The 194,408-nt window shown below is 72.4% G+C and carries 167 protein-coding genes and 3 pseudogenes; 71 read left to right on the top strand and 99 right to left on the bottom strand.

Going from position 1 to position 194,408, the window contains the following annotated elements; all coding sequences use genetic code 11:
• Positions 1–297 precede the first annotated feature (297 nt).
• The 4 genes from ACZ6K0_RS23845 to ACZ6K0_RS23830 all read left to right on the top strand — a co-directional run bounded on the left by ACZ6K0_RS23845 (position 298) and on the right by ACZ6K0_RS23830 (position 5,616).
• Positions 298–612 carry a hypothetical protein gene (locus ACZ6K0_RS23845; RefSeq protein ID WP_469230234.1) on the top strand — a complete coding sequence of 105 codons (315 nt, stop codon included), beginning with the start codon at positions 298–300 and terminating at the stop codon, positions 610–612.
• Positions 609–1,082, top strand: a complete 474-nt coding sequence (locus tag ACZ6K0_RS23840) for a tail fiber domain-containing protein (protein WP_469230232.1) — start codon at positions 609–611, stop codon at positions 1,080–1,082. The genes ACZ6K0_RS23845 and ACZ6K0_RS23840 overlap by 4 nt, the downstream gene beginning before the upstream one ends.
• Before the next feature lie 233 nt (positions 1,083–1,315).
• Positions 1,316–3,259 carry an N-acetylmuramoyl-L-alanine amidase gene (locus ACZ6K0_RS23835; RefSeq protein WP_376404211.1) on the top strand — a complete coding sequence of 648 codons (1,944 nt, stop codon included), beginning with the start codon at positions 1,316–1,318 and terminating at the stop codon, positions 3,257–3,259.
• Between the two features lie 158 nt (positions 3,260–3,417).
• A complete protein-coding gene (locus ACZ6K0_RS23830) occupies positions 3,418–5,616 on the top strand; it encodes a terpene synthase family protein (protein ID WP_469230231.1) in 2,199 nt (732 codons plus the stop codon).
• A 67-nt stretch (positions 5,617–5,683) separates the two neighbouring features.
• Here ACZ6K0_RS23830 and ACZ6K0_RS23825 read toward each other — a convergent pair whose 3' ends face one another.
• The 8 genes from ACZ6K0_RS23825 to ACZ6K0_RS23790 form a co-directional block, all read right to left on the bottom strand.
• Positions 5,684–6,049: an RNA-binding S4 domain-containing protein gene (locus ACZ6K0_RS23825; RefSeq protein WP_376404215.1), complete on the bottom strand. Its 366-nt coding sequence runs from the start codon at positions 6,047–6,049 to the stop codon at positions 5,684–5,686.
• A gap of 15 nt (positions 6,050–6,064) precedes the next feature.
• A complete protein-coding gene (locus ACZ6K0_RS23820) occupies positions 6,065–6,565 on the bottom strand; it encodes a hypothetical protein (RefSeq protein ID WP_024757478.1) in 501 nt (166 codons plus the stop codon).
• A 56-nt stretch (positions 6,566–6,621) separates the two neighbouring features.
• Positions 6,622–9,441 (bottom strand): ATP-binding protein, encoded by a 2,820-nt coding sequence (locus tag ACZ6K0_RS23815; protein WP_469230626.1) that lies wholly within the window; start codon positions 9,439–9,441, stop codon positions 6,622–6,624.
• A 463-nt stretch (positions 9,442–9,904) separates the two neighbouring features.
• Positions 9,905–10,318 (bottom strand): ACT domain-containing protein, encoded by a 414-nt coding sequence (locus tag ACZ6K0_RS23810; protein ID WP_469230229.1) that lies wholly within the window; start codon positions 10,316–10,318, stop codon positions 9,905–9,907.
• Positions 10,319–10,359: 41 nt separating this feature from the next.
• A complete protein-coding gene (locus tag ACZ6K0_RS23805; protein WP_376404220.1) occupies positions 10,360–11,526 on the bottom strand; it encodes a thiolase domain-containing protein in 1,167 nt (388 codons plus the stop codon).
• The gene (locus ACZ6K0_RS23800) at positions 11,519–12,586 is read right to left on the bottom strand and encodes a thiolase domain-containing protein (RefSeq protein ID WP_469230227.1); all 1,068 of its coding nucleotides are present in this window, start codon (positions 12,584–12,586) and stop codon (positions 11,519–11,521) included. The genes ACZ6K0_RS23805 and ACZ6K0_RS23800 overlap by 8 nt, the downstream gene beginning before the upstream one ends.
• Complete coding sequence (locus tag ACZ6K0_RS23795; protein ID WP_469230225.1) at positions 12,583–13,551, bottom strand: Zn-ribbon domain-containing OB-fold protein; 969 nt, start codon at positions 13,549–13,551, stop codon at positions 12,583–12,585. The genes ACZ6K0_RS23800 and ACZ6K0_RS23795 overlap by 4 nt, the downstream gene beginning before the upstream one ends.
• Before the next feature lie 119 nt (positions 13,552–13,670).
• Positions 13,671–14,471, bottom strand: a complete 801-nt coding sequence (locus ACZ6K0_RS23790; RefSeq protein ID WP_376404226.1) for a crotonase/enoyl-CoA hydratase family protein — start codon at positions 14,469–14,471, stop codon at positions 13,671–13,673.
• Positions 14,472–14,654: 183 nt separating this feature from the next.
• Here ACZ6K0_RS23790 and ACZ6K0_RS23785 point away from each other — a divergent pair, with 183 nt between their 5' ends.
• A complete protein-coding gene (locus ACZ6K0_RS23785) occupies positions 14,655–16,325 on the top strand; it encodes an acyl-CoA synthetase (protein ID WP_376404228.1) in 1,671 nt (556 codons plus the stop codon).
• A gap of 43 nt (positions 16,326–16,368) precedes the next feature.
• On the opposite strand, the gene ACZ6K0_RS23780 is transcribed toward ACZ6K0_RS23785, so the two are convergent.
• Positions 16,369–17,889, bottom strand: a complete 1,521-nt coding sequence (locus tag ACZ6K0_RS23780; protein ID WP_469230223.1) for an alpha/beta fold hydrolase — start codon at positions 17,887–17,889, stop codon at positions 16,369–16,371.
• A gap of 136 nt (positions 17,890–18,025) precedes the next feature.
• Between ACZ6K0_RS23780 and ACZ6K0_RS23775 the strand changes: the two genes are divergently transcribed.
• Positions 18,026–18,862, top strand: coding sequence for a pentapeptide repeat-containing protein (locus tag ACZ6K0_RS23775; RefSeq protein WP_469230221.1), 837 nt, complete (start codon positions 18,026–18,028; stop codon positions 18,860–18,862).
• Between the two features lie 161 nt (positions 18,863–19,023).
• Here ACZ6K0_RS23775 and ACZ6K0_RS23770 read toward each other — a convergent pair whose 3' ends face one another.
• From ACZ6K0_RS23770 to ACZ6K0_RS23750, 5 genes are all read right to left on the bottom strand, one after another.
• On the bottom strand, positions 19,024–19,800 hold the full coding sequence (locus ACZ6K0_RS23770; RefSeq protein ID WP_469230219.1) for a GNAT family N-acetyltransferase: 777 nt from the start codon (positions 19,798–19,800) through the stop codon (positions 19,024–19,026).
• 115 nt (positions 19,801–19,915) lie between these two features.
• The gene (locus ACZ6K0_RS23765; protein ID WP_469230218.1) at positions 19,916–21,130 is read right to left on the bottom strand and encodes a cytochrome P450; all 1,215 of its coding nucleotides are present in this window, start codon (positions 21,128–21,130) and stop codon (positions 19,916–19,918) included.
• Positions 21,127–21,714, bottom strand: a complete 588-nt coding sequence (locus ACZ6K0_RS23760; protein ID WP_376404238.1) for a cupin domain-containing protein — start codon at positions 21,712–21,714, stop codon at positions 21,127–21,129. Before ACZ6K0_RS23760 ends, ACZ6K0_RS23765 begins: the two co-directional genes overlap by 4 nt.
• A gap of 16 nt (positions 21,715–21,730) precedes the next feature.
• Complete coding sequence (locus ACZ6K0_RS23755; protein ID WP_376404240.1) at positions 21,731–22,951, bottom strand: cytochrome P450; 1,221 nt, start codon at positions 22,949–22,951, stop codon at positions 21,731–21,733.
• The gene (locus tag ACZ6K0_RS23750) at positions 22,948–24,120 is read right to left on the bottom strand and encodes a type III polyketide synthase (protein ID WP_469230215.1); all 1,173 of its coding nucleotides are present in this window, start codon (positions 24,118–24,120) and stop codon (positions 22,948–22,950) included. The genes ACZ6K0_RS23755 and ACZ6K0_RS23750 overlap by 4 nt, the downstream gene beginning before the upstream one ends.
• A 308-nt stretch (positions 24,121–24,428) precedes the next feature.
• On the opposite strand from ACZ6K0_RS23750, the gene paaK reads away from it, so the two are divergent.
• Positions 24,429–25,721 carry a phenylacetate--CoA ligase PaaK gene (gene paaK, locus ACZ6K0_RS23745; RefSeq protein WP_469230213.1) on the top strand — a complete coding sequence of 431 codons (1,293 nt, stop codon included), beginning with the start codon at positions 24,429–24,431 and terminating at the stop codon, positions 25,719–25,721.
• A gap of 211 nt (positions 25,722–25,932) precedes the next feature.
• Here paaK and ACZ6K0_RS23740 read toward each other — a convergent pair whose 3' ends face one another.
• Positions 25,933–27,453: a fatty acyl-CoA synthetase gene (locus ACZ6K0_RS23740; protein WP_469230210.1), complete on the bottom strand. Its 1,521-nt coding sequence runs from the start codon at positions 27,451–27,453 to the stop codon at positions 25,933–25,935.
• A 203-nt stretch (positions 27,454–27,656) separates the two neighbouring features.
• On the opposite strand from ACZ6K0_RS23740, the gene ACZ6K0_RS23735 reads away from it, so the two are divergent.
• The gene (locus ACZ6K0_RS23735) at positions 27,657–30,092 is read left to right on the top strand and encodes a penicillin acylase family protein (protein WP_469230209.1); all 2,436 of its coding nucleotides are present in this window, start codon (positions 27,657–27,659) and stop codon (positions 30,090–30,092) included.
• On the opposite strand, the gene ACZ6K0_RS23730 is transcribed toward ACZ6K0_RS23735, so the two are convergent.
• Together ACZ6K0_RS23730 and ACZ6K0_RS23725 are read right to left on the bottom strand one after the other, a co-directional pair.
• The gene (locus tag ACZ6K0_RS23730; RefSeq protein ID WP_376404250.1) at positions 30,082–31,179 is read right to left on the bottom strand and encodes a calcium:cation antiporter; all 1,098 of its coding nucleotides are present in this window, start codon (positions 31,177–31,179) and stop codon (positions 30,082–30,084) included. The two genes, ACZ6K0_RS23735 and ACZ6K0_RS23730, sit on opposite strands and share 11 nt — an antisense overlap.
• Positions 31,180–31,219: 40 nt before the next feature.
• A complete protein-coding gene (locus ACZ6K0_RS23725; RefSeq protein WP_376404535.1) occupies positions 31,220–31,624 on the bottom strand; it encodes a MarR family winged helix-turn-helix transcriptional regulator in 405 nt (134 codons plus the stop codon).
• Between the two features lie 153 nt (positions 31,625–31,777).
• Here ACZ6K0_RS23725 and ACZ6K0_RS23720 point away from each other — a divergent pair, with 153 nt between their 5' ends.
• Positions 31,778–32,716 carry a nitroreductase/quinone reductase family protein gene (locus ACZ6K0_RS23720; protein WP_469230207.1) on the top strand — a complete coding sequence of 313 codons (939 nt, stop codon included), beginning with the start codon at positions 31,778–31,780 and terminating at the stop codon, positions 32,714–32,716.
• Between the two features lie 39 nt (positions 32,717–32,755).
• On the opposite strand, the gene ACZ6K0_RS23715 is transcribed toward ACZ6K0_RS23720, so the two are convergent.
• Complete coding sequence (locus ACZ6K0_RS23715) at positions 32,756–33,439, bottom strand: SRPBCC family protein (RefSeq protein WP_469230205.1); 684 nt, start codon at positions 33,437–33,439, stop codon at positions 32,756–32,758.
• Positions 33,440–33,607: 168 nt separating this feature from the next.
• On the opposite strand from ACZ6K0_RS23715, the gene ACZ6K0_RS23710 reads away from it, so the two are divergent.
• On the top strand, positions 33,608–34,261 hold the full coding sequence (locus ACZ6K0_RS23710) for a TetR/AcrR family transcriptional regulator (protein WP_469230204.1): 654 nt from the start codon (positions 33,608–33,610) through the stop codon (positions 34,259–34,261).
• Between the two features lie 21 nt (positions 34,262–34,282).
• On the opposite strand, the gene ACZ6K0_RS23705 is transcribed toward ACZ6K0_RS23710, so the two are convergent.
• The gene (locus tag ACZ6K0_RS23705; protein WP_469230202.1) at positions 34,283–34,987 is read right to left on the bottom strand and encodes a GNAT family N-acetyltransferase; all 705 of its coding nucleotides are present in this window, start codon (positions 34,985–34,987) and stop codon (positions 34,283–34,285) included.
• Between the two features lie 300 nt (positions 34,988–35,287).
• Positions 35,288–36,007, bottom strand: coding sequence for a helix-turn-helix domain-containing protein (locus tag ACZ6K0_RS23700; protein WP_469230200.1), 720 nt, complete (start codon positions 36,005–36,007; stop codon positions 35,288–35,290).
• 448 nt (positions 36,008–36,455) lie between these two features.
• On the opposite strand from ACZ6K0_RS23700, the gene ACZ6K0_RS23695 reads away from it, so the two are divergent.
• Positions 36,456–37,820: a nucleobase:cation symporter-2 family protein gene (locus ACZ6K0_RS23695; RefSeq protein ID WP_469230198.1), complete on the top strand. Its 1,365-nt coding sequence runs from the start codon at positions 36,456–36,458 to the stop codon at positions 37,818–37,820.
• A 219-nt stretch (positions 37,821–38,039) separates the two neighbouring features.
• On the opposite strand, the gene ACZ6K0_RS23690 is transcribed toward ACZ6K0_RS23695, so the two are convergent.
• Together ACZ6K0_RS23690 and ACZ6K0_RS23685 are read right to left on the bottom strand one after the other, a co-directional pair.
• Entirely contained in the window at positions 38,040–39,596 is a 1,557-nt protein-coding gene (locus ACZ6K0_RS23690) for an acyl-CoA synthetase (RefSeq protein ID WP_376404266.1), read from the bottom strand.
• On the bottom strand, positions 39,593–40,702 hold the full coding sequence (locus ACZ6K0_RS23685) for an NAD(P)H-dependent flavin oxidoreductase (RefSeq protein ID WP_376404268.1): 1,110 nt from the start codon (positions 40,700–40,702) through the stop codon (positions 39,593–39,595). Before ACZ6K0_RS23685 ends, ACZ6K0_RS23690 begins: the two co-directional genes overlap by 4 nt.
• Positions 40,703–41,113: 411 nt before the next feature.
• Here ACZ6K0_RS23685 and ACZ6K0_RS23680 point away from each other — a divergent pair, with 411 nt between their 5' ends.
• Entirely contained in the window at positions 41,114–42,937 is a 1,824-nt protein-coding gene (locus ACZ6K0_RS23680) for a serine hydrolase domain-containing protein (RefSeq protein ID WP_469230196.1), read from the top strand.
• Positions 42,938–43,676: 739 nt separating this feature from the next.
• Here ACZ6K0_RS23680 and ACZ6K0_RS23675 read toward each other — a convergent pair.
• The gene (locus tag ACZ6K0_RS23675) at positions 43,677–44,111 is read right to left on the bottom strand and encodes a hypothetical protein (protein ID WP_469230194.1); all 435 of its coding nucleotides are present in this window, start codon (positions 44,109–44,111) and stop codon (positions 43,677–43,679) included.
• 452 nt (positions 44,112–44,563) lie between these two features.
• On the opposite strand from ACZ6K0_RS23675, the gene ACZ6K0_RS23670 reads away from it, so the two are divergent.
• Both ACZ6K0_RS23670 and ACZ6K0_RS23665 read left to right on the top strand, forming a co-directional pair.
• Positions 44,564–45,760 (top strand): sialidase family protein, encoded by a 1,197-nt coding sequence (locus ACZ6K0_RS23670; protein WP_469230192.1) that lies wholly within the window; start codon positions 44,564–44,566, stop codon positions 45,758–45,760.
• A gap of 35 nt (positions 45,761–45,795) precedes the next feature.
• On the top strand, positions 45,796–46,632 hold the full coding sequence (locus ACZ6K0_RS23665) for a LamG domain-containing protein (protein ID WP_469230190.1): 837 nt from the start codon (positions 45,796–45,798) through the stop codon (positions 46,630–46,632).
• Positions 46,633–46,716: 84 nt separating this feature from the next.
• On the opposite strand, the gene ACZ6K0_RS23660 is transcribed toward ACZ6K0_RS23665, so the two are convergent.
• The 7 genes from ACZ6K0_RS23660 to ACZ6K0_RS23630 form a co-directional block, all read right to left on the bottom strand.
• Positions 46,717–47,625: a LysR family transcriptional regulator gene (locus tag ACZ6K0_RS23660; protein WP_376404275.1), complete on the bottom strand. Its 909-nt coding sequence runs from the start codon at positions 47,623–47,625 to the stop codon at positions 46,717–46,719.
• A 40-nt stretch (positions 47,626–47,665) separates the two neighbouring features.
• Complete coding sequence (locus ACZ6K0_RS23655) at positions 47,666–48,859, bottom strand: glycine C-acetyltransferase (RefSeq protein WP_469230188.1); 1,194 nt, start codon at positions 48,857–48,859, stop codon at positions 47,666–47,668.
• Between the two features lie 3 nt (positions 48,860–48,862).
• Positions 48,863–49,897: an L-threonine 3-dehydrogenase gene (gene tdh / locus ACZ6K0_RS23650; RefSeq protein ID WP_376404279.1), complete on the bottom strand. Its 1,035-nt coding sequence runs from the start codon at positions 49,895–49,897 to the stop codon at positions 48,863–48,865.
• A 245-nt stretch (positions 49,898–50,142) separates the two neighbouring features.
• The gene (locus tag ACZ6K0_RS23645) at positions 50,143–51,711 is read right to left on the bottom strand and encodes a phytoene desaturase family protein (protein ID WP_469230186.1); all 1,569 of its coding nucleotides are present in this window, start codon (positions 51,709–51,711) and stop codon (positions 50,143–50,145) included.
• Between the two features lie 209 nt (positions 51,712–51,920).
• Complete coding sequence (locus tag ACZ6K0_RS23640) at positions 51,921–54,233, bottom strand: serine/threonine-protein kinase (protein ID WP_469230184.1); 2,313 nt, start codon at positions 54,231–54,233, stop codon at positions 51,921–51,923.
• A gap of 92 nt (positions 54,234–54,325) precedes the next feature.
• The gene (locus ACZ6K0_RS23635) at positions 54,326–55,183 is read right to left on the bottom strand and encodes an oxygenase MpaB family protein (RefSeq protein ID WP_469230182.1); all 858 of its coding nucleotides are present in this window, start codon (positions 55,181–55,183) and stop codon (positions 54,326–54,328) included.
• A gap of 89 nt (positions 55,184–55,272) precedes the next feature.
• The gene (locus tag ACZ6K0_RS23630) at positions 55,273–55,611 is read right to left on the bottom strand and encodes a hypothetical protein (protein WP_469230181.1); all 339 of its coding nucleotides are present in this window, start codon (positions 55,609–55,611) and stop codon (positions 55,273–55,275) included.
• 102 nt (positions 55,612–55,713) lie between these two features.
• On the opposite strand from ACZ6K0_RS23630, the gene ACZ6K0_RS23625 reads away from it, so the two are divergent.
• Positions 55,714–56,871 (top strand): helix-turn-helix transcriptional regulator, encoded by a 1,158-nt coding sequence (locus ACZ6K0_RS23625; protein WP_469230179.1) that lies wholly within the window; start codon positions 55,714–55,716, stop codon positions 56,869–56,871.
• A 73-nt stretch (positions 56,872–56,944) separates the two neighbouring features.
• On the opposite strand, the gene ACZ6K0_RS23620 is transcribed toward ACZ6K0_RS23625, so the two are convergent.
• The 3 genes from ACZ6K0_RS23620 to ACZ6K0_RS23610 are packed head-to-tail and all read right to left on the bottom strand — an operon-like array spanning position 56,945 to position 60,965.
• The gene (locus ACZ6K0_RS23620) at positions 56,945–58,237 is read right to left on the bottom strand and encodes a vWA domain-containing protein (RefSeq protein WP_469230177.1); all 1,293 of its coding nucleotides are present in this window, start codon (positions 58,235–58,237) and stop codon (positions 56,945–56,947) included.
• A complete protein-coding gene (locus tag ACZ6K0_RS23615) occupies positions 58,234–59,490 on the bottom strand; it encodes an AAA family ATPase (protein WP_469230175.1) in 1,257 nt (418 codons plus the stop codon). Before ACZ6K0_RS23615 ends, ACZ6K0_RS23620 begins: the two co-directional genes overlap by 4 nt.
• A 59-nt stretch (positions 59,491–59,549) precedes the next feature.
• Complete coding sequence (locus ACZ6K0_RS23610) at positions 59,550–60,965, bottom strand: hypothetical protein (RefSeq protein WP_469230173.1); 1,416 nt, start codon at positions 60,963–60,965, stop codon at positions 59,550–59,552.
• Between the two features lie 436 nt (positions 60,966–61,401).
• Here ACZ6K0_RS23610 and ACZ6K0_RS23605 point away from each other — a divergent pair, with 436 nt between their 5' ends.
• Together ACZ6K0_RS23605 and ACZ6K0_RS23600 are read left to right on the top strand one after the other, a co-directional pair.
• A complete protein-coding gene (locus ACZ6K0_RS23605) occupies positions 61,402–61,959 on the top strand; it encodes an EF-hand domain-containing protein (RefSeq protein WP_469230171.1) in 558 nt (185 codons plus the stop codon).
• A gap of 140 nt (positions 61,960–62,099) precedes the next feature.
• Entirely contained in the window at positions 62,100–62,810 is a 711-nt protein-coding gene (locus tag ACZ6K0_RS23600) for a TenA family transcriptional regulator (protein WP_469230169.1), read from the top strand.
• Between the two features lie 122 nt (positions 62,811–62,932).
• Here the strand turns inward: ACZ6K0_RS23600 and ACZ6K0_RS23595 are convergent.
• The 3 genes and pseudogenes from ACZ6K0_RS23595 to ACZ6K0_RS23585 form a co-directional block, all read right to left on the bottom strand.
• Positions 62,933–63,199 (bottom strand): annotated as a pseudogene (locus ACZ6K0_RS23595) (transposase); the annotation flags it as partial.
• A 110-nt stretch (positions 63,200–63,309) separates the two neighbouring features.
• On the bottom strand, positions 63,310–64,077 hold the full coding sequence (locus ACZ6K0_RS23590) for a hypothetical protein (RefSeq protein WP_469230167.1): 768 nt from the start codon (positions 64,075–64,077) through the stop codon (positions 63,310–63,312).
• A gap of 61 nt (positions 64,078–64,138) precedes the next feature.
• Positions 64,139–65,377, bottom strand: a complete 1,239-nt coding sequence (locus ACZ6K0_RS23585; RefSeq protein ID WP_469230165.1) for an IS110 family RNA-guided transposase — start codon at positions 65,375–65,377, stop codon at positions 64,139–64,141.
• 497 nt (positions 65,378–65,874) lie between these two features.
• Between ACZ6K0_RS23585 and ACZ6K0_RS23580 the strand changes: the two genes are divergently transcribed.
• On the top strand, positions 65,875–66,285 hold the full coding sequence (locus tag ACZ6K0_RS23580; protein WP_469230163.1) for a hypothetical protein: 411 nt from the start codon (positions 65,875–65,877) through the stop codon (positions 66,283–66,285).
• A 39-nt stretch (positions 66,286–66,324) separates the two neighbouring features.
• On the opposite strand, the gene ACZ6K0_RS23575 is transcribed toward ACZ6K0_RS23580, so the two are convergent.
• A complete protein-coding gene (locus ACZ6K0_RS23575; RefSeq protein WP_376404301.1) occupies positions 66,325–68,874 on the bottom strand; it encodes an ATP-dependent Clp protease ATP-binding subunit in 2,550 nt (849 codons plus the stop codon).
• A gap of 167 nt (positions 68,875–69,041) precedes the next feature.
• Here ACZ6K0_RS23575 and ACZ6K0_RS23570 point away from each other — a divergent pair, with 167 nt between their 5' ends.
• On the top strand, positions 69,042–69,809 hold the full coding sequence (locus tag ACZ6K0_RS23570) for an SDR family NAD(P)-dependent oxidoreductase (RefSeq protein ID WP_469230161.1): 768 nt from the start codon (positions 69,042–69,044) through the stop codon (positions 69,807–69,809).
• Between the two features lie 165 nt (positions 69,810–69,974).
• Here ACZ6K0_RS23570 and ACZ6K0_RS23565 read toward each other — a convergent pair whose 3' ends face one another.
• The 4 genes from ACZ6K0_RS23565 to ACZ6K0_RS23550 all read right to left on the bottom strand — a co-directional run bounded on the left by ACZ6K0_RS23565 (position 69,975) and on the right by ACZ6K0_RS23550 (position 73,533).
• The gene (locus ACZ6K0_RS23565; protein ID WP_469230160.1) at positions 69,975–70,205 is read right to left on the bottom strand and encodes a hypothetical protein; all 231 of its coding nucleotides are present in this window, start codon (positions 70,203–70,205) and stop codon (positions 69,975–69,977) included.
• 187 nt (positions 70,206–70,392) lie between these two features.
• Positions 70,393–71,610 (bottom strand): MFS transporter, encoded by a 1,218-nt coding sequence (locus tag ACZ6K0_RS23560; protein WP_469230158.1) that lies wholly within the window; start codon positions 71,608–71,610, stop codon positions 70,393–70,395.
• Between the two features lie 7 nt (positions 71,611–71,617).
• On the bottom strand, positions 71,618–72,085 hold the full coding sequence (locus ACZ6K0_RS23555; protein WP_376404309.1) for an ArsI/CadI family heavy metal resistance metalloenzyme: 468 nt from the start codon (positions 72,083–72,085) through the stop codon (positions 71,618–71,620).
• A 74-nt stretch (positions 72,086–72,159) separates the two neighbouring features.
• The gene (locus tag ACZ6K0_RS23550) at positions 72,160–73,533 is read right to left on the bottom strand and encodes an NAD(P)-binding domain-containing protein (protein ID WP_469230157.1); all 1,374 of its coding nucleotides are present in this window, start codon (positions 73,531–73,533) and stop codon (positions 72,160–72,162) included.
• A 167-nt stretch (positions 73,534–73,700) separates the two neighbouring features.
• On the opposite strand from ACZ6K0_RS23550, the gene ACZ6K0_RS23545 reads away from it, so the two are divergent.
• The 3 genes from ACZ6K0_RS23545 (at position 73,701) to ACZ6K0_RS23535 (ending at position 76,043) form a co-directional block, all read left to right on the top strand.
• Positions 73,701–74,063, top strand: coding sequence for an ArsR/SmtB family transcription factor (locus ACZ6K0_RS23545; RefSeq protein ID WP_376404313.1), 363 nt, complete (start codon positions 73,701–73,703; stop codon positions 74,061–74,063).
• A 175-nt stretch (positions 74,064–74,238) separates the two neighbouring features.
• Positions 74,239–75,333, top strand: a complete 1,095-nt coding sequence (locus ACZ6K0_RS23540; protein ID WP_469230154.1) for a hypothetical protein — start codon at positions 74,239–74,241, stop codon at positions 75,331–75,333.
• A gap of 197 nt (positions 75,334–75,530) precedes the next feature.
• Positions 75,531–76,043 (top strand): GNAT family N-acetyltransferase, encoded by a 513-nt coding sequence (locus ACZ6K0_RS23535; RefSeq protein ID WP_469230153.1) that lies wholly within the window; start codon positions 75,531–75,533, stop codon positions 76,041–76,043.
• Between the two features lie 96 nt (positions 76,044–76,139).
• On the opposite strand, the gene ACZ6K0_RS23530 is transcribed toward ACZ6K0_RS23535, so the two are convergent.
• Entirely contained in the window at positions 76,140–76,535 is a 396-nt protein-coding gene (locus tag ACZ6K0_RS23530) for an ArsR/SmtB family transcription factor (RefSeq protein ID WP_376404319.1), read from the bottom strand.
• Positions 76,536–76,546: 11 nt separating this feature from the next.
• Positions 76,547–76,876, bottom strand: a complete 330-nt coding sequence (locus tag ACZ6K0_RS23525; RefSeq protein WP_376404321.1) for an ArsR/SmtB family transcription factor — start codon at positions 76,874–76,876, stop codon at positions 76,547–76,549.
• Positions 76,877–77,274: 398 nt separating this feature from the next.
• Here ACZ6K0_RS23525 and ACZ6K0_RS23520 point away from each other — a divergent pair, with 398 nt between their 5' ends.
• Positions 77,275–78,372: a permease gene (locus ACZ6K0_RS23520; RefSeq protein ID WP_469230151.1), complete on the top strand. Its 1,098-nt coding sequence runs from the start codon at positions 77,275–77,277 to the stop codon at positions 78,370–78,372.
• Between the two features lie 131 nt (positions 78,373–78,503).
• Positions 78,504–79,016: a GNAT family N-acetyltransferase gene (locus tag ACZ6K0_RS23515; protein WP_376404325.1), complete on the top strand. Its 513-nt coding sequence runs from the start codon at positions 78,504–78,506 to the stop codon at positions 79,014–79,016.
• 79 nt (positions 79,017–79,095) lie between these two features.
• On the opposite strand, the gene ACZ6K0_RS23510 is transcribed toward ACZ6K0_RS23515, so the two are convergent.
• From ACZ6K0_RS23510 to ACZ6K0_RS23480, 7 genes are all read right to left on the bottom strand, one after another.
• The gene (locus tag ACZ6K0_RS23510; RefSeq protein ID WP_376404327.1) at positions 79,096–79,917 is read right to left on the bottom strand and encodes an S-methyl-5'-thioadenosine phosphorylase; all 822 of its coding nucleotides are present in this window, start codon (positions 79,915–79,917) and stop codon (positions 79,096–79,098) included.
• The gene (mtnC, locus tag ACZ6K0_RS23505; RefSeq protein ID WP_376404329.1) at positions 79,910–80,692 is read right to left on the bottom strand and encodes an acireductone synthase; all 783 of its coding nucleotides are present in this window, start codon (positions 80,690–80,692) and stop codon (positions 79,910–79,912) included. Before mtnC ends, ACZ6K0_RS23510 begins: the two co-directional genes overlap by 8 nt.
• Positions 80,692–81,267 carry a 1,2-dihydroxy-3-keto-5-methylthiopentene dioxygenase gene (locus ACZ6K0_RS23500; RefSeq protein WP_469230148.1) on the bottom strand — a complete coding sequence of 192 codons (576 nt, stop codon included), beginning with the start codon at positions 81,265–81,267 and terminating at the stop codon, positions 80,692–80,694. The genes mtnC and ACZ6K0_RS23500 overlap by 1 nt, the downstream gene beginning before the upstream one ends.
• Positions 81,264–81,956, bottom strand: a complete 693-nt coding sequence (mtnB, locus tag ACZ6K0_RS23495) for a methylthioribulose 1-phosphate dehydratase (RefSeq protein ID WP_376404333.1) — start codon at positions 81,954–81,956, stop codon at positions 81,264–81,266. Before mtnB ends, ACZ6K0_RS23500 begins: the two co-directional genes overlap by 4 nt.
• Entirely contained in the window at positions 81,953–82,978 is a 1,026-nt protein-coding gene (gene mtnA, locus ACZ6K0_RS23490; protein WP_376404335.1) for an S-methyl-5-thioribose-1-phosphate isomerase, read from the bottom strand. The genes mtnB and mtnA overlap by 4 nt, the downstream gene beginning before the upstream one ends.
• A 45-nt stretch (positions 82,979–83,023) precedes the next feature.
• Positions 83,024–84,286, bottom strand: coding sequence for an ATP-grasp domain-containing protein (locus ACZ6K0_RS23485; protein ID WP_376404337.1), 1,263 nt, complete (start codon positions 84,284–84,286; stop codon positions 83,024–83,026).
• A 460-nt stretch (positions 84,287–84,746) separates the two neighbouring features.
• Complete coding sequence (locus ACZ6K0_RS23480; protein ID WP_376404339.1) at positions 84,747–85,055, bottom strand: ArsR/SmtB family transcription factor; 309 nt, start codon at positions 85,053–85,055, stop codon at positions 84,747–84,749.
• 88 nt (positions 85,056–85,143) lie between these two features.
• Here ACZ6K0_RS23480 and ACZ6K0_RS23475 point away from each other — a divergent pair, with 88 nt between their 5' ends.
• Positions 85,144–85,557 carry an arsenate reductase ArsC gene (locus tag ACZ6K0_RS23475; RefSeq protein WP_376404341.1) on the top strand — a complete coding sequence of 138 codons (414 nt, stop codon included), beginning with the start codon at positions 85,144–85,146 and terminating at the stop codon, positions 85,555–85,557.
• Between the two features lie 10 nt (positions 85,558–85,567).
• Here the strand turns inward: ACZ6K0_RS23475 and ACZ6K0_RS23470 are convergent, their stop codons facing one another.
• The 4 genes from ACZ6K0_RS23470 to ACZ6K0_RS23455 all read right to left on the bottom strand — a co-directional run bounded on the left by ACZ6K0_RS23470 (position 85,568) and on the right by ACZ6K0_RS23455 (position 88,560).
• The gene (locus ACZ6K0_RS23470) at positions 85,568–85,948 is read right to left on the bottom strand and encodes an ArsR/SmtB family transcription factor (RefSeq protein ID WP_469230144.1); all 381 of its coding nucleotides are present in this window, start codon (positions 85,946–85,948) and stop codon (positions 85,568–85,570) included.
• 88 nt (positions 85,949–86,036) lie between these two features.
• Positions 86,037–87,095: an ArsO family NAD(P)H-dependent flavin-containing monooxygenase gene (locus ACZ6K0_RS23465; RefSeq protein ID WP_469230143.1), complete on the bottom strand. Its 1,059-nt coding sequence runs from the start codon at positions 87,093–87,095 to the stop codon at positions 86,037–86,039.
• A gap of 74 nt (positions 87,096–87,169) precedes the next feature.
• Entirely contained in the window at positions 87,170–88,255 is a 1,086-nt protein-coding gene (gene arsB / locus ACZ6K0_RS23460; protein ID WP_469230141.1) for an ACR3 family arsenite efflux transporter, read from the bottom strand.
• A complete protein-coding gene (locus tag ACZ6K0_RS23455) occupies positions 88,252–88,560 on the bottom strand; it encodes an ArsR/SmtB family transcription factor (protein ID WP_469230139.1) in 309 nt (102 codons plus the stop codon). Before ACZ6K0_RS23455 ends, arsB begins: the two co-directional genes overlap by 4 nt.
• 71 nt (positions 88,561–88,631) lie before the next feature.
• On the opposite strand from ACZ6K0_RS23455, the gene ACZ6K0_RS23450 reads away from it, so the two are divergent.
• A complete protein-coding gene (locus ACZ6K0_RS23450) occupies positions 88,632–89,051 on the top strand; it encodes an arsenate reductase ArsC (protein WP_469230137.1) in 420 nt (139 codons plus the stop codon).
• Positions 89,048–89,182, top strand: coding sequence for a hypothetical protein (locus ACZ6K0_RS23445; RefSeq protein WP_469230135.1), 135 nt, complete (start codon positions 89,048–89,050; stop codon positions 89,180–89,182). The genes ACZ6K0_RS23450 and ACZ6K0_RS23445 overlap by 4 nt, the downstream gene beginning before the upstream one ends.
• A gap of 327 nt (positions 89,183–89,509) precedes the next feature.
• Here ACZ6K0_RS23445 and ACZ6K0_RS23440 read toward each other — a convergent pair whose 3' ends face one another.
• The 5 genes from ACZ6K0_RS23440 to arsL form a co-directional block, all read right to left on the bottom strand.
• Positions 89,510–89,845 (bottom strand): ArsR/SmtB family transcription factor, encoded by a 336-nt coding sequence (locus tag ACZ6K0_RS23440; RefSeq protein ID WP_469230133.1) that lies wholly within the window; start codon positions 89,843–89,845, stop codon positions 89,510–89,512.
• 189 nt (positions 89,846–90,034) lie between these two features.
• A complete protein-coding gene (locus tag ACZ6K0_RS23435) occupies positions 90,035–90,823 on the bottom strand; it encodes a methyltransferase domain-containing protein (protein WP_376404354.1) in 789 nt (262 codons plus the stop codon).
• Between the two features lie 19 nt (positions 90,824–90,842).
• Positions 90,843–91,949: a GTP-binding protein gene (locus ACZ6K0_RS23430; protein WP_469230131.1), complete on the bottom strand. Its 1,107-nt coding sequence runs from the start codon at positions 91,947–91,949 to the stop codon at positions 90,843–90,845.
• A 37-nt stretch (positions 91,950–91,986) separates the two neighbouring features.
• Positions 91,987–93,246 carry a GNAT family N-acetyltransferase gene (locus tag ACZ6K0_RS23425; protein WP_469230129.1) on the bottom strand — a complete coding sequence of 420 codons (1,260 nt, stop codon included), beginning with the start codon at positions 93,244–93,246 and terminating at the stop codon, positions 91,987–91,989.
• 30 nt (positions 93,247–93,276) lie between these two features.
• Entirely contained in the window at positions 93,277–94,527 is a 1,251-nt protein-coding gene (gene arsL / locus ACZ6K0_RS23420) for an arsinothricin biosynthesis radical SAM protein ArsL (RefSeq protein WP_376404360.1), read from the bottom strand.
• 795 nt (positions 94,528–95,322) lie between these two features.
• Between arsL and ACZ6K0_RS23415 the strand changes: the two genes are divergently transcribed.
• Genes ACZ6K0_RS23415 through ACZ6K0_RS23405 form a run of 3 tightly spaced genes read left to right on the top strand, consistent with a single transcriptional unit; the run spans position 95,323 to position 98,791 of the window.
• Positions 95,323–96,234 (top strand): phosphate ABC transporter substrate-binding protein, encoded by a 912-nt coding sequence (locus tag ACZ6K0_RS23415; RefSeq protein ID WP_469230127.1) that lies wholly within the window; start codon positions 95,323–95,325, stop codon positions 96,232–96,234.
• 2 nt (positions 96,235–96,236) lie between these two features.
• On the top strand, positions 96,237–98,069 hold the full coding sequence (gene pstC / locus ACZ6K0_RS23410) for a phosphate ABC transporter permease subunit PstC (protein WP_376404364.1): 1,833 nt from the start codon (positions 96,237–96,239) through the stop codon (positions 98,067–98,069).
• The gene (locus ACZ6K0_RS23405; RefSeq protein WP_469230125.1) at positions 98,057–98,791 is read left to right on the top strand and encodes an ATP-binding cassette domain-containing protein; all 735 of its coding nucleotides are present in this window, start codon (positions 98,057–98,059) and stop codon (positions 98,789–98,791) included. The genes pstC and ACZ6K0_RS23405 overlap by 13 nt, the downstream gene beginning before the upstream one ends.
• Positions 98,792–98,952: 161 nt before the next feature.
• Here ACZ6K0_RS23405 and ACZ6K0_RS23400 read toward each other — a convergent pair whose 3' ends face one another.
• Complete coding sequence (locus ACZ6K0_RS23400) at positions 98,953–100,143, bottom strand: acyl-CoA dehydrogenase family protein (RefSeq protein WP_469230123.1); 1,191 nt, start codon at positions 100,141–100,143, stop codon at positions 98,953–98,955.
• A gap of 142 nt (positions 100,144–100,285) precedes the next feature.
• Complete coding sequence (locus ACZ6K0_RS23395; protein ID WP_376404370.1) at positions 100,286–100,486, bottom strand: hypothetical protein; 201 nt, start codon at positions 100,484–100,486, stop codon at positions 100,286–100,288.
• Positions 100,487–100,689: 203 nt separating this feature from the next.
• Between ACZ6K0_RS23395 and ACZ6K0_RS23390 the strand changes: the two genes are divergently transcribed.
• A complete protein-coding gene (locus ACZ6K0_RS23390; protein WP_376404372.1) occupies positions 100,690–101,568 on the top strand; it encodes a siderophore-interacting protein in 879 nt (292 codons plus the stop codon).
• Positions 101,569–101,636: 68 nt separating this feature from the next.
• On the opposite strand, the gene ACZ6K0_RS23385 is transcribed toward ACZ6K0_RS23390, so the two are convergent.
• Positions 101,637–105,113, bottom strand: coding sequence for a BTAD domain-containing putative transcriptional regulator (locus ACZ6K0_RS23385; RefSeq protein WP_469230120.1), 3,477 nt, complete (start codon positions 105,111–105,113; stop codon positions 101,637–101,639).
• Positions 105,114–105,230: 117 nt separating this feature from the next.
• On the opposite strand from ACZ6K0_RS23385, the gene ACZ6K0_RS23380 reads away from it, so the two are divergent.
• The 3 genes from ACZ6K0_RS23380 (at position 105,231) to ACZ6K0_RS23370 (ending at position 109,717) form a co-directional block, all read left to right on the top strand.
• On the top strand, positions 105,231–107,315 hold the full coding sequence (locus ACZ6K0_RS23380; RefSeq protein WP_376404376.1) for a SpoIIE family protein phosphatase: 2,085 nt from the start codon (positions 105,231–105,233) through the stop codon (positions 107,313–107,315).
• A 10-nt stretch (positions 107,316–107,325) separates the two neighbouring features.
• Positions 107,326–108,354, top strand: a complete 1,029-nt coding sequence (locus ACZ6K0_RS23375) for a PHP domain-containing protein (protein ID WP_469230118.1) — start codon at positions 107,326–107,328, stop codon at positions 108,352–108,354.
• 91 nt (positions 108,355–108,445) lie between these two features.
• Positions 108,446–109,717 (top strand): serine/threonine-protein kinase, encoded by a 1,272-nt coding sequence (locus ACZ6K0_RS23370; protein ID WP_469230117.1) that lies wholly within the window; start codon positions 108,446–108,448, stop codon positions 109,715–109,717.
• 82 nt (positions 109,718–109,799) lie between these two features.
• Here ACZ6K0_RS23370 and ACZ6K0_RS23365 read toward each other — a convergent pair whose 3' ends face one another.
• Both ACZ6K0_RS23365 and ACZ6K0_RS23360 read right to left on the bottom strand, forming a co-directional pair.
• Complete coding sequence (locus ACZ6K0_RS23365; RefSeq protein WP_469230115.1) at positions 109,800–111,197, bottom strand: NADP-dependent succinic semialdehyde dehydrogenase; 1,398 nt, start codon at positions 111,195–111,197, stop codon at positions 109,800–109,802.
• 198 nt (positions 111,198–111,395) lie between these two features.
• On the bottom strand, positions 111,396–112,055 hold the full coding sequence (locus ACZ6K0_RS23360) for a ThuA domain-containing protein (RefSeq protein WP_376404384.1): 660 nt from the start codon (positions 112,053–112,055) through the stop codon (positions 111,396–111,398).
• 166 nt (positions 112,056–112,221) lie between these two features.
• Here ACZ6K0_RS23360 and ACZ6K0_RS23355 point away from each other — a divergent pair, with 166 nt between their 5' ends.
• Positions 112,222–113,037 (top strand): DUF3626 domain-containing protein, encoded by an 816-nt coding sequence (locus ACZ6K0_RS23355; RefSeq protein ID WP_469230113.1) that lies wholly within the window; start codon positions 112,222–112,224, stop codon positions 113,035–113,037.
• A gap of 88 nt (positions 113,038–113,125) precedes the next feature.
• Complete coding sequence (locus ACZ6K0_RS23350; protein ID WP_469230111.1) at positions 113,126–113,932, top strand: class II aldolase/adducin family protein; 807 nt, start codon at positions 113,126–113,128, stop codon at positions 113,930–113,932.
• Here ACZ6K0_RS23350 and ACZ6K0_RS23345 read toward each other — a convergent pair.
• Entirely contained in the window at positions 113,896–114,552 is a 657-nt protein-coding gene (locus tag ACZ6K0_RS23345; RefSeq protein ID WP_469230109.1) for a TetR/AcrR family transcriptional regulator, read from the bottom strand. The two genes, ACZ6K0_RS23350 and ACZ6K0_RS23345, sit on opposite strands and share 37 nt — an antisense overlap.
• A 104-nt stretch (positions 114,553–114,656) precedes the next feature.
• Here ACZ6K0_RS23345 and ACZ6K0_RS23340 point away from each other — a divergent pair, with 104 nt between their 5' ends.
• Genes ACZ6K0_RS23340 through ACZ6K0_RS23330 form a run of 3 tightly spaced genes read left to right on the top strand, consistent with a single transcriptional unit; the run spans position 114,657 to position 119,114 of the window.
• A complete protein-coding gene (locus tag ACZ6K0_RS23340; protein ID WP_469230108.1) occupies positions 114,657–117,365 on the top strand; it encodes an FHA domain-containing protein in 2,709 nt (902 codons plus the stop codon).
• A gap of 4 nt (positions 117,366–117,369) precedes the next feature.
• Complete coding sequence (locus tag ACZ6K0_RS23335) at positions 117,370–118,131, top strand: hypothetical protein (RefSeq protein ID WP_469230106.1); 762 nt, start codon at positions 117,370–117,372, stop codon at positions 118,129–118,131.
• Positions 118,131–119,114 (top strand): serine/threonine-protein kinase, encoded by a 984-nt coding sequence (locus ACZ6K0_RS23330; RefSeq protein WP_469230104.1) that lies wholly within the window; start codon positions 118,131–118,133, stop codon positions 119,112–119,114. The genes ACZ6K0_RS23335 and ACZ6K0_RS23330 overlap by 1 nt, the downstream gene beginning before the upstream one ends.
• A gap of 144 nt (positions 119,115–119,258) precedes the next feature.
• On the opposite strand, the gene ACZ6K0_RS23325 is transcribed toward ACZ6K0_RS23330, so the two are convergent.
• Positions 119,259–120,629 carry a streptophobe family protein gene (locus ACZ6K0_RS23325; protein ID WP_376404399.1) on the bottom strand — a complete coding sequence of 457 codons (1,371 nt, stop codon included), beginning with the start codon at positions 120,627–120,629 and terminating at the stop codon, positions 119,259–119,261.
• A gap of 106 nt (positions 120,630–120,735) precedes the next feature.
• Here ACZ6K0_RS23325 and ACZ6K0_RS23320 point away from each other — a divergent pair, with 106 nt between their 5' ends.
• The gene (locus tag ACZ6K0_RS23320) at positions 120,736–122,250 is read left to right on the top strand and encodes a DUF6777 domain-containing protein (protein ID WP_469230103.1); all 1,515 of its coding nucleotides are present in this window, start codon (positions 120,736–120,738) and stop codon (positions 122,248–122,250) included.
• Here ACZ6K0_RS23320 and ACZ6K0_RS23315 read toward each other — a convergent pair.
• Together ACZ6K0_RS23315 and ACZ6K0_RS23310 are read right to left on the bottom strand one after the other, a co-directional pair.
• Entirely contained in the window at positions 122,209–122,850 is a 642-nt protein-coding gene (locus tag ACZ6K0_RS23315; RefSeq protein ID WP_469230102.1) for a universal stress protein, read from the bottom strand. The genes ACZ6K0_RS23320 and ACZ6K0_RS23315 overlap by 42 nt on opposite strands.
• On the bottom strand, positions 122,847–122,978 hold the full coding sequence (locus ACZ6K0_RS23310) for a hypothetical protein (RefSeq protein ID WP_469230100.1): 132 nt from the start codon (positions 122,976–122,978) through the stop codon (positions 122,847–122,849). Before ACZ6K0_RS23310 ends, ACZ6K0_RS23315 begins: the two co-directional genes overlap by 4 nt.
• Positions 122,979–123,078: 100 nt before the next feature.
• Between ACZ6K0_RS23310 and yczR the strand changes: the two genes are divergently transcribed.
• Positions 123,079–124,545 (top strand): MocR-like transcription factor YczR, encoded by a 1,467-nt coding sequence (yczR, locus tag ACZ6K0_RS23305; RefSeq protein WP_469230098.1) that lies wholly within the window; start codon positions 123,079–123,081, stop codon positions 124,543–124,545.
• 97 nt (positions 124,546–124,642) lie between these two features.
• The gene (locus tag ACZ6K0_RS23300) at positions 124,643–125,146 is read left to right on the top strand and encodes an FBP domain-containing protein (protein WP_376404409.1); all 504 of its coding nucleotides are present in this window, start codon (positions 124,643–124,645) and stop codon (positions 125,144–125,146) included.
• Positions 125,147–125,189: 43 nt separating this feature from the next.
• Here the strand turns inward: ACZ6K0_RS23300 and ACZ6K0_RS23295 are convergent, their stop codons facing one another.
• Positions 125,190–126,371, bottom strand: coding sequence for an acyl-CoA dehydrogenase family protein (locus tag ACZ6K0_RS23295; protein ID WP_376404411.1), 1,182 nt, complete (start codon positions 126,369–126,371; stop codon positions 125,190–125,192).
• Positions 126,372–126,558: 187 nt separating this feature from the next.
• On the opposite strand from ACZ6K0_RS23295, the gene ACZ6K0_RS23290 reads away from it, so the two are divergent.
• Complete coding sequence (locus tag ACZ6K0_RS23290; RefSeq protein WP_469230095.1) at positions 126,559–127,743, top strand: CaiB/BaiF CoA transferase family protein; 1,185 nt, start codon at positions 126,559–126,561, stop codon at positions 127,741–127,743.
• A 73-nt stretch (positions 127,744–127,816) separates the two neighbouring features.
• The gene (locus ACZ6K0_RS23285) at positions 127,817–128,488 is read left to right on the top strand and encodes a GntR family transcriptional regulator (RefSeq protein ID WP_376404415.1); all 672 of its coding nucleotides are present in this window, start codon (positions 127,817–127,819) and stop codon (positions 128,486–128,488) included.
• A 7-nt stretch (positions 128,489–128,495) separates the two neighbouring features.
• Here ACZ6K0_RS23285 and ACZ6K0_RS23280 read toward each other — a convergent pair whose 3' ends face one another.
• Positions 128,496–129,977, bottom strand: coding sequence for a hypothetical protein (locus ACZ6K0_RS23280; protein ID WP_469230093.1), 1,482 nt, complete (start codon positions 129,975–129,977; stop codon positions 128,496–128,498).
• 106 nt (positions 129,978–130,083) lie between these two features.
• On the opposite strand from ACZ6K0_RS23280, the gene ACZ6K0_RS23275 reads away from it, so the two are divergent.
• Positions 130,084–130,677 (top strand): TetR/AcrR family transcriptional regulator, encoded by a 594-nt coding sequence (locus tag ACZ6K0_RS23275; protein WP_376404419.1) that lies wholly within the window; start codon positions 130,084–130,086, stop codon positions 130,675–130,677.
• Between the two features lie 134 nt (positions 130,678–130,811).
• The gene (locus tag ACZ6K0_RS23270) at positions 130,812–132,884 is read left to right on the top strand and encodes a galactose-binding domain-containing protein (protein ID WP_469230091.1); all 2,073 of its coding nucleotides are present in this window, start codon (positions 130,812–130,814) and stop codon (positions 132,882–132,884) included.
• A gap of 19 nt (positions 132,885–132,903) precedes the next feature.
• Here the strand turns inward: ACZ6K0_RS23270 and ACZ6K0_RS23265 are convergent, their stop codons facing one another.
• Positions 132,904–134,196, bottom strand: coding sequence for a YncE family protein (locus ACZ6K0_RS23265; RefSeq protein WP_469230089.1), 1,293 nt, complete (start codon positions 134,194–134,196; stop codon positions 132,904–132,906).
• Between the two features lie 186 nt (positions 134,197–134,382).
• Here ACZ6K0_RS23265 and ACZ6K0_RS23260 point away from each other — a divergent pair, with 186 nt between their 5' ends.
• The gene (locus ACZ6K0_RS23260) at positions 134,383–135,015 is read left to right on the top strand and encodes a CBS domain-containing protein (RefSeq protein ID WP_469230087.1); all 633 of its coding nucleotides are present in this window, start codon (positions 134,383–134,385) and stop codon (positions 135,013–135,015) included.
• A gap of 105 nt (positions 135,016–135,120) precedes the next feature.
• On the opposite strand, the gene ACZ6K0_RS23255 is transcribed toward ACZ6K0_RS23260, so the two are convergent.
• Both ACZ6K0_RS23255 and ACZ6K0_RS23250 read right to left on the bottom strand, forming a co-directional pair.
• Complete coding sequence (locus ACZ6K0_RS23255; protein ID WP_376404427.1) at positions 135,121–135,420, bottom strand: DUF1876 domain-containing protein; 300 nt, start codon at positions 135,418–135,420, stop codon at positions 135,121–135,123.
• A gap of 83 nt (positions 135,421–135,503) precedes the next feature.
• Complete coding sequence (locus tag ACZ6K0_RS23250) at positions 135,504–136,328, bottom strand: maleylpyruvate isomerase family mycothiol-dependent enzyme (protein ID WP_469230085.1); 825 nt, start codon at positions 136,326–136,328, stop codon at positions 135,504–135,506.
• Between the two features lie 146 nt (positions 136,329–136,474).
• Here ACZ6K0_RS23250 and argG point away from each other — a divergent pair, with 146 nt between their 5' ends.
• Positions 136,475–137,929, top strand: coding sequence for an argininosuccinate synthase (gene argG, locus ACZ6K0_RS23245; RefSeq protein WP_376404431.1), 1,455 nt, complete (start codon positions 136,475–136,477; stop codon positions 137,927–137,929).
• A gap of 88 nt (positions 137,930–138,017) precedes the next feature.
• Here the strand turns inward: argG and ACZ6K0_RS23240 are convergent, their stop codons facing one another.
• The gene (locus ACZ6K0_RS23240; RefSeq protein ID WP_469230624.1) at positions 138,018–139,004 is read right to left on the bottom strand and encodes an NADP-dependent oxidoreductase; all 987 of its coding nucleotides are present in this window, start codon (positions 139,002–139,004) and stop codon (positions 138,018–138,020) included.
• 60 nt (positions 139,005–139,064) lie between these two features.
• Between ACZ6K0_RS23240 and ACZ6K0_RS23235 the strand changes: the two genes are divergently transcribed.
• On the top strand, positions 139,065–140,090 hold the full coding sequence (locus tag ACZ6K0_RS23235) for a GlxA family transcriptional regulator (RefSeq protein ID WP_469230083.1): 1,026 nt from the start codon (positions 139,065–139,067) through the stop codon (positions 140,088–140,090).
• A gap of 19 nt (positions 140,091–140,109) precedes the next feature.
• Here ACZ6K0_RS23235 and ACZ6K0_RS23230 read toward each other — a convergent pair whose 3' ends face one another.
• The gene (locus tag ACZ6K0_RS23230) at positions 140,110–140,502 is read right to left on the bottom strand and encodes a nuclear transport factor 2 family protein (RefSeq protein WP_469230081.1); all 393 of its coding nucleotides are present in this window, start codon (positions 140,500–140,502) and stop codon (positions 140,110–140,112) included.
• 262 nt (positions 140,503–140,764) lie between these two features.
• Between ACZ6K0_RS23230 and ACZ6K0_RS23225 the strand changes: the two genes are divergently transcribed.
• Positions 140,765–142,555 carry a potassium channel family protein gene (locus tag ACZ6K0_RS23225; protein ID WP_469230622.1) on the top strand — a complete coding sequence of 597 codons (1,791 nt, stop codon included), beginning with the start codon at positions 140,765–140,767 and terminating at the stop codon, positions 142,553–142,555.
• On the opposite strand, the gene atzF is transcribed toward ACZ6K0_RS23225, so the two are convergent.
• From atzF to ACZ6K0_RS23205, 4 genes are read right to left on the bottom strand one after another with little or no spacing between them, the layout of a single operon-like run.
• A complete protein-coding gene (atzF, locus tag ACZ6K0_RS23220) occupies positions 142,522–144,213 on the bottom strand; it encodes an allophanate hydrolase (protein WP_469230079.1) in 1,692 nt (563 codons plus the stop codon). The genes ACZ6K0_RS23225 and atzF overlap by 34 nt on opposite strands.
• Positions 144,210–147,797, bottom strand: coding sequence for an urea carboxylase (gene uca, locus ACZ6K0_RS23215; RefSeq protein ID WP_469230077.1), 3,588 nt, complete (start codon positions 147,795–147,797; stop codon positions 144,210–144,212). Before uca ends, atzF begins: the two co-directional genes overlap by 4 nt.
• A gap of 5 nt (positions 147,798–147,802) precedes the next feature.
• Complete coding sequence (locus tag ACZ6K0_RS23210) at positions 147,803–148,468, bottom strand: urea amidolyase associated protein UAAP2 (protein ID WP_469230075.1); 666 nt, start codon at positions 148,466–148,468, stop codon at positions 147,803–147,805.
• Entirely contained in the window at positions 148,465–149,355 is an 891-nt protein-coding gene (locus ACZ6K0_RS23205) for an urea amidolyase associated protein UAAP1 (protein WP_469230073.1), read from the bottom strand. The genes ACZ6K0_RS23210 and ACZ6K0_RS23205 overlap by 4 nt, the downstream gene beginning before the upstream one ends.
• 156 nt (positions 149,356–149,511) lie before the next feature.
• Between ACZ6K0_RS23205 and ACZ6K0_RS23200 the strand changes: the two genes are divergently transcribed.
• Positions 149,512–150,234: a TetR/AcrR family transcriptional regulator gene (locus tag ACZ6K0_RS23200; RefSeq protein ID WP_469230071.1), complete on the top strand. Its 723-nt coding sequence runs from the start codon at positions 149,512–149,514 to the stop codon at positions 150,232–150,234.
• Here the strand turns inward: ACZ6K0_RS23200 and ACZ6K0_RS23195 are convergent.
• The 3 genes and pseudogenes from ACZ6K0_RS23195 to ACZ6K0_RS23185 all read right to left on the bottom strand — a co-directional run.
• The gene (locus tag ACZ6K0_RS23195; RefSeq protein ID WP_469230069.1) at positions 150,217–151,824 is read right to left on the bottom strand and encodes an amino acid permease; all 1,608 of its coding nucleotides are present in this window, start codon (positions 151,822–151,824) and stop codon (positions 150,217–150,219) included. The genes ACZ6K0_RS23200 and ACZ6K0_RS23195 overlap by 18 nt on opposite strands.
• Before the next feature lie 167 nt (positions 151,825–151,991).
• Positions 151,992–153,902: an alkyl/aryl-sulfatase gene (locus ACZ6K0_RS23190; RefSeq protein WP_469230067.1), complete on the bottom strand. Its 1,911-nt coding sequence runs from the start codon at positions 153,900–153,902 to the stop codon at positions 151,992–151,994.
• Between the two features lie 223 nt (positions 153,903–154,125).
• Positions 154,126–154,296, bottom strand: a pseudogene (locus tag ACZ6K0_RS23185) (MerR family DNA-binding protein); the annotation flags it as partial.
• Between the two features lie 413 nt (positions 154,297–154,709).
• Here ACZ6K0_RS23185 and ACZ6K0_RS23180 point away from each other — a divergent pair.
• From ACZ6K0_RS23180 to ACZ6K0_RS23160, 5 genes are all read left to right on the top strand, one after another.
• Complete coding sequence (locus ACZ6K0_RS23180) at positions 154,710–155,345, top strand: hypothetical protein (RefSeq protein ID WP_469230065.1); 636 nt, start codon at positions 154,710–154,712, stop codon at positions 155,343–155,345.
• Between the two features lie 14 nt (positions 155,346–155,359).
• Positions 155,360–155,905: a flavodoxin domain-containing protein gene (locus tag ACZ6K0_RS23175; RefSeq protein ID WP_469230063.1), complete on the top strand. Its 546-nt coding sequence runs from the start codon at positions 155,360–155,362 to the stop codon at positions 155,903–155,905.
• Positions 155,906–156,310: 405 nt separating this feature from the next.
• Positions 156,311–156,769 carry a Crp/Fnr family transcriptional regulator gene (locus tag ACZ6K0_RS23170; protein ID WP_376404453.1) on the top strand — a complete coding sequence of 153 codons (459 nt, stop codon included), beginning with the start codon at positions 156,311–156,313 and terminating at the stop codon, positions 156,767–156,769.
• A 29-nt stretch (positions 156,770–156,798) separates the two neighbouring features.
• Complete coding sequence (locus ACZ6K0_RS23165; RefSeq protein WP_469230060.1) at positions 156,799–157,437, top strand: CBS domain-containing protein; 639 nt, start codon at positions 156,799–156,801, stop codon at positions 157,435–157,437.
• Positions 157,438–157,488: 51 nt separating this feature from the next.
• Positions 157,489–158,175 carry a response regulator gene (locus ACZ6K0_RS23160; RefSeq protein ID WP_376404457.1) on the top strand — a complete coding sequence of 229 codons (687 nt, stop codon included), beginning with the start codon at positions 157,489–157,491 and terminating at the stop codon, positions 158,173–158,175.
• A gap of 6 nt (positions 158,176–158,181) precedes the next feature.
• On the opposite strand, the gene ACZ6K0_RS23155 is transcribed toward ACZ6K0_RS23160, so the two are convergent.
• The 4 genes from ACZ6K0_RS23155 to ACZ6K0_RS23140 form a co-directional block, all read right to left on the bottom strand.
• On the bottom strand, positions 158,182–159,915 hold the full coding sequence (locus tag ACZ6K0_RS23155) for a sensor histidine kinase (protein ID WP_469230058.1): 1,734 nt from the start codon (positions 159,913–159,915) through the stop codon (positions 158,182–158,184).
• Between the two features lie 304 nt (positions 159,916–160,219).
• Positions 160,220–162,610 carry a glycoside hydrolase family 65 protein gene (locus ACZ6K0_RS23150; protein WP_469230057.1) on the bottom strand — a complete coding sequence of 797 codons (2,391 nt, stop codon included), beginning with the start codon at positions 162,608–162,610 and terminating at the stop codon, positions 160,220–160,222.
• Positions 162,607–163,404: an HAD family hydrolase gene (locus ACZ6K0_RS23145; RefSeq protein ID WP_469230054.1), complete on the bottom strand. Its 798-nt coding sequence runs from the start codon at positions 163,402–163,404 to the stop codon at positions 162,607–162,609. Before ACZ6K0_RS23145 ends, ACZ6K0_RS23150 begins: the two co-directional genes overlap by 4 nt.
• Positions 163,404–164,483 (bottom strand): zinc-dependent alcohol dehydrogenase family protein, encoded by a 1,080-nt coding sequence (locus ACZ6K0_RS23140; RefSeq protein WP_469230052.1) that lies wholly within the window; start codon positions 164,481–164,483, stop codon positions 163,404–163,406. The genes ACZ6K0_RS23145 and ACZ6K0_RS23140 overlap by 1 nt, the downstream gene beginning before the upstream one ends.
• Before the next feature lie 176 nt (positions 164,484–164,659).
• On the opposite strand from ACZ6K0_RS23140, the gene ACZ6K0_RS23135 reads away from it, so the two are divergent.
• Together ACZ6K0_RS23135 and ACZ6K0_RS23130 are read left to right on the top strand one after the other, a co-directional pair.
• Positions 164,660–165,178 carry an MBL fold metallo-hydrolase RNA specificity domain-containing protein gene (locus ACZ6K0_RS23135; protein ID WP_469230050.1) on the top strand — a complete coding sequence of 173 codons (519 nt, stop codon included), beginning with the start codon at positions 164,660–164,662 and terminating at the stop codon, positions 165,176–165,178.
• Positions 165,179–165,285: 107 nt separating this feature from the next.
• Positions 165,286–165,939, top strand: coding sequence for a CBS domain-containing protein (locus tag ACZ6K0_RS23130; protein ID WP_469230049.1), 654 nt, complete (start codon positions 165,286–165,288; stop codon positions 165,937–165,939).
• Between the two features lie 264 nt (positions 165,940–166,203).
• Here the strand turns inward: ACZ6K0_RS23130 and ACZ6K0_RS23125 are convergent, their stop codons facing one another.
• From ACZ6K0_RS23125 to ACZ6K0_RS23095, 7 genes and pseudogenes are all read right to left on the bottom strand, one after another.
• Complete coding sequence (locus ACZ6K0_RS23125; protein WP_469230047.1) at positions 166,204–168,978, bottom strand: cation-translocating P-type ATPase; 2,775 nt, start codon at positions 168,976–168,978, stop codon at positions 166,204–166,206.
• Positions 168,971–169,561 (bottom strand): Rv1733c family protein, encoded by a 591-nt coding sequence (locus tag ACZ6K0_RS23120; RefSeq protein WP_469230045.1) that lies wholly within the window; start codon positions 169,559–169,561, stop codon positions 168,971–168,973. The genes ACZ6K0_RS23125 and ACZ6K0_RS23120 overlap by 8 nt, the downstream gene beginning before the upstream one ends.
• A gap of 48 nt (positions 169,562–169,609) precedes the next feature.
• On the bottom strand, positions 169,610–170,113 hold the full coding sequence (locus ACZ6K0_RS23115) for a flavodoxin domain-containing protein (protein WP_469230043.1): 504 nt from the start codon (positions 170,111–170,113) through the stop codon (positions 169,610–169,612).
• The gene (locus ACZ6K0_RS23110; RefSeq protein WP_469230042.1) at positions 170,110–170,568 is read right to left on the bottom strand and encodes an Hsp20/alpha crystallin family protein; all 459 of its coding nucleotides are present in this window, start codon (positions 170,566–170,568) and stop codon (positions 170,110–170,112) included. The genes ACZ6K0_RS23115 and ACZ6K0_RS23110 overlap by 4 nt, the downstream gene beginning before the upstream one ends.
• 215 nt (positions 170,569–170,783) lie before the next feature.
• On the bottom strand, positions 170,784–171,197 hold the full coding sequence (locus ACZ6K0_RS23105; protein ID WP_376404478.1) for a CBS domain-containing protein: 414 nt from the start codon (positions 171,195–171,197) through the stop codon (positions 170,784–170,786).
• A gap of 273 nt (positions 171,198–171,470) precedes the next feature.
• A pseudogene (locus tag ACZ6K0_RS23100) lies at positions 171,471–172,292 on the bottom strand (universal stress protein); the annotation flags it as partial.
• Positions 172,289–173,194 (bottom strand): universal stress protein, encoded by a 906-nt coding sequence (locus tag ACZ6K0_RS23095; RefSeq protein WP_376404482.1) that lies wholly within the window; start codon positions 173,192–173,194, stop codon positions 172,289–172,291. The pseudogene ACZ6K0_RS23100 and the gene ACZ6K0_RS23095, both read right to left, overlap by 4 nt.
• A gap of 225 nt (positions 173,195–173,419) precedes the next feature.
• Between ACZ6K0_RS23095 and ACZ6K0_RS23090 the strand changes: the two genes are divergently transcribed.
• Positions 173,420–174,283 carry a universal stress protein gene (locus ACZ6K0_RS23090; protein WP_469230040.1) on the top strand — a complete coding sequence of 288 codons (864 nt, stop codon included), beginning with the start codon at positions 173,420–173,422 and terminating at the stop codon, positions 174,281–174,283.
• A 24-nt stretch (positions 174,284–174,307) separates the two neighbouring features.
• Here ACZ6K0_RS23090 and ACZ6K0_RS23085 read toward each other — a convergent pair whose 3' ends face one another.
• The 3 genes from ACZ6K0_RS23085 to ACZ6K0_RS23075 form a co-directional block, all read right to left on the bottom strand.
• Positions 174,308–175,042 (bottom strand): helix-turn-helix domain-containing protein, encoded by a 735-nt coding sequence (locus ACZ6K0_RS23085; RefSeq protein WP_469230038.1) that lies wholly within the window; start codon positions 175,040–175,042, stop codon positions 174,308–174,310.
• Positions 175,042–175,941: a universal stress protein gene (locus ACZ6K0_RS23080; RefSeq protein WP_469230037.1), complete on the bottom strand. Its 900-nt coding sequence runs from the start codon at positions 175,939–175,941 to the stop codon at positions 175,042–175,044. The genes ACZ6K0_RS23085 and ACZ6K0_RS23080 overlap by 1 nt, the downstream gene beginning before the upstream one ends.
• 129 nt (positions 175,942–176,070) lie before the next feature.
• Positions 176,071–176,355 carry a DUF1918 domain-containing protein gene (locus ACZ6K0_RS23075; RefSeq protein WP_376404490.1) on the bottom strand — a complete coding sequence of 95 codons (285 nt, stop codon included), beginning with the start codon at positions 176,353–176,355 and terminating at the stop codon, positions 176,071–176,073.
• A 199-nt stretch (positions 176,356–176,554) separates the two neighbouring features.
• Here ACZ6K0_RS23075 and ACZ6K0_RS23070 point away from each other — a divergent pair, with 199 nt between their 5' ends.
• From ACZ6K0_RS23070 to ACZ6K0_RS23035, 8 genes are all read left to right on the top strand, one after another.
• The gene (locus ACZ6K0_RS23070; protein WP_376404492.1) at positions 176,555–177,232 is read left to right on the top strand and encodes a CBS domain-containing protein; all 678 of its coding nucleotides are present in this window, start codon (positions 176,555–176,557) and stop codon (positions 177,230–177,232) included.
• Positions 177,229–179,031, top strand: a complete 1,803-nt coding sequence (acsA, locus tag ACZ6K0_RS23065; RefSeq protein ID WP_469230034.1) for an acetate--CoA ligase — start codon at positions 177,229–177,231, stop codon at positions 179,029–179,031. The genes ACZ6K0_RS23070 and acsA overlap by 4 nt, the downstream gene beginning before the upstream one ends.
• A 119-nt stretch (positions 179,032–179,150) precedes the next feature.
• Entirely contained in the window at positions 179,151–179,300 is a 150-nt protein-coding gene (locus ACZ6K0_RS23060; RefSeq protein ID WP_376404496.1) for a hypothetical protein, read from the top strand.
• Complete coding sequence (locus ACZ6K0_RS23055) at positions 179,300–179,980, top strand: CBS domain-containing protein (protein ID WP_376404498.1); 681 nt, start codon at positions 179,300–179,302, stop codon at positions 179,978–179,980. The genes ACZ6K0_RS23060 and ACZ6K0_RS23055 overlap by 1 nt, the downstream gene beginning before the upstream one ends.
• On the top strand, positions 179,977–180,543 hold the full coding sequence (locus ACZ6K0_RS23050; RefSeq protein ID WP_469230031.1) for a universal stress protein: 567 nt from the start codon (positions 179,977–179,979) through the stop codon (positions 180,541–180,543). The genes ACZ6K0_RS23055 and ACZ6K0_RS23050 overlap by 4 nt, the downstream gene beginning before the upstream one ends.
• A 69-nt stretch (positions 180,544–180,612) precedes the next feature.
• Positions 180,613–180,834, top strand: coding sequence for a universal stress protein (locus tag ACZ6K0_RS23045; protein WP_469230029.1), 222 nt, complete (start codon positions 180,613–180,615; stop codon positions 180,832–180,834).
• 607 nt (positions 180,835–181,441) lie between these two features.
• A complete protein-coding gene (locus ACZ6K0_RS23040; protein ID WP_469230027.1) occupies positions 181,442–182,188 on the top strand; it encodes an ABC transporter ATP-binding protein in 747 nt (248 codons plus the stop codon).
• Positions 182,189–182,190: 2 nt separating this feature from the next.
• Positions 182,191–185,127, top strand: coding sequence for an ABC transporter permease (locus tag ACZ6K0_RS23035; protein WP_469230025.1), 2,937 nt, complete (start codon positions 182,191–182,193; stop codon positions 185,125–185,127).
• A gap of 98 nt (positions 185,128–185,225) precedes the next feature.
• Here the strand turns inward: ACZ6K0_RS23035 and ACZ6K0_RS23030 are convergent, their stop codons facing one another.
• Positions 185,226–186,959: a SulP family inorganic anion transporter gene (locus ACZ6K0_RS23030; protein ID WP_469230024.1), complete on the bottom strand. Its 1,734-nt coding sequence runs from the start codon at positions 186,957–186,959 to the stop codon at positions 185,226–185,228.
• 566 nt (positions 186,960–187,525) lie between these two features.
• Here ACZ6K0_RS23030 and ACZ6K0_RS23025 point away from each other — a divergent pair.
• Both ACZ6K0_RS23025 and ACZ6K0_RS23020 read left to right on the top strand, forming a co-directional pair.
• On the top strand, positions 187,526–188,368 hold the full coding sequence (locus tag ACZ6K0_RS23025; protein WP_469230023.1) for a PP2C family protein-serine/threonine phosphatase: 843 nt from the start codon (positions 187,526–187,528) through the stop codon (positions 188,366–188,368).
• A gap of 133 nt (positions 188,369–188,501) precedes the next feature.
• Entirely contained in the window at positions 188,502–189,521 is a 1,020-nt protein-coding gene (locus tag ACZ6K0_RS23020) for an MASE1 domain-containing protein (protein WP_469230022.1), read from the top strand.
• A gap of 372 nt (positions 189,522–189,893) precedes the next feature.
• Here the strand turns inward: ACZ6K0_RS23020 and ACZ6K0_RS23015 are convergent, their stop codons facing one another.
• Complete coding sequence (locus ACZ6K0_RS23015) at positions 189,894–190,658, bottom strand: D-Ala-D-Ala carboxypeptidase family metallohydrolase (protein ID WP_376404513.1); 765 nt, start codon at positions 190,656–190,658, stop codon at positions 189,894–189,896.
• 17 nt (positions 190,659–190,675) lie between these two features.
• The gene (locus ACZ6K0_RS23010) at positions 190,676–191,422 is read right to left on the bottom strand and encodes a peptidoglycan-binding domain-containing protein (RefSeq protein WP_469230020.1); all 747 of its coding nucleotides are present in this window, start codon (positions 191,420–191,422) and stop codon (positions 190,676–190,678) included.
• Positions 191,423–191,744: 322 nt separating this feature from the next.
• On the opposite strand from ACZ6K0_RS23010, the gene ACZ6K0_RS23005 reads away from it, so the two are divergent.
• Positions 191,745–193,010, top strand: a complete 1,266-nt coding sequence (locus tag ACZ6K0_RS23005; RefSeq protein ID WP_469230018.1) for a helix-turn-helix domain-containing protein — start codon at positions 191,745–191,747, stop codon at positions 193,008–193,010.
• A gap of 156 nt (positions 193,011–193,166) precedes the next feature.
• On the top strand, positions 193,167–194,255 hold the full coding sequence (locus ACZ6K0_RS23000; protein ID WP_376404518.1) for a peptidoglycan recognition protein family protein: 1,089 nt from the start codon (positions 193,167–193,169) through the stop codon (positions 194,253–194,255).
• The last annotated feature ends 153 nt before the right edge of the window (positions 194,256–194,408 follow it).

Below are 194,408 nucleotides of genomic sequence, written 5' to 3'. Positions count from 1 at the left end.
CTTCATGGACCGCTTCACCAAGGCGTACGGCGAAGAGGCCGCCGCCGAGGTCCGGTCCTACCTGGGCTGACGCCCCTCGCAGCGGGTGCGGCGGGGGGGGGGGGGGGGGGGGGGGGGCCCCCCCCCCCCCCCCCCCCCCCCCCCCCCCCCCCCCCCCACCACAAGGCCGGCATCGCGTGCCGGTGAACTCCCCGTTCGTACGGGCGCACCACTCGCGCGGCCGGTCGTGCCCTTTGGGGCGTTAGGCCGTTAGGGGTGTCGCGGACGCATTCGGCGTCCCGGCCGGAAGGATGCTCCATGTCCACGAAGCGAGTCACCCGCCGCCTGCTGGTGCTGTCGACCACGGCGGCTGCCTGCACCGGCGCCTTGAGCGTCCCGGCCGTGGCGAGTACGAACGTCCTGGCCCTGGGAAATGCCGCCTACGACACCACGATGATCAACAAAGGCCATGAAGTCACGGCGGTGGGTGAGACCGCTTACAGCAGCGGGCTGGGGAACGGTCTCGTCCAGCTGCCGGTGGACCACACCAGCAACCGCGGTGGGGGTGGCAGCCTGCTCTTCTCGGATCGTGGGCTGAAGACCGAGGTCACAGCGGTGGTCTGGGAGCGATGAGCGGCCGGCGGTGGAGAAGGACCCTGGCCAGGATGTGGATGCCGGCCCTCGCCAGAAGGCGTCTTCGGCAGGACGCTACCCCGGCCGGCCTGACATCGGGGGCCGTGTCGGGGGCGGTGTGCGGCAGCGATCCGGTCAATGGCTACCAGGTGCTGGAGCAGGTGGTACAACTGCCGGTGAGTACGTGGCGGTACCACTGGGACCCTCCGCATGTACGCCACCTGGGGCCCATGGCGCAGGACTGGTGGAAAGCGTTCGGGGTAGGTGAGAACGACAGGACGATCTGCTGCACCGATGCCAACGGGGTGGCCATCGTCGCCATTCAGGCACTGCACCGGGAACTGACCGAGCTACGGGGTGAAGTCGCGGCCCTGCGAGCCCGGAGTTCACCGGCGGACCAGCTCGGCAGGCCCGGAGCGGCCGGCCTCCCGGACCTCCCGGGCGGCGGCCCCATTGGTCCACTCCACTGACGCGTCCCAGGCCCGGGACCCTTCGTCGCGAAACTCCGCCGAACGGCCTCCATTCCCGCCCTGACGTGGGAACTTCCCTCCATGCAGGCGTGATTGACGGATCGTCCGGGAGCCGATACCCCTGTACGGGTTCGGTCCCGCACGCCCCCGCGTCACCCCGCCCCCTGGAGGCTGCCTTGCTGCGTTCCGCGCCCGACAGACGTGTGACTCCCCCGCCACGGCCCGTCCGCCGTGTGCCGAGGGTGGCGGGCGCCGTCGCGTCCGCCGCCCTGCTGCTCCCCCTGCTGTCGTCGGCGCCGGCCGCCGTCGCCGACGTGCCCGAGGCGGGCACGCTCCAAGGGCAGTTCGCGCGGGCCGCCGCGCGCCACGGCGTGCCCGAGAGCGTCCTGCTCGGCGTCTCGTACCTCCAGTCGCGCTGGGACACCCACGGCGGTGCGCCCAGCGTGACCGGCGGCTACGGGCCGATGCACCTGACGGACGCCGTGACGGCGCTCGCCGCGTCCACCCCGCACCACTCCGAGGCCTCGGAGGACGCGCGCGGCGACGACGCCCGCGCGGTCCGGACGGCGTCGGAGGTTCCCGTACCCGCTCCCGTGCCCGCGCCGGAGGCGCTGCCGGGCCGGCTGCGGACCCTGGAGCGGGCGTCCGCGCTCTCCGGGATCCCGGCCGAGGAGCTGCGCGACTCCACTGCCGCGAACATCGAGGGCGGGGCGGCGCTGCTCGCCGCGGCGCAGCGGGAGGCCGGGCTGCCGGCGAGTACCGACCCCGCGGACTGGTTCGGGGCGGTGGCGCGCTACTCGGGCGCCGATGACTCGGCGACGGCGGCGACGTACGCGAACGACGTGTTCGACGTGATCCGGAGCGGGGAGTCCCGGACGACGGACAGCGGCCAGCGGGTGACCCTCGCGGCCGTGCCCGCCGTGGCGCCCGCCACCGAGCAGGTCGACTCGCTCGGGCTGCGGCGGCCCGCCGCCGGTCCGGTGGAGTGCCCGCGCTCGGTGGCCTGCGAGTGGATCCCGGCGCCGTACGAGGAGTTCGGCGACGGCGACTACGGCAACCACGACAAGGCGAACCGGCCCGCCTCGCAGTCGATCGACTACATCGTCATCCACGACACCGAGGCGACCTGGGACGTCACGCTGAAGCTGGTGCAGGACCCGACGTACGTGTCGTGGCAGTACTCGCTGCGCTCCTCCGACGGGCACATCGCGCAGCACCTGCCGCTCAAGGACGTCGGCTGGCACGCGGGGAACTGGTTCGTGAACGCCAAGTCGGTGGGTCTCGAACACGAGGGCTTCCTCACCTCGCCGGACTCCTGGTACACGGAGGCCATGTACCGGACGTCGGCGCGGCTCGTGCGGTACCTCGCGCAGCGGTACGACATCCCGCTGGACCGGCAGCACATCCTGGGGCACGACACCGTGCCGGGGACGGTGACCTCGACGATCCGGGGCATGCACACGGACCCGGGCCCGTACTGGGACTGGGCGCACTACTTCCGGCTGCTCGGCCGCCCGATCACGCCGAGCGCCGGCCCGTCCGCCGGAGTGGTGACGATCCGGCCCGACTACAGCGGCCATCAGCCGGTCTACACGGGCTGTGTGACGGCGGGCGAGGTCTGTGCGCCGCACGGGAGCGGGGCGGTGCGCCTGCACACCGCGCCGAGCGCCGACGCGCCCCTGGTGAAGGACATCGGGCTGCGGCCGGGTGGGCAGGAGTCGACGACCGGGGTCAACGACACCGGGGCGCGCGCCTCGACGGGGCAGAGCTTCGCGGTGGCGGAGCGCCGGGGCGAGTGGACGGCGATCTGGTACCTCGGGCAGCAGGCGTGGTTCCACAACCCGCGGAAGGAGCCGACCGCGGTGAACGCGCGGGGGCTCGTGCTCACGCCCCGCGAGGGGCTCGCGGAGGTGCCGGTCTACGGGCGGGCCTATCCGGAGGCCTCGGCGTACCCGGCGGGGGTTCCGGTCCAGGCGGTGTCGCCGCTGCCGTACAAGCTGCCGGCGGGTCAGAGGTACGTGGTGGGTGACCGCACCCCGGGCGAGTACTACTTCGCTCCGGTGTTCGACAGCAGCGGGCACACCGTCGTCCGAGGCCAGGAGGAGTACTACGAGATCCAGTTCGGCCATCGCGTGGCCTTTGTGAAGGCCTCTGACGTGCGGGTTTCTCAGGCCTGACGGAGGGGTGGCCGAAAGACGGGGGGTGGTGCCGGAGAAACGCTCCGGCACCACCCCATCGGCGTTCATACGACTATTCGGGAGATCGCGTGTGCCATCCGGGCGACGGGTAAGGCTGGGCCGGTCACAGCCCCGCTCACCGGAAGGCCCCTCAGCAAATGCCTCAGCCCTTCGTTATGCCGGACTTCTATGTTCCGTATCCGGCGCGGCTCAATCCCCATCTGGAGACCGCCCGCACGCACACCCGTGACTGGGCGCGGGAGATGGGGATGCTGGAGGGCTCCGGCGTCTGGGAGCAGCACGACCTCGACTCCCACGACTACGCGCTGCTCTGCTCGTACACCCACCCCGACTGCGACGCGGAGGCCCTCGACCTCGTCACGGACTGGTACACGTGGGTCTTCTTCTTCGACGACCACTTCCTGGAGATCTTCAAGCGCACCCAGGACCGGGCGGGCAGCAAGGCCTATCTGGACCGGCTGCCGATGTTCATGCCGGCGGACCCGGCGACGGGGATGCCCGAGCCGACCAACCCCGTCGAGGCGGGTCTCGCGGACCTCTGGCGGCGGACGATCCCGTCGATGTCCGACGCCTGGCGCGCCCGGTTCGCCGAGGCGACCGAGCACCTGCTCTACGAGTCGCTCTGGGAGCTCGACAACATCAACGAGGGGCGGATCGCCAACCCCGTCGAGTACATCGAGATGCGCCGCAAGGTGGGCGGCGCGCCCTGGTCCGCCGGGCTCGTCGAGTACGCGGCGGGGGCCGAGGTCCCGGACCGGGTGGCGCACTCCCGGCCGCTGCGCGTCCTCAAGGACGCCTTCTCGGACGCCGTGCACCTGCGCAACGACCTGTTCTCTTACCAGCGCGAAGTGGAGGACGAGGGCGAGAACAGCAACGGCGTCCTGGTCCTGGAGAAGTTCCTCGGCTGCACGACGCAGGAGGCGGCGAACGCCGTCAACGACCTGCTGACCTCCCGCCTCCAGCAGTTCGAGAACACGGCCCTCACCGAAGTGCCGGTGCTCGCCGCGGAGAAGGGCCTGAGCCCGGCGGAGTGCGCGGCCGTGGCGGCGTACGCGAAGGGGCTCCAGGACTGGCAGTCCGGCGGCCACGAGTGGCACATGCGCTCCAGCCGGTACATGAACGAGGGCATGGTGGGCGGCCCTTCGCGCTTCGAGGGGGTGCTCGGCACCTCCGCCCTCGACATCCGGACGCTCTTCGGGCGGCCGGCGGCGTCCCGGCTGCGCGCGCTCACGCATGTGCCGCATCAGCACGTGGGGCCGTCTCTGCTCCCGGAGTTCGACCTGCCCTACCCGCTCACGCTCAGCCCGCACCACCAGGAGGCGCTGCGGCTCTCGGTGGACTGGGCCGAGCGCATGGGTCTCCTGAACGACATCTGGGACCGGCCGATGCTGGAGGGCTTCGACTTCGCGCTCTGCTCGGCGGGGCTCGACCCGGACGCCACCCCGGAGGAGCTGGAGCTCAGCGCCGAGTGGCTGACCTGGGGGACGTACGGGGACGACTACTACCCCCTCGTCTTCGGGCGGCCGCGTGACCTGAGCGGCGCCAAGCGGTTCACGGACGGGCTCAGGTCCTTCATGCCGGTGGACGATCCCGCGTCCGGGGCGGCGCGCGCCACGCACCCCCTGGAGGTCTCCCTCGCCGATCTGTGGGCGCGCACGGCGGGCCCGATGGGCCCGGAGGCGCGGGCCCAGCTCCGTGCGGCCCTGGAGGCGATGCTGGACAGCTGGCTCTGGGAGCTGCACAACCAGGCGCAGCACCGCGTGCCCGACCCCGTCGACTACATCGAGATGCGCCGGACCACCTTCGGCTCCGAGCTGACGATGCTGCTGTGCCGGCTGCGGCACACGGAGGCGCTGCCGGCGGAGATCTACCGGACGGGCACGGTGCGCGCCCTGGAGAACTCGGTCTCCGACTACGCGACGCTCGTCAACGACCTGTTCTCGTACCAGAAGGAGATCGAGGTCGAGGGCGAGGTGCACAACGGCGTGCTGGTCCTGCAGAAGTTCTTCGACTGCGACTACCCGACGGGGGTGGCGATGGTCGACGACCTGATGCGCGGGCGGCTGCGGCAGTACGAGCACCTGAAGAAGAACGAAGTACCTTTGCTGTACGAGGACTTCGGTCTCGACAAGGCGGCCAGGGCGGCCTTCGAGGCGTATCTGCGGGAGCTGGAGGACTGGCTCGCGGGGATCCTCAACTGGCACCGGAGCGTGCGGCGTTACGGCGCCGAGGACGTCCACGCGGGCAGCGGCACCCCGCTGGTGGGGCACGGCCCGACGGGTATCGGCACCTCGGCGGCGCGGGTCGCCTCGCTGATCGGCTCCGCACCGCGCTGAGCAACCGGCGAGGGCCGCCTCCGGGGATTCCCGGGGGCGGCCCTCGCATGGAAGAAGGGGTGGGACGTCAGGCGCGACGGCCGCGCAGGTCGTCGATCTCGCGGCGCTCGCGCTTGGTGGGGCGGCCGGCACCCCGGTCGCGCACCGCGGCGACGGCCACGTGCTCGCGGGGCGGCGGGGGCGGGCTGTTGTCCACGTACGCCTCGACGGCGACGGGCGGACCGACCCGCTTGACGTGCAACTCCTTGACCTCGACGATCCGTTCGCGGCCGCCGTGGAGGAGCCTGACCTCGTCGCCCGGCTTCACGGACTGCGCGGGCTTGGCCCGGTCGCCGTTGACCTTCACGTGCCCGGCCCGGCAGGCCGCGGCGGCCTGGGCCCGGGTCTTGGTGAGCCTGACCGCCCAGATCCAGGCGTCGACGCGCGCGCTCATCGGCCCCGCTCCCCGTCAGCCCTGCTGGAACAGCTCGGCGGGCAGCGGCTTGAGCAGCGCGTACAGGTCGTCGGTGATCGGCCGGTCCCAACTGGCGATCGTCACGAGGACGTTGTCGCTGCGGTCGAACTGGACGCAGGAGATGCGGCTCTCGGAGAGCTTGAGGCGGCGGACGATGAGGAGGTTGTCGCCCTGCATCACGGGGACGTCCTCGGTGTCGAGCACCTCGACCGGCTCGTCGTTCTCCAGGGCCGCGAGGAGCTGGGCGACCTCGAAGGGGATCTGCCCGTCGGCGAGCTCGCGCGCCGGGGAGCCCTCGGGGAGATTACCGATGATCATCGCGGGGCCACGGCCGCCGAACAGGTCGTACCGGAGGAACACGCCCTGGCAGGAGCCGTCGGGGGCGGGCAGCAGACCGGCGCCGAGATTGCCGGGCCAGTCGCCCGGATCCATGGCCAGGACGTCGAAGTCCGGGCCCGCGGGAGTGGCGGCGCTGCGGCGGCGGAGGAAGGACATACGGCCATGGTACGTGCCCCGGCGCGCGATGCCGCGCGCCGGGCGCCCCGCTCCGCTCAGGGCGTCTCACCGGGGCGTCCCGTGTTCCGCAGGGCCTGGTCGAGGCCGGTCCTGTCGGTTCCCAGTTTCCGGTAGACGGCCGAAAGCAGTCGGCTCACGGTCGCCGCGTCGACGCCGAGGTCGAGGGCCGCGTCCCGGTCGCGGACGGTGAGCTCGGCGGCCTGCCGCTCACGGGCGGTGAGCGTGTCGGTGCCGGCCGGATGGAGGGCGCGGGGGCGCAGTCCGGCGGCCGCCAGCTCGGCCCGTGCCTCGTCGACCAGGCCGTCGGCGCCGCAGTCCTGGGCGGCCTCCAGGCCCCGGTAGAGGTGCTCGGCGGCCTCCCCGGCGCGCTCCGTGCGGCGGAGGGCGGTACCGAGGGCGACGAGGGAGCGGGCGAGCTCGTACGCGGCGGGTGACTGGTCGAGCCAGTCGACGGACTCCTCCAGGAGCTTCACGCGCGCGGAGGGCTCGGAGACCTCGGCGAGCACCCGGAGCGCCGAGCCGATCGCGGAGGGTGCGCCGTACTGCCGGGCGCGGGCGACCGCCTCCTGGGCGGTCCGCCGGGCCCTGGCGGGGGTCGTGACGGCCTCGGCGACGGCGAGGTGGAGCTGCCAGGGGCACCAGGCGGGGTTGCGCATGCCGCGCGGGTCGAGGCGGCGGCCGACGGCGGCCAGCTCGGCGGCGGCCTCGTCGATGCGCCCCCGGGCGAGGAGCAGCTCGGCGTGGACGGTCTGGGAGTCGGGGAAGGTGACGGCGGCCGGGAAGGGCTCGCCGAAGTCGTGGTCGCGGGCGATGCGGTCGGCTTCCTCGACGCGGCCGCGGGCGAGCAGGACCTCGATGGTGACGCCGACCGCGTACCACTGGGCGGGGGTGCGCGGTCCGACGCGCTCCGCGAGGCGCAGTCCGGCGCGGACGAAGTCCTCGGCCTCGACGAGACGGCCGCGCCGGTAGCGGATGTAGCCGAGCAGGGTGTACGCGAAGGAGAGGTGGGCGCCGCGCCAGCCCTGGCTCTCGAACTCGGCGGTGCCGGCGGCGAACAGCTCCTCGGCGCGGCCGGGGCGGTCGGCGTAGAGGAAGGCGAGGGCGGTGAGGACCGGAACCTCGAAGCCGCGGCTCTCGTCGGCCCAGCTGAGGCCGCCTTCGAGGGCGCGCTCGGCGTGGCGTACGGCGACGGCGGAGGGTTCGGCGCGCAGGGTGGCGTCCCAGGCGCGCAGGCCGATGACGTACCGCTCGGTGAGGTCGCGGCCGGTGAGCCGGTCGGCGAGGGCGGTGAGGCGGCGGGAGCGGGCCGGCGACTCGGGTTCGTCGGCGCGGAAGGCGTCCCACATGAACTTCTCGGCCTGCATGCGCAGGCGGCTGCGGGCGTCGGTGGTCTGGCGGGCCTCGCGGCCGAGGAGTTCGGAGGCCTCGACGAGCCGGTCGCTGTGGGCGAGGACCTGGGAGAGGCGGTAGACGATGCCGTGGCGGAGGGCCGGGTCGGCGATGGGCTCCTCCAGGGCGGCGCGGAGGTGGTTGACGGTGGTGGCGGGTTCGGTGAGCAGGGAGGAGCAGCCGAGCTCGAAGAGGACGGCTGCCCGGTCGTCGGCAGCGGGGGGCTCGCGCAGGGCGCGGGCGAGGAAGCGGCGGGCGGCGTCGGGGGCGCCGGCGCGGAGGTTCTCGCGGGCGGCGGCGCGCAGGTGGCCGACGGCCCAGGAGTCGCCCTCGGGGTGGGTCTCCAGGAGGTGGCGGGCGGCGGCGGTGGAGCCGAGGCCGGCGTCGACGACGCACCAGGCGGCCTGTCCGTGGAGGGCGACGCGGGTGGCGGCGGGGATGGAGCGGTAGACGGTGGTGGCGATCAGGGGGTGGACGAACTGGAGGGGCTCGTCGGGTCCTTCGGCCTCGGCGAGGACGCGGGCCTCGCGCAGTCGTCCGGCGCAGTCGGCGACGGCCTCCTCGCCGAGCCCGGCGACGGCCCCGGCGAGCTGCGGGGAGATCTCGGTGCCGAGGACGGCGCAGGCCCAGGCGAGGCGGACGGTGGCGGGGCCGAGGCGTTCGAGGCGGGTGACGAGGCCGCTGCCCTTGAGGGCGGCGGCGAGGTCGCGGAGTTCGTGGGCGCCGCCGGCGGTGGGTTCGAGGCCGCGGTCGCGGACCTTGGCGGCGAGTTCGACGGCCTCGAAGGGGTTGCCGGAGGTGACGGTCCAGCACTCGCGGCAGAAGGCGTCGTCGGCGTGGGCGCCGACGCGGTCGCGGACGAGCCGCGCTATGGCGTCCGTGGTGAGCGGGGCGAGGCCGAGGGGCCGCTGCCCCGACCGGTGGCCGGTGAACTCCACTCCCTCGTCGGGGAGTTCGTCGGGCCGGTAGGCGACGACGAGGAGCATGGACAGCTCCTCGGCGCGCGGGGCGAAAGCGGCGAGCCAGCCGAGGGACTCGGGGTCGGCCCAGTGGGCGTCGTCGAGGACGACGACGAGCGGGGCGCGCCGGACGGCGAGATGGGTGAGGACCCAGTCGAGTCCGTCGCGCAGGCCCTGCGGGTCGGGCGGGGAGTCGGCGCCGGTGGCGCGCAGCCCGAGGGCGGGGCCGACGATGTCGTACCAGGAGCCGAGGCGCTCGCGGAGTTCGGTGTCGGAGGCGTGGGCCAGTTGGGGCTGGAGGAGCTGCCGCGCGACGTGGAAGGCGACCCGCTGTTCCTGGTCGCCGCCCCGGGCGGAGAGGACGGTGCAGCCGCGGGCGGCGGCGAGGCGCCGGACCTCGGCGAGCAGGGTGGTCTTCCCGAGCCCGGCGGGGGCGGCGTAGGCGAGGATGCCGCCGCGGCGGGTGGCGCGGGGGATGTCGGGGCGGGAGGCGTCGGAGCGAGGGATGTCGAGGCGGGAGGGATCGGAGCGAGGGATGTCGGGGCGGGAGGCATCGGCGCGGGGCACGTCGGCGCGGGAGGCGTCGGGGCTCGGGACGTCGGCGCGGGGCACGTCCGGGGAGGCGCTGTCGGTGGAGGCGCTGTGGAGCGCGGACGCCGGACCGGGGGCCGGTCCCGCGTCGGGGACCGCGACGAGGTGGGGGCCCCGGTGCTCGCGGGGCGCGGGCACGCGGTGGGGCCGAGCAGGGGGCTCCTCGGCGAGGCCCGTCAGGAGGTCGAGCGCCTCCTCGGCCGCCGTGAGCGCCGCCTCGCGTTCGAAGAGGCCGAAACCCTTACGGTCCGGCCTGCCGTCCTGATGTACCACGTTCCACCCCCACACCGGGGGCGCACGCCCGGCGCACGGTGCAGGGTGCCGGGCGGGTGGCCCCGCGAAGGCCCCAGCGTACGCCCGACGGTGCTCTCTGTGACCGTCAATCGCGCAAGCTTCCCGCGCCCTGCGCGAGTCCGTTCAGGACGGCCAACGCCTCCTCCGCCCTGGCGTGTTCGACGAACAGGTGGTCGTGATGGAATCCGGCCACGACGTTGCAGCTCATGCCGGCGTCGGCGAGGGCGCCCGCGACGGCGGCCGTGAGCCCGACGGCGTCGAGCGCGGAGTGGATCCGGAGGGTGATCCACCCCGCGACGTAGTCGTACGCGAGCGCCGCGGCGTCCGCCTCCTCCTGCCGGACGACGAGGGTGAGGCCCTCCCGTTCGGCGACGGTGACGACGGGGGCGACCCCGGCCGGTGCGGCGGGGCCGGCCACCGTGGTGAAGACGTACCGCCCGGGGGCGAGTTCCGGCCGCATGCCGGCGAGGAGCAGGGTCAGGTCACGTTCCGCGTTCATGGGAGCCAGCGTAAACGGCGGGCCCGACCCGGCCGCCCGGCTCAGGTGGCGGGCGGGGTGTCCCCGACGAGCCACATGGAGAAGAACTGCGCGCCGCCGCCGTAGGCGTGGCCGAGCGCCCGGCGTGCGCCCTCCACCTGGTGCGCGCCCGCCTCGCCGCGTACCTGGAGCGCGGCCTCGGCGAAGCGGATCATCCCGGAGGCCCCGATGGGATTGGTGGAGAGCACTCCGCCGGAGGGGTTCACGGGCAGGTCGCCGTCGAGTTCGGTCACGCCGGCCTCGGTGAGCTTCCAGCCCTCGCCCTCCTCGGCGAAGCCGAGGTTCTCCAGCCACATCGGCTCGTACCAGGAGAACGGCACGTACATCTCGACGGCGTCGATCTCCCGCCGGGGGTCGGTGACCCCGGCCTGTCGGTAGACGTCGGCGGCGCAGTCCCGGCCCGCCTGCGGCGAGACGAAGTCCTTGCCCGCGAAGAGGGTGGGCTCGCTGCGCATCGCGCCGCCGTGCACCCAGGCGGGCGGGCGGGGCGAACGGGCCGCGCCCTCGCGGTCGGTGAGGACCATGGCGCAGGCCCCGTCCGAGGACGGGCAGGTCTCGGAGTAGCGGATCGGGTCCCAGAGCATCGGGGAGGCCTGGACCTTCTCCAGGGTCAGGTCGTGCTCGTGGAGGTGGGCGTACGGGTTCTTGAGGGCGTTGCGCCGGTCCTTGTACGCGACGAGGGAGCCGATCGTGTCGGGGGCGCCGGTGCGGCGCATGTAGGCCCGGATGTGCGGGGCGAAGAAGCCGCCGGCGCCGGCGAGCAGCGGCTGCTGGAAGGGGACGGGCAGGGAGAGGCCCCACATGGCGTTGGACTCGGACTGTTTCTCGAAGGCGAGGGTGAGGACGGTCCGGTGGACGCGCGCCGCGACGAGGTTGGCGGCGACGAGGGCGGTGGAGCCGCCGACCGACCCGGCCGTGTGCACCCGGAGCATGGGTTTGCCGACGGCGCCGAGCGCGTCGGCGAGGTACAGCTCCGGCATCATCACGCCCTCGAAGAAGTCGGGGGCCTTGCCGATGACGACGGCGTCGATGTCCGCCCAGGTCAGCTCCGCGTCCTCCAGGGCGCGGACGGCCGCCTCGCGGACGAGTCCGGCGATCGAGACGTCCCGGCGGGCGGCGACGTGCTTGGTCTGGCCGATGCCGACGACGGCTACTGGCTCCTTAGGCACGGTTCTCCCCTTCCAGGACGGCGACCAGGTTCTGCTGGAGGCAGGGCCCGGAGGTGGCGTGGGCGAGGGCGCGGTCGGAGGCGCCCCGGTGGATGCGGGCGGCGGCCTCGCCGAGGCGGACGAGTCCGGCGGCCATGACGGGGTTGGCGGCGAGGGCGCCGCCGGAGGGGTTGATCCGGACGGTGTCGTCGAGGCCGAGTGCCTTCGTCAGGACGACTTCCTGGGAGGTGAAGGGCGCGTGGAGTTCGGCGGTGTCGACGGGCCGGTCGAAGGCGCCGGCGCGTTCGGCGGCGAGGCGGGTGGAGGGCGAGTCCGTGAGGTCGCGGACGCCGAGGGAGTGGGCCTCGATGCGGTGGTCCATGCCCCGGATCCAGGCGGGGCGCTCGCAGAGTTCGCGGGCCCGGTCGCCGGCGGCGAGGATCACGGCGGCGGCGCCGTCGCCGATCGGCGGGCAGTCGCCGGTGCGCAGCGGCCGGACGAGGTAATCGCCCTGGGGGCGGGCGCCGGGCAGCTGGGCGTGCGGGTTCTCCGCCGCGTCCGTGCGGCTCCGGGCGGCGATGGCGGCGAGGGCGGGTTCGTCGGTGTGGCCCGCGTCGACGAGCGCCTGGGCCTGGAGCGCGGCGAGGGCGACGGAGTCGGGCCAGAGCGGGGCGACGTAGTAGGGGTCGAGCTGGCGGGTGAGGACGTCGCGCACGGAGCCGGGCGAGGCCTTTCCGTACGCGTAGACGAGGGCGGTGTCGGCCTCGCCGGTGAGGAGCTTCACCCAGGCCTCGTACAGGGCCCAGGCGCCGTCCATCTCGACGTGGGACTCGGAGATCGGCGGCCAGGCGCCGACGCCGTCGAGGGCCATGGTGAAGGAGAAGGCGCGCCCGGCGAGGTAGTCGGAGGAGCCGGAGCAGGTGAAGCCGATGTCGGAGGTCTTGAGTCCGGTCTGCCGGAGCACGTCGTGGAGGACGGGCATCACCATCTCCACCTCGGACAGGTCGTCGGTACGCCGACGGTGGTCGCTCTGGGCGAAGGCGACGATCGCCACCTCTCGTGCCGGCCGGTGCGGCGTCACAGCAGCTCCTTGTAGGTGTCGTAGTCGGCGTCGGGCTCGCCGGTGGGCCGGTAGTGGTCGGGGTAGCGGCCGTCCTCGCTCCACACGGGTTCGACGCGCAGGCCCATGCGGACCTCGTCGTAGGGGATGCCGGCGATGCGGCCGTGGAGGGCGAGCCCGGCTCCGTCGAGGGCGATGTGGGCGTAGACGTACGGGACTTCGATGGCGAGGCCCTTGGCCTTGATGTTGACGATGCAGTAGGTGGTGACGGTGCCGCGGGGGCCGACCTCGACCTGGTCGGTGGTGGCCACGCCGCAGGTGGGGCAGGCGCCGCGGGGTGGCACGTACACCTTGGTGCAGGAGGGGCAGCGTTCGCCGACGGTGCGGCGCTCGGCGAGCCCCTGGAGGTAGCGGGTGTGGGCGCGGCCTGGACTGTAGGTGTAGTCGAGGCGGGCGCGGGCGACGATGCCGGTGACGGGCTCGTCGAACCGGCCGTCGTGGAGCGGGGGTTCGGACCCGGAGTCGTCGCTGTCGTACGGCTCGAAGCAGGCGATGTCGGTGATGGCGCCGGAGCGTTCGGCGGACCAGCGGATCCGGACCCGCAGTCCGGTGCGGACGGCCTCGGGGCCGGGGGCGTCGAGGGCGTGCAGGAGGGCGGTGCCGGCGCCGTCGAGGCGGACGAGGACCCAGGCGAAGGGGGTCGTGAGCGGCTGGCCGGCGCGGGGCTCGGGGTTCCAGGCCCAGGTGGTGACGGTGCCGGTGGCGCCGACCTCGACGAGCTCGCGGAGCTCGGCGGCGGTGACGGGGTCGTACTCGACGGGCGGGACGAGCACCTCGCCCGCCTCGGTCCGCACCCCGAGCACGGTCCGTTCGCGCAGTCCGGTGAGGAAGGCGGACTGGACGGGGCCGAGGGAGCGGGTGAAGGGGAACTCGACGACGAGGGGAGCGTGGAGGGCCTCCGGCGGGGAGGCGGGGGTTGGGCTCATGGGGCGGCTCCTTCGTTGGGGGTGGCGTGAAACTCAGCCCCGCCGGCGTTCGAGGCGCGGGGGTCCGGCAGCGGAGCCCCCGGTTCGGGAAGGGGCGGGGCGGATGGGGTGGGGAAACATCACTCCCGCCGATAGACCGGCGCCCGCTTCTCCGCGAACGCCCGCGCTCCCTCCTTCGCGTCCGCCGTGTCGAAGATCGGCCACCCCCGCTTCAGCTCGGCGGCCAGTCCCTCGGTCTCGGTCATCTCGGCCGTCTCGTAGACGGAGGCCTTCACCGCCTCGACGGCCAGCGGCCCGCACGCGTTGATCCGTTCGGCGATCTCCAGGGCCGCCTCCAGCGTGGTGCCGTCGGGGACGACGCGCCCGACGAGTCCGATGCGGGCGGCCTCCTCCGCGCTGTACGGGCGGCCCGTGAGGAGCATCTCCAGGGCGTGGGTGCGGGCGATCTGGCGGGGCAGGCGGACCGTGGAGCCGCCGATGGGGAAGAGGCCCCGCCGGACCTCGAACAGGCCGAAGGTGGCGGAGGCGCCGGCGACCCGGATGTCGGTGCCCTGGAGGATCTCGGTGCCGCCGGCGACGCAGTACCCCTCGACGGCCGCGATGACCGGCTTGCGGGGGCGGTGGTGGCGGAGCATCGCCTTCCAGTGCAGGTCGGGGTCGGCTTTCAGCCGGTCCCGGTACTGCTCGCCCTCCATGCCCTTGCCGGCCAGCGCCTTGAGGTCCATGCCGGCGCAGAAGGCCCCGCCGGCGCCGGTGAGGACGATCGAGCGGATGCCGTCGTCGGCGTCGGCCTCCAGCCAGCCGTCGTAAAGGCCGACGAGCATCGGCAGCGAGAGGGCGTTCTTGGCCTCGGGCCGGTTCAAGGTGAGGACGAGCGTGGCGCCTTCGCGCCGTACGTCGAGGTGTTCGGTGCCACCCATGGGGTCTCCCGTCTCCAGTTCTGGAACAGGTTGCAGGAGGAGGGGGTCCAGTTCAATAGTTTTCTGACACTCAGTCAGATTCTTCTGCGCATCCCCTTCCCCCCGTCGCCGGTCGGCGCTCTAATGACCGCCGAGTCACTGCGCACCCGTACGAGTCAGCGCGAGCCGGGGTCAGGAGGAACGGTGGAGTACAACCTTGCCGACCTGTTCGAATCGGTGGTCGACGTGGTCCCGGACCGCGAGGCTCTGGTCTACGTCGATCACCCGGGCACGGGTGAGGAACGCCGGCTCACCTACGCCGAACTCGACGCCGCCGCCAACGGGATCGCCCACCACCTCGTCGAGGCGGGCATCCGCCCCGGCGAGCACCTCGGCCTCCACCTGTACAACGGCGTCGAGTACCTGCAGACGGTCCTCGCCTGTCTCAAGGCACGGATCGTGCCGGTCAACGTGAACTACCGGTACGTGGAGGAAGAGCTCGTCTACCTCTACCGGGACGCCGACCTCGCCGCGCTCGTCTTCGACGCGGAGTTCACGGAGCGGGTGGCGGCGGCGCTGCCGCAGACGGAGAAGCTGCGGCACCTCGTGCGGGTGGGGACCCCGCCCGAGGGGGCGCCGGCGCTCGACTGCGTCGCGTTCGCCGAGGCGGAGGCCGCCGGATCGGCGGAGCGGGGCTTCGGCCCGCGCTCCGGGGACGACCTCTTCATCATCTACACCGGCGGCACGACCGGGATGCCGAAGGGCGTCCTGTGGCGCCAGGAGGACCTGTTCTTCGCGGGCCTGTTCGGGGGCGAGCCCTCGGGCGAGCCCGTGAAGCGCCCCGAGGAGCTGGCCGAGCGGGTCGCGGCCGGCGGCCCCGGCATCACCTTCTTCCCCGCGCCGCCGCTGATGCACGGCACCTCCACGCTGACGGCGTTCATCGCCTTCAACTACGGCCAGCGGGTCGTCCTGCACCGCAAGTACGTGCCGGAGGAGGTCCTGCGCACCCTGGAGAAGGAGAAGGTCTCCAGCATCTCCCTCGTGGGCGACGCGATGCTGCGCCCGCTCGTCGACGCCCTGCGCGGGCCGCTCAAGGGCACCGACCTGTCGGCGCTCTTCAGCCTCTCGTCCTCCGGGGCGATCATGTCCGACACCGTGCGGGCCCAGCTCCAGGAGCTCATGCCGAACGTCCTGCTCCTCAACAACTTCGGTTCCACGGAGTCCGGTTCCAACGGCCGCGCCACGGACGACTCCGGTCCGGACAGGGGCTTCCGGCTCCACGTCAACGAACGCACCCAGGTGGTCGACCCGGCGACCCACGAGATCGTCGCGGCGGGCGAGACGGGCCGCCTGGCCCAGCGCGGCCACGTCCCGCTCGGCTACTACAACGACCCGGCCAAGACCGCCGAGACCTTCTTCGAGAAGGACGGCGTGCGGTGGGTGCTCCTCGGCGACATGGCGACCGTCGACGCCCAGGGAGTCGTCACGGTCCTGGGCCGCGGCTCGCAGTGCATCAACACGGGCGGCGAGAAGGTCTACCCGGAGGAGGTGGAGCAGGCCCTGAAGTCCCACCCCGACGTGTACGACGCGCTGGTCGCCGGGGTCCCCGACGCCCGCTGGGGCAACCACGTCGCCGCGGTCGTCCAGCTCCGGGCGGACGCCCCGCCGCTGGACCTGGAGGCCGTGCAGAACCACTGCCGCCCGCGCCTCGCGGGGTACAAGGTCCCCCGCCAGCTGGTCCTCACCGACCGGATCCAGCGCTCCCCGAGCGGCAAGGCGGACTACCGCTGGGCCCGTTCGGTGGCCGTGGAGGCGGACACGGAACCGGGAACGGGAGCGGGAGCGGCAGCGGGAAGGCCCGTCACTGGAAGCTGACCCGGTACGGGATGCCGGGTGCGACGAGACCCCTTCGGCTCGTTCACAGCCCGAACTCCCGGAGGGCGTCCAGGAACTCGTCCCGCCGCGATGCGTGGATCAGGTGCCCGGCCTCGATCGTGACCAGGCGGGCGCCGGGAATGCGCTCGGCGAGCCCGGACAGATGCTCCTGGGGCACGTGGCTGGACGGGCCCCCGGCCAGGACGAGGGTGGGGGCCGTGATCGCCGGGAGGCCCTCCCGCCAGGCCACGTCGGGGGCGTTCAGCTGGGCGTCGGTGGTCGTGACGACCTCCCAGTCGAAGGAGAGCGGGCCCTCGGGTCGCTCGGCCACAGCGCGCGGCGGGTCGAGCGGGAGGAACCCGGGCACCTCCTCCAGGACGAGGCGGCCGATCAGGCCGGGTTCCCGCTGGGCGAGGAGGTACGCGGCCCCGCCGCCCATCGAGTGGCCGACGACGGTCGCCCCGGCGAGGCCGAGGACGTGCAGGAAGCCGCCGATCGCGTCGCGGAAGTCCTCGAAGCCGTAGCGGCCCGTGCGGTCGCTCAGTCCGTGGCCGGGCAGGTCGAGGGCGTACACCCGGTGATCGGCGGCGAGCTCCCCCGCGATGTCGTGCCAGTCGGCGCCGCTCTCGCCGCGGGCGTGCACCAGGACGACGGGCGGCGCGGACTCGGGGCCGCGCACCCGGTAGGCGAGGCGTACGCCGCCCACGGTGACCGTGCGGACGTCTGGGTCGAGGAAGGCGGCGATCGGGCGGACGAAGGCGTCCGCGTCGTCCACCCAGGGGAAGTGTCCGGCGCCGGGCTGGACGACGAGTTCGGCGTGGGGGAAGCAGGCCGCGATCTCAGCGGCCTTGGCCGGGGTGGGTCCCGCGTCGTACTCCCCCGCCAGGATCAGCACCGGTGCCTTGAGCGCGGTGAGCGCGCGGCGGGTCGTCTCCGCGTCGTAGGCACCCTCGCCGTGGTAGGCGGAGGCGGCCTCCCAGCGGATCTGTCGCTCCGCTGTCGCCGCGTGTTCCTGGGCGGCCGTGTCCCAGCGGCCGTAGCCGAAGGGGGCCACGATCTCCAGGACGCGCGGCAGCGGGGTGTCGGGCCCGATCGTGGCGAGCGCGGCCTGGGCCTCCGCGTACCAGGGCCGGTCGGCGAAGACGGTGACGGCCTCGTCCCACTCCTCGTCGGTGGTGCCGTGGCCGACCGCCCATCCGTTGGACGTGACCAGGACGAGGGAGCGGACGCGCTCGGGGTGCGCGGCAGCGTACAGGGTCGCCAGGTTCCCGGCGGCGGAGTGGCCGAGGACGTCGATCCGCTCCAGGCCGAGGTGGGCGCGGAGGGCCTCGACGTCGCCGACCTGGCGGTCGCAGCGGTACGTGCCGGGGTCGGCGGGCTCGGCGCTCGCTCCGGTGCCGCGGGAGTCGAGGACGACGAGGGTGCGGTGAGCGGTGAGACCGCCGAGGTCGCCGAGGTAGGCGGCGTCGCGCATCGGCCCGCCCGGCAGACAGATCAGCGGCTCACCCTCCCCCTGCGTCCGGTAGGCGAGCTCGGTGCCGTCGTAGGTCGTGAAGGTGGGCATGCCGCCGATCATCACGGCCTGTTGTTGATCTTCGCAACGCGTTTCGCCGAGGGCTGCACGATCGGTGGGCCGGCTGTCCGGAAGATCGACAGGACGCTCCCCGGGGGCGCGATACGGTGGGTCGACCCTCCCCGACATGCGAAGGAACCGTTCCACCGTGCCCGAGACCCGGGAATCCGCGCTCCGCGGCGACTGCGCCAACTGCTTCGGGCTGTGCTGCGTGGCGCTGCCCTTCGCGAAGTCGGCCGACTTCGCCGTGAACAAGTCGTCCGGTGAGCCCTGCCGCAACCTCCAGGAGGACTTCCGCTGCGGCATCCACACGCGGCTGCGCGACAGTGGCTTCCAGGGCTGCACGGTGTACGACTGCTTCGGCGCGGGCCAGCGGGTCTCCCAGGTGACCTTCGGCGGCGTGTCCTGGCGCGAGGCGCCGGAGACTGCGCGCCGGATGTACGAGGTGTTCCCCGTCGTACGCCAGCTCCACGAGCTGCTGCGCTACCTCACCGAGGCCCTGGCCCTGCCGGCCGCCCGTCCGCTCCGCACCGAGCTGCGCGCGGCGGTCGCCCGGGTCGAGGAGCTGGCCGGGGGAACGCCCGAGGCGCTGGAGAAGTTCGACGTGGCTCCCGTACGGGCCGAGGTGAACCCGCTGCTCCTGCGCACCAGCGAGCTGGTCCGGGCGACGGCCGGCGGCAAGCCGAAGAGCCGCCGGGGGGCCGACCTGATCGGCAAGCGGCTGCGCGGGGCGAAGCTGCGGGGCGCCGATCTGCGCGGGGCGCTCCTGATCGCGGCCGATCTGACCGGGGCGGACCTGAGGTTCGCCGATCTCATCGGCGTCGACCTGCGGGACGCCGACCTGTCGGGGGCGGATCTGACGGGCGCCCTCTTCCTCACGCAGCCGCAGCTGAACGCGGCGCGCGGGAACGCGGCGACGCGCCTGCCGGCCGGCTTCGAGCGCCCCGCGCACTGGACGGCCTGACGGCCCCGGTCACGCGTGGCGCCCGTCCGATGCGGGCGGGGAGATTGCCCGGGCGACCGGCCGGGACATCGTCTACCGCCCGGTCTCGCAGGCCGACTTCACGCGCGACGCGACGCGGCGGGGCCTGCGCGAGGAGGTCGCCGCCCTGCTGAACCCGCTCCTCAGGGGGTGTACGTGTACGGGGTCGTCGTGGAGAGCGTCAGGAAGCCCAGGCGCTGGAGGATCGGACGGCTCGTGTCCGCCGCGTCGACCTGGACGTAGCGGTGGCCGTGGGCGGCGGCGATGCGGGCGCGGTGCGCGACGAGCGCGCGGTAGAGGCCGCGGCCCCGCCAGGCCTCGACGGTGCCGCCGCCCCAGAGTCCGGCGAAGTCGGTGCCCGGGCAGAGTTCGAGGCGGGCCGCGCTGACGGGCTCGCCGGCCGCGACGGCGACGACGGCGGTGACCGTGTCCGGGTCGGCGGCGAGCCGGTCGAGGAGCTGGCGGCCGATGTGGGAGCTGTCGGTGCCGAAGGCGCGTTCGTGGACCTCGACGACCTGGCGTACCCCGGCCTCGTCGGTGACGGCGTGGAGCTCGACGCCTTCGGGGAGCGGCACGTCCTGGGGCAGGGCCGCGGCGTCGGCGGCCATCAGGGTCTCGGGGTCCTCGGCGGTGAAGCCGGCGGCAAGGAGGCGGTCGGGGAGGTCGGCGGGGCCGTCGTGCCCGTACAGCTTCCACTCGAAGGCGAGGCCGGCGGTGCGGTAGTGGTCGATCTGCGCGGCGATGGCGGCGTCGGCCCCGGCGGCGTCGAGGCCGGACCAGAGGACACCGTTCCAGGCGTGCGCGGGACCGGTCTGCCGGACGACGGCTCCGACGCGCTCGACACGGCATCCGGGCCCGTCGGGGCGCGCCTCGCGGCGGAGCTGACGGTCGTAGAGGTCGCGGAGGTACTGGGGTTCCATGCCGGCCACTCCAGCACCGGGCCCGGCGCCCCGGCAACAGGATTTACCTGGCCAGGGCGCCGGGGAACCGTGCCCGGGCCCCCGGCCGCCAGGGGCCCGGGGCGCCGGCGGTTCTTCACCAGGTGACGGGGAGGGAGACCGGGCCGCGGTTGACGGTTCCGCGGCGCCAGGCGATCCGTTCGGGTTCCACGGCGAGGGCGAGTCCGGGGAAGCGGGTGAGGAGGGTGGAGAGCATCACCTCGGCCTCCATCCGGGCCAGTTGGGCGCCGGCGCAGTAGTGGACGCCGTGGCCGAAGGCGAGGTGCGGGGCCTCGTCCCGTTCGAGGTCGAGCCGGTCGGGTTCGGTGTACACGGACGGGTCGCGGTTGGCCGCCGGGTAGAAGACGTAGACGGCCTCCCCTTCCCGGATCGTGACGCCGCCGACCTCGATGTCGGCGGTGGCGATCCTGGGCATGCCGACGCCGTTGCGCTGCGGGATGTAGCGGAGGAGTTCGTCGACGGCCCTGGGGAGGCGGTCGGGTTCGGCGCGGAGCTTCGACGTCTGCTCCGGGTGGACTAGTAGCACGTACGCCATCGTGGCGACGATGTTCCGTACGGCGTCGAGGCCGTTGAGGGTGAGCATGACGGACATCGACACCAGTTCGGGGGTGCTGATGCCGCCGGTCGCGCGGGCGGCGGCGAGTTCGCCGACGAGGTCGTCGCCGGGGTGCTCGGTCCGGTGCCGGGCGAGCCCGGCGAAGTAGCCGGCGATCTCCTTCTTGACGGCCTCGCCCTCGGCCGCGGTGGTGTCGCTGGAGAGGATTCCGGCGCGCCACCGCTCGACCCGGTCGAGGTCGGCGGCCGGGACGCCGAGGAGTTCGGCGATGACCGTGGCCGCGAGCGGGCCGACGAAGGTCTCGGCGAGGTCGGCGGGCGGGCCCGCCTCCAGGGTGCGGACGGCGAGGGCGTCGGCCGTCCGCCGGGTGTGCTCGCGCAGGGCGGTCATGCGGCGACGGCCGAAGGTGGGGGCGACGAGCTTGCGGAGCCTGGTGTGGTCGGGCGGGTCGGCGCGGCCCACTCCCCCGGCCGGCGCGAGGGTGTGCGGGGTCATACTGGTGACCGGCCTGTCGACCGTCAGGGCCCGGCTCAGTCGCGGGTCGGAGGCGATCTGCTTGACGTCCTCGTAGCGGGTCACGAGCCAGGCGTCGCCCTCGCCGTACCGGAGGCGGACCCGGGCGACCGGCTCCTCGCGGAGGAGCCGGTGGGGCAGCGGGTCGAAGACGGTGTCGGGAAGCGGGGCCACGGCCCAGTCGTGGACGACCGGGCCGTGGTGCTCTGCTGGTGGGGTCATGGGATGGGGGCCGCCTCCGCCCGGGCAGGGGCCGTGCCCGGCCGGTCGGCGTCGTGCCGAAGTGGGGTGATCTGTTCGATGTCGTAGCGGAGGCGGAGCTCTTCGACGGCGGCGTGGTCGACCTCGCCGCCCGGGCCGAGGATCTCCATGAGCTCCTCGAAGTACCGCTCGTGGTCGGGCGGGGGCGAGGCCTGGAAGAGCATCCGTACGGGTTCCCCCGTGGGGTTGGCGAAGGCGTGCGGGCAGCCCGGCGGCACGAGGATCAGCGTGCCGCGGGTGGCCCGCACCGCGCGCTGTCCCGAGCCGGACTCCCACTCCCGCCAGCTGTCCGGGGTGCGGACGAGCGGCTCGAAGGCGAGGACGTCGAGCTCGCCGTCCAGGACGTAGAAGAGCTCCTCGCTGTGCCCGTGGGTGTGGGCGCCGACGTCGAAGCCGGGCGGCACGACGACCTCGAAGGTGGAAGCGGTACGGGAGTGCTCGCCGGTCACCTTGAAGGTGACGTGCTGGGCGGCGGTGGTGAGGGTCCTGCCGTGGCCGGGCGGGACGACGAGGCCGCCGCCCGGTCCGATGGCTGTGGCGGTCACGGGGTGTCGGTTCCTCTCACCAGGTGACGGGCAGGGTCTCGGGGCCCCGGATGAGGGCTCCGCGCTGCCACCTGAGCTGCTCCTCAGGGACGGCGAGGCGCAGGTTCGGGAAGCGGGTCCACAGGGAGTCGAGGAGGATCTCCGACTCGATGCGGGCGAGGGCGGAGCCGGGGCAGTAGTGCGGTCCGTGACCGAAGGCGACGTGCGGGTTGTAGCCGCGGTCGAAGTCGAGCCGATCGGGCTCGGCGAAGACGTCCGGGTCGCGGTTGGCGGTCAGGTACGAGACGTAGACCGGCTCGCCGGCCGGGATGGTGACGCCGCCGACCTCGACGTCCTCCAGGGCGATCCGGGAGAGGCCGACGGCGTTGCGGTGCGGGATGTAGCGGAGGAGCTCGTCGACGGCCTGCGGGACGAGGGCGGGCTCGGCGCGCAGCCGGGCGAGGTGCTCCGGGTGGGTGAGCAGCGCGTACACCATGTTGGCACTGTTGTTGCGGACGGCGTGGGCGCCGCCGATCTGGATGAGGACGGCGAGTCCGACGGCCTCGTGCTCGGTGACGGCGTCCTCGTCGACGGCGTCGGCGAGGACGGCGGCCAGGGTCTCCTTGCCGGTGCCGTGGCTGCGGCCGACGAGTTCGGTGAAGTACCGGCCCAGGGCGGCCTTGGCCTGCTCGCTGGCCTCCCGGCCGGCGGCGGCGGAGATGATCGTGTCGGACCAGCGGGCCATGAGCGGCTGGTCGCCCTCGGGGACGCCCATGAGTTCACTGACCATGGCGAGCGGGAAGGGGCGGTTGACGAGCTCCATGAGGTCGGCGGGGGCGCCGTGTTCCTCGACCCGGTCGAGGAGGCGGTCCATGACCTCCTGGGCGTGGTCGCGGAGCTCGCGCAGGGCGCGGGCGCTGAACGCGCGGGCGACGACGCGCCGCATCCGGGTGTGGTCCGGCGGGTCGGCGAAGCCGACGGCGCCTTCCATGGGGATGAAGTGCGGGGCGACGCGGGTGATGGAGCGCCCCCAGACGGCCTGGCGGCTGAAACGGGGGTCGACGGAGACGAACTTGACGTCCTCGTAGCGGGTGACGAGCCAGGCGTGGCCCTCGCCGTGCGGCAGCCGAACCCGGGTGACGGGGTCCTCGTGCAGCAGTCGGGCGAGCAGCGGGTCGAAGTCGAGGCCGGTGAGGTCGGGCACGGCCCAGAAGTGGGTCTGGGGGGTGTCGGCGGTGCCGGAGGCGGTGGTGGTCACGAGGCCACCCCCGCGGGGACGGCGATGGCTGCGGTGGCTGCGGTGCCGACTGTGGCGCTTCCCTGGGCGGCCGGCAGGCCGAGCCCGGCGGTCGCCGGGGCGGGGACGCCGACCGGGGCGGGGACGCCGGTCCAACGGCCGAGGGAGATCTCCGCGGTGATGCCGGGACCGAATCCGGCGAGGAGGCCGGTGGCGCCCGCCGCGGGGCCGCCTTCCTCGAAGAGGCGGCGCAGGGCGTCGAGGACGACGGCGCTGGCGATGTTGCCGTACTCGGTGAGGGTGGCGCGGCTGTGCCGGAAGGCTTCGGCGGGGACGCCGAGGTGGCTGCCGAGGTCGTCGAGGATGCGGGGGCCGCCCGCGTGGACGAGGTAGAAGTCCTGGCCCCCGGCGTCCTGGCCGTGCAGGGCGGCGAGGTCGACGAGGGCGGGGGCGAGTTGCTCCATGGTGCCGGGAACGCGTTTGTCGAGCATGAAGTGGAAACCTGTCTCCCGGACCTTGTAGGCGATCCAGTCCTCGCTGTCCGGGACGAGGTGGGAACCGTTGCGCTCCAGACGGACGCCGACACCGCCGGAGCCGCGGACGACGGCGGCGGCGACGGCGTCTCCGAAGAGGCCGTTGGAGAGCAGGTTTCCGACGGTGAGGTCGGTCGGCTGGTAGCAGAGCGAACAGAACTCGCAGGCGACGATCAGCGCGTTCGCACCGGGGTAGGCGGTGCAGAAGTCGTGCGCCCGGTTGACGGCGGCGCCGCCGGCCGCGCAGCCGAGCTGGGCGATCGGCAGCTGGCGGGTGTCGCCGCGGAAGCCGAGGGTGTTGATCATCCAGGCGGTGAGCGAGGGCATCATGAAACCGGTGCAGGAGACGTAGACGATCATGTCGATGTCCCGCGCCTCCAGTCCGGCGTGGGCGAGCGCCTCCTCGACGACGGCGGGGACGCGCGCCTTGGCCTCGTGCTCGTACAGCGCGTTCCGCGCCTCGAAGCCGGGGTGGGCGAGGGTGCGCTCGATGGGTTGCACCAGGTGCCGCTTCGCGACCCCGGTGTTCTCGATCAGGCGCAGGACGAGCGGGAGCTGCTCGTGTCCGGCGTGCAGCCGGCGGGCGAGATCGAGGGTCTCCCGCCGGGTGATCGTGTGCTCGGGGACGGCGACGGCGGGTCGGCACAGGACAGGCATGACGTCACTTTCGGCCGGGCACGCGAGCGGGGCCCGCGCGTCCGGAGCTGGAGGGGGAGAGGCGAGACCGGGCCGGTCTCGGAAGATCCACTCTTTCTCGTGCAGCACCCAATAAGTGCCCGAACCGCCACAAAAACACCCCAAGGTGTGATATCGGAGCGAATTACATGATCAGAGAGAGTGAACCGGCACGCCCGGATTGACTTCCTCCCACCTCTTGCCAAGCCCTGGGCACCTCCGGCTTTACTGACTCGAACGAAACTACCGAATGATCGGTAGTCCGTTTTACGACTGCGGAGGAGTGGCGCATGACGGACCTTCTGGACAGCGGCGAACGGCTCGGACGCGAGGAGCTGGCGCTGCTCCAGCTGGAGCGCATGCGCGCGACCCTGCGGCACGCCTACGAGAACGTGCCGTTCTACCGGCGCTCCTTCGACGCGGCCGGTCTCACGCCCGACGACTGCCGCACCCTCGCGGACCTCGCCCGCTTCCCCTTCACCGCCAAGTCCGACCTGCGCGACCACTACCCCTTCGGCATGTTCGCCGTCGACCAGTCCCGGATCCGGCGCGTCCACGCCTCCAGCGGCACCACCGGCCGGCCCACCGTCGTCGGCTACACCGACCGGGACCTGGACACCTGGGCGGACGTGGTGGCCCGCTCCCTGCGCGCCGCCGGGGCGCGTCCCGGGCACAAGGTCCATGTGGCGTACGGATACGGCCTGTTCACCGGAGGACTGGGCGCCCACTACGGCGCCGAGCGCCTCGGGTGCACGGTGATCCCCGCCTCGGGCGGCATGACGGCGCGGCAGGTGCAGCTCATCCAGGACTTCCGCCCCGAGATCATCATGGTGACCCCCTCGTACATGCTGACGCTGCTCGACGAGTTCGAGCGGCAGGGCGTGGACCCGCGCTCGACCTCCCTGAAGGTCGGCGTCTTCGGCGCCGAGCCGTGGACGGAGGCGATGCGGAAGGAGATCGAGGAGCGGTTCGCCATCGACGCGGTCGACATATACGGCCTGTCGGAGGTGATCGGGCCCGGCGTGGCGCAGGAGTGCGTGGAGACCAAGGACGGCCTGCACATCTGGGAGGACCACTTCTACCCGGAGATCGTGGACCCGTTCACGGGCGAGGTGCTGCCGGACGGGGAGGAGGGGGAGCTCGTCTTCACCTCGCTCACCAAGGAGGCGATGCCGGTGATCCGCTACCGGACGCGCGACCTGACCCGGCTGCTGCCGGGGACGGCGCGGGTGTTCCGGCGGATGGAGAAGGTCACGGGGCGCAGCGACGACATGATCATCCTGCGCGGGGTGAACCTCTTCCCCACCCAGATCGAGGAGATCGTCCTCCGCACGCCCGCGGTGGCCCCGCACTTCCAGCTGCGGCTGACCCGGGAGGGCCGGCTCGACGCCCTGACGGTACGGGCCGAGGCCCGCGCGGACGCGACGGGCGAGGAGCGGGCGGAGGCGGCCCGGGCGATCGCGGCGGCGGTCAAGGACGGGGTCGGGGTCTCGGTCGGCGTGGAGGTGGTCGACCCCGAGACCCTGGAACGGTCGGTGGGCAAGATCAAGCGGATCGTGGACCTGCGGGAGCGGGAGGCCTGACGGGGCCGGGACTCGTCCGACGGGCCGGCAGACGGGGCCGGGACTCCTCTGGCGGGCCGGCGGGGACGCGCCTCCTCGTGCGGGCTGACGGGGCCGGGACTCCCGGTCCCGTCAGGACTCGCCGGGCTCGCCGGGCTCGCCGGCCTCAATCAGGACTCTCAGGACTCCGTCATGAGTTCGCCGGGCTCCGTCGCGAGCTCGTCGGCCTCTGTCAGGACTCCCCCGCCGCCCCTCCGAAGCGGTCCCGCAGTTCGCGCTTGAGGATCTTGCCGCTCGCGTTGCGGGGCAGTTCGGGAGTGAAGTGGACGCGCTTCGGCGCCTTGAAGTGGGCGAGCTTCTCCCGCGCGTGCGCGAGGAGTTCGGCCTCCGTGACCTCGCCGCGCGGGACGACGACGGCCGTGACCGCCTCGATCCAGCGCTCGTCGGGGAGGCCGATCACGGCCACCTCGGCGACGCCGGGGTGGGTGTAGAGGGCGTCCTCGACCTGGCGTGAGGCGACGAGCACTCCCCCGGAGTTGATGACGTCCTTCACGCGGTCGACGATGGTGAGGAAGCCCTCGGCGTCGCGCACGGCGAGATCGCCCGAGTGGAACCAGCCGCCGCGGAAGGCCGCCTTGGTCTCGTCGGGCTTGCGCCAGTAGCCCTCGCACAGCTGCGGCGAGCGGTAGACGATCTCCCCGGCGGTGCCGTCCGGCACGTCCTTGCCGTCCTCGTCGACGACCCGCGCCTCGACGTGGCGGACGGGCCGACCGCACGAGTCCATCCGGCCCTCGTGCTCGTCGGGGCCGAGGACGGTGGCGAGGGGGCCGATCTCGGACTGGCCGAAGCAGTTGGAGAAGCGCAGGCCGGGCAGCCGCGCCCGCAGCCGTTCGAGGACCGGTACGGGCATGATCGAGGCCCCGTAGTAGGCCTTGCGCAGCGCGGAGAGGTCCCGCCCGGCGAACTCCGGGTGGTTGGCGAGGCCGATCCAGACGGTCGGCGGGGCGAAGAAGCTGTCCGCACGGCCCGCCTCGATCAGGTCGAAGAGGACGGCCGGGTCGGGTCCGTCGACGATCGTGTTCTCGGCACCGACGGCGAGACAGGGCAGCAGGAAGACGTGCATCTGTGCCGAGTGGTACAGCGGCAGCGCGTGCACCGGCCGGTCGTCCTCGCGCAGGTCGAGGGCCTCGATGGCGCTCGCGTACTCGTGGGCGAGCGCGCGGTGGGTCATCATCGCGCCCTTGGGGAGGGCGGTGGTGCCCGAGGTGTAGAGCAGCTGCACGATGTCCCGGGCGTCGTGGTCGGTGTCGTACTCCTCCGGTACGGCGACCGCGTCCAGGAGCGAACCGGGCGCGTCCCGCAGCGGCTTGACCGCGAAGCCGTCCGGAACGCGGTCCGCGAGGGCCGGGTCGGCGAGGACGAGCGAGCTCTCCGACTGCTCCAGGAGGTACGCGAGGTCGCCGCCGGTCAGATGGTGGTTGACCGGCACGTGGATCAGGCCCGCCCGCGCGCAGGCCAGGAACGCGATGAGGTAGGCGTCCGAGTTGTGGCCGTAGGTCGCGACCCTGGCCTGGTCGGGCAGGCCGAGGCCGTGGTGCGGCTCCCGCAGGACGGCGGCGGCGGTGGTGACGGCCGCGTCCAGCTCGGCGTACGTCCAGGTCCGGTCGGCGTACCGGACGGCGATGCGGTCCGGGACGCGCTGGGCGCTCATGCGCAGGACGCCGTCGACGGTGCGGCTGAGGAGTCGTTCCATGCCGTGATCCTCGGCGTGCGGCGGGCGGAAGGTCAAGTACCGTGCGGCGCGCCGTACATCCTCCCGAACCTCCCCGCGAACCGCTCCCCGAACTTCTCCCCGAACCTCCCCGACCTCGGATACCGAACGGGATGTTGACAAGGGGCCACGCAACTGCGTGCATGGTCCAACCCGCAGTGCTCGTCCATCCGTTGGGAGGCACCTTGCACCTCCGCACCCGCCTGAAACACCTGGCACTCACCGGCGCGGCCCTCGCCGTCGTCACCGCCACGCTGCCCGGCGCGGCGGCGGCCGACTCCGGGGACCGGGGCCACCGGCCGTCCGACCGGGGACTGTCGGCCGTCATCCGGTACACCGAGTACGGCATCCCGCACATCGTGGCGAAGGACTACGCGAACCTGGGCTTCGGTACGGGCTGGGCGCAGGCCGCGGACCAGGTCTGCGTCCTCGCCGACGGCTTCCTGACCGTGAACGGCGAGCGCTCCCGGTACTTCGGTCCGGACGCCGCTCCGGACGGCTCGCTGTCCTCGGCCGCCACCAACGTGTCCAGCGATCTGTACTTCCGCGGCGTGAAGGACGCCGGGACGGTCGAGGCGCTGCTCCGGACGCCCGCGCCGGCCGGGCCGAGCGGCGACCTGAAGGAGCTGATGCGCGGCTGGGCGGCCGGCTACAACGCCTGGCTGCGGAAGAACCGCATCACGGACCCCGCCTGCACGGGCGCCGACTGGGTCCGCCCGGTGAGCGCGCTCGACGTGGCCCGGCGCGGCTTCGCGGTCTCGGTCCTCGGCGGACAGGGCCGGGCCGTCGACGGCATCACCGCCGCCCGACCGCCCGCCGCTCCCCCGACAGGAACGGCAGGAACGGCAGGGACGGCAGGGACGGCAACAACCGCAGGGACCACAGGGACCACACCCGACCCGGCGCGCACCGCCGAGGCCGCCCGTGCGCTGTTCGCCGCCGAGAACGCCACGATGGGCTCGAACGCCGTCGCGTTCTCCGGGGCGGCGACGGCCGACGGGCGCGGGCTGCTCCTGGGCAACCCGCACTATCCCTGGCAGGGCGGCCGCCGTTTCTGGCAGTCCCACCAGACCATCCCGGGCGAGCTGAACGTGTCGGGCGCCTCGCTCCTCGGCACGACGGTCGTCAACATCGGCTTCAACGACAAGGTGGCCTGGAGCCACACCGTCGCCACCGGAGTGCCGCTCAACCTCCATCAGCTGACGCTCGCCCCGGGCGACCCCACCTCCTACCTGGTGGACGGACGCCCTGAGCGGATGACCGCGCGCACGGTGACCGTGCCGGTCAAGGGCGGCGACCCCGTCACCCGTACCCAGTGGTGGACGCGGTACGGCCCGGTCGTCGGCGGCCTCGGTCCGCAGCTCCCGCTGCCGTGGACCGCCACGACGGCGTACGCGCTCAACGACCCCAACGCGGCCAATCTGCGCGGCTCCGACACCGCTCTCGGTTTCGGCAAGGCGCGCTCGACGCGGGACGTCGCCGAGACCCTGCGGCGCACGCAGGGGCTGCCGTGGGTCAACACGATCGCAGCCGACTCGGCGGGGCACTCCTACTTCAGCCAGTCGCAGGTGGTGCCCCGGATCACCGACGAGCTCGCGCAGCGCTGCTCGACCCCGCTCGGCCGGGCCACCTACCCGGCCTCGGGCGTCGCGGTGCTCGACGGCTCGCGCTCCGACTGCGCGCTCGGCTCCGACCCGGACGCGCTCCAGCCGGGGACCTTCGGACCGGCGCGGATGCCGACGCTCCAGGACACTCCGTACGTCGAGAACTCCAACGACAGCGCCTGGCTGACCAACGCCGACCGGCCGCTGACCGGCTACGAGCGGGTCTTCGGCACGACGGCCACGCAGCGCTCGCTGCGCACCCGGGGCGGTGTCGAGGACGTGGCGGCGATGGCGGAGCGGGGGCGGCTCACGGTGGCCGACCTCCAGCGCCAGCAGTTCGCGAACCGGGCTCCGGCCGGTGACCTGGCGGCGGCCGATGTCGCCGCGGCCTGCCCGGCGGCGCTGCCGGACGATCCCGAGGCCTGCCGGGTGATCGGAGCCTGGGACCGGACGGTGAACGCGGAGAGCCGGGGTGCGCTGTTCTTCGACCGGTTCTGGCGGAAGTTCGCCGGTTCGGTGCCGGCGGCCGAGCAGTGGAAGGTGCCGTTCTCGGCGGCCGACCCCGTCCGTACCCCGCACACCGTGAACACGGCGGCGCCGGGCTTCGCGAAGGCGCTGCGGGACGCGGCGGCCGAGCTGCGGGCGGCGGGGATCCCGCTGGACGCACCGCTCGGTTCCCACCAGTTCGTCGTACGGAACGGGGAACGGCTGCCGATCAGCGGCGGAACCGAGTCGCTGGGCGTCTGGAACAAGACGGAGCCCGTGTGGAACGCGGCGGGCGGCGGCTATGTGGAGGTCGCCCACGGGACCAGCCACGTACAGGCGGTGGGCTGGGACGGAGGCCGGTGCCCGGTGGCCCGCACCCTGCTCTCGTACTCCCAGTCCTCGAACCCCGCGTCACCGCACTACAGCGACCAGACCCGGCTGTACGCGGGCGAGCGCTGGGTGACCTCCCGGTTCTGCGAGAAGGACATCCTGCGCTCGCCTGCGCTGCGGGTGGTGGTCGTCAGGGGCTGAGCGAGAGGAACACGAAGGCGGCGAAGATCACGAGATGGACGCCGCCCTGGAGGAGCGTGGCCCGTCCGGGCACCACGGTCAGGGCGCTCACCACGCCGGTGAGGGTGAGCAGGACCATGTGGACCGGTCCCAGGCCCAGCACGAGGGGCCCGGACAGCCAGATCGAGGCGAGCGCGATCGCCGGAATCGTCAGGCCGATGCTGGCGATCGCGGAGCCGTAGGCGAGGTTGAGGCTGGTCTGCATGCGGTCCCGGCGCGCCGCGCGGACGGCGGCGAGGGTCTCGGGCAGCAGCACCATCAGCGCGATGACGACACCGACGACCGCGTTCGGCAGACCCGCCGACTCGACGCCGTCCTCGATGGTGGGCGACACCAGCTTGGCGTTGCCCACGACGGCGATGAGGGCGACGAGGAGCAGACCGAGGCTGGTGAGGGTCTCGCGCTTGGTCGGCGGGTCGGCGTGGTCGTCCGCCGACTCCTCGCCCGGCCGGGGCACGGGGAGGAAGTAGTCGCGGTGCCGGATGGTCTGGACGGCGACGAACACGCCGTACAGACAGAGCGAGGCGACGGCGGCGAAGGCGAGCTGCGCGGTGGAGAACTCGGGGCCGGGCTCACTCGTGGTGAAGGTCGGCAGGACGAGCGTCATCACGGCGAGGGTGCAGACGGTCGCGAGCGCGCCGCCGGAGCCCTCCGCGTTGAAGACCGCGACGCGGTTGCGGAGCGCGCCGACGAGGAGGGAGAGGCCGACGATGCCGTTGCAGGTGATCATGACGGCGGCGAAGACGGTGTCACGGGCGTACGTCGAGGTCTTCTCGCCGCCTCCCGCCATGAGGGTGACGATGAGTCCGACCTCGATGACGGTGACGGCGACGGCGAGGACGAGCGAGCCGTAGGGTTCGCCGACGCGGTGGGCGACCACTTCTGCGTGGTGGACCGCCGCGAGGACGGCGGCGACGAGACAGAGCGCGATGAGGACGACGGCGAAGCCGGGAAGGTCGCGCCCCCAGGCCACGCCGAGCACAAGCGCCGCCACCACCGGGCCCCAGGTGGTCCACTGTCTGGCCAATGACGCCGTGCTCGAACTCATGATCCGCATCCTGCCACAAGGGGGCTTTCGCCCGTTTCGTTCAGTCGTCGTGGTCGGTGAGGCCGCGCTCGTACGCGGCGAGGGTCTCGACGAACATCCGCCGCTCGGCCGGACCGAGCGGCTCCAGGGCCGCGCGCCAGGCGCCGGCGCTGCGACCGAGCCAGCCGTCGATGGCCGCGCGATGCTCTTCGGCGATCGAGACGATCTTGCGCCTGCGATCGGCGGGGTCCTCGGCCCGCCCGAGGACACCCTTCTTCGTCAGGTCCCCGACCATCAGGCTCACGGTGGTGGGGGCGACCTCCAGGCGGGCGGCGAGCTCGTTGACGCTCAGCGGCCCGTCGAACAGGAGGTAGGCGAGCAGGGAGAGGTGGCGGGGCGCGAGCGTGAGCGACTGCAGCTCGTCGGGGATCCTGATGCGCTTGACCCGCCCGACCATCCGGGGCATGAGCAGCAGCAGCGTACGGACGGCGTCGTCCACGTCCGGGCCGTCGGCGGCCCCGCTCCCCTGGCGCGCGGTTGACACCCTGCACCCTCCCTTTTAGCTTTGCTTTCAAAGCAAATAGATCCGTCGTGATCGATGCTACCGGAAGGCACCGCCATGTCCGATTTCAACCAGCAGGTCATCGAGGAGTTCCGCGCCAACGGCGGCCGGGTGGGCGGGATGTTCGAGGGCGCGGCCCTACTCCTCCTCACCACGACGGGTGCCCGCAGCGGTCGGCCGCACACCAACCCCGCCGTGTACGTGCGCGACGGCGCGCGGCTGCTCGTCTTCGCGTCGAACGCCGGCGGGCCGAAGCACCCGGCCTGGTTCCACAACCTCAGCGCCGACCCGCACGTGGCCGTCGAGCTCGGCACCCCGGACGGGACCGTCGAGCACTTTGCGGCGACGGCGGTGGTGACGGAGGGCGAGGAACGGGACCGCCTGTACGCGGAACAGGCGGACCGCGACCCGGGATTCGCCGCCTACCAGGCGGCCACGGACAGGATCATCCCGGTCGTCGCCCTGCACCGCCTGGACCTCGGGGACCCGGCGCGGCACCGGGCGATCGCCGGCCACCTGGTCAAGGTCCATGCCGAACTGCGGGCAGAACTGACGGCGTTACGCGAGGGGTTGGACTCTGCGGAGGCGGAGGCGGAGGCGGAGGTTACGGGGGACGCGGAGGCGGCGGTTACGGGGGAAGCGGAGGGCGCGGCGGAATCAGTGGATACCCCGGCGCTCGGCCGGCGGCTCGCCCGCCACTGCCTGACCTTCTGCGGCGCGCTGCACGCCCACCACCACAACGAGGACAGCGTCTTCGACCTCCTGGAGCGCGAATTCCCGGAGCTGGCCGACTCGCTGGACCGGATGCGCGAGGAGCACAAGGTGGTCGCCCGCACGGTGGAGGAACTGGAGGCGCTCCTCACCTCGGGAGCCACACCGGCGGCCCTCCGCGCCGAGGTGGACCGGCTGGCGACCCGCCTGGAAGAGCACTTCACGTACGAGGAGGCGCAGTTGGTCCCGGCGCTCACGCGCACGCGGACCGTACCCGAGACGTAGCCCCGCCCGCCCGAGGGCGGGGCGAGCCCTCGCCGCGCGTCAGTGGGCCGGGTTGCGGGCAGCGGCTTCGGCCGCGGACTTCAGGTCCCGCAGCCACGCTTCAAGACCCTCGCGAAGAAGTCGGGTCGCGGCGGGAAAGTCCGCCTCGACCTGGGGGCCGGTGTGGGTCTCCTCGGTGCTGACCCGTACACCTCCCCCCTTGACCGCGGTGAAGGTCCACACGTGAACGCCGTCGATGCGCAGCCCTTCACCGATCGCCGGGCCGGTCCAGCGGATGCACGAGTGCTGCTCGATCTGCCGCACGGTCGAGGTGATCTCCAGGCTGGTGGCGGGAATCGAGGGATGGGGCGGGATCGGCAGCGTCCACCGGAAGGCCGAACCCCTGCGGAGGTGGCCGTGGTCGAGGCGCTCCACGGACTCGACGGGGGCCTGCCAGGACGGCCAGCGCTCCACGTCGGTCTGGAGCTTCCAGATGGTGTGCAGCGGGGCGTCGATCACGACCTCGGTCCGGTGACGGACGAGGGCGTCGGGGACGACGCCCTCGCCGCGGCAGGTGAGGGAGGCCCTGGCGGCGCGGGAGTCGGCGGACGCGACGGCACCGGCGGGTGCGGGTGCGGCGGGTGCGGCGACGGCGCCGAGGAGGCCGATGGCGACCGGGACGGCGACGAGGGCTGCGCGAATGCCGGTGCTGCGAGGGCTGCGGGTGCCGCGGGTGCCGGACATGGAGTTCTCCTCTGTCGGTCGGGTGCGAGGACCCTCCACCTCGACGGTAGAGGCTCACACTTTCGTTAGACGTTGTAACTCGCCGTCCGGTGACGGGTCAACGGGTGCGTGATAACTTCTCACCAACCCTTGAGGTTGTAGCCGGATGAGCGGGGACGGTGGCGGACCATGGCGGCGACAGGTACGGACACCCCTCGGGAGCGCTATCGAGCCCAGGTACGGGCCGAGATCACGCAACGCGCCTGGGAACAGATCGCCACGGCGGGGGCCTCGGCGCTCTCGCTCAACGCGATCGCCAAGCAGATGGGCATGAGCGGACCGGCGCTCTACCGCTACTTCGCCGGGCGCGACGAGCTGATCACCGAGCTCGTCCGGGAGGCGTACCGGAGCCTCGCCGACACCCTCGGCGACGCCGCGGCCGCCGGTGCCGACCTGTCCGGACTCGCACACGCCCTGCGCGACTGGGCCCTGACGGACCCTCAGCGGTACTTCCTCGCCTACGGCACACCCGTCCCCGGGTACCAGGCGCCCGCGGACACCACCGCCATCTCCTCCGAGATCATGACGACGCTGCTCGACGCGTGCGCGGCACTGCCCCAGGCGGGCGCGACGAGCCCGTTCGGCAGCTACCTGGAGGACCATCGGGGCTGGGCCGCGGGCCATCCCGCCCCGCCCGGGGCCCTCCACCGGTTCCTGGCCTTCTGGACCCGGATGCACGGCGTGCTCTCGCTGGAACTCGCCGGCCACTTCACCGGCATGGACCTCGACCCGGCCCTGCTCTTCACGGCCGAACTCGACGAACTGCTGGCGCCCCGGTCCTGAGACCGGACAGGGGCTGGGGCCCTACGGGGTGCGGAAGCCGCGGAAGGTCACGTACTTGCGCGTCACGAAGCCCAGCTTCTCGTAGAGGGCGATCGCGCCGGTGTTCGCCTCGGCCACGTGGAGGAAGGGCCCTTCGCCCCGCGCCTCGATGCGTGCGGCGAGCGCGCCGACCAGACGGGCGGCGTGCCCCTGCCCGCGAGCCTCGGGCGCGGTGCAGACCGCGCTGATCTCGGTCCATCCCGGCGGCCGGAGCCGCTCGCCGGCCATGGCCACCAGCTCGCCCTTCTCGCGGATGCCGAGGTAGGTGCCGAGTTCGGGGGTCCGGGACCAGAACGGCCCGGGCCGGGTGCGTTCGACGAGGTCCAGCATCTCGGGCACGTCGTCCGTACCCAGTTCGACCACGCCGTCGTCCGTCGCGTCTCCCGGAGTCCCGGACGCGCCGTCGCCCGGCCGGATCATCTGGCGGCCTTCCAGGACGAAGACGGGCTCCCAGTCCGACGGCGGGAGGACCGGGCAGCTGAACATGTCGGCGAACTCCCCCCGGCCGAGGAGTTCGGTGAGGTCGGCCCACCTCACCGGATCCGGGTCGGTGGACACGGCCGCGAAGGTCGAGACGTCCGGCAGATAGGTGAAGGCCCTGCCGACGCGGCGGGCGAGAGGGGCGTGACGGCCCCGGAGGGACTCGCCCACGGGGTCGTCGAGTACGAAGGGATCGCGGCCCGCCATCGTGTTGTCCCTCTCAAGTTCCGTGCCGAACGGGGAAGTCGGTCGCCATGGGAGACCGTCTCGCGCACGAAGTCTAAGGGGGACGGGACGCCGACCCGCGGGCCCGGGCCGACCCGCCCGCCGCCGTCCTCGCCACCCGCGAACGGGGTGAGCGAACCCCGACAGGCCCTCCCGAAGACCGCCTCAAACGGATCGCCCACGATGCGGAAAGCAGTTTCCATAATTGCGGGGTTGCCTCATTGGCTCACCCGACGGCAAGCCTGTCAAGACCTCCCTTCCGGGAGGACGGGCGCGGCGCAGTCAGGCCTCCCGAGGGCCCAGCCGCCGCCACAGCTGTTCGTCGACCCGGTCGAGGAACGCCAAGGCCTCACGCTCGACCGCTTCGGCGGCAGCTCCGGTCCGGCCGTGGTTGTCGATCCGCTGGTACGCCAGATGGAGCTGCTCCAGGGCGTGATGGATCTCCGCCGGCGCCACGGGGACGATCTTCGCGACGGGCCGTACATAGTTCGGCCACCACCCCGTGACCGCCTCCCGCAACAGCACCCGCAGTTGCCCCGTCCTGCCGCACGCGCCGACGAAGCAGGCCGGTGGCGGCCGAAGCACGTCGAACAGCGCCTGGGTCTGGCGCCCGGACCCGCGCCAGCGGTTGCGCCGTTCCGCCTCGGCATAGCGGTCCCGGGTCATGCCGACCCCGACGGCCACCTCCTCCACCGTCAGCCCGAGGAGCCTCCGGCACTGCAGGAGCGTGACCGGTTCGCCGAGCAGATCACTCGGCGAACACCACAACGCGGCGGCCAGTGCGTCGACCTGACGGGTCGTCGGCACCTCGGCGCCGGACTCCCAGGCCAGGAGCGTGTCGGGATGGAGGGGGCGCCCCCGGAAGGCCGAGACGGCCCAGGCGACCTGGCCTCGAGTAAGTCCGAGCTCCTCGCGCACACGGGCGGCGCGGCGGGGCTCGAGCGGCGGATAGGCGGAGTTTTCGCCCTCGGACGCTCCATGGAGATCATCTCGGGATGGCATAGCCGGACACCGTAGGGGCCAGGGGCCGCTCCGGCCAAGACCTCCGGCTTCCCCGGACACCCAGAACAGCGGTCGACGCGCGTCGGCCCCCTTGAGCGACGCGCTTGTGCGTACCTCCAAAGAAATCCAGGAACCAATTCGTCTGCCTGGAGGAGTTGACGACCCGGGGGCCCGTTCGTAGGGTCACAGCCGTCCACAGTGGAAAGTGAATTCCGCAATAAGGAATCGTACCGTTCTCCGCACCCGGAATCCCGGCACGGTTTCCGTCCCCCGGGCAGGTCCGTCCGCCTGCCCGACTCATCCGGCCGTGCTTCGCTTCGACCGTCCCCGCCGTGTGCCGGCCGGGCGGCCCCTCGGAGGGACTGTCCCCTTGCGCTCCCCTGCACCATTCACGCACGACCGCTCCCACCCGCCCCTCCCCGCCCATCCCGCGGACGAAGTGCTCCCCATGCGGCGGATGTTCCCCGCCGCCCTGCAGCACGTGGCCAGCATGTACGCGGGTCTCGCGGCGCCCCCGCTGATCATCGGCGGCGCGCTCGGCCTGACCGCGGCGCAGCTCACCGCGCTGCTGGCCGCGAGCCTGCTCGTCGCGGGCCTCACCACCGTCGCCCAGACGCTGCGCTTCTGGGGTGTCGGAGCCGGGCTGCCCGTCACCAACGGCGTCTCGTTCGCCGTGGTTTCCCCGGTCCTGGCGGCTTCCGTGTCACGGGGACCGGACACCCTGCCCCTGGTGTTCGGCGCCACTCTCGTCGCCGGGGTGGTCTGCTTCCTCCTGGCTCCGGCCTTCTGCCGGATCGTCCGCTTCTTCCCACCCGTCGTCAGCGGATCCGTCATCACACTGGTCGGCCTCTCACTGCTGCCGGTGGCCGGGGAGTGGGCCCGGGGTGGCGACCCCGAGTCCACCGGCTACGGCTCACCTTCCAACCTCGCGCTCGCCGCCGGGACTCTCGCCTTCACCCTCCTCCTCCATCGGATCCTCAGCGGACGCTTCCTGCAAAGGGTGGCGATCCTGCTCGGCCTCATCGCCGGCACGGCCGCCGCGGTGCCGATGGGCAAGGTCGACTTCCACCACCTCTCCCAGGCACCGCTGTTCGCACTCCCGGAACCCTTCGCCTTCGGCGCCCCGCAGTTCCAGGTACCGGTCATCACCACCATGCTCGTCGTCATGCTCGTCTCCATGACGGAGTCCACCGCGTCACTGATCGCGGTGGGAACGGTCGTCGACCGACCGGTCGACGACCGCGTCATCGCGGGCAGCCTGCGCGCCCAGGGACTGGGCACCGCACTCGGCGGCGTCCTGGGAGCCTTCGTGGGCTGCGCCTACGCCCAGAACGTCGGCCTCGTCGCGATCAGCCGCATCCGCAGCCGGTACGCCGTCACCCTGTGCGGAGCGATCCTGGTCCTCATGGGTCTCGTGCCGGTCCTGGGCTCCTTGGTCGCCCTCGTGCCCCTGCCCGTACTCGGCGGGGCGGCAGTCGTCTTCTTCGGCTCGATCATCGTCGCCGGGATCCGCACCCTCGCCAAGGCGTCCCTGGCCACCGGGCACAACGGCATCATCGTGTCCGTCGCCCTCGCCTTCGGCCTCTTCCCCATCGCAGCGGCCGACTTCTACGACCGGCTCCCCGCGCCCGTCACCATGGTGCTGGGATCGGGCATCACGGCGGGATGCCTCGTCGCCGTCCTCCTCAACCTGCTCCTGAACCACTTCGGTCGGGGCAGCGAGGCCAACGAGAGCCACATCCCCACGACACAGGTCAACGCCTTCGACGACATCGGCAGCCAGGCACCTCTCCCCCCGCGCCCGGTCCGATGACGCCGAACGTCCCGGCAGGACGGTAGTCGCGGCGGCACCGAGGCGAGCGCGCTACTCGGTGCCGTCGGCCCCGTCCTACGGAGCGGACCCCAGGCCGACCAGTTCCCGTGACGAGGGTCTGCCACAGGTCGTCGATCGCGTACGACCACTGCTGCTGACGGGTGGTCGCCACACGGTTGTCGTCCACGAGAGTGACCTGGCACGCCAGGTGCGGCCTGGTCACAGCGGGCGCTCGCGGCCCTCCCAGTACGGGTCGCGGAGGCGGCGCTTGTACAGCTTGCCGTTGGGGTCGCGGGGCATGGTGGTGATGAAGTCGACCGACTTGGGGCGCTTGAAGCCGGCGAGGCGGTCGCCGCAGTGGGCCAGGATCTCGTCGGCGAGCGCGGGCCCCGGCTCGTGTCCTTCGGCCGCCTCGACGACCGCCTTGACCTCCTCGCCCCAGTCGGCGTGGGGGATGCCGAAGGCGGCGGCGTCCGCGACGGCCGGGTGGGTGAGGAGCGCGGCCTCGATCTCGGCCGGGTAGATGTTGACCCCACCGGAGATGATCATGTCGATCTTGCGGTCGCGGAGGAAGAGGTAGCCGTCCGCGTCGAGGACGCCGAGGTCGCCGACGGTGAAGAAGTCGCCGATGCGGTTCTTCGCCGTCTTCGCCTCGTCCTTGTGGTACTGGAATCCGCCGGTGTTCATCTTCAGGTAGACGGTGCCCACTTCGCCGGGCGGCAGGCGCTTCCCGTCGTCGTCGAAGACGGCGAGCTCGCTGATCGGCCAGGCCCTGCCGACCGTGCCGGGCTTCTTCAGCCACTCCTCCGCCGTGGCGAAGGCGCCGCCGCCCTCGCTGGCGGCGTAGTACTCCTCGACGCACCGGCCCCACCAGTCGATCATCGCCCGCTTGACGTGCTCGGGGCAGGGCGCGGCGCCGTGGATGGCGTGGCGCATGGAGGAGACGTCGTACCGCTCCCGTACCTCCTCGGGGAGGGAGAGCAGGCGGTGGAACTGGGTGGGGACCATGTGGGTGTGGGTGCACGCGTACCGGTCGATGAGCCGCAGCATCTCCTCCGGCGTCCACCGGTCCATGAGGACCAGCGGGTGCCCGATGTGCAGGGCCGCGGAGGCGAACTGGAGGACGGCCGTGTGGTAGAGCGGCGAGCACACGAGGTGGACGTTGCCGTCGGCGGGCCGGATGCCGAAGATGCCGAGGAAGCCGCCGAGGGGGGTCTCCTCGGGGAGCCTGCCGGGCAGCGGGCGACGGATGCCCCGGGGGCGTCCGGTGGTCCCGGAGGTGTAGTTCATGACCCAGCCGAGCGTGCGGTCGGCGGGCGCGGAGCCGTCCTGCCCGTCGAGGAGTTCGGCGTACGGGCGGAAGCCGGGGACCGTGCCGACGGCGTACCGGTGGCTGGGGGCGAGCCCGGCCTCGTCGGCGGCGAGGGTCGCCGCCTCGCCGAACCGCTCGTGGGCCAGCAGGACCTTGGCGCCGGAGTCGGCGACGATCCAGGCGATCTCGGGGCCGACGAAGTGGTGGTTGACGGGGACCAGGTAGAACCCGGCCTGGGTGGCGGCGAGATGGGCCGTGAAGAACTCGGGGCCGTTGGGCAGGACGACCGCGAAGGCGTCGCCGCGTTCGAGTCCGGCGGCGCGCAGCCCGTGGACGAGCCGATTGGCCTCGGTGTGCAGCCGGCCGGCGGTCCACTCCTCGCCGTCGGGGGCGACGAGCACCGTACGGCCGGGGTCGGCGGCGGCCTGCGCCCAGAATCCGGCAGGGCTGGTGGACTGGCTCATTCCGCGCTCCGTCCCGCGATGCGGTTGATGCGGTCGACGGCCTTCTCGAAGCCCCGGGTGAGCTCGTCGACGACCTGCTGGACACTGCGCTCGGAGTTCATCCGGCCGACGATCTGCCCGACGGGCGTGCCGAGGAGCGGATCGACCTCGTACTTCTGGATACGGGACACGGCCTCGGCGACGAGGAGTCCCTGGAGCGGCATGGGGAGCGGGCCGGGGCCCGCCGGGTCGTCCCAGGCGTCGGTCCATTCGGTACGGAGCTGGCGCGCGGGCTTGCCGGTCAGCGCGCGGGAGCGGACCGTGTCGCCGGAGCCGGCGGCGAGGAGCTTGGCGGTCAGGGCGCGCGAGTGCAGGTCGGCCTCGGTGGTGGTGAGCCAGATCGAACCGAGCCAGACGCCCTGGGCGCCGAGGGCGAGTCCGGCGGCGATCTGCTCTCCGCTGCCGATGCCGCCGGCGGCGAGCACGGGCAGCGGGGACACCGCCTCGACGACCTCGGGAGTGAGGACCATGGACGCGATCTCGCCTGTGTGGCCGCCCGCCTCGTACCCCTGGGCGACGACGACGTCGATGCCGGCGTCGGCGTGGTGGCGGGCGTGGCGGGCGCTGCCCGCGAGGGCGGCGACGAGGACCCCGTGGTCGTGGGCGCGGGCGACGACGTCCGGGGGCGGGGAGCCGAGGGCGTTGGCGAGCAGTTTGATCGGGTAGTCGAAGGCAACGTCGAGCTGGCCGCGGGCGACCTGCTCCATCCAGCCGGTGATCCGCCAGCCGGAGGCCTCGCCCTCGGCGAGTTCGGGCACGCCGTGCTTGGCGAGGGTCGCGCGGACGAACGCGCGGTGCTCCTCGGGGATCATGGCCTCGACGTCCGCCTCGCTGACGCCTTCGACCTTCTTGGCGGGCATCACGACGTCGAGGCCGTAGGGCAGCCCGTCCGTGTGCTCCTGCATCCAGTCGAGGTCGCGCGCGAGGTCGTCGGGCGCGGTGTAGCGGACCGCGCCGAGAACTCCGAATCCGCCGGCTCTGGTGAGGGCGGCGGCCACCGCGGGGAAGGGCGTGAAGCCGAAGATGGCGTGCTCGATCCCCAGGGTGCGACTCAGCTCCGTCTTCATGGGCGGCAGGATGCCGCAGCGGCGCGGCGGAGGGAAGAGATTTTCTGATGCTGCGTCAGATTCTTTGGTCACGGCGCCCCCGCCTCGGATGCCGCCCGCCGCGCCTCACCCTCCTTCCGAGGCGTCGGGGACCGACGCGGCGTCCCGTCGCGCGCGGCGCTCTGCTCGTTGCGCATCCAGCGCGGCCCTCGCCGCGGCGGCCTCCCGCTCCACCCGCTCCGTCAACAGACGCACCCGGGCCTCCCGCTCCGCACCGGTCAAGCCCGTGAGACCCAGCCTGGCGTCACGTTCCTCCTGGGACACGGCGCCCCTCCTCATCCTCGGTCGGCCCCATCGTCCCCGCTGCGCATCCGGTCGTACAGCGTCGGCACGTCGACGTTTCGTCGCGGCTCCTCGTGGGAGAGGGTGGGCATGACGGAGGATGCGGCACGAGACGGAGTTCTGAGCCGGCGCGCGTTCGGCGGCGGCGTACTGGCCCTGGGAGGCGCGGTGGTGATCGGTGCGGTGCCCGGGGCCGCGGCGGCGCCGGGGTCCGAGGGGACCGGGGCCGAGGCGACGGGGGCCGAAGGGGCGGGGTCCGCAGGTGCGGGACCCGGGCGGGCCGCGCGGCGGACGACCCTGCGGCGCGGGTCGGCCGAGCGGGCCGGGCTGCTCCCCGCGCAGCTGGACCGGCTGGTCGCCGACGCCGAGGCCTTCCTCGCTCCCTCCCCCACGCACCCCTGGTACGCGGGGGCCGTGCTGCTCGCCGGGCGCGGCGGGACCGTCGCCCTGCACCGGCCGATCGGCTCGGCCGTGCGGTACTCCGCGTACGACGAGAAGACGGACACGGGCGTCGAGCTGCCGCCGGAGGAGCAGCTCCCGATGACCGAGGACACGGTCTTCGACCTGGCGTCCGTCTCCAAGCTCTTCACCTCGATCCTGGCGGTGCAGCAGATCGAGCGCGGGGCGCTCGATCTGGAGGCGAAGGTCACCGCGTACCTCCCGGAGTTCGGGGGCGGCGGGAAGCAGGACGTCACGGTACGTCAGCTGCTCACGCACACCTCGGGGTTCCGGTCCTGGATCCCGCTGTACCGGGAGCCGACCCGGGAGGGGAAGCTGCGACTGCTGTGGAACGAGGTGCCGGCGAACCCGCCGGGCTCCGCGTACCTCTACTCCGATCTGAATCTGATCTCGCTCCAGCTGATCCTGGAGGAGATCACCGGTCACGGTCTGGAGGTCCTGCTCCACGACGAGATCACCGCTCCGCTCGGGATGCACCGCACGCGTTTCAATCCACCGCTCTCCTGGCGGGCGGACATCGCCGCCACCGAGGACGCCCGGCGCCCCTGGTCCGGCCTCGACCGGGGCATGGTGCGGGGCGAGGTCCACGACGAGAACGCCTACAGCATGGGCGGAGTCGCCGGCCACGCCGGGATCTTCTCCCGCGCCTGGGACCTCGCGATCCTGGCCCGCACCCTCCTCAACGGCGGCGCGTACGGCCGGGCCCGCATCCTCTCCCCCGAGTCCGTGGAGCTGATGTTCACCGACTTCAACACCGCCTTCCCCGGCGACGAGCACGGCCTCGGATTCGAGCTCTACCAGCACTGGTACATGGGCGCGATGGCCACGCCTCGCACGGCCGGTCACACCGGATTCACCGGGACCAGCCTCGTCCTCGACCCGACGACCGACGCCTTCCTGATCGTCCTCGGCAACTCGGTCCACCCCGTGCGCTCGTGGCGGTCCGGCTCGGCGCCCCGGGTCGCCGCGGCGAACGGCCTGGCCCGCGCCGTCCCCGTCCGCCCCGCCCGGGGCCGTACCGCCTGGTTCTCGGGCATGGTGAGCGCCACCACCGCCACGCTGACGCCCCCTCAGGTCCCGGGCGCCGCTCGCCTGGAGTGCGCGCTGTGGTGGGACACCGAGCCGGGCGCCGACCCGGTCGCCCTGGAGGCCTCGGCCGACGGCGGCACGACCTGGCAGCCGGTGCCCTTCACCACGGACGGCCGCACCGAGCACCCGACCGGCGCCGTCGGCGGCTGGTCCGGCCGCGTCTGGCACACCGTGTCCGCGCCGCTGCCCGGGCCGGACACCCTCCTCCGCTGGCGGTACACCACGGACCAGCGGTACGTGGGGCGGGGCGTGTACGTGGACGGGCTGCGGCTTCTCGACAGCGCGGGACGCCCCGTGTTCGACGAGGTGCGGCCGGCTGACGGAGCGCGGATCGATGCCAACGGCTGGACCAGGTCGGCCGATTGAGAGGTACGGGGCAGGCCCCGGGGGGAACCGCCGGGACGGAGTGCGCACAGTGATCACGTGCGGTACCGTCCCGGCGGGAAGATCTCACCGGGGGGGATGAGACGAACGCCTGGCCGAGCGTCTGTCGCGTCGCCCGTTCGCGGTGCCCTTCCGGTCCGCGGGGGTCGCCGCAACCGGCCCGCTGACGAACGCGGCACAACCGCCTCCAGGCCCAGCCGCCCCATCGTCCTTGATCTCGGTCGCCGGCCGAGGCGAGCCCCAGCAGCCGGGCCTGCTGCGGATCCAGAGCCGCCAGCTCGGCGGCCGCGCCACCGGCTCGCAGCCACTGCCCGCCGCCGGCTCCCCGAACGTCAGCCCGCCTCCCGCAGCCCTCAGTAGACCCGGCCTCAGCCCCAGCGGATCCCAGCGCCAACGTCAGGTGGACCTTGACCGGATCGCCGAACACGCCCTCGCGGACGAACACCGGCAGGCCTTCCCAGTTCGACAGCTCCTGCTCGGTGGGGCGCGGGGCGCAGGGGGGCCGGCCGCCCGGCTCTGCCGGGCCGGACCTCGGTGAGGACTTCTCCGGCCCGGCCCGTACACGCACTCTGAGTTCGCGGCCCCCGAGGCGGTCTGTGTCCGGAGGTTCCGGTGCCGTTCCCGGGGCGGGGTGCTGTCGCAGGGGCTCAGAGTGCGTGGGTCACCGGGGTGGCGGCGAGTCGCTCTTGGTGCGGGCTCGGGAGCCGGGTGGAGCCTCTGGTCAGCAGGACACCACGGCCGAGACGGTCGCGGTCGACGGGGGCCAGCCCCCCTGGTTCACGGAGAAGTTGCCGGTGACCGTCGAACCGCACGGCGCGGTGGTGACGATGCTGCCGACCGAGGTCGCGCCCGCCTGCACGAGCACGGTCGGGTTGATGGGCGCGATCGGGGCGCCGCCGACGACCGTGCCGGAGACCGTGAAGCCGACCTGCTGGGGCTGCCACCCGGAGTTGGTCGTGGCTGCGACCCCGTAGAAGCGGACCTGGTTGCCGGTCACCTCGACACAGGCCCTGGTCAGTAGGATCCCGGGCGCACCGGGGGTGCCGCAGGTGACGACGGCGCCGACCGGCCCGGTCGGCGCGGCGACGGCTTCCTGGCCGGTGGCCAGGGTAGCCAGGGTCGCAGCGGCGACCGCAACAGTGGCAAGACTCTTCATGGGGTCCCTCCCTCTTCCGTTGCCCTCATCTGAGAGCAATGTGAAATGTCACATACCTTGCGGGTGGATCATGGCAGTGCACCGAGGTGGGCAGCGCCGGATTCCGAGGGGAAAGGTATTTTTCTCCTGGTTCCGGCCACCGAATGGCCTGAATGCCGTGTCAGAGGCCACGCAAGAAGCTGCCGCACTCGCACGATGTCGGCGGCGAAGGACGTAGGGGCTCACTGCCCGGATGCCCCGCCTGCGCGGGACCTGGCGGATGGCCTGGGACGAGTACACCTTGCCTGCGATGACCGCGTCAGGCCTGACGCGGGGGCCGCCCGACGCCGGCCAGGTGCGCCACACCACGGCCGCTGCAGCTGCCGACCACGTCGGTGACAGGTATCGAGCTCAGGTGACGACTATCGCGCTCCGGCACATTCGCCTTCGCCTTCACATCGAGGTGTTCCTTCATGCTGCCCCTGTCCGAGCGCCGCCCACCGGGCGCGCGCCGCTTCGCGCTGTCCGCCTGGCTGTGCGCGCTCTCCCTCGCCGTCCTGGCGGCGGTCGTCCTCGCGGTCACGCCGCCGTCGCGCGCGGCCGCGTCGGCGCCGCCCGCGATGACCGCCGCGACCGCCACGAACACGACGAACACGACGACGGCCGCCGCCGCCGTCACCACCGCATCGCTCACGACGCAGGTGTCCACCACCCCGTTCAAGGCACGCGAGAACTACTACTGCACGCGCATACCGGCCCTCGTCACCAGCACGACCGGCGCGCTCCTCGCCTTCGCCGAGGGCCGTACGCGGCTGACGACGACCGGCTGCCACGACGTCGGCGACAACGACATCGTGCTCAAGAGGTCCCTCGACGGCGGTGCGACCTGGATGGACATCCAGGTCGTCGTCGGCGCGGGCGACGCGCTCGCGCACGGCAACCCCGCCCCCGTCGTGGACGCGGTGACCGGCCGGATCACCCTGCTGTACTCCAGCAGCGACTGGAACCGCGACGCGGCCAAGCCCGCGCGCGGCGGCTTCCCCCGTACCGTCCACGCCGTGCACAGCACGGACAATGGGCAGACCTGGTCCCCGAGCGTCGAGCTGCCGCAGCTGAAGGCCACGGGGTGGACCTGGGTGTCCACCGGCCCCGGCCACGGCATCCAGCTCGACCGCGGGCCGCACCACGGCCGGCTGATCGTGCCCGGCGACCACACGGCGGGGAACAACACGACCGCGGGCGCCCACCTGTCCTACAGCGACGACGGCGGTCTGACCTGGCAGCTCGGCGCCACGACCACGCCCGTCAGCAAGTCCGGTTCGTTCCCTGCCGAGTTGACGGTCGCGCAGACCGTCGACGGCGGCGTGTACGTCAACGCGCGCAACTCCGAGCCCACCCGCTGCGCCACCAACGAGCACCGGCTGGAGACCACGAGCGCCGACGGCGACGCCACCTTCGCCGCGCCCTTCACCCCGGTGGCCAACCTGGACACCTCCCCGACGTTCGGCTCGCTGCTGCGGCTGCACGCGCAGGACCGCGACGGCAAGCCCGACCGGCTCCTCTACTCCGGTCCCTCGCGGCTCGGCCCCAGCCCGCTGGAGGACCGGCGTGAGCTGGCCGTCCGCTCCTCGTACGACGAGGGCAGACCTGGAAGACGGTCGGCACCCTGATCTCGCCGGCCCGCACCGGCTACTCCGACCTGGCGGTGCGGGCCGACGGCTCCCTCGGCGTCCTGTACGAGACGGCCGGCAACATCCCGCACGGCAACCTCGTCTTCACGGCCTTCACCGAGAACGACACGGACGACGCCGCGACCGAGCTGCGCCGCCCGCGCACCGCCGACACCCGCGAGCGGGCGCCCGGCGAGGCCGGCAACCACGCCGTCGTCCACGGCGGGGCCGCGCTCGGAGCGCGCGGCGGCGGCAAGGCCATGGAGCTCGACGGCCAGGACGACTACCTGCGGCTCGTCTGCTCTCCGTCCCTGCGGGTCGACGACGGGAACTTCACCGTCACGGCCTGGTTCCGGCACTCGGCGACCACCGACACGCTCCCGCTCGTGTGGGCGTACGGGATGCCGGGCACCGACCCGCTGAAGAAGGGCCGGCACTTCTCCGTCCGGGCCGAACCCGGTACGGGCGTCCTGCGCGCCACGGTCGGCACGGACATCGGTTCCACGGAGGTGACCCTGCCCTCCTCGTACAACGACGGCGCATGGCACCACGTCGTGTTCACCCGCGAAGGCCTCACCCTCGGCCTCGCGGTGGACGGGGGCCTTCCGGCCACGGCCGTCATGCCGGCGGGGAGCTCGGCGGCGGACCGGAACCTCACCCCCGCGGCCGAGTTCAACATCCACATCGGCGCCCGGCCCGACTTCCCCAACCAGCCGGCAGGGGTCGCCCAGCTCTTCCGCGGCGCCCTGGACGACGTGCGTCTCTTCGGGCGCGCGCTCACCCCTGACGAGGCGGCCCTGGTGAAGGACGGCTCGCTCGCCGTGGCCACCGGGGACGAGCGTCTCCGCCTCGGATTCTCCACCGTCTGGTAGCCGGGTCGACCCCCTCGGCGGCGAGCGGGCGCCCGCCCGTCGAGGGGGTCGGTCTCCGTTGGCGAGGGGGCAGTTTCCGTTGGGTCAGTCGTCGGTTTCCGACGCCGTGCGCAGGGCGGTCAGTACGGGGCTGATCAGGGGGTGTTCCTCCGCGCCGCGCCGGACTGCGGCGAAGACCCTGCGGGTCGGGGCGACGCCGTCGATCGGGCGGACCTCCACGCCGGACAGATCCGTGCCGCGCAGCGCCGAACGCGGCACGAGCGCCACGCCGGCGGACGCCGCCGCGAGGGCGACGACCGCGCGGAAGTCATCGGACGAGTGCTCCGGACGCAGCGTGAAACCGGCGTACTCGCAGGCCAGGACGGTCACGTCGTGGCAGGGGTTCCCGGCGGACTGGCCGATCCAGGCGTCCTTGGCGAGGTCGCCGAGTGCGACCCGCTCCCCGGCCGCCAGGGGATGGCCGGGCGGCAGCACCGCGTCGAAGGGTTCCGCGTAGAGCGGGACGCGGGTGAGGCGGGCGTCGTCCTCGCCCGGGGCTCCGCGGTACTCGACCGCGACGGCCACGTCGACCTGCCGGTCGAGGACCATCATCAGGCTCTCATCGCCCTCGGCGTCCCGTACCCGGACCCGGATGCCGGGCGCGGTGCGGGCCAGGGCCGTGAGGGCCGGGGCCACCACGAGTCCGATGCCGGTGGCGAAGGCGGCGACCGTGACCGTACCGGCCTCGCCGGAGCTGTAGGCGGCGAGTTCGGACTCGGCGCGCTCCAGCTGGGCGAGGACGGCGTTGGCGTGGCTGAGCAGGATCTCGCCGGCCGGGGTGAGGCGCGCGCCCCGGGCGCTGCGGTCCACCAGGCGGTGGCCGGTCTCCTGCTCCAGGGCGGCGAGCTGCTGGGAGACCGCGGAGGGGGTGAGATAGAGCGCGGCGGCCGCCGCCGTGACCGTACGGTGGTCCGCCACCGCACGGAGGATGTGCAACCGCCGCGCTTCGATCATGCTCCTAGTTTCGCAGGCCGCGGGGCCTGCGCCCGCCACGCTAGAGGGCGGCGCGGGCCTCGACGAACGCGTCCACGACCCGGTTCACGTCCTCCGTGGAGTGCGCGGCGGACAGCTGGACGCGGATGCGCGCCTGGCCCTGCGGCACGACCGGGTACGAGAAGCCGATCACGTACACGCCGCGCTCCAGGAGGAGCTCGGCCATCCGGCCGGCGACGGCCGCGTCACCGATCATGACGGGGGCGATGGCGTGGTCGCCGGGGAGGATGTCGAAGCCCTCCTCGGTCATGCGGGAGCGGAAGAGCGCCGTGTTGGCGTTCAGCCGGTCGCGCAGGTCGCCGGCGGACTCCAGGAGGTCGAGGACCTTGAGGGAGGCGGCGGCGATGACCGGGGCGAGGGTGTTGGAGAAGAGGTACGGGCGCGACCGCTGGCGCAGCAGGGCGACGATCTCGGCGCGGGCCGCGACGTAGCCGCCGGAGGCGCCGCCGAGGGCCTTGCCCAGGGTGCCGGTGATGATGTCGACGCGGTCCATGACGCCGTGCAGCTCGGGGGTGCCGCGGCCGCCGGGGCCGACGAAGCCGACGGCGTGCGAGTCGTCGACCATGACCATGGCGTCGTACCGCTCGGCCAGGTCGCAGATCTCGGCGAGCGGGGCGACGTAGCCGTCCATCGAGAAGACGCCGTCGGTGACGATCAGCTTGCGGCGGGCGCCGCCCTCGGTGGCCTCCTTGAGCTGCTGCTCCAGGTCGGCCATGTCTCGGTTGGCGTAGCGGAAGCGGCGGGCCTTGGAGAGGCGGATGCCGTCGATGATCGACGCGTGGTTGAGGGCGTCGGAGATGACGGCGTCCTCGGCGCCGAGGATCGTCTCGAAGACGCCGCCGTTGGCGTCGAAGCAGGAGGAGTAGAGGATCGTGTCCTCCTGGCCGAGGAAGGCCGAGAGGCGCGCCTCCAGCTCCTTGTGCACCTCCTGCGTGCCGCAGATGAAGCGGACGGACGCCATGCCGTAGCCCCAGCGGTCGAGGGCCTCGTGGGCGGCGGCGACCACGTCGGGGTGGTCGGCCAGGCCCAGGTAGTTGTTGGCGCAGAAGTTGAGGACCTCGCCGGGGCGGCCGCCCGCGGTGACGGCGACGGTGGCCGACTGGGGGGTGCCGATCACGCGCTCGGGCTTGTGGAGGCCGGCCTCGCGGATCTCTTCGAGGGTGGCACGGATGTCGTCGCGTACGGAATCGAACATGGGTCAGGCTCCCGCAGTCCAGTCGAGGATGATCTTGCCGCTCTTGCCGGAGGCCGCGTCGTCGAAGGCGGCCTCGAAGTCGGTGTACGCGTACCGGCCGGTGACGACGGGGGCCAGGTCGAGGCCCGCCTCCAGGAGCACCGACATCGCGTACCAGGTCTCGAACATCTCGCGGCCGTAGATGCCCTTGACCGTGATCATGGACGTAACGATCTTCGCCCAGTCGACGGCGAAGTCCTCGCTGGGCAGGCCCAGCATGGCGATCTTTCCGCCGTTGGTCATGTTGGCGACCATGTCGCGCATGGCGTGCGGGTTGCCCGACATCTCCAGGCCGACGTCGAAGCCCTCCTTCAGACCGAGGGTGCGCTGGCCGTCGGCGATGGTCTGCTCGGCGACGTTGAGGGCGAGGGTGACGCCCGTCTTGCGCGCCAGGGCCAGGCGCTCCTCGCTGACGTCGGTGATGACGACGTTGCGGGCGCCGGCGTGCTTGGCGACGGCGGCGGCCATGATGCCGATCGGGCCCGCGCCGGTGACGAGGACGTCCTCGCCGACGAGCGGGAAGGAGAGTGCCGTGTGCACGGCGTTGCCGAAGGGGTCGAAGATCGCGGCGATGTCGAGGTCGACGGGGACGCGGTGCACCCACACGTTGGACGCGGGCAGCGCCACGTATTCGGCGAAGGCGCCGTCCCGGCCGACGCCGAGGCCGACGGTGGCGCGGCAGAGGTGGCGGCGGCCGGCGAGACAGTTGCGGCACTTGCCGCAGACGAGGTGGCCCTCGCCGCTGACCAGGTCGCCGACGGCGATGTCGGAGACGTCACGGCCGACGGAGACGACCTCGCCGACGAACTCGTGGCCGATCGTCAGCGGCGTGGCGATGGACTTCTGCGCCCAGCCGTCCCAGGAGCGGATGTGGAGGTCGGTTCCGCAGATACCGGTCCGCTTGACCTTGATCAGTACGTCCCCGGGGCCGGTCTCCGGCTCGGGCACGTCCGTGAGCCAGAGTCCCGGCTCCGCCTTCAGCTTGACCAGCGCCTTCAATGCAACGGCTCCCGACGTGCGTGTCCTGTGATGTGCGGGCGTGGGCACGACTGTGTGCCCAAGATCCCTGGAAGAGAATCTTCCGTACGCGGGGCTCCGGGTCCATCGAGGATTTCTTAAGCGCGCTCGCAGATCAGCTTCACGCCCCTGGCGGGGAGCGGGTCGGCGTCAACCTGGGCGCGCTGCTCGGTCACCGCCGTCCGGTACCGCCGTCCGGTCACCGGCGCCCGGTCACCGCCGTTCCGTCACCGCCCCAGCGCGGCCATCGCGGCGTTGTGGCCGGGGACGCCGCTGACTCCCCCGCCCCGGATCGCGCCCGCTCCGCACAGCAGCACGTTGGCGTGGCGGGTCTCGACGCCCCAGCGGCCGGTGTCCCCGTCCCCGTACGGGAAGGAGAGGTCTCGGTGGAAGATGTGGCCGCCGGGCAGCCGCAGCTCGCGTTCGAGGTCGAGCGGGGTCTTCGCCTCGATGCAGGGGCGGCCGTCCTCGTCGAGGGCGAGACAGTCGGCGATCGGCTCGTCGAGGTGGGCGTCGAGCTGGGCGAGGGTCGCCTTGAGGAGTGCGGCGCGGGTGCCGTCGTTGTCGGCGGCGAACAGCCGGGCGGGGGTGTGCAGCCCGAAGAGGGTGAGGGTCTGGTGGCCGCGGGCGGCGAGCTCGGGGCCGAGGATCGTGGGGTCGGTCAGGGAGTGGCAGTAGATCTCGGAGGGCGGGGCCGAGGGGAGGTGGCCGGCGGCGGCCTCGGCGTGGGCGGCGGCCAGCTGCCCGTACCCCTCGGCGATGTGGAAGGTCCCGGCGAAGGCCTCGCGCGGGTCGACGGAGCGGTCGCGGAGCCTCGGCAGCCGGGTGAGGAGCATGTTGACCTTGAGCTGCGCGCCTTCCGGGGGCGGCGGGGGCGTCTCGCCGAGCAGGGCCGCGAGCTCCTGCGGAGAGGCGTTGACGAGGACCCGACCGGCCTCGACGGTGCCCTCGCCGTCGGCGGTGCGGTAGGTGATCGCGGCGCGGCGGCCGTCGGTCTCGATGCGGGTGGCCTCGTGACCGGTGAGGACGTGGGCCCCGGCGGTGCGGGCCGCGTCCGCGAGGGCGTCGGTGAGGGCGCCCATGCCGCCGACGGGGACGTCCCAGTCGCCGGTGCCGCCGCCGATGACGTGATAGAGGAAGCAGCGGTTCTGGAGGAGCGTGGGGTCGTGGGCGTCGGCGAACGTGCCGATGAGCGCGTCGGTGAGGACGACTCCGCGGACGAGGTCGTCGGCGAAGCTCCGCTCGACGGTCACGCCGAGGGGTTCCTCGAAGAGCATCCGCCAGGTCTCGGCGTCGTCGAGGCGGGCGCGGAGCGCGGCGCGGGTGGGCAGGGGCTCGGTGAGGGTGGGGAAGATCCGGCGTGCGGCCCGGCCGGTGCGGCCGTAGAAGGCCTGCCAGGCCTCGTACTCGCGGTGGGAGCCGGTGAGCGCGGCGAAGGAGGCCCGGGTGCGCTCGGGCCCTCCGCCGACGAGGAGGCCGCTGTCGCCCTTCGGCGTGTACGAGGAGACCGACCGTTTCCGTACGGCGAAGCGCAGCCCCAGCTCCCGCACGATCTTCTCGGGGAGGAGCGAGACGAGGTACGAGTACCGGGAGAGCCGGGCGTCGACCCCGGCGAAGGGCCGCGTGGAGACGGCGGCCCCGCCGGTCGAGCCGAGCCGCTCAAGGACGAGGACGGACCGGCCGGCCCGGGCCAGGTAGGCGGCGGCGACGAGGCCGTTGTGGCCGCCGCCGACGACGACGGCGTCGTACGCGCGGGGTGCGGTGGGGACGCCGGGAAGCGGATCACGGACGGTCATGGCTCATGCTCACACGGCCTCGACGGGCCGGGGAAGAGGCAGGACCGGGGAGCCCTCGGAGCACCCGGGGAGCCCTCGGAGCTCCCAGGGAGCGCTACGGCAGCGAGCCGGTACGTGTCCCCGCCCGAGATCGCGCCGCACAGCCCGGGCGTCGCCGTCTCACGGCCGCAGCCGGCCGCCGGGGCTCACGGCGGCACCCGGCTGCCGGGTCACGGCGCGTCCGAGGCGGACAGGCCGGCCGCGCCCCGGTGGAGGGCGGCGGCCTCCGCGGGGCGGCCGAGGCGCTCCAGGCACTGGGCCTCGTCGTCGAGACCGGCGAGGGTGTCGGGGTGGTCCGGGCCAAGGACCCGGGCGCGGACGGCGGCGATGGCCCGGTGAGCTGACAGGGCCTCCTCCCAGCGGCCGAGCCGGCCGAGGGCGACGGCGGTCTCGCGGTGGCTCAGGAGGGTGTCGTGGTGGTCGGGGCCGAGGACGCGCTTCCGGGCGGAGCGGACGCTCTCTGACTCGTCGAGCGCCTCCGCCCAGCGCCCGAGCCGGCCGAGGTTGACCGCGAGCGCGTGGCGGGCGCGCAGGGTCTCGGGTCCGTCGGAGCCCTGCACGCGCGTGCGGGCGGCGATGACGTCACGGCAGACGTCGAGCGCGTCGGCGGCCTGCCCGATGCGGCCGAGGCAGACCCCGGTCTCGTAGCGGGCGGTCAGGGTGTCCGGGTGGTCGTCGCCGAGGGCCGCGGCGCGCGCGTCGGCCACCGCGCGGTACTGGGCGAGCGCCTCCTGCCCGCGTCCGAGACGCCCCAGGGTGTACGCGACTTCGTGGCGGGTCACCAGCGTGTCGGGGTGGTCCTCGCCGAGCAGCCGGGCCCGGGCCTCGACGACCTCGTGCGCCGCACGGTACGACTCCTCCAGGCGGCCCAGCCGGCCGAGCGTGAAGGCGAGGTTGTGGCGGCAGCGCAGGGTGTCGGGGTGGTCGGGACCCACGGTGCGCTCGCGGGCGGCGAGCACGGCGACGTACAGCTCGTACGCCTCGGTGTGCCGTCCGAGGCGGCCCAGCGCGTACGCCCGCTCCTGGCGCGCCGCCAGGGTGTCGGGGTGGTCGGCGCCGAGGGCCCGGGCGCGGCCCTCGGCGACCCGGTCGAAGACGTCCAGGGCGTCGGCGGGGCGGTTGAGCCGGGCGAGCGCGAAACCGACCTCGTAACGGCTGGTCAGGGTGTCGGGGTGGTCCTCGCCGAGGACGCGGGCGCGGTGCTCGGCGACGGACCGGTGCACCGACTCGGCCTCGTCCCAGCGGTCGAGCCGGCCGAGGCCGATCCCGGCGCGGTACCGGCCGGCGAGGACGGCGAGCAGCTCGGCGGTGGGCCCGGGGGCGGGCGCGGGGGCGGTCGTCTCGTCGGCGAGCGAGCTCGCGTCCGACGCGCGCGTGGCGGTGGTCCACTCGGTGGTGAGCACGGCCGCGGCCGGGTCGTGGGCGACCGGACGCGGCGCCGTGGCGGTGCCGGCCGGAGCGTCCGCGGCCCCGGGCCGGTGTCCGCCGCGCATCTCCCGGGCCCACGCCGGCGCGGGCGCGCCGGTGCCGCCGGGTCGTGGAGCTACCGGCACCGGGTACGGCGCGGTCTCCGCGAGCTCCGTGCCGTGGCCGGTGCCCGGGCCCGTCGCCGGAACCGGGACGGCCGCCGGGGCGAAGCGGCCGGAGACGATCCGGCGCCGCAGGTCGCCCGCATCGGCCGGCCGCTCCTCGGGGACCTTGGCGAGCAGGTCGAGGACGATCCGGTCGAAGTAGGGGGGCAGCTCCGCGCGGTGGGAGCGCGGCGGGCTCGGCACCGTGTCCCGGTGGCCGATGAGGATCGCCCAGGAGTCGCCCAGGTCGAAGGGCGGGGCGCCGGTGGCCAGTTCGTACAGCACGCACCCCAGCGAGTAGAGGTCGCTGCGGTGGTCGACCTCGCCGCCGCCGATCTGCTCCGGGGACATGTAGTGGGGCGTCCCCATGGCGATGCCGGTCCCGGTGAGCTTGGACGTGAAGCCCATGTCCGTCCCGAGTCGCGCTATCCCGAAGTCGCAGATCTTCACCGTCCCGTCCGCGAGCCGCATGATGTTGGCGGGCTTCAGGTCGCGGTGGACGATCCCCTGGCGGTGCGTGTACGCGAGGGCGTCGGCGACCTGGTCGGCGATCTCGACGAGGTCCTGGACGGGCAGCGGGTGCTGGGCGTTGGCCGCGAGGAGCTGGCTGAGGTTGCGTCCCTCCAGGAGCTCCATGACGAGGTAGAGCACGCCGTCGTACTCGCCGAAGTCGTGCACCACGGTGATGCCCCGGTGCTGGAGGGCGGCGGCGACGCGGGCCTCGCGCCGGAAGCGCTCGCGGACCACCGACAGGAAGTGCGGGTCGTGCTGCGGACCGAGCGGTTTGAGGCACTTCACGGCGACGCCGCGCCCGAGTGCCTCGTCGGTGGCACGCCAGACCTCGCCCATGCCTCCGCGGCCGATGACCTCGTGCAGCCGGTACCGGCCCTGGATCAGCCCGCTGTCCCCCATCGTGTGGTGTCGCCCCCGTCGCTTCCGTGCACCCTCCCCGACATGTCCAGTATGGCCGCAGCCTCTGACAGTGGGTACGGGTAGGTCGCGTGTCAGGGACCGGAAGGGGTGCCGGCACCCGGCCGGCCCCGGGTCCCGAGGCGGGCGTCGGGATCGGGGCGGGTGTCCTGACCGAGGCGTTCCACGGCCCGGAGGATGTGCCGGGGCGGCAGCCGCCAGCGCAGGCGGTCGGGGATGCACCGGAGGAGGTTGGCGGTCGCGACGAGCCGTCGGTCGACGGTCCCGGCCGCCGGGGCGGGCCTGCCGTAGAGGGCGTGGGCGTAGGGGGGCAGAGTGTCGTACGCGAGCGCTGTCACGCGCCGCCAGATCACTTCGCGCGCCGGTATCAGGACGGGTTTCACCGGCGGACGGCGCAAGAAGTCCTCCACGGTCCGCGCGTCGGGTCCGGCGGCCAGCCGGGGCAGCACGGTCGTGAAGTAACGGTCGAGAGCGGCGACGGAGCCCGGCACGGTCTCCGGGTCGAGGCCGACGAGGCGGGCGGAGACGCGGTGCTCGTCGAGGTAGCGGTCGGCCTCGGCGTCGGTGAGCGGGATGCCCGAGCGGCGCGCCACCGAGAGGTACGAGTCGACCTCGGCGCAGTGGACCCAGAGCAGGAGTTCGGGGTCGTCGACGCCGAGCAGCCGGTGGATCCTGCGGACGCGGGCGCCGGCCGCCTCCGCCGCGTCGGTGGTCCCGTAACTCAGGGTCCCGACGAAGTTCGCGGTCCGCATGAGCCGGCCCCAGGGGTCCTCGCGGAAACTGCTGTTGATCATGACGCCACGGACGGCGACGGGGTGCAGTGCCTGAAGCCAGAGGGCCCGGACCCCGGCGATCCACATCACGGGGTCGCCGTGCAGCTGCCAGGTGACGGAGCGGGGCCCGAAGAGCCCGGGGTCGGCGTCCTGCCTCATGGCGCTCAGGCTACGCCGGAAGCCGCTCCGGGGAGCCGGTCCGGGGGAATCGGTCCGGGGGAATCGGCCCTGCGGCCCCGCTCCGTAGGTCAGGTCCCCTCCCTCTCTGCTTCCCCCTCCCCTGCCTCCGTCTCCTCCTCATCCTCCTCCTCTTCCGTGGCGAGGACCCGGGTGACGGGCGTGCCGGCCAGCGCCGGGGCCCGTGCGGGGCTCGCCCACGCGCGCGTGCGGAGGAACTCCAGGAAGCCCTCGGCGCGCTCGGCTGTCGCGAAGGACAGGTCGACGACGACGTAGGCGGGGTCGTCGACGGGCCGGCGCACCTGGTGCCGGAGGACGCCGGCGTCTCTGCGGGCGTCGGCGAAGCGGTCGAACGCCGCCTTCCACACGGTGTAGTCGGTGATCGGGTGTTCGATGTGCAGGGTGATCACGGCTCCTCCTCCCTGGGTCCGGGGGAACGCTTCCAGCGTGGACGGCGGCATCGCGTCGCGTACATCCCAGATCTCTGGGGTATCGGCCCGTACGCTCCGCGCATGGCCCTTCCCGCCGCCCACGCCCGCTCCCGCGAGCGCGTCCTGCGGATCTGCGCGACGGGTTCGACCGGTTCGGCCAGCGGGTCCGGCGCGCCCAGCAGGTCCGGCGGATCCGGCAGGTTCGACGCGACCGACGCGACCGGCGCTTCCGGCGCTTCCGGCGGTGACGCCCACGCGCTGCGGGTCCGACTGCTCCGGGAGTTCCGGGCGCTGCTCGGGGCCGAGGCCTTCGCGTTCCTGCTGACCGACCCGGTGACCTCGGTGGGGTGCGCGCCGGTGGCACGGGTCCCCGTCCTGCCGGAACTGCCCCGGCTGATCCGGCTCAAGTACCTGACGCGCGCGAACCGCTGGACGTCCCTCGCGGGCGCCGCCGCGCTGAGCGGTCTGCCGGAGGGCGAGCGGGGGCCGCTGTGGGAGGAGCTGTTGCGGCCCGCGGGGGTGCGGGACGTGGCCTCGGCGGTGTTCAGGGACCGCTTCGGCTGCTGGGGCTTCCTCGATCTGTGGCGGTACGGGGCGGAGTTCGGCCCGGCGGACCTGGCGTACCTGGACGCGGTCGCCGGGCCGGTCACGGAGGCCCTCCGGCGCGCCCAGGCCGAGGCGTTCCCGGCCCGCCCGCCGGGGGCGGACCGGCCGGGCCCGCTGGTCCTGCTGCTCTCCCCGGACCTGCGGGTGCGCGGCCAGACGCCCGGGGCCCCCGCCTATCTGGCGGGCCTGATCCCCCCGGAGGAGGGCCGGGCGCCGATCCCGGCGGCCGCGTACAACGTGGCCGCGCAGCTGCTCGCCCGCGAGGCGGGCGTCGACCCGAACCCTGCACGCGCGCGCGTGCACCTGGCCGACGGCCTCTGGCTGACACTGCGCGCGGCGCGCATCGACGACGGTCCGGGGGCGGAAGGGCCGACACCGCTCGATCGGGAGATCGCCGTGACCATCGAGGAGACCACCCCGGCCGACCGCCTGGACGTGTTCTGCCGGGCCCACGGCCTGACGGGCCGCGAGACGGAGCTGCTCGGCCACCTCGCGGACGGCGCCGACACCGGCGCGGCTGCGCTGGCGATGTCGCTGTCCGCGCACACCGTCCAGGACCATCTCAAGTCGGTCTTCGCGAAGACGGGCACCCGCCACCGCCGCGGACTCCTGGCACGGGCGCTGGGCACCTGAGCCTGGGCCTCCGACGGGTGGAAACGATGCGGTGCGGCGAGGCGGCGGGAGCGGCCGGAGCGGCGACGTGGGGCTAGCCGATGTCCACCACGCGTGCCCAGTCGGGCGGCGCGTCCGGTACGTAGTCGGGGTCGTCCTCGTCCCAGCGGGGTGTGTACGGGCGGGAGAACCGTCCCACCACCGTCCGGCACGGCGGCCGTCTCTCCGGCCAGGGTGTCTGGCCGTCGGTCAGGACGACGACGATGTCCGGCCGGGGCCGCGCGGCGAGCGCCGCGGCGAAGCCGGTCCGCAGATCCGTACCCCCGCCGCCGATCAGCGGGATGCCTTCGGCGCGGCACAGCGGGTGCGCGATCCGGGCCGCCGCGTCGCACGGGACCACGGTGACCAGGTCACGACGGCCTCCGACGGCCCGGGAGATCGCGGCGACTTCGAGGAGCGCACCGCCCAGCTCGGTGTCGCTCACCGAGGCGGACGTGTCGATGACGACGGAGACCCGGGGCGGTCTGCGCCGCAGGCTGGGCAGAACGGCTCCGGGCACCGCCGCCGCGCGCCGCGAGGGCCGCCCGTACGTGTGGTCCTCGCCCGCTCCCGAGCCGGTGGCCGCCGAGCGCACCGCCGCTCCGAGCAGCTCCCGCCACGGCTGGGGCGTGTGGAAGGCCTCCGCCGCCCACCGGCGCCAGCCCCGGGGGGCGTTCCCCGGCCGGCCTGTGATGCCCTGGGCCACCCGGAACCGGACGGCGTCCTGCTCCTGTTCGCTGAGGCCGTGCGCGCCGTCCGGCCCCAGGTCCCAGGGCCGCTCCAGGCCGTCGGCGCCACTGCCGCAGTCCAGCCAGGCCGCCCTCTCCAGGTGCGGGCCGAGCCGGAACTGACGGAGGTAGTCCTCCATGAGCTCCCCTTCCGGGAGCCCCAGGGACTCCGGGTCGACGGCGCCTTCGGGTCGGGCCAGGCCGTCGCCGAACACGTCGTCGTTGATCTCGCAGTCCGCGGCGATGTTGATCCGCAGCCGGTCGCCCGGGCCGCTCAGACCGCGCTGTCGCGCGACCCGGTCACCGCGGCCGTGGTGGTCGCGGAGCAGGTGCGACACCTCGTGCACCCACACCCCGGCCAGCTCCTCCACCGGCATCCGGTCGACGAAGGCCGGGGAGACGTAGCAACGCCAGTACCGGTCGACGGCCATCGTCGGCACCCGCCGCGACTCCACGACGTGGAGGGCGAAGAGGGCGGTCGCCAGGTAGGGCCGGGCCCGTACGGCGTGCAGCCGGGCGGCGAAGAGCTTGTCGCGGTCGAGTGCAGCCGCCGCCGGGGAGACGGACGATGCCGCCGGGGAGGCGGAGGCCGCGCTCGGTGTACGCCGCCGCCCGGTCATCGGGCCGCCTCCTCCGCGACCGCGACCCGGGCCGCCGCGCGGTCCGCACGCCGGGACAGGGAGACCGCCCCGGCGAGCCGGTCGATCGACGCGGGCACGTCCCATTCCTCCTTGCGCAGTGCGGCGAGGGCCGTCGCGGGGACGACGAGCAGGTCGGGCGCCCCGGTCTCCATCGCCCGGGCCAGGAGGGCCCAGGCCGCGTCCCAGCGGGACTTCTCCGGGCGCGCGCGGACCGCCGCCACGACGCCGTCCAGCGCTGCCTGACGCAGGTCGCCCCGCTCGGGTAGGTCGGCGTTGTCGGGGTCGGCGAGCAGCGTCTCGGGGTCCGGCAGGTCCATCCGGTCCAGGGCGGCCAGGAGTTCAAGGCCCGGCCCGTCGCCCACGGCGCCCCTGACGAGCAGGGCCAGTACGTCGCGCGCGGAGCCCGCGGCGGTGGCGAAGGCGACCAGGTGGAGGGTCATCTCCCAGCTTCGAGGGGACGGCCAGGCGCCGCCCCGGCGCGTCTCCCCGCTCGGCAGCCGGTGGACGAGGGCGGGGCGGGCGGCGAGGAACTCGCAGACCGCGCGGCGGGCGAAGTCCACGGCCTCCGGCAGCTTCGCCCGGTCGAGCCGTGGCAGGGTGGCCCGCGGCCAGGTCCCGCCGAGGCCGCGGACGACCACCTCGTGGTCGTGCGTCCACTGGAGGTGCACGAACCGGTTGGCCAGCGGCGGGCTGAGCTCCCAGCCGTCGGCCGCCGACGCGCGCGGGTTGGCGGCGGCCACGATCCGTACCCCGGACGGCAACCGCAGGGCTCCCACCCGCCGTTCGAGCACGAGGCGCAGGAGGGCGGCCTGTACGGCGGGGGTCGCCGTGGACAGCTCGTCGAGGAACAGCAGCCCCCGCCCGGCGCGCACGAGACGCACGGCCCAGTCGGGCGGTGCCATGGGGATGCCCTGCTCGGCGGGATCGTCGCCGACGACGGGGAGTCCCGAGAAGTCCGAGGGCTCGTGGACGCTGGCGATCACCGTCGTCAGCGGAAGGTCGAGGGAAGCGGCCAGCTGGGTCAGGGCCGCGGTCTTGCCGATGCCCGGTTCGCCCCACAGGAGTACGGGCAGGTCGGCGGCGACGGCCAGGGTCAGGGCCTCCAGCTGGGGGTCGGGGCGCGGCTCGGTGCGCGCGTCGCGCAGCAGGGCCGACAGGTCGGCGGCGACGTCGAGTTGGTCGTGCTCGGCGGGGTGCGCGGGGGTGGCGGCGTACAGGGTGTGCGTCGGCATGGGTGATCACCTGAGGGTTCGGGAGGGCGGAGGCGGAGGGTGGGGCCAAGGCGGCCCGGTCAGCGAGGAGTCACGTTGCGGGGGTGCGAACGCCGGTCGCGGGGGCGGCGGTTGCCCGGGAGGAGGCGGTCGGGGGCGGGGCCGATGAGGCCCGCCCTGTACAGGCCGTACGTGATCCGCCGCTGCGCGGCGGCCTCCAGTTCGTCGCGCAGGGCGCCGGCGCGCAGCAGGGCGTCGGGGCCGACGAGGCCTTCGACGACGGCCAGCGCACCGGCGGTGTCCCCGTGGTCCAGGCGTTCGCGGACCCCGGTGAGGCAGTCCGGTCGGCGGTGGGCCTCGTCGATGGCCTGGAGGCACGGCAGCGGTGTACCGGTCAGTGCGGCGAGGAGTTCCTCTCGTCGGACCTCGCCCTGTTCGTGGTCCAGGGGGACCAGGACGCCGTCGACCAGGCCGATCCGGTGCCGGGCGCCCCGGCACTCCACGACGCGCGGCTGTCCCGCCGGGTCCGGTGACCGGACCGGGCCGGTCGGCCGATGGTCCGGTACGAGTGCCGCGGCGACGAGCGGGTGCAGTCGGTCGGCCTCGATCAGTCCGGCGCGGAGCAGTTCGAGGTCGGGCAGGGTCCAGGTGGCCGCGTCGGGCAGCACCGGCAGTGTGGCGGCGGGGTTCTCCGGAGGCGCCGGAGCGACCGCCGCCCCGCCGTCGGGGAGTGGTTCCAGGAGCACCCGCCGCCGGGAGCCGAGCCGCACCACGACGGGGCCCCCGCCGGACCGGCCCTCCGCGAGGTTCAGGAGCTCGGCCTCGGCCGCCCACCGGTCGACGGCGCAGCTGAGCCCGGGCGGCAGGGGTCCGGTCGATCGCTCCGCCGGAGGCTCCACCGGACCGGGGGCGGGCGCGGTGGCGCGGCCGTCCCCCGACCGGGACCGGAGTTCGCCGGCCCTGCGGGCGTCCCAGAGATGGCGGTGCAGGTCGAACCGGAACCGTCGGCTGGGGTGGGGATGCGGATGCCGCGACGCGGCACCGCTCCCGGGGCCGGGCCCGGTCGTGTGACCGTCCCACCAGGCGAGGCTGATCCGCTGACCGGCGTCCGCCCAGGCGGGCGGCGTCCGCACCACGAGGTGCGGCGCCGGCTCCGCGCCGGCCGGGCCGTCCTGCCCGTACCGGGCGAGTGCGACGGTCAGGCCCGGGCGCAGCAGTCCGTCGGGAGCGATCCGCGGCAGGTGCCAGCGCAGCAGATCGGGCGCCAGATGGCGCAGGTCGCCCCGGACCTGGCGGGCGAGTTCCGGGCCGTGGGCGCGCGCCAGGGATCGGAGGTCGAGGTCGACGTCGATCCCGGCGGCGGCACAGGCTCCCGCCCAGTCGCCGCTGAGGCGGCGCGCGGTAGCGGTTTCGATCATGGTGGGCGGCACGGCGAACTCGCGCACGCGCAGCCAGAGGGAGAGGCGGGAGGCCCCGTTCGCTGTCGAGGTGAGCATCAGCACTCACCTTGCGCGGACGGGTCCCCCAATCTGTGAACAGAGTGAGTCGTCGTCATCGCGACGATCGTAGGACGGGCCCACGACGACCCGCCACCGATTTTCCCACCGGGCCGGACAGGCCCTGGCCTCGCCGTTTCGGTTGGGCTGAGGCAGCTCCATTGGTTATCAGCTGTCGGGCACACCTCTTTCCTCGGTGACCACCAGACTGAAATATTCCGCACAGCGATGCCGAACCTGCTTGAGGACATCCACCGCCGGTGAACCGGGCTGAAACTGCCAGGTCGAACTGTTCACACGAATGAGTGGTGAAGCTTTGGTACCGGCGCCCGGCAAGGGAAACGCTGCCACCCTGAGCTCACGAGTAATTGCTCGTGGACCGGGTCGCGGTGGGTATCCGATTCACCCACCGAACAATAAAATTCGAGGTCTTCGCGTGCCGGAAGAATCCATTATCCACAGCAAGGCCCAGCATTACTACAACGTGTTCCATCACGAGCGCGACGGGTGGGTCGGCGAAACCGACGTGTACGCCTGGGTGGGCCGCACAACGCAGGAATTCAACCTCACGCCAGGAACCGCCCCCGCCAGCGCGCTGCAGAAATCCCTTCTGGAGTACTGGAAGAGATTGTTCGTCCCTATGGACGCAGACGGGGACGGCGTCGTATCACGCGACGAATTCCTGGCCGGGTTTGTCAGCCTGGGGGACAAGCCGGATGATTACGCGCGGATTGTCACGCCGTCCGCCAAGGTCTTCGTGGCCACCGCCGACGTCGACGGAGACGGCGAACTCGACAAGTCCGAGTTCAAGCGCCTGTTTCAGTCCTCTTTCGCGCTGAGCGACGAAGACATCGACGTGTCGTTCGCCGACATCGACACCGACAACTCCGGCTCCATCTCGACTGACGAGCTGAGAGACGCCATTCGCGTGTTCCACAGCAGTACTGACCCGAACGACCGAGGTCACCGCCTCCTGGGACCCCTGCGTTCCTGAGCCGACAGAACCGGACAACGTCCACTCGTCCAGAGCCCCTCGCCGTCGGGTGCTGATTCCACTCGGCACCGGCGATCAGAGGGGCTCCGCCGGTCCCGCATCGAGCCGCGCTCAGGAACAACACGCCAGGAGAAACGACCGTGACCACCCATCTGCGGACAACCAAGGCCCCGCTGGTGACAGCGCGCGCCAAGCACATCGTGACCGAGACCGGTGTCCTGAACAATCCGTACTTCCGAACGCTGGTGGACGGAAGCATGTCGTTGGAGAGCTTCCGCGCAAGCCAGGAGCAACTAGGTTTCGCCGTCACCTACTTCGCCCGCCCGATGGCTGCGCTGGTGTCCCGGATCGAGCACCCCGCGGATCGCATCGGCATCCTGGGCAATGTCGTGGAAGAACATGGCGGATTCCGCCCTCAGGAATTCCATCACGAGACATTCCGCGGATTTCTGGCCAGCATCGGCAGCGACACGGTACGGCTGAACGGCCTGACGATGATGCCGGCCGTCCACGCGTACAACAGCGTTCTCAGTGCGGTGTGTACGTGGGAGGACCCGCAGGTAGGAATCGGCTGCATGGGCGCGATCGAGTACGCATTCGCCTCGGTATCGGCCATCACGGGCAACGCGGCTGTGAACCGCGGTTGGGTCGCTCAAGCCGACCTGATGCACTACGGCCTCCACTCCGAAATCGACGAACAACACGCAGAGGACTTCTTCCTGCTGCTGGAGCCCCACTACCGAAACCCAGCCGCACGACGCCGAATCGACCAGGGCCTCGGCCTGGGCGCGTACGCGCTGAACCGCCTCTACAGTGATCTGTCCGAACTGGGTCTTTCACAGCAAAACTGATCAAGGCCGGGCGAGCAGGAAGGCTGCGAGCGCGGTGAAACAGCGAGGCTAAGGGCTGTCCCGTAAATGAATTGTGAGTCGCCTCAGGCGGGGCCGGTCGCTGTCTCGCCTATCCGGCGAGGGCGAGGTTGTACATGCGGGCTAGGCCGAGCATGGCGTGGTGGACTGTAGCCGCCGTCGGCGATGGTGAGTGTCTTGCCGACTGCGGCTTTGGCGCCGGATTCTTCCCATGCCTTGCAGTCGTTTCGGTTTCCGGTAAGCGGCCGGCCCACCACGACGATCAGGAGGGTGTCGGCGTCGACGACGACCTGGTGGTTGGTGGAGTACCGATAGTTCTTCGACTGGGCGGCCACGGCGTGGTCCCGAGTCGGGACCAGGGTGCCGTCCACGGCTCAGCCCGGTGAACGGGGCTATCCAGACACCTCACGGCGCCAAGCCGTCAAGTCGGGACAGCAGGCACGAGCTCGCTGTTCGATTTCGAGGGTCCTGCCGGTGGTCCTCAGAGAGCGTCTTTTGCATGACCTCGGGCGAAGTCCCATGGGGCGGGTGCATTGGCCGCCGCGTACTCGTCTGCGATGCCGAAGACGCTCCCACATCCTGGGCATTCGGCTTTGCCGAACAGGTGCGTCAGGCCCCAGGCGAGCCGTTGTTGGCCATCCCGTACGGCCGTCTCGTACAGCGTCATCCCGGTGCCGGTCAGTTCGTGCGGTACGGCCGGCCGGAGGGGGACCTGGTGGACATCTCCCCGATTCCAGTCGCGGATCGAGGAGTAGCAGCCGTAGTCGCCGACCGCGATCGTCACCGGTGCGTCGCAGTGCGGACAAGCGACAGTGACGAAGGAATCGGTGAAGTCGTCCAGGGCCTCGAACCACAAGATCTGGCCGTCGAACGCAAGCATGGCCCGCAGTCGGCTCAGGTAGATCTTCCCGTTCAGGCCAGACCGCAGCCGGGCGGCGGCCATGGCGCGAAGCTCGGCCAAGGTCGCAGCACAACGAGCGACTTCTTCGTCGGCGCCGTGAGGTTGAAGGAGGCCACCCGCTATGGCTCCGGCCAGATCGAGCGCCCAATCCCCGGCGCCCTCGGTCTTCGCGATGTCCGCCAGCTGCGGCAGTGCAGCGATGCTCGCCGGGGTGATCGTCCCCTGGTGGCACAAGCGCCCCCAAAGCCCGTTGATGGCCTCTTGGTCAAGACCGATGGCTCGGTCCAGCAGCCCGGGTATCGCGTGTGCCGGGCCGTAGGCGTCGTGGAGTGTGGACCAGTCGATCATCCGGTGATTCAAGCACGCTGCGGAGCGACCTCCGGGGGCTGTGAGTCGTGAGCGGGATCACCTATGCCGCCGCCAGTGCTGGGGCCTGCGGCACCGGGAACGCGGCGCGTTCATCGAACAGGCGGCGGTTCTTGAGGCAGTGGTGGAGCTGGCCCAGCATCCGGTTGAACAGATTGCGCTGGCCAGCGGCGTGCCAGTCTCCGTGGTCGTCACGTCGCCGCCGGTAGTGGGCTTTGGCACCGGGCGAGGCAGTGATTGCTGAGAACGCCCAGAGGTAGCCGGCGTGGTTGAGTCGGTTGTTCTTCACCCATCGTCTGGTGATGCTGGACTTCTTGCCGGAGGCCCGGGTGACAGGTGAGGCGCCGGCGTAGGCTTTCAGGCCGCGGGCGTCCGCGAAGCGGGTGCGGTCGTCTCCGATTTCGGCCAGCAGCCGGGCGGCAAGCTGGATACCGAGGCCGGGGAAGCTGAGGATGATTTCGGAGTCTGGGTGCTGTGGGAACGCCTCGTCGACGGCTTGGGCGAGGTCGGCGGCGGCGGTGCAGGCGGCTGTGAGCTGTCCGAGGAGGGCGAGCGTCTGCTTGCCGAGCGCGTCCTCGACAAGCTCGGGCTGACGGGCCCAGTCGGTGCGGAATGCTTCGCGCAGCCGCTCGACGTCCGCCGCGATGCCGCGCTTGCGGCCCGCCCGCTTGAGAGCCGCCGTGATCTGGGTGCGAGTCAGGCTCGCGGCCTTGGCCGGTGTCGGCGCGAGCTTCATCAGCTCGCGGGCCTCCGGTCGGCACAAGCCGTTGTCCCACTTGGCGAAGGCCTCCAGAGCGGCGGGGTAGTACTCACGCAGCAGCGAGCGAAGCTGGTTGGCGACCTGTTGCCGGTTCCAGACCGCGTCCTGCTGAGCGCGGGCCAGTACGGCGATGGCGCGGGCCAGGTCGCTGTCGTTCGGCAGCGGCCGGTGGGCAGGCATATCCGTGCGCAGGATGTTCGCCAGGACCAGGGCGTCGCCGGGGTCGGACTTCTTGCGGGAGACCGCGTGCCGGTCGCGGTAGCGGGCGGCAGCCATCGGGTTGATCGCGAACACCTTCCGCTTGCCTGCCCGCAGCACCGCGACCAGCAGACCGCGGGAGGTCTCTATCGCAACCGGAATCGGGGTTTCCTCCGTGTCGCCGTACTCGGCAAGCAGGTCCATCAGGCTCCTGTAGCCGGCCGCGTCGTCGGTGATGTGTCGCTTCGCAAGTAGGTGGCCGGTGTCGTCGACCAAGGCAACGTCGTGTGTCCTCTCCGCCCAGTCGATGCCGCAGTAGATCAACTCTTTCCTCCCCAGAGATGCAGTGTTTGCGCTGGTTGCGAGCGCATGCGGGCCACGCAGCGACCTAATTCCAGGACTCAACCATCCGGTCGGTCCGCCACCTCACTAGCCGTTCGTGGCACCAGCGCACCCCACGGGCCCCGGTCTCGTCGGGAGCTCTGACGGCTCTGGACTATCAGGAGGTCACCGTGCGGCGGGCTCGCACCACCAACACCAACGAGTGATCAAGCGGCCAGTGCTGACGGTGACGGCCTCGAAGACACCGAACGCCGCCGCTCTGGATAAAGGGATCGAGTGCCCAGACGGCTCCAGGCGTACGGTCGGTGCCCGCGAAGCTGCCACCACCTGCACTGTGGAAGGCCGGGATGAGAGATGGACATCGGCCCCCGGCGCTCGAACGGACTGGTGGCGACCCCCGGCTCCCGCGGCCCGTTACCAAGGAATTAGGTCAGGTCTGGGTGTCCCTCATATCGGTGGGCGGCGTTGTCCTCGGCGGCATGCTGTCCTACCTCGTCCAGCACAGGACCCAGTTGTCAGCGGAACGTGCTGAACAGCAGCGGCAGCAGAGCGCGTTGTCAGAGGCTCGGCGCGCGGAACGGCTGGCGCTGCTGGAGCGGTTCATCGAGGTGGCGGCCGAGGCCGAACGCTCCGCGTTCAGTCGGCCTGCCGAGTGGGACGATACCCACGCCTGGTTCGTCACGACCCAGGGCGTCATGAACAGGCTGTGGGTCGCAGAGCGGCTCATCCGCATCCAGTTCGCGCTGCCCGTACATGACGCGGCCCGTGCGTACTTCCTCGACCTCAACCGGACGGTGTGGGAAGGCTTGCCCGACGGCGAGAGCCTGCGGGACTACTTGGAGGACAACCGGCTGGCGTTCCTCGACGCAGCCCGAGCGGTCATGGGATAGCCCACCTGCCGGGCTCCGAGGGTCATTACGTGACAGCCCTTAGGCGGCCTCCTCCTGCGGCTCGCTCTTGCGGATCAGGCAGTGGAGCGAGTCGTCCACGATGTCGGCGACGATCGTGTCGCCGGGTCCGGCCTCGCCGCCGAGCAGCAGGGACGCGATGCGGTTGTCGAGTTCCCGCTGGATCGTGCGGCGCAGCGGGCGGGCGCCGAACGCCGGCTGGTAGCCGTGCGCGACGAGGAGTTTCTTCGCCGCTTCGGTGACCTCAAGGGTCATGCCCTGGGCGTGGACGCGGTGCTTGCTGCGGTCCAGGAGGTGTTCGAGGATCTCCGAGAGGTCGCCCTCGGTGAGGCTGTGGAAGACGATGATGTCGTCGATGCGGTTGAGGAACTCGGGCAGGAACTTCCCGCGCAGGTCCTGCATCAGCTCGTCCTTGAGGTCGGCCGCGTCGCCCTCGTGGGCGAGGATGCGCTGGGCGCCGATGTTGGACGTCATGATGACGACGCAGTGGCGGAAGTCGACCGTGCGGCCCTGTCCGTCGGTGAGCCGGCCGTCGTCGAGGATCTGGAGCAGGGTGTTGAAGACGTCGGGGTGCCCCTTCTCGACCTCGTCGAACAGCACCACGCTGTACGGCTGGCGGCGGACCTTCTCGGTGAGCTGGCCGGCCTCCTCGTAACCGACGTATCCGGGAGGTGCGCCGACGAGCCGGGCCACGGTGTGCTTCTCCTGGAACTCGCTCATGTCGAAGCGGATCATGCGGCTTTCGTCGCCGAACAGCAGCTCGGCGAGCGTCTTGGCGAGTTCCGTCTTGCCGACGCCGGTGGGACCGAGGAACAGGAACGAGCCGACGGGGCGGTTCGGGTCGCCCATGCCGGCCCGGTTGCGTCGTACGGCCTCGGAGACCGCGGTGACCGCCTCGTCCTGGCCGACGATCCTCGCGTGCATCTCCTCCTCCAGCTTGAGGAGTTTCTCCTTCTCGCTGGCGGTGAGCTGGGCGACCGGGATGCCCGTGCGGCGGGAGACGATGTCGGCGATGTCGGCGGCGGTGACGGAGACGACGCCCTCGCGCCGCTCCTCGATGCCCGCGAGCTCGCCCTCCACCTCGGCCATCTGCCGCTTCAGCTCCGAGGCCTTCTCGAACTCCTCGCCGGCGACGGCTTCGTCCTTCTCGCGCCGCAGCTTCGCGAGGCGGTCCTCGCGGCTGACGACCTCGGTGGAGCGGCCGGCGCTGCGGAGCCGTACCCGGGCCCCGGCCTGGTCCATCAGGTCGATGGCCTTGTCGGGCAGGAAGCGGTCGCTGATGTAGCGGTCGGAGAGTTCCGCGGCCGCCGTCAGGGCGCCGTCGGCGAAGCGGACCTGGTGGTGGGCCTCGTACGCGTCCCGGAGCCCTTCGAGGATCTGTACGGTCTCCTCGACCGTGGGCTCGGGGATGAGGACGGGCTGGAAGCGGCGTTCGAGCGCGGCGTCCTTCTCGACGTGCTTGCGGTACTCGTCGATGGTCGTCGCGCCGACGACGTGGAGCTCGCCGCGGGCGAGGGCGGGCTTGAGCATGTTGCCCGCGTCCATGGAGCTCTCGCCCGAGGCGCCGGCGCCGACGACCGTGTGGAGTTCGTCGATGAAGAGGATGATCTCGCCGCTCGCCTCCTGGACCTCCTCGATGACCTTCTTCAGCCGCTCCTCGAACTGGCCGCGGTACTGCGCGCCCGCGACCATGCCCGACATGTCGAGGGAGACGACCCGCTTGTCCTTGAGGGTGTCGGGCACCTCGCCCGCGACGATGCGCTGAGCGAGTCCCTCGACGATGGCGGTCTTGCCGACGCCGGGCTCGCCGATGAGCACGGGGTTGTTCTTGGAGCGGCGGGAGAGGATCTCGACGGTCTGCTCGATCTCCTCGGCCCGGCCGACGACGGGGTCGAGCCTGCCCGCCTTCGCCTCCTCCGTCAGGTCCCGGCCGAACTCGTCGAGGGTCGTGGCCGGCTGCTGGGCCTTCGTGCCCGCCGCGCCCTGCCTGCCGGCACCGGCGCCGGCACCGGATCCGGGAGCGCCGTCGGCGCGGACCGCCCGGTCCGTGAGGCCGCGTACCTTCCGTACGTCGACGTCCTCCGCGCGCAGGAACCGGCCGGCGCCCGAGTCGGCGTCGTTGAGGAGCGCGCCGAGGATGTGCTCGGGGCCGATGTACGAGACCCCGGACGCCTGTGACGTCGCGTGGGCGAGGGCGAGGGTGCGCTTGGCGGCGGGGGTGAGGCCGGGCTCGGCGGACGGTTCCGCGGACTCCTGGGGAAGGACCTCGTCGATGTCCGCCGCGAGCGCCTCGGTGTCCACCCCGGCCTGGGCGAGGAGCCGCCGCGAGGGGTCCACCTGAGTGGTCGCCCACAGCAGGTGCTCCGTGTCGAGGTCGGATGTGCCGTCCTCGGCGGCCTTGCGCGCGGCCAGGTTGAGGAGCTCGCGCGACGACTCCGTCAGCAGCCGCCCGATCGGTACGCGCTGCACGGCCGGGGGCGACGATGCGGGCGACATCCCGAAGAACCGGCTCAGCAGGTCGCTGAACGGGTCCTCGGAGGAACCGAAGGGTGAACCGAACGCCATCGACATGCCGAGCTCCAGACGCGCAAGGGGGATGGTCCTCGTCTCACACCCAAACCCGATGTCGGGTCGCCCGCAATCGGAGCCGGAAACAGGAGGGCGGCGATCGGGGAGCCGACCCGATCACGGAGACTGGGCACGGAAGACCGTCGCCGTCCGTCACGAAGGGCACCTCCATGAACGTAGCCGCATCCGGTCGTCGCGTGTTCGTCAGCGGAGCGTCACGGGGACTCGGCCGCGCGGTGGCCCGGGCGTTCGCGGCCAACGGCGACCGCGTGGCCGTTCACTTCGGTACGCGCGAGGAGGAGGCCCGTACGACCCTCGCCTCCCTGGCCGGCAGCGGCCACACCCTGGTCGGCGGGGACCTCGCGGACCCGTCGGGGGCGGCGGCCGTGGTGGACGCGGCGGCGGAGGCACTCGGCGGGATCGACGTACTGGTGAACAACGCGGCGGTGAACATCCGCCACCCCCTGGCGGAGACCCCGTACGAGGAGTGGGTGGCGGTGTGGCAGCGGCACGTGGCCGTGAACCTGCTCGCCACGGCCAACCTGAGCCATCTCGCGGCGCGGCGGATGATCGACCAGGGGCGGGGCGGCCGCATCGTGAACATCGGCTCCCGGGGCGCGTTCCGGGGTGAGCCGGACCATCCGGCGTACGGGGCGACGAAGGCCGCCGTACACGCCCTGGGCCAGTCCCTCGCGGTCTCGCTCGCGCCGCACGGAATCGCCGTCGCCTCGGTCGCCCCCGGCTTCTTCGCGACGGAGCGGGTGGCGCCACGCGTGGAAGGCCCGGAGGGCGAGGCGATCCGGGCCCAGAGCCCCTTCGGCCGGGTGGGCTCGGCGGAGGAGATCGCGGCGGCGGTCCTGTGGCTCGCCTCCCCCGCCGCCGAATGGTCCTCGGGCACGATCCTCGACCTGAACGGCGCTTCGCATCTGCGGAGTTGACACGGGAACGGGACACGCGGCAGGCCGCGGGCGACGGCACCGCACCCCCGCGACGTCAAGCGATCGACTGCCCCGCCGCGCCTGACCACGCAGAAAGACGACGGGACGTCGGTCGCGGGAAGCCGGAAGCGCTGGTCGATCCGGTCGTAGAAGCGGCTGTGCGGGTCAGGGCGCGCCCGAAGGGAACGGCCACGGGTCCTGCGACGGCGGAGGGCTCCAGGTGGGAGTGGGGGTCGGCGCGAAGGGGCCCGCCCGGTTCTCCATGAGGACGAGCATGACGATGACGAAGGCGCTGGTGGCGATGATCAGCACGAGACCGAGCGGGTTGTTGGCGTTGTAGACGTAGCGATTGGTGCCCCACTTGCTCTTCTTGAAGACGGGCTCGTCGTTGTTCATCGCGGTGTCCCTTGTTAGCCGACCAGGCTTCCCGGCGCTCCGCCTCGGACCCTACGCATTCCGTACGTGACGCTGACAGGTCCCTGACGTGCAGCCAGGCCCCCTGCACATTGCCGGTGCCCGGCAGTCCTGGCGCAGCCCCACCCGCCGTCCGATCCACAGGGCGCCGTTCCGAGCCCCGTACCCCCTAGCTCTTGCCGCGTACAGATGTAGCCGTGGCCACGAAAGCAGACACCGCCGCGAGGCCGGCAAGCACTCCGAACAACTCCGGGTGGCCTCCCAGAATCGAGGCAAGGGTGGCTGCGGTAAAGGGCGCGAGAGCTGAGGCCGTCATGGCTGGGGCGCTGAGGATCGCGGAGAGTCTGCCGTAGTGCCGTGTGCCCCAGCGGTCGGTGATCGCGGTCGCCTGGAGGAGGGTGAGGTTGCCGCGGACCATGCCGGCCGCGATCGACACCGCGATCACGAGGCCGTACGGGCCCGGCGTGACGGCGAGCGCCGCGGTCGTCAGGGCGCCGAGTGCGATGAGCGTCGTGGTGCGGACTGTCGTGCCGGTGTGGCGGGCGAGCGGGGCGTAGAGCGTGCGGCCGAGGGTCTGGCCTGCGCCGCCGAGGCCGAGAGCCCAGGCCGCTTGGGATGTGGTGTAGCCGCGTTCGAGCAGGAGCGGGACGAGAGTGACGACGACGGCGTACATCGCGAAGGCCGAGAGCGTGAACGCGGCTGCGAGCAGGAGGAACGGTCGGCTTCGGGCCACGGCGCCGGGGCTCGCGTCCGTACCGGCCGGGGAGGGTGGTGCCGGGGGCCAGGGGGCGTTGAGGGTGATCGCGTGGGCCGGGATCGTGACGGCGGCGAGGATCGCCGCCAGCACCAGATAGGTCTCGCGCCACGACAGTTGGGCGGCCAGGGCGGCGGTGAGCGGGGCGAAGACGGTGGAGGCGAGGCCGCCGGCAAGGGTGACGATCGTGAGGGCCCGGACGTGATCAGGGGCCCACCAGCGGGTGAGTGCGGCGAACGCGGGCTGGTAGAAGGTGGTGGCCATGGCGAACCCGCCCAGCAGCCACCCGGCGAAGAACACCGGCAGATTCGGTGCCAGGGCCACGATCACCAGACTCAGGACCCCGGCCACGGAGCCTGCCGTCATGACCGTGCGTGGGCCGCGGCGGTCGATGATCCGGCCGACCCGGATTCCGGCGAGGCCGGAGACGACCAGAGCGGACGAGAACGCGGCCGTCGTGGCGCCGGTGGACCATCCGCTGTCGGCGGTGATCTGCGGGTTCAGGACCGGGAAGGCGTAGTAGACGATGCCCCAGCTGGTGATCTGAGTGGCGCAGAGCGCGGGCAGGACGGCGCGGGGCCGCGACCGGTCCCCCGCTCCGGTCGCGGCTCCGCGGGTGTGAAGTTCGGTCATCGAGGGATCAGCAGCATCCGCCGGAGGCGACCGGTTCACGCGCCTCGTTGTCGACCGTGGCCGGTGTGCCGGCGCAGCAGGTGCTGTCCTGCTGCTTGGTCAGGGTGTCGGCGTCTGCCTTGACGACGTACACCTCCCACGGTTCGCGGCCGGGGCCGTGGACCCACACCTTGTCCTGGAGGGCGTGACAACAGGTGGTGTCGTTCTCCTCCGTCGTCGGGAGACCTGCCTCGCCCAGGCGAGCGGTGGCGGCGTGGACCGCCTCGGTGGTGTCGACCTCCACGCCGAGGTGGTCCATGCGGGTGTCCTCGTTCTCGGCGCCTTCGATGAGGACGAGCTTGAGCGGCGGTTCCGCGATGGCGAAGTTGGCGTAGCCCTCACGAAGCTTGGCCGGCTCGGTGCCGAAGAGCTTCGTGTAGAAGGCGACGGATGCCGCCAGGTCGGGAACGCGTAGGGCGAGCTGTACGCGGGACATCGTGTTCCTCCGGCTGCGGGTGGGTGGACGGGCTGGATGGGTTGGATGGGTTGGATGGGTTGGATGGGGCAGTGTCAGCAGCCGCCGGAGGCGGCCGGGGCGCCGACGCCGATCTGGAGCGCCGTCGGGGTCGCGCAGCACCCGTCGCCGTCGGTCGTGGTGTCGGCGGGCTGGTCGAAGAGGCCGGCGCCGCCGCAGACTCCGGTCTCGGGGAGGACGAGCTCGACGCGCTCGGCGGACTCGCGGTCGCCGGCGATGGCGGCGACGACCGAGCGGACCTGCTCGTAGCCGGTGAGCGCGAGGAAGGACGGGGCGCGGCCGTAGGACTTCATGCCCACCAGATACACCCCTGGTTCGGGGTGGGACAGTTCGTTCACTCCGTGCGGGTAGACCGTGCCGCACGAGTGCTGGTTCGGGTCGATGAGCGGCGCCAGTTCGACGGGGGCCTGGAGCCGGTCGTCGAGACCCAGGCGCAGTTCGTCGAGGAAGGTCAGGTCGGGACGGAAGCCGGTCAGGACGATGACCTCGTCGACCGGGTCGAGCCGGCGGCCGTCCTCGGCGACCAGGACCAGGCGCCCGCCGTCGCGGTCGATCGCGTCCGTACGGAAGCCGGTGACAGCGTCCGCGTACCCCTCGTCGACGGCGGCCTTCGCCGCGAGACCGAGGGCGCCACGGGCGGGGAGCTGGTCGGCGCTCCCCCCGCCGAAGGTGGCGCCCGAGATGCCCCGGCGCAGGATCCAGGCGGCTCGTGTACCGCTTCCGTCTTCGGACGTGGCGAGGCCGGCGAGCGAGGCGAGCGCGGTGAAGGCCGAGGCGCCGGAGCCGATGACGGCGGTGCGCTTGCCCGCGTAACGGGCTCGCACGGCAGGATCCTTGAGGTCGGGGACGCGGTACGAGACACGGTCTGCCGCCGCGCGCTCGCCGAGGGCCGGGAGGCCGTCGGCGCCGGCCGGACTCGGGGTGGACCACGTACCGGAGGCGTCGATCACGGCCCGGGCGAGGACGCGCTCCTCGCGCCCGTCGCCGTGCCTGATGTGGACGGCGAAGGGCTGCTGCTCGCGGTCGGCGTCGACGACGCGGTCACGGCCGGTACGGGAGACGCCGGTGACCCGGGCGCCGAGCCTGATCCTGTCGCCGAAGACGTCCGCGAGCGGTTGCAGGTAGTCCGCCGCCCAGTCGCCGCCGGTGGGGTACGTGCCCGCGTCGGGCTTCACCCAGCCGGTCGGGGCCAGGAGCTTCTCGGCGACGGGATCGACGACCTCGCCCCAGGCGGAGAAGAGCCGGACGTGGGACCACTCCCGGACGGCCGCACCGGCGGCCGGGCCGGCTTCCAGGACCAGCGGCTCAAGGCCCCGGTCGACGAGGTGGGCGGCGGCAGCCAGACCTGTGGGTCCGGCCCCGATGACCACGACGGGCAGCTGGTCGATCGCGGTGGCGGTGGCGTTCACGACGGTTCCCCTTTGTTACTTCGACGTTCGTCGATCTCCTGCCCCCTCAGCATCACACCTGCTTCGACGAACGTCAACATAGACAGTCATCGAAACCAATCGAGCCGACCTCCACCCTTACCTGAGGGCGCCTGGGCGCTTGGTTCGACATGTGTCAACATAGATATATGTCGAATGTGAAGGTGCTCCCGGTGCTGGAGCCCGAGATAGCGCCCTGCTGTCCGCCGCTGAACGAGCGGCCGCTGACCGCCGAGGAGGCCGAGCGGACCGCCGTCATGTTCAAAGCGCTGGGCGATCCGGTCCGGCTGCGGCTCTTCTCCTCCGTCGCCTCGCACGAGGGCGGCGAGGCATGCGTCTGCGACATCTCCGACGTGGGCGTCTCCCAGCCCACGGTCTCCCACCACCTGAAGAAGCTGAAGGAAGCCGGGCTGCTCTCCTCGGAACGGCGCGGCACCTGGGTCTATTACCGCGTCGAGCCCACCGTCCTCGCGGCCATGGGTGCCCTCCTCACCAAGGCAGCCTCGACCTGACCCGCTCTCACGGTCGCCGGGGCGTCACGGGCTCGGTCGAACGGCGTCGCCCGTAAGCGAATTACACACTTCGCGGCCGTTGTCCGAGGCGCGTCGTACTCTTCCCCGAGTTCGACTGCCCTGGGAGATTCGCGTGTCTGCTCGTGCTCGGCTCCGTGCCACCGTCCCCGCTCTCATGCCCTCGTCACACGCCGGTCCGCCGGAGATCACGGGGCTGCCCGGGCGCAGGATGCTCGTTCAGCGGAGCGACGACGAGATCGTGGCCCAGCCCCTGGACGACGCCTTCGTCGTACGCGCCGGGGCGGGCGTCCGCTTCCCGGCGCCCTGGCCTCGTAGTCGCGGAACGTGGGAAGTCGCGCCGGACGCGAGCCTGGCCGTCTTCGCCGGGGTCCACGCCGTGCGCGCGGTGGATCCGTCGGGTGCGACGCGTTGGGAGGTCCGCCACGGATGCTGGTACGGCGCATGCCGGGAGATGCACGAGTCGTACGACGCGTACGCGGACCGGCAGGACCATCGGCACCCCGAGAGCGGCTCGGTCGGTTTCTCGGCAGACGGCAGGCTCGTCTGGGCGCACGTGCGCGGCCCGTTGCCCGAGGGCGAGTTGAACCCGGACACGGCCGACGAGTGGCTGGTCGTCGACGCCGAGAACGGTCGCGTCCTCGCGCGGGCCGACGCCGAAGCCGCTGCGGCCGGCAGCTTTCACCTCCCGCACCCGACCGATCCTCGTCACATGGGGCTGAGCATCGGCGAAGGGCAGGACGGCGCACCCCTGCGATGGGGCCGATGGGACGGGAAGGAACTGACCGTGGACTGCCTGGAGGGCGATCTGTGCCTGCTGGGTCTCAGCCCCTCGGGCGACCGGCTCATGACCGTCTCCCACGACCAGGACTCCCTCGCCGTGCGAGACTCTCGCGGCGCCGTCGTCGAGGCCTTGGACTGGAACGCCGAAGCGGCAATTCCCCGACACCCTGACGCTCCCACCGACGCCGCCGAGGACGAGGACGAGGACGAGCTGCACGTCTGCTGGGACTGGGCCGGCGGCTTCCTCGACGAGACGACCCTTGTCGTCTCGACGACCGAGAGCGACGAGGAGTGGGGGCAGGGCCGGCACTGGCTGGTCGACACCACGGGAACGCACGGTTTCGTGCCGATCGACTACCCCTCGCCGGTCTTCTGCGAGCCGACCGCGCTGGGAAGCGGTGTCTGGTCGACGCTGTCCCAGACCCGTGACGTCCTCCACGTCTGGGGTCTCCACGGACTGGAGGACTGATCGGGTGCCCACCAGGGCGGCCGCCATCAGCAACCTCAGCCCGGCCGGCACCTGGTAAATCCGGGCGGTGCGCGTGCGCACCGCCCGGAACCCGGGGAAGGACACCGCGTGTCCGCTCGGCATCCGTCCCCTCCCCCCTCTCCTCCCCCGCCTGCCTCGACGCCGGGCCCACACCTCCGTCTGGGAGACTCCGCCCCATGACCGGATCAGCCATCCGCACCATCACCGTCGTCCCCCTCGCGGCCGACCACGCCGACGAGGTCGTCGCGATCTACCAGGCCGGCATCGACGAGGGCAACGCCACCTTCGAGACCGCCGCCCCGACCTGGGAGCAGTTCGACGCGGCCAAGCTGCCCGAGCACCGATTCGCCGCGCTCGGCGAGGACGGCCGGGTGCTCGGATGGGTGGCGGCCACGAAGGTCTCCGACCGGTGCGCGTACGCCGGTGTCGTCGAGCACTCCGTGTACGTGCACCCCGACGCGCGGGGACGTGGCGTCGCCTCGGTGCTGCTGAAGGCGCTCATCGACTCCACAGAGGCGGCGGGGATCTGGACCATTCAGTCCGGCATCTTCCCTGAGAACTCCGCCAGCATCGCCGTCCACGACCGTGCGGGCTTCCGGGTCATCGGCACGCGTGAGCGCGTCGGCCGTCACCACGGAGTCTGGCGCGACACCGTCCTCGTGGAGCGTCGCAGCCCGCACATCGACTGACGCAGTCGAGCAGGGACGTACGCATGCATGCAGGCAGTCCCGGCACGGCAGAAAACGGCGCCGCCGCCCCGAGTTCAGGGGCGGCGACGCCGAACGTCAGGAGACCTGGGCCGCCAGAGAGATCTCTTCCTTGCCGGCCTTCTCCGTGTCGGCGAGGAACGCGCCCAGCGAGGCCAGGACGCCGGGCGCCGGACGGTAGTACACCCAGGTGCCACGCCGCTCGGAGGTGAGCAGGCCCGCTTCCCGGAGCTTCTTCAGATGGTGGCTGACCGTGGGCTGGGAGACGCCCACGTCGGCTATGTCGCAGACGCATGCCTCACCGTTGGGGTGCGAGGCCACTCTGGACAGGAGGCGGAGTCGGACAGGGTCGGCCAGCGCCTTGAACATCGCCGCCATGATCTCGGCGTCCCCTTCGGACAGCGCGGCGGTCACGATGGGTGGGCAGCAGGCAGTGGCGGCCGCACCGGATATGTGCGGGGTCGACTTGGTCAAGGGGCCGGTCCTCACGCCGAGGCCGCGGGGCGGCCCATGACGGCGTCGGCAGCACTGGGGAAGCAGGCCACGCAGGCGACGTTGATGGAGTAGAGCATCGACGTCCCCTGGCGCTCGCGCAGGACGAACCGCACGTCGGCGAGGAGCTTCAGGTGGTGGGACACCGTCGACTGGCCGACGCCCATCCGGTCCACGATCTCTCCGACACTCATCGGCCCGGTCGCCAACGCGAGGAGATTGAGGATCTGCACGCGGGTGGGATCGGAGAGGGCCTTGAACCAGATCGCATAGGACTCGGCCGTGCTTCGGTCGATCAGCTGGGCATTCATCGTACCGCTCATGATCCATCGATGTTATTCGATGACCACCCGCGACGGCAAGGTTCGTTCCGCGTAGAGGGAGCCTGCGGAGGGCCGGCGGAGGCCCGGCGGCGCCTCATGTACGCCCGAAACCGCTGCCACGAGCGACTGTGTAGACACCACATGGAAGGCGGCCACCTCGGTGCGACCTGGGAACACGCTCCACTTCCCGGCCGCAGTCACCGAAAGTGCGGGACGGGCCCCTGAGGCGCAACGAGGGACACCGGATCCCCATTGCCGGGCGTCTCTTTAATCGTCTATCATCGATATTCGATAAAGGGGATGCCGATCGAGCCTCCCCACGCGGCTCGCCACGTCCCCCGTACGTACCTTCACGGCGCCGCTCCCCTCATGTGTCACCGTCTCAGAGAGGTTCACCTGTGGACGAATTGCGGGCCCTTGGCCTGTTCATCCTGTTCGAGGTGCTGCACTATCTCCCGTGGTTCCTGGTCGCCATCGTCCTGGGGATCGCCGTACAGCGTCTGTCGATCGACGTGGTCGCGCGCCGCAGCTTCGCCCACGGGCGCAGGGGCATTCTCGGCATCGCCATCGTCACGGCCATCGGAGCGTTCAGCCCCTTCTGCTCCTTCACCGTGATCCCGCTGATCCGCCGCTTCCTGATAGCCGGCGTCCCGCTCTCGGCGGTGATGTCGTTCTGGATCGCCTCCCCCTCCATGGACCCGGAGATCTACGCGCTCTCCGCCGCCCAGCTGGGGCTCCCCATCGCCACCGCCCGCCTGATCGGCGCCCTGGTACTGAGCTTCGGCGCGGGTCTCATCGTCCTGGCGCTCGAACGGCGCGGACGATTCGCCGATCCGCTGCTCGACTCCACGGAGGAGAAGGCACCTGCGAAGAGCTGCTCGCAGGAGACGGTGGCCGTGCCCGAGACCGTGACCGTCGGAGGCGGCAGCGGCTCCGGTAACGGCGGCAGCTCTGCCGGCGGATGCGGCGGTCCCGCCCAGGAGGCCGAGCCCGCGCCCGCGGCCGGTGGCTGCTCCACCGCCGCGCGGAACGACGCCGACGACGACGGCACCCCGTGGCGCGTACTCGTGCGGCGCGACATCAAGAACCTCCGCGCCGGCGAGATCCTGAAGGAGATCGTCAGCGACTCGCTGATCCTGGGCAAGTGGCTGCTCCTGGCCATCGTCCTCGAAGCCCTGATCGTCCGCTACGTGCCCACCGACGTCGTCTCGGGCATCCTCGGCACGGACGGCGTCCTCTCCGTCCTCGTCGCCGGACTCATCAGCGTCCCGCTCTACCTCAACGGCGTCGGTGCCATCCCCGTCGTCGAGGGCCTCCTGGACCAGGGCATGGTCGCGGCGGCGGGCGTCACCTTCCTCCTCGGTGGTGCCATCACGACGATCCCGGCCATGGTGGCCGTCAAGAGCGTCGTCAAGACGAAGGTCTTCGTCTTCTACCTCGGCGTGGGCCTCCTCGGCAGCGTGGGCATCGGCCTCGTCACACTGCCCCTGCTCTGACCCGGTACTCCTCCTCACCCCCCACCCACGCTCCTGCGGCGACCCCCGACGCCGCAGGAGCGTCGCCGTACCCGCTGACGAAACGCCGTGCGTACCCCGTCCACGGGAACGCACCGAGGCAAGGAGCACGCATGACCACGCCCCCGCGCCCGGACGTCACCCTGGTCCCGATGACCGACGACCACGCGCCGGCCGTCATGGCGATCTACCAGCAAGGCATCGACGAGGGCAACGCCACGTTCGAGACCACCGCGCCGCCGTGGAGCGCGTTCGACACCGCCAAGCTCGCGGCACACCGGCTCGTGGCACTGGGTCGGCGGGGGCAGGTGGTCGGCTGGACAGCGGTGTCGCGCGTCTCGACCCGGCCCGCGTACGCGGGGGTCGTCGAGCACTCCGTGTACGTCTGTCCCACGGCACGCGGAACCGGCGTGGGGCGCACGCTCCTGGAGGCGTTGATCGTCTCTACGGAGAAGGCGGGGATCTGGACGATCCAGGCCGGCATCTTTCCCGAGAACAGCGCGAGCCTCGCCCTGCACGAGTCCACGGGGTTCCGTGTCCTCGGTCGTCGGGAACGCGTGGCTCGCCATCACGGAGTCTGGCGCGACGTCCTGCTGGTGGAGCGCCGTAGCCCGGTCGTGGAATGACGATGCCGGTCACCGTGGTGACCGGCATCGGGCCGCAGCTTCGTGGCCGGTGCGGATCGTGCCCGCGCCGACCACGGTGTCAGGGGAGCTCGAAGGGCAGATCGATGCCGTCGAGCGCCGCTGCGCATCCGCAACGCCTCTCGCGGTCCAGGACGGAGACCGTCTGCAGGACCAGGTCCTTCAGGCGCTCCACGTTCGCGCCGAAGACCCGGAAGACCTCGTCCTGGGAGACGCCTTCCCCTCGCTCCACGCCGGCGTCGTAGTCGGTGACGAGCGCGACGGAGGTGTAGCAGAGGGCGAGTTCGCGCGCGAGGACGGCTTCCGGGTGTCCGGTCATGTTGATCAGCGACCAGCCGGCCGACGCGTACCACTGGGACTCCGCCCGGGTGGAGAACCGGGGCCCTTCGACGACCACCATCACGCCGCCGTCGTGGACGTCGGCTCCGGCCTCGCCCGCGGCCTTGAGAACGGCCGATCGCCCGGCGGCGCAGTACGGGTCGGCGAAGGAGACGTGCGCCGCGCCGTGGTCGAAGTACGTCTGGACACGGCCCGTGGTCCGGTCGACGAGCTGGTCGGGAAGGACGACGCTGCCAGGGCCGAGGGAGCGGCGCAGCGAGCCGACGGCGCAGGGCGCGAGGACCTGCCGTACGCCCAGCGAGCGCAGGGCCCACATGTTGGCGCGGTAGTTGATGCGGTGCGGGGGGAGTTCGTGGTGGCTGCCGTGCCGGGGCAGGAAGGCGACTCTGCGGTCGCCGACGGTGCCGACGGACACCGCGTCGGAGGGTGCGCCGTACGGGGTGGTGACCTCGACGCGCTGTACCGACTCCAGGAGTTCGTAGAAGCCGCTGCCGCCGATGACCGCGATGTCGGCCTTCGGCGCCGTGTCGGACGGATCACTCATCGCTTGGGTCCTCCTGCGTGTGCGTGTCGACCTGCGCCGTCGATCGGCTCGGGCCGGGTCGGGAAACGAGTGGGGTGAGGGAGGCGACGGCCTCGTGACCCGGCACGGCCGCGCGTTCGTCGTCGGGACGGCGCACGGCCACCGTCTGCCAGCCGGCTTCGGCCGCGGCGTCGAGCTCGGCACCGACGTCGCTGACGAACAGCAGGTCGGCGGGTGCGTGCCCCAGGTCCGCCGCGATCGCACGGTAGGAGTCGGCGTCCGCCTTGGGGCCGGCCGTCATCAGGTCGAAGTAGCCGTCGAGCAGCGGGCGCAGGTCGCCGTGGGCGGTGTGGCCGAACCAGTCCCGCTGGGCTGCCACGGAGCCCGAGGAGTAGATGAAGCGGCCTGTGCCCTGTGTCTTCCAGTGCTCCAGTGCGGGCGGTACGTCCGGGTACACGTGGCCGTACAACTCGCCCGCCGCGTAGCCCCCGGACCAGATCCGTCCCTGCAGCGTCTTCAGCGGCGCCGCCTTCACATCGGCGTCGGCCCACTGCTCTAGGAGCGCCAGAGCACTCGCCTCGTCCTGGGCCTCCCCGGTGTGGGCGGTGACCGCGTCGAGGATCTGACGCCAGGGTGCGGTGCCGCGGTGAGCGGCGAGCCAGGGAGCGAGCCGCTCACGCGCGTAGGGGAAGAGGACGTCACGGACGTGGCTGAGGGAGCCGGTGGTTCCCTCGATGTCGAGGACGACGGCCCGCGGCCCGTTCTCGGGAACACGGGCCTGTCGGCTGCCCGGCATCAGCCTTCCCGCAGGAGCACGTCGAGGCGGGGGAAGCCTTCGGCGATGGACTCCCGGGTGAAGTCGCCCACCCAGCCGTCCTCCTTCTCGAAGAACCGGACGGCGCAGAAGTCCGGTACGGGTCCCATGTCGAACCAGTGCCGGGTGCCGGCCGGGACGGCCAGCAGGTCACCGGCCTCGCACACCACGGCGTACACGCGGTCGTCCAGGTGCAGGTAGAAGCAGCCGGTGCCGTGAGCGAAGAACCGGACCTCGTCCTCGGCATGCCGGTGCTCGTCGAGGAACGTCGACCGCGCCTTCGCCGCCCGCTCCTGCCATTCCGCGCCCTCCTCGGGGTGGAGGCGGGCGACATCGACGAGCTTCAGTCCTTGGCGGACGCAGAGCTCGTCGACCTCGTGGCGGTAGGCGTCGAGCAGCTCGTCGGACGACGTCCGCGGAGTCACCTGGGTGCGCAGCGGCCAGCGGGTGAGGGAGACCGACCTCTCGCGCAGGGCTCGTGCGATGGTCTCCTCGTCGCGGGTCCGGAGCAGGACGGTGTCCGGCGCGTCTTCCGGCATGATCTGGAGCAGTGTCATGGCGCGGTCCTGTGGTCGGGTGCCGTCGCGGCACGGGAGACATGCGGCTCGGCGTGGGAGAGCACGAGCAGTTGGCAGAGCGACTCGAGGCATTCGAGCCGGTTCCTCGCCTGGGCCAGCGAGTCGCCCCATGTGGTGATGCCGTGATCGGCCAGGAGCAGCCCGGGCGGGCCTTCCCGGTCGACCGCGAGGTGGGCGGCGACGTCGTCGGCGATCCGGTCGACCCGGGGCCAGTTGGGGAACACCGGCAGGTCCGTGAAGGTCGGGTCCTTCAGCCCCAGGCCCTTGAGGAGCTCGAAGCGATCCACTCGTACCGAGGAGACGGCGTCCACGGCAGCGGCGCGGTGGGCGACGACGGTGGCGTACGGGGAGTGGACGTGGATGACGGCGCGGGCTCCGGTGACGCGGTAGACCGCCGCGTGGATGGAGGTCTCCGCCGAGGGGCGGGCCTGGCCGGGAAGGGACGCCTGGCCGGTGCGGGCGTCGACCTCCACCACGTCCAGGGCGGTCAATTCGCCCTTGTCCCGGCCGCTCGCCGTGATCAGCGCCCTGTCGGGATCGTCGGGCAGTCGCATGGAGACGTTGCCGGACGTGCCCGGCATCCATCCGCGCTCGTACAGGGTCCGGGAGATGTCGGCCAGCTGCTGGGCGGTCTGCTTGCCGGCGGCGGTGGACGGCGCGTAGCTCATGCGCTCACCTCGGATGCGTGGTGGACACCGTGCTCGGAGACGATCGCGGTGATGAGGGAAGCCGGGGTGACGTCGAAGGCGGGGTTGTACGCGCGTGTGCCGCGCGGCGTGGTGCGGACTCCGCCGTAGGAGGTGACCTCGTCGGCGGCGCGTTCCTCGATGACGATGTCCCGCCCGTCGGCGAGGGACCTGTCCCACGACGATTCGGGGGCGACGACGATGAACGGGATGCCGTGGTGGGCGGCGGCGATCGCCAGCCCGTAGGTGCCGATCTTGTTGGCGACGTCCCCGCCCGCGGTGATGCGGTCGGCTCCGACCAGGACGCAGTCGACGAGCCCCCGGCTCATGGCCGCGGCGGCCGCGCTGTCGACGCACACGCGATGCGGCACGCCGGCCTCGGCCAGTTCCCAGGCCGTCAGCCGGGCGCCCTGCAGGAGTGGACGGGTCTCGTCGACGAGGACCTCGGTGACCTTGCCGGCCTCCGCGAGGGCGAGGATCGTGCCGAGGGCGGTGCCCACGGCCGCTGTCGCGAGCCGGCCGGTGTTGCAGTGGGTCAGGAGTCGCAGGGACCGCTGCGGGCAGCGGTCCAGTACGGCCCGGACCGCATGCGCGACCATCTGCCGGTTGACCGCCCGGTCCTCGTCGATCATGGCGGTGGCTTCGGCCAGGACCGCGTCCGGGCCGTCGGCGAGCCTCCCGACTGCCCGGTCGACGGCCCAGGCCAGGTTGACGGCCGTCGGGCGGGCGGCGGCGAGCCGCTGTGCGTCGGCGCGCACGGTCTCCTGACCGTCGCCGGTGCTGCCCGGCGAGCAGTGGGCGTACGCCGAGAGCGCGACGCCCAGGGCGCCCGCGAGACCGATGGAGGGCGCGCCCCGTACCGCGAGTGTCGTGATGGCGGTGATGACGTCGTCCACGGTGTCCAGGCGCAGGAGCCGCCGCTCGTGGGGCAGCGCGCGCTGGTCGAGAGTGACGATCGAGTGGTCGTCCCAGCGCAGTGACGGCTGGTCGGAGGTCTTGCTCACGGGCGGCGGCTCCTTGGGGGGCCTGAAGGGTGGCCGGTCAGTCGGTCAGTCCGTCAGGGGACGCGACCGCAGTTCGACCAGGGTGGGCGCGGCCTCCACGTCGGCGGTCACCTGCTCGTGGTCCTCGCCGACGGCGATGACGTAGCCGTACCGGTTCATGTACGCCCTGGGCGGGAGGGCCAGCCGGGTGCCGGCGCCGGCCGTCGCGACCGCGTCGTGCACCGTGGGCCCGAAGAGGTCGGTGCGGACGGTCACTTCGACCGCCTCGCAGTCGGCCTCCGGGTAGAGGAACCTGATGGCTGCGGTCCGCTGTGCCTTCGGCGCGGTGTCGGGGGTGAGCCCGGCCGCTACGTGGGCGGCGGCGACGGCGGGATCGGTGCCCGTGGCGAGCATCCCGATGAGGGGGATGAAGTCGCCGCCGAGACGCGCGTTGATCTCGACGAGGCGGGGCCCCTTGGGAGTGAGCTTGAACTCGGTGTGCGTGGCGCCGTGTTCAAAGCCGAGTGCCTTGTGGATGCGGTGCAGTTGATCCAGGAGTTCGGAGTCCTGGAGGAGGGGGTCAGCGGCGTCGACGGTGTGGCCGGTCTCTTCGAAGTACGGGTCCATGCCGACCTGCTTGCGCGCCACGATCATCGGGGTGCACACGCCGTCGACGACGACCGCGTCGATGCTGATCTCGGGCCCGGTGAGGTACTCCTCGACCAGGACGTCGGCCTCGTAGCGGGGTACTCCGGGCCAGTTGGCGGAGCTGGCCGCTTCGAAGGCCGCTTCGACGGCGTCGCCGTGGTCGGCCCGGACGACACCGAGGCTGCCGGCGAGTCCACGGGCCTTGACCACCACGGGGTAGCCGGTCGCGTCGGCCGCCCGGCGCGCCTCGGCCGCCGTGGAGACCGGGGTGCAGGCCGGCTGCGGCACGTCGGCAGCCGTCAGCCGTGCCCGAGTCGCCGCCTTGTCGCGGCAGGCGAGCACGGCGTCGGGCGCGCTTCCGGGCAGGCCGAGGGCTTCGGCGAGGCGGGCGGCGGCGTGCACGAGGGACTCGTCATAGGTGAAGACCCCTGCGACGGGCAGCTGTTGCATGACCTTCTGCGCCTCGGCGAGGAGTTCGTCGAGGTCCTTGGTGTCGAGGAGTGAGGTCCCCTCCACGTACGGCAGTTGCCAGCTCGGCTCGTGGGCGTCGAGGAGCCACAGGCGGAAATGGCGTGAGACTGCCGCCACGATGTACTCCCGGTAGCGGCGGTCACCGCTGCCCATGAGGAGCAGGACCGGTGCCTCGGTGGTAGACGAGTGCGGGTGGGGCGTGGCGGCCATGGTGGAAACCTTCGCGTCGACGTGTGGTCGGGGCCGAGGCCCGGCCGACGGAGCGGGACAGAGCCCGGGTCGGCGACGGCACTGTCGGCCGACGGCCGGAACCATGCCAGCGTTAAGCAATGTATGTCAATAGATCGATGAATGGCTGAAGAGTCGCCCCTTTCCCGGACGTCACCGCCACGCGGCGCGACTGCCCCGATTCGCCCACCTCTGCTGATGCTTGCGAAAACCGGCCGGGCAAATGCCGATCGGCAATCATCGATGATTCAGCCGTGGGGATGACTCCGGGTTCAACCTGCCCAGTGTGGTCGCCGGTGTGATCAAGCCACCTGCATGGAGCTCGCCAGAGCGGCGGGGAGGGAGTAACCTTCGCGCACGGATCGCGATCCGCAGCCCGCGGAGTCACGGGCGAGTGGACGTCGTGACGGCGCGGGCGCTCCGAAGAAGAAGCGGCCGGACTTCAACCGCAAGGCCGCCGGGCCACAGAGGCTCGGTGCGTCCCGTCGGCCAGACCACCGAAGAACGTGGCCAGATCGGCCAGCGCCTCGGGGCGCAGCCGGTAGTAGGTGAAACGCCCGCAGGGCTCGGTCTCCACGACACCCGCTTCCCGGAGAACCCGGAGATGGTTCGACAGGTTCGTCTGCCGCGCGCCCGTCTCCTCGACGAGATGAGTCGTACACAGCGACTCACGGGCAAGCAGGCACACGATGCGAAGCCGCAGAGGGTCCGCCAGGGCCCTCAGCAGTTCCGCGTTCACCGACGTCAGCATGGCCCGATCGTGACACACCGAGCACAACCGGTGTCAACCACCAGATTTCTGAACGCCCTTGCATAGCAACCCATTTGAGGAGTCGTAGGTGTCCCGGATGCCCTCTGTCCTGTTCGTCTGCATTCACAACGCCGGCCGGTCCCAGATGGCCGCCGCATGGCTTCGCCACTTGGCCGGCGACCGGATCGAGGTCCGTTCGGCGGGCTCCGCCCCGGCCTCGGCGGTGAATCCGGCGGCGGTCGAAGCGATGCGCGAAGTCGGCATCGACATGTCCGCGGAGGTCCCCAAGATCCTCACCACAGAAGCCGTCGGCGAGTCGGACGTGTGCGTCACGATGGGCTGTGGGGACACCTGCGAGGTCTTCCCCGGCAAGCGCTACCTCGACTGGAAGCTCGACGACCCGGCCGGGCAGGGGGTGGAGGCGGTGCGCCCCATCCGCGACGCCGTCAGGAGCCTGGTCGAGAATCTCATCGTGGAGATGGACGCGGCGCCGGCTCGCTGAAGCAGTGCGGTCAGAACGGCGAGCAGTCGATGCCTCGGGGGAAGGCATGCTTCCTGAGCCCCTGAAGAGCGTCCCAGCGGATCGAGAACCAGGCCCAGGTTCCTCGCTGTTCGCGGCGCAGCAGCCCGGCCGTGGTGAGGATCTTCAGGTGGCGGCTCACCGTGGGCTGGGCCAGGTCGAGCGACTTGGTCAGGTCGCAGACGCAGAGTTCTCCGGCCGGCGACTGGTCGATGAGGTGGACGATCTGGAGGCGGGTCTGGTCGGCCATCGCCTTCAACTGGGCCGTCAGCATCTCGACTTCGTCGCGGTCGATCAGCAGCCCCGGGAAGCACGGCACACAGCGCTCCGCGCTCAGGTCCTCGATCGGTATGCCCGCCAACGGAATTGCCATCCGGACACCATACGAGCCGACAAGATCGCACGGCGAATCCGAGAGTCGATATCCGTCAGGCATTCACCAACCGTTCACCCGCGCGGCCTCATCGCAGAAGGGCCGCGACGGCCCGCGTGGCTTCGCGGGCGGGACGGCCGACGCCGACAAGGGTGGCCGAGGCGGGGCCGGTCCAGTCGCCGTACCCGAGCAGATGAAGTCGGGGCTCTCCGACAGCCTCTGTTCCCCGGGTGGGGATGTGTCCGCGAGGACCGCGGAGCCCGAGCGGGGCGAGGTGGGCGAGCGCAGGACGGAAGCCGGTGCACCAGATGATCGCGTCGGCCTCGGCCCGCGTACCGTCGGCCCACTCGACACCGGTCCCCGTCACCCGTGTGAACATCGGTTGCGCCTTGAGGAGGCCCGCATCGCGGGCTTCGCGTACAGGCGGTACGGCGACGATGTCACCGAGCGAAGCGACTCCCCCGCCGTCGGTACGGCCTTCGTCGAGGGCACGGCGGCGGGCGGTGGCGTGGTCGAAGAGGGCACGGCCGTCGATGTCGTCGGCGAGGAACCGCGCGGGTCGCTGCGTGACCCAGGTGAGGTCGGCGCCGTACGCGAGATCGGCGGCGACCTGCGCTCCGGAATTCCCGCCTCCGACGACGATGACCCGCATTCCGGCGAACTCGCCGGGGGTGCGGTACTCGACGGTGTGGAGCTGTCGCCCCTGGAACGCGTCGCGGCCGGGGACGGCGGGCAGGAACGGCCGCGACCATGTTCCGGTGGCGCTGACGACGGCGCGGGCGCGCCAGGTGCCGGAGTCGGTCTCGACGCGAAGGCGCTCGCCGTCGCGGCGGACCGCCTGAACGCGAACGGGCCGGTGGACGGGGAGCTCGTATCGCTGCTCGTAGTCGGTCAGGTAGTCGACGACGTGGGCGGCGTCGGGGTACGTCTTTCCCTGCCGCAGCGGCATCGGGCGGCCGGGCAGGGAGGAGTACGGGGCCGGGGAGAAGAGGTGGAGCGAGTCCCAGGTGTGCTGCCAGGCTCCGCCCGGTGTGGGCTGAGCGTCCAGGACGGCGAAGTCGAGGCCGCCGAGGCGGCGCAGGTGGTAACCGGCGGCGAGTCCCGCCTGGCCACCGCCGATGACGACGACGTCGAGTGAGCTGCTCATCTCTCCGGCTTCCCTTCGTACGACGGCGCCTCGCCCGATCGGAGGGGGAGGCACCGAGGAGTGGCGTGGCGGGACTACCGCTGGGCAGGGGCGAACTTCTTCCGCCAGGCCAGCGACACGTACACGAGCGCGACCAGGACCGGGACCTCGATGAGGGGGCCGACGACGCCGGAGAGCGCCTGGCCGGAGGTGACGCCGAAGGTGGCGATGGCGACGGCGATGGCGAGTTCGAAGTTGTTGCCGGCGGCCGTGAAGGCGAGCGTCGCGGTGCGGTCGTAGGTGAGGCCGATGGCCTTGCCGAGGACGAAGGTGCCGAACCACATCACCGCGAAGTAGACGAGGAGCGGGAGGGCGATCCGTGCGACGTCCAGCGGCTGCGAGGTGATGGTCTTCCCTTGCAGGGCGAAGAGGATGACGATCGTGAAGAGCAGCCCGTAGAGCGCCCACGGCCCGATCCTCGGCAGGAACTTCGTCTCGTACGACTCCCGGCCCATCCGCTTCTCGCCGATCCGGCGGGTGAGGAAGCCGGCGACCAGGGGGATGCCGAGGAAGATGACGACGTTCAGGGCGATCTTCCACATCGAGATGTCGAGCGTCTCGCCCTCGCCGAGGCCCAGCCAGCCGGGCAGCAGGTCGAGGTAGAACCAGCCCAGGAGGCCGAACGCGAGGACCTGGAAGACGGAGTTCAGGGCGACGAGGACCGCGGCGGCCTCACGGTCGCCGCACGCCAGGTCGTTCCAGATGATCACCATGGCGATGCAGCGGGCCAGGCCGACGATGATCAGGCCGGTGCGGTACTCGGGCAGGTCCGGCAGGAAGATCCAGGCGAGGGCGAACATGAGCGCCGGACCGATGATCCAGTTGACGACGAGCGACGAGACCATGAGCTTCCGGTCGCCGGTGACGGCGTCGAGCTTGTCGTACCGGACCTTGGCGAGGACCGGGTACATCATGATCAGCAGGCCGACGGCGATGGGCAGCGAGATGCCGCCGATCTCGACCTTGGCCAGCGCGTCGTCCAGGCCGGGGATGAGCCGGCCGAGCCCGAGGCCGAGGCCCATGGCCAGCAGGATCCAGACGGCGAGGAAGCGGTCGAGCGTCGACAGCTTCGCGACGACCGGGGAATCCGCCGCCGGAGTGGGCGCCTGGGTGGGGGTCACGGACAGGCCCTCTTGTTCTCGGCAGCGGTACGGGCGGACTCGGCCAGGTCGGCGAACCGGGCGGCGAGCTGGGCGATGACGTCCGGCTTCAGGCGGTAGTACGTGAAGCGACCGCAGGGCTCGGTCTCCACCACACCGGCCTCACGCAGCACGCGCAGGTGGTTGGAGAGGTTGGTCTGCTTGGCACCCGTCTCCTCGACGAGGTGGGTGGTGCAGAGGGTCTCGCGGGCGAGCAGGGTCACGATCTGGAGCCTGAGGGGATCGGCCAGAACCCGGATCAGATCAGTATCGACTGACGTCATCATGTGCTGATACTGTCACATCACTCGCTGCTGATACCAGCCGGGGCTGACCTCTTGCCGGCAAGGAAGAACCGATGACCACCGCTCCGCTCGCCTCCGTGCTCTTCGTCTGCGTCCACAACGCGGGCCGCTCCCAGATGGCCGCCGGATTCCTGAACCACCTGGCCGGCGATCGCGTCGAGGTCCGCTCCGCCGGTTCGATTCCGGGCGACCAGGTGAACCCGGCCGCGGTCGAGGCGATGCGGGAGGCCGGCGTCGACATCTCCGACCAGAAGCCGAAGGTGCTGACCACCGAGGCCGTCCAGGCGTCCGACTACGTCATCACCATGGGCTGCGGCGACGCCTGCCCGGTCTTCCCCGGCAAGACGTACCTCGACTGGGCCCTGGAGGACCCGGCCGGCCAGGGTGTCGCGGCCGTCCGTCCGATCCGCGACGAGATCAAGGGCCTGATCGAGGGCCTCATCGCCGACATCGACGCGAAGCGGGAGGCGTGACCGCAGTGACCGACCCGACCACGACCACCGGTGACGACGTCCGTGAGGTCATCGCGCCGGGATTCTTCGCGGCCGGGGACGTCGTCGACCACACCTACCGCCAGGCCGTGAGCGTGGCCGTCACAGCCTGAGGCCACACCGAGGCCCACGCCGTCGATCCTCCCCCTGAACACCAGCTCCTGCCCGTCACGTTGGCGGACCTGACGGGCAGGAGCTGGCCCCTCTGCTCCGGTCGGCCTCGGGAGTCGTACTCCGGCCGGTCTTCCCTCTGTTTCACGGCCGCGAGCGAGCACGATGAGCCGGCAAGGAGACTCCTTGCCGGCTCATCTGCTTGCTCATCGCTCGGACCTGCGACCGCGACCTGCGACCGCGACCTGCGACCTGCGACCTGCGACCTGCGACCTGCACAAGGCCGCCGCACTCCCGACGAGTGCCGCACGGCCGCAGCCGAAGGGGCTTCAGCTGGATCCCGGGTCCTGGCAGGAGTGGGCGGGGGCGCCGATGAGGATGTCGGCGGCGCTGGGGAACTCGGCGATGCAGCGGGGGTTGATGGCGTACCGGATGCTGGCACCGGCACGGCGTCTGGTCAGGAAGCGGACGGTATGGAGGATCTTCAGGTGGTGCGAGACGGTCGACTGGTTGAGTCCAAGATGAGCGACGATCTCACCCACCGGCACGGTCCCCGGCCGACCGCTCAGGAACCGCATGATGCGGATGCGCGTCGGGTCGGCCAGGGCTCGGAACCAGCGGGCGTACTCCTCGACGGTCTCCCGGTCGAGTGACGTATCGGACATGGGAATCCTTAGCGGACCACGAGGATCACCGCCGCCGCGCCGGCCGCGGCGAGCGGCGGACCGGCCGTGCGATCAAGAGCGTTGCGCGCGCCGGAATCGGCACGCAGTCGAGCACGACGGTGCAAGACGTAGCCAGGTATCCGTGGCCGGAGCTTCGGCTCCGGCCACGGCCCGGGTGTGACGACGTGGTCAGCAGCAGGTGCCGCCGGGCGCGCACTCCTGCGCGCCGGCGGTGCTGTCGACGGGCTTGTGGGCGCGGATGATCGCGGCGTGGAGGCCGTCGGCCGCCTCCTGGGTGAAGACGACCTCCGCGTCCTTCAGGCCGACCGCGTCGAGGAGTTCCTTGTACTCGGCGACCGAGAGGGCGCCGGCGATGCACTGGCTGTGTCCGCCGCGTTCCGCTCGCTCCTCGGGGCTGAGCCGGTCCTCGGCGACGACGTCGCTGATGCCGAGTCGGCCGCCGGGGGTGAGAACGCGGGCCATCTCGGCGAAGACGGCGGGCTTGTTCAGCGACAGGTTGATCACACAGTTGGAGATGATCACGTCGATGGTGTCGGCGGGCAGCGGGATGGACTCGATCGTGCCCTTGAGGAGGACGACGTTGTCGATCTCGGCATCCTCGACGTTGCGGGCGGCGAGGGCGAGCATCTCCTCCAGGAAGTCCAGGCCGAAGACGCGGCCGTCGGGGCCGACGCGCCGGGCGCTGAGGATGACGTCCAGGCCGCCGCCGGAGCCGAGGTCCAGGACCGTCTCGCCCTCGCGCAGTTCGGCGACGGCGCTCGGGTTGCCGCAGCCGAGGCTGGCGAGGAGGGCGGTGTCCGGGGCGGTGCCGGGGCCGATCTCGTCGTACGCGGCGGGGCCGAAGGTCTGCGGGTCGGGCGAGCAGCAGGCGCCGCTCGTCTCGGCTTCGGCGGCCTTGGCCCGGTAGTACTCCCGGACCTCTTCCTGGAGGCTGCCGGCGGTGGTGGTGTCGCTCATGACAGGTGGTCCTTCTCGGTCAGGCGCCGGCGGGGGCGAGGCGGTGCACGGGGCGCGGGTAGGAGGGCTTGAACGACACCGGGGTGGTCGCCGAGGAGGTGACGGCGGTGGCCAGGTCGGCGGCCTTGACGGCCTCCGTCACGGCCGCGTCCAGGGCGTCGGGCTCGCAGGCGACCCGGGCGTTGACCACGGCCCGGCCGGTCGGCGCGCCGGCCTCGGCGGCGCGGTCGAGGGTGGGCTGCGCGCCGGACTCGGTGAGGCTGAGCTTGGCGAAGTCGCCGTCGGCCGTCTCCACGGTGATCTTGGCGTGGCCGATCACGGCGTCGTGCTCCGCGGCCCAGGCGGACAGCTCCTGAAGGACGGTGCGGGCCCAGGCAGTCGCGTCGAAACCGTCCCCGGCGGCGGTGAGGTCGAGCTCCTGGTTCATCCAGGCGAGCTGGGCCTCGGCGGCCGCGTACCGGTCGTAGTCGATGTCGAGGACGACGTCCTCGTTCGTCGCCGGCGCCTGCCACGCGTCGAGGAGCGTCTCCAGGTGAGCGCCCGTGGTGGCCGAGTAACCGACGACGGCCGCCTTCGGGTTGCTCGTACGGAGCGAGGCGAGGAGTTCCTCCGCACGGTCCGCCTTGATGGTGTCCAGCTTGTTCACGGCGATGACGTCGGCCTCGGTGACCTGCTGGCGGAAGAGGTACGACAGGTCCGACTCGGGCTCGCCCCGCTCGGCGGCGCGGGCGAACGCCAGGTGCCGCAGCGGATCGACCACGGTGGTCAGCGGGGCGACGACCATGTCGTCGCCGTAGTACTGACGCAGCGGACGTACGACGGTGGCCTGGAGGTCCGTGCAGCTGCCGACGGCCTCGGCGATCACGGTGTCGACGCTGTCGGAGGCGACGAGCGCGACGATGGCCTCGACGAGGTCCTCGAACTTGCAGCAGAAACAGCCGCCGGTGACCTCGGCGACGCTGTCGAGCTTGCTGCGCACCAGCTTGGTGTCGACCAGTTCGACGCCCTGGTCGTTGGTGATGACGGCGACCTTGCGGCCCTGCTCCTGGAGCGCGAGCGCGGCGGCGGTCATGGTCGTGGTCTTGCCCGCCCCGAGGAATCCGGTCAGGGGGATGAAGGTGATCATGTGGTCCTTCTCGTCCTTGTCGTGGAGTCGGGCGGGGTCAGCCGCAGCAGCCGCTGTCGCCGGAGCCGCCCAGGAGGGGCAGGTTCGCGGGCTGGGCCGGGGCGGAGGCGGCGCCGAACGCGACGCGCCTGCTGTTCCCGAAGGCGTCGAGCCAGGCGTTCGCCTGCGGACGCAGCGCCGGGTCGGACAGCAGGATCGAGGTGGTGACTTCGCGCGGGGTGCAGCCGCGCAGGGCCTTCGCCTGGTGGGCGCCGGCGCCGAACTCGACGGTGCGCAGGCCCTCGGCGTAGGCGTCGCGGACGGGCGCGTCGAGGACGAGGGCGAAGTAGATGCCGCTGCGCTCGCCGATCGCGGCGTAGTCGAAGCCGGCCCACTTCGGGAAGAGTCGGTGGTTCTTGCGGATGGTGACGCAGGTGGCGACCAGCGCGCCGTCCTTGTAGCCGAGGTAGGCGCGGACGTCCGCGCCCTCGTCGATGAGCGCGGAGAGGATGCCGACGATGTGCTCGGGCTCCTCGCCTGCGCCGTTCTTCTCCCGGTTGAGACAGGTGAGTTCGGCGATGCGGGCGACGTAGGGGCGGATGTCGGTGCCGTCGACGCGCTCGATCGTCACGCCGGCGGCTTCGGCGCGGCGGACGTCGCCCTTGATGCGCTGGCGCTTCTTCAGCGGCAGGGCGGCGAGGTGTCCTTCCCAGTTCGGCGCGTCGAGGCTCATGAAGTCCTCGTAGCCCCAGAAGGTGCTGGACGCGCCGGCGGCGTCGAGCGCGTCGACGAGGGCGTCGTTGCCACGACGGCTGGGAATCCAGGGGGCGACGATGCAGCGGATGCCGGCCTCGAAGGCGGCGGGCACGAGCTTGTCGATGATGGACCCCATCAGGGTGGGGGTCCAGAAGTTGTAGGCGACCTCGGTGCGGTAGCCCAGCGGGGAGCCGAGCAGGAGCGTCGGGAAGAAGGGTTCGGTTCCCAGGGCGTCGACTTCGGCGCTGCGCGCGGCGTCGGTCTCGGCGCCGCAGCACACCTCTTCACCGGAGGGCGCCTGCCATCCCAGGTAGGTGCGCGGCTCGTGGTCGACGACCGGCGGGGTGGTGAGGATGTAGCCGGGGAGGAGGGCCAGCTCGCCGCGGGCGCGGTGGGCGAGGGTGTGCCAGGGCTGGACGTCGGGGAGCACCTTCTCCGTGGCGCGGAGCCAGGTGGGTCCGAGGTACGGCCACGAGTCGGTGAGACCGGCGAGCTCGCCGGTCCAGTCCATGTCCGGGAGGGCCTGGCCGGTGGAGATGACGACGCGGGGTGATCCACCCATGTCAGTGTCCTTTTCTTGTGAGCGGGTGGGTCAGCACTTCACGCAGCAGCGGATCTTGCCTGCGTCCTCGGCGTCGGTGCGGCGCTCCTGCCAGAGCTCCTCGACGCGCTTGTCGGGGTGGGTCCACTCGACCCAGAAGCCGCGGTCGACGGTGGCGATGTCCTCCATCCAGGGCGAGGAGAGCAGCGGGGAGCCCTTGAACAGCAGCAGTCGGGTCTGCAGGGCGGTGGGGTCGGTGACGCGGGCGAGGCCCGTCTCGACCAGCCAGTCCTCGAAGCCGAGGAGCTCCTCGTACTCGATCCACGGGGTGAAGGGGATGAATGTCGGGTAGAGCTCGAAGCCGATCCGCTCGGCCTCGTCGACCGCCTCGCGCATGTGGTCGACGTCGATGTGCTTGTCGAAGATGCGCAGGATGCGGTTGGAGGGGAACTCGAGTGCGCAGGTGACGCGGCGCAGCCCGAGCGAGACGAGCTTCTCCAGTTCCTTGGTGTAGTCGAGGACGTGGTCGACGCGGGTGGTGAACTCGAACGTGATCGGGCCGATGGCCTCGACGAGTCGCTCGACCACACCGATGCCGATGGTGCGGGAGTTGAAGAACTCGGCGTCGATGAAGCAGAAGTGCCGGACGCCCTCCTCCGCCAGCTGCAACGCGTCGGCCAGGACGCTGTCGGCGTCGTACGCGGCGACACCGCCGTCGTAGGCGCCGTAGACGGAGCAGTAGGTGCACTTGTGGTGGCAGCCGCGAGACGCCTCGATGTTGCCCATCAGGCCGAACGGCGAGTGGTGCGCCGGGTAGTGCACGAGGGAGGGGAACAGGTCCCGGGCGGGCTTGGTGACCGAGATGCGCCGGCGCGGGGGCTTGGGCCGCATGCCCGTGCGGGTCATCAGGGCGGGCACCGCGTCGAGCGCGAGGGTGCCGGCGGCGAGCTGAGCCAGCTCCTCGCTGATGAGCTCGGGCTCCTCCATGATGATGCCGTCGGCGACCTCGAGGAACTCCCGGTGGTTCATCTGCGCGTACTGGCCGAAGGTCACGACCGTGGTGCCGTACGCCTCCGAGACCCTCCGCGCCAGGGCGATTCCCCGCTCGAGACCCTCGAACTGCTGGACCGAGACGAGCGTGAGGTCGAAGGGGCCTTCCGGAATGGCGTCGGGAAGCAGGTGCGCGTCCCAGCCGACGACGTCGGCGCCGTGGTGCTGCAGGGCGGCAGCCGCACACGCTGACGTCAAGGGCTGGAGCTCCGCCTCGAACGCGGAGGCAACCAGAACACGGGCACTACTCACACTTCCCCCCAGGGAGTGATCAAGGAGCGTGACGGATCGAGAGGGGGCCGGGTCAGGGCCCAGGTCGGTAACGACGCTGTCGACCGACGGCCGGAACCCTGCCAGCGTTGAGCGATGTATGTCAATAGATCGATGAATGACTGAAAGACCGTCTCTTCGACCCCCGTCGCCGCAGAGTGCCGCTGCCCCGATTCGCCCTCCTCTGTGGCTGGTTGCGAAGTGAGGTCATCAGCTTGAATCCGTTTGTTCACACAGCTTGAAGCCGTCCAGGGCGAAGATGCCGACAGGCGACCCGTACGGCTTCGGATTTCGTGGCCGACCCCAGGCCGCGCACTCACCACCCCGGCGCATGACTCAAATTCAATCGCCGATCATCGATGATTTCCGTCAATCAAGGTGTCGCCAGGGGGACTCGGAGGCGGTAACGTTCGCCCACGGCATCGCGGTCCGCACCCGGGGTCAGCGGGTGGACGGACACCGATGCCTTGATGCTTCAGGCCCAGTTCAACGGGGAACGCGACAAGGATCGCAAGGGCATCGGCTGCACGCCGCGAGTAGTCATCATCCGCACGCCCAGTGTCCGTCGCGCCGCCCTCCCGGAGCACCCGCAGGCTCGCCCGGGGTCCGCCCACCTCGTCCACGCGGCAGGGGCCACCGGCGGTCACGGCCGCACCCCTTCCACGTCCCGACCGCAGACCTGCATGCCACAAACGGGGCCCCGGCCGCGGCGATTCGCCGCCGGCGTTCCCCGAATCCCACCCCTTCCATCACCGCAAAGGCACCGCCATGTCTTTCATGTCCGCTGAAATCCGCAGTAGAGCACCGCACCTCACCGGACGGCGTGTCCGCCAAGGCGCCTCTGCCGCCTCCGCCGCTCTCCTCCTCGCCGCCGCCCTGACCGGCTGCGCCGGCTCCGCGAAGGCCGGCTCGGACGCCATCCAGGCCAGCGGCTCCACCACCGTCGCCCCGGTGGCCTCCGACGCCGCCGAGGCGCTGAAGGACAAGGGCCTGAACATCACCGTCGCCACTCAGGGCGGCTCCGCCGGCGGGATCTCCCAGCTCGGCACCGGCCAGATCAACATCGCCCTCAGCTCCAAGCCCTTGTCCGACAAGGACCACAAGGCGTACCCCGACACGGACTTCGTCACCACACAGATCGGCGCGGACGCCGTCGGCGTCATCATCACCAAGGAAGTGGCCGACGGCGGGGTCAAGGGCCTGTCCAAGGCGCAGGTGGCGGGCCTGTTCGAGGGGAAGATCACCAACTGGAAGGAGGTCGGCGGTCCCGACCTCCAGGTCTTCGTGTACGACAAGGAGCCCGGTCGCGGCACCCGTGAGGTGCTAGACAAGTTCATCTACGGCAAGGGCGAGCCGCCGGCCCCGCCCAAGTCCGCGAACTACGCCATCGTCGGTGGCAACCTGGAGACCCGCAACAAGCTGAAGTCCACCCGCGGTTCCATCGCCCCGCTGTCGACCGGCTTCATCGAGGGTCACCCCGACCTGGTCGCGGTGCCTCTGGAGGGCGTCGCTCCCACCCTGGCGAACGTGTCGTCCGGCAAGTACCCGATGACCCGTCCGCTGTACATGATCACCAACGGCAAGCCGAAGGGCACCGTCAAGCAGTACATCGACTACATCCTCTCGCCCGAGGGCCAGAAGCTGCTGCCCGAGCACGGCTACCTCACGCGCGAGCAGATGGGCCTCTGACGATGGGGCTCACTCTGGAGCGCCCCATCCAGGCGCCCGGACCCGCCGTGTCGCGGCCCTCCTCCGGGAGCGGCCGCGGCAGCCGGGCGAGATGGGTCTGGGGATGGGCGTACAGCGGCATCCTGTCCGTGCTGCTCACCCTCGCGGTCCTGCTCGGCTACCTCGTCACGGGCATCGCGAGCGGAACCGTCGACTGGGCGGCCCTGTTCACCTCGTCCACCTGGAGTCCGGGGAACCTCGCCTTCGGCGGCCTGGCCATGATCTACGGCTCGGCGGTCGTGTGCGTCCTGGCACTGGTGCTCGCCGTCCCGGTCGGCTGGGCGGCGGCCGTCGCCTTGTCCGAGTACCTGCCGCCCCGCCTCGCCAAGCCGCTGCGCCTGAGCATCGAACTCCTGGCAGCGGTCCCCTCCATCGTCTACGGCCTGATCGGCATCATGGTGATCCGGCCGTTCGTGGCGGACCTCGGTGACGTGCCGGGCGGCGACAGCCTGCTCGCCGCCGGCATCGTCCTCGCCGTGATGATCATGCCGACGATCGTGGCGGTCAGCGTGGACGCGCTGGCCGCCGTACCCGGCCGGTACCGGGAGGCCGCGTACTCCCTCGGCCTGACCCGCCGCGAGGTCGTCCGCTCCGCCGTCCTGCCCCAGGCCCGGTCGGGCATGCGCGCCGGGGTCCTCCTCGGCCTGGCCCGCGCACTGGGTGAGGCCATCGCGGTCTTCATGGTCATCGGCCGTGCCGACGGACGCCTGCCGGAATCGTTGGGGGACGTCTTCTCCTCCCTCGTGCGCCCCGGTCAGACGCTCACCACCAAGCTGGCCGGCCCCGAGCCGATGCTCGCGGGCACCTCCGGCCCGTACTTCGCGGCGCTGTGCGGTCTCGGCATCATCCTGCTGGCCCTGGTCGCCGTCGCCACCGTGTGGGGCACCCGCGGCTCCACGGGACGGGCCGCGCGCGCCCCTCGTGCCCGTCGGTCCTCCGCGTGGCTGCGCACTCCGAAGGACCGGCTCACCACCGTCGTCCGGCTCGGGGCACTGCTGCTGCCGGGGGCCCTGCTCGTCGGCATGCTCGGCATCCTGCTGGCCCGCGGCGGTGCGGCACTCAATCCGGTCTTCTGGTTCTCGCCCTCCGAAGGCGCGGCGGGCGGCGGCATACGCGATCAGATCGTCGGTACGCTCCTGCTCCTCGCGACCACGGCGCTGATCGCGCTGCCGCTCGGTTACGGAGCGGGCATCGTGATCGGCACGCGTGCCTCCGCGAAGACCGCCCGCGTCCTGGAGACGCTGACCGTGGCGGTCGGCGGGACGCCCACCATCCTGCTGGGCCTCGCGGGGTACGTCCTCTTCTGCACGACCATGGGCTGGGGCCGTTCCTGGCTGGCCGGCGCCGTGGTCCTGGTGCCCGTGGTGGTGCCGGTGGTCGCCCTCACCACCGCGGGCCGGATCCGGAGCATGCCGGCGGAGATCACCGAGGCGGCGTTCGCACTGGGCCTCACCAGCTCCCAGTACGTCCGCTCCGTGGTCGTCCCGTACACCTGGCCGGCCACGCTCACCGGCCTGCTGCTCGGCCTGGCCCGCGCGGCGGGCGAGACGGCCCCCCTGATCTTCACCGCCACGGTGTTCTTCGGGGCTCCCGCCCTCCCGACCGGAATCGTCAACGCTCCGGTCCAGGCCCTGCCCACGCACATCTTCACCCTGTCGCAGGACTCGGGCGCCCCCGAGGCGATCGCCCAGGCGTGGGGCAGCGCCCTCGTCCTGGTCCTGATCACCGCGGGCCTGCTCAGCCTGGCGGTCTTCCTGCGCAACCGCTTCGAAGGAGCACGACGATGGACGATGTGACAACCGGTGCCGCGACCATGGACAACAGGGTCGACAGGACTGTCATCGCGGTCCGTGACCTGCAGATCCTCGACGGCACGAAGCGCCTGGTCGGACCGGTGACGTTCGAACTGGCCGCCGGATCCACCACCGGCCTGTGCGGTCCGTCGGGCGCCGGCAAGTCCACCGTGCTGCGCGCCCTGGTCGACCTGCTGCCCCACGGGCTCCGCCGTCAGGGCGAGGTGGAGGTCCTCGGCCGTCCCGTCCGGTACGGCAAGGGCGACGCCGGCCTGCGCAGCACGGTCGTCCTGGTTCCCCAGACCCCGGTCGTCTTCGGCGGCAGCATCCTGGACAACGCCCTGTTCGGCCTCCGTCACCTGGTGCGGGCGTCCAGGACGGAGCTGCACGACCGCGTCGAGCAGGCACTGCGCGAGGCCGGCCTGTGGAGCGAGGTCTCCGACCGGCTGGACACCCCGGCCCAGACGCTGTCCAACGGCCAGCGCCAACGGCTCTGCCTGGCCCGGGCCTTGGCCCTCGAACCGGCGGCCCTCCTGCTGGACGAGCCGACAAGCGCCCTGGACGAGCGGAGCCGCGACACGGTCGAGGAGTCCGTGGCGGCCCTGCGGGGCAACCGGACGGTCCTGCTCGTCTCTCACGACCCCGCACAGGTGGAACGGCTCTGCGACCGGACGGTCCGTATCGACCTGGCGAACGCCTGCGAGCCTTCCCCGGCGGCGGTCTGAGCACGTGTTCGCTCCGTAGCCCGTGGCCGCTGGGACCCGGGCCCGCCGTCGCGAGGTAGGCGAGACGGCGGGCCCAGGAGCATGACCGGGGTGTCAGCGGCTCCACCGGACCCGTACATGCGACCTCTTTTGTGCCGACTACCCGTCTTCGTCACACACGCTCAGCGGCGGACGCGGGGCATGCCGAGGCCGATCCAGGAGATGATCTCGCGCTGGATCTCGTTGTTGCCGCCGCCGAAGGTGAAGATGACGGCGGAGCGGTAGCCGCGTTCCAGTTCGCCGTGGAGGACGGTGCCCGCCGAGCCCTCCTTGAGGGCGCCCGCGGAGCCGACGACCTCCATCAGGGCCGCGTAGGCGTCGCGGCGGGCCTCGGAGCCGTAGACCTTGACGGCGGAGGCGTCCTGGGGGGTGAGGGTGCCGTGCTGGACGGCGTTCACCATCTGCCAGTTGAGGAGCTTCATCGCGTCCAGCCGGGCGTGGGTGCGGGCGAGGGTGCGGCGGACCCACGGGAGGTCCAGGACGCGGCGGCCGTCGGTGAGTTTCGTGTCGGCGGCCCAGCGCTGGACGTCGTGGAGGGCGCGGATCGCCATCGTCCCGTGGGCGGCGAGCGTCACCCGCTCGTGGTTGAGCTGGTTGGTGATGAGGCGCCAGCCCTTGTTCTCCTCGCCGACGCGCCGCGAGGCAGGGACCCGGACGTTGTCGTAGTAGCTGGCGGTCGTGTCGTGCGAGGCGAGGGTGTTGATGATCGTGCAGGAGTAGCCGGGGTCGCTCGTCGGCACGAGGAGCATGGTGATGCCCTTGTGGGGCGGGGCGTCGACGTCGGTGCGGACGGCGAGCCAGACCCAGTCGGCGGTGTCGCCGTTGGTGGTCCAGATCTTCTGGCCGTTGACGGTGTAGTGGCCGGTGGTCTCGTCGCCCTCCCGGACCGCACGGGTCTTGAGGGCGGCCAGGTCGGTGCCCGCGTCGGGCTCGCTGTAGCCGATGGCGAAGTCGATCTCGCCGGAGAGGATCCGGGGCAGGAAGTACGCCTTCTGCTCGTCGGTGCCGTACCGCATGATCGTCGGCCCGACGGTGTTCAGGGCCATCAGCGGCAGGGGCACGCCGGCCTGGGCTGCCTCGTCGAAGAAGATGAACTGCTCCATCGGGGAGAGTCCGCGCCCGCCGTACTCGGCGGGCCAGCCGACACCGAGCCAGCCGTCCGTGCCGAGCCTGCGCACGGTCTCCCGGTAGAAGCGCTTCTGCGCGGCGGGGTCCGCGTACCGGGTGTGGAAGTCGTCCGGGACGAGCTCGGCGAAGTACGCACGCAGCTCGGCGCGCAGGCTGTTCTGGGCGGGCGTGTACTCGAGGTGCATGGGGGCCTCCCGTGGCGGCGCGCTCGTGCGACGGCGGCCACGGTAGAACGTGTTTCACAAATGTGGAAGGCCGCGGCCCCGGTTCGGGCGAGCCGATCCGGGGCCGACGGGGCAGGAGCTGGGAAGGAGCTGGAAAGGAGGCCTAGGGCAGGAGCTCGTCCATGGACGCGCGCCCCTTCTCCGCCATACGGCGTTCGGCCCAGGCGATGCTCTTCGGATTCACGTCACGGCCGGATGCCAGGACCAGGTCCTCCGCCGTGAACTCGCCCTCCGAACCGGCGTGGAGCAACCGGTCGGGCGTCGGGAGATCCCCCACGGACGTCTTGTCGGGCTCAGCGTTCATGCCGCCTCCTACGTGTTCTTCCGGCACTCGCCATTCTCGTGTCCTGCCGACCGGAGCGCATCCGGGACGGTGGCACGGGGCGGTGTCCGGGGTGCTGTGCGGGGCCGCAGGACACGTCCTCCCGTGTCGGCGGGGTGTCGGCGGCGTGTCGACGTGCCCCGGGAGGGTGGGCCGAGCCCACCCGACCCCCCGAGGAGTCAGCGATGTCCCAGCCCCCGGCCTTCCCCTTCCCCCTGCGGCGCCTGCGCGTGACCGCCACCCGCCCGGTCACCCCGCGTACGCTCCGCGTCACCCTCGGCGGCCCGTCGCTGGTCGGGTTCACGCTCGCCGGGCCCGACCAGCAGGTGAAGCTGTTCTTCCCCCGGACGCCCGGCACGGAGCCGGTACTGCCCGCCGTCGGAGCGGACGGTGACGTGATGCGGTGGTACGCGGCCTACGCGGCGCTCCCGGAGGCGGAGCGGCCCTGGATGCGGAGCTACACCGTCCGAGCGCACGACCCGGTGGCGGAGACCGTCGACATCGACTTCCACCTGCACGGCGGGGGCGCCGGGGCGGCCGGCGCGGAGGACGGCGAGGGTCCGGCGACCCGGTGGGCGCGGCGCGCGCGGCCCGGTGATCCGCTGGGCGTGTTCGGGCCGTCCGCCGCCTTCGCGGTGCCCTTCGATCCGGGCGCGGGCGACTGGACGCTCCTGTACGCCGACGCCTGCGCGGTGCCCGCCCTCGCCACGGTCGTCGCCGCGCTCCCGGCGGGGCGGCGGGCCCTCGCGTACGTCCAGGTCGACGACCCGGCCGACGTACAGCCCCTGACGACGGCCGGGGACCTCACCGTGCGGCTGCTGCCCCACGACGCGCCGCCCGCCGACGCCGTCCGCGCCGGGACGCTGCCGCCGGGCAGTCCCTCCGGCTGGCTCGCGGGCGAGGCCTCGGCGGTACGCGGCCTGCGTCGGCACCTGGTGGAGGAGCGCGGCGTGGACCGCCGCGCGGTCCACTTCACCGGCTACTGGCGCCGCCGCCTGTCCCAGGACGACGCCCCGACCCCCGAGGACCTCACCGAGGCCCGGGAGCGCCTCGCGACGGGCTGAGCGGAGGCCCGTCCTGCCGGGATCAGGACCAGGTCCCCCGTCGGGACGTCACGCGGTACGGACAGCGGTCAGGCATCCGGGGTCTTCTCCGGGTGGCGGACCAGGGTCACGGCGGCGGTGAGGGAGAGCTTCGTGCCCGTCTCGTAGTGACGGGTGTACGTCGCCGGGGAGAGGTGCGCGCGGAGGGTCTCCTCTGCGCGGGTGCGGATCGAGGCCTCCGTCTGCGGGGTGAACGGGCGGAAGCCGCCGCCGGTCACGGGGCTGATGTGGGTGTCGTACGCACCGAGGAGCGCGGCGCCGATCTCGGCGTCGCCCTGGCCGTCCGAGCCGTCCGAGCCGTCCGAGTCGCCTCGTCCACCCCGACCGCCCCGGGCCCAGGCGGCCGTCGCGAACTGGGCGACGACGAGGTAGGGCGCGACCAGGTGGGCGAGGGTCTCCAGGTCGGCGACGGCGCGGGCCAGGCGCTCCAGGGCCCGGTCGTGGGCGCCGTCCAGGCAGTCGAGCCACGCCCACGTCCCTCCGACGAGGCCCCAGAAGAGCGCCGGGGTGTTCTCGCCGAACTCGCCCTCCAGCCGGGTGAGCTGCGCGCGGGCCAGGCCCGTACGACCGGTGTGGGCGTAGTGCTGCGCGAGCAGCAGCCGACCGGTGCCGGCGGCCTCGGCTCCCCACTCGCCCGCCGCGTCGGCCGCTTCGGCCAGGAGCCGTTCGGCCGCCTCGTCCCCTTCCGGGCGGAGCCGGAGGCGTACGGCGGCCAGGCGCGCCGTGACGAGCGGCACCTGGGAGCGGGCGCCCACGAACGCGGCGGCGTGGGTGGCCCGCTCGAAGTCGGCGGCGGCCTCGGTGAGCCGCCCGGCGCGCTCGTACGCCTCGCCCCGCGCCGAGAGGGACTCCGCGACGCCCCAGGCGTCCTCGGCGGCCTCGAAGAGGGCGAGTGCCTCGTCGGCGTCCGCGGGGCCGTGGCCGAGGAGCTTTCCCCGCATGAGGAGGGCGAAGCCGAGGTCCCAGCCGGTCCCGTGGGCGCGGCAGGCCTCGACGGTCAGCGCCAGGGTCTCGTCGAGGCCGGTCAGCTCGCCCGTCATCAGCCGGGCGAAGAACCACATCGTCCCCGGCTGGCGGCAGGTCTGCGGGAGACCCGGACGGTACGCGGCGACGAGGGCGGTGAGCCGGGCGCGGGTCTCGGGGCGTTCGAGGACGGTGGCGCCCTCGCCGCCCTCGGTCGCGAGCGCGTACAGGCGTCCTCCGCGGCGGGCCTCCCAGAGACGCTCGCCGGTCCACGGCGGCGGGACGTCGACGCAGAGGCCGTCGAACGGTTCGGCGGGGCGGACGGGCTCCTGGAACGGGTCGGGGCCGAGCCGCGCGGCCGCCGCCGCCCATGTCCGGGAGTCCGTCTGGTGGTTCCGCAGCTGCCAGAACCAGCTCAGGGAGTGGACGAGGCAGAGCGCCTCCTGCTCGTCGCCGAGGGCCACGGCGGTCCGGAGCGCGGTCCGGAGGTTGCCGTGTTCGCGCTCCAGGACGGTGATGGCGGCGACCTGCCCGGAGCCGCGGAGCCGCGGGTCGGTACGGCGGGCCAGCTCGCGGTAGTGCACGAGGTGCCGCCGCTCGGTCGCCGCCCGCTCCCCGGCCTCGTCCAGCCGCTCCCCCGCGTACTCCGCCACCGTCTCAAGGAGACGGAACCGCATCCCGTCGCCATCGGGACCCGGCGCCGCCACGACGAGCGACTTGTCGACAAGAGCACCGAGGACGTCCAGTACGTTCAGTACGTCAGGGGCATCCAGTACGTCCCGGGCCTCCAGGGCCTCCAGGGCGTCGGCCTCCGGCGCTTCGGCGCAGACCGTCTCCGCCGCCGCCAGATCGCACCCGCCCGTGAACACCGCGAGCCGCCGCAGCACCGCCCGCTCCGCCCCGTCGAGCAACTCCCACGACCAGTCCACGACCGCCCGCAAGGTCTGCTGACGCGGCAGCACGGTCCGCGCCCCCGACGTCAACAACCGGAAACGATCGTCGAGTCGGTCCGCGATCTGCCGCACCGACAGCATCCGCAGCCGCGCCGCCGCCAGCTCGATCGCCAACGGCAGCCCGTCGAGCCGACGGCACACCTCCTCCGCCGCCCCCGCGTCGTCCCCGACCCGGAACCCCGGCCGCGCCGCCGCACCCCGCTCGCCGAGCAGCCGCAACGCCATCTCCACCGGCAACGGCCCCAACGGACTCAGCACCTCCCCCGGCACCCCCAACGGCTCCCGGCTCGTCGCCAGGACGGTCACGCCGGGGCACCGCGTGAGGAGGGTCTGCGCGAGCTCCGCCGCCGCGCCGATCACGTGCTCGCAGTTGTCGAGGACGAGGAGCATGCGCCGTCCGGCGCAGTACTCGACGAGGTGGGCGAGCGAGCCCCTCGGTCCGGCCGCCGCCTCGGCGACGGCCGGAGCGTTCCAGAGCTGGGTCTCGCGGGCCCCCAGCGCGCTGAGGACGGCGGCGGCGACCGACGACTCCTCCCGTACGGAGGCGAGTTCGGCGACGTGGACCGCTCCGCCCTCGAAGGTCTCGGCCGCCTCCAGGGCGAGCCGGGTCTTGCCGACGCCGCCGGGTCCCGTGAGGGTGACGAGCCGCCGGTCGGCCCACCCGGCGGCAAGCGCGCCCAGTTCACCGTCCCGGCCGATGAAGGAGGTCAGCCGGGCCGGCGGGCGCCCGCTCCGGTCCGCCGCACGACCCGGTGCGGGCCTGGGCGTGCCGAGGAGTTCGGCGTGCAGGGCGCGCAGTTCGGGGCCAGGGTCCGTGCCCAGCCGGTCGGCGAGGTCCGCGCGGACCTCCTCGTACGCCGCGAGGGCCTCGGCGGAGCGCCCCGCGGCCCGCAGAGCGCGGATCCGCAGGGCCTGGACGGGCTCGTCGAGCGGGTGTCCGGCGGCGAGGGCGGCGAGCGGCGCGAGGACGTCCGCGGCCCGCCCCAGGGCCAGGTCGGCGGCGAACCGGTCGCGGCGCGCTCGGGTGTGCCGCTGGTCGAGCCGTACGACGACGGGGTCGGTGTCCCGGCCGGGGAGGTCCGCGAGGGCGGGCCCGCGCCACAGGCCGAGGGCCTCGTCGAGGAGGGCGGCGGCCCGTACGGCGTCCCCTGCGGAGAGGGCGGCCGAGCCCTCGGCGGCGAGCCGTTCGAAACGGTGCAGGTCGACGGCGTCAGGGTCGGCGGCCAGCCGGTAGCCGCCGCCGGGCGCGGAGACGATCGCCTCGTGGCCGAGGGCCCGGCGCAGGCGGCCCACGAGGGCCTGGAGCGCGGCCGTCCGGTCCTGGCCGGCGGCCGGGTCGTCGTCGGCCCACACCTGGGCGATCAGCGCGTCGGCGCTCACCGACCGCCCGACTCCCCCGGCGCCACCGGATCCACCAGGTCCCCCGGATCCACCAGGTCCCCCGGGTCCTCCGGCTCCTCCGGCACCGGCAGCACCGGCGGCGAGTGCGGTGAGCAGGGCCCGGAGCCTGGCACCGCTCAACGCGGCCTCCGTACCGTCGTCGATACGGAGCGCCTGGCAAGGACCGAGAACACGGTAGGACGGCTGCACCGGCCCATTCTGCCCCGCCGGTGGCGGGGGCCGGAACGCCCGGCCGTCGAGGCGAACTTTCGCCACGCCGTGTCACCGCCATGGCGTCCGCGGGGTGCGGGTTCGACAATGGGGAGGATGACCGATGACGACCGCCGTACGCGCAATGGCGAGATCGGGCCCGCCGAGCGGCTCGCCATGAACCGGACCGGCAGCTTCGACTGGGATCTCGACACGGGCACGATCGATGTCGACGAGTCCGGGCTGCTCGTCTTCGGGCTGGCCCCGGACACCTACGACGGGCGCCCGGCGACCCTTGTCGCGCGACTGGCGCCCGAGGAGCGGACCCGGCTCGAGGACATCGTGCGGGCTGCGGTGAAGAGCGGCTCGGTGTCGTACACCGCGCACTTCCCGATCCCGCAGGACGAGGGTGCACCCCACTGGACGCACGTACAGGCACGAATCCTGCGCAAGCCGAACGGCCGCGCCCAGCGGATCGTCGGGGTCGTGCGGGACACGACCGCCGAGGTCACGCACTCCGCTTTCGTGCAGGAGCTGGAGAAGCGGCGCGAGGTGCAGACCAGCATCGTCGAGCGGACCACGAACGCGCTGTCGCGCGCGGTGACCGTGGACGACGTGACGGCCGCCCTGACGGGGCCCGGCGGGCTCGCCCGGCTCGGTGCGGAGGGACTGGCGCTCGGGCTCGTCGAGAACGGTTCGCTGAACGTGATCGCGCTCAGCGGCGAGTCCCTCGACGCGCTGAACGACTTCCGCACCCGGCGGCTCGACCGGGGGCTGCCGCTGGCCGAGGCGGTGCTGAGCGGCCGGCCGCGCTTCGTCTCCTCGTTCCAGTCGCTGGGCCGGGACTTCCCCGAGCTGGCTCCGTACCTCTCGCGTCTGGAGTTCCGGTCCGCCTGCTACCTGCCCCTGGTGGCGCAGGCCCGCTCGCTGGGCGGGATGGCGCTGTTCTACCGGGGCCGGTCGTCCTTCAACGCCGACGAGCGGAACCTCGCGCTCGGTCTCGCGGCGATCGTCGCCCAGTCGCTCCAGCGGGCGATCCTCTTCGACGAGGAGCGGGAGCTCGCGACGGGGCTCCAGGCGACGATGCTGCCGCGCCGGATCCCGGCGATCACCGGTGGCGAGATCGCCGTGCGCTACCACGCGGCCTGGAGCGGACGGCAGGTCGGCGGCGACTGGTACGACGTGATCCCGCTGCCCCGGGGCCGGGTCGGGATCGTCGTCGGCGACGTGCAGGGGCACGACACGCACGCGGCCGCCATCATGGGCCAGCTGCGGATCGCGCTGCGGGCGTACGCGGGCGAGGGCCACGCCCCGTCGACGGTGCTCGCCCGGGCGTCGCGTTTCCTCGCCGAACTGGACACCAACCGCTTCGCGACCTGCACCTACGCGCAGGTGGACCTGGCGAGCGGCACCCTGCGTGCCGTACGGGCCGGGCATCTCGGACCGCTGATCCGGCACACCGACGGGCGGGTCGGGCAGCCCAACCTGCGGGGCGGGCTGCCGCTGGGCCTCGCGACCGTGTTCGGCGACGAGGAGTTCCCGGAGACACGGCTCGACCTGGTGCCCGGGGAGACGCTCGTACTCTGCACCGACGGGCTCGTGGAGCAGCCCGGCTCCGACATCGATACGGGTCTCGACGCGCTGTCCGAGGCGATCGCCAGCGGCCCGCCGCAGGCGGAGGCGCTCGCCGACCACCTCTCGGAGCGGCTGTGGGAGCGGTGGGGCTCCGGCGACGACGTGGCGCTGCTCGTGCTGCGGCGGAGCCCGGACCCGGGCACGCCCCGGGCGCCGCGGATCCACCAGTACATCCACCAGGCCGATCCGCAGGGGCTTTCGGACGCGCGGGCGGCGGTGACGCAGGCGCTGCGCGACTGGGGTCTGCCGGAGCTGGCCGACGACGCCGAGTTGTTGACCGGCGAACTGCTCGTCAACGTCCTGCTGCACACCGAGGGCGGCGCGGTGCTGACCCTGGAGGTGCTGCCCGAGCCGGTGCGGCGGGTACGGCTCTCGGTGCAGGACCGGTCGAGCGCCTGGCCCCGGCGGCGTACCCCCGGCGAGGCGGCCACCTCGGGGCGGGGCCTGCTCCTGCTCGACGCCCTCGCGTCCCGGTGGGGGGTCGAGCCGCGCGGCGAGGGCAAGGCGGTCTGGTGCGAGATCGAGCCGGCTCCGGTGGCGGCGCCCACCGCTCCGGGCGGTGGGTGAGGAGCACGCCGTGGACCCCGTGGCCGCCCTGAACCGGATCGCGTTCCTGCTGGAGCGCGCCCAGGCGCCGGGATACCGGGCGCGGGCGTTCCGCACGGCCTCCGCGGCCGTCGACGCCCTGCCGGAGGGCGAGGCGGCCCGGCGCGCGGCGGCGGGCACCCTGGAGTCCGTGAAGGGGCTGGGGCCCAAGACGGCGGCGGTCGTGCGCGAGGCGCTGGAGGGCCGGGTGCCGGAGTACCTGGCGGGTCTGGAGGCGGAGCTGGAGGAGGGCCTGCGCACCTCGGCTCCGGCGAACGGCGCGGGTGAGGCGCTGCGGGCGGCCCTGCGCGGCGACTGCCACTTCCACTCCGACTGGTCCGACGGCGGCGCGACGATCGAGTCCATGGGCCGTGCGGCGGCGGGGCTCGGCCACGCGTGGGCGGTCCTCACGGATCACTCGCCGCGGCTGACGGTCGCGCGGGGCCTGTCGCCCGAGCGGCTGCGGGAGCAACTGGACGTGGTGGCGCGGCTGAACGAGGAATGGGCGCCCTTCCGGCTCCTCACCGGAATCGAGTGCGACATCCTGGAGGACGGCTCGCTCGACCAGGAACCGGAGCTGCTCGAACGGCTCGACGTGGTGGTCGCGTCGGTGCACTCGAAGCTGCGGATGGACGCGCGCACGATGACCCGCCGGCTCGAACGGGCCGTCCGCGACCCGCTCGTGGACGTGCTCGGGCACTGCACGGGACGACTCGTGGCGGGCGGACGACTGCGCCCCGCTTCGGAGTTCGACGCGGAACGGGTCTTCGCGGCGTGCGCCGAGGCCGGGACGGCGGTCGAGATCAACAGCCGCCCGGAGCGCCTCGATCCGCCGCGCGCGCTGCTGCGGATCGCGGTGGAGACGGGGGCGTACTTCGCGATCGACACGGACGCACACGCACCGGGCCAGCTGGAGTGGCAGATCCTCGGCTGCGCACGGGCCGAGGAGTGCGGCGTACCGGAGGACCGGGTGATCAACACCTGGCCTGCGGAGCGGCTGTTGGCCTGGACACGGGCCTGACGTCCCCCTCGGGGCCCAAAGGACTCGTCGAGCACCCGCGCCTGTGAAAGCCTGATACGCGACACGTACGCTCCGGTCGGAACCGTCCGGGGTGGTGAACTCGCTGAGAGGTGGGGCGTTGGGATCTCAGGAGGGGCCGGAGCGGGTCGTCGGCGGACGGTACCGACTTGTCGAGGAACTCGGCTCAGGCGGGTTCGGTCGGGTGTGGAGGGCGTACGACGAAATGTTGGACGTCGACGTGGCCGTCAAAGAGGTGCGGCTGCCGCAGCAGGCCGCCTCCACTTCCGGTGCCGCGCATCATGAGCGGGTGGTGCGGGCCGCGCGTGAAGCCCGCAACGCCGCCAAGTTGCGCGATCATCCGCACGTCGTCGCCGTCCATGACGTGGTCGTTGAGGACGGTACTCCCTGGATTGTGATGCGCCTGGTCGAGGGGCGGTCCCTGGAAGAGTGTCTGCGTGTGGACGGGCCGCTGCCCGCCCCGCGCGCGGCCGACGTCGCGGCAGCGCTGCTCAAGGCGCTGAAGGCCGCCCACGCCGCCGGGATCGTGCACCGCGACCTCAAACCGGCCAACGTGATGCTCACTGACGACGGCCAGGTACTGCTCACCGACTTCGGTATCGCCGTCCACGAGACCGACACCAGACTCACCGTCACCGGAGGCGTCATCGGCTCCGCCGAGTACATGGCACCCGAACGTCTCCAGGGCACCCAGGACCAGGCCACCGGCGACCTGTTCTCGCTGGGGGCGACCCTCTACGAGGCGGTCGAGGGCATCTCCCCGTTCCGACGCGATACCTCCACGGCCACCATGGCCGCGGTCGCCCTCCACGAGCCCCCGCCGATGCAGCGCGCCGACCCCGTCCTCGCCTCCCTCGTCACCGCCCTCCTCGCGAAGAACCCCGAAGAGCGTCCGACCGTTGACAGCACCCTGGGCATCCTGCGCGCCGGTGCCCCCACGATCACCGCATCGACGCCCATGCCGCCGCGCGCGCCCCGGCCATCGACCGTGCCCGCTGCATCGGCCGAATCCGTTTCCTCCGCATCGACCGAAACCGTGGCGCCGGTGTCCCCGATGGCGCGTGCAGGGCGTCTGATCACGGGGAGCTGCTTCCTCGTGATCGGACTTGGCATCGTCGTATTCGGCTGCAGCATGTTCATCCGCAATGGAGGCGACGCAGTGGCCTTCGCCGTCTCCCCCATCGCCTCCGTCCTGGTCGCGGTGTTCTTCGGAACGGCCGCGATGTTCTACCGATGGAAGGGCCACGGCAAGCCGCCCTTCCGGATCGTCGGCGGGGTCTTCCTCCCCGTCTTCCTCCCACTGACCCTGATCTGGGCAGCCTGGAACGCGGTGCTGCTCGCATAGCGGCACGATCCGGCGCGGGGCATCCGCGGCGTTGGGACGGGCTCTCGCACACGGGCGTCGCGGCCCGCGCCGCGTCACGCGGTCAGGCGCGCTGCCAGACGGTGGTCGCGTTGCAGAACTCGCGGATGCCGTGGCCGGAGAGTTCGCGACCGTAGCCGGAGCGCTTGATGCCGCCGAAGGGGAGGGCGGGGTGCGAGGCCGTCATGCCGTTGACGAAGACGCCCCCGGCCTCCAAGTCGCGGACGAAGAAGGCGACGTCCTCCTCCTTGCGGGTCCAGACGTTCGAACTGAGCCCGAACGGGGAGTCGTTGGCGACGGTCACCGCCTCCTCGATGTCCCGCACCGGGTAGACGGTGGCGACGGGACCGAACGTCTCCTCCTGGTGGATCCGCATCGCGGGCGTGATCCCGGTGAGCACGGTCGGCCGGTAGTACCAGCCCCGCCGCAGTCCCTCGGCCTCCGGGCGGCCGCCGCCGCACAGGACGACCGCGCCCCGGTGCACGGCGTCGTCGACGAGCTCCTCCAGGTCGGTGCGGCCCTGCTCGGTGGCGAGGGGGCCGACGTCGGTGGCCTCGTCGAGGGGATCGCCCACGGTGAGGGCGTTCATGGCGGCGGCGAAGCGTTCGGCGAAGTCGTCGTAGACGTCCTGGTGGACGATGAACCGCTTGGCGGCGATGCAGGACTGGCCGTTGTTCTGCACGCGCGCGGTGACGGCGGTCTTCACCGCCCGCACGATGTCGGCGGACGGCATGACGATGAACGGGTCGCTGCCGCCCAGCTCCAGAACGGTCTTCTTGACCTCGTCGCCCGCGACGGCGGCGACGGCCCGGCCGGCGGGTTCGCTGCCGGTGAGGGTCGCGGCCACGACCCGGGGGTCCCGGAGGACGGCCTCGACGTCCCGGGCGCCGATGAGGAGCGTCTGGAAGCAGCCGTCCGGGTAGCCGGCGCGGCGGAACAGGTCGCCGAGGTAGAGGGCGGTCCTCGGCACGTTCGAGGCGTGCTTGAGGAGACCCGTGTTGCCCGCCATGAGCGCGGGCGCGGCGAAGCGGATCACCTGCCAGAGCGGGAAGTTCCACGGCATGACGGCGAGGACCGGGCCGAGGGGCCGGTAGTGGACGCGGGCCAGGTCGGCGCCGGAGTCCTGGACGTCGCTCTCGGCCGGATGCTCGTCGGCGAGCAGCGCCTCGGCGTTGCTCGCGTACCAGCGCATGGCCTTCGCGCACTTGGCGGCCTCGGCGCGGGCGGCGGCGATCGGCTTGCCCATCTCGACCGTCATGGTCCGGGCGATGTCCTCGCCGTCCTCGTCGAGGAGGGTCGCGGCGGCCCGCATCAGGCGGGCGCGCTCGGCGAAGGACGTGGTGCGGTACTGGCGGAACGCCTCGTGCGCGGCGGCGATGCGCCGCTCGACCTCCTCGGGCCCGTGGGCCTCGTAGGTGCGCAGCGTCTCGCCCGTCGCGGGGTTCACCGTGGCGATGCCCATGACGTCTCTCCTCCTGCCATCGGCCCCCACCGGCAACCTCCCGCGCCGGAGGCGGCTGCGCAACAGGGGCGGGGCGGTGGGGTGACCGATGCACCCGGGAGGGGGTGGGAGGGGGAGGCCATGCGGTCAGGCGGTCAGGCAGTCCGCCGCCCCGGCAGTCAGGCAGTCCGGCGGCCCGGTGCTCAGGCAGTCCGGCGGTCAGGCGGTCAGCCAGGTCAGCGCGCCCGTGAGGTGTGCGCGGAAGGCCGGGTCGTCGTACGCCTCCGAGGAATGCCCCAGCGCGGTGAAGAAGACGCGCCCCCGGTCCACCTCCCGGCACCACACCAGCGGGTGGTCCTCGCCGAGGGTGCCGCCGCTGTACGAGGTCTCGTCGGCCCGCGCCAGGACCCGTACGCCCGTCCCGCGCGGGTTGGCCGTGAAGTTGTACCACTCGTCCGTCCAGGCCCAGCGGGCCGGGAGCGGAGCCGTCGCCGGATGGGCGGGGTCCTCCACGAGGACGGTGCCCGGCTGGATCTCCGGGTGGCCGTCGAAGCGGGTGCCGAGGAGCTCGCCGTAGAAGGGCCAGTCCGGTTCGGCGTTGGCCGCGGCGTGGACGGCGAGGAGGGCGCCGCCGCCCCGGAGGTACGCGGCGAAGGCGTCGCGCCCCTCGGGTGTCAGGACGGTGCCGGTGGTGGACAGCAGCACGACGGCGGCGCACCGGGCGAGCCGCTCGGGCGTGAAGGCCTCCGGATCCTCGGTGATCTCGGCTCCCCACCCCTGCTCGCGGGCGATCCCGGCGAGGGCGGCGGCCCCGTCGGGGATCGAGTCGTGGCGGTACCCGGTGGTGCGGGTGTAGATCAGCACGTCGGCGGTGGGCACGCGGTGAACTCCCGGGGGTGAGGCTCGGTGGAGCAGGGCTCGGCGGAGGGATGGGGATGCCGAGGCCTGCCTCGACCTTCAGAAAGCGCTTTCTGTCATCCCCACCCCGACCGTAGCCAGCACAAACCCCTCGCCGCAAGCCCCGCCGCCCGGGCAGACTGCCCCGATGCCGCCCCTCCACGATCCCGCACGCCGGGCGCTCGCCCATGTCGCCGGCCGCTCCACGGGCGATCCGCTCGACCCGGCCCTGCGGGTCACGCTCAACTTCCACCCGCACTTCCTCGACCGGCTCGCCGGCGACGGGGTCTACCGCTCCCAGTTCGTGACCGGCACGAGCAACGGCGGCCTCACCGCCCGGCCCGGCGGGGACAGGTGGCGCTGGGAGAGTCGGATCTTCGGCGGGGCGTACGACGCGGCACCCGCGCACCTGCGGCCGGTCTACGGCGCCCTGGACTTCCGCGGCCGCCCCTTCGGGGCCGCTCCCCGCTTCGGCTCCGCCCATCTGCGGCTGACGGCGTCCGCCGTGGAGCGGGCGTCCTTCTGCTATCCGGACAGCTTCCTGGAGCCCACGGACTTCGGCGTCGCCTCCCGGATGCGCCTCGTCACCCTCGCCCAGGCCGACGGGAAGGACCCGCTCGACGACTACGTCGAGGCGCAGGTCCACGGGCCCGTCGTGATCGGGCGCGACGTGGAGGCGCTGGTCCTGGACCCGAGCCACCGGGGCACGGAGGTCGAGGCGGCGGCCCGGCGACTGCCGTGCGCCGTCGAGTGGCACGGCGGGTTCAGGCTGTCCGTCGAGGAGCTGCGCCGCCACCCCGGGTTCCGGGGTCCGGAGTACGTCGAGCTGGGCGCCCGGATCGCCGTCGACGGAGTTCTGGACCCGCGGATCGTGCAGGACGCGGCCGGTTCCGGGGACCACGACCCCCAGGACGTGAAGAAGGTGTGGCACTACCTGGCCCGCTTCGGCGCGCCGGTCGTCTGAGCGGGTCCGTATCCGATCCATTGGCGTATCGGATACATCTCTGTATCTTTTGGCGCGCCGTGCCCCACCCGCTCACCGAGGAGCCGCCATGAGCACCGTGCCGCCCGCACTCGCCGCCGCCGTCGGGCCGCTGCCCGACGGAGTCGTCCTGCCGTTGCCGCCCGTCTTCGACACCGTCGAGGAGGAGCGCCGGTACCGCAAGGAGCAGCTCGCCGCCGGGTTCCGGATCTTCGGGAGGTTCGGCTTCTCCGAGGGGGTCGCCGGGCACATCACCGTCCGCGATCCCGGAGATCCGAACGCCTTCTGGGTCAACCCGTTCGGCATGAGCTTCAGCCAGATCAAGGCCTCGGACCTGATCCTCGTGGACCACGAGGGGACCGTCCTCGAAGGGCGCAGGCCCGTGAACCGGGCCGCGTTCGTCATCCACTCGCGCGTGCACGCCGCGCGGCCCGACGCCGTCGCCGCCGCGCACTCGCACTCCCTGCACGGCAAGGCGTTCTCCAGCCTCGGCATCCCCTTGGACCCGATCACACAGGACGCGTGCGCCTTCTTCGAGGACCACGGGATCTACGACGACTACCGGGGCGTGGTGAACGAGACCGAGGAGGGCGAGCGGGTCGCGAAGGCCCTCGGCAAGCACAAGGCCGTCATCCTCAAGAACCACGGGCTCCTGACGGTCGGTCACTCGGTCGCGGAGGCCGTGTGGTGGTTCGTGACCATGGAGCGCTCCTGCCAGGCGCAGCTCCTCGCCATGGCCGCCGGCACTCCGCAGCTGATCGACCGGGAGACGGCGCTCCTCACCCGCGGCCAGGTCGGCGGCCACCTCGCGGGCTGGTTCCAGGCGCGCCCCCTGTGGGATCAGATCACCGCGTCCGACCCCGACCTGTTCGACTGACCTTCGGAGGCGGGGAGTTCGCGCGTCGAGACCTCCAGGAGCGGTGCGAGGAACTCGCGTTCGAGGCTGCCGGGCGGCAGGGCGGCCGGTTCGACGTAGCTCTGGGCGAGACCGCCCTCGCGCAGGGCGACGATGAGCCGGGCGAACCGGTCGGCGTCGACGGTCAGTTCGCGACCGGCCCGGCGCAGGACGAGCGTGAGGCCGCGCGCGATCTCGGCGCGCAGCCGCTCGTCGTGGCGGGCGAGCACCCAGGCGGCCTGCCGGTCGCGGATGGCGTGCAGGGTGAACTCGGTGGTGACCAGGTACCAGTCCCGCTCGTCCGGTTCGATCCGGGAGGCGACCTCGGCCAGCCGCGCCAGCGTGTACTCCTCGGCGGTCAGCGCGTCGATCGCGTCGGCGAGCCGTCGCACGGTCCGGTCGCTGTGCTCGTCGAAGAGGGCGAGGAAGAGCTCTTCCTTGCTGGCGAAGTTCGAGTAGTACGCGCCCCGCGTGTAGCCCGCGCGCTCGCAGATCCGCTCGATCGTCGTCGCGTGGAAACCGTGCTCGGCGAAGGCCTCCAGGGCGGCCTGCAGAAGCGCCGCGCGCGTGCGGGGCCGTCGCCTGGTGACACCTTTCGGCACGGGTGGGCCTCCTTCGTCGGGCGCCGCGTCCGGCGGCGGAAGCGCCCACCCTACCGGCGCCTTCATCCCGGGCACGGTTCGGCGTCGGCGGATAGGATTCACGCATGGGACAGCGGCCCGTCGTGCCCGCCGCACCCGCCTTGGTCCTCGAGATCGACGGGGACGCGACGCTCATGAACCCGAGCCGCGTCTATCGCATCGGGCGCGACCCGACCAGCGATGTCGTGCTCTCGGACGCCCGGGCGTCCTGGCACCACGCACTGCTGCGCGCCGTCGACGGCCACTGGGACCTGACGGACGAGGGCAGCACGAACGGAACCTTCGCGGACGGGCTGCGAGTGGCGGGGGCGCGGGAGGTCGGGGCCGGGACGGTCGTACGGTTCGGGCATCCGGAAGACGGCCCGCGCGCCGTGCTCGCGACACCGCCCCGAGCCCACCCACCGGCACCCCCGGCGCCCGCACCGTCGGCCTCCGAGCCGTCCGCGCCCACGCCCCCGACGCCCACCCCTCCGACACCCGCGCCGCCGGTCTCCGCGCCGTCGACGCCCGCGCCCCCTCCCCCGGCGCCGCCGACCCCCGAGCCCCCGCCGACCCCGTCGCCCGCACCGCCGGTCCCGGAGCCCCCGGCTGCCGAACCCCCGCCGGCCGCGCCGTCGCCCGCCGCCCCCGCGGCACCGCTCCCGGAGCCGCCGGCGCCCGCCCCCGCCTCCACCCCCACCCCTGCCCCCGTCCCCGCCGGGCCGCTCCGCCCCTCCTCCGTCTCGTACCCCGCCGCCACCGGCACGTTCCGGCAGCCGACGTCCGTGCGGCCGCTGCCCGTCCACAGCATCCGGATCGGGCGCGCGCCCGACAACGACGTCGTCGTCGACGACCTCGTCGTCTCCCGGCGCCACGCCGAACTCCAGGCCCGGCCCGACGGCACGTACTGGATCCACGACCTCGGCAGCCACAACGGCACCTTCCTCAACGGCCGGCGCGTCGTCGACGCGCGCGTGACGCCGGAGGACATCGTCGGCATCGGCCGTTGCGCGTTCTGCCTGATCGGCGGGCAGCTCGTCGAGTTCACCGACACCGGCGAGATCTCCCTCGACGTCCAGGAGCTCGCCGTCACCGTCGACCACGGCCGCAAGACGCTCCTCGACGCGGTGTCGTTCCCGGTGGGCCAGAAGTGCCTGCTGGCGGTCGTCGGGCCGTCCGGCGCCGGGAAGTCGACGCTCCTGGGCGCGCTGACCGGCCAGCGCCCCGCCGACCGCGGCACCGTGCTCTACGACGGCCGTGACCTGTACCGGGACTACGCCGAGCTGCGCCAGCGCATCGGGCTCGTGCCGCAGGACGACATCCTGCACCTCCAGCTCACCGTCCGCCGGGCCCTCGGATACGCCGCCGAGCTGCGTTTCCCCGAGGACACGGCGCCGGCCGAGCGCCGGGCCCGGGTGGACGAGGTGATCCGCGAGCTCGGTCTCGTGGAGCGGGCCGAGCAGCCCATCCACAGTCTCTCCGGCGGCCAGCGCAAGCGGGTGAGCGTCGCCCTCGAACTGCTCACCAAGCCGTCGCTGCTCTTCCTCGACGAGCCGACCTCCGGCCTCGACCCGGGGATGGACCGGTCCGTGATGCACATGCTGCGCGGGCTCGCGGACGACGGGCGCACGGTCGTGGTCGTCACGCACAGCGTCCTCAGCCTCGACGTCTGCGACCGGCTGCTCGTCCTCGCCCCCGGCGGCCGGGTGGCCTACTACGGACCGCCCGCCGACACCCTCGACTTCTTCGGCTACACGCAGTGGCCGGAGGCCTTCGAGGCCTTCGAGAACGACCGGGACCGCGACTGGGCCGGACAGTACCGGTCCTCCCGCTTCCACCGCCGGTACGTCGTGGACGCGACGGCCCGCCCCTTCCTGCCCACCGGCGGCGAGGGCGGTGCGGGCGACGGGACCGGCGGCGGCCCCGGCGATTCCGGCGCGGCCGTGCGGGCCGTACCGGAGCCGGCTCCGCCGCCGAAGGCGCAGAGCTGGGGTTCCCAGCTGCGGACGCTCGTACGCCGGTACGCCGCCGCCCTCTCCGCCGACCGCACGTTCCTCGCGATCATGATCGCCCTGCCGTTCGTGATGGGCGCGATGGCCCGCGCCCTGTCCGAGGGCGAGCTCAACCCGGAATCGACCCTGAACGTCCTGCTCATCCTCTGTGTGGGCGGGGTCCTCACGGGTGCGGCGAACGCCGTGCGCGAGCTGGTCAAGGAGCGCACGATCTACCGGCGCGAGAGAGCCGTCGGCCTGTCCCGCTCGGCCTACCTCGCCTCCAAGGTGGTGGTCCTCGGCGTGATCACGGTCGTGCAGGCCGTGGTCCTGACCCTGGTGGCCCTGATCGGCGTCCCGCTGAACGTGCCCGGCGGCAAGGGCGTCCTGCTGCCCCCGCTCGTCGAGATCACGCTCGCCGTCGCGCTCCTCGCCTTCACCGCGATGATGCTCGGCCTCCTCGTGTCGGCCGTGGTCCGCAAGGAGGAGGTGACGATGCCGCTGCTCGTCCTCCTCGCCATCGTGCAGGTGGTCTTCTGCGGCGCGCTGCTCACGGTGCGCGGTACGCCCGTCCTGGCGCAGCTGGCCTGGCTGGTGCCCTCGCGCTGGGCGTTCGCCGCGATGGGCGCGACGATCGACATCGGGGAGACCGCGCCGACCGACAAGACCGACGACCCGCTGATGCGCCACACGCTGGACGCCTGGCTGTTCGACATGGGCATGCTGGTCGTGATCTGTCTCGCCCTCGGTGTCGTCGTCGCGCGGCTGCTGCGCCGCCACGAGCCGGTCGTGATGCGGAGGTAGGGCCGTGAGCGTTCCCGTAACCGACTACGTGCCGGACTTCCGGCCCACCCACGTCGTACCGCGCGAGGGTCTCGCCGCCTGGGAGACCCCGGATCCGGGGCTGCCGACGGCGTCCCTCGACGCGTTCCTGCCGGTGCGGCTGACGGAGCGGGCCGGGGACTGGGGGCGGGTGCTGTGCTCCAACGGCTGGTCGGCCTGGGTGGACGCGCGGCTGCTCGTGGCGGTGCCGGACGATCCTCCGGCGGCGGGCCGGCCGCTCACCAGGACGGCCGATCCGCGGCCCCTGATCGCCCGCGCCGAGGACGCGCTGGGCCGGTACCGGCGGGCGGCCGAGGAGCTGGGCGCGGGCCGGCTGGACGGCGAGGCCTTCCGGCTGCGGACCCGCGGCCTGCGGGTGGGGATGGTCGTCGACGGCGAGTCGGTGTGGCTGTACGACGCGGAGCACGAGCGCTGGGTGTTCTGCGACGGCCTCGGGCTGATCACGTACGCGGCGTCCGCGGCCCCGTCGGCCGCCGCGCAGGCGGCCGTCGGCGCCCCGGTGTCCGACGAGCCGCCGCCGGACGCGCCGCCTCCGGACGCGCCACAGCAGCCCGGGCCGGACCAGGTCCCGGTGTCCGCCGGGGCCGCCAGGGGCGACCGGGCGCCGGCCGGGCCTCCCGTGCACGAGCCGACGCAGGTGGTGCCGCAGGTCGATCCGACGGTGGTGGCCGGACCGCCGCCGACGCAGATCGTGGAGCGGCCGCCGGGCGGGGACGGTGAGGACTGATGGCGGGCGGCGAGCGGGACACGGACCTGCCGGCGGGCCGGCCCTCCGGGCTCCTCGGCAAGGAGATCGCGGGCTACCGCGTGGAGAGCGAGATCGGCCGCGGAGGCATGGCCGTCGTGTACCGGGCGCTCGACCTGCGGCTGGACCGGACGGTGGCCCTGAAGCTCCTCGCGCCCGAGCTGGCGCGCAACGACACCTTCCGCAAACGCTTCGCGCACGAGTCACGGGTCGCCGCCTCGATCGACCACCCCCACATCGTGCCGGTCTTCGCCGCAGGTGAGACGGAGGGGGTCCTGTACATCGCGATGCAGTACGTGGCGGGGCAGGACCTGGCGGCGCTGCTCGACCGCGAGGGGCCGCTGCCGCCTGAGAAGGCGGGGCGCATCGCCGTACAGGTGGCCTCCGCCCTGGACGCGGCGCACGCGCACGACCTGGTGCACCGGGACGTGAAGCCCGGCAACATCCTGGTCGCCGAGGGCACCGACCACGACCACCCCGAGCACATCTACCTCACCGACTTCGGGCTGACGAAGAAGTCCCTGTCGCTGACCGGGTTCACGACGGTGGGCGAGTTCGTCGGCACGCTGGACTACGTGGCACCGGAGCAGATCTCGGGGAAGCCGGTGGACGGCCGGTGTGACGTCTACGGCCTGGCGTGCGTGGTGTTCGAGACCCTGGTCGGCGCGCCGCCCTTCCGGCGCGACACGGACTGGGCGGTGCTGTGGGCGCAGCAGTACGATCCGCCGCCGCCACTCTCCGAAGTGCGCCCCGGGCTGCCGGAGGCGGCGGACGCGGTCTTCGCGAGGGCGCTGGCGAAGACCCCCGAGGAGCGCTACGGGACGTGCCTGGAGTTCGTCGCGGAACTCAGGTCGGCCCTGACCGCCCCGGGCACGGCACCCGTCACGGGGACCTCGCGCCACCGGGCGCTGCGGCCGCCACCGGCCCCACCGGCCTGGGCACGACCGGCCTTCCGTGAGCTTTAGTTTCCGTTCGTTACGCGGCCACGGCGCTGTTCGCGGCCATCGACGAGTGGCTGTGAACGCTACCGCTTGCGGGCCAGCAGTTGCACCGCCTGCGACCGGTGGCCCCGCTCGACGAGCCCGGGAGAGAGGTCAACGCCGGATACGTCACGGATTCTGTGCGGGCCCTGGCGGCTGTACGGGCCCGGTCTTCTCCTGCTCGACCTCGCCCTTGCGGTGGACGCGGGAGGCGAGGAGGCCGCCGAGGAATCCGAAGACCAGGCCCCAGAGCAGGGCGAAGCCGACCGTCCGCCAGACGTTCGGGCGCAACACCACCTGCCCGCCCAGGGCGTCGAGGTCGCCGATGCCGAGGATCGAGAGGCCGAAGCGGGCCTCGACGAGGGTGAGGGGGGTGACGACCAGCATCGTCAGGGCGAAGGCGATGCCGAGGTGCAGGGAGTGCTGCCAGAGCCGTGTCCTGGCCGGGGAGCGGACCGCCGCCGCGAAGGCCGCGCCGAGCACCAGGACGGCCGCGACGGGGAGCAGCCACCAGGCCCGCGCGTCCTCGGCCGCGAGCGAGGACAGATCGACCGTGGACAGGTCCGTGCCCTTGCCCTCGCGGAGGACGGCGTCGAGGACCTGCGGCATGGGGAGGCCGAACGGCCCCTCGGCCTTGCCCTCCCACGAGCCGCCGATGCCCACGCCGAGCGCGAGCCAGGACACGTTGGGCAGGCCGAGCAGGAGGACGGCGAGGGTCTCCGCCACATGGCCCTTGGTCGCCGCGACGACGATGCCGATGACCAGGCCCACGGCCACGTACGCGAGGAGGAGCAGGAGCATCGCGTGGGCGGCGGGCCGGACGGGCTCGTGGTAGCGGACGAGCCGGGGCGGGAGCGGGGTCCTGCGGGAGACCAGGAGGGCGACGGCGAGGACGCCGAGGATCCACAGGAGGCCGTAGAAGAGGGTGGGGCCGACGTCGGTACGGAAACCGACGGTGGGGTTGACCGCGTCGACGAGCTCGCCGAAGAGGTCCGCGAGGGAGTCCTGGGAGGTGTCCGCCGAGGTGTCTCCGCCGATCGTGAGCGGGAAGTCGTGCCGGGCGACGGCGGAGAGGCACGCGAGGGCGACCAGCCAGAGGACGACGGTGGTCGCGGCGCGCAGCAGGAGTTCGCGCGTGCCGGCGACCGCGTGGTGGCGCAGGGGGCGGAGGAAGCAGTAGCCGGTGACGAGTGCGCCCACCAGGGTGACGGTGAGGGGCATCGCGGTCAGGTCGGCCTGGGTTCCCGCGAGGGCGCCGGCGTCGCCGGAGAGGTCGACCTTGCCTCCCGCGGCCATGACGACGACCGCGGCGAGGACGGCGACGAAGCCGCCGGGCAGGTCGGCCGCGCCCGCGGCCCAGAGGCCGAGCCCGGCGACGACGCCCATGGCGACGTACCCGGCGAGCACCGCTGCCAGGGCCTGGACGCCGACGCGTACGAAGAGCCCGGTCGGGGTCGCGGGGCTCGCTGAGGTGGAGAGCCGACTGCTCACCCTGTCCACGCTAGACCCGGTGACGGCCGCCCGCTTGTGGACGGGCGTTCCTCCGCTTGCGGGTGGGCGCGGTTCGGCGCACACAATGGGCGCGGAACGGAAGAAAGGGAACAACGTGACTTCCCACCCGCCGTCAGGCCCTCCGTCCGGCCCTCCGTCGGTCCCGCCGTCAGGCCCGCCCTCCGGGCCCCTCTCGGGGCCGGGCGCCCGGCCGGGCTCCGTCGGTCCCCCGCCACCGCCCGGACCGCCCTCGGGCGGCGCCTACGGCGGCGGTTCGGGCGGCGGCTCCGGGGGCGGTCCCGGAGACAGTTCCGGGGGCGGTCCCGGCGGCGGCTCCGGCGGCGGTGACTCGTCCGGCGGAGGCGACGCGTCCGGTGGAGGTCCGGCCGGCGGCGGCTCCGGCAAGGGCGGCGGCCGCCCGTGGTGGCGGTCCGTCCCGAAGGTCGCGTCGGTCACCGCCGTGCTCGTGGCGGGCGCGGCCCTGGCCGTCGTCCTGACCAACCAGCCCGACGACAAGAGCGACACGGGCGGATCCGGCGGCGGCGAGGTCTTCCTCCAGAACGCCGCGGCGACCGGCCCCGACCCGTTCACCCGGTCGACGGCCCGCACCGGCACCGGTTCCGCCTCGCCGGCTTCCCTGCCACCCCGTACCGCGTCGGCCTCGGCCGCCACGCCGCGGGTGTCGGGCTCGACGCCCGGCCTCTACGGCGGGACGCAGTCGGTCGCGAGCTGCGACGTCGAGCAGCAGGTGCGCTTCCTCTCCGCCGAGCCGGCGAAGAACGCGGCCTTCGCCTCGGTCCTGGGCATCGAGGCGAACCAGGTCCCGGGCTATCTCCGCTCGCTGACCCCGCTTCAGCTCCGGGTCGACACCCGGGTGACGAACCACGGCTTCCGAAGCGGCTCCGCGACCACGTACCAGTCGGTCCTCCAGAGCGGGACCGCGGTCCTGGTCGACGGCCACGGCGTGCCGCGGGTCCGCTGCGCGTGCGGCAATCCGCTGACCGGCCCGGTGGCGCAGAAGGCACCGCGGACGACGGGCACGCCGTGGCAGGGGTACAACTCGTCCCAGGTCGTCGTCGTGGCCCCGTCCGTGACGGTCGTGAACGTCTTCGTCGTGTACGACTCCGAGGACGACGGCTGGTTCGCGCGGCAGCACGGCGACACCGGCAAGCAGGACAAGCCCACCCCGCCGCCGCCTCCGCCGCCGTCGCACTCCACGTCGGCGTCCACCTCGGCCTCCACGTCCCCGTCGGAGTCGTCGTCCTCGCCGGTGCCGTGCGTGACGGTGACGGGCACGGAGACCCCGACCCCCAGCGACGGGGTCACGCCGTCGCCGTGCCCCTCGACGCTGACGCCGTCGGAGTCGACGTCCTCGCCGACCGATTCGACGAGTCCGTCCTCCGAGTCGTCGCCGCCCGAGTCTCCGTCGACCGATTCGTCGCCGCCGGAGTCGCCGCCGGAGTCGTCGCCGGAGTCGTCGCCGCCCGCCGAGTCGCCCGCTCCGCAGTCCGGGCCGGCCAGCGAGGTCACGGAGTCGGCGGCGACCACGTCGGCGGACCAGTCGGCGTCGCTGCTCTCCCCCGGCCCCTCAGTCCCGGCGCCCGGTCCGGGTGCCGTGCCCGTCGCCTGACCCCTCGGCCGACTCCTCGGCCCGTCGGTCCCCGTCCGCGCGTGCCTCCGTCCCAGATCCTTCCGGTACGGAGGTACGCGCGTTCCTGCGCAGGACGCGGGCCTCCCCCGGGCGCAGCACCGGCCCCGGCACGGTCAGCACCGGGCAGGCCGTGCGGCCCTGGACCGCACGCAGGACCGGGCGGCGGCGCAGCCCCGCGAGGCGGCCCCTGCGCGGCGTGGCGCCGACGACGAGGAGGTCGCCGGGGCGGTCGGCCGCCGTGCGGAGGGCGGCGGCGGGGGCGTCCCTGACGATCCGCCGCTCCACCGCGAGGTCCGCGGGAGTGGCCCCGAGGGCGTCGGAGAAGGCACTTCGCAGACGGTTCCGGGCGTCCTCGCCCCAGTGGCGCGCCCAGTCCCGGTCGGGCCTCCGGGCGTACAGCCCCTCGCCTTCCGGCGGCTGCCAGGCGAGCACCGCGAGCAGCGGTACGGACTCGCGGCGGGCGAGGGCCGTCGCGTACCGCAGGGCCGCGAGCGAGGCGAGGGAGCCGCTCACGCCGACGACGACACGTCGCACGGTCCCCTCGCCCGCCATGCCCCTCTCGTCCCCCGCATCGCTCACGAAGCGTCACCCCGTATCGCCGCGCGCAGGCCACGGAGCCAGGCTCCGATCGCCAGGGGCCGGGCCTTGCGCTCCTCGGCGCGCAGCTGCCACATCCGTTCGTCGCGGTCGGTGAAGTGTCCGGACATCGGTCGTCTCCTTTCCCGTGGGGTGATGGCCACCAGGCCACTGGACAGAACTCTGTACTCTTATTGGCCTGGACAGCAGAGCCAATAAGGAGTGATTGGCATGGCCGTGGCCCGCGTGGTCCACACAGCGGACCGGACCCTGACGGGCCGCCAGCTGGCGTCGCTTCTCACCCCGCCCGCCGAGGGCCGGTTCGGCTACCGGGAGCTCGCGCGGGCGGTCCGCGAGGCCCTGCTCGACGGGCGGGTGGCGCTGCGTCTGCGCCTGCCGGCCGAGCGCGAGCTCGCGACGGTGCTCGCGGTGAGCCGGACGACCGTGACCGGGGCGTACGACCTGCTGCGGGAGAGCGGTTACGCGCACAGCCGCCGCGGCGCCGGCACGTGGACCGCGTTGCCGGACGGTCAGGCGCCGGCCCCGCTGGGCGCCTTCCAGGACGACGCCGGGTCCACCATCGACCTCGCCCTGGCCGCGCCGCAGGCCCCGGACGAGCTCACCGCGGCGCTGGCGTCGGCCGCCGCCGAACTCCCCCGGTACGCCGGCTCGCAGGGCTACCACCCGTACGGGCTGCCCGTGCTGCGCGCGGCGATCGCGGAGCGGTACACCGCCCGTGGCCTGCCGACCCGGCCCGAGCAGATCCTCGTCACCACGGGCGCGCAGCAGGCGCTGTCACTGGTCCTGACGCTGCTCGGCCGGCCGGGCGACCGGGTGCTCGCCGAGAACCCCTCGTACACGAACGCCCTCGACGCGATGCGCGGCCGCATGCTCCGCATCACTCCCGTGCCGGTGACCGAGACCGGCTGGGACACCGGCCTCGTCGACGCCGCCCTGCGGCAGACCGCGCCGCGGCTGGCCTATCTGATCCCCGACTTCCACAATCCGACCGGGCACCTGATGCCGCAGGAGCAGCGCCGGGAGCTGGCGCGGGCCGCGCGCATCACCGGGACGTGGCTCGTGGCGGACGAGACGCTCGCCGACATCGCCCTGGACGTGCCCGCCCCGCTGCCCTTCGCGGCGGCGGCCGGCGGGGGCGACGGCGAGCAGGTCGTCTCCGTCGGTTCGCTGAGCAAGAGCTGCTGGGGCGGGCTGCGGGTCGGCTGGGTGCGGACCTCGTCCCGGGTCGTGACCGAGCTGGCCCGGGTCCGGATCACCGCCGACCTGTCGGGGTCCGTCCTGGACCAGCTGGTCGCGGTCGCCCTCCTCGACCGGCTCGACACGATCCTGCCGCGGCGCCTGGAGGAGCTGCGGCGGCGCCGGGAGGCGCTGACGACGGCGCTGGCCCGGCACGTGCCCGAGTGGCGCTGGACCGTGCCGCCCGGCGGGATGTGCCTGTGGATCGACCTGGGCCGCCCGGCGGCCTCCTCCGTCGCGGCCCGCGCCCTGCGGCACGGGGTGCGGGTGGAGGGCGGCGCCCGGTTCGGGGTGGACCCGGGCACGCACGAGCACCGGCTGCGGATCCCCTACACGCTGCCGGAGGACGTGTACGAGCCGGTGGCCGAGCGGCTCGCGGCGGCCCTCGACGGCGCTCCGGGGAGCTTCGCCGACCCGGCTCTGCCGGACTGGGTGGCCTGAGGCCGCCGGAGAAGCGGGCTTGGTCTTGGGCTTGGGCTGGCCTTGGCCGGCGCATATTCGGGTGCCCGCGACCGGTGGTCCGTGTACGGTCCAACGAGTGGACCCACTGACCGACAAAGAGATCCGCTCGTCCTTCGTGAACTGTACGAAGGGTGAGGCGGCACGACTCAAGCTGCCGCTCGACTTCGCCGAACTCCCCTGGAAGGACCTGGACTTCCTCGGCTGGATCGACCCGGGCGCGCCGCTGCGCGCACACCTGGTCGTCCCCCGCGAGGACGGGCCGCTCGGGGTGACCCTGCGGGTCCCGGCCGCCGGCCGGACCAGCGCCGTGAAGTCGAGCATGTGCCAGGTCTGTCTGACCGGGCACGCCTCCTCGGGCGTCACCCTGCTCGTGGCGCCCCTCGCGGGGAGCCGCGGCCGCGAGGGGAACACGGTCGGCATCTACCTCTGCGCCGACCTCGCCTGCTCGCTCTACATCCGGGGCAAGCGGCAGCCGAAGCTGCGCGCGGGGCGCCACGAGGAGTCGATCACCGTCGACGAGCGGATCGCCCGGACGACGGCCAACCTCGACGCCTTCGTCGCCCGGGTGACGGCGGCCTGACCACCGCCGCCGCCCGGTCGCCCGAAGGCCTCGGCGGAAGGTCTCAGCGGAAGGCCTGCTCGCCGGTGAGCGCCTTGCCGATGACCAGGGAGTGGACCTCGCTCGTGCCCTCGTAGGTGAGCACCGACTCCAGGTTGTTGGCGTGGCGCAGCACCGGGTACTCCAGCGTGATGCCGTTGGCGCCGAGGATCGTGCGGCACTCGCGGGCGATCGCGATCGCCTCCCGCACGTTGTTCAGCTTGCCCACGCTGATCTGCTCGGCGGTGATCGCGCCCGCGTCCTTGAGGCGGCCGAGGTGGAGGGCGAGCAGCATGCCCTTGCCGAGCTCGACGGCCATGTCGGCGAGCTTCTGCTGGGTCAGCTGGTAGGAGGCGAGCGGGCGCGCGAAGACGGTCCGGTCGCGGGCGTAGGAGATGGCCGTCTCCAGGCAGTCGCGGGCGGCGCCGAGGGCGCCGAAGACGATGCCGAAGCGGGCCTCGTTGAGACAGCCGAGCGGGCCGGAGAGGCCGCGGGCCTCGGGGAGCATGGCGTCGGCCGGGAGGCGTACGTCCTCCAGGACCAGTTCGCTGGTGACGCTCGCCCGCAGGGACAGCTTCATCTTGATCTCGGGGGCGCTGAACCCGGGGGTGCCGGCCGGGACGAGGAAGCCGCGGACGCCGTCCTCGGTCCGGGCCCAGACGACGGCGACGTCGGCCACGGAGCCGTTGGTGATCCACATCTTGGTGCCGTTGAGGATCCAGTCGGAGCCGTCGCGCTTGGCGTGGGTGCGCATGGCGCCGGGGTCGGAGCCCGCGTCGGGCTCGGTGAGGCCGAAGCAGCCGATGTACTCGCCGGCGGCCATCTTCGGCAGCCAGCGCTGCTTCTGCTCCTCGGAGCCGTACTTCCAGATCGCGTACATGGCGAGTGAGCCCTGGACGGAGACGAGGGAGCGCAGTCCGGAGTCGACGGCCTCCAGCTCGAGGCAGGCGAGGCCGTACGCGACGGAGTTGGTGCCGGCGCAGCCGTACCCCTCCAGGTGCATGCCGAGCACGCCGATGCCGCCGAGGGTACGGGCGAGCTCGCGGGCCGGGATCTCGCCCTTCTCGAACCAGCCGGCGACGTGCGGCCGCAGTTCGCGGTCGGCGACGGCGCGCACGGTCCGGCGGATCTCGCGCTCCTCGTCGGTGAGCAGTCCGTCGACGGCGAGCAGGTCGAAGGGGTGGACGGGGGTGGACGGCGACTTCACGGACGGCCTCCTGTGACGGGCAACTGACGGCTGACAGCTGACGACGGGCGCTGTGCATCTCGGCGAGCCGCAGCCTAGCGCCCTATCGGATATTGGATCCAGTATGGAAAATCCGATCGTGAAGCCGTACCGTCTCGGTCATCCGGCGGGATCCGACGGCCGGCATCGCCGGCGAGGGAGAAGCGGAATGCGCGCAGACCAAGAGGGCACCCCGGACACGTCCACGGTCGGCGCCCTGACCGGGATCGTCGTCGCCGACTTCGGCCGGGTGCTCGCGGGGCCGTACATGACGATGCTCCTCGCCGACCTGGGCGCGGACGTCATCAAGATCGAGCGGCCTGGCTCCGGGGACGACACGCGCGCGTGGGGGCCGCCGTTCGCCGACGGCGAGGCCACGTACTTCCTCGGGGTGAACCGGAACAAGCGCTCTGTCGCGCTCGACCTGACGGACCCCGAAGACCTGGCGACGGCGCGCGCGATCGTCGACCGAGCGGACGTCCTGGTGGAGAACTTCCGGCCCGGCACGATGGAGAAGCTGGGCCTCGGATACGAGGACGTACGCGCCGGCAATCCCGGGCTCGTCTACTGCTCGGTGACCGGCTTCGGCACCGCCGAAGGGGCCCGGCTGCCGGGCTACGACCTGCTCGTGCAGGCCATGGGCGGCCTGATGAGCGTGACGGGCGAACCGGAAGGACCGGGGACCAAGGCGGGGGTCGCCCTCGTCGACGTCATCACCGGCCTCCACGCGGGCCTCGGGATCCTCGCCGCGCTCCGGCACCGCGAGCGCACCGGCGAGGGCCAGCGCGTCGAGGTCTCGCTGCTCACCTCGCTCCTCTCCGCGCTCACCAACCAGGCCGCCGCCCATCTCGGGGCGGGGGTCGTCCCGCGCGCGATGGGCAACAGGCACCCGAGCATCGCGCCGTACGAGGTCTTCGAGGCCCAGGACCGGCCGCTGGTCCTCGCGGTCGGCACCGACCGGCAGTTCCGCACGCTGTGCGAGCGGCTCGGGCGGCGGGAGCTGGCGGAGGACCCGCGTTTCGCGACCAACACGGCCCGGGTCGCCCACCGCGAGGAGCTGGTGGCGACGCTGTCGGGGCCGCTCGGCACGCGTACGGCCGACAGCTGGTTCGAGGAGCTCACCGCCGCCGGGGTGCCCTGCGGCCCCATCAACGACCTGGCCGCCGCCTTCGACCTCGCCGACCGGCTGGGGCTCGCCCCGCAGGTCCCCGAATCGGCGGCCGGCCCCGGTCAGGTCGTCAACCCGATCCGGCTCGGCGCCACCCCTCCCTCGTACCGCAGCGCTCCCCCGCGCCTGGGCGAGCACACCGACGGGCTGCTCACCGCGCTGGGACGGCCCGCGCGCACCCCCTGATCCATAGGAAGATGGTCGTCACCGGCGGCGGAAGCCGCAGGTGGGCGACGTGAGGAACGGAAGGTCACAGGCGATGAGCAGCGCGGTGCAGAGACGGCGGCCGCAGACCGCCCAGCAGTTCGTCCTGGAGGAACTGCGGCGCGCCATCACCAGCGGGGAGCTCCGGCCCGGCGACCAGATCCGCCAGGACGCGCTCGCGGCGCGGCTCGACGTGAGCCGCGTGCCGCTCCGCGAGGCGCTCCAGGCCCTGGAGGCCGAGGGCCTGGTCGTGCACCACATACACCGGGGGTACTTCGTCGCGGAGCTCTCGCTCGCCGACCTGGAGGAGATCTACCGCATCCGGGAGCTCCTGGAGACGGAGGCGGTGCGCAAGGCCGTGCGGCGCATGCCGGACGGCACGGTCGACGCGCTCGAAGGCATCCAGCGCGAGGTGGAGCGGGCGGCCGAGGACGGCGACGTCCCGGGGATGGCGGCGGCGAACCGGCGTTTCCACTTCACCCTGATCGAGGCGTCGGGGATGCCGCGGCTCGTCCGTCTCATCGCGACCCTGTGGGACTCCACCGACGCGTACCGCTCGCTCTACTACACGGAGACCCCGCACCGCGAGCAGGCCGTCCACGAGCACCGCGCCGTGCTCTCGGCGCTGCTCCACGGCGACGAGGACGCCGCCGTGCGATGGCTCGACGAGCACCGCGCGCACGCGGTGGCGGCGCTCCGCGAGGTCCTGGACCTGGACCGGGGCTGACGCCCGGTCAGTCGACCGCCTGCCCGCCGGCACGACGGACGGCGCCTCCCAGGAGCAGGGCCGCCGACACCGCGGCCAGGGCCCAGGGGGCGCCGCCGGTCGCGTTCAGCGGGTCGGTGAACATGCTCACGGCGGCGAGCCCCACGAACGCGCCCGAGGCCAGGAGCCCGGTCCCGGCGGGCATGGGCCCGGCCGTCCGCCAGTTCCTGCGCGGGATCCAGAGGCGCAGCAGGTCCGCGGCCACGGCGAGGGACACCAGCCGGGCCGTGACGCTCCACCACAGCGGGGTGGTGTCGGTCTCTCCCGCACCCAGGACCGTGGTCATGGCGAAGAGCGCCACCGGCACGAGCCAGCCGAGGCCCGCGCGCAGACCCGCAACGCCCGCAACGCCCGGAACACCCGGAGTGAACGGAGCGACCGGAGCGACCGGGAGACCCGTTGCCTCCGTCTCCTCCGTTGCCTCCGTCTCCCTCGTCCCCTTCGTTTCCCTCGTCCCCTTCGTTTCCTTTTCCGAGGACACCGTCGACTCCGGGGAGCGCGGGGCCGGAATCGGTCGCGGCGCGGCCGGTACGGGGCGGAGGGCGCGGGAGCGCGCCCGGCGGTCCCGCAGCCCCAGATCGCCGTAGAGGTCGACATGGGCGGCCAGCTCCGCCTGCAGAACGAGCAGTCGCTCCGCCATCTCGTCGAACTCGGCCCTGCGCCGCTCGGCCTCTTCCTGGGACGTCGTCTCGGCGGCGGACAGCGTCACCAGGCGCTCCGCGTGGAGCTGTTCGGCTTCGGCTCCGGCGGCCTCTGCGGTTCGGGGAACCTCGGCCAGCTCTCCCTGGAGCCGGATCCGCTCGTTCTCGATGATCTCCTCGATGCGGTGCCGCTCGTCCGCCGGCAGCTCGTGCGGAGCACGGGCCTCCGCCCGGGCGACGGCCGCCTTCCGCCACTCCATGAGCGGGCGGCCGCGGTGTTCCCCGATGCCGTTGATGTGGACCTTGCGGCCCTCCGTGCGGTGGATGTACAGCACCTCGCCGCCGCGGCCGTTGGGCGCCTTGCCCCAGCTGACGCGCCGGAAGTCGGCGGCCGTTCTGATCCCCTGCGCGGCGAGGTCACGGACAAGACCCCTGCCGATGCCGTTCACCTGGCTCGCGCTCAAGGACGTCCCGCGCAGCGACCGTTCGATCGACTCGCGCCGCAGCACGGCGAGCGCCCGCCGTTCGCGGCCGGCCCGCTTCCCGTCCAGGCCGTCGAGCTCGCTCGTGAGCGACCGCTCCTTCCTGACCCGCTTCTCCTGAATGCGGTGCAGGGCCTTGCCCAGGCGTGCCGCGGCGCGGTCCCGTTCCCTGGCCTCTCGGTGGAGCCGCCGCTGGTCGGCGACCTCGAACGGTCGCCGCGCCGCGAGGAGTCGGCGATGGGCGTGGACCGAGCCGACGATCCGTCGCCGTTCGGCGCGTATCTCGGCCTGCCGGGGTTCGCGGAGTGGGGTGGTGCTGTCGATCACAGGTGCGCTCTTCGGGGGGGGAGAGAGAACGGGGGGCGTCTCATTATGGCCACCGGTACCGGCCGAACGGCTCCGGCTACCCTGTCGCCGGACGCGAGGAGGAACCATGGCGCGGATGCCGTCGGCCGAACGACGTACGCAGCTCGTCGAGGCGGCGATCAGGGCGATGACCAGGGACGGTGTCGCGCGGACGACCACGCGGTCGATCTGCGCCGAGGCGGGTGTCTCGCTGAGCGTCTTCCACTACTGCTTCGACTCGAAGCAGGCGCTGCTCGAAGCCGCGATCGAGACGATCACCGGCAACTACGTCGCCCGGGTGAAGTCGGCGGTCGAGCCGAGGGCCACGATCCGCGAGACCGTGCGGGCGGGGCTGCAGACGTACTGGGACCACGTCACGGCGCACCCCGGTGAGCACATGCTGACGTACGACCTCACCCAGTACGCGCTGCGGGAGCCGGGGTTCGAGCATCTGGCGCGTGCCCAGTACGGGCAGTACGTGGCGTCTGCGGCGGCCCTGCTCGACCAGGTGCGGGCCGTGCTCGGTGTGGAGCCGCGGGTGCCGGTGGAGGTGCTCGCGCGGTATCTGGCGGCGGCGATCGACGGGCTCACGCTCCAGTTCCTGGTGCTGGGGGACGAGCAAGTGGCGGACGGGCACCTGGACATGACGGCCGATCAGCTGGCGGTGCTGATCGAGGGGTGACAGCCTACCGGTCGGTCTACTCGTCGGTCACTTCGCCAACAGGTCGTTTGTCCCGGACTCTTGACTCACTGGCGAGACACCGCGATTCTCGGGGCGCCCGGCACACCCCCATCCGACCGGAGGCCTCGCCGACCATGACTCGACCCTCACAGCGAAGGACCGGCGGCAGATCCGCCTTCTTCGCCCTGTTCCTCGCCCTCGCCGCCCTCCTGTTCGGCTCTGGTCCGGTCCCCGCGGCCGCCGCCGGAGCCGCGACCGGCGCGTGGTGGGAGCCGACCTCCCGGCCCGCCCCGGACTCCGGGATCAACGTCACCGGAGCGCCGTTCAGCGGCACCGACGCCCAGGGGAAGGTGCGCGGCTTCGTCGACGCGCACAACCACCTCATGTCCAACGAGGGCTTCGGCGGCCGGCTCATCTGCGGTCAGACGTTCTCCGCGGCGGGCGCCGCCGACGCGCTCAAGGACTGTCCCGAGCACTACCCGGACGGCAGGGGCGCGCTGTTCGAGAACATCACCGGCGGTGCGGACGGCACTCACGACCCGGTCGGCTGGCCCACGTTCAAGGACTGGCCCGCCCACAACTCCCTGACGCACCAGCAGAACTACTACGCCTGGGTCGAGCGCGCCTGGCGCGGCGGGCAGCGCGTGCTCGTCAACGACCTGGTGACGAACGGTCTGATCTGCTCGATCCTGCCCCGGGACCGCGGCTGTGACGAGATGGAGTCGATCCGCCTCCAGGCCAGGAAGACGTACGAGCTCCAGGACTACGTCGACGGCATGTACGGAGGCCCCGGAAAGGGCTGGTTCCGGATCGTCACCAGCTCCGCCCAGGCCCGCTCGGTGGTCGAGCAGGGCAAGCTCGCGGTGGTCCTCGGCGTCGAGACGTCGGAACCGTTCGGCTGCAAGCAGATCCTCGACGTCGCCCAGTGCGACAAGGCCGACATCGACCGCGGTCTCGACGAGCTGTACGGCCTCGGCGTGCGCAGCATGTTCCTGTGCCACAAGTTCGACAACGCGCTGTGCGGCGTGCGGTTCGACCAGGGCGCGATCGGCACGGCCGTCAACATCGGCCAGTTCCTGTCCACCGGCACCTTCTGGGCCACGGAGCGGTGCGCGGGCCCGCAGCACGACAACCCGATCGGTCTGGCCGCCGCGCCGGTGATGGCCTCGAAGCTGCCGGCCGGGGTGAGCGTGCCGTCGTACGCCTCGGACGCCAAGTGCAACACCCGGGGTCTCAGCCGACTCGGCGAGCACGCCCTGCGGGGCATGATCGACCGCGGCATGATGCTGGAGCTCGACCACATGAGCGTCAAGGCCGCCGGCCGGGCGCTCGACATCCTGGAGTCCGAGGAGTACCCGGGCGTCCTGTCCACCCACAGCTGGATGGACCTGGACTGGACCGATCGGCTCTACCGCCTCGGCGGCTTCGTCGCCCAGTACATGCACGGCGCGGAGGGCTTCATCGGCGAGGCGGGGCAGAAGGCTGAGCTCCGGAAGAAGTACGGGGTCGGCCTCGGCTACGGCACGGACATGAACGGTGTCGGCGGCTGGCCGGGTCCGGTCGGCGCGGACGCCCCGAACGCCGTGAAGTACCCCTTCCGCAGCGCCGACGGCGGAGCGGTGATCGACCGTCAGGTCACGGGCGAGCGGACCTGGGACCTCAACACCGACGGCGCCGCGCACAACGGCATGGTCCCGGACTGGATCGAGCAGATCCGGCTCAGCGGCGGCCAGGGCGTCGTGGACGAGCTGTCCGGCGGCGCGGAGTCGTACCTGACGACGTGGAAGGCGACCGAGAAGCACGAGCCGGGCGTCAACCTCGCTACGGGCGCGGCGACTTCGGCGAGCTCCTCGGAGTGGCACCCGTTCACGAGCTACGCGCCGGGCCGCGCCGTCGACGGCGACGTGGACACGCGCTGGGCCAGCGACTGGTCGGACGGCCAGTGGCTCCAGCTGGACCTCGGGTCCGTGCACCGCGTGGGCAAGGTCACCTTGGACTGGGAGCGCGCCTACGCGCGGGAGTACCGCATCGACGTGTCGGAGAACGGCACGGACTGGCGGACGGCGTGGAGCACGAACGCCGGTGACGGCGGCTACGACAACGCGGAGTTCGCGTCGACGTCCGCGCGGTACGTACGGATCCAGGGGGTGCGACGCGCGACCCAGTGGGGCTACTCGCTCCACGAGGTCGCGGTGCACAGGTCCTGACGATCGTCAGTACCTCGGCTCAACTCCCCGCGGGGCCCGTCCAGTCGGCGGGCACGCGGGCGAGCCGGACACGCTGGGGGTGGTCACCGACATCGACGGTGGCCACCTTCCGGCCGGTGGCGAAGTCGATCGCCGTCACCCGGTCGGCGCCGCTCTCGGAGACGACGCAGGACCGTCCGTCGCCGCTGACGGTCGCCCAGTAGGGCTTGGACACCTCGACGAGCGGGCCCTGCTGGAGGCTCGCGCGGTCGACGACGGTGGCGTAGTCGTCCATCGTGCCGGCGACACAGAGCTTGCTTCCGTCGGGGCTGATCGAAAGGCCGTGGTGGCGCGAGTCGTTGACCCACTTCGTGCGGTCGGGGTCGGTCGACGGGCTGCCCGGGAGGTACTTGGCCCGGGTGATCCGGTCGGTGGCGATGTCGTACTCCAGGAACCCGCTGAGGAACGAGACCTGGAAGTACAGCTTCTTCTCGTCCGGGGTGAAGACGAGCGGCCGCACGGCGTCGGAGAGGTCGTCGCGCCCGAAGGCGTCGAGGCGGGTGCGCATGTCGATCACCCGTACGGTCTCGAAGGTGCGGGCGTCGACGACGGTGATCCGGCGGTCGCCCTTGGTCCAGTCGAGCCAGGGCGCGTCGAGGGCGGTGGTGACCTCGCCGATCGACATGTTCCACAGCCGGCCGTCGGAGGTGAAGACGTTCTCGTGCGGCTTGTCGCCGGTCGCGAACGAGCCGAGCTGACGGCCGGTGGCGATGTCGAGGACGTGCACGGTGTTCGCCGTGGAGGCGGAGACGGCGACGCGGGTGCCGTCGGGCGAGACGGCCATGTGGTCGGCGCGGTAACCGGCCACGGGGAAGCGCCAGTTGATCCGGCCGGTGCGCAGGTCGAGGGAGACGACGTCGGCGAAGCTGGGGCGGGAGACGACCATGGACGCGCCGTCGGGGGTCGCGTACATGTCGTCGACGAGCTGGTCGTGCCCCTCCCCGGGCCCGCTGCGGACGCCGAGGAAGAAGGCGAGCTTCACGGGGTTGAGGTAGATCTCCCGCAGCCGCTCCTCGCGGTCGGGGACGACGTTCACGCGCCCGACGCGGCGGAGGTCGCCCCGGGACTCGATGACGTCGGCCGTGCCGTCCCAGTTGTTGCCGACGAACATCACCTCGCGCAGCCCGCCGGAGGCACCGTCCGACGGCATCGACGGATCGGCCAGGGCGGCCGGGGCGGCCGTTCCGGTGGCGCCGGCCGTCGCGAGGAGGGCGAGGGCCAGGGCGAGGGCGCCGCCGAAGCGGCGGCGACGGTAGGGGCGGGGGGAGGGCATGAGGGGGTCCTTCTTCCTTCTCGGAACCGCGACTTACCCGAAGTAACCATGTACATGACATACCCGCAAGCCCCCGGCAGACCTCGACCGAACCCCCGTCGAACCCCCGCCCCCCGACCCCTCACGCCAGGACTACGCCCGGTGCGGGATCATGGAGTCCGGAACACAGAAGGGACGGAACGGACGATGAGGAACCGCAGTGTCGCGGACCTGATGACGCCGGCCGCGGTCGCGGTGCAGCGGGGGACGTCATTCAAGGAGATCGCGCGGCTCCTCGACGAGTACGGCATCACCGCGGTCCCCGTCGTCGACGACGACAACCGGCCCGTGGGCGTCGTCTCCGAGGCGGACCTGCTGCGGCGGCACACCGCGAAGGACGGCCCGAGCACGGCCGAGGCCATGATGTCGAGCCCGGTCGTGACGGCCCGTCCGTCCTGGACGGCGGTCGAGGCGGCCCGGCTGATGGAGCGGCACCGCGTGAAGCGGCTGCCGGTGGTGGACTCGGACGGCCGGCTCATCGGCGTCCTGAGCCGGAGCGACCTCCTCCAGCTGTTCCTGCGGCGGGACCGGTCGATCCAGGAGGAGATCCGCGAGGACGTCGTCGTCCGCATCCTGCGCCTCTCCCCCGCCGCCGTGCACATCGACGTCGACGAGGGCGTGGTGACGCTCAGCGGCACCCTGGCGGACCCCGACGTCGCACCGATCCTCGTCCGGCTGTGCGAGACCGTGGACGGAGTCGTCGAGGTCGCGGACCGGCTCGTGTACGGGGACGGGGACAGCGACGGGGACGCGGACGGGGACAGGGACAGCGGCTCGTAGGGGCCACCACCAAGCCGCCCGCGGCCCTCCTGCGGAGCCCCCGGGGCGCGGGTGGCGGCTCCGTCAGGAGAGGGAGACCGGTAGAGGGAGATCAGGAGCGGGAGATCAGGAGACCGCCTCCGGCCAGCCGTATCCGGGACCGGTGTGCCGGGGTACGGTCCCCGCGCCCACCGCCTCCATCTCCCGGTTGGCCTCCCGCATGAGCTTGCCGGCCAGGTCCTTCATCGCCCGGCTCGCGGCGAGCTCGTCGCCGATCGCCGGGACGTCCACGTCCGACGGGTTGCAGCGGGCGGTGCCGTGGCCCGTGATGGTCGAGGTGCCGGTGGTCAGCCGCGCCTCGGCGTCCGTCCTGCCGCTCTCCTCGACCAGTTCCAGGCCGACCGTCCACTCCTGGGTGCGTGTCATGGTCTGCCTCCTCGCGCATGGCTACTACCAGCATCCACCGGCCCGGGCCTCCGCGCGCGGGGGCCGGGGCGACGCCCGGCGCCTCAGGGCGCGCGGAAGAGGCGGGGGAAGCGGGGCGCGAGCCAGGGCTTGCGGCCCCAGCCGAGCGCCTTGCCCCGGGCGATCACGGGCCACGGGTCGACCCGCCCCAGGGCGAGCAGGAGGAAGGCGACGGGCTCGGTGAGGACCGTGCAGTCCGGGCGGGCCGGCGGTTCGTGGTCGACCCGGACCGCGCCGTCCGTGATCGTGACGCCGAACGCCGGGCCACCCCGGAGCCGTACCGCGAAGCGCGCGGTCAGACCGGCGACGGCGGCCGGGTCGGCCACCTTCGGCATCGCGGCGAGCATGAAGGGGAGGGTGAGGACGACCCGCCGGGCGTCGAGCATGTGGGGGCGGCCCAGGGCGAGGGCCAGGTCGTAACCGTGGCCGAGCATGTGGGTCAGCAGGTACGAGCCGAGGACGGCCGGGCTCATCGTGCCGAGCGGGGTGGTGAGCACCTCCGCCGGGTCGCGCTGCTCGACGGCGGCGAGGAAGACCTCGGCCTGCGCCGCGATCATGTCGGCGAGGGGGGCGGGGTCGCGCTCCGCGAACCCGGCGAGGGCGCGTTCGTTGGCCTCGGCCAGGCTGCCGGGGGTGCCGTCGCCGTAGGGGCGCTCGTGTCCGGCGGCGAGGTCGGCCATGAGGGCGTTCGCCTGGGCCAGGTGGGCGGCGGCCTCGCCGACCGTCCAGGTGGAGCGGGGAACCGGCAGGCCGGCGTGCTGCCCGGCGCCGTCGCCCCGGGGCGGGCGCAGGACCGCCGCGATGTCCTCGGCGGTCCCCCGTATCGCCTCGGCGAGCTCCTCGGTCAGCACTCCGCTCGTTCGCCGCACTCTCTCCACCCCGTCCCGGACGCCGACGCGCTCTCCCGGGCGGAGCTTCGGCTGGTGAGGGACCGTACCAGGGGTAAGCCCACCCGGTGGAGATCTCTGCACGGACCCACGTTGCATGACCATGCAGGATGATGCATACTCTTCCTATGTCTAAGGTCCTCACCTCCCTTCCCGCCGGCGAGCGCGTCGGCATCGCCTTCTCGGGCGGCCTCGACACCTCGGTCGCGGTCGCGTGGATGCGCGACAAGGGCGCCGTCCCGTGCACCTACACCGCCGACATCGGCCAGTACGACGAGCCCGACATCGCCTCGGTGCCCGGCCGCGCGAAGGCGTACGGCGCCGAGATCGCCCGCCTGGTCGACTGCCGCGCCGCGCTGGTCGAGGAAGGCCTGGCCGCGCTCACCTGCGGAGCGTTCCACATCCGCTCGGGCGGCCGCGCCTACTTCAACACCACGCCGCTCGGCCGCGCCGTCACCGGCACCCTGCTGGTCCGGGCCATGCTCGAGGACGACGTCCAGATCTGGGGCGACGGCTCGACGTTCAAGGGCAACGACATCGAGCGGTTCTACCGGTACGGCCTGCTGGCCAACCCGCACCTGCGGATCTACAAGCCGTGGCTCGACGCGGACTTCGTGACCGAGCTCGGCGGCCGCAAGGAGATGTCGGAGTGGCTCGTCGCCCACGACCTCCCCTACCGGGACAGCACGGAGAAGGCGTACTCCACCGACGCCAACATCTGGGGCGCCACGCACGAGGCGAAGACCCTGGAGCACCTGAACACCGGTGTCGAGACGGTGGAGCCCATCATGGGCGTCCGCTTCTGGGACCCCTCGGTCGAGATCGCCACCGAGGACGTCACGATCGGCTTCGACCAGGGCCGCCCCGTGACCATCAACGGCAAGGAGTTCTCCTCCGCCGTCGACCTGGTGATGGAGGCCAACGCCATCGGCGGCCGCCACGGCATGGGCATGTCGGACCAGATCGAGAACCGGATCATCGAGGCCAAGAGCCGCGGCATCTACGAGGCGCCCGGCATGGCCCTGCTCCACGCGGCCTACGAGCGGCTCGTCAACGCGATCCACAACGAGGACACCCTCGCCCAGTACCACAACGAGGGCCGGCGCCTCGGCCGCCTCATGTACGAAGGCCGCTGGCTGGACCCGCAGGCCCTGATGGTCCGCGAGTCGCTCCAGCGCTGGGTCGGCGCGGCCGTCACCGGCGAGGTGACCCTGCGGCTGCGGCGCGGCGAGGACTACTCGATCCTCGACACGACGGGCCCGGCCTTCAGCTACCACCCGGACAAGCTCTCCATGGAGCGCACCGAGGACTCGGCGTTCGGCCCGGTGGACCGGATCGGTCAGCTCACCATGCGGAACCTCGACATCGCCGACTCCCGCGCCAAGCTGGAGCAGTACGCCACGCTCGGCCTGATCGGTACGGGCAGCCCGGCCATCGGTGCCGCCCAGGCGGCCGCGACCGGTCTGATCGGCACCCTGACGGAGCTGCCGGAGGGCGGCGCCGAGGCGATCGCCTCCCGCGGCGAGGTCTCCGGCGACGACGAGATGCTGGACCGCGCGGCGATGGAGATGGGCACGGACTGACGCTCACCGCTCACCGGAAGGGCCGGCCCGGCGCACTGTGCGCCGGGCCGGCCCTTCCGGCGTCGCGGGGGTAGGCACCACGGGTGGTTCAGACCCCGGCGGGCTCCCCGGCGGGCTCCCCGGCGGCCTCCCTGTCGGACCGACCCTCCACGACCAGGACGATCTTGCCCGTGGTGCGGTCGGTCTCGCCGAGGGCGTGGGCCTTGGCGGCTTCGGCGAGCGGGAAGACGGCCTCGACGTGGGCGCGCAGGGCGCCGGACCCGGCGAGGTCGGCGACGGCGTTCATGCCGGCGTGGTCGGCCTCCACGAGGAGGGTCTCCACGCGCACTCCCCGCGCCGCGGCCTTCGCCGGCTCGTCCGGGTCGGTGCCCGGGAGGAGCGATACGAGGATGCCGCCGGGGCGCAGGACGCCGAGGGAGCGTACGCGGGTGTCACCGGAGACGGTGTCGAGGACCATGTCGACGTCGGCGACGACCTCGGCGAAGTCGACCGAGCGGTAGTCGATCACCTCGTCGGCGCCGAGGGAGCGGACGAAGTCGTGCTTGGCGGCGCTCGCGGTGCCGATGACGTAGGCGCCGCGGGACTTGGCGATCTGGACGGCGAGGTGGCCTACTCCGCCGGCGGCCGCGTGGACGAGGACCCGCTGCCCCGGGCCGACCTGGGCGGTGTCGACGATCGCCTGGTACGCGGTGAGGGCGGCGAGCGGGAGGGCTCCGGCCTGGACGTGGTCGACGTCAGCCGGCTTGTGCGCGAAGGCGCGGGCGGGGCCCGTCACGTACTCGGCGTGCGAGCCGACACCGTTCGGGTAGGGCAGCATCCCGAAGACCTCGTCGCCCGGCTTGAACACGGTCACGCCGTAGCCGACGGCCTCCACGACCCCGGAGACGTCCCAGCCGAGGACGAGCGGCAGACGGTCGAGGAACAGCCCCGTGGAGCGGTGCTTCCAGTCGGTGGGATTGACGCCGGCCGCGCGGACGGCGACGAGGATCTGGTTCAGGCCCGGCTCGGGCCGCGGGACCTCGACCTCCTGGAGCACCTCGGGGGTGCCGTGGACGTCCTGGCTGATGGCGCGCATGGTGCGGTGATTCGTCATGCCCCCAGCCTCGCCGTCCGCCCCGCGGCGTACCATGGCACGATGGCCATCTTTCGACAGGATTCTGCCAACGGCGCCGACAACGCCGAGTCCCCCACGCCGGCCGCGGGGAGCCGCCACCGCGTCGTCGTCCTCGCCCTGGACGGGGTGTACCCCTTCGAGCTGGGGATCTCGAACCGCGTGTTCGGTGCCGCGCCCGAGTTCTACGAGGTCGTGACCTGCTCGGTGGACGGCCTGCCGGTCCGCACGAACGCCGACTTCTCGGTGACCGTCGCGCACGGCCCGGAGGTGCTGCGCACGGCCGACACGGTGGTGCTGCCGCCCTTCGACCTGTCGCTCCTCACCCGCGAGGCGCCGCCGGGGGTCGCCGAGGCCCTCGCGGCCGTACCCCCGGGGGCCCGGCTGGTGTCCATCTGCACGGGCGCGTTCGTGCTGGCCGCGGCCGGGATGCTCGACGGGCGGCCCGCCACGACCCACTGGGCGCTCGTGGAGACCTTCCGCTCGTGGTTCCCGGGGGTGGCGCTCGACCCCGACGTCCTCTTCGTCGACGACGGCTCGGTGCTGACCTCGGCGGGCGCCGCCTCGGGGATGGACGTCTGCCTCCATCTCGTACGGAAGGACCACGGCGCCGCCGTCGCCAACCAGGTGGCGCGGATGTGCGTCGCACCGCCGTGGCGGGACGGCGGGCAGGCGCAGTACATCGAGCAGCCGGTCCCCGAGGCGACGGCGAACGACACCTCGGCGACCCGGCAGTGGGCGCTGGAGCGGCTGCACGAGCCGATCGCCCTGAGCGAGCTCGCCGGGCACGCCCGGATGAGCCTGCGGACCTTCGCCCGGCGGTTCGACGAGGAGGTCGGCATGAGCCCCGGCCGGTGGCTGATCCAGCAGCGGGTGACGCGCGCCCGGCAGCTCCTGGAGACCACAGACCTGGCCGTGGACGACATCGCCGGGCAGGTCGGCTTCGCCACCGGCACGTCGCTGCGGCAGCACCTGCACGCCGCGATCGGGGTCACCCCGCTCGCCTACCGGCGCACGTTCCGCGGCACGCCGAGGACGGCAGCGGTCTGAGGGGACGCCCCCGTACCCCTCAGCCGCCGGCGGCCTCGCGGGCGATCCGGTCGAACTGCGCGCCCATGGCGTCGGCGAGCGCCCGGGCCGCCGAGAGGGGGCGGACCATGACGGTCAGGTCGTCGATCTTCCCCTCCTCGTCGACGTGCAGGAAGTCGCAGCCGTGGATCTGCTTCCCGTCGACGGTCGCGGTGAAGACGAGGGCGTGGTCGCGGCCGTCGGGGTTCCCGATCTCGCGTACGTACGCGAAGTCCTCGAAGACGCGCAGCACGCCGCGGAGGATGGCGGCGGTCATCGCCCGGCCCGCGTACGGCGCGAAGGCCACCGGGCTGGTGAAGACGACGTCCTCGGCGAGCAGCGCCTCCAGGGCGTCCGGGTCACGGTCCTCGACGGCCTTGCGGAACGGGTGCATGCACCCTCCTCGTGTACTCAATAAATTGAATAAGTGAATCGGAGGCTATGCCGGGCGGGAGCGACTGTCCAGCACCGGGCCTCCGTCACGCGCACGGCATCCAGAAGCACGCAGGGACTGCCGGAGTCCGGCAGTGCACAGACGTGCGATTCCCTGGAACCATCCCTGGCAAGGGGAGACGCAGGAACGGGGCGAGGGGCCGGGGGGAATCATGATCGCGCCATCGCACCAGGACACGGGAGACCGACGGACCGGCGGCCACATGGTGGTCTGTGGCGACGACGGGCTCGCGCATCGGCTCGCCGCCGAGTTACGGGACGTCTACCGCCAGCGGGTCGTCCTCGTCGCTCCCGGCGACCAGGCCGGGGAACCGGACGTCGAGGCGTCGGCACCCACCGAGGCGGCGCTCTCGCGGGCCGGGGTGGACCGGGCCGCCGCGCTCGCCCTGCTGTACGAGGACGACGAGACGAACCTGCGCGCCGCACTCGCCGCCCGGCGGCTCAGCCCCGGACTGCGGCTCGTGGTCCGCATGTACGACCGGAAGCTGGGACAGCATCTGGAGGAGCTGCTCGACCAGGCCGCCCTCGTGCACTCCCCCGGCATCGATCGCAGCGTCCTCGACGCCTCCACGACCGTGCTGTCCGACGCGGACACGGCGGCCCCCGCGCTCGCCGCCACCGCCGTCGCCGGGACGAGCAAGGTCGTACAGGCCGACGGCGTCCTCCTGCGCGCCGCCGAACGCACCCCGCCCGGACGCGGCGAGCTCCCGGACCCGGGCCTGTGCACGCTGGCGCTGCTGTCGTCCACCACCACCGATCCGGCGGGCGCCGAGGGCTCGGAGGCCAGCGGCCCCCAGGGCCCCCTGCTCCTGCCCGACGACCGGGCCGTGACGCTCTCGACCGGGCGCGGGAGCGTCGTCCTGGAGGCCCTCCGGTACGCCGGACCCGCCCGGTCCTCGCGTCGCCCGGCCCGCCGTGGCGCCCCGCTTCGCGAACTCTTCTCCAGCCGGCTGCGGTGGGCGCTCGCCGGCATCGCCGCCTCCGTGCTCGGCCTGACGCTCACCACCACCCTGCTCACCGACGCCGACCCCGTGCACGCCGCGTACATCACGCTGCTCGACCTGTTCTCGATCAACGACCCCGCGGTCGACGCCTCGGTCACCCATCAGATCCTCCAGCTCCTGTCCGGGCTCGTCGGCCTCGCCCTGCTTCCCCTCCTGGTCGCCGGAGCGCTGGAGGCGCTCGGCACCTTCCGTGCCGCGGGTGCGCTGCGCCGTCCGCCCCGCGGCCTGTCCGGCCACGTCGTCCTGCTGGGACTCGGCAAGATCGGCACCCGTGTCCTGGCCCGGCTGCGGGAACTCGACATCCCCGTCGTCTGCGTCGAGGAGGACCCCGACGCCCGCGGCATCCCCCTGGCCCGCGGCCTGGGCATCCCCGTGGTCCTCGGCGACGTCACCGAGGACGGCGTCCTGGAGGCCGCGAAGGTCCACCGGGCGCACGCCCTGCTCGCCCTCACCAGCTCCGACACCACCAACCTGGAGGCGACGCTCTACGCCCGCACGGTCAAGCCCGACCTGCGCGTCGCCCTGCGCCTGTACGACGACGACTTCGCCACCGCCGTGTACCGCACCCTGCGCGCGGCGCACCCCGAGGCGCTCACCCGCAGCCGCAGCGTCTCCCACCTCGCCGCGCCCGCCTTCGCCGGCGCCATGATGGGCCGCCAGATCCTGGGCGCGATCCCCGTGGAACGCCGGGTCCTGGTGTTCGCCGCCCTCGCCGTCGCGGGACTCCCCCAGCTCGAAGGCCGCACCGTGACCGAGGCGTTCCGCCCGGGCGGGTGGCGCGTCCTCGCGCTCGACACCGCCTCCCCGGGCACCCGACGACCCGACCTCGCCTCGGCCCGCCACGAAGGCGAACAGCCCCAGCTCCTGTGGGACCTCCACCCCGGCTACGTCCTGCGCCCGGAGGACCGGGTCGTCATCGCCGCCACCCGCCGCGGCCTCGCCGAACTCCTGGGGAGTCAGCGGACGGGGTCCGAGGGTGACGCCGGCTGACGCGCCCGCTCCTCGACGGACGGAATGGCGGCGCGCCAGCCGCCGTACGAGGTGATCTCGCGGGCGCCGTCGAGGGCCTCGGGTTCGCAGAGGAAGCCGGGTACGGAGGTTCCGTCCGCGAGTTCCACGCTGCCCAGGGCCATCGGGCGGGGCAGCGACGCGAGGAGCGCCCCGAGGCCCTCGGCGGGAAGCCGCCAGACCTCGGCCTCGATCGCGGCACCGCCTTCGCGGACCCGGACGAGGCCCGGCTTGGGCGGGACGGTGTCCAGGGCGTACAGCCGGTAGGCGGGTGCGGTCGTGGTCGTGCGTGTCAGTCGGCCGCCGAGGGCGAGCAGCTGCCCGTTGAGCGGCTGTCCGGACAGGTGCGCGCCCACCACCGCGAGACGCGTCGGCGGCGTGGTGAGCAGTCCGGCGACGCGCGCGAGCCGCTCGTCCGTGAACGCCGGGCCGATCAGCATGACGCCGAACGGCAGCCCGTTCACGTCGCCGGCCGGGACGGCGACCGCCGCCAGGTCGAACAGGTTGGTCGCGTTGGTGAACCGGCCGAGCCGGGCGTTCGCACCCAGCGGGTCGGCCGCGACCTCGGCGAGGGTCGGGTGGCCCGGTGTCGTCGGCAGGAGCAGCGCGTCCGCGTCGCCCAGGGAGGCGAGCGCCGCGGCACGCAGGGAGGCGAGCTTCGCCCGGTCCGCGTACAGCCGGTGGGCCGGGATGTCCCGGGCGCGGGAGACGATCCCGGCCACCGTGGGGTCGAGGTCCGCCGAGCCCGCGTCGACGAACGCGCCCACCGCGGTGTAGCGCTCGGCGACGAACGCCCCCTCGTACAGCATCGTGGCCGCTTCGGTGAACGGCGTCAGATCGACGGGCAGGATCTCGGCGCCCGCGTCGGCGAGCCGGGCCACGGCCGACCGGAACGCCTCCGCCCAGCCCTTGTCGAGCTCGCCCAGCTGCCCGGTGTCGGGTACGGCGATCCGCCACGGTCCCGGGCGGCGCTGCTCCAGGGCGGGGAGTTCCCGCGCCGGCGGCGCCGCCATGAAGGACAGCGCCCGCTCGGCCTCCGGGAGCGTGCGGGCGAAGACCGTCACGCAGTCGAGCGACGCGCAGGCCGGGACGACGCCCTCGGTCGGGACCAGACCGATCGTCGGCTTGAGCCCGACGATGCCGTTGAAGGCGGCCGGGACCCGGCCCGAGCCGGCGGTGTCCGTGCCGAGCGCGAGGTCCGCGATGCCGAGGGCGACCGAGACCGCCGATCCGGACGAGGAGCCGCCCGAGACGTACGTGGGGTCGACGGCGTTGCGGACCGCGCCGTACGGGCTGCGCGTGCCGACCAGGCCGGTCGCGAACTGGTCGAGGTTCGTGGTGCCGAGGAGCACGGCCCCCACCGCCTTCAGGCGTGCCACCGCCGGGGCGTCGGCCTCCGGCCGGTAAGCGTACGAAGGGCAGGCGGCCGTGGTCGGAAGCCCGGCCACGTCGATGTTGCCCTTGACCGCGAACACCGTCCCGGCCAGCGGCAGCCGCTCGCCGGCGGCGGTCCGCGCGTCGACCGCAGCGGCGTCCGCCTCCGCCTCCGCCTGCGGGCGCAGGTCGATCCACACCTCGGGCCGGTCCACCCGGGCGATGCGGGCGTACGCGGCCCGTACCCGCTCCACTGCGGTGATCATGCTGGTGCCTCCGCGGTCTCGACGGGAGCGAGGACGACGAGGGCGGTGCCCGCCTCGACCCGGCTGCCCGGTGTGATCAGGACCTCCGCGACGATGCCGTCGACGGGTGCCGCTACCGGCGCCTCCATCTTCATCGCCTCCAGCGCGACGAGCTGCTGACCCGCCGACACCCGGTCTCCGACCGCGACGTCGACCTGCCAGACGCAGGCGGTGAACTCGGCCTCGACCAGTCGGCCGCCCTCCGGCACCGTGATGTCGGAGGGGGGCGGCGTGACCACGGCGGCGGCCTCGGCGCGGGCGAACTCGCCGGCGGCCTCCCAGGCGTCGCGCTCGGCGCCGAACGCGGCGCTCTGCCGGGCCCGGAACGCGGCGATGGACGCGGCGTTCCGGTCGAGGAAGGCACGGTACTCGGCGAGCGAGAAGGTGCCTTCCTCGGTCTTCGGCACGAAGCGGCCGGAGATGATGTCCGCGCGCAGTTCCAGGAGTTCGTCGGCCCCGACCGGGTACCACCTGATCCGGTCGAAGAAGCGCATCAGGCAGGGCCTGCCGGGTGCGAAGGCTCCGCGCTGCTGCCAGCCCGACCACACCTGCGTGGTGCGGCCGACGAACTGGTAGCCGCCGGGCCCCTCCATGCCGTAGACGCACAGGTACGCGCCGCCGATGCCGACCGAGTTCTCCGCGGTCCAGGTGCGGGCCGGGTTGTACTTGGTCGTGACCAGCCGGTGCCGCGGGTCCAGCGGGGTGGCGACGGGTGCGCCGAGGTAGACGTCGCCGAGGCCCAGGACCAGGTACTCGGCGTCGAAGACGGTGCGGTGGACGTCGTCCGTGGTGTCGAGGCCGTTGACGCGGCGGATGAACTCGATGTTCGAGGGGCACCACGGGGCGTCGTCGCGCACGCCGGCCGTGTAGCGGGCTATGGCCTCCCGGGTCGCGGGGTCGTCCCAGGACAGCGGGAGGTGCACGGTACGGCTGGGCACCACCAGCTCGTCGGTGGCGGGGAGCTCCTCCTCCACGCGCAGCACGACGTCGAGGAGCGCCGGCGGGGACAGCACGTCGGGGTTCGTCGCGATCTGGAGCGAGCGGATGCCGGGGGTCAGGTCGACGACGCCGGGCAGTGCGCGCGCGGCCAGTGCCTCCGCGAGCGCGTGGACGCGCATGCGCAGCGCCAGGTCGAGCTGCATGGGTCCGTACTCGACGAGGAGGTTGTCGTCGCCGCTGCGGCGGTACGTGACCGCCGGGCGGCCCGCGCTCTCCTCCCGTCGCGCGAGGACTCCGCCGTCGACGACGGCCTCGCGGTCGGCCCGCGGGGCCGAGGCGGGCCTGCGCCGCAGCTCGCCCGCCGCCGCCGTGGTGACCGGGACGAAGCGGACCGTGTCGCCGGGCCGGAGCTGGCCGAGCTTCCAGCGCTGTCCGGTGACGACCGTCGCCGGGCAGACGAAGCCGCCGAGGGAGGGCCCGTCGGGGCCGAGGAGGACGGGCATGTCGCCGGTGTAGTCGACGGCGCCGACGGAGTACGGCGTGTCGTGGATGTTGGACGGGTGGAGGCCCGCCTCGCCGCCGTCCGCGCGTGCCCAGCGCGGCTTGGGGCCGACCAGGCGGACACCGGTGCGCGCCGAGTTGAAGTGCACCTTCCAGTCCGCGGCGTAGAAGTCGCGGATGTCGTCCTCGGTGAAGAACTCGGGGGCGGCGTGCGGGCCTTCGACCGCGCCGATCCACCACGTGCCGCCGAGGGCCGGACGGTCGTCGAGGGGGACGACGGAGGTCTCCGTACGGGCTTCGCCGCCGTGCAGGACGTCACCGGCGCGCAGGGCGCGGCCGCCGTGTCCGCCGAACCGGCCGAGGGTGAAGGTGGCGGCGCTGCCCAGGAACTCCGGTACGTCGAGGCCGCCCGCGAACAGCACGTAGGTGCGCAGGCCGTGCTCGTCGGGGGCCCCGACGGCGAGGGTCCGTCCGGCGTCGAGGGTGACCGGCTCCCATTGCGGTACGGGGGTGCCGTCGATCGTCACGTGTGCGGGGGCGCCGGTGACGCAGACCGTGGTCGGGTGGGTGAACCGGAGGGAGGGACCCTGGAGGGTGCACTCCAGGCCGGGGGCGCCTTCGTCGTTGCCGAGCGCGGTGTTGCCGAGCCGGAAGGACAGGTCGTCCATCGGGCCGCCGGGCGGGACGCCGACCTGCCAGTGGCCGGTGCGGCCGGGCCAGTCCTGCACGGTCGTCAGGGTGCCCGGCGCGACGACCTCGATGCGCGGGGTGGGGTCGACGATCGTGGCGAGCGAGGCGGTCGAGTGGGCGGCGGCGCGCACGGCGGGATCCCGGAGCGCGGCCCGTACCAGGCCGAGGTTCGTCTCGATGCCGTCGACACGGGTCGCGGCGAGCGCCGCGTCGAGCCGGTCGAGTGCCTCGGCGCGGTCGGCGCCGTGCGCGACGACCTTCGCGAGCATCGGGTCGTACGCGGTGGTGACCTCGGTGCCGGTCTCCACCCAGGTGTCCACGCGGACGCCCGGAGGGAACGTGACGCGGGTCAGGAGGCCCGCGCTCGGGCGGTGGTCGCGGGTGGGGTCCTCCGCGTAGATGCGGGCCTCGACGGCGTGGCCCCCGGGCGTCGGGGGTTCGGTGACGACGGCCGTGTCGCCCTGGGCGAGCCGCAGCATCCACGCGACCAGGTCGACGCCGTGGATCTCCTCGGTGACCGGGTGCTCGACCTGGAGACGGGTGTTGACCTCCAGGAAGTACGCCTCCTCGCGGGCGGCGTCGTACACGAACTCGACCGTGCCGGCGGAGCGGTAGTCCACCGAGGCGCACAGGTCCCGGGCGGCCTCGGCGAGTCCGCGGCGGACCCGGTCCGGAAGCCCGGGCGCCGGGGCCTCCTCCAGGACCTTCTGGTTGCGGCGCTGGAGCGAGCAGTCCCGGTCGCCGAAGGTGACGACCTTGCCCTGCCCGTCGCCGAAGACCTGCACCTCGACGTGGCGGGCCCGCTCCACGAGCCGCTCCAGGAAGACGCCGGCGGAGGAGAAGGAGGCCGCGGCCACCCGCTGCACCCGCTCCCAGGCGCCGGCGAGGTCGGCCGCGCCGTGGCAGGCCTGCATGCCGATGCCGCCCCCGCCGCCGGTCGCCTTGAGCATCACCGGATAGCCGATGTCCTCGGCCGCCGCGAGGGCCGCGGCCACATCGGGGAGGAGCCCGGTGCCGGGCGCGAGCGGCACCCCTGCCGCCTCGGCGGCGGCGCGCGCGGTGTGCTTGGCGCCGAACAGCTCCAGTTGTTCGGGGGTGGGGCCGACGAAGACGATGCCGGCGTCGGCGCAGCGGCGCGCGAAGTCGGCGTCCTCGGACAGGAATCCGTAGCCGGGGTGGACGGCTCCGGCGCCGGTGTCCTTGGCGGCCTTCAGGACCAGGTCGGCGTCGAGGTACGACTCCTTGGCGGGCGCGGGGCCGAGGCGGACGGCCTCGTCGGCCAGCCGGACGTGCTCGGCGCCGCGGTCCGCGTCGGAGTACACCGCGACGGTGCGCAGGCCGAGCTGCCGGGCGGTGCGGATGACGCGTGCCGCGATCTCGCCGCGGTTGGCGACCAGCAGGGTGTCGAACGTCATCGTGGTCAGTCCTCGTCGCTGTCGTCGGGCCCGTCGGGCCCGTCGGGCTCGGTGATCGTCATCCGTACGGCCGTCGGGTCGAAGCCGTTGCAGGGGTTGTTGATCTGCGGGCAGTTGGAGAGCAGCGCGAGGACGTCGGTCTCGGCGCGGAGCACGACGCGCAGCCCGGGGGCCGAGAGGCCGTCGACGATGCCGAGGGTGCCGTCCTGCTCGACGGGGACGTTCATGAACCAGTTGATGTTGGAGACCAGGTCGCGCTTGCCGAGGCCGTGCCGGGCGCCCTCGGCGAGGAAGTTCTCCACGCAGGCGTGCTGCGACCAGGTGTGGTGGCCGTAGCGGAGGGTGTTGGACTCCTTGGAGCAGGCGCCGCCGATGGTGTCGTGCCGGCCGCAGGTGTCCTCGACGACGGTCATCAGCGGGGTGTGCTCGTTGGACAGGAGCACCGAGCCGGTGGTCAGGAAGAGGCCGCCCTGGGCCTGGATCGTGTCGGGGGCGCTGTAGCGCACGGAGGTGTCGTGCGCGTCGTAGAGGAGGAAGTCCGCGGCCTGGTTGCCGTGGAGGTCGGTGACGGTCAGCCACTGGCCCTTGCGGACGACCGCGGACCAGGCGGCGCGGGCGGGGACCGTGTCGTCGGAGACGACGCGGCCCGGCGGGCTGATGGTGGTGGTCATGCGATCCCCCGGGCGGTGAGGTGGTCGGCGGTGTTCAGGAAGGCTCGGCGCGCTTCGGGGCCTGCGTTCCACAGGGCGTCGCCGGGGGCGGTCGGCACGGCCCGGTACGCGAGGACGCCGAGGTTCCCGCAGCGGTACTCGGGGCGCGGGTCCAGGGGGTGCGGGACGTTGACGAGGAGGACGGTGACGTCCTGTTCGGCGCGGAGGGTGACGGTCGCTCCGGAGCCCGCGGAGCCGGTGAACCGGGTGGTGCCGTCGTCGTCGATCCGTACGCCCTGGAAGAAGGAGACGGACGGCGGGAGGTCGCGCGGGGCGAGGCCGTTCTTCAGGGCGGCGAGCTTGAACAGCTCGCGACCCGCCGGCGAGGCGGACTGCGGGGTCCCGTCCCCGTACCGCTCGGTGTTGCGCGCGAGGGTGGAGGTGCCGGTGAGGGCGTCGTGCCGGCCGGAGGTGTCCTGGGTGACGGAGGCGAGGACCCTCCCCTGGTCGGACAGGAGCAGGTGCCCCTCTCCGAGGTACGCGTTCCAGAGCACCTTGACGGTGTCGGCCACGTTCAGCCGCTCCCAGGGGCGGTCGGCGCCGAAGAGCAGGAGCTGCGCGCAGGCGTCGCCCGTGAGGTCGGTCAGCCGCAGCTCGGTGCCCCTGGCGAGGACCTTGTGGGTGTAGTTGCCGCCCGCCACGGTCTCGGCCCACACGACGTCCCCGGCGTCCACGCCCTCGGGAGGCGCGGGCCAACTGCTCGCGGGCAGGACGGGCATGGCGTCGACCCGCGTGCCCTCCTGGGCGCGGGCGTGGTCGCGCGCGCCGTGCGTCGACGCTGTCGTCGACGCCGGCTCTGAGGGCGTCGGCGCTGTCGCTGACGGTGTCGACGCTGACGGTGTCGCCATCGCTCAACCTCCGGTCGGTTCGGATTTCTGTCGCTCGACAGAAATTAGGGAGCGGGCGCTTCGCCGCCATTGCCCGCGCGTTGCGCGTCGGTTACCGGAAACTCACCCGGGGGCTCGGCCCGGAGGGAGGCGCCGGCCCTGTGCGAGGATCACCGGGTGACCACGCCCACCAGCAGGAGAGTCGGCCGACCGCGGGTCAAGGAGCGTCCCGCGAGCGGCCTGGAGCCCCGTGACGACGTGCTGGCCGTGGCGGCCGAGCTGTTCACCACCCGTGGCTACACCGCGACGTCCACCCGCACGATCGCGGAACGCGCCGGGCTGCGGCAGGCGTCGCTCTACCACTACTTCGACGGCAAGGAAGCGATCCTCGCGGAGCTCCTCGAAGGCACCGTCCGCCCCTCCCTGGAGGTGGCGCGCGGGCTCGTGTCCGACGCGGAGGCGGCGCCGGAGGCGCGGCTGTGGGCCCTGTGCCACTCCGACGCGGCGCTGCTGTGCGGCGGACCGCACAACCTGGGGGCGCTCTACCTGCTGCCCGAGGTGCGGACGGACCGCTTCGCGGCCTTCCACCGGGTCCGCTCCGAACTCCGGCGGTGTTACGGGGAGTTGCTGGCCGCCACGGAGGCGGGGGCGGCGCTCGGCGCGGAGGACCTGACGCTCCGTACGGACCTTCTCTTCGGCCTCACCGAAAGCGTGATCCTCATCCGGCGTGCCGATCCCGCCCGCGACGAGCGGGCCCTGGCGACGGCGACGGCCGACGCGGCGCTCCGCGTGGCGGGCGTGCCGCAGCGCTCGCTGGCACGGCTGCGCCGCGAGGGGCAGCGGCTCCTCGCGGCGATGTCCGACCCGGCGACGGGCGAAGCGTCACACCAGGAGGCGTGAGCCCCCGTTCGAGGCCTCCGACGCATTCGGCTCCTTCGACGCCTGGCCGGCGTTCCCGCTGCGGCGGTACCAGCGGTACGCGGCGCCCGTCGCGACGGTGGCGCCGACCACCAGGAGGGTGAACCACTGGAAGTACCAGTGGCCGCCCTCCGGGTCGTACACCTCGGCGCGCGGCCAGGCGAGGTTGACCGTCATGAAGAGGCCGTAGCCGACCGCGAGCACGTTGACGGGCAGTCCCCAGCGGCCGAGGGAGAACAGCGGCCTGCCGAGCTCGTCGCGGTCGCCGTCGGCGGCCGGGGGCCACTCGCCCCTCAGCCGCCGGACCAGCATCGGCCCGGTGACCATCGCGTACGCCAGGTACACCATCGCGATGCACGTCGTGCCGATGGCGAGGAACGCCTGCGGCGAGGCGAGGTTGAGCAGGAGCAGCAGCCCCGCGCCGACGCCGACCACCACCGCGGCCGTGCCGGGCATCCCGGTCCGCCCCGGCACCCGGGCCAGCCGCGCCGAGCGCGGGAGGACGCCGTCGCGCGCCATGGAGTAGAGCATGCGGGTCGCCGAGGTCTGGATCGCCAGGGTCGCCGCGCAGATGGCCAGGGCCACGTCGGCGAGCAGGACCCTGCCGAGGTCGTCGCCGAGGGTGCTGGTGAGCACGTAGCTCAGGCCCTCGGTCGCCAACCGCCCGTCGGTGAGGCTGGGCGCGGCGAGCAGCCCGCCGAGCAGCAGCAGCCCGCCGCAGACGCCGGACGTGGTGAGCGCGCCGAGCGTCGTCCGGGGGGCGACACGCCGGGGGTTGACGGTCTCCTCGCTCATCTCGCTCGCGCTCTCGAAGCCGATGAGGACGTACGCGGCGGTGAACGAGCCCACCAGAAGCGCCGCGATCAGGCCGCCCTGTCCATCGGTGTGCAGGGTGATGCCGGGATCGCGCTCGGCGTGGGTGGCGAGGAGGGTGACGATCAGGGCGACCCCGGCGATCTCGGCGGTGACGCCGACCGTGTTGACGGCCGACAGCGCGCGGTTGTCCAGGACGTTGAGCAGGGTGGTGAGCCCGAGCAGGGCGAGGCCGAGGACGGCGGCGTTGGCGGCGCCGCTGGTGGTCGTGGGTGACGGGTCCCCGCCGACGATCTGGAAGCCCGGCCAGACGGCGGGCAGGACGACCTGGAGGGCGAGTGCGGCGGCGGCCACGACCACAATCCGACCGGTGACCATGATCCAGCCCGCGTACCAGCCGAAGGCCGGCGTGCCGAGCCGGCTCGCCCACTGGTAGATCGCCCCCGCGATGGGCATCCGGGCGGCGAGTTCGGCGAAGCAGGCGGCGACGAGGAGCTGGCCGGCGAGGACGGCGGGCCAGGTCCAGAAGAAGAGCGGCCCCCCGAAGGAGTAGCCGAGGGAGAAGAACTGGAAGACCGTGGTGAGTACGGAGATGAAGGAGAACCCGGCGGCGAAGGAGGCGTACCGCCCCATCCGCCGCCGCAGTTCCTGGGGGTAGCCGAACGCGGCGAGCGAGCCGTCGCCCTCACCCGGCGTGCCCTCGCCCGCGGGGCCGGGCGAGGGCGGTGCCGGCGGAGTGGGATCGGTGGTGACGGTCATGGCGGTCCCCTGTCGCGGAGGCGAGTTCCTGCGAATACCTGTCGGACGACAGAAATTAGGGATGGCCGGTTTCCGCCGCGTATCGCGACCGTGTCTCCGCCGTTAGTGACTCCTCTCCTGGCGGGACTCCCCCACCGCGCCCTTGAACTGGGCGTCCGGCGGCGGGATCAGGGAGTGACGAGGGCGAAGTCGGGGTCGAAGTCGTCGAGCAGCCCGGCGAGGGTCTGGAGCACGGTCTCGTCCCCGTTCAGGGTGATCTTTCCCGCCGCGGCCGACTGCGGGGCGGTCGCCGGCTTGAGGAGTGTGGCGACGAGGGCCGCCTTGGGGCCGGTCACCGTGAGCTGGGTGTCGGGCGAGGGGCCGCGGCGGGCGTTGAGGACGCCTCGGCGGACCCACATCGTCCAGGTCTCCTCGGCCCCGGCGTCCGTGAAGCGGAAGTCGACGCGGAAGTCGGCGGTGGCGGCCTTGTCGCCGATGAGGTGGACGGCGGCGTAGTCGAAGAGGATGTCGATCGGCATGGCCAGGATCGAGTCCGGGCTGGCCGAGGCGAACGCCGCCGGCAGGACGCCCTCGCGGAGTTCCTTGGCCGCGGTGAGGAAGATGCCCCGCCACTGGGGCCCTTCGGCCTGGTAGCCCATCTGTTCGTAGGCGTCGGCCTGGAGGTTCTTCGCCTCGGTGTTCTCCGGGTCGGCGAACACCAGCGCGTGCAGGATCTGCGCGGCCCACCGGTAGTCGCCCGCGTCGAACGCGCGGCGCCCCTCGGCGAGGATCCGCTCGGGACCGATCAGCTCGGTGAGGCGGCGGGCCGACTCGACCGGGGGGTGGGGGTGGAGGGAGACGGGATCGCCGTCCCACATGCCGAGTTCCTTGGTGAACACGGCGCGGACGTCGTGGTGGAGGGTGCCGTGGTAGCCGCGGTTGAACCACTTGCGGCCCAGCTCCTCGGGCAGCTCGACCACCTCGGCCGCCTCCAACGGGGTGTATCCCTTGTTGGCGAGCCGGAGCGCCTGGTCGTGGATGTACTTGTACGTGTCGCGCTGCGACTCCAGGAACGAGGTGACCGGCTCGTTGCCCCAGACCGGCCAGGTGTGCGGCCCGTAGTGGACCTCCACGTCGTCGCCCCAGCGTTCCAGGGTCTCGTCGAGGTAGCGGGCGAAGTTGCGGGCGTCCCGGGTCCGCGCGCCGCGCAGCGTCTGGATGTTGTGCAGGGAGTGGTTGGCGTTCTCCGCGCACGTGAGCGCCCCGAGCTGGGGCACCCAGATGTGCATCTCCTCGGGCGCCTCGGTGTCCGGGGCGTAGAGGAACTCGAATTCCAGGCCGCCCAGTTCGCGCTTCTCGCCGGTCCTCGCGACCGGATCGGTCGGCGAGATGTACGAGATGGTGACCCCGGGCACGGTGGAGATGCCGATGCCGCAGGTGACGCAACCGGTCTCACCGAAGTCGAGCAGGCTGTTGAAGGCGTACGACGCCCGCCGAGACATGGCGTTGCCCGCGATGACGTTCTCGCCGATGGCGTGCTTGTCGAAGGAGGCGACGGTGCCCGGCGCGATGATGGGCACCTTGCCCGAGGCGACGTCCTCGACGCTCACCACGCCCTTGACACCGCCGTAGTGGTCGATGTGGGTGTGGGTGTAGACGACGGCGGCGACCGGCTTGTCGCTGACGTGCTCCCGGATCATGCCCATGGCCTGGGTGGCGGCCTCGACGGAGGCCATGCAGTCGACGACGACGAGACCCGTCTCGCCCTCGATGACGGTGAGGTTCGCGATGTCGTTGTTGCGCACCTGGAAGACCCCGTCGACCACCTTGTAGAGGCCGCCCTTCCTGATCAGCTGCGACTGCCGCCACAGGCTCGGGTTCACCGTGTCGGGGGCGGGGACGTCGTCGCCTATGTAGTCGAACCGCGCCGCGTCGAAGATCACCCGGCCGTCGCCGCCGTACAGCTTGTCGGGCAGCGGAGCGAGGAACCCACGGTCCCGGTCGGCGAAGTCCTGCCGGTCCTCCATCGCGTACCGGGCGAGAGCCTCCCGGTTGGCGGCCGCGGTCGCGGCGCTGGCAGGCTTGGACGAGTCAGCCATGGTCATCCTCTCCGTCACGGGCGAGGCCGGCCGTTCCCGGCACGCCCTGGCCTCCAGCCTGGGACGGGGGCCACCGATCGGCGAGACGACTTCGCCCGTTCGGGTGCACCCGCCTGCCGTACCGGTCCACGGAACGGCTGATGACGCACCGGTGCGCGCCCGCGGTCCCGCGTCGACAATGCTTGCCTGCCGGCTCACCAGGAGGTACTCGTGAGGATGTTGATCAATGTGCCCGAGTTTGGTGCGGCCGCAGGTCAGGGTGGAGTGCGAGGATCGAGCGGATCTCCGCCAGGGTCAGGCCGGCTCCCTGTGCGTCGCGGATGAAGACCAGCCGCGCGGCGGCCTGGTCGCGGTAGCCGCCGGAGGTGCGCGGTGGTGCGGGAAGCAGACCGCTCTGCTCGTAGAATGCGCGCCGACCTCCGCCACGCTCTGCGAAGCCGGATCAGCACAGCGTGGCCTCCCCGCTCGCACGGCCTGTACGGGCCGAGCCATCCCGGCGGAACCGTCAGCGTCTCCCTCTGGACATGCGAGGAATGGGCCGACGCGCACGCAGACCTTGACGCGTTCCTGACGTCTCACCTGCATCCGGCACTCCCCTGCCGCCGAAGTCCCCGACGACCGGGAGCTCGCCACGAAAGACGAACCGGCCCGGCGTGCTGCGCGCCGTCACCTCGCCGGGCCAGGCACGGCCATGTCGCCGCCGTGGAGGAGGCGGCGACGATCGCGATGCAAGTGGGGACCGTTCGACCCCAGCGAGGTGCGTGTCCTGTGGATCAGACTTGTGGTGTCGGATTCCGGGAGGTACTCATGAATGCCGACCTGAGCGTCGCCGAGCCCCTCTTGCTCGACGCGGTTCTGCCTGATTTCCGGTTCTCCCGCCTGGAGTGCGCGGTGATCGCCGCCGCGCCGGACATCGTGTACGGCGCAGCCCGTGATCTGGACATGCTGTCCATCCACTCGCCGCTGTTCGACGCGGTCATGTGGGCGCGTGGAGTGCCGGACCGGATGCGCCGTCGGCCCGTGGTCACACCGCCGTCGATGCGGGTGTCCGATCTGTTCGACACCGTCGCGGGTGGTGATCAGGGGGATCCCGAGGCCCAGCCCTGGGTTCCCCTGGGTGAGCGCGCGGGCCGCGAGATCGTCTTCGGCGCGGTCGGCAAGGTGTGGAAGCCCACCATCGAGTGGCGCCGTGTCGAACCCGGTGACTACGCGGGCTTCGACGAGCCCGGCTGGGCGAAGATGGCGGCCGCCTTCGTCGTCCACCCCTACGGTGCGCGGCAGTCCCTCCTGACCTACGAGGCGCGCACCGCCTGCACCGACCCGGATTCCACCACACGGTTCGGCCGCTACTGGACGCTGGTCTCCCCGGGCGTCGGCATCGTGCTGCGCGGGGCGCTGCGGTCGATCGAGAAGGCCGCTGAGGCCGGAGAACGAAGCACCTGAGGAGATGAGGCGTGATGCGTGCCGTGATCGTGTACGAGAGCCTGTTCGGGAACACGCGCGAGATCGCTGACGCGATCGGAGAGGGAGTGAAGGAGGCGCACCCGGACGCCGAGGTCGAGTGCGTGGCGGTCGCCGACGCGCTGCCCGAACGCATCGGTCCCACCGACCTCCTGGTCGTCGGCGGGCCGACCCATATGAGGGGCATGACCACCGGGATGAGCCGGAAGATGGGGCTGAAGTCCGAGGAGAAGGAGGCCGCGAAGGAGGAGCGTACCTTCGTCCCCCAGGAGGGCGCCGTAGGCCCTGGCGTCCGCGACTGGTTCCACGACACACTCCCGAAGGCCCATACCGGTACCCATGCTGCCGCGGCCTTCGACACCCGGGCGGACATACGTCTGGCCGGCGCCGCCGCCGGCGGCATCGCGCGCCGGCTGCGCGGCCATGGCTATGAACTCGTCGCGGAACCTGAAGGGTTCGTCATCGAGGACACCGAAGGGCCGCTGCGCGAGGGCGAAAGGGATCGCGCGAGGGCGTGGGGAGCAGCCCTCCAGGTCGCCTGACCGGCCCCCACAAGGTCGCCACCGATCTTCGTGATCACACATCGACCGGACGCCCTCGGTCCATGCCGGTGTCCTCCGTCCCCTGGCGGGCCGGCGCAAGGCAAGGAGCCCTTACGCCCGTACGGCTCCAGCCCCTTGGTCTTCCGGCGGCCTTCCATGACGGCGGACCAGCGGACGACGCTCATACGCCCTCCAGGACCAGGGCCACCCCACCGCTCAGCGCAGTTGTCCGGAAGCGTCCGCTCCCCTCATCCCTCACTCTCGTAGGAGGTCGAACCGTGATGTGAACGGCCGGTCGATAGAGGGAGAGGCGACCGAGGGGTACGAAGAGGGGGCCATCCGGCCCTCCCTCTCCGCCTGATGTGAAGCAGAGACTGGATGCGGACACCGACGAGGAGGTCCCCGATGAGCTCTCTCCCTTTCCCTCGGCTCACGACAGCTCTGTCCGCCGACCAACATGCCCGGCTGATGGCATGTGGCCGCCCGGTGGACCTCCCTGAAGGCACCCGGCTGTTCGAGGAGGGCGATCCCGCCCAGCGCTTCTGGATCCTTCGGACGGGCACGGTCACCTTGGACTTCGCTGTGCCTGGCACCCAGCCGGCAGTGATCGACACCGTGAATGCGGGTGAGCTGCTCGGATGGTCTTGGCTGTTCGCCCCGTATCGCCGGCACTTCGGCGCGGAGGCCATGACGCGTGTGCGGGCGTACGAGTTCGATGCACTGACCGTGCGCATGATGATGGACGCCGATCCTGCCCTCGGCTCCGCCCTCGGGCATTTCGTCGGGCAGACGCTCGCTCGTCGTCTCGTCGCCGCCCGAGTACGACTGCTCGATCTGTACGCCCCGCACGGCAGTGGCCTGTAGACCCTCTCGTCCACCTCCCGGAGAACGTCATGCCTGCCTCGCACTACACCGTCAGCGACGTCATGACCCACACCGCCATTGCGATCGGCGGTGACGCGCCCTACAAGGAAATCGTCGCGCTCTTGGACCAGTGGAAGGTGAGCGCCGTCCCCGTCCTTGAGGGAGAGGGACGAGTCGTCGGAGTCGTGTCGGAGGCGGATCTCCTGCCGAAGGAGGAGTTCCGGCTCGACGAGCCCCGCCCGGGCGAATTCGACGAGGCGGCCAAGGCCGGAGCCCTGCGGGCCGGGGAGCTCATGTCGAGTCCGGCCGTCACCGTCCACCCGGACGCCACGCTCGCCGAGGCGGCACGCATCATGGCCACCCGGAAGGTGAAGCGGCTGCCGGTGGTGAACGGCATCGGGATGCTGGAGGGGGTCGTCAGCCGGAGCGACCTGCTCAAGGTGTTCCTCCGTACGGACGGCGAGATCGAGGAGGAGATCCGCCGTTCCGTCCTCGGCGAGTCGGCCGCCCCGGCAGGGCTTGACGTGTCCGTACTGGAGGGTGTGGCCACCCTTCACGGTGCGCTCGTCGAACGGTCGCTGGTTCCGCTGCTCGCCCGCGCCGTGCGGGCGGTGGAGGGCGTCGTCGACGTCCGGATGGATCTCGGTGCCCACGAAGACGCCGCATGACGGACAATCCTTGTGGGGGCGGATACGAACCCACCGACCGCAGGGGTCGCCATGTCCGATCTGCCGGCAGCCGCCACACCCACGCGGGTCTTCCTCGTCGACGACCACGAGGTCGTCCGCCGGGGCCTTCGTGACCTGATCGACGACGAGCCCGACATGGACGTGGTCGGCGAGGCGGCGAGTGCGGAGCAGGCACTGTCCAGGGGCCCCGCCCTACGCCCGGACGTGGCGGTCCTCGACGTGCGGCTGCCCGATGGGGACGGCATCTCCGTGTGCCGGGAGCTGCGGTCTCGGATGCCTGACGTGGCGTGCCTGATGCTGACGTCGTTCGACGACGAGGACGCCCTCCTCGACGCGATCATGGCTGGGGCGGCCGGGTACGTCCTGAAGCAGATCAAGGGGTCGGATCTGGTGGCGGCGGTACGGACCGTGGCCACCGGGCAGTCGATGCTCGATCCGGCCACCACCGCCCGGCTGATGCACTCGCTGCGCGAACCCGAGGCGGCGAAGCCGCCGGAGGACGAGCGGCTCGCGGTGCTGTCCGCCAGGGAGCGGTCCGTACTCGACCTCATCGGCGAGGGACTCACCAACCGGCAGATCGCCAAGCGGCTCTATCTGTCGGAGAAGACCGTCAAGAACCACATCTCCCGGCTGCTCGGCAAACTCGGCGTGGAACGCCGCGTACAAGCGGCCGTCATCGCCGCACAGGTCCACGAGCACGACGCCGAGGGGACGTAGAAGCCTTCATTTCAGCTCGGTCGGGAGTGGGATCCTCCACTCGAGGACCGTGCCGCTGCCGGGCGCCGCTCTCGCGTGGACCGAAAGCGTGCCGCCCAGCCGCTCGGCCCGTTCGGACAGGTTCTGCAATCCGCTGCGGCTTCCGCCGTGCGGCATGCCCACACCGTCGTCACTCACCGTTACCACCAGCACGCCGTCGTCGGCCACGACCGACACCTCCGCCTTTCGGGCCCGGGCGTGCCGTGCCACATTGGTGAGGGCCTCCCCGAGGACGGCGAGCACCTCCCCGGCCGCTTCCGTCGGTACGTCGGTGTCGAGCAGGCCCTCCATACGCAGCGCCGGAGTGAATCCGAGCGTCGCCGCCGCCGAACCCACGGCCTTGACCAGGCGCTTTCGCAATTTCGGGGCGGTTCCCGGGGTGTCGTGTTCCCGTAGGCCGAAGATGGTCGATCGGATGATCTTGATGGTGGCGTCGAGGTCGTCGATGGCCCGGGTCAGCCGGTCCAAGGCCTCCGGGTGCTCGACGAAGCGCCGGGCACTCTGCAGCGTCATCCCCGTGGCGAACAAGCGCTGGATCGCCAGATCGTGGAGGTCTCGGGCGATCCGGTCGCGGTCCTCCAGAAGGCTCACCTGCTCGGCGTCACGACGGCGGTCGGCCAGTTCGAGCGCCAGTGCCGCCTGGCCCGCGAACCCGGGAAGCGCGGTGACCTCGGCGGTCGTGAAGGCGGGCCGCCCGTGACACCGCGCGAGGATCAGTACCCCTCTGAGCAGCTCCTTGGTGCCGACCGCGACGGCCACTGCCGGTCCGTACCCCTTCCACCGTTCGGTCTGCATCGTGATGGTCGGTTCGTTCTCGACGTCGGCGACCGTGACCAGGCCGTCCTGCGCGAGGGCGGCCTCGACGAGGGTTCCTTCGGTGCTCGGGAGGACGACGCCCCGGTGCGTTTCGGCGCCCTCGCCGCTGGCCAACGAGCCCCGCAGTTCGCCGCCCGGTCCGACCAGGTAGAAGACCCCCATGTCGGCGCCCGCGATGTCCACCGCCTGCTCCAGCATCCCGCCGAGGACCTCGGTCTCCTCCGCACCGGACAGGAGGGCACTGGTGAAGTCGGAGCTGGCGGCCAGCCAGCGCTGGCGCAGGCGGCCCTCCTCGTAGAGGCGGGCGTTCTCGATGGCGATGCCGGCCGCCACGGCCAGAGTCGTCACGACGGCCTCGTCCTCGGCGTCGAAGTCGGCTCCTCCGCGCTTCTCCGTGAGGTAGAGGTTGCCGAACACTTCGTCGCGGACCCGGATGGGGACGCCCAGGAACGTGTGCATCGGCGGATGATGGGCCGGGAAGCCGTACGAGGCCGGGTGCTCGGACAGCTCGGCGATGCGCAGCGCCTTCGGGTTGCGGATCAGTTCGCCGAGGATGCCGTGTCCGGACGGCAGAGCGCCGATCCGCTCACGGAGTTCGTCGTCGATGCCGATGGGGAGGAATTCGGAGAGCTTCAGGTCGTCACCGATGACGCCCAGGGCTCCGTACTCGGCGTCCACCAGAGTGACGGCGGACTCCACGATGTCGCGCAGCACCTGCGGCAGGTCGAGTCCGCGGCCCACGGACATAACGGCTTCGAGGAGCCCGTTGAGCCGGTCCCTGGTGCCACGCACCTCGTCGATACGCACCTGGACCTCGTCGAGCAGCTCGTCGAGTCGGAGCCGTGGCAGCCGTGTACCTGCGGGCTTGGTGTCCTCCCGGCCCATCGAACCTCCGGCTGCATCGAGCGCACGGGCTGCACCCGAAGCGCGCACTTTCACCGTAGTCCGGATGAACCACCCGTTCCTGTCGGGCCGCCCGGGTGGAGGGCGTTCCGTACGGCGCGGGCCGCGACGAATCCGGCGGGGGCGCACGCGAGAGCGATCCCGGCGCCCGCCCCCCGGCAAGTCCCGGACCGCTTCCACGACGGGCTTCGTCCACATGATCATCCGCCTGGGCTACGGCCCCCAGGGGCGGGCCACGCCGCGCCGGCCCGTCGCCGAGGTGCTCACCTTCGACTGAAACCGCCTCTCACAGACGGAACCAACGCTCCTGGCCGGGTGCGACAGTGCCCCTCCGGTCGCCGGGGAGCACGACGGCGAGCGGGCCCTCGGTCGAGACCGGGACCCGGACGGCCAGCCGCCCGGGAAGCATCCGCAGGCGCACCCCCCGATGACGGCCACAGCACAAGGTGAAGGTGAACCGCGGGATCCCCGCCAGCGGCACCGGAGCCACTCGAAGCCCCTCCGGTCCCGTTTCCAGGCCGGTGATCCCTCGTTCGACGAGGTCGATCGTGCCGGCCATCGCGCCGAGATGGATTCCCTCGCCGGTCGTTCCGCCCTGGACGTCGGCCACATCGGCGAGCAGGGCCTCCTCGCAGTACCGCCAGGCGTCGGCGCCCTTCTGCCGGGCCAGCACCCAGCCGTGGACGAGACTGCTCAGCGTCGAGCCGTGGCTGGTGCGCCGCAGGTGGTACGAGACGGTGGCACGCCACATCTCGTCGTCCAGCGCGTAGCCGAGCCGGCCGAACAGGCCGTACAGCTCCTCGGGCCGGAACAGGTAGCCCAGCATGAGGGTGTCGGCCTGCTTCGACGCCTGGTAGCGGTTGACCGTGTCGCCCTCGGCCTCCAGGATCCGGTCGAGCCTGCGGATGTCGCCGTACCGGGACCGGTACGCCTCCCAGTCGATTTCCGCCAGGTCTCCGTACCCCTCGAACTGGCTGACCACGCCCTGATGGAAGGGCACGTACAGACGGCGGGAAATGCCCTCCCAGCGAGCGAGTTCATCGTCGTCCAGCGACAGTTGCTCCGAGACCTCCGAGCGTCGGGCCTCGGGCAGTTCGCCGAGCAGGTCGAGGCCGCGGGCGAGCACCCAGGCGGCGGTCGCGTTGGTGTAGGCGTTGTCGTCGATCCCCGGCGTCGTGGCATCGGGATAGGCGTCGTGAAACTCGTCCGGTCCCACGACTCCGCGGATACGGTAACGGTCGAGCTCCGAGTCGAAGGTGGCGGCCCCGGACCAGTAGCGGGCTACCTCGAGGAGGATCTCCGCCCCGGCCGAGTGGAGGAATCCTCGGTCGCCGGTGGCCTGTGCGTACTTCCAGACGTTGTACGCGACGGCTGACCCCACATGGCGCTGGAGCCGGGATCGGTCGGCCAACCATCGCCCCGAGCGCGGGTTGAGGTGCAGGACCTGAGTCTCCTCTCGCCCCGAACTCGCGCTCTGCCAGGGATACATGGCCCCCTGATGACCGGCGAGGCGGGCGGCCTCGCGAGCGGCCGGCAGTCGCCTGTGCCGGTACATGAGCAGTGCCCGGGCCACCTCGGGGAAGTGGAGGTTCAGGTAGGGCAGGACGAAGAGCTCGTCCCAGAAGACATGTCCTCGGTAAGCCTCACCGTGCAGTCCGCGCGCAGGCACGCCCACGTCGAGGTCGGCCGTGTGCGGGGACAGCGTCTGCAACAGGTGGAACACGTGCAGCCGCAGGATGCGGCCGGCCTCACCGGGCACATGCAGCTCGCCCGCCTCCCAGACGCGCTGCCATGCCGCCCTGTGGGCGGAGAGCAGCTGGGGGAAGGCCGGAGTGCGAGCGATCACGTCAGTAGCTGCCCTGATCGGGTCGGCGGCGGGCCAGTCCCTTGATGTGTGCAGCGCCAGGGTCTTCACGACCATCGCCGAGCGGCGGGGAACGACCGGCAGGTGGTACGTCTGTTCGGTGCCGACCGAAGTGGCCGCCTCCCGCGCGGACCGCGCGGGGCGGGTGACCGTGCGCACGGCCATGGCGATCCGGATACCCGGGTCGAACGTACGGCAAGAGATCCAGGCGACGCCGCCGGCCTCGAATCCGGTCCGGAAGTCGGTGAGATGGCGCCCTTCGAGATGCCGGTACCGCTCGACTCCGGCGTTGGTGACGGCGCCGTCGAGCAGGGACCGCACCTCGACGGTGCCGCTCCAGCCGTAGGCGCGGAAGAGGGTGCACTGGGCCGCCAGTCCGGGATCTCCCATGTGAACGAGGCGGATGTGGCTGACGCGCAGGCCCCGCCCATGAGCGTCCTCGAAGAACAGACGTCGCGTGAGAACGCCCGCACGCAGGTCGAGGTGCACTTCGTAGTGGCGCAGTTCGTCGGCGTCGGGGGTGAGCCACTCGCCCGGCGGACCGTCGTCCGGGAGGCAGCGGTAGCGCAGCAGCGTCCAGTTCGGAAGGTTGACAAGGTCCTCGTTCTCGACCCGTTCGCCCGCGACGACCGAGGTGCGCCGGTCGTAGCAGCCGGCCAGGTAGGTGCCCGGGTAGTGCGTGGTCCCGGCGGGGCACTCGGGCGCGGAGCCCCGGGTGGCGAACCGGCCGTTGCCGAGGGTGCAGAGGGCTTCGACCAGCGGCTCGCGTTCCGGGGCGTACCGGTCGTAGCGCCATGTCCAGCCGGTGGTCACCCGTGATCACCCCACACGCTCCGGACCAGCGTGGCCAGATCGGGAACAACCAGGTCGGCGCCCTGCTCCCGCAGGAGGGCGGTGGTGCTCCGCAGCGGGGTGCGGTCGATTCCGACGACGAGACCGAAGCCGCCGCTACGCGCCGCCGCGACTCCGGCGACTGCGTCCTCGGCGACCGCGCTCTCCTGGGCGCGACTGCCCAGGAGAGCGGCCGCCCACAGGAAAAGCGCGGGATCCGGCTTGCCGGCGAGGCCGAGCCTGGCGGAGTCCTCGCCGTCCACGATCACCGAGAGAAGACCGGCGAGCCCGGCGGCACGGATCAGTGTCCGGGCGTGCCGGGAGGCGGAGACGGCTGCGCACGGCACGCCCGCCGTGCGCAGAGCCGTGAGGGCGGGCCGTACGTCGGCGAAGGCCATGACACCTTTCGTACGCAGCAGATCGACGAACGCCCGTTCCTTGTGTGCCGCGACGGCCCAGACCGTGCCGTGGCCGGGGGCGTCGTGGGGCTCTCCCGGGGGGAGGTGGAGGCCGCGGGCGGTGAGGAAGGCCGCGGCGCCGTCGTACCGGGATCTTCCGTCGACGAGTCGGCGGTACTCGGCGTCCGCGTCGAAGGGAGGCTGTGTCCCGTTGTCGGGCGCCAGTCGGTCGAGGCAGGCGTCGAAGGCGATCTTCCACGCCGCCGCGTGCACGACGGCGGAGTCGAGCAGTACGCCGTCGGTGTCGAGGACGACACTCTCCGGCGGCCGAGATCCCGGGCCTCGGCCGTTCATCAGGCCGCCGACGTGTCGGGTCATCAGGCCGCCGACGTGTCGGGGACGCTCACGACCGTGTGCTGCGGGCCGCCCAGCGCGACCTTGATGGCGCCTGTCTCGGCCGCGCGGCCGAAGACGTCGTACGCCTCCTCCATCTCCCCCAGCTCGAACCGGTGGGTGAGCAGTGCTGCCGACGGCAGCCGCCCCGCGGCCATCATGCGCAGCAGCATGGGGGTGGACGAGGTGTCCACCAGGCCGGTGGTGATCGTGACGTCCTTGATCCACAGGTCTTCGAGGTGAAGGGTCGCCGGCTTGCCGTGGACTCCGATGTTCGCGACCCTGCCACCTGGTCGGACCATGCGCGTGCACATCTCGAACGCCTCAGGGACACCGACGGCCTCCATGACGACGTCGGCGCCGAGGCCGTCGGTCAGATCCGCGACGAGCTGCTCGGGGCCTTCCTCGGCGTTCACGGTGGCGTCCGCGCCGAGGGCGCGGGCGGCGCTCAGCCGCGACTCGGCCAGGTCGACGGCGACGATACGGCCGGGACTGTAGAAGCCCGCCGTGATGACGGCGGCAAGGCCGATGGGGCCCGCACCGACCACGACCACCGTGTCGGACGGATGCACCGCGCCGTTCAGGACCCCGACCTCGTAGGCGGTGGGGAAGATGTCGGCAAGCAGGACGGCGTCGAAGTCGTCGATCGAGTCCGGTAGCGGGTGGACCGACAAGTCGGCGAAGGGCACCCGGACGTACTCGGCCTGGGTGCCGTCGACCGTGTGGCCGAGGATCCAGCCGCCTCCGCCCCGGCACTGTCCGTAGCGGCTCTCACGGCAGAACCGGCACCTTCCGCAGGCCGTGATGCAGGAGACCAGGACGCGGTCGCCCGGCCGTACCGTGCGGACGTCGCCTCCGGTCTCCACCACCGTGCCGACCGCCTCGTGTCCGAGGACCCGGCCGGGCGTCACCTCGGGGACGTCGCCCTTCAGGATGTGCAGGTCCGTGCCGCAGATGGTGACGGCGTCGACGCGGACGACCGCGTCGGCGGGATCCTCGACGACCGGGTCGGGCATGTCCTGCCAGGCGATACGCCCCGGCCCCTGGAAGACGAGTGCCTTCATGGCGCCCACCCACTTCCTGTCGCACGTCGCTGCGGTCCTCGTCCACCAGGCTGCATCCGGTACCCGGGCGGCGCATGGGCCGGTCGGCCCCCCGATGTGCCCGTACGGACTCTCGGGGCGGGCCGGTTCAGGATGCGAGGGTGGAGACCGGTACACGTTCCGAAGGAGGGACGGCCATGTCCGAGGCAGCCCCGAACCCCGCTCCCACGCCCCCGCGGCCGGCCCTGCTCAGTTTCCTGGGTGGCGTGGGGACGGTCACCGGCAGCAAGTTCCTGGTCGAGAGCGACCATGCGCGGATCCTCCTCGACTGCGGTCTCTTCCAGGGTTTCGCGAAGCTGCGGCACCGCAACTGGGAGCGGTTCGCCCGCGACGCCGCGGACGTGGACGCCGTGGTCGTGGTCGGCTTCGCCGCCGCGGGGACCCGGGCCCGGGACCTCGTGGACGGGGTCCGGACGCTCAAGATGTTCGGCGAGTACGTGCCCGTACGGGCCGAGGTCGCCGACGTGCCCCACTTCTCGGCCCACGCCGACGCGGGCCAGATCGTGGACTGGCTGCGCGACGCTCCTCCCCCGCACACCACCCACCTCGTCCACGGCGAGCCGACCGCTTCCGAGGCGCTGCGCGATCGCATCGACCGCGAACTGGGCTGGACGGCCGTCGTACCCCGCTCCGGGGAGGCCGTCCTGGTCCGCTGACCCGGGCCCAACGGTCCCCGGGCTGTGACCTGCCCGGCCCTACCTGGGCAGGACCGCAGCCGTTGCGACAACGCCCGCCCGCCGATCCCTCAGGTAAGGAAAGTGCGATGTCACCTCATCCGTTCACCGTCGCCGACGTGATGACCAAGAAGGTCGTCGCCATCAAGCCCGGCGCGGACTTCAAGGAGATCGTCGCCGCCATGGAGCGCTGGAAGGTGACGGCCGTACCGGTCATCGAGGGCGAGGGCCGCGTCGTCGGGGTGGTCTCCGAGGCCGACCTGCTCCTCAAGGAGGAGTTCCACGACCACCGCCTCGGCCTCGTCGAACAGATGCGACGGCTCGACGCCACCGCCAAGGCCGGATATCGCCGGGCCGAGGACCTGATGACCTCGCCCCCGGTCACCGTCGCTCCCGAGGCATCCCTGCCCAGGGCCGCCCGCCTCATGGCCGCCCATCGCGTGAAGCGGCTGCCGGTCGTCGACGCGAGCGGCGTCATCCAGGGCATCGTGAGCCGGTCCGACCTCCTCAAGGTGTTCCTCCGCCCCGACGAGGATCTCGCCGCCGAGGTGCGCCGCGACGTCGTCCAGCACCTCTTCCCGCTCTCTCAGCGCGGGGTCGACGTCCGCGTCGACGCCGGAGTCGTGACGCTGTCCGGCCAGGTCCGCGACAGCGCGCTCATCCCGCTCGCAGCCCGCCTGGCCCGCGCCGTCGAAGGCGTGGTGGACGTACGATGCGAGCTCACCGCCCAGGGGCGGACATAGCCATGTCCGGCCGCTCCGGTACAGGTCACGGGGCCGCCGCGCACGAATCTGGACGCGGCGTACAAGCTGGTCGAGTACGACGGCCGGCCCGTCATGGAGCTCTCGTCGGCGAAGGTGACGGCTCCTGCCCCTGCTCGCCATCCCCCAGTATCTCGTGATCGCCTTCTTCACCAGCGGCGTGCACGCGGAATGGTGGAGCAGCGGCCTGATCACCCTGCTGGCGCTCATCGCGGCCTACCCGCCCTTCCGTCTCGACCAGGGCGGTCACGAACCAGGGACGGTGGACGGCGGCCGACGGCGGCGCCGCCTGGCGCGCCGCAGCTCGTCCGTGCCCCACACCAGGACCGGGAAGGTCGCGATGAGCAGGACGACGTCCAAGGGCAGCGCGGCTGTGCCGAAGAGGTGCTGGAGCGGGGGCGCGTAGACCAGGGCGGCCGTGAACGCGAGTTCGAAGGCGATGCCGGCGAGCAGCAGCGGATTCGAGAACACCCCGATGTCGCGCAGCGCCGCGTGGTCGGTGCGGGCCGCGAACGCCGTGCCGACCTGGCAGGTGACGATGCCGGCGAAGGTGGCCGTGGTGGCCGTCACGTAGGCGTGGTGCAAGGGGCTGCCGGTCCCCGTGGGGTCGCCCGGCTGCCAGCCCGCGCGCCACAGCACGTAGAAGTAGCCCGCCATGACGAGGACCGCAGACATGAGGCCCAGGTACCCCCAGCTCCGTATGAGCATGTCGCGGGAGATCACGCCCTGGTGCCGCGGTCGCGGGGGCCGCTGCATGATGCCGGGCTCGGAACGTTCCCGGCCCAGGGCGAGGGCGGGCAGGGTCTCGGTGCCGAGGTCGATGGCGAGGATCTGGAGGACGGTGAGCGGGAGCGGTACCGTGCCGGCGGAGAGCGCGAAGACGAGGAAGGGCACGATCTCCGGGGTCGCGTGGGCGAAGATGTAGACGATGAACTTGCGTACGTTGTCGTAGACGCGGCGCCCGGCTTCGACCGCGGTCACGATGGTGGCGAAGTCGTCGTCGGTGAGCACCATGGTGGCGGCCTCTCGGGCCACGTCGGTGCCGGAGCGTCCCATGGCCACCCCGATGTGGGCGCGGTGCAGTGCGGGGGCGTCGTTGACGCCGTCACCGGTCATGGCGACGATCCGGCCGTGCTCCCGCAGGGTGTCGGCCACCTTGAGCTTCGTCTCCGGCGAGGAGCGGGCGAAGACGATCTCGTCGTCTCCTTCCACGAGGAGCCGGTCCAGTTCGTCGTCGCCCAGTGACTCCGACGCCGCGACCACGTGCAGGCGGGGTACTCCGATGCCGACCTCCCGGGCGACGGCCGCGGCGGTGGCGCCGTTGTCGCCCGTCACGACATGTACCCGGATCCCGGCCTCGTGGCAGCGGCGTACGGCCTCCGCCACCTCGGAGCGCGGCGGGTCGTACAGCCCGACGAGCCCGAGCAGGGTCAACCCCGACTCCGCGTCCTCACGGCGTGACGGCAGCTCCGCGCCACTCGGCACGTCGCGTACGGCGACGGCCAGGACCCGCATGCCGCCACCGGCCAGGTCCTCGGCCGCGACGCGGGCCGATTCCGCCGCGGTTCCGGGCAGGAGGCGGTCCAGCACCGCCTCGGGCGCACCCTTGACCACGATCCGCGTGGGGCCCCGCGTCTCCCCGCCCCGCGTCTCCCCGCCCCGCGTCTCCCCGCCCTGCGTCTCCCCGCCCCGCGTCTCGCCTCCCTGCACGACCGACATCAGGCGCAGCCGCGGGTCGAAGCGGAACAGCGCCCGCCGTCCCGCGTCGCGCCGCCCCAGGTCGAGCGGAGCCCCCTGGTCGGCGGCGCCGACGACCAGGGCGGCCTCGGTGGGGTCGCCGTGCAGTTCGCCGTCGGATTCTCGCGTGACCGTGGTGCACAGGGCGCCCGCCCTCGCCAACTCCTCCGCCCAGGGGCCCGGCTCCGACCCGTGGTCGACGGTCCACAGCGTCCTGAGACGCATGCTGTTGCGGGTGAGTGTGCCGGTCTTGTCCGTGCAGATGACGCTCGTGGAACCCAGGGTCTCCACGGCACTGAGCCGTTTGACCAGGGCACCCCGGCGGGCCAGGGCGCGGACGCCGACGGCCAGCGCCAGTGTGATGGTCGGAAGGAGTCCCTCCGGGACGTTGGCGACGAGCAGCCCGATGGCGAACGTCAGGGAGTCGGTGACCGGAAGCCCGACCGCCACCCCCAGGACGAGAAACACGACGCCCATGCCGGTCGCGACGCCGGCGATGAGCCACGCGACCCGCTTGACCTGCCGTTCCAGAGGGCTCGCCTCGCGTCGCGTCCGCTGGCTGAGCGCGGCGATCCGACCGAGTTCGGTGTGGTTCCCGGTGGCGAACACGATGGCACGCGCCTGGCCCCCGACACAGGTCGTCCCGCTGAAGACGAGGTTCGGCTCCTCGAGCAGCGGGGCGCCGAGGACACCGGCCGAGGCGATCCGTTCCACCGGCACGGACTCGCCCGTGAGCATCGACAGGTCGACCTCGACACCACCCTCGGTGACGTGCGCGTCGGCGGGGACCTTGTCGCCCTCGTCCAGGAGGATCAGATCGCCCGGTACGAGGTCACGGGCCTCCACGACGCGGGGCTGCCCGTCGCGTACGGCGAGGGCGTGCTCGGGCAGATAGCGGGCGAGTGTCTCCACCGCCCGCTCCGCCTGACGCTCCTGGAGCAGGGCGAAAGCCGCGTTGACGGCGATGACCGCGATGATCGCCCAACCGAGGACCGCCAGGTCCGCGACGAAGGCGAGGGCGGCGGCAGCCCACAGCAGCAGGGCCAGGGGGTGGATCAGCTGCCCGACCAGCTCGCGCACGAAGGAGGAGCGCACCTTGCGCCGTACTTCGTTCGGTCCGTGGACGGCGAGGCGCCGGGCGGCCTCGCGGGCCGAGAGACCATCCGGCCCCGTGGCGAGTTCTCGACGCAGCCGGGGCAGCGGTTCGCTGGGGTCGAAGGGCGGCGCCTCGGTGGAGGCGGCGGTCCGCTCCGGGGTGGCACGGCTGTCGGCACGGTCAGTCATCGTCGTCCCCTGCACCGCTGCCGCGGCGGAGTCGGCCGGACCATACGGGTTCCACCTGCTCCCACTCGCGTTCCCAGGCCGCGAGCCGGTGACCTCGGGTCCGCTGCCCTACGAGGAAGACCACGGCGGCGCCCGTCACCCCGACCACACCCGCCGCCCCCATACCGCCCGAGAGCGAGGTGAGAGCGCGGTCCGCAGTCCTGCCCGGGGGCCGGGCGGGGGCCCCTGCGTCGTCCACCCAGATCGTCACGGCGCGCCCCTGGGGTGTCCGTAGCGGGACGTGAATGGTGCCGGACCGACGGACGTGCTCGGGCTGCTCCCACACAGCCGGCGCGACGGCCTGCGCCTTGGAGCCGTACCGGGTGGCGACGGGTGGTTCCTTGGCCGGCCCGGTGGTCGTCGCGGTCACCCGATGACGGTGGACGGCGAGTTCCCGGTCGGCCTTGGCTCCGGCCGCCCAAAGGCTCCCGGCGGCCACGGCACCGCAGATCAGAGCGATCATCAGCACGACGACCAGGGCGGCGCGCCTTGCGAGTCTCCTGGGCGGTGTGGTCCCGCTCCCCGACGGCTCGTGGTGGAGCATGCCGAACCTCCCGTCGGGGTGGCCCCGCCCATCTGTCAGAGGCCCGATTCAGTGGGTGTCGTCGAGTTCCGTTCCGATGTGGTGGGCCCATGCCCGGATGCGTTCCGGATTGCGGAAGTCGCCGCCCTTGCCCCGGCGCACCATCGCGCGTGCGATCGGGTCCGACGTCCCGGCGGTCACGGCGCCGCCGAAGGTCATGTGCTCGCGAGCACCGAGCTTCTTCATCCGTCGGGCGACTCCTCGTACGGGCGGGATGTCGTGCTGCTCCGCGGAACTGTCGACGGGACCGCTGCTGAACAGCCAGAGAGGCCGGTGCCTGAGCTGTTCGGCGTTGCGCCGGGCGCACCGTCGCGCCTTGCCGGTCCAGTGGCCTGCGTAGAGGGCTCCGCCGAGGACGACTCCGTCGTAGCCGCTGACGTCGGTGACGGTGTCGGCCGGAAGAACGACGGCGTAGAAGCCGTCGTCCCGGAGCGTCCGGCCGATCTCTTCGGCGATTCCGGCGGTCGCGCCCTCCTTGCTGCCATAGGCGACCAGGACACGCTTGGCGTTCATGATTCCGCGCCCTCGGCCGGCTTGTCGCCCCGCTTCACCGGAACGGTCCGAACGGACGTGGTCTCCTCGTCGGGCATCGGGATGCGGATGGTGAGGATGCCGTCCGCGTACGACGCCTCGACGTCGTCGGCGGGGATCGTGCCCGGGAGGCGCACGGTCCTGCGGAACGATCCGTAGCGGAACTCCGAATGCTCCTTGTCCTCCGTGCTCTCGATGTGCTCCGCACTCACCGTGATGAGGTTGTCGTCGACGGTGATGCCGATGTCGTCGTCCGGGTCCATCCCCGGCAGCTCGGCCCGCAGCACGTACACGCCGTCACCGCTGGTCACCTCCACGGGAATGGAGTGAGCAGCCGTCGCGGGTCGCCACCCGGGCAGCCCCGGAAACTCCCGGTTGAACCAGTCGTTGAAGTCGGGGAAGAGGCTGTGCCTGCGTTCCACCTTGCCTCCGGCCATTGTTCTGCTCCTCGTTCCCGGGGGCCCAGGGCGGTCGCCGTGGACCCGAGTCGGTACGGACGGGCGGTCGACCGGGTTACCGGGGCCGGTCTCACTCCGTAGCCCAATCCTCCGCCCGCGAGGTCACGTGGCGCAGCGTCCAAGGGGGCTGTCCGACGGGGCCGAACGGGCCGCACCTGGACCGACCGGCCCATGGCGCCACGGCTCCAGTGCTGTCAGCAGCAGACCTTCTCGACGAAATGCCCCACCCGTTCCTCCGGCAGGTGCCGCGCCAGGTCCGCCTCACTGATCATGCCGACCAGGCGGTGGTCGTCGATCACGGGCACGCGGCGGACACGGTGGTCCTGCATCGTGCGGAGCACCACTTCGCTGTCGGCTCCCGCGTCCACGGTGACCGGCTTGCCCTGGGCGAGGTCCCCGGCCGTCATCCGGTGGGGGTCCTTGCCCTTGGCGAGGCACTTCACCACGATGTCCCGATCGGTGATGATGCCGTGCAGCCGGTCGTCCGGCCCGCAGATGGGCAGCGCGCCGACATCCAGTTCGCTCATGCGGCGCGCGGCGTCCATGAGGTTCTCGTTCTCCTGCACACAGCTCGCACCGGAGTGCATGATCTCTCTTGCGGTCGTCATGGCCGCGTCCTCCTTTCCGGCCCCCCTGCTCACGATCCAGCCGATTCCCCATGGGTTCAGAGGAAGAGCGCCGACACCCTGACGGTGTGAACCGGGCGCCAGGGACGCCCCATCGCCCTTCCGTGGGCAGCTGGTGGTTCCTGGCACCCGCTCGGCCGACGCCGTGCCGAGCGGGGTCACGGGCACGGGCCGGTCGGTCGTACCGGAACGGGACCGGTCGGCCCGTGCCGGGTCGCCGGTCCGGTGCTCGCGGTGCGGAAGGGGGACGGTGATCACCGGACACGGGGCACGGTGCAGCAGGCCGTGAACCGTCGAGCCCAAGCGCATGCCGGAGTAGCCGCCACGACCTCGGCGACCGACCACGAGAGAGAGGGATTCCTGGGACGCCAGGGCAAGTTGTTCGACCGGGTGTCCCCGCAGGACCTCTTGGGAGACGGCGACGTCCGGATACTTCTCCGCCCAGCCCGCCACCGACTCGGCGAGGAACCGACACCGCTCGGCCAGCCCCTCTTCGCCGTCGTCGTGAGCGAGGAGGGAACGGGGCCAGACCCAGACGGCCCGCAGCCGTGCCTCGCGCAGGCTCGCCTCCTCGACGGCGAAGGCGACCGCGGCCCGCGAGGACTCGCTGCCGTCCACGCCGACGACGACGGTCGGTGGGTGCACGGGGATGTGCTCAGGTGCGCGGACCACGACGACGGGACAGTCGGCCCGTGCCGTGAGGGGGACGACCACGGAGCTCTCGCTGAACATCTCGGCGGGCCTGCCGAGACGGCGAGAGCCCAGGACGACGAGTGCGGCGCGCCGCGCCATGTCGCGCAACACGGTCGCCGGCACACCGTTCACGCGTTCCGTCACGATCCTCAGACCGTCGTGCAGTTCCCGGACGAGGTCCTCCGCGTTGGCGATCGCCGACTCCGCGCGGCTACGCAGGGCGCTCTGGTGGGCCGGCGCGTCGTACCGGAGCCCGTCGTGGGCAGGCGGTACGGCGACGACCAGCCTGAGCACCAGTCCTCTTCGTTCGGCCTCGTCGGCGGCCCAGACGAGAGCGGGAACCGACTGCTCCCGGGGGTCGACACCGAGCAGTATGTCGTTCACGTCTCCTCGACCCGGGTGGCGAAGGCAGGTGGAACGATCTCCACCGGGCAGTGGGCGTGGTGGAGCAGGACGTGGGCGACTCGGCCCAGGGAGGGGCCTACGCCCAGGGCGCGGTGTTCTCTGCCCATCACCAGCAGATCGGTGTGGGCACTCGCCTCCACCAGGATCCCGGGCGTGCTCGTGCCCGTCTCGACGTGATGGCTGACGATCAACTGGGGATAGAACTCATGCGCGAGATCGGCGAGCGACTTGATCTCGTGCACGCGTTGTCGCGCGATCCCGTCGAGATCGTCCAGCATGGTCGCGACACTGCCGACGTGGGTGAGCACGTTCCAGACGCTCACCAGCCGCAACGCCGCCTTGCGGGCGTCGGCCTCGGCGGCCGCGACAAGCAGCCAGCCCAGATCCGAAGCACCGTGCACGGCTGCTGTCACCGAGCCCGACGCGGGACGGTCACCGTCACCACGGACCACGATCACGGGCACTTCGGCGCGGGCCGCCACACCCAGACCGACGGATCCGAGCATGAGCGCGGAGAAGCCACCGAGCCCCCGGTTGCCCACCACGATCGTGCCCCGGTGGCCGGCGGCCGCCCGGAGACCGGCGACCGGCTCCTGGCGGCCCAGCTCCTTCGTGACGGCAAGGTCCGGAAAGCGGTCTCGGACCGCGCTCGCGGTCTCGTTCAGCAGGTCGCGACCTGTTTCACGTACCGCCTGGATCGTCTCGGCGTTGGAGAAGATCGCCCGGCGGTCGGTGTCCGCGGCGTGGACGAGATGCAGGGGCCTTCCCCGTCGGTCCGCCTCGTCGGCGGCCCAGAACACGGCCGCGCGCCCGGAGGGGGACCCGTCGACTCCCACGACGACGTTGCCGAGCTCCGGTCGGGCGGGGGTCTCGCTGGTCATGGCTCCTCCTCCGGGGTACACCCGAGGCTCGGGAGCGCGTCCCGAGGGGCGACATCTCCCACACTGGCATCGTGGTGGGCCTCCTCGGGATGGGCCGTTCGGCCCCGATCGAGGCCTGCCCGGCCCTGCTGCCGGAAGCGACGGGGCACCAATCTGAAATGTGAGATGTCCTGTCCGGTCCGGAGTCGGGACGGGTCAGAAAGGACTCGACGAGGGAGGCACGCCATGACAGCCCAGGTCACCGTCGGTCTGGACGGCTCTGAGGAAAGCCTCGCCGCCGCCCGTTGGGCCGCGACGCAAGCGGTACTGCGCGAAGTGCCCCTCAGACTGGTGCACGTGGAGGAATGGCCGAGCATGCCGGACGTACCCGTTGCGTACGCCCGCACACTCGCCCATGACGAGCAGACCGAGAGGTTGATGCGAGAGCAGACGGACCGAGCGCGGAAGAACCATCCCGACCTCGAGGTCGTCACGGAGTACGCGCGTGGCCAGGCAGCCGAGGAACTGACGGCCGCCGCGAACAAGGCGGATCTGACGGTCCTGGGTGCGCGCGGACTCGGCGGCGTCCGCGGCTTCCTCGTCGGCTCGGTCTCCCTCGCCGTCGTCGGCGCGGCCCGACAGCCGGTCGTCCTCGTACGCGCGGTGGACGACCGGGCAGCTCCCGAAGGGGGCATCGTGGCGGGCGTCGACATCCACCACCCGTGCGAAGCCCTGCTCGCGTTCTCCTTCTCCGAAGCCGCCCGGAAGGGCACGCCGCTGCGGTTCCTCCACAGCTGGACGCTTCCCGCCTCGTACGGCTACGCGGCCACCGTGGACCCGGGGATCGGCGAGGAGCTGGGCAGCCACCTCCTCGGGGGGCTGAACGGCCTGCTGGAGCCGTGGCGGAAGCGTTTCGCGGGCGTGGAAGTGGAGGCCGAGTCGGTGGTGGGCTCGCCCGCGTACCAGCTGGTCGAGGCGTCACAGACCGCGCAGCTCGTCATCGTGGGACGCCGGAGTCGGAACGTCCCCTTGGGCCCGCATCTGGGCCATGTCGCCCACGCCGTGATCCACCACAGTCCCGCGCCGGTCGCCGTCGTCCCCTTGGCGTGAGAGCCTGCGCACCACTCTCAGAGATCACTCACGGGACAGCCCTGGGTCAGCGGTTCCCGACGGCGCGCCGGGCACCTGAATGCGCCGTCCGGTCACTCGGCGCGGTGAGAGGGTCACCACGGTGTCCCGCCCGTCCCCCGCCCACGGCGCCGAGTGGACGGCGTCCTTGATCCTCCGCACTTCCGTCTCCTCCGACACCGTGCGTGCCGGGCCGACGAGGAGGACGCTCCAGCCCTGGCTGAAGGCTTCGTCCAGGTGGTCCTCCTCGAAGGCGACCTCCACGCCGGACGTCGAGGCGCGCGCGAGGGTCGAGTCCGCGGCGGTCATGAAGACGATGTCCCCGTCGACGACCTGGTAGTTCACGGGAATCACCATCAGCCCGTCCCGTCCTTCGACGGCAACCCTGCCGACACCGTGGCCGTCGAGCAGCTCCCAGCACTCGGCCTCGCCGATCTCCTCCATCCGTGCCCGGTACCCGGCGCGGGCTCCTCCGGGCGCGAGGTCCGCCGTGTACCCGGTGAGATCCTGGACAGTGGTCTCCAGAGCGTTCGCAAGCCGGACCAGGAACTCGATCCCGGGGGTGGCCATCTGCTCCTCCACGTAGGCGATGAAGCCGGGCGTGGAGCCGGCCCGTTCGGCCACGTCCTCCCAGGACAGGCCGAGCCGGGTGCGCCTCGATGCGACGCGGCGGCCGAGGTCGCTGGCGTGCGAGGAATGCGGCTCACCGTGCGAGGAATGCGGCTCACGAGGAATGTTCATCACTGGTCTCCTTCCGTGGTCACGGGGCGCCGCTGGGGTACGACGGCGACCGGACACGAGGCGTGGTGCAGGGCTCGGTGGGCGACCCTGCCGAGCTCCAGGCCGACGAGCCCGTCCCGGCGCCTGGAGCCGACGACCAGCAGGTCGGCGGCGGCTGAGCGCTCGGTCAGTATCTTGTGGGCGGGGCCCTCGACCGTGCTCCTGCGCAGGCGCACCTGGGGATGTTCGGACGCAGCGGCCTCAAGGGCCTTGTCGAGCAGTTCGGAAGCCCCTTCCGTGAAGTAGGCCGCCCCGGCGCGCCTCATCAGCAGGTGGTCGGCCGGTCCATGGGCCTCCCGGCGCCAGGTGCGGACGACGTCGAGTTCCGCGTCCCGGACGGCCGCCTCGCGGAAGGCGAACCGCACGGCCGGCGAGTCCACGTCCTGCTCGCCGACGCCGAGCAGGACGCGCCCGTGGCGCGCTTCCAGGGCCTGCCGGTCCCCGCGGACGACGATGACCGGACAGTGGGCTCGGGCGGCCACGATGAGGCTGACGGATCCGAGCAGAAGGTCGGAGAGCTCGCCGCGCCCACGTGACCCGACGACGAGGATCGTGCCCTCCCGCCCCTCCCTGAGCAGGGCGCTGGACGCGTCCTCGGCGAGGACGGCCGTGGTGAGCGGCAGGTCGGGTGCACGACGGCGGGCGCGTTCGGCTGCGGCGCCGGCGATGTTCTCGGCGAGGACCTGGCCCGAGGGTCGGTCCGTGGTCCCGGCCGGCGCGACCCCCTCGTACCGTTCCCACAGGGAGGCATGGACGATGTGCAGGGGAAGCGCCTGCCGTACCGCTTCGTCGACGGCCCAGTCCAAGGCCGTGAGACTGGCGTCGGACCCGTCTACTCCTACCACCAGGGGCGCTTCCATCGTGCCCACCGCCTTTCCGGTTCGTGAGGTGGCCTGCTGCCACGCTCGCACCGGGCGGAAGTGACCGGATAGGGCCGGTCGGTCCCGGGCGCGGACCGCCCGGACCGGGCGGTGGCTGCGACGGGGAGTTCACGACCGCGTAGCGGCCTTCCCGGGTCCGGCCTCTGTCGTGCCGTGCGGCGGAAGGTGCTGGACGCGCGCGTCCGGGCCCGGGAACACCTCGGTGACCCTGCCCGTGTCCGACCATCGGACGTCGAAGGGCGGAGTGCCGTCCGGATGGTGGAGCCCGACGATCTCACCGTCACGCCCCTCGTCCCCGACCGTGGCACCGCCCACGATCAGCCGGTCGCCGACGCGAGCCCACAACTCGGCGCGGGGCTTCTCCTGACCGTCCCGTTCTCCGGTTCCAGCCATGGTTCTCGCCTCCCGGCACGAGCGCCCGGCCGCGGTCCTCCCGGGACGGGCTCCCTCGCCTTCTCCACTGTGCGTCCCGGCCGGCCGGCCGCCATAGGGGCCGAAAGTCCCGGAAGGGGACCATTCGGCACTGCCCCGGGCGAGCTGCGCGCAGCAGAGTGAGAACTGGGGCGGCCGCGTCCCCTGAAGGAGTACCGTCATGCAGCACCGCACGGTTGTCGAGGTGATGACCCACGATGTGGTCACCGCAGCCCCAGAGACCCCGTTCAAGGAGATCGCCCGGCTCCTCGCCGACCATGACGTCTCGGCGGTCCCTGTCGTCGACGCCGACCGGCGCCTGCTCGGTGTGGTCTCGGAGGCCGACCTGCTGCGTTCCACCGCCGAGCTCCCCGACCTGGAGGGCCGTTGGGCGGGTGTCCGGCTGCTGTCCCAGGAACGAGGGATGCCCGATGCGGAGACGGCCGCCCAGCTGATGACCTCGCCGGCCGTCACGGCACAGGCGAACTGGAATCTCGTCGAGACGGCCCGGACGATGCAGCGCAAGGCTGTGAAGAGACTGCCCGTGACCGACGAGACCGGTCGACTCGTCGGGATCATCAGCCGCAGCGACCTGCTGCGGCCCTTCCTGCGCAGTGACACCGCGATCCGTGACGAGATCGAGCACGACGTCCTGACCGACACGCTGCGCCTGGCCCTCGACACGATCCGTGTGAGCGTCGGCGACGGAGTCGTCAGGCTGACGGGCCGGGTCGACGAGCGGGCCGACATCCGCGTGATCGTGCGGCTCTGCCGATCGGTCGACGGAGTCGTCGCCCTGCACGAATCGATCGAGTACGCCTATGACAACCTCGCGCTCGACGTGGAGCCACCGCGATGAACGCCCTGTGGGTGGCACCGGTCATGCCCGACTACGACAGCGCCCGGGCCGTCTTCTCCTGGCGATGGGAGCGGTCCCGGCTCGCCGGGCTGCCGGACGGCGGCATGAACATCGGGTACGAGGCGGTCGACCGGCACCTGCGCGAGAACCGCGGCGAGCAGGTCGCGTTGCGCTGCATCGCCCGCGACGGATCCGTCCGGACGGTCAGCTTCGCCGGGCTCGCAGCCGAGAGCTCCCGCTTCGCGCACGTTCTGGAGACGCTCGGCCTGGAACGCGGCGAGCGGGTGTTCACCCTCCTGGGCCGCCGGTTCGAGCTGTACAGCACCGTTCTCGGAACGCTGCGGGCCGGCCTAGTCGTGTGTCCCCTGTTCAGCGCCTTCGGGCCCGAACCCGTCGCACTGCGCATGGGGCTGGGCAACGCCCGGGCGCTGGTCACGACCCGGGAGCTGTACCAACGCGAGGTGGCCCCGGTACGGTCCCGTCTTCCCCACCTGCGGCACGTCCTGCTTCTCGACCCCGGGGCCGACCCGCCCCCGGACACCCTCTCCTTCCCCGCTCTCACGGCCGCCGCGCCGGACACGTACACGGTGGGCCCGACCGATGCTGCCGAGCCGGCACTGCTGCACTTCACCAGCGGCACGACAGGCACCCCCAAGGGCGCGGTCCACGCGCACGAGGCGGTCCTCGCCCATCACGTCACCGCCGCCTACGCCCTGGACCTGCACGAGGGCGACGTCTTCTGGTGCACCGCCGACCCCGGCTGGGTCACCGGCATGTCGTACGGCATCATCGCCCCGCTCACTCACGGCGTGACGACCGTCGTCGACGAAGGGGACTTCGCCCCCGCTCGCTGGTACGGGATCCTCGCCGACCAGCACGTCACCGTCTGGTACACCGCGCCCACCGCGCTCCGCATGCTCATGCGGGCCGCACCACGCGGCGGCGAGCCGACGCCCGCCGCGCGGCACGACCTCTCGGCGCTCCGGTTCGTCGCGAGCGTCGGAGAGCCACTGAACCCCGAGGCCGTGCACTGGGGCCGGGAGGCTCTCGGGCTTCCGGTCCATGACACCTGGTGGCAGACCGAGACCGGTGCCATCATGATCGCCAACTTCGCGGCCGATCCGGTGCGGCCCGGTTCGATGGGCCGACCGCTTCCCGGTGTCGAGGCCGCCGTCCTGGCATGCGGCGAGGACGGCCGGGCCGCGATCACCGACGGGCGGGTCCATGTCCTCCGGGAACCGGGTGCCCAGGGCGAGCTCGCCCTGCGGGCGGGCTGGCCGTCGATGTTCCGGGCCTACCTCCACGAGCCGCGCCGTTACGAAGCGTGCTTCGCCGACGGCTGGTACCTGACCGGCGACCTCGTCAGCCGCGACACCGGCGGCTGGTACTGGTTCGTGGGCCGAGCGGACGACGTCATCAAGTCCGCGGGGCACCTCATCGGGCCGTTCGAGGTGGAGAGCGCGCTCATGGAGCATCCGGCCGTCGCCGAGGCCGGTGTGATCGGACGCCCTGACCCGCTGGTCGGCGCGATCGTCAAGGCGTTCGTGCTGCCGCGCGCCGAGTTTCCGCCCGACCCCGAACTACGGCGCGATGTCCTGGCGTTCGCCCGCCGGCGCCTCGGCCCGGCCGTCGCCCCCCGGGAGATCGAGTTCGTCGAGGACCTGCCCCACACCCGCAGCGGGAAGGTGATGCGCCGCCTGCTGCGGGCCCGCGAACTGGGCCTGCCCGAGGGCGACGTGTCGACGCTGGAGACCCCCGACCCGGCCGGGACGGCCGAGCTCTCCGGGAAGGACCCGTGATGGCCACCGCACGCGGCGGTACGTCCGCCGGACCACCGAAGGCGAAGCACCCCCGTCGCGCACATGGGCCCGCGCCTCCTGACCGCCATGGACCGGCTGCTGCACCAACCGGAGGAACGGTGAACCACGACCAGGCGAAGGCGTTCGTCCGGCAAGCCGTGCGGCGTGTCGTCACCGAGGACGACTATCCGGCCCTCGACACCTGGGACGGCTGCGCCGCCCGCTTGGTGGCCGAGGCCAGTGCGTCCGCACAGGAAAGGAGCGGATGATGCGTCACCGCAGGATCAGCGAGCTGATGACCCGCGAGGTGGTGAGCGTCCGCGGCGACGCCCCGTTCAAGGAGATCGTCCGCACGCTCTCGCACCACCGAGTGACCGCTGTTCCCGTGGTGGACGGCGAGGGCCGGGTGGTCGGGGTCGTGTCGGAGGGGGATCTCCTGCGCAAGACCGCCGATCAGGCCGCCGCGCCGAGTGGCCTGCCGGCCGTTCCGGATCTGGAGGCGTGGGAGCGGGCGAAGGCCGAGGGGACGCGGGCCGAGGAGCTGATGTCCGCACCCGCCGTGTGTGCCCGCACCGAGTGGACCGTGGCGGAGACGGCGCGACTGATGGAGGTCCAGGGGGTCAAACGGCTCGTCGTCGTCGACGGCGACGACCGGCTGGTGGGCATCGTGAGCCGCCGTGACCTGTTGGCCGTCTTCCTCCGCGAGGACGACGACATCCGCCGGGAGATCGTCGAGGACGTGCTCGGCGACACCCTGCGCCTCGAACCGACCGCCCTCGCCGTCGACGTGCACGACGGGCGGGTGGAGCTCGGCGGGAGGCTGCCCTTCAGGGGCATGATCCCGGCGATCGAGCGTATGTGCGCCACGGTGGACGGCGTGGTCTCGGTCTCCTGCACCCGTCTCACGTACGACGTCGATGACACCGAACGAGGAGGTGGACGATCATGACGCGGAGCATCGTGGTCGGCCTGGACGGTACGGAGCAAGCGAGGGCGGCCGCGGAGTGGGCGGCCGAGGAGGCGCTGCTGCGCGGCACGGACGTGTGTCTGGCGCACGCGAAGGAACCGGTACCGGAGGCCGCTCTGTCCCTCGCGGAGTGGGAGTCCGAGGAACCGTGGGCCAGGGAGATGATGGCGCGCACCGCCGGTGAACTGCGTGAGCGCCATCCCGGCCTGACGGTGACGTCACAGCTGCTGTCCTCGGGGCCCGTGCCGGGTCTCGTCGCCGCGGCCGAGGAGAGCGAGCTGCTGGTCCTCGGCTCGCGTGCGCTGGGCAGCGTGGCCGGATACCTGCTCGGCTCGGCCGGCCTGACAGTCGCCGGTGTCGTCGAGCGTCCCGTCGTGTTCGTTCGGGCCGTCGGCGCGGGCAGCACTCCACAACGCCCCGTCATGGTCGGGGCCGACGTCCGGCAGCCTGTGGACTCCGTGCTGGGCTTCGCCTTCGAGGAAGCCGCGCGACGGCACACCCAGGTCCTCGTCGTGTACGTACAGCAGCTGCCACTGCACGCGTGAATGGGGCCCGCGATGGTCCCGGACTTCAGGCTTTCCATGGTGCCGGAGATCAGGCGTTCGGTGGAGGCCATGCTGGAACCCTGGCGGGCGAAGTATCCCGACGTCGAGGCGGTCGCCCGTGTGGCGGTCGGATCGGCCGGACTCGAACTGGTGGCGGTCGCCCGGGAGGCCTCCCTCGTGGTGGTGGGCCGGCGTACCCGCCGTTCGACGCTCGGCGCGCACATCGGCAGCGTGGCCCACGCCGTCCTGCACCACAGCCCGGTGCCTGTGACCCTCGTTCCCCACGACTGATCGGTGCCCGTCAGTCGTCGGACACCGTCGGACTCAGCCGTACCGGCGTGACCTTGTACTCCGGACACGAGGTCACGGTGTCGGCACGCTCCGAGGTGAGGGAGTTGACGCCACTGGCCGGGAAGTGAAACGCGCAGAAGAGCTGCCCGAGCAAGCTCCGTCCCGACGCGGGCGACGAGTCGTGCCTGTCCGTGACGGCTCTCGACGGTGACCTGAGTGCCGTCCCGGACTCCGAACCGCGCGGCGCCCGGTGACGAGCACCAGCGGACAGTCCTGGTCCGGGGCCTCGCCGGGTGGCAGATAGGGGGCCGCCGACAGGTGGGCGCGCTCGTCAGAAGTGGCGAACTCGTCAACGTACAGAGTGCTTTCGCCCGGCCGGTCCGGCTCGGGGCAGGGCCAGGGCACGGCCCCCTCCCGGTCGAGCCGCTCGTGCGAGAGACCCGCGAGGAGAGGTGCGCCGCAGACCCCTGACCTCGGCTGCGAGACCGCTCATGCGGGCCTCGCGGTGACCCGGTGACCCGGTGACCCGGTGACCCGGTGATTGGGCCGTTCGGCCCGTTTCCGGGCCTGGGTGGCCCGTAGCCGCCGATTCCTTCCGGAGGTTGGTATGGAAGACATGAACGCCGACCAGGGACTCCTCGTCGCCACCGGGGTCCGGAAGATCTACCGGACGGGCTCCGTGGAGGTCACGGCCCTGCTCGACCTGGATCTCATCGTGCGCCGCGGGGAGATGGTGGCGGTCATGGGACCGTCCGGCTCCGGGAAGACCACGCTCCTGAACTGTCTGTCCGGGCTCGACGACATCGACGCCGGACGGGTGGAGGTCGACGGCCACGACCTGTTCGCGATGTCGGACGCGGCGCGCACGGAGCACCGGGCGCACACCATGGGGTTCGTCTTCCAGGCGTTCAACCTCATCCCCGTCTTCTCCGCGGTGGAGAACGTCGAACTGCCCCTGCTCCTGGTGGGCACCCGGACGCGTGAAGCGCGTCGCAGGGCGCTGGACATGCTCGACCGGGTGGGCCTCGGCCACCGGGTCGAGCACCGGCCGAGCGAGATGTCCGGGGGTGAACAGCAGCGGGTGACCATCGCCCGCGCCCTGGCCGGACGCCCGGCCGTCGTGTGGGCGGACGAACCGACGGGCAACCTCGACAGCGCGATGGCCGACCAGGTCATGGACCTGCTGTGCGAGCTCAACCAGGACGAGGGCCAGACGATCGTCCTGGTCACCCACGACAGCGCCATCGGCGCCCGCGCCCCCCGGCTGATCCGCATGCACGACGGGCAGCTGGTCGACGACGTCCGCCAGACCGTCACGGCCCGAGCCCCGATCCCCGACGCCCCTTTGGGCTGACCATGTACCCGAATCTCCTCATCCCGCTGCTCGCCGCCTTGGCGCTCGCCCTCGCGGCCCTGGTGCTGGTCGCCGTCCGGCAGCCGGTGTCGCGGCGGCTGGCCTTCCGGCAGGTCGCCCGACGGCGCACCGAGGCAGCGCTGGTGATCGGCGGATCGATGCTCGGAACGGCCATCGTCATCGGGGCCCTGGTCGTCGGCGACACCCTGAACTTCTCCGTACGGCAGGAGGCGTACCGGACCCTGGGGCCCGTGGACGAGCGTGTCGTAGCAGCCCCCGGCCCGGCCGGACGCGCCGTGACGGAACGGATGGCCTCCCTGGCGGGCGATCCCGACATCGACGGAGTGCTGAACGCCCAGGCCAGCCAGGCATCGGCGGTCAGCGGTGTGGCCGACCGCAGAGTCGCCGAGCCACGCGTCCTGGCCTGGCAGATGGACTTCGACAAGGCGGCGCGCTTCGGCGCAGCGGGTGGAGACTCCGGACTCGGCGGGCCGAATCCGAAGCCGGGCCAGGTCGTGGTCAACGAGCCGCTGGCCCGATCCCTGAGCGTGAAGGCCGGTGATCCGGTCACGCTGTACCTGTTCGGAGTTCCGGGGACGTACCGGGTCGAGCGTGTGGTGCCGGAAGAGGGCCTGGCCGGTGTGGGCCTCGGCGGCAGGATGAACCGCGACGTGTTCCTGGCACCGGGGACCCTGGACTCCGCCGCCCGGACCGCCGGTGCGGAACCGCGCTCGGTCACCTTCGTCTCCAACCGAGGCGGCGTCGAAGGCGGCGAAGCCCTGACCGACCAGGTGACAGCCGACATCCGGCAGGCTCTGGGCCCGCTCGCCGGGCAGACGGAGATCGAGACACCGAAGCAGACGGTCCTGCGCGACGCGAAGCAGGCCGGGGACTCCCTCGGCGCACTGTTCCTCATGATCGGCAGTTTCAGCATCATCGCGGGCGCGCTGCTCCTGGTGAACATCTTCGTGATGCTCGGCGAGGAGCGGAAGTCCCAGATGGGCATGGTGCGGGCCGTGGGGATGAAGCGCTCGCGGCTCGTCGGGGCGTTCACGCTCGAAGGGGCGACGTACGCGTTGCTGTCCGCGCTGCCGGGCGTGGCCATCGGGGTCGCTGTCGGCTGGGGCGTCGCTGTGGTGGCCGCACAGATCTTCCAGGGCTGGTCGGTCGGTGGAAGCAGCATCCGCATCGCGTTCGCCGTCACTCCCACGAGCGTCCTGAACGGTCTGGCCATGGGCCTGCTCATCGCCTTCGCCGCCATCCTGGCCACCAGCGTGCGCATCAGCAGGTTCAACATCATCGCCGCGATCCGTGACCTCCCCGCCACGCCCGGACAGGGACCGCGCCGCCGTCTGCTCGCGGTCTCCACCGCCCTGGCCGTCCTGTGCGCGCTCGTGGCCGTCCCGGCCGTGGCGCGCAGCCAGCCCGACGCGACGTACCTCATGCCGGCGCTCGCCCTCGCCTTCGCCACCCCTGCGCTCCTGCGAGTCCTCCCCCGTCACACGGTCACCACCCTGGTCGCGGGAACCGTCCTCGCCTGGACGCTCCTGGCACCCGTCATCCGCCCCCGGATCTTCGACACCCCCTCGATGTCCGTGTACGTCATCCAGGGCGCCCTGGCCGCCTTCTCCGCCGTGGTGCTCGTCAGCGACAACCAGAAGACCTTGCTCCGTCCCGTACGGCGGTTCCTCCAGCGCCCGACGGAGGGCGGCCTGGCGGCGCGGCTCGCCGTCGCCTATCCGCTGGCCAAGCGCTTCAGGACCGGCGCGACGCTGGTGATGTACACGCTGATCGTGTTCGTCCTGGTGCTCCTGACGGAGATCTCGGGGATCATCCGCGCCGGCGTCGACGGGGTCGTCGCCGACGCCACCGCCGGATACTCCCTGCGACTGGACTACAACCCGCAGGTCGCCGGCGGCCGGCTGCTCGCCGATCTCCGCGGCGGCCCGTCCGCACCCGAGATCACCGCCGTCACACCGCTGCTCAATGCTGCGGGACGGGCTACCGACCCGGGACACCGCAGCTCTCAACCGCTGGACACCGCCGTCGTCGGCGTACCCGACGGAGCGATCACCGGCATCACGTTCCGGGAGCGCCTGCCCGGCCTGACCAACGACGCCGCCGTGTGGCAGGCCCTCGCCTCCGACCGCCGCTACGTCGTGCTCGACGGCTTCTTCGGCAGCACCGGCGGCCCGGCCGGCGACTACTACGACCCCGGCGACACCCTCACTCTGACAGACCCCCGGACGGGCCGCAGCGAACAGAAGGTCATCGCCGGCGTGCTCAGCAACGGGCTGGTCTTCTACCCCGGCACCGGCGCCAGTTCGACGACGTACCCGGTGGTGCAGAGCGAACAGGCGACGCGCGAGCTCTTCGGCACCCAGACACAGAACGCCTCCGCGCTGGTCAGAACCAGCCCCGGAACCTCCCCCGACGCCCTGGCGACCCAGCTGCAGGGCGAGCAGCTCTCGTCCAGCCTGGTCGCCACACCCATAGAGTCGGACATCCGCCAACAGTTCGACTCCAGCACCGCCTTCTTCCGCCTCATGCAGGGCTTCCTCGCCCTGGGCCTCGGCGTGGGCATCACCGGCCTCGGCGTCGTCATGGTCCGAGCCGTACGCGAACGCCGCCGCACCATAGGCATCCTGCGGGCCCTCGGCTTCCGGGCACGGACGGTCCAGCGGTCCTTCCTGTGGGAGAGCTCCTTCATCGCCGTAGAGGGAATCGTCCTCGGATCGCTGCTGGGCGTCCTCACCACCTGGCTGATGTACAGCAACAGCGCCGCGTTCGAGGGCCTCGAAGGAGGCTTCCCGGTCGAATGGTCCAGCATCTGCGTCCTGGCCGCAGCCGCCTTCGCCGCGTCGCTCCTGGCCACGATCGGGCCGGCGCGCCGCGCGGCCGCCATCCGCCCGGCACTCGCGGTACGCGTCACCGAATGAAGGGCACCCCTCGCGGACCTGGTGGAGGAAGACCCCCGTGAGCCTCACCGCGCTGCACAGTACGCGCTGCACAGTGACCGACCGAACGGCTGGGACTCCTACTCAGGAGAACCGTCTTCGCGGGCGCGGCGCCAGTCCCCGTACGCGGCCACCGCCGTGGGCAGTGTGGGGAAGATCAGATCGGCACCGACCGACTCGGTCAGCCCGTAGGCATCGAGATCGTCGAGCAGGTCCTGCTTCACACGTGCCATCGCGAACACGATGCCACGCCCGGCCAGTTCGCGACGCAGCTCGTCGACGGAGTCCAGCGCGGTGATGTCCACCTCCACATTGGCCTCGGCATTGAGCACGAACCAGTGGACGGGCCCGGACTGCTCCGCAACGGCGGCGAGTGCACGGCGCCGGAAGTTCTCCGCGTTGGCGAAGAACAGCGGCGAGTCGTATCGGTAGACGAGCAGCCCAGGAATCGTACGGGCCTCCGGATAGTCGTCGACGTCGTGCATCCCTGCCACGCCGGGCACCAGCCCCTGGACGGCATCGTGCGGGCGCGCGACCCGCGTCAGAAGCTCGGCCACCGACAGACCGACCGCCACCAGCACCCCGTACAGAATGTCCAGGGACAGCACGCCGCACAGACAGCCGACGGCCAGCAGGAGTTCCCTGCGCCGGAAGGAGGCCAGCCGCCGGAAGCCCGCCAGGTCGATCATCTTGACAGCGGCATAGATGACGAGGGCACCCAATACGGCAACCGGAGTGAGACTCAGCAACGGGCTGAGGAACAGCAGTACGGCGAGAACGGCCGCACCGGCGGTCAGCGAGTACACCTGACTTCGCGCGCCTGTGGAGTCCGCCAGCGCAGTGCGGCTGGCACTGCTGCTCACCGGGAACCCGCTCAGGACGCCCGCGCCGAGGTTCGCGGCGCCCAGGGCCAGCAACTCCTGGTTGGCGTCCAGGCGCCCGACCTCGTCACCGGTGGCGAAGGCACGCGCGGTGAGGATGACATCCGTGTAGCCCACGAGGAGGAGACCGAGCGCCGGAACCATCAGCCGAGACAGCTCGTCGAAGTCCGGCAGAGCCGGGTGGGGCAGCCCCGCCGGCACGTCTCCGATCACGGCGATGCCGTGCTCGTCCAGGCCGAACGCCGCCACCGCCACGGTGCCGAGCGCGACCACCACCAGCGGCCCAGGCACCGCGTGCAGGAAGAACGGAAGGGCGAAGAGGAGGACGAGGGCGGTGACAGCGACGGCGATGGTCGCGGGCTGGGCCTCGGGGAGGTTCTGTGCGAAGGACACCAGCTGTGGGAAGAAGCCTGACCCCGTGGTACTCACGCCCGTCGTCTTCGGCAGCTGATCCACCATCATGATCAGCGCCACACCCGCGAGATAGCCGACCAGGACCGGCCGCGAGAGGAGATCGGCGACGAAGCCGAGCCTGGCCGCCCACGCCACCACGCACAGCAGCCCGACCGCGAACGCCAGCGCGGCCGCCAGTACGGCATATCGCCCAGGGTCCCCGGCGGCGATCGGCGCGACCACCGTGGCGGTCATCAGCGCGGTCGTCGACTCCGGCCCGACCGACAGCAGCCGTGACGAGCCGAGCACTGCGTACAGCACCAGAGCGGGCAGAATCGCCCACAGGCCGGCGACAGGCGGCAGCCCCGCCACGGTCGCGTACGCCATGACCTGCGGTACGAGATACGCCACGACGGTCACGCCCGCCAGCAGGTCGCCGCGCAGCCAGGAGCGCTCGTAGCGGGCGAGGACAGCGATTCCAGGCGTGCCAGGTACCAAACGCCGCCACCCGGAATCGCCGGGTCGGACGTGCTGCGACATGAGGCTCCTCTCCCCCGCCGCTTCAAGATCTCACCGACTCTGTCACGGCCGCGAGAACCAAACGTCCCACCACGCCGCCATCCACCGCCTCCGGGCGTGACCGCCCATGCGCCCGCTCGCCCAGCGCCGAAGCGTTCCTCAGCCGCACCAAGATCCGGACCGGCCGGCGCGCCCGGCAGCGCGTCGAGGAGGCCGACGGCCGCGCCGACGGCAAGGAGGATCGGCGCAGAACTCTTCGCGCCGGGAGACGAGGGTGTGGTTCGTGTTCATGCCTGGCCTCCTTGGGGCCGCCGGTGTCTTGCGGGTCGCGCGGCGTCGGCCTGCTCGGTCCGGACGTAGGTCAGGGGCGGGGCGATGCCTTCGATCTCGCCGAACCGCTGCTCGTTTCCGGCGGTGTGGGGTGGCCCCGCTGGGATCCGCCGCGTTCTCCGCTGATGAGATGCGGATGCTGCCCCCTCCGGGCAGAGTAGGAAGGACCTGTTCGTACCGAGGTGGTCCCCTGTGGTCCCGCGTGCTGGAGACCGGGACGAAGCGATGCGAGGATTGTCGTGACGTCGGAGTGATCGATGTTCCGCAGACGGCCGGCCGACAACAGCGAGGACCTTCTGGTCCGGCTCGGGTCGCTGACCGCCAGGGCGCGGGAGTTGGCCGAGACGCAGCGTTCCCGTGTCGAGCTCGCCGTGGCCCTTCAGCGCGACATGCTGCCCTCGGACCTGCCCAGTTTTCCGGGCGCCCGGCTGGCCGTCCGCTATGAGCCCGCCAACCACGGGCTCAACGTCGGCGGTGACTGGTACGACGCCTTCTCCCTGCCCGGCGGGCAGATCGGCATGTCCATCGGTGACGTGCAGGGACACAACATCGAGGCCGCCGCCTTCATGGGACAGGTCCGCGTGGCACTGCGCGCGCTGGCCTCCGTCACCGGAGACCCGGGAGAGCTGCTCGGTCGCACCAACGACCTGCTCATCTCTCTGGGCGCCGACCTCTTCGCCACCTGCACCTTCCTGCGGCTCGACCCCGCTGCCGGCACCCTGGAGTGCGCCCGGGCCGGTCACATCCCCTACATCTGGGCCACCACCGACGGCCGCTCCGGCATCGACGACAGCGAGGGCGGGCCTCCGCTCGGTGTGCTGCGCGGCGTCGACTACCCGGCCACGCGCCACCGGCTCACCGCCGACGGTGTCTTCGTCCTCCTGACCGACGGGGTGGTGGAGGGGCCCTCGCTCCACGTCGACGAGGGTCTGGACCGGGTGACGAGGCTCGCCGGGATCACCGCCGTCGCCGGACTGGACGTCGACGCGCTCGCCACCGCCGTCATGAAGCTGGCGGCCACGATAGGGCACGAGGACGACGCGGCCGTCCTGGTCGTCGGCCATGACGGCGGTCCGGCCCGGCCGGCGGCCAAGGAGTGAGGGAAGGGGGCTCGCCTCGGGCCGGGTCGGTCCTCATGCCGGGTCGGTCCTCGGACCCGCCCGGGCCCGTGCCGGACGGCGGCGCCCGACACGCAGGGGCCTTGCCCGGTCGTGGCGGCCCGGCCGGTGTCTGATGGCTGACGTGTTGGATACTCGGCATTTTCGGTCCTCTACGGAGGCGGCTCTGATGTCGCTGGCCGTGGCGGTCTGCTACTACGCGGCCGGACGACTCGGCCTGATGGGCCGCTTCGTCGTCGAAGGCGTGGTGGTCACCCCCATCTGGCCTCCCACCGGCGTCGCCGTCGCCGCCCTGCTGCTACTCGGCGCGCGGGTCTGGCCTGGGATCGCCCTCGGCTCCTTCCTCGTCATCGCCTCCCTCACCACTCCGGGGCCCACCACAGTGGTCACCGTGGTCAGCAACACCGTCGCGCCACTCTGCGCCTTCCTGCTGCTGAGACGGGCCGGCTTCCGGCGCGACATGGCGCGGCTGCGGGACGGACTCTCCCTGGTCTTCCTCGGCGGGTTCGGCGCCATGATGATCAGCGCGACCGCGGGGGTCGGACTGCAGGTGGCGAAGAGCTCCCTGGACAAGAGCGAGTTCTGGCCCGTCTGGCTGGCCTGGTGGGTGGGCGACACGATGGGGGTGCTGCTCGTCGCCCCGCTCATGCTCGTCCTCGCGGGGCCGGCCGGACGGTTCCGGATACGGCGCTGGAAGGAGGCGGCCTTTCTGGGGCTGACGACCCTGATCCTCATGCCCATGATCGTGCTCAGCCCGATGAGCATGCTCTTCCTCGTCTTCCCCCTGCTGATCTGGGCAGCGCTCCGCTTCCAGCTCGCCGGAAGCATGCTGTGCGCGCTCTTCGCCTCAGTGCTCGCCACCTTCGCGGCGACCTCCGGACGGGGCGCCTTCCTCCACCTCACGGACGTCGAGATCATGGTCAAGCTCCAGGCGTTCAACGGTTCCGCCGCCCTGACCGCCCTGCTTCTCGCCTCCGTCATCACCGAGCAGCGTGCGACCCGCCGGTCGGTGCGCCGCGCCTGCCAGGAACTGGCGGAGGTCCTGGAGCACCTCGCGGCGGGCGAGCCCTCACCGGGTCCACCCGGCACCGCCGAGAGCCGGGCAGTCCCACCCGGCGGGCACCGGAATCCGTGATCCCCGCCCCGGTCCCGGTCCCCGGAGACGGCGCCGGCGGGCTCCGCGCGGGGTGCGCCCCTGGAGGTCGCGGCCGAGTTGCCCAACCACTACCGGCCCTGCCCGCGCACGTCCGGCACGTGCTGTGCGGCCTGTCGTGTCACGTCGGCCACGGCGGCGGTAGGGAGTGGCCGAGGCGGTGCCCGGCTTGTCCCCGAAGCGGAAGTGCTCGTCGCCCTGGGAGCAGGACGTGACGAACAGGGCGGGGCGGAGGAACCGTGCGGACCCGCGGGGAGGGCCCGCACGGCATTACCAGACATAGAGAGGGGAAGCGCGCATATCCGGTTCCACGCCGCACCTCATGTGCCCGCCATGGCGGGCACGCGTCCGGGCTCAGGCCACGCCGTCCTCCCACCACCACGACTGCGAGCCGTACGCGTACTCGACCCGGGAGTCCACGTGCTGCCACGACACCGTGTACGTCTCCAGACCCGAGTATCCGCAGGTCTCGGCCTTCTGGTAGATGCCCTTCGTGGACAGCCCGGAGATGGCGACGTCCGCGGCGATGCCGTACAGGTGCATGGAGTTCGAGGCGCCGCCCACCGAGGAGTTGTGGGAGATGCTGCGGAAGCCGGAGTTGATCGTGACGGCCCGGTCGCCGCACTTCTTGCGCAGCGCCTCCAGCTTGTACATGTTGCGGCGCACGTTCTCCTTCACGGTCGCCGCGCCCACCTTGCCGCCCGAGAAGCCTGAGCCGTCCTTGCTCTGGAACTCGGAGAAGTCGAAGTGCGCGGTCGAGCCGTCGGAGCTCTCCAGCGCGTTGAGCTGGCTGAAGGTCTGGGGCCCGGCCACCCCGTCGGCGGAGAGCCCGTACGCCGCTTGGAAGCGGCGCAGCGCCGCGCCGGTGCCGGGGCCGAACTGGCCGTCGACGGTGACGTACGTCTGCTGGGCCGAGCTCGCCGCCCAGCCCGCGATCCGGATCTGGAGCTCCGTGACGGCCGCGCCGCTCGCGCCCTGGGCGAGCTGCGAGGGCCAGCCGTACGCGGCGGCCGGGGAAGCCAGGACCAGACCGCCGCCGACGGCCAGACCGGTGGCCGCAGCCGCGCCGGCGCCGAAGCGCAGCAGTGAACGGCGGGACAGGTCGGATGCCGATGTCATGGTGAACTCCTCGTTTTCTAGTACCAGTTGTGGGACTGCCAGAAGGACCACGCCCCGCACGGAGTGCTGTAGCGGGACTTGATGTAGTCGAGTCCCCACTCGATCTGGGTGGCCGGGTTGGTCTGCCAGTCGGGTCCCGCCGCGGCCATCTTGTCGCCGGGCAGGGACTGCGGGATGCCGTAGGCGCCGGACGAGGGGTTCGTCGCGTACACCTTCCACGTGCTCTCGCGGATCCAGAGGTTGTCGAGGCAGCCGAACTGGCCGCTCACGGACCAGCCGTGCTCGGCGATCTTCCACTGTGCGGTGATCTTCACGGTACGGGCCACCCGCATCGCGTTCATGGTCGCGGGGCCCGCGACACCGTCGGCGGACAGGCCGTTCGCCTGCTGCCAGGACGTCACCTTGGACTTGGTGCCGTCGCCGTACGCGCCGTCGGCCGTGACGCCGGCCTTGCGCTGCACCTCCTTCACCTTGTCGTGCAGGGCGAGTTCGGTGCGGCTGCCGTAGTCACCGTCCTCGGCGAGCCCGTTGTCCTGCTGGAAGGAGCGGACCGCGGCGGTGGTCTGCGCGCCGTAGACGCCGTCGATCCCGCCGGCCGACAGATAGCCGATGCCCGCGAGGTTGCGCTGGATCCAGGTGGTGGAGTCCAGGGCGTGCGCGGGGACGGAGGGCGCCAGCACGGCGAGCAGGGCGGCGGCCAGCACGAGCGCCGCCTGGGCGAGCGGCAGGCGGCGCCGGAGGTCCGGCGTTCGGGTGGGTATCACTCGGAGTCCTTGTCTTCGTGGTGGATCGGGGAGCGGCCGAAGTCATGGTGCTGCCAGGGCAGTTGCTTCGGACCCTCTCGCGAGCGATACGGGACGGGGCCGGGACGCGCGGGACGCCGGGGGCGTGCGGGACGGGATGGGGCGGGACGACTCGTGTCACGCGGCTGCTTGTGGCGCAGATCACTCGCGCGGGCCCTGGAGGTCTGTGAGTCCGCTGTTTCGCGGGTGTCCCGGTGTGACAAAGTCCTGCCGCAGGTAGCGGCAAGTTGTTCATGAACTCCCTTGCTCGCAAGGGGGGTTCAACACGGGGGAGAGGCTTCGAATGACTGCTGTCGAGAAGCAGGCCCGGGACGAGCTGCGTCGGCGGGACGCCGAGCTCAGGGCCGTCCGCGAACGGGTCCTGGCGGGGATGCGCCGGATCAAGGAGGAGTTCGGTCTGAGCTACGGCCGGCTCGCCGAGAAGACGCACTACAGCCGCTCGTCCTGGGAGCGCTTCCTCAACGGGAAGCAGTGGCCGAGCCGCGCCGCGATCCAGCAGCTCGCGGACGTGGTCGGACAGGACCCCACGCCCCTGATCGCCCTCTGGGAACACGCCGAGAGGCTGGCCCGCAGAAGCAGACGCGAAGGAGCCGGGCCAGAGGTCCAGGGGGAGCAGGAGCCGGAGCGGGGAGAGCGAGAGGGGACGGACGGCCTGGGCCCGGAGGGCCTGGGCGAGGGGCAGGACGAGGGCCGGGGCGCGACGGCGCCGGGGCCGGAGGAGCCGGCGGGCCGGGGGAAGCCCGTACGGGACGGAGAACCCGTACGGGAGAGGGGACCCGTACGGGAGAGGGGACCCGTACGGGAGAGGGGACCCGTACGGGAGGAGCGGCCCGCGCCGGGTGGCGCGCCGGCCTCGTCCCGAGAGCCCGACGGCGCCGACGGGTCCGCGCGGGCCGGGGCCGGTCCGGCCCCGGAGCCCGCCGGAGGCGCGGCCACGGCCGGCGGCGCCGCGCCGGATCCGGACCGCGCCGCCGGACCCGGGCCCCGCCCCGCCGGACGGGTGCGGCCGCTCGTCCACATGGCGATCGGCGCGGTCGTGGGCGCCCTGATCGTGATCGCCGTCCTCGGAGTGAAGTCCGCGCCGGACGGCGCGCGGTCGGACGCGGGTAAGCCGACGGCGAGCGGCGAGAGTTCGGGGGTGACGGCCCAGGGCGCGGCCGAGCGCACGCCCGGCGCCGAGTCCGACCACCCCCTGCCCGGCTGCTCCGGGGAGTCCTGCCTCGGGCGCGAACCGCAGACGATGAACTGCCAGTGGGACGCGAAGACCGTCCGGCTCCTCTACCTGCGCGGGCTGCGGATCCAGCTCCGGCACAGCGCCGCCTGCCAGGCGGTCTGGGGGCGGCTGGAGAACGGGGCGATCGGCGACGGTGTGATCATCACCGACAAGGGCAGCCGGACGGAGGAGTCCACCATCCGGGTGGACCGCGACACCTACACGCGGATGCTGTCGGTGGCCGAGTACCCCCTTTCGACCATCTCCATCTGCGGAGTGATCCCGAAGGTCAAGGAGCAGGAGTGCGACCCCTCGCAGGACGCCCCGCAGCCCTGAGGCGGCGACGCCCGGCGGGATCCCGGGGCGTCCCGAGAAGCCGACGCGCCCAAGTCTGAGGTGCGGGACTCGCTGATGGGACAGGGGGGTTGCTCATAGCATTCGGCCGCCGCTCCGCGTTGTGCGGGGTGGTTGCCGAACACATGGGGAGAGACGATGAGCGACCTGCCGATGCCGCGTCCGCGACGGCGCGCGCTGCTGTCCGGGGCCTTCGCCCTCGGCGCCGGAGCGGTCCTGGGGACCGCGCTGCCGGGGACCGCGCGCGCCGCCGCGGGGGCCGCCCTCGCCGGACCGGTGATCTCCGGGTGCGTGGCCTGGGGCGCCCGCGAGCCGAGCACCCCGGTGAAGCTGCTGGCCACCGGGCCGCAGAAGATCATCGTCCATCACACCGCGTCCCCGAACAGCACCGACTACTCTCAGGCGCACGCCTTCGAGCTGTCCCGGTCGATCCAGGCCGACCACATGGACGCCCGGGGCTGGATCGACTCGGGCCAGCACTTCACGATCAGCCGCGGCGGCTGGATCACCGAGGGCCGGCACTCCAGCGTCGCCGCGCTGGCCGCCGGTACCCAGCAGGTCGAGTCGGCGCACTGCACCGGCCAGAACACCGTCGCCGTCGGCATCGAGAACGAGGGCACGTACACGTCGGTGGACCCGCGGTCGGCGCAGTACGCGAAGCTGGTCGACCTCTGCGCGTACATCTGCTCCCAGTACGGGCTGCGCGCCTACCAGATCTTCGGGCACCGGGACTTCAACAACACCGAGTGCCCCGGCGACCGGCTGTACGCGCTGCTGCCGCAGCTCAGGGCCGACGTCGCCGCCCGGATCGGCGGCAGCCCGGCGTGGGGCGGCTGGCCGGTGGCGCGGCTCGGCGACTCGGGCGAGCGCGTCAGGTCGCTGCAGTACCTGCTCAACTCCCGGGGCGCCACGGTCGTGGCCGACGGCTCCTTCGGGCCGGCGACCGAGAGCGCGGTGCGGGCCTTCCAGACGACCAATCGGGCCGGGGTCGACGGCGTGGCCGGAAACCAGACCTGGCACCAGCTCGCCAACCCGCTCGCGCGCGGAGCGCAGGGCGACGCGGTGAAGGCGCTGCAGGGCCAGCTCAACGCGCGCGGTCAGACGCTGGTCGTCGACGGCAGCTTCGGCTCGGGCACCGAGGCGGGGGTGCGGGCGTTCCAGTCCTCGGCGAGCCTGCCGGCCGACGGCGTGGCGGACGCCCGCACCTGGAGCCGGCTGCTGGCCTGAGTGGCCGGTATCCCGGTACGGGAGAGGGGGGGGGGGGGGGGGGGCCCCCCCCCCCCCCCCCCCCCCCCCCCCGCCCCCCGGCCCCCCCCCCCCCCCCCCCCCCCCCCCCCCCCCCGCCGGGGCCCCCCCCCCCCCCCCCCCCCCCCCCCCCCG

Source organism: Streptomyces sp. NPDC042346 (genome assembly GCF_055581845.1).
Note: the sequence above shows the minus strand (reverse complement) of the source record. Positions and strands in the feature narration are given on the sequence as shown.

Coding starts and splice junctions, on each gene's coding strand:
- ACZ6K0_RS23590 (WP_469230167.1), bottom strand. CDS start 64,077: ATGATCGACTGGTCCACACTCCACGACGCCTACGGCCCGGCACACGCG.
- ACZ6K0_RS23670 (WP_469230192.1), top strand. CDS start 44,564: ATGCTGCCCCTGTCCGAGCGCCGCCCACCGGGCGCGCGCCGCTTCGCG.
- ACZ6K0_RS23190 (WP_469230067.1), bottom strand. CDS start 153,902: ATGGCTGACTCGTCCAAGCCTGCCAGCGCCGCGACCGCGGCCGCCAAC.
- ACZ6K0_RS23095 (WP_376404482.1), bottom strand. CDS start 173,194: ATGACCAGCGAGACCCCCGCCCGACCGGAGCTCGGCAACGTCGTCGTG.
- ACZ6K0_RS23730 (WP_376404250.1), bottom strand. CDS start 31,179: ATGAGTTCGAGCACGGCGTCATTGGCCAGACAGTGGACCACCTGGGGC.
- ACZ6K0_RS23195 (WP_469230069.1), bottom strand. CDS start 151,824: ATGACCGTCACCACCGATCCCACTCCGCCGGCACCGCCCTCGCCCGGC.
- ACZ6K0_RS23115 (WP_469230043.1), bottom strand. CDS start 170,113: ATGAACGCCAAGCGTGTCCTGGTCGCCTATGGCAGCAAGGAGGGCGCG.
- ACZ6K0_RS23415 (WP_469230127.1), top strand. CDS start 95,323: ATGTCCGCTGAAATCCGCAGTAGAGCACCGCACCTCACCGGACGGCGT.
- ACZ6K0_RS23140 (WP_469230052.1), bottom strand. CDS start 164,483: ATGAAGGCACTCGTCTTCCAGGGGCCGGGGCGTATCGCCTGGCAGGAC.
- ACZ6K0_RS23260 (WP_469230087.1), top strand. CDS start 134,383: ATGAGGAACCGCAGTGTCGCGGACCTGATGACGCCGGCCGCGGTCGCG.
- ACZ6K0_RS23005 (WP_469230018.1), top strand. CDS start 191,745: ATGACTGCTGTCGAGAAGCAGGCCCGGGACGAGCTGCGTCGGCGGGAC.
- ACZ6K0_RS23365 (WP_469230115.1), bottom strand. CDS start 111,197: ATGGGCATCGCCACGGTGAACCCCGCGACGGGCGAGACGCTGCGCACC.
- ACZ6K0_RS23790 (WP_376404226.1), bottom strand. CDS start 14,471: ATGGGTGGCACCGAACACCTCGACGTACGGCGCGAAGGCGCCACGCTC.
- ACZ6K0_RS23130 (WP_469230049.1), top strand. CDS start 165,286: ATGTCACCTCATCCGTTCACCGTCGCCGACGTGATGACCAAGAAGGTC.
- ACZ6K0_RS23845 (WP_469230234.1), top strand. CDS start 298: ATGTCCACGAAGCGAGTCACCCGCCGCCTGCTGGTGCTGTCGACCACG.
- ACZ6K0_RS23155 (WP_469230058.1), bottom strand. CDS start 159,915: ATGGGCCGGGAGGACACCAAGCCCGCAGGTACACGGCTGCCACGGCTC.
- ACZ6K0_RS23535 (WP_469230153.1), top strand. CDS start 75,531: ATGACCGGATCAGCCATCCGCACCATCACCGTCGTCCCCCTCGCGGCC.
- ACZ6K0_RS23240 (WP_469230624.1), bottom strand. CDS start 139,004: ATGCGCGCCATCAGCCAGGACGTCCACGGCACCCCCGAGGTGCTCCAG.
- ACZ6K0_RS23125 (WP_469230047.1), bottom strand. CDS start 168,978: ATGACTGACCGTGCCGACAGCCGTGCCACCCCGGAGCGGACCGCCGCC.
- ACZ6K0_RS23110 (WP_469230042.1), bottom strand. CDS start 170,568: ATGGCCGGAGGCAAGGTGGAACGCAGGCACAGCCTCTTCCCCGACTTC.
- ACZ6K0_RS23840 (WP_469230232.1), top strand. CDS start 609: ATGAGCGGCCGGCGGTGGAGAAGGACCCTGGCCAGGATGTGGATGCCG.
- ACZ6K0_RS23070 (WP_376404492.1), top strand. CDS start 176,555: ATGCAGCACCGCACGGTTGTCGAGGTGATGACCCACGATGTGGTCACC.
- ACZ6K0_RS23105 (WP_376404478.1), bottom strand. CDS start 171,197: ATGACGACCGCAAGAGAGATCATGCACTCCGGTGCGAGCTGTGTGCAG.
- ACZ6K0_RS23025 (WP_469230023.1), top strand. CDS start 187,526: ATGTTCCGCAGACGGCCGGCCGACAACAGCGAGGACCTTCTGGTCCGG.
- ACZ6K0_RS23700 (WP_469230200.1), bottom strand. CDS start 36,007: ATGCCATCCCGAGATGATCTCCATGGAGCGTCCGAGGGCGAAAACTCC.
- ACZ6K0_RS23675 (WP_469230194.1), bottom strand. CDS start 44,111: ATGAAGAGTCTTGCCACTGTTGCGGTCGCCGCTGCGACCCTGGCTACC.
- ACZ6K0_RS23400 (WP_469230123.1), bottom strand. CDS start 100,143: ATGCACCTCGAGTACACGCCCGCCCAGAACAGCCTGCGCGCCGAGCTG.
- ACZ6K0_RS23055 (WP_376404498.1), top strand. CDS start 179,300: ATGCGTCACCGCAGGATCAGCGAGCTGATGACCCGCGAGGTGGTGAGC.
- ACZ6K0_RS23570 (WP_469230161.1), top strand. CDS start 69,042: ATGAACGTAGCCGCATCCGGTCGTCGCGTGTTCGTCAGCGGAGCGTCA.
- argG (WP_376404431.1), top strand. CDS start 136,475: ATGTCTAAGGTCCTCACCTCCCTTCCCGCCGGCGAGCGCGTCGGCATC.
- ACZ6K0_RS23655 (WP_469230188.1), bottom strand. CDS start 48,859: ATGTTCGATTCCGTACGCGACGACATCCGTGCCACCCTCGAAGAGATC.
- ACZ6K0_RS23340 (WP_469230108.1), top strand. CDS start 114,657: ATGGGACAGCGGCCCGTCGTGCCCGCCGCACCCGCCTTGGTCCTCGAG.
- ACZ6K0_RS23330 (WP_469230104.1), top strand. CDS start 118,131: ATGGCGGGCGGCGAGCGGGACACGGACCTGCCGGCGGGCCGGCCCTCC.
- ACZ6K0_RS23275 (WP_376404419.1), top strand. CDS start 130,084: ATGGCGCGGATGCCGTCGGCCGAACGACGTACGCAGCTCGTCGAGGCG.
- ACZ6K0_RS23285 (WP_376404415.1), top strand. CDS start 127,817: ATGAGCAGCGCGGTGCAGAGACGGCGGCCGCAGACCGCCCAGCAGTTC.
- ACZ6K0_RS23230 (WP_469230081.1), bottom strand. CDS start 140,502: ATGCACCCGTTCCGCAAGGCCGTCGAGGACCGTGACCCGGACGCCCTG.
- ACZ6K0_RS23270 (WP_469230091.1), top strand. CDS start 130,812: ATGACTCGACCCTCACAGCGAAGGACCGGCGGCAGATCCGCCTTCTTC.
- paaK (WP_469230213.1), top strand. CDS start 24,429: ATGACGGACCTTCTGGACAGCGGCGAACGGCTCGGACGCGAGGAGCTG.
- ACZ6K0_RS23290 (WP_469230095.1), top strand. CDS start 126,559: ATGCGCGCAGACCAAGAGGGCACCCCGGACACGTCCACGGTCGGCGCC.
- uca (WP_469230077.1), bottom strand. CDS start 147,797: ATGACGTTCGACACCCTGCTGGTCGCCAACCGCGGCGAGATCGCGGCA.
- ACZ6K0_RS23310 (WP_469230100.1), bottom strand. CDS start 122,978: ATGTCCGGACACTTCACCGACCGCGACGAACGGATGTGGCAGCTGCGC.
- ACZ6K0_RS23435 (WP_376404354.1), bottom strand. CDS start 90,823: ATGAGCGACACCACCACCGCCGGCAGCCTCCAGGAAGAGGTCCGGGAG.
- ACZ6K0_RS23720 (WP_469230207.1), top strand. CDS start 31,778: ATGTCCGATTTCAACCAGCAGGTCATCGAGGAGTTCCGCGCCAACGGC.
- ACZ6K0_RS23565 (WP_469230160.1), bottom strand. CDS start 70,205: ATGAACAACGACGAGCCCGTCTTCAAGAAGAGCAAGTGGGGCACCAAT.
- ACZ6K0_RS23035 (WP_469230025.1), top strand. CDS start 182,191: ATGTACCCGAATCTCCTCATCCCGCTGCTCGCCGCCTTGGCGCTCGCC.
- ACZ6K0_RS23510 (WP_376404327.1), bottom strand. CDS start 79,917: ATGAGTGATCCGTCCGACACGGCGCCGAAGGCCGACATCGCGGTCATC.
- ACZ6K0_RS23000 (WP_376404518.1), top strand. CDS start 193,167: ATGAGCGACCTGCCGATGCCGCGTCCGCGACGGCGCGCGCTGCTGTCC.
- ACZ6K0_RS23615 (WP_469230175.1), bottom strand. CDS start 59,490: ATGCCGACGCACACCCTGTACGCCGCCACCCCCGCGCACCCCGCCGAG.
- ACZ6K0_RS23515 (WP_376404325.1), top strand. CDS start 78,504: ATGACCACGCCCCCGCGCCCGGACGTCACCCTGGTCCCGATGACCGAC.
- ACZ6K0_RS23080 (WP_469230037.1), bottom strand. CDS start 175,941: ATGGAAGCGCCCCTGGTGGTAGGAGTAGACGGGTCCGACGCCAGTCTC.
- ACZ6K0_RS23560 (WP_469230158.1), bottom strand. CDS start 71,610: ATGACCGAACTTCACACCCGCGGAGCCGCGACCGGAGCGGGGGACCGG.
- ACZ6K0_RS23465 (WP_469230143.1), bottom strand. CDS start 87,095: ATGAGCAGCTCACTCGACGTCGTCGTCATCGGCGGTGGCCAGGCGGGA.
- ACZ6K0_RS23440 (WP_469230133.1), bottom strand. CDS start 89,845: ATGTCCGATACGTCACTCGACCGGGAGACCGTCGAGGAGTACGCCCGC.
- ACZ6K0_RS23020 (WP_469230022.1), top strand. CDS start 188,502: ATGGCTGACGTGTTGGATACTCGGCATTTTCGGTCCTCTACGGAGGCG.
- ACZ6K0_RS23555 (WP_376404309.1), bottom strand. CDS start 72,085: ATGTCCCGCGTACAGCTCGCCCTACGCGTTCCCGACCTGGCGGCATCC.
- ACZ6K0_RS23810 (WP_469230229.1), bottom strand. CDS start 10,318: ATGAACGCGGAACGTGACCTGACCCTGCTCCTCGCCGGCATGCGGCCG.
- ACZ6K0_RS23715 (WP_469230205.1), bottom strand. CDS start 33,439: ATGTCCGGCACCCGCGGCACCCGCAGCCCTCGCAGCACCGGCATTCGC.
- ACZ6K0_RS23455 (WP_469230139.1), bottom strand. CDS start 88,560: ATGATGACGTCAGTCGATACTGATCTGATCCGGGTTCTGGCCGATCCC.
- ACZ6K0_RS23480 (WP_376404339.1), bottom strand. CDS start 85,055: ATGCTGACGTCGGTGAACGCGGAACTGCTGAGGGCCCTGGCGGACCCT.
- ACZ6K0_RS23740 (WP_469230210.1), bottom strand. CDS start 27,453: ATGGAACGACTCCTCAGCCGCACCGTCGACGGCGTCCTGCGCATGAGC.
- ACZ6K0_RS23645 (WP_469230186.1), bottom strand. CDS start 51,711: ATGACCGTCCGTGATCCGCTTCCCGGCGTCCCCACCGCACCCCGCGCG.
- ACZ6K0_RS23030 (WP_469230024.1), bottom strand. CDS start 186,959: ATGTCGCAGCACGTCCGACCCGGCGATTCCGGGTGGCGGCGTTTGGTA.
- ACZ6K0_RS23660 (WP_376404275.1), bottom strand. CDS start 47,625: ATGATCGAAGCGCGGCGGTTGCACATCCTCCGTGCGGTGGCGGACCAC.
- ACZ6K0_RS23485 (WP_376404337.1), bottom strand. CDS start 84,286: ATGGCCGCCACGCCCCACCCGCACTCGTCTACCACCGAGGCACCGGTC.
- ACZ6K0_RS23765 (WP_469230218.1), bottom strand. CDS start 21,130: ATGACCCCACCAGCAGAGCACCACGGCCCGGTCGTCCACGACTGGGCC.
- ACZ6K0_RS23165 (WP_469230060.1), top strand. CDS start 156,799: ATGCCTGCCTCGCACTACACCGTCAGCGACGTCATGACCCACACCGCC.
- ACZ6K0_RS23175 (WP_469230063.1), top strand. CDS start 155,360: ATGCGTGCCGTGATCGTGTACGAGAGCCTGTTCGGGAACACGCGCGAG.
- ACZ6K0_RS23355 (WP_469230113.1), top strand. CDS start 112,222: ATGCCGCCCCTCCACGATCCCGCACGCCGGGCGCTCGCCCATGTCGCC.
- ACZ6K0_RS23390 (WP_376404372.1), top strand. CDS start 100,690: ATGTCCCAGCCCCCGGCCTTCCCCTTCCCCCTGCGGCGCCTGCGCGTG.
- ACZ6K0_RS23710 (WP_469230204.1), top strand. CDS start 33,608: ATGGCGGCGACAGGTACGGACACCCCTCGGGAGCGCTATCGAGCCCAG.
- ACZ6K0_RS23235 (WP_469230083.1), top strand. CDS start 139,065: ATGGCCATCTTTCGACAGGATTCTGCCAACGGCGCCGACAACGCCGAG.
- ACZ6K0_RS23525 (WP_376404321.1), bottom strand. CDS start 76,876: ATGAGCGGTACGATGAATGCCCAGCTGATCGACCGAAGCACGGCCGAG.
- ACZ6K0_RS23750 (WP_469230215.1), bottom strand. CDS start 24,120: ATGCCTGTCCTGTGCCGACCCGCCGTCGCCGTCCCCGAGCACACGATC.
- ACZ6K0_RS23180 (WP_469230065.1), top strand. CDS start 154,710: ATGAATGCCGACCTGAGCGTCGCCGAGCCCCTCTTGCTCGACGCGGTT.
- acsA (WP_469230034.1), top strand. CDS start 177,229: ATGAACGCCCTGTGGGTGGCACCGGTCATGCCCGACTACGACAGCGCC.
- ACZ6K0_RS23225 (WP_469230622.1), top strand. CDS start 140,765: ATGGTGGTCTGTGGCGACGACGGGCTCGCGCATCGGCTCGCCGCCGAG.
- ACZ6K0_RS23205 (WP_469230073.1), bottom strand. CDS start 149,355: ATGGCGACACCGTCAGCGTCGACACCGTCAGCGACAGCGCCGACGCCC.
- ACZ6K0_RS23695 (WP_469230198.1), top strand. CDS start 36,456: ATGCGGCGGATGTTCCCCGCCGCCCTGCAGCACGTGGCCAGCATGTAC.
- ACZ6K0_RS23685 (WP_376404268.1), bottom strand. CDS start 40,702: ATGAAGACGGAGCTGAGTCGCACCCTGGGGATCGAGCACGCCATCTTC.
- ACZ6K0_RS23395 (WP_376404370.1), bottom strand. CDS start 100,486: ATGAACGCTGAGCCCGACAAGACGTCCGTGGGGGATCTCCCGACGCCC.
- ACZ6K0_RS23265 (WP_469230089.1), bottom strand. CDS start 134,196: ATGCCCTCCCCCCGCCCCTACCGTCGCCGCCGCTTCGGCGGCGCCCTC.
- ACZ6K0_RS23830 (WP_469230231.1), top strand. CDS start 3,418: ATGCCTCAGCCCTTCGTTATGCCGGACTTCTATGTTCCGTATCCGGCG.
- ACZ6K0_RS23085 (WP_469230038.1), bottom strand. CDS start 175,042: ATGAACATTCCTCGTGAGCCGCATTCCTCGCACGGTGAGCCGCATTCC.
- ACZ6K0_RS23610 (WP_469230173.1), bottom strand. CDS start 60,965: ATGCTCACCTCGACAGCGAACGGGGCCTCCCGCCTCTCCCTCTGGCTG.
- ACZ6K0_RS23635 (WP_469230182.1), bottom strand. CDS start 55,183: ATGAGGCAGGACGCCGACCCCGGGCTCTTCGGGCCCCGCTCCGTCACC.
- mtnC (WP_376404329.1), bottom strand. CDS start 80,692: ATGCCGGGCAGCCGACAGGCCCGTGTTCCCGAGAACGGGCCGCGGGCC.
- ACZ6K0_RS23430 (WP_469230131.1), bottom strand. CDS start 91,949: ATGATCACCTTCATCCCCCTGACCGGATTCCTCGGGGCGGGCAAGACC.
- ACZ6K0_RS23500 (WP_469230148.1), bottom strand. CDS start 81,267: ATGACACTGCTCCAGATCATGCCGGAAGACGCGCCGGACACCGTCCTG.
- ACZ6K0_RS23170 (WP_376404453.1), top strand. CDS start 156,311: ATGAGCTCTCTCCCTTTCCCTCGGCTCACGACAGCTCTGTCCGCCGAC.
- ACZ6K0_RS23575 (WP_376404301.1), bottom strand. CDS start 68,874: ATGTCGATGGCGTTCGGTTCACCCTTCGGTTCCTCCGAGGACCCGTTC.
- ACZ6K0_RS23255 (WP_376404427.1), bottom strand. CDS start 135,420: ATGACACGCACCCAGGAGTGGACGGTCGGCCTGGAACTGGTCGAGGAG.
- ACZ6K0_RS23770 (WP_469230219.1), bottom strand. CDS start 19,800: ATGGAACCCCAGTACCTCCGCGACCTCTACGACCGTCAGCTCCGCCGC.
- ACZ6K0_RS23705 (WP_469230202.1), bottom strand. CDS start 34,987: ATGGCGGGCCGCGATCCCTTCGTACTCGACGACCCCGTGGGCGAGTCC.
- atzF (WP_469230079.1), bottom strand. CDS start 144,213: ATGATCACCGCAGTGGAGCGGGTACGGGCCGCGTACGCCCGCATCGCC.
- ACZ6K0_RS23450 (WP_469230137.1), top strand. CDS start 88,632: ATGACCACCGCTCCGCTCGCCTCCGTGCTCTTCGTCTGCGTCCACAAC.
- ACZ6K0_RS23145 (WP_469230054.1), bottom strand. CDS start 163,404: ATGACCCGACACGTCGGCGGCCTGATGAACGGCCGAGGCCCGGGATCT.
- ACZ6K0_RS23625 (WP_469230179.1), top strand. CDS start 55,714: ATGGCCCTTCCCGCCGCCCACGCCCGCTCCCGCGAGCGCGTCCTGCGG.
- ACZ6K0_RS23820 (WP_024757478.1), bottom strand. CDS start 6,565: ATGTCCTTCCTCCGCCGCCGCAGCGCCGCCACTCCCGCGGGCCCGGAC.
- ACZ6K0_RS23545 (WP_376404313.1), top strand. CDS start 73,701: ATGTCGAATGTGAAGGTGCTCCCGGTGCTGGAGCCCGAGATAGCGCCC.
- ACZ6K0_RS23620 (WP_469230177.1), bottom strand. CDS start 58,237: ATGACCGGGCGGCGGCGTACACCGAGCGCGGCCTCCGCCTCCCCGGCG.
- ACZ6K0_RS23045 (WP_469230029.1), top strand. CDS start 180,613: ATGCTGGAACCCTGGCGGGCGAAGTATCCCGACGTCGAGGCGGTCGCC.
- ACZ6K0_RS23640 (WP_469230184.1), bottom strand. CDS start 54,233: ATGGGGGACAGCGGGCTGATCCAGGGCCGGTACCGGCTGCACGAGGTC.
- ACZ6K0_RS23015 (WP_376404513.1), bottom strand. CDS start 190,658: ATGACATCGGCATCCGACCTGTCCCGCCGTTCACTGCTGCGCTTCGGC.
- pstC (WP_376404364.1), top strand. CDS start 96,237: ATGGGGCTCACTCTGGAGCGCCCCATCCAGGCGCCCGGACCCGCCGTG.
- ACZ6K0_RS23120 (WP_469230045.1), bottom strand. CDS start 169,561: ATGCTCCACCACGAGCCGTCGGGGAGCGGGACCACACCGCCCAGGAGA.
- ACZ6K0_RS23680 (WP_469230196.1), top strand. CDS start 41,114: ATGACGGAGGATGCGGCACGAGACGGAGTTCTGAGCCGGCGCGCGTTC.
- ACZ6K0_RS23795 (WP_469230225.1), bottom strand. CDS start 13,551: ATGAGCCCAACCCCCGCCTCCCCGCCGGAGGCCCTCCACGCTCCCCTC.
- ACZ6K0_RS23775 (WP_469230221.1), top strand. CDS start 18,026: ATGCGAAGGAACCGTTCCACCGTGCCCGAGACCCGGGAATCCGCGCTC.
- ACZ6K0_RS23540 (WP_469230154.1), top strand. CDS start 74,239: ATGCCCTCGTCACACGCCGGTCCGCCGGAGATCACGGGGCTGCCCGGG.
- ACZ6K0_RS23090 (WP_469230040.1), top strand. CDS start 173,420: ATGACAGCCCAGGTCACCGTCGGTCTGGACGGCTCTGAGGAAAGCCTC.
- ACZ6K0_RS23405 (WP_469230125.1), top strand. CDS start 98,057: ATGGACGATGTGACAACCGGTGCCGCGACCATGGACAACAGGGTCGAC.
- yczR (WP_469230098.1), top strand. CDS start 123,079: ATGGCCGTGGCCCGCGTGGTCCACACAGCGGACCGGACCCTGACGGGC.
- ACZ6K0_RS23470 (WP_469230144.1), bottom strand. CDS start 85,948: ATGGCAATTCCGTTGGCGGGCATACCGATCGAGGACCTGAGCGCGGAG.
- ACZ6K0_RS23380 (WP_376404376.1), top strand. CDS start 105,231: ATGACCGATGACGACCGCCGTACGCGCAATGGCGAGATCGGGCCCGCC.
- ACZ6K0_RS23050 (WP_469230031.1), top strand. CDS start 179,977: ATGACGCGGAGCATCGTGGTCGGCCTGGACGGTACGGAGCAAGCGAGG.
- ACZ6K0_RS23425 (WP_469230129.1), bottom strand. CDS start 93,246: ATGGGTGGATCACCCCGCGTCGTCATCTCCACCGGCCAGGCCCTCCCG.
- ACZ6K0_RS23160 (WP_376404457.1), top strand. CDS start 157,489: ATGTCCGATCTGCCGGCAGCCGCCACACCCACGCGGGTCTTCCTCGTC.
- mtnB (WP_376404333.1), bottom strand. CDS start 81,956: ATGAGCTACGCGCCGTCCACCGCCGCCGGCAAGCAGACCGCCCAGCAG.
- ACZ6K0_RS23135 (WP_469230050.1), top strand. CDS start 164,660: ATGTCCGAGGCAGCCCCGAACCCCGCTCCCACGCCCCCGCGGCCGGCC.
- ACZ6K0_RS23690 (WP_376404266.1), bottom strand. CDS start 39,596: ATGAGCCAGTCCACCAGCCCTGCCGGATTCTGGGCGCAGGCCGCCGCC.
- ACZ6K0_RS23580 (WP_469230163.1), top strand. CDS start 65,875: ATGCTGTCCTACCTCGTCCAGCACAGGACCCAGTTGTCAGCGGAACGT.
- ACZ6K0_RS23350 (WP_469230111.1), top strand. CDS start 113,126: ATGAGCACCGTGCCGCCCGCACTCGCCGCCGCCGTCGGGCCGCTGCCC.
- ACZ6K0_RS23780 (WP_469230223.1), bottom strand. CDS start 17,889: ATGCCCACCTTCACGACCTACGACGGCACCGAGCTCGCCTACCGGACG.
- ACZ6K0_RS23075 (WP_376404490.1), bottom strand. CDS start 176,355: ATGGCTGGAACCGGAGAACGGGACGGTCAGGAGAAGCCCCGCGCCGAG.
- ACZ6K0_RS23040 (WP_469230027.1), top strand. CDS start 181,442: ATGGAAGACATGAACGCCGACCAGGGACTCCTCGTCGCCACCGGGGTC.
- ACZ6K0_RS23725 (WP_376404535.1), bottom strand. CDS start 31,624: ATGCCCCGGATGGTCGGGCGGGTCAAGCGCATCAGGATCCCCGACGAG.
- ACZ6K0_RS23825 (WP_376404215.1), bottom strand. CDS start 6,049: ATGAGCGCGCGCGTCGACGCCTGGATCTGGGCGGTCAGGCTCACCAAG.
- ACZ6K0_RS23210 (WP_469230075.1), bottom strand. CDS start 148,468: ATGACCACCACCATCAGCCCGCCGGGCCGCGTCGTCTCCGACGACACG.